The organism is Pseudomonas sp. FSL W7-0098 (genome assembly GCF_005930585.1).
GTDB lineage: Bacteria > Pseudomonadota > Gammaproteobacteria > Pseudomonadales > Pseudomonadaceae > Aquipseudomonas > Aquipseudomonas bubulae.
The window spans coordinates 113,254-343,939 of the sequence record NZ_RXHW01000001.1; the positions used below are offsets into that span (position 1 = coordinate 113,254).

General features: G+C 58.5%; 208 protein-coding genes, 3 pseudogenes and 1 riboswitch (2 of these 212 running past the window's edge). Of the genes and pseudogenes, 106 read left to right on the forward strand and 105 right to left on the reverse strand.

All coding sequences use genetic code 11. The annotated features are described in order from the left end of the window. Window positions 1-702: the 5' end (the start) of a nickel ABC transporter substrate-binding protein gene (nikA, locus tag FHL07_RS00550; RefSeq protein WP_138737935.1), read on the reverse strand. Its footprint begins 873 nt before the window's first position; the window shows 702 of its 1,575 coding nt (coding positions 1-702); the start codon lies at window positions 700-702; its stop codon lies off the left edge, out of view. 90 nt (window positions 703-792) lie between these two features. Between nikA and nikR the strand changes: the two genes are divergently transcribed. Then, window positions 793-1,200: a nickel-responsive transcriptional regulator NikR gene (gene nikR / locus FHL07_RS00555; protein WP_095000090.1), complete on the forward strand. Its 408-nt coding sequence runs from the start codon at window positions 793-795 to the stop codon at window positions 1,198-1,200. Between the two features lie 45 nt (window positions 1,201-1,245). On the opposite strand, the gene FHL07_RS00560 is transcribed toward nikR, so the two are convergent. From FHL07_RS00560 to FHL07_RS00580, 5 genes are all read right to left on the reverse strand, one after another. Continuing rightward, complete coding sequence (locus FHL07_RS00560) at window positions 1,246-3,657, reverse strand: TonB-dependent siderophore receptor (protein WP_138737936.1); 2,412 nt, start codon at window positions 3,655-3,657, stop codon at window positions 1,246-1,248. Window positions 3,658-3,768: 111 nt separating this feature from the next. Beyond that, window positions 3,769-4,740 carry a DUF4880 domain-containing protein gene (locus tag FHL07_RS00565; protein WP_138737937.1) on the reverse strand — a complete coding sequence of 324 codons (972 nt, stop codon included), beginning with the start codon at window positions 4,738-4,740 and terminating at the stop codon, window positions 3,769-3,771. Continuing rightward, a complete protein-coding gene (locus FHL07_RS00570; RefSeq protein WP_095000093.1) occupies window positions 4,737-5,249 on the reverse strand; it encodes a sigma-70 family RNA polymerase sigma factor in 513 nt (170 codons plus the stop codon). Before FHL07_RS00570 ends, FHL07_RS00565 begins: the two co-directional genes overlap by 4 nt. A 189-nt stretch (window positions 5,250-5,438) precedes the next feature. Next, window positions 5,439-6,668: an alanine racemase gene (gene alr, locus FHL07_RS00575; RefSeq protein ID WP_095019864.1), complete on the reverse strand. Its 1,230-nt coding sequence runs from the start codon at window positions 6,666-6,668 to the stop codon at window positions 5,439-5,441. 127 nt (window positions 6,669-6,795) lie between these two features. Next, entirely contained in the window at window positions 6,796-7,236 is a 441-nt protein-coding gene (locus FHL07_RS00580; protein WP_138738082.1) for an EamA family transporter, read from the reverse strand. A 226-nt stretch (window positions 7,237-7,462) separates the two neighbouring features. Here FHL07_RS00580 and FHL07_RS00585 point away from each other — a divergent pair, with 226 nt between their 5' ends. Next, window positions 7,463-7,993 (forward strand): glyoxalase superfamily protein, encoded by a 531-nt coding sequence (locus FHL07_RS00585; RefSeq protein ID WP_095000095.1) that lies wholly within the window; start codon window positions 7,463-7,465, stop codon window positions 7,991-7,993. Between the two features lie 7 nt (window positions 7,994-8,000). Here FHL07_RS00585 and FHL07_RS00590 read toward each other — a convergent pair whose 3' ends face one another. Beyond that, entirely contained in the window at window positions 8,001-8,807 is an 807-nt protein-coding gene (locus tag FHL07_RS00590; protein ID WP_232527577.1) for a helix-turn-helix domain-containing protein, read from the reverse strand. A gap of 114 nt (window positions 8,808-8,921) precedes the next feature. Here FHL07_RS00590 and FHL07_RS00595 point away from each other — a divergent pair, with 114 nt between their 5' ends. The 3 genes from FHL07_RS00595 to FHL07_RS00605 all read left to right on the forward strand — a co-directional run bounded on the left by FHL07_RS00595 (window position 8,922) and on the right by FHL07_RS00605 (window position 10,390). Beyond that, window positions 8,922-9,272, forward strand: coding sequence for a DUF2834 domain-containing protein (locus FHL07_RS00595; RefSeq protein ID WP_095018497.1), 351 nt, complete (start codon window positions 8,922-8,924; stop codon window positions 9,270-9,272). A gap of 102 nt (window positions 9,273-9,374) precedes the next feature. Next, window positions 9,375-10,085 (forward strand): AzlC family ABC transporter permease, encoded by a 711-nt coding sequence (locus tag FHL07_RS00600; protein WP_095000613.1) that lies wholly within the window; start codon window positions 9,375-9,377, stop codon window positions 10,083-10,085. Further along, window positions 10,082-10,390, forward strand: a complete 309-nt coding sequence (locus FHL07_RS00605) for an AzlD family protein (protein ID WP_138737938.1) — start codon at window positions 10,082-10,084, stop codon at window positions 10,388-10,390. Before FHL07_RS00600 ends, FHL07_RS00605 begins: the two co-directional genes overlap by 4 nt. A 56-nt stretch (window positions 10,391-10,446) precedes the next feature. On the opposite strand, the gene arsH is transcribed toward FHL07_RS00605, so the two are convergent. The 4 genes from arsH to FHL07_RS00625 are packed head-to-tail and all read right to left on the reverse strand — an operon-like array spanning window position 10,447 to window position 13,287. Next, window positions 10,447-11,142, reverse strand: coding sequence for an arsenical resistance protein ArsH (arsH, locus tag FHL07_RS00610; RefSeq protein ID WP_095000099.1), 696 nt, complete (start codon window positions 11,140-11,142; stop codon window positions 10,447-10,449). Window positions 11,143-11,153: 11 nt separating this feature from the next. Continuing rightward, window positions 11,154-11,624 (reverse strand): arsenate reductase ArsC, encoded by a 471-nt coding sequence (locus FHL07_RS00615; RefSeq protein ID WP_095024624.1) that lies wholly within the window; start codon window positions 11,622-11,624, stop codon window positions 11,154-11,156. Window positions 11,625-11,647: 23 nt separating this feature from the next. Next, on the reverse strand, window positions 11,648-12,931 hold the full coding sequence (locus FHL07_RS00620) for an arsenic transporter (RefSeq protein WP_095023340.1): 1,284 nt from the start codon (window positions 12,929-12,931) through the stop codon (window positions 11,648-11,650). Window positions 12,932-12,939: 8 nt separating this feature from the next. Next, window positions 12,940-13,287 carry a metalloregulator ArsR/SmtB family transcription factor gene (locus tag FHL07_RS00625; RefSeq protein ID WP_095018501.1) on the reverse strand — a complete coding sequence of 116 codons (348 nt, stop codon included), beginning with the start codon at window positions 13,285-13,287 and terminating at the stop codon, window positions 12,940-12,942. A 238-nt stretch (window positions 13,288-13,525) separates the two neighbouring features. Here FHL07_RS00625 and FHL07_RS00630 point away from each other — a divergent pair, with 238 nt between their 5' ends. Next, the gene (locus FHL07_RS00630) at window positions 13,526-14,221 is read left to right on the forward strand and encodes a tRNA (adenine(22)-N(1))-methyltransferase (protein ID WP_095000614.1); all 696 of its coding nucleotides are present in this window, start codon (window positions 13,526-13,528) and stop codon (window positions 14,219-14,221) included. A 62-nt stretch (window positions 14,222-14,283) separates the two neighbouring features. Here the strand turns inward: FHL07_RS00630 and FHL07_RS00635 are convergent, their stop codons facing one another. Then, window positions 14,284-15,189: a LysR family transcriptional regulator gene (locus FHL07_RS00635; protein ID WP_138737939.1), complete on the reverse strand. Its 906-nt coding sequence runs from the start codon at window positions 15,187-15,189 to the stop codon at window positions 14,284-14,286. Window positions 15,190-15,344: 155 nt separating this feature from the next. Here FHL07_RS00635 and FHL07_RS00640 point away from each other — a divergent pair, with 155 nt between their 5' ends. From FHL07_RS00640 to FHL07_RS00650, 3 genes are all read left to right on the forward strand, one after another. After that, window positions 15,345-16,190 carry an SDR family NAD(P)-dependent oxidoreductase gene (locus FHL07_RS00640; RefSeq protein WP_138737940.1) on the forward strand — a complete coding sequence of 282 codons (846 nt, stop codon included), beginning with the start codon at window positions 15,345-15,347 and terminating at the stop codon, window positions 16,188-16,190. A gap of 280 nt (window positions 16,191-16,470) precedes the next feature. Next, window positions 16,471-17,580 carry a collagen-like triple helix repeat-containing protein gene (locus FHL07_RS00645; RefSeq protein WP_138737941.1) on the forward strand — a complete coding sequence of 370 codons (1,110 nt, stop codon included), beginning with the start codon at window positions 16,471-16,473 and terminating at the stop codon, window positions 17,578-17,580. A 159-nt stretch (window positions 17,581-17,739) separates the two neighbouring features. After that, window positions 17,740-18,234, forward strand: coding sequence for an AAA family ATPase (locus FHL07_RS00650; RefSeq protein ID WP_095000106.1), 495 nt, complete (start codon window positions 17,740-17,742; stop codon window positions 18,232-18,234). Here the strand turns inward: FHL07_RS00650 and FHL07_RS00655 are convergent. After that, the gene (locus FHL07_RS00655; protein WP_095038894.1) at window positions 18,209-19,096 is read right to left on the reverse strand and encodes a LysR substrate-binding domain-containing protein; all 888 of its coding nucleotides are present in this window, start codon (window positions 19,094-19,096) and stop codon (window positions 18,209-18,211) included. The two genes, FHL07_RS00650 and FHL07_RS00655, sit on opposite strands and share 26 nt — an antisense overlap. A gap of 139 nt (window positions 19,097-19,235) precedes the next feature. Between FHL07_RS00655 and FHL07_RS00660 the strand changes: the two genes are divergently transcribed. After that, on the forward strand, window positions 19,236-19,859 hold the full coding sequence (locus FHL07_RS00660; RefSeq protein WP_138738083.1) for a glutathione S-transferase N-terminal domain-containing protein: 624 nt from the start codon (window positions 19,236-19,238) through the stop codon (window positions 19,857-19,859). Between the two features lie 14 nt (window positions 19,860-19,873). Continuing rightward, complete coding sequence (locus tag FHL07_RS00665; protein ID WP_138737942.1) at window positions 19,874-20,902, forward strand: LLM class oxidoreductase; 1,029 nt, start codon at window positions 19,874-19,876, stop codon at window positions 20,900-20,902. Window positions 20,903-20,911: 9 nt separating this feature from the next. Here FHL07_RS00665 and FHL07_RS00670 read toward each other — a convergent pair whose 3' ends face one another. From FHL07_RS00670 to FHL07_RS00680, 3 genes are read right to left on the reverse strand one after another with little or no spacing between them, the layout of a single operon-like run. Continuing rightward, entirely contained in the window at window positions 20,912-22,240 is a 1,329-nt protein-coding gene (locus FHL07_RS00670) for an MFS transporter (protein ID WP_138737943.1), read from the reverse strand. Between the two features lie 47 nt (window positions 22,241-22,287). Next, window positions 22,288-23,226 (reverse strand): LysR family transcriptional regulator, encoded by a 939-nt coding sequence (locus tag FHL07_RS00675; RefSeq protein WP_095023345.1) that lies wholly within the window; start codon window positions 23,224-23,226, stop codon window positions 22,288-22,290. 52 nt (window positions 23,227-23,278) lie between these two features. After that, window positions 23,279-24,697, reverse strand: a complete 1,419-nt coding sequence (locus FHL07_RS00680) for an FAD-binding oxidoreductase (RefSeq protein WP_095018507.1) — start codon at window positions 24,695-24,697, stop codon at window positions 23,279-23,281. Window positions 24,698-24,843: 146 nt separating this feature from the next. Between FHL07_RS00680 and FHL07_RS00685 the strand changes: the two genes are divergently transcribed. The 10 genes from FHL07_RS00685 (at window position 24,844) to FHL07_RS00730 (ending at window position 34,305) form a co-directional block, all read left to right on the forward strand. After that, window positions 24,844-25,491 (forward strand): class I SAM-dependent methyltransferase, encoded by a 648-nt coding sequence (locus tag FHL07_RS00685; protein ID WP_095023346.1) that lies wholly within the window; start codon window positions 24,844-24,846, stop codon window positions 25,489-25,491. Then, window positions 25,491-25,886, forward strand: coding sequence for a GFA family protein (locus FHL07_RS00690; RefSeq protein WP_095024628.1), 396 nt, complete (start codon window positions 25,491-25,493; stop codon window positions 25,884-25,886). Before FHL07_RS00685 ends, FHL07_RS00690 begins: the two co-directional genes overlap by 1 nt. A 45-nt stretch (window positions 25,887-25,931) precedes the next feature. Further along, window positions 25,932-26,417: a DUF2867 domain-containing protein gene (locus FHL07_RS00695; protein ID WP_095000115.1), complete on the forward strand. Its 486-nt coding sequence runs from the start codon at window positions 25,932-25,934 to the stop codon at window positions 26,415-26,417. A gap of 4 nt (window positions 26,418-26,421) precedes the next feature. Further along, window positions 26,422-26,859 (forward strand): GNAT family N-acetyltransferase, encoded by a 438-nt coding sequence (locus tag FHL07_RS00700; protein WP_095018509.1) that lies wholly within the window; start codon window positions 26,422-26,424, stop codon window positions 26,857-26,859. Between the two features lie 11 nt (window positions 26,860-26,870). After that, complete coding sequence (locus tag FHL07_RS00705) at window positions 26,871-27,365, forward strand: GNAT family N-acetyltransferase (RefSeq protein ID WP_169916349.1); 495 nt, start codon at window positions 26,871-26,873, stop codon at window positions 27,363-27,365. Between the two features lie 105 nt (window positions 27,366-27,470). Then, entirely contained in the window at window positions 27,471-27,899 is a 429-nt protein-coding gene (locus FHL07_RS00710) for a LexA family protein (RefSeq protein ID WP_095018510.1), read from the forward strand. Further along, window positions 27,889-29,169, forward strand: a complete 1,281-nt coding sequence (gene umuC, locus FHL07_RS00715; protein ID WP_095018511.1) for a translesion error-prone DNA polymerase V subunit UmuC — start codon at window positions 27,889-27,891, stop codon at window positions 29,167-29,169. Before FHL07_RS00710 ends, umuC begins: the two co-directional genes overlap by 11 nt. A gap of 406 nt (window positions 29,170-29,575) precedes the next feature. Continuing rightward, window positions 29,576-30,703 (forward strand): efflux RND transporter periplasmic adaptor subunit, encoded by a 1,128-nt coding sequence (locus FHL07_RS00720; protein WP_138737944.1) that lies wholly within the window; start codon window positions 29,576-29,578, stop codon window positions 30,701-30,703. 58 nt (window positions 30,704-30,761) lie between these two features. After that, window positions 30,762-32,804 carry a MacB family efflux pump subunit gene (locus tag FHL07_RS00725; RefSeq protein WP_274595685.1) on the forward strand — a complete coding sequence of 681 codons (2,043 nt, stop codon included), beginning with the start codon at window positions 30,762-30,764 and terminating at the stop codon, window positions 32,802-32,804. Window positions 32,805-32,835: 31 nt separating this feature from the next. Beyond that, window positions 32,836-34,305 (forward strand): efflux transporter outer membrane subunit, encoded by a 1,470-nt coding sequence (locus tag FHL07_RS00730; RefSeq protein WP_138737945.1) that lies wholly within the window; start codon window positions 32,836-32,838, stop codon window positions 34,303-34,305. Window positions 34,306-34,449: 144 nt separating this feature from the next. Here the strand turns inward: FHL07_RS00730 and FHL07_RS00735 are convergent, their stop codons facing one another. Genes FHL07_RS00735 through FHL07_RS00750 form a run of 4 tightly spaced genes read right to left on the reverse strand, consistent with a single transcriptional unit; the run spans window position 34,450 to window position 37,641 of the window. Then, window positions 34,450-35,664 (reverse strand): pyridoxal phosphate-dependent aminotransferase, encoded by a 1,215-nt coding sequence (locus FHL07_RS00735; protein WP_095018514.1) that lies wholly within the window; start codon window positions 35,662-35,664, stop codon window positions 34,450-34,452. Then, window positions 35,661-36,299, reverse strand: coding sequence for an RraA family protein (locus FHL07_RS00740; protein ID WP_095019876.1), 639 nt, complete (start codon window positions 36,297-36,299; stop codon window positions 35,661-35,663). Before FHL07_RS00740 ends, FHL07_RS00735 begins: the two co-directional genes overlap by 4 nt. After that, window positions 36,299-36,961, reverse strand: coding sequence for an RraA family protein (locus FHL07_RS00745; protein WP_095000123.1), 663 nt, complete (start codon window positions 36,959-36,961; stop codon window positions 36,299-36,301). Before FHL07_RS00745 ends, FHL07_RS00740 begins: the two co-directional genes overlap by 1 nt. Continuing rightward, window positions 36,961-37,641, reverse strand: a complete 681-nt coding sequence (locus FHL07_RS00750; protein WP_095018515.1) for an RraA family protein — start codon at window positions 37,639-37,641, stop codon at window positions 36,961-36,963. Before FHL07_RS00750 ends, FHL07_RS00745 begins: the two co-directional genes overlap by 1 nt. 105 nt (window positions 37,642-37,746) lie before the next feature. Here FHL07_RS00750 and FHL07_RS00755 point away from each other — a divergent pair. Beyond that, window positions 37,747-38,639 (forward strand): annotated as a pseudogene (locus FHL07_RS00755) (LysR family transcriptional regulator). A gap of 108 nt (window positions 38,640-38,747) precedes the next feature. Beyond that, on the forward strand, window positions 38,748-39,563 hold the full coding sequence (locus FHL07_RS00760; RefSeq protein ID WP_240055604.1) for an alpha/beta fold hydrolase: 816 nt from the start codon (window positions 38,748-38,750) through the stop codon (window positions 39,561-39,563). On the opposite strand, the gene glcF is transcribed toward FHL07_RS00760, so the two are convergent. From glcF to FHL07_RS00790, 7 genes are all read right to left on the reverse strand, one after another. Next, on the reverse strand, window positions 39,560-40,777 hold the full coding sequence (gene glcF, locus FHL07_RS00765) for a glycolate oxidase subunit GlcF (RefSeq protein WP_138737947.1): 1,218 nt from the start codon (window positions 40,775-40,777) through the stop codon (window positions 39,560-39,562). The two genes, FHL07_RS00760 and glcF, sit on opposite strands and share 4 nt — an antisense overlap. A 3-nt stretch (window positions 40,778-40,780) precedes the next feature. Continuing rightward, entirely contained in the window at window positions 40,781-41,842 is a 1,062-nt protein-coding gene (glcE, locus tag FHL07_RS00770; RefSeq protein WP_095023355.1) for a glycolate oxidase subunit GlcE, read from the reverse strand. After that, window positions 41,842-43,341 (reverse strand): glycolate oxidase subunit GlcD, encoded by a 1,500-nt coding sequence (glcD, locus tag FHL07_RS00775; protein WP_138737948.1) that lies wholly within the window; start codon window positions 43,339-43,341, stop codon window positions 41,842-41,844. Before glcD ends, glcE begins: the two co-directional genes overlap by 1 nt. Window positions 43,342-43,522: 181 nt before the next feature. Next, window positions 43,523-44,068, reverse strand: coding sequence for a DUF4410 domain-containing protein (locus FHL07_RS00780; RefSeq protein WP_095018520.1), 546 nt, complete (start codon window positions 44,066-44,068; stop codon window positions 43,523-43,525). Window positions 44,069-44,158: 90 nt separating this feature from the next. Beyond that, window positions 44,159-44,368 carry a hypothetical protein gene (locus FHL07_RS00785; protein WP_138737949.1) on the reverse strand — a complete coding sequence of 70 codons (210 nt, stop codon included), beginning with the start codon at window positions 44,366-44,368 and terminating at the stop codon, window positions 44,159-44,161. A 33-nt stretch (window positions 44,369-44,401) separates the two neighbouring features. After that, entirely contained in the window at window positions 44,402-44,569 is a 168-nt protein-coding gene (locus FHL07_RS23575; RefSeq protein ID WP_165446467.1) for a hypothetical protein, read from the reverse strand. A 151-nt stretch (window positions 44,570-44,720) separates the two neighbouring features. After that, window positions 44,721-45,344, reverse strand: a complete 624-nt coding sequence (locus FHL07_RS00790; RefSeq protein WP_138737950.1) for a TetR/AcrR family transcriptional regulator — start codon at window positions 45,342-45,344, stop codon at window positions 44,721-44,723. Window positions 45,345-45,537: 193 nt separating this feature from the next. Here FHL07_RS00790 and FHL07_RS00795 point away from each other — a divergent pair, with 193 nt between their 5' ends. The 7 genes from FHL07_RS00795 to FHL07_RS00825 all read left to right on the forward strand — a co-directional run bounded on the left by FHL07_RS00795 (window position 45,538) and on the right by FHL07_RS00825 (window position 55,063). After that, window positions 45,538-47,325: an ABC transporter ATP-binding protein gene (locus FHL07_RS00795; RefSeq protein WP_138737951.1), complete on the forward strand. Its 1,788-nt coding sequence runs from the start codon at window positions 45,538-45,540 to the stop codon at window positions 47,323-47,325. Further along, a complete protein-coding gene (locus tag FHL07_RS00800; RefSeq protein WP_138737952.1) occupies window positions 47,319-49,079 on the forward strand; it encodes an ABC transporter ATP-binding protein in 1,761 nt (586 codons plus the stop codon). The genes FHL07_RS00795 and FHL07_RS00800 overlap by 7 nt, the downstream gene beginning before the upstream one ends. Further along, window positions 49,079-50,020: an ABC transporter permease gene (locus tag FHL07_RS00805; RefSeq protein WP_138738086.1), complete on the forward strand. Its 942-nt coding sequence runs from the start codon at window positions 49,079-49,081 to the stop codon at window positions 50,018-50,020. Before FHL07_RS00800 ends, FHL07_RS00805 begins: the two co-directional genes overlap by 1 nt. After that, window positions 50,017-50,967, forward strand: a complete 951-nt coding sequence (locus FHL07_RS00810) for an iron chelate uptake ABC transporter family permease subunit (protein ID WP_095024638.1) — start codon at window positions 50,017-50,019, stop codon at window positions 50,965-50,967. The genes FHL07_RS00805 and FHL07_RS00810 overlap by 4 nt, the downstream gene beginning before the upstream one ends. Further along, window positions 50,964-51,743, forward strand: coding sequence for an iron ABC transporter ATP-binding protein (locus tag FHL07_RS00815; RefSeq protein ID WP_138737953.1), 780 nt, complete (start codon window positions 50,964-50,966; stop codon window positions 51,741-51,743). Before FHL07_RS00810 ends, FHL07_RS00815 begins: the two co-directional genes overlap by 4 nt. Next, complete coding sequence (locus tag FHL07_RS00820; RefSeq protein WP_138737954.1) at window positions 51,740-52,735, forward strand: siderophore ABC transporter substrate-binding protein; 996 nt, start codon at window positions 51,740-51,742, stop codon at window positions 52,733-52,735. Before FHL07_RS00815 ends, FHL07_RS00820 begins: the two co-directional genes overlap by 4 nt. Before the next feature lie 114 nt (window positions 52,736-52,849). Further along, entirely contained in the window at window positions 52,850-55,063 is a 2,214-nt protein-coding gene (locus tag FHL07_RS00825; protein ID WP_138737955.1) for a TonB-dependent receptor, read from the forward strand. Between the two features lie 72 nt (window positions 55,064-55,135). Here FHL07_RS00825 and FHL07_RS00830 read toward each other — a convergent pair whose 3' ends face one another. The 4 genes from FHL07_RS00830 to FHL07_RS00845 form a co-directional block, all read right to left on the reverse strand. After that, window positions 55,136-55,552 carry a hypothetical protein gene (locus FHL07_RS00830; RefSeq protein ID WP_095000139.1) on the reverse strand — a complete coding sequence of 139 codons (417 nt, stop codon included), beginning with the start codon at window positions 55,550-55,552 and terminating at the stop codon, window positions 55,136-55,138. 242 nt (window positions 55,553-55,794) lie between these two features. Beyond that, a complete protein-coding gene (locus FHL07_RS00835) occupies window positions 55,795-56,541 on the reverse strand; it encodes an outer membrane beta-barrel protein (RefSeq protein WP_095000140.1) in 747 nt (248 codons plus the stop codon). Window positions 56,542-56,814: 273 nt separating this feature from the next. Next, window positions 56,815-56,982 carry a hypothetical protein gene (locus tag FHL07_RS00840; protein ID WP_238705488.1) on the reverse strand — a complete coding sequence of 56 codons (168 nt, stop codon included), beginning with the start codon at window positions 56,980-56,982 and terminating at the stop codon, window positions 56,815-56,817. A 173-nt stretch (window positions 56,983-57,155) separates the two neighbouring features. Next, window positions 57,156-57,851, reverse strand: a complete 696-nt coding sequence (locus FHL07_RS00845; RefSeq protein WP_095018528.1) for a pirin family protein — start codon at window positions 57,849-57,851, stop codon at window positions 57,156-57,158. Between the two features lie 257 nt (window positions 57,852-58,108). Between FHL07_RS00845 and FHL07_RS00850 the strand changes: the two genes are divergently transcribed. Continuing rightward, complete coding sequence (locus FHL07_RS00850) at window positions 58,109-60,580, forward strand: UvrD-helicase domain-containing protein (RefSeq protein WP_138737956.1); 2,472 nt, start codon at window positions 58,109-58,111, stop codon at window positions 60,578-60,580. A 68-nt stretch (window positions 60,581-60,648) separates the two neighbouring features. After that, a complete protein-coding gene (gene ggt / locus FHL07_RS00855) occupies window positions 60,649-62,424 on the forward strand; it encodes a gamma-glutamyltransferase (RefSeq protein ID WP_238705495.1) in 1,776 nt (591 codons plus the stop codon). Window positions 62,425-62,510: 86 nt separating this feature from the next. On the opposite strand, the gene FHL07_RS00860 is transcribed toward ggt, so the two are convergent. Next, window positions 62,511-62,789 (reverse strand): DUF1652 domain-containing protein, encoded by a 279-nt coding sequence (locus FHL07_RS00860; protein WP_176464278.1) that lies wholly within the window; start codon window positions 62,787-62,789, stop codon window positions 62,511-62,513. A 241-nt stretch (window positions 62,790-63,030) separates the two neighbouring features. Here FHL07_RS00860 and FHL07_RS00865 point away from each other — a divergent pair, with 241 nt between their 5' ends. From FHL07_RS00865 to FHL07_RS00880, 4 genes are read left to right on the forward strand one after another with little or no spacing between them, the layout of a single operon-like run. Further along, window positions 63,031-63,849 carry a helix-turn-helix domain-containing protein gene (locus FHL07_RS00865; RefSeq protein ID WP_095000619.1) on the forward strand — a complete coding sequence of 273 codons (819 nt, stop codon included), beginning with the start codon at window positions 63,031-63,033 and terminating at the stop codon, window positions 63,847-63,849. 48 nt (window positions 63,850-63,897) lie between these two features. Further along, window positions 63,898-65,304: an NAD(P)/FAD-dependent oxidoreductase gene (locus FHL07_RS00870; RefSeq protein WP_138737958.1), complete on the forward strand. Its 1,407-nt coding sequence runs from the start codon at window positions 63,898-63,900 to the stop codon at window positions 65,302-65,304. A gap of 31 nt (window positions 65,305-65,335) precedes the next feature. Continuing rightward, window positions 65,336-65,677 carry a cupin domain-containing protein gene (locus FHL07_RS00875; RefSeq protein WP_095000145.1) on the forward strand — a complete coding sequence of 114 codons (342 nt, stop codon included), beginning with the start codon at window positions 65,336-65,338 and terminating at the stop codon, window positions 65,675-65,677. Between the two features lie 54 nt (window positions 65,678-65,731). After that, window positions 65,732-66,811, forward strand: a complete 1,080-nt coding sequence (locus FHL07_RS00880) for a polyamine ABC transporter substrate-binding protein (RefSeq protein ID WP_095026223.1) — start codon at window positions 65,732-65,734, stop codon at window positions 66,809-66,811. Here FHL07_RS00880 and FHL07_RS00885 read toward each other — a convergent pair whose 3' ends face one another. The 5 genes from FHL07_RS00885 to FHL07_RS00905 form a co-directional block, all read right to left on the reverse strand. After that, window positions 66,812-67,786 (reverse strand): 2-hydroxyacid dehydrogenase, encoded by a 975-nt coding sequence (locus tag FHL07_RS00885; RefSeq protein ID WP_095038919.1) that lies wholly within the window; start codon window positions 67,784-67,786, stop codon window positions 66,812-66,814. A gap of 20 nt (window positions 67,787-67,806) precedes the next feature. Continuing rightward, on the reverse strand, window positions 67,807-69,102 hold the full coding sequence (locus tag FHL07_RS00890) for an MFS transporter (protein ID WP_095018532.1): 1,296 nt from the start codon (window positions 69,100-69,102) through the stop codon (window positions 67,807-67,809). A gap of 48 nt (window positions 69,103-69,150) precedes the next feature. Next, the gene (locus tag FHL07_RS00895; protein WP_138737959.1) at window positions 69,151-70,122 is read right to left on the reverse strand and encodes a sugar kinase; all 972 of its coding nucleotides are present in this window, start codon (window positions 70,120-70,122) and stop codon (window positions 69,151-69,153) included. Beyond that, window positions 70,115-70,897, reverse strand: a complete 783-nt coding sequence (locus FHL07_RS00900; protein ID WP_095000149.1) for a sugar phosphate isomerase/epimerase family protein — start codon at window positions 70,895-70,897, stop codon at window positions 70,115-70,117. The genes FHL07_RS00895 and FHL07_RS00900 overlap by 8 nt, the downstream gene beginning before the upstream one ends. An 83-nt stretch (window positions 70,898-70,980) precedes the next feature. After that, window positions 70,981-72,009, reverse strand: coding sequence for a LacI family DNA-binding transcriptional regulator (locus tag FHL07_RS00905; protein ID WP_138737960.1), 1,029 nt, complete (start codon window positions 72,007-72,009; stop codon window positions 70,981-70,983). A 659-nt stretch (window positions 72,010-72,668) separates the two neighbouring features. Here FHL07_RS00905 and FHL07_RS00910 point away from each other — a divergent pair. The 6 genes from FHL07_RS00910 (at window position 72,669) to FHL07_RS00935 (ending at window position 80,995) form a co-directional block, all read left to right on the forward strand. Then, window positions 72,669-74,111 (forward strand): serralysin family metalloprotease, encoded by a 1,443-nt coding sequence (locus FHL07_RS00910; RefSeq protein ID WP_095038912.1) that lies wholly within the window; start codon window positions 72,669-72,671, stop codon window positions 74,109-74,111. Window positions 74,112-74,246: 135 nt separating this feature from the next. Further along, window positions 74,247-74,558, forward strand: a complete 312-nt coding sequence (locus FHL07_RS00915) for an AprI/Inh family metalloprotease inhibitor (protein WP_176464969.1) — start codon at window positions 74,247-74,249, stop codon at window positions 74,556-74,558. A 121-nt stretch (window positions 74,559-74,679) separates the two neighbouring features. After that, a complete protein-coding gene (locus FHL07_RS00920) occupies window positions 74,680-76,422 on the forward strand; it encodes a type I secretion system permease/ATPase (RefSeq protein WP_138737961.1) in 1,743 nt (580 codons plus the stop codon). A gap of 17 nt (window positions 76,423-76,439) precedes the next feature. Next, complete coding sequence (locus FHL07_RS00925; protein ID WP_238705489.1) at window positions 76,440-77,750, forward strand: HlyD family type I secretion periplasmic adaptor subunit; 1,311 nt, start codon at window positions 76,440-76,442, stop codon at window positions 77,748-77,750. Between the two features lie 13 nt (window positions 77,751-77,763). Then, window positions 77,764-79,119: a TolC family outer membrane protein gene (locus FHL07_RS00930; protein WP_178084358.1), complete on the forward strand. Its 1,356-nt coding sequence runs from the start codon at window positions 77,764-77,766 to the stop codon at window positions 79,117-79,119. Window positions 79,120-79,144: 25 nt separating this feature from the next. Next, a complete protein-coding gene (locus FHL07_RS00935; RefSeq protein ID WP_138738087.1) occupies window positions 79,145-80,995 on the forward strand; it encodes a polyurethane esterase in 1,851 nt (616 codons plus the stop codon). Window positions 80,996-81,057: 62 nt separating this feature from the next. On the opposite strand, the gene FHL07_RS00940 is transcribed toward FHL07_RS00935, so the two are convergent. Further along, the gene (locus FHL07_RS00940) at window positions 81,058-82,692 is read right to left on the reverse strand and encodes a methyl-accepting chemotaxis protein (protein ID WP_138737963.1); all 1,635 of its coding nucleotides are present in this window, start codon (window positions 82,690-82,692) and stop codon (window positions 81,058-81,060) included. A 283-nt stretch (window positions 82,693-82,975) separates the two neighbouring features. Here FHL07_RS00940 and FHL07_RS00945 point away from each other — a divergent pair, with 283 nt between their 5' ends. Together FHL07_RS00945 and FHL07_RS00950 are read left to right on the forward strand one after the other, a co-directional pair. Further along, window positions 82,976-83,806: an undecaprenyl-diphosphate phosphatase gene (locus FHL07_RS00945; RefSeq protein WP_095000155.1), complete on the forward strand. Its 831-nt coding sequence runs from the start codon at window positions 82,976-82,978 to the stop codon at window positions 83,804-83,806. After that, window positions 83,803-84,219, forward strand: a complete 417-nt coding sequence (locus FHL07_RS00950; protein WP_095000156.1) for a DUF1294 domain-containing protein — start codon at window positions 83,803-83,805, stop codon at window positions 84,217-84,219. Before FHL07_RS00945 ends, FHL07_RS00950 begins: the two co-directional genes overlap by 4 nt. Here FHL07_RS00950 and FHL07_RS00955 read toward each other — a convergent pair. Beyond that, entirely contained in the window at window positions 84,208-84,552 is a 345-nt protein-coding gene (locus FHL07_RS00955; RefSeq protein ID WP_095018561.1) for an MmcQ/YjbR family DNA-binding protein, read from the reverse strand. The two genes, FHL07_RS00950 and FHL07_RS00955, sit on opposite strands and share 12 nt — an antisense overlap. 5 nt (window positions 84,553-84,557) lie before the next feature. Next, window positions 84,558-85,466: a LysR substrate-binding domain-containing protein gene (locus FHL07_RS00960; RefSeq protein ID WP_095000157.1), complete on the reverse strand. Its 909-nt coding sequence runs from the start codon at window positions 85,464-85,466 to the stop codon at window positions 84,558-84,560. Window positions 85,467-85,592: 126 nt separating this feature from the next. Between FHL07_RS00960 and FHL07_RS00965 the strand changes: the two genes are divergently transcribed. Together FHL07_RS00965 and FHL07_RS00970 are read left to right on the forward strand one after the other, a co-directional pair. Then, window positions 85,593-86,204: an FMN-dependent NADH-azoreductase gene (locus FHL07_RS00965; RefSeq protein ID WP_095000158.1), complete on the forward strand. Its 612-nt coding sequence runs from the start codon at window positions 85,593-85,595 to the stop codon at window positions 86,202-86,204. Between the two features lie 138 nt (window positions 86,205-86,342). Continuing rightward, window positions 86,343-87,413 carry an alpha/beta hydrolase family protein gene (locus FHL07_RS00970; protein ID WP_138737964.1) on the forward strand — a complete coding sequence of 357 codons (1,071 nt, stop codon included), beginning with the start codon at window positions 86,343-86,345 and terminating at the stop codon, window positions 87,411-87,413. A 2-nt stretch (window positions 87,414-87,415) separates the two neighbouring features. On the opposite strand, the gene FHL07_RS00975 is transcribed toward FHL07_RS00970, so the two are convergent. The 6 genes and pseudogenes from FHL07_RS00975 to FHL07_RS00995 form a co-directional block, all read right to left on the reverse strand. Further along, entirely contained in the window at window positions 87,416-87,805 is a 390-nt protein-coding gene (locus tag FHL07_RS00975; protein ID WP_095000160.1) for a tail fiber domain-containing protein, read from the reverse strand. A 147-nt stretch (window positions 87,806-87,952) separates the two neighbouring features. Then, complete coding sequence (locus tag FHL07_RS00980; RefSeq protein WP_138738088.1) at window positions 87,953-89,140, reverse strand: MFS transporter; 1,188 nt, start codon at window positions 89,138-89,140, stop codon at window positions 87,953-87,955. Between the two features lie 231 nt (window positions 89,141-89,371). After that, window positions 89,372-90,958 carry an ABC-F family ATPase gene (locus tag FHL07_RS00985; protein ID WP_029611422.1) on the reverse strand — a complete coding sequence of 529 codons (1,587 nt, stop codon included), beginning with the start codon at window positions 90,956-90,958 and terminating at the stop codon, window positions 89,372-89,374. A gap of 20 nt (window positions 90,959-90,978) precedes the next feature. Further along, window positions 90,979-91,197: pseudogene (locus FHL07_RS23755) on the reverse strand (hypothetical protein); the annotation flags it as partial. A gap of 469 nt (window positions 91,198-91,666) precedes the next feature. After that, window positions 91,667-91,834 carry a hypothetical protein gene (locus FHL07_RS23580; protein ID WP_169916325.1) on the reverse strand — a complete coding sequence of 56 codons (168 nt, stop codon included), beginning with the start codon at window positions 91,832-91,834 and terminating at the stop codon, window positions 91,667-91,669. Between the two features lie 178 nt (window positions 91,835-92,012). Continuing rightward, complete coding sequence (locus FHL07_RS00995; protein WP_095000162.1) at window positions 92,013-92,984, reverse strand: LysR family transcriptional regulator; 972 nt, start codon at window positions 92,982-92,984, stop codon at window positions 92,013-92,015. 126 nt (window positions 92,985-93,110) lie between these two features. Between FHL07_RS00995 and FHL07_RS01000 the strand changes: the two genes are divergently transcribed. From FHL07_RS01000 to FHL07_RS01025, 6 genes are all read left to right on the forward strand, one after another. Further along, on the forward strand, window positions 93,111-93,386 hold the full coding sequence (locus FHL07_RS01000) for a DUF2798 domain-containing protein (RefSeq protein ID WP_095000163.1): 276 nt from the start codon (window positions 93,111-93,113) through the stop codon (window positions 93,384-93,386). 142 nt (window positions 93,387-93,528) lie between these two features. After that, on the forward strand, window positions 93,529-94,569 hold the full coding sequence (locus FHL07_RS01005; RefSeq protein WP_095000164.1) for a zinc-dependent alcohol dehydrogenase family protein: 1,041 nt from the start codon (window positions 93,529-93,531) through the stop codon (window positions 94,567-94,569). A 78-nt stretch (window positions 94,570-94,647) separates the two neighbouring features. Then, window positions 94,648-94,962, forward strand: a complete 315-nt coding sequence (gene hdeA, locus FHL07_RS01010) for an acid-activated periplasmic chaperone HdeA (RefSeq protein WP_095000165.1) — start codon at window positions 94,648-94,650, stop codon at window positions 94,960-94,962. A 246-nt stretch (window positions 94,963-95,208) separates the two neighbouring features. Next, a complete protein-coding gene (locus FHL07_RS01015) occupies window positions 95,209-95,667 on the forward strand; it encodes a hypothetical protein (protein ID WP_232527584.1) in 459 nt (152 codons plus the stop codon). Between the two features lie 81 nt (window positions 95,668-95,748). Then, window positions 95,749-96,102 carry a hypothetical protein gene (locus tag FHL07_RS01020; protein ID WP_138737965.1) on the forward strand — a complete coding sequence of 118 codons (354 nt, stop codon included), beginning with the start codon at window positions 95,749-95,751 and terminating at the stop codon, window positions 96,100-96,102. Window positions 96,103-96,171: 69 nt separating this feature from the next. Continuing rightward, the gene (locus tag FHL07_RS01025; protein ID WP_440974982.1) at window positions 96,172-97,269 is read left to right on the forward strand and encodes a PQQ-dependent sugar dehydrogenase; all 1,098 of its coding nucleotides are present in this window, start codon (window positions 96,172-96,174) and stop codon (window positions 97,267-97,269) included. A gap of 114 nt (window positions 97,270-97,383) precedes the next feature. Here FHL07_RS01025 and eco read toward each other — a convergent pair whose 3' ends face one another. Further along, window positions 97,384-97,866 (reverse strand): serine protease inhibitor ecotin, encoded by a 483-nt coding sequence (gene eco / locus FHL07_RS01030; protein ID WP_095000169.1) that lies wholly within the window; start codon window positions 97,864-97,866, stop codon window positions 97,384-97,386. Between the two features lie 197 nt (window positions 97,867-98,063). Here eco and pgm point away from each other — a divergent pair, with 197 nt between their 5' ends. Continuing rightward, window positions 98,064-99,704 carry a phosphoglucomutase (alpha-D-glucose-1,6-bisphosphate-dependent) gene (pgm, locus tag FHL07_RS01035; RefSeq protein WP_138737966.1) on the forward strand — a complete coding sequence of 547 codons (1,641 nt, stop codon included), beginning with the start codon at window positions 98,064-98,066 and terminating at the stop codon, window positions 99,702-99,704. Between the two features lie 61 nt (window positions 99,705-99,765). Here the strand turns inward: pgm and FHL07_RS01040 are convergent, their stop codons facing one another. From FHL07_RS01040 to FHL07_RS01055, 4 genes are all read right to left on the reverse strand, one after another. Next, entirely contained in the window at window positions 99,766-101,637 is a 1,872-nt protein-coding gene (locus tag FHL07_RS01040) for a DUF3857 domain-containing transglutaminase family protein (RefSeq protein ID WP_138737967.1), read from the reverse strand. A 173-nt stretch (window positions 101,638-101,810) separates the two neighbouring features. Beyond that, window positions 101,811-102,284 carry a YbaK/EbsC family protein gene (locus tag FHL07_RS01045; protein ID WP_095000172.1) on the reverse strand — a complete coding sequence of 158 codons (474 nt, stop codon included), beginning with the start codon at window positions 102,282-102,284 and terminating at the stop codon, window positions 101,811-101,813. Between the two features lie 80 nt (window positions 102,285-102,364). Continuing rightward, complete coding sequence (locus tag FHL07_RS01050; protein WP_095024649.1) at window positions 102,365-103,375, reverse strand: zinc-dependent alcohol dehydrogenase family protein; 1,011 nt, start codon at window positions 103,373-103,375, stop codon at window positions 102,365-102,367. Between the two features lie 54 nt (window positions 103,376-103,429). Then, window positions 103,430-103,726 carry an ArsR/SmtB family transcription factor gene (locus FHL07_RS01055; protein WP_019822791.1) on the reverse strand — a complete coding sequence of 99 codons (297 nt, stop codon included), beginning with the start codon at window positions 103,724-103,726 and terminating at the stop codon, window positions 103,430-103,432. Between the two features lie 250 nt (window positions 103,727-103,976). Here FHL07_RS01055 and hemB point away from each other — a divergent pair, with 250 nt between their 5' ends. Both hemB and surE read left to right on the forward strand, forming a co-directional pair. Further along, window positions 103,977-104,951 carry a porphobilinogen synthase gene (hemB, locus tag FHL07_RS01060; protein WP_095000174.1) on the forward strand — a complete coding sequence of 325 codons (975 nt, stop codon included), beginning with the start codon at window positions 103,977-103,979 and terminating at the stop codon, window positions 104,949-104,951. Between the two features lie 81 nt (window positions 104,952-105,032). Further along, window positions 105,033-105,809 carry a 5'/3'-nucleotidase SurE gene (surE, locus tag FHL07_RS01065; RefSeq protein WP_095000175.1) on the forward strand — a complete coding sequence of 259 codons (777 nt, stop codon included), beginning with the start codon at window positions 105,033-105,035 and terminating at the stop codon, window positions 105,807-105,809. Here surE and FHL07_RS01070 read toward each other — a convergent pair. Beyond that, window positions 105,806-106,741, reverse strand: coding sequence for a LysR family transcriptional regulator (locus tag FHL07_RS01070; RefSeq protein ID WP_095024650.1), 936 nt, complete (start codon window positions 106,739-106,741; stop codon window positions 105,806-105,808). The two genes, surE and FHL07_RS01070, sit on opposite strands and share 4 nt — an antisense overlap. Before the next feature lie 349 nt (window positions 106,742-107,090). Here FHL07_RS01070 and FHL07_RS01075 point away from each other — a divergent pair, with 349 nt between their 5' ends. Beyond that, window positions 107,091-108,389 (forward strand): Wzz/FepE/Etk N-terminal domain-containing protein, encoded by a 1,299-nt coding sequence (locus FHL07_RS01075; RefSeq protein ID WP_095000177.1) that lies wholly within the window; start codon window positions 107,091-107,093, stop codon window positions 108,387-108,389. Here the strand turns inward: FHL07_RS01075 and modC are convergent. From modC to FHL07_RS01100, 6 genes are all read right to left on the reverse strand, one after another. After that, window positions 108,364-109,452, reverse strand: a complete 1,089-nt coding sequence (modC, locus tag FHL07_RS01080) for a molybdenum ABC transporter ATP-binding protein (protein ID WP_095000178.1) — start codon at window positions 109,450-109,452, stop codon at window positions 108,364-108,366. The two genes, FHL07_RS01075 and modC, sit on opposite strands and share 26 nt — an antisense overlap. A 2-nt stretch (window positions 109,453-109,454) precedes the next feature. Continuing rightward, window positions 109,455-110,135 (reverse strand): molybdate ABC transporter permease subunit, encoded by a 681-nt coding sequence (gene modB / locus FHL07_RS01085; RefSeq protein WP_095000179.1) that lies wholly within the window; start codon window positions 110,133-110,135, stop codon window positions 109,455-109,457. Next, window positions 110,136-110,903: a molybdate ABC transporter substrate-binding protein gene (gene modA / locus FHL07_RS01090; protein ID WP_095019906.1), complete on the reverse strand. Its 768-nt coding sequence runs from the start codon at window positions 110,901-110,903 to the stop codon at window positions 110,136-110,138. 124 nt (window positions 110,904-111,027) lie between these two features. Then, window positions 111,028-111,678 carry a DNA oxidative demethylase AlkB gene (gene alkB, locus FHL07_RS01095; RefSeq protein WP_095018547.1) on the reverse strand — a complete coding sequence of 217 codons (651 nt, stop codon included), beginning with the start codon at window positions 111,676-111,678 and terminating at the stop codon, window positions 111,028-111,030. 3 nt (window positions 111,679-111,681) lie between these two features. Then, a complete protein-coding gene (locus FHL07_RS23585; protein WP_095000182.1) occupies window positions 111,682-111,849 on the reverse strand; it encodes a hypothetical protein in 168 nt (55 codons plus the stop codon). Window positions 111,850-111,868: 19 nt separating this feature from the next. Continuing rightward, window positions 111,869-112,171, reverse strand: a complete 303-nt coding sequence (locus FHL07_RS01100) for a DUF1883 domain-containing protein (protein WP_048379727.1) — start codon at window positions 112,169-112,171, stop codon at window positions 111,869-111,871. Between the two features lie 209 nt (window positions 112,172-112,380). On the opposite strand from FHL07_RS01100, the gene FHL07_RS01105 reads away from it, so the two are divergent. The 3 genes from FHL07_RS01105 (at window position 112,381) to FHL07_RS01115 (ending at window position 114,490) form a co-directional block, all read left to right on the forward strand. Further along, entirely contained in the window at window positions 112,381-112,734 is a 354-nt protein-coding gene (locus FHL07_RS01105) for a hypothetical protein (RefSeq protein ID WP_095000183.1), read from the forward strand. Between the two features lie 185 nt (window positions 112,735-112,919). Continuing rightward, the gene (locus FHL07_RS01110) at window positions 112,920-113,570 is read left to right on the forward strand and encodes a c-type cytochrome (protein WP_138737968.1); all 651 of its coding nucleotides are present in this window, start codon (window positions 112,920-112,922) and stop codon (window positions 113,568-113,570) included. Then, window positions 113,567-114,490, forward strand: coding sequence for a c-type cytochrome (locus tag FHL07_RS01115; protein WP_138737969.1), 924 nt, complete (start codon window positions 113,567-113,569; stop codon window positions 114,488-114,490). The genes FHL07_RS01110 and FHL07_RS01115 overlap by 4 nt, the downstream gene beginning before the upstream one ends. A gap of 40 nt (window positions 114,491-114,530) precedes the next feature. On the opposite strand, the gene FHL07_RS01120 is transcribed toward FHL07_RS01115, so the two are convergent. Beyond that, window positions 114,531-114,812 (reverse strand): hypothetical protein, encoded by a 282-nt coding sequence (locus tag FHL07_RS01120; RefSeq protein ID WP_095000186.1) that lies wholly within the window; start codon window positions 114,810-114,812, stop codon window positions 114,531-114,533. 31 nt (window positions 114,813-114,843) lie between these two features. Continuing rightward, window positions 114,844-115,026, reverse strand: a complete 183-nt coding sequence (locus FHL07_RS01125; RefSeq protein ID WP_095000187.1) for a hypothetical protein — start codon at window positions 115,024-115,026, stop codon at window positions 114,844-114,846. A gap of 225 nt (window positions 115,027-115,251) precedes the next feature. Here FHL07_RS01125 and galU point away from each other — a divergent pair, with 225 nt between their 5' ends. Further along, window positions 115,252-116,091 carry a UTP--glucose-1-phosphate uridylyltransferase GalU gene (gene galU / locus FHL07_RS01130; protein ID WP_016780941.1) on the forward strand — a complete coding sequence of 280 codons (840 nt, stop codon included), beginning with the start codon at window positions 115,252-115,254 and terminating at the stop codon, window positions 116,089-116,091. Window positions 116,092-116,225: 134 nt separating this feature from the next. After that, a complete protein-coding gene (gene gorA / locus FHL07_RS01135; protein ID WP_095000188.1) occupies window positions 116,226-117,584 on the forward strand; it encodes a glutathione-disulfide reductase in 1,359 nt (452 codons plus the stop codon). A gap of 106 nt (window positions 117,585-117,690) precedes the next feature. On the opposite strand, the gene bcsC is transcribed toward gorA, so the two are convergent. The 9 genes from bcsC to bcsE are packed head-to-tail and all read right to left on the reverse strand — an operon-like array spanning window position 117,691 to window position 131,549. Further along, window positions 117,691-121,221 (reverse strand): cellulose synthase complex outer membrane protein BcsC, encoded by a 3,531-nt coding sequence (gene bcsC / locus FHL07_RS01145; RefSeq protein WP_138737970.1) that lies wholly within the window; start codon window positions 121,219-121,221, stop codon window positions 117,691-117,693. After that, window positions 121,209-122,321: a cellulose synthase complex periplasmic endoglucanase BcsZ gene (bcsZ, locus tag FHL07_RS01150; RefSeq protein ID WP_138738089.1), complete on the reverse strand. Its 1,113-nt coding sequence runs from the start codon at window positions 122,319-122,321 to the stop codon at window positions 121,209-121,211. Before bcsZ ends, bcsC begins: the two co-directional genes overlap by 13 nt. Window positions 122,322-122,325: 4 nt before the next feature. Next, window positions 122,326-124,653, reverse strand: a complete 2,328-nt coding sequence (gene bcsB / locus FHL07_RS01155; RefSeq protein WP_095000191.1) for a cellulose biosynthesis cyclic di-GMP-binding regulatory protein BcsB — start codon at window positions 124,651-124,653, stop codon at window positions 122,326-122,328. After that, window positions 124,650-127,250 carry a UDP-forming cellulose synthase catalytic subunit gene (gene bcsA / locus FHL07_RS01160; protein ID WP_095000192.1) on the reverse strand — a complete coding sequence of 867 codons (2,601 nt, stop codon included), beginning with the start codon at window positions 127,248-127,250 and terminating at the stop codon, window positions 124,650-124,652. The genes bcsB and bcsA overlap by 4 nt, the downstream gene beginning before the upstream one ends. Then, window positions 127,247-127,969, reverse strand: coding sequence for a cellulose biosynthesis protein BcsQ (gene bcsQ, locus FHL07_RS01165; RefSeq protein WP_138737971.1), 723 nt, complete (start codon window positions 127,967-127,969; stop codon window positions 127,247-127,249). Before bcsQ ends, bcsA begins: the two co-directional genes overlap by 4 nt. Further along, window positions 127,966-128,202 (reverse strand): cellulose biosynthesis protein BcsR, encoded by a 237-nt coding sequence (gene bcsR, locus FHL07_RS01170; RefSeq protein WP_095000194.1) that lies wholly within the window; start codon window positions 128,200-128,202, stop codon window positions 127,966-127,968. The genes bcsQ and bcsR overlap by 4 nt, the downstream gene beginning before the upstream one ends. Continuing rightward, window positions 128,172-129,818: a cellulose biosynthesis protein BcsG gene (bcsG, locus tag FHL07_RS01175; RefSeq protein WP_130871424.1), complete on the reverse strand. Its 1,647-nt coding sequence runs from the start codon at window positions 129,816-129,818 to the stop codon at window positions 128,172-128,174. Before bcsG ends, bcsR begins: the two co-directional genes overlap by 31 nt. Beyond that, a complete protein-coding gene (gene bcsF / locus FHL07_RS01180) occupies window positions 129,805-130,005 on the reverse strand; it encodes a cellulose biosynthesis protein BcsF (protein ID WP_095000196.1) in 201 nt (66 codons plus the stop codon). Before bcsF ends, bcsG begins: the two co-directional genes overlap by 14 nt. Then, window positions 130,002-131,549 (reverse strand): cellulose biosynthesis protein BcsE, encoded by a 1,548-nt coding sequence (gene bcsE, locus FHL07_RS01185; protein ID WP_138737972.1) that lies wholly within the window; start codon window positions 131,547-131,549, stop codon window positions 130,002-130,004. Before bcsE ends, bcsF begins: the two co-directional genes overlap by 4 nt. A 517-nt stretch (window positions 131,550-132,066) precedes the next feature. Here bcsE and FHL07_RS01190 point away from each other — a divergent pair. Further along, complete coding sequence (locus FHL07_RS01190; RefSeq protein WP_095000197.1) at window positions 132,067-132,303, forward strand: YdcH family protein; 237 nt, start codon at window positions 132,067-132,069, stop codon at window positions 132,301-132,303. A gap of 26 nt (window positions 132,304-132,329) precedes the next feature. Continuing rightward, a complete protein-coding gene (locus FHL07_RS01195; RefSeq protein ID WP_095000198.1) occupies window positions 132,330-132,626 on the forward strand; it encodes a putative quinol monooxygenase in 297 nt (98 codons plus the stop codon). Between the two features lie 64 nt (window positions 132,627-132,690). Here the strand turns inward: FHL07_RS01195 and FHL07_RS01200 are convergent, their stop codons facing one another. Together FHL07_RS01200 and FHL07_RS01205 are read right to left on the reverse strand one after the other, a co-directional pair. Beyond that, window positions 132,691-134,463, reverse strand: coding sequence for an acyl-CoA dehydrogenase C-terminal domain-containing protein (locus FHL07_RS01200; protein ID WP_095024656.1), 1,773 nt, complete (start codon window positions 134,461-134,463; stop codon window positions 132,691-132,693). 139 nt (window positions 134,464-134,602) lie between these two features. Beyond that, window positions 134,603-136,225 carry an acyl-CoA synthetase gene (locus tag FHL07_RS01205; RefSeq protein WP_138737973.1) on the reverse strand — a complete coding sequence of 541 codons (1,623 nt, stop codon included), beginning with the start codon at window positions 136,223-136,225 and terminating at the stop codon, window positions 134,603-134,605. 180 nt (window positions 136,226-136,405) lie between these two features. Between FHL07_RS01205 and FHL07_RS01210 the strand changes: the two genes are divergently transcribed. Both FHL07_RS01210 and FHL07_RS01215 read left to right on the forward strand, forming a co-directional pair. Continuing rightward, the gene (locus FHL07_RS01210; RefSeq protein WP_138737974.1) at window positions 136,406-138,211 is read left to right on the forward strand and encodes a PAS domain-containing sensor histidine kinase; all 1,806 of its coding nucleotides are present in this window, start codon (window positions 136,406-136,408) and stop codon (window positions 138,209-138,211) included. Between the two features lie 2 nt (window positions 138,212-138,213). Next, window positions 138,214-138,849, forward strand: a complete 636-nt coding sequence (locus FHL07_RS01215; RefSeq protein ID WP_095000202.1) for a response regulator transcription factor — start codon at window positions 138,214-138,216, stop codon at window positions 138,847-138,849. On the opposite strand, the gene FHL07_RS01220 is transcribed toward FHL07_RS01215, so the two are convergent. Continuing rightward, on the reverse strand, window positions 138,836-140,239 hold the full coding sequence (locus FHL07_RS01220) for an aminotransferase-like domain-containing protein (RefSeq protein ID WP_095019911.1): 1,404 nt from the start codon (window positions 140,237-140,239) through the stop codon (window positions 138,836-138,838). The genes FHL07_RS01215 and FHL07_RS01220 overlap by 14 nt on opposite strands. 129 nt (window positions 140,240-140,368) lie before the next feature. Here FHL07_RS01220 and FHL07_RS01225 point away from each other — a divergent pair, with 129 nt between their 5' ends. Beyond that, window positions 140,369-141,007: a LysE family translocator gene (locus FHL07_RS01225; RefSeq protein WP_095000204.1), complete on the forward strand. Its 639-nt coding sequence runs from the start codon at window positions 140,369-140,371 to the stop codon at window positions 141,005-141,007. A gap of 21 nt (window positions 141,008-141,028) precedes the next feature. Here the strand turns inward: FHL07_RS01225 and FHL07_RS01230 are convergent, their stop codons facing one another. Then, the gene (locus FHL07_RS01230) at window positions 141,029-141,505 is read right to left on the reverse strand and encodes a hemerythrin domain-containing protein (RefSeq protein ID WP_095019143.1); all 477 of its coding nucleotides are present in this window, start codon (window positions 141,503-141,505) and stop codon (window positions 141,029-141,031) included. Window positions 141,506-141,774: 269 nt separating this feature from the next. Here FHL07_RS01230 and FHL07_RS01235 point away from each other — a divergent pair, with 269 nt between their 5' ends. Next, window positions 141,775-142,743, forward strand: a complete 969-nt coding sequence (locus FHL07_RS01235; RefSeq protein ID WP_178110299.1) for a site-specific integrase — start codon at window positions 141,775-141,777, stop codon at window positions 142,741-142,743. 83 nt (window positions 142,744-142,826) lie between these two features. Beyond that, entirely contained in the window at window positions 142,827-143,024 is a 198-nt protein-coding gene (locus FHL07_RS01240) for a PLDc N-terminal domain-containing protein (RefSeq protein ID WP_095000205.1), read from the forward strand. A gap of 3 nt (window positions 143,025-143,027) precedes the next feature. On the opposite strand, the gene FHL07_RS01245 is transcribed toward FHL07_RS01240, so the two are convergent. Continuing rightward, window positions 143,028-144,116: a polyamine ABC transporter substrate-binding protein gene (locus FHL07_RS01245; RefSeq protein ID WP_095019144.1), complete on the reverse strand. Its 1,089-nt coding sequence runs from the start codon at window positions 144,114-144,116 to the stop codon at window positions 143,028-143,030. 50 nt (window positions 144,117-144,166) lie between these two features. Then, the gene (locus FHL07_RS01250; RefSeq protein ID WP_138737975.1) at window positions 144,167-145,468 is read right to left on the reverse strand and encodes an NAD(P)/FAD-dependent oxidoreductase; all 1,302 of its coding nucleotides are present in this window, start codon (window positions 145,466-145,468) and stop codon (window positions 144,167-144,169) included. A gap of 156 nt (window positions 145,469-145,624) precedes the next feature. On the opposite strand from FHL07_RS01250, the gene FHL07_RS01255 reads away from it, so the two are divergent. Both FHL07_RS01255 and FHL07_RS01260 read left to right on the forward strand, forming a co-directional pair. Next, a complete protein-coding gene (locus tag FHL07_RS01255) occupies window positions 145,625-146,521 on the forward strand; it encodes a LysR substrate-binding domain-containing protein (protein ID WP_095019146.1) in 897 nt (298 codons plus the stop codon). A gap of 261 nt (window positions 146,522-146,782) precedes the next feature. After that, complete coding sequence (locus FHL07_RS01260; protein WP_138737976.1) at window positions 146,783-148,348, forward strand: TerC family protein; 1,566 nt, start codon at window positions 146,783-146,785, stop codon at window positions 148,346-148,348. Window positions 148,349-148,568: 220 nt separating this feature from the next. On the opposite strand, the gene FHL07_RS01265 is transcribed toward FHL07_RS01260, so the two are convergent. Further along, complete coding sequence (locus tag FHL07_RS01265) at window positions 148,569-150,989, reverse strand: glucose/quinate/shikimate family membrane-bound PQQ-dependent dehydrogenase (protein ID WP_138737977.1); 2,421 nt, start codon at window positions 150,987-150,989, stop codon at window positions 148,569-148,571. A gap of 276 nt (window positions 150,990-151,265) precedes the next feature. Beyond that, complete coding sequence (locus FHL07_RS01270) at window positions 151,266-151,748, reverse strand: cupin domain-containing protein (RefSeq protein WP_095019149.1); 483 nt, start codon at window positions 151,746-151,748, stop codon at window positions 151,266-151,268. A gap of 182 nt (window positions 151,749-151,930) precedes the next feature. Here FHL07_RS01270 and FHL07_RS01275 point away from each other — a divergent pair, with 182 nt between their 5' ends. The 3 genes from FHL07_RS01275 (at window position 151,931) to yidD (ending at window position 154,357) form a co-directional block, all read left to right on the forward strand. Then, a complete protein-coding gene (locus FHL07_RS01275; RefSeq protein ID WP_138737978.1) occupies window positions 151,931-153,496 on the forward strand; it encodes an alkaline phosphatase D family protein in 1,566 nt (521 codons plus the stop codon). 415 nt (window positions 153,497-153,911) lie between these two features. Then, complete coding sequence (locus FHL07_RS01280) at window positions 153,912-154,154, forward strand: DUF4177 domain-containing protein (protein WP_095023389.1); 243 nt, start codon at window positions 153,912-153,914, stop codon at window positions 154,152-154,154. Continuing rightward, window positions 154,151-154,357 carry a membrane protein insertion efficiency factor YidD gene (yidD, locus tag FHL07_RS01285; protein ID WP_198417386.1) on the forward strand — a complete coding sequence of 69 codons (207 nt, stop codon included), beginning with the start codon at window positions 154,151-154,153 and terminating at the stop codon, window positions 154,355-154,357. The genes FHL07_RS01280 and yidD overlap by 4 nt, the downstream gene beginning before the upstream one ends. 833 nt (window positions 154,358-155,190) lie before the next feature. Here the strand turns inward: yidD and FHL07_RS01300 are convergent. After that, on the reverse strand, window positions 155,191-155,679 hold the full coding sequence (locus FHL07_RS01300; RefSeq protein ID WP_095019153.1) for a GNAT family N-acetyltransferase: 489 nt from the start codon (window positions 155,677-155,679) through the stop codon (window positions 155,191-155,193). Window positions 155,680-155,950: 271 nt separating this feature from the next. Here FHL07_RS01300 and FHL07_RS01305 point away from each other — a divergent pair, with 271 nt between their 5' ends. After that, on the forward strand, window positions 155,951-156,958 hold the full coding sequence (locus FHL07_RS01305) for a hypothetical protein (protein ID WP_138737979.1): 1,008 nt from the start codon (window positions 155,951-155,953) through the stop codon (window positions 156,956-156,958). Between the two features lie 197 nt (window positions 156,959-157,155). Here FHL07_RS01305 and FHL07_RS01315 read toward each other — a convergent pair whose 3' ends face one another. The 4 genes from FHL07_RS01315 to FHL07_RS01330 form a co-directional block, all read right to left on the reverse strand. After that, window positions 157,156-158,655 carry an MFS transporter gene (locus FHL07_RS01315; RefSeq protein WP_306452945.1) on the reverse strand — a complete coding sequence of 500 codons (1,500 nt, stop codon included), beginning with the start codon at window positions 158,653-158,655 and terminating at the stop codon, window positions 157,156-157,158. A gap of 448 nt (window positions 158,656-159,103) precedes the next feature. Next, the gene (locus tag FHL07_RS01320; RefSeq protein ID WP_138737980.1) at window positions 159,104-159,733 is read right to left on the reverse strand and encodes a glutathione S-transferase family protein; all 630 of its coding nucleotides are present in this window, start codon (window positions 159,731-159,733) and stop codon (window positions 159,104-159,106) included. Between the two features lie 28 nt (window positions 159,734-159,761). Beyond that, window positions 159,762-161,132 carry a metal-dependent hydrolase family protein gene (locus tag FHL07_RS01325; RefSeq protein ID WP_138737981.1) on the reverse strand — a complete coding sequence of 457 codons (1,371 nt, stop codon included), beginning with the start codon at window positions 161,130-161,132 and terminating at the stop codon, window positions 159,762-159,764. A 263-nt stretch (window positions 161,133-161,395) separates the two neighbouring features. Then, entirely contained in the window at window positions 161,396-163,291 is a 1,896-nt protein-coding gene (locus tag FHL07_RS01330) for a sigma-54-dependent Fis family transcriptional regulator (protein WP_138737982.1), read from the reverse strand. 244 nt (window positions 163,292-163,535) lie between these two features. On the opposite strand from FHL07_RS01330, the gene FHL07_RS01335 reads away from it, so the two are divergent. Both FHL07_RS01335 and FHL07_RS01340 read left to right on the forward strand, forming a co-directional pair. Beyond that, a complete protein-coding gene (locus FHL07_RS01335) occupies window positions 163,536-165,359 on the forward strand; it encodes an NAD(P)/FAD-dependent oxidoreductase (protein WP_095023915.1) in 1,824 nt (607 codons plus the stop codon). Window positions 165,360-165,632: 273 nt separating this feature from the next. Then, on the forward strand, window positions 165,633-167,804 hold the full coding sequence (locus FHL07_RS01340) for an Hsp70 family protein (protein ID WP_095019159.1): 2,172 nt from the start codon (window positions 165,633-165,635) through the stop codon (window positions 167,802-167,804). A 180-nt stretch (window positions 167,805-167,984) separates the two neighbouring features. Here FHL07_RS01340 and FHL07_RS01345 read toward each other — a convergent pair whose 3' ends face one another. The 10 genes from FHL07_RS01345 to FHL07_RS01390 form a co-directional block, all read right to left on the reverse strand. Then, window positions 167,985-168,350, reverse strand: a complete 366-nt coding sequence (locus tag FHL07_RS01345) for a type II toxin-antitoxin system RelE/ParE family toxin (protein WP_095019160.1) — start codon at window positions 168,348-168,350, stop codon at window positions 167,985-167,987. Between the two features lie 17 nt (window positions 168,351-168,367). Beyond that, window positions 168,368-168,616: a prevent-host-death protein gene (locus tag FHL07_RS01350; protein ID WP_095019161.1), complete on the reverse strand. Its 249-nt coding sequence runs from the start codon at window positions 168,614-168,616 to the stop codon at window positions 168,368-168,370. Between the two features lie 281 nt (window positions 168,617-168,897). Beyond that, entirely contained in the window at window positions 168,898-169,263 is a 366-nt protein-coding gene (locus FHL07_RS01355) for a hypothetical protein (RefSeq protein WP_095019162.1), read from the reverse strand. 121 nt (window positions 169,264-169,384) lie between these two features. Continuing rightward, a complete protein-coding gene (locus FHL07_RS01360) occupies window positions 169,385-169,996 on the reverse strand; it encodes a dTMP kinase (RefSeq protein WP_095019163.1) in 612 nt (203 codons plus the stop codon). Between the two features lie 119 nt (window positions 169,997-170,115). Then, entirely contained in the window at window positions 170,116-171,306 is a 1,191-nt protein-coding gene (locus FHL07_RS01365; protein WP_095000228.1) for an MFS transporter, read from the reverse strand. A 23-nt stretch (window positions 171,307-171,329) separates the two neighbouring features. Beyond that, window positions 171,330-172,367, reverse strand: coding sequence for a Rieske 2Fe-2S domain-containing protein (locus FHL07_RS01370; RefSeq protein ID WP_138737983.1), 1,038 nt, complete (start codon window positions 172,365-172,367; stop codon window positions 171,330-171,332). Between the two features lie 101 nt (window positions 172,368-172,468). Beyond that, entirely contained in the window at window positions 172,469-173,710 is a 1,242-nt protein-coding gene (locus FHL07_RS01375; RefSeq protein ID WP_095023913.1) for a helix-turn-helix transcriptional regulator, read from the reverse strand. Between the two features lie 136 nt (window positions 173,711-173,846). Then, window positions 173,847-175,709 carry a long-chain-acyl-CoA synthetase gene (locus FHL07_RS01380; RefSeq protein WP_138737984.1) on the reverse strand — a complete coding sequence of 621 codons (1,863 nt, stop codon included), beginning with the start codon at window positions 175,707-175,709 and terminating at the stop codon, window positions 173,847-173,849. 32 nt (window positions 175,710-175,741) lie between these two features. Beyond that, on the reverse strand, window positions 175,742-176,911 hold the full coding sequence (locus FHL07_RS01385) for an acyl-CoA dehydrogenase family protein (protein ID WP_138737985.1): 1,170 nt from the start codon (window positions 176,909-176,911) through the stop codon (window positions 175,742-175,744). 112 nt (window positions 176,912-177,023) lie between these two features. Further along, window positions 177,024-178,460 (reverse strand): coniferyl aldehyde dehydrogenase, encoded by a 1,437-nt coding sequence (locus FHL07_RS01390; protein ID WP_095019932.1) that lies wholly within the window; start codon window positions 178,458-178,460, stop codon window positions 177,024-177,026. A gap of 241 nt (window positions 178,461-178,701) precedes the next feature. Here FHL07_RS01390 and FHL07_RS01395 point away from each other — a divergent pair, with 241 nt between their 5' ends. From FHL07_RS01395 to FHL07_RS01425, 7 genes and pseudogenes are all read left to right on the forward strand, one after another. Next, complete coding sequence (locus tag FHL07_RS01395; protein WP_138737986.1) at window positions 178,702-180,249, forward strand: efflux transporter outer membrane subunit; 1,548 nt, start codon at window positions 178,702-178,704, stop codon at window positions 180,247-180,249. Window positions 180,250-180,338: 89 nt separating this feature from the next. Further along, window positions 180,339-181,450, forward strand: a pseudogene (locus FHL07_RS01400) (efflux RND transporter periplasmic adaptor subunit). Window positions 181,451-181,459: 9 nt separating this feature from the next. Then, on the forward strand, window positions 181,460-184,519 hold the full coding sequence (locus tag FHL07_RS01405) for an efflux RND transporter permease subunit (protein WP_138737987.1): 3,060 nt from the start codon (window positions 181,460-181,462) through the stop codon (window positions 184,517-184,519). A 105-nt stretch (window positions 184,520-184,624) separates the two neighbouring features. Further along, window positions 184,625-186,010 (forward strand): GntP family permease, encoded by a 1,386-nt coding sequence (locus FHL07_RS01410; protein WP_095000237.1) that lies wholly within the window; start codon window positions 184,625-184,627, stop codon window positions 186,008-186,010. Between the two features lie 29 nt (window positions 186,011-186,039). Next, window positions 186,040-187,677: an AMP-binding protein gene (locus tag FHL07_RS01415; protein ID WP_138737988.1), complete on the forward strand. Its 1,638-nt coding sequence runs from the start codon at window positions 186,040-186,042 to the stop codon at window positions 187,675-187,677. Further along, the gene (locus FHL07_RS01420; protein ID WP_095023906.1) at window positions 187,674-188,120 is read left to right on the forward strand and encodes a MaoC family dehydratase; all 447 of its coding nucleotides are present in this window, start codon (window positions 187,674-187,676) and stop codon (window positions 188,118-188,120) included. The genes FHL07_RS01415 and FHL07_RS01420 overlap by 4 nt, the downstream gene beginning before the upstream one ends. A 77-nt stretch (window positions 188,121-188,197) precedes the next feature. Then, on the forward strand, window positions 188,198-188,701 hold the full coding sequence (locus FHL07_RS01425; RefSeq protein ID WP_138737989.1) for a PaaI family thioesterase: 504 nt from the start codon (window positions 188,198-188,200) through the stop codon (window positions 188,699-188,701). 95 nt (window positions 188,702-188,796) lie between these two features. Here the strand turns inward: FHL07_RS01425 and FHL07_RS01430 are convergent, their stop codons facing one another. After that, window positions 188,797-189,132, reverse strand: a complete 336-nt coding sequence (locus tag FHL07_RS01430; protein WP_095000240.1) for an RcnB family protein — start codon at window positions 189,130-189,132, stop codon at window positions 188,797-188,799. Between the two features lie 182 nt (window positions 189,133-189,314). Here FHL07_RS01430 and FHL07_RS01435 point away from each other — a divergent pair, with 182 nt between their 5' ends. The 8 genes from FHL07_RS01435 (at window position 189,315) to FHL07_RS01470 (ending at window position 197,616) form a co-directional block, all read left to right on the forward strand. After that, entirely contained in the window at window positions 189,315-190,088 is a 774-nt protein-coding gene (locus tag FHL07_RS01435; RefSeq protein ID WP_138737990.1) for an SDR family NAD(P)-dependent oxidoreductase, read from the forward strand. Between the two features lie 34 nt (window positions 190,089-190,122). Next, window positions 190,123-191,421 carry an MFS transporter gene (locus tag FHL07_RS01440; RefSeq protein ID WP_095019175.1) on the forward strand — a complete coding sequence of 433 codons (1,299 nt, stop codon included), beginning with the start codon at window positions 190,123-190,125 and terminating at the stop codon, window positions 191,419-191,421. A gap of 102 nt (window positions 191,422-191,523) precedes the next feature. Beyond that, window positions 191,524-192,681, forward strand: a complete 1,158-nt coding sequence (locus FHL07_RS01445) for a DUF1624 domain-containing protein (RefSeq protein ID WP_138737991.1) — start codon at window positions 191,524-191,526, stop codon at window positions 192,679-192,681. 33 nt (window positions 192,682-192,714) lie between these two features. Beyond that, a riboswitch (cobalamin riboswitch) is annotated at window positions 192,715-192,912 on the forward strand. 116 nt (window positions 192,913-193,028) lie between these two features. Continuing rightward, entirely contained in the window at window positions 193,029-194,042 is a 1,014-nt protein-coding gene (locus FHL07_RS01450; protein WP_095024681.1) for an ABC transporter substrate-binding protein, read from the forward strand. Continuing rightward, a complete protein-coding gene (locus FHL07_RS01455; RefSeq protein WP_095019937.1) occupies window positions 194,039-195,055 on the forward strand; it encodes a FecCD family ABC transporter permease in 1,017 nt (338 codons plus the stop codon). Before FHL07_RS01450 ends, FHL07_RS01455 begins: the two co-directional genes overlap by 4 nt. Further along, complete coding sequence (locus tag FHL07_RS01460) at window positions 195,052-195,813, forward strand: ABC transporter ATP-binding protein (RefSeq protein ID WP_095019938.1); 762 nt, start codon at window positions 195,052-195,054, stop codon at window positions 195,811-195,813. The genes FHL07_RS01455 and FHL07_RS01460 overlap by 4 nt, the downstream gene beginning before the upstream one ends. 22 nt (window positions 195,814-195,835) lie before the next feature. Then, entirely contained in the window at window positions 195,836-196,276 is a 441-nt protein-coding gene (locus FHL07_RS01465) for a pseudoazurin (RefSeq protein WP_095038811.1), read from the forward strand. Beyond that, on the forward strand, window positions 196,273-197,616 hold the full coding sequence (locus FHL07_RS01470) for an OprD family porin (protein WP_138737992.1): 1,344 nt from the start codon (window positions 196,273-196,275) through the stop codon (window positions 197,614-197,616). The genes FHL07_RS01465 and FHL07_RS01470 overlap by 4 nt, the downstream gene beginning before the upstream one ends. A 61-nt stretch (window positions 197,617-197,677) precedes the next feature. On the opposite strand, the gene FHL07_RS01475 is transcribed toward FHL07_RS01470, so the two are convergent. The 3 genes from FHL07_RS01475 to FHL07_RS01485 form a co-directional block, all read right to left on the reverse strand. After that, window positions 197,678-198,142 (reverse strand): copper chaperone PCu(A)C, encoded by a 465-nt coding sequence (locus FHL07_RS01475; RefSeq protein WP_095026266.1) that lies wholly within the window; start codon window positions 198,140-198,142, stop codon window positions 197,678-197,680. A gap of 29 nt (window positions 198,143-198,171) precedes the next feature. Further along, window positions 198,172-198,777 (reverse strand): SCO family protein, encoded by a 606-nt coding sequence (locus tag FHL07_RS01480; protein ID WP_016780913.1) that lies wholly within the window; start codon window positions 198,775-198,777, stop codon window positions 198,172-198,174. A gap of 278 nt (window positions 198,778-199,055) precedes the next feature. Beyond that, complete coding sequence (locus FHL07_RS01485) at window positions 199,056-200,471, reverse strand: MFS transporter (protein ID WP_138737993.1); 1,416 nt, start codon at window positions 200,469-200,471, stop codon at window positions 199,056-199,058. A 124-nt stretch (window positions 200,472-200,595) separates the two neighbouring features. Between FHL07_RS01485 and FHL07_RS01490 the strand changes: the two genes are divergently transcribed. From FHL07_RS01490 to FHL07_RS01500, 3 genes are all read left to right on the forward strand, one after another. Continuing rightward, window positions 200,596-201,255, forward strand: a complete 660-nt coding sequence (locus tag FHL07_RS01490; protein WP_095000252.1) for a helix-turn-helix transcriptional regulator — start codon at window positions 200,596-200,598, stop codon at window positions 201,253-201,255. A 90-nt stretch (window positions 201,256-201,345) separates the two neighbouring features. Further along, entirely contained in the window at window positions 201,346-203,046 is a 1,701-nt protein-coding gene (arnT, locus tag FHL07_RS01495) for a lipid IV(A) 4-amino-4-deoxy-L-arabinosyltransferase (protein ID WP_095019940.1), read from the forward strand. Next, a complete protein-coding gene (locus FHL07_RS01500; protein WP_446730755.1) occupies window positions 203,043-204,569 on the forward strand; it encodes an ArnT family glycosyltransferase in 1,527 nt (508 codons plus the stop codon). The genes arnT and FHL07_RS01500 overlap by 4 nt, the downstream gene beginning before the upstream one ends. 100 nt (window positions 204,570-204,669) lie before the next feature. Here the strand turns inward: FHL07_RS01500 and pssA are convergent, their stop codons facing one another. From pssA to FHL07_RS01515, 3 genes are all read right to left on the reverse strand, one after another. Further along, window positions 204,670-206,013, reverse strand: coding sequence for a CDP-diacylglycerol--serine O-phosphatidyltransferase (pssA, locus tag FHL07_RS01505; RefSeq protein ID WP_138737994.1), 1,344 nt, complete (start codon window positions 206,011-206,013; stop codon window positions 204,670-204,672). Window positions 206,014-206,177: 164 nt separating this feature from the next. Then, window positions 206,178-207,314, reverse strand: a complete 1,137-nt coding sequence (locus FHL07_RS01510; RefSeq protein WP_138737995.1) for a glycerate kinase — start codon at window positions 207,312-207,314, stop codon at window positions 206,178-206,180. A gap of 108 nt (window positions 207,315-207,422) precedes the next feature. Beyond that, window positions 207,423-208,520 carry a sugar diacid recognition domain-containing protein gene (locus FHL07_RS01515; protein ID WP_095000255.1) on the reverse strand — a complete coding sequence of 366 codons (1,098 nt, stop codon included), beginning with the start codon at window positions 208,518-208,520 and terminating at the stop codon, window positions 207,423-207,425. A gap of 158 nt (window positions 208,521-208,678) precedes the next feature. Between FHL07_RS01515 and FHL07_RS01520 the strand changes: the two genes are divergently transcribed. The 3 genes from FHL07_RS01520 to rarD (FHL07_RS01530) all read left to right on the forward strand — a co-directional run bounded on the left by FHL07_RS01520 (window position 208,679) and on the right by rarD (FHL07_RS01530) (window position 212,282). After that, a complete protein-coding gene (locus FHL07_RS01520; protein ID WP_095000256.1) occupies window positions 208,679-209,992 on the forward strand; it encodes an MFS transporter in 1,314 nt (437 codons plus the stop codon). A gap of 203 nt (window positions 209,993-210,195) precedes the next feature. Then, on the forward strand, window positions 210,196-211,080 hold the full coding sequence (gene rarD / locus FHL07_RS01525) for an EamA family transporter RarD (RefSeq protein WP_095000257.1): 885 nt from the start codon (window positions 210,196-210,198) through the stop codon (window positions 211,078-211,080). A gap of 320 nt (window positions 211,081-211,400) precedes the next feature. After that, window positions 211,401-212,282 carry an EamA family transporter RarD gene (gene rarD / locus FHL07_RS01530; RefSeq protein WP_095019186.1) on the forward strand — a complete coding sequence of 294 codons (882 nt, stop codon included), beginning with the start codon at window positions 211,401-211,403 and terminating at the stop codon, window positions 212,280-212,282. Window positions 212,283-212,298: 16 nt separating this feature from the next. Here the strand turns inward: rarD (FHL07_RS01530) and FHL07_RS01535 are convergent, their stop codons facing one another. Beyond that, complete coding sequence (locus tag FHL07_RS01535) at window positions 212,299-213,594, reverse strand: ATP-binding protein (protein ID WP_095019187.1); 1,296 nt, start codon at window positions 213,592-213,594, stop codon at window positions 212,299-212,301. A gap of 4 nt (window positions 213,595-213,598) precedes the next feature. After that, window positions 213,599-214,300 carry a response regulator transcription factor gene (locus tag FHL07_RS01540; RefSeq protein WP_095000260.1) on the reverse strand — a complete coding sequence of 234 codons (702 nt, stop codon included), beginning with the start codon at window positions 214,298-214,300 and terminating at the stop codon, window positions 213,599-213,601. A gap of 170 nt (window positions 214,301-214,470) precedes the next feature. On the opposite strand from FHL07_RS01540, the gene FHL07_RS01545 reads away from it, so the two are divergent. From FHL07_RS01545 to FHL07_RS01555, 3 genes are read left to right on the forward strand one after another with little or no spacing between them, the layout of a single operon-like run. After that, window positions 214,471-215,625 carry an efflux RND transporter periplasmic adaptor subunit gene (locus FHL07_RS01545; protein WP_095000261.1) on the forward strand — a complete coding sequence of 385 codons (1,155 nt, stop codon included), beginning with the start codon at window positions 214,471-214,473 and terminating at the stop codon, window positions 215,623-215,625. A gap of 2 nt (window positions 215,626-215,627) precedes the next feature. Next, window positions 215,628-218,729, forward strand: a complete 3,102-nt coding sequence (locus FHL07_RS01550) for an efflux RND transporter permease subunit (RefSeq protein WP_138737996.1) — start codon at window positions 215,628-215,630, stop codon at window positions 218,727-218,729. Between the two features lie 52 nt (window positions 218,730-218,781). After that, entirely contained in the window at window positions 218,782-219,417 is a 636-nt protein-coding gene (locus FHL07_RS01555) for a DUF1345 domain-containing protein (protein WP_095000263.1), read from the forward strand. A 57-nt stretch (window positions 219,418-219,474) separates the two neighbouring features. Here FHL07_RS01555 and hppD read toward each other — a convergent pair whose 3' ends face one another. Beyond that, the gene (gene hppD, locus FHL07_RS01560; RefSeq protein WP_095000264.1) at window positions 219,475-220,551 is read right to left on the reverse strand and encodes a 4-hydroxyphenylpyruvate dioxygenase; all 1,077 of its coding nucleotides are present in this window, start codon (window positions 220,549-220,551) and stop codon (window positions 219,475-219,477) included. A 337-nt stretch (window positions 220,552-220,888) separates the two neighbouring features. On the opposite strand from hppD, the gene FHL07_RS01565 reads away from it, so the two are divergent. From FHL07_RS01565 to gloA, 3 genes are all read left to right on the forward strand, one after another. Further along, a complete protein-coding gene (locus FHL07_RS01565) occupies window positions 220,889-222,436 on the forward strand; it encodes an EAL domain-containing protein (RefSeq protein ID WP_138737997.1) in 1,548 nt (515 codons plus the stop codon). A gap of 243 nt (window positions 222,437-222,679) precedes the next feature. Then, entirely contained in the window at window positions 222,680-223,039 is a 360-nt protein-coding gene (locus FHL07_RS01570; RefSeq protein WP_095019215.1) for a histone-like nucleoid-structuring protein, MvaT/MvaU family, read from the forward strand. 541 nt (window positions 223,040-223,580) lie between these two features. Then, the gene (gene gloA, locus FHL07_RS01575) at window positions 223,581-224,102 is read left to right on the forward strand and encodes a lactoylglutathione lyase (protein WP_095019190.1); all 522 of its coding nucleotides are present in this window, start codon (window positions 223,581-223,583) and stop codon (window positions 224,100-224,102) included. 56 nt (window positions 224,103-224,158) lie between these two features. Here the strand turns inward: gloA and ahpF are convergent, their stop codons facing one another. The 3 genes from ahpF to FHL07_RS01590 all read right to left on the reverse strand — a co-directional run bounded on the left by ahpF (window position 224,159) and on the right by FHL07_RS01590 (window position 227,523). Next, window positions 224,159-225,721, reverse strand: a complete 1,563-nt coding sequence (ahpF, locus tag FHL07_RS01580; protein WP_095000267.1) for an alkyl hydroperoxide reductase subunit F — start codon at window positions 225,719-225,721, stop codon at window positions 224,159-224,161. A gap of 127 nt (window positions 225,722-225,848) precedes the next feature. Next, the gene (gene ahpC, locus FHL07_RS01585; RefSeq protein WP_016780891.1) at window positions 225,849-226,412 is read right to left on the reverse strand and encodes an alkyl hydroperoxide reductase subunit C; all 564 of its coding nucleotides are present in this window, start codon (window positions 226,410-226,412) and stop codon (window positions 225,849-225,851) included. Between the two features lie 172 nt (window positions 226,413-226,584). After that, window positions 226,585-227,523 (reverse strand): site-specific integrase, encoded by a 939-nt coding sequence (locus FHL07_RS01590; RefSeq protein WP_095000268.1) that lies wholly within the window; start codon window positions 227,521-227,523, stop codon window positions 226,585-226,587. Between the two features lie 178 nt (window positions 227,524-227,701). On the opposite strand from FHL07_RS01590, the gene FHL07_RS01595 reads away from it, so the two are divergent. From FHL07_RS01595 to efeO, 3 genes are all read left to right on the forward strand, one after another. Continuing rightward, entirely contained in the window at window positions 227,702-228,709 is a 1,008-nt protein-coding gene (locus FHL07_RS01595; protein ID WP_095023896.1) for a DNA-binding protein, read from the forward strand. Between the two features lie 161 nt (window positions 228,710-228,870). Beyond that, window positions 228,871-229,713 carry an iron uptake transporter permease EfeU gene (efeU, locus tag FHL07_RS01600; RefSeq protein ID WP_095019194.1) on the forward strand — a complete coding sequence of 281 codons (843 nt, stop codon included), beginning with the start codon at window positions 228,871-228,873 and terminating at the stop codon, window positions 229,711-229,713. A gap of 8 nt (window positions 229,714-229,721) precedes the next feature. Further along, window positions 229,722-230,686: the 5' portion of an iron uptake system protein EfeO gene (efeO, locus tag FHL07_RS01605; protein WP_095019948.1), read on the forward strand. The gene runs 229 nt beyond the window's last position; 965 of the gene's 1,194 nt are visible here — the first part of the coding sequence; it begins with the start codon at window positions 229,722-229,724; its stop codon lies beyond the right edge, outside the window.

Here is a 230,686-nt window from a genome sequence, read left to right on the forward strand (position 1 = left end):
TTCACCGGTTTGCAGGGCAATGGCGCGGCTGTCCGGGTCGGAGATGACTTTCACCAGTACCGAACCATAGCCCGGTTTGGGCCCCCAGTAGTGCGGGTTGCGCTCGAAGCGGTCGAACTCGCCACGGCGGGTTTGCGTCAGTACCCAGGGCCCGGTGCCCACCGGCACGCCGGGCTTTGCCTCGGGGGCGGCAAAGCGCAACGGGCGAACCTGCGCCAGTTCCATCAGGGTCGGGTAGTAGGGGTGTTTAAGCACCAGCACCAGGGTGTGCTCGTCCGGTGCTTCGACACGCTCCAGGGTGGAGACCAGCTCCATCCACTGATGACGCTTGCTGTTGGCGAGCACCGCGTCGAGGTTGGCCTTGGCTGCGGCTGCGTTGAACGAACTGCCGTCACTGAAGGTCACACCGTCGCGCAGGGTGAAGGTGTAGGTCTTGCCATCTGCTGACACTGTCCATGACGTGGCCAGCCAGGGTTCCAGAGTGCCTTGGGCGGTGTAGCGCACCAGCGGTTCATAGACCATGGCCTGGGCATACATCTGGTTCGGCGAATAGCCGCGAGGGTCCAGCGGCCCGGCATTGGTTGGCCACGAGTAGGTCAGTGTGGGGGCCGCATCGCCCGCCCATGCAGTCGGCAAGCCTGCGCTCAGGCAGGCTCCAATCATCCATAAGGTCAGCTGTTTTTTAGTCCATGACTGCTTCACACTGCGTCTCCCTCAGTTGATGGCCAGTGGCCTGATCAGATGCTGGGTATGAAGTCTATGTCAAAAGTTCATAACTGCGAGGCCGATTAGATGCAGAGGGTCACTATTTCGCTGGACGATGCTTTATTGGCCGAAATTGATGAGCGCGTTGGCACCCACGGCTACCAGGGGCGCTCCGAGGCCATCCGCGATCTGTTGCGCGCCGGCCTGCTGGAACCGGAGCAGGGCGACCCGCAAAGTGCCTGCGTGGCAACCTTGAGTTACGTCTATGACCACGCCACCCGGGAGCTGTCCAAGCGTCTGAACACGGCCTTTCACGAGCACCATGACCTGACCCTGTCGACGCTGCATGTGCATCTGGACCAGGGCAAGTGCATGGAAGTCTCGGTGCTCAAGGGCACGGTCGGCGAGGTGGCGCAACTGACGCGCCAGGTGATGGCCGAGCGCGGAGTGCGCCATGGCAGCGCGCAGATTATTCCATTGGGAGATCTCGAGTAGCGCTGGGTCAGTGCTTGAGTGTCCAGCGGGCGCAAAGAGTGCGCCTTAGAAATCCCAGCGGGTATTGACCATTACATTGCGCGGGTCACCGTAATACGCCGTGTTGTAGAAGCCGATATTGGTGTAGTACTGCTTGTCGAACAGGTTGTTGACGTTGAGTGTGGTGGACAGGTGCTCGCTGACCTGGTACTTGGCCATTGCATCGACCAGCCAGTAAGCGTCCTGGCTGAAGTCCTGGTACTGGTCCTTGGCGCGGTTGTAGATGTTCTGCCAGCTGCGGTTCTGCCAGCGCGCGCCGCCACCGATGGTCAAGCGGTCCAGCGGCCCCTTGAATTTATAGGTGGTGTAGAGGCTCAACTGGTCCTCGGGCTCCCAGGTCGAGATTTTTTCGTCGTCGCTGCCGCGAATGACCTTGTGAGTAAAACCGGCCTGGGCCTGCCAGCCCGGTGCCAGTTCGCCGGACATCTCGGCTTCGAAGCCCTTGGCCTTGGCCTTGGTGCCGACTGATGCATAGAGGATCGACGGGTTGGTCGGATCGGCGTTGTACTCGGCGTCCGGTTCGGCGCGGTTGCTTTCATGTACCTCGAAATAGGCCAGGCTGGTGTTCAACCTGCCGCCATAAAACTCGCCCTTGATTCCCACTTCGTAGTTTTTGCCTTCATCGGGCTCAAGCACTTTGTTGTTGCGATCGCGGTTGTAGGTTTGCGGCATGAAAATGTCGGTATAGCTGGCATACGCGGTGAAGTTGTCGTTCAGGTCGTAGGTAACACCCACGTAAGGCACGAGGCGGCCGGTCTCGGTGGTGTGGTAATCCCCGGTCAGCCAGTAGTTGGCCAGCCGTGTGCCCAACAGCAGGTTAAGGTCGTCGGTCAGGTTGAAGCGTGCGCTGATGTAGCCTGCGGTCTGGCGTGTGGTGGTGTCGTTGTATTGGGTCGGTGCGCCCCAGTCCGGCTCGGTGGTCTTGCCGTCGAAGTTCCAGAAATCAATGACGTTGGCGCTGAGGAAGGTCGGGTTGCCGTAGTCCTTGCCTTGCCAGTGGGCGCTGGAGGCCGATGCGCCGATCACCAGTTCATGCTCGCGGCCAGCCAGGCTGAAGGGGCCGCTGAAGTAGGCATCGGCGGCGTCGGTGCGGGTGTTCCCGGTGAATTTGTTGGCATAGATCGACGACAGGCCGGTGGCCGGGAAGGGGCCGCTCATGACCGAACCCAGCGGCGCATCGTAGCTGTTGACCTGATGGGTCAACTGGCCCTTGCCGACCCAGCCGTTGGCGAAGCTGTGCTCCAGGGTCGCGAACACGCTCTGGGTGGTCTGCTCCCAACGGCTCCAGTTGGCGCCGTTGTTGTACGAGCGCTTGACGTCGATACGCTCGCCGTTGCGGTCGAACAGCGGGCGGCTGCCCGACCAGCCCGAGGCGTGGGGGTCGTTGTTCTGGTAATCAAAGCCCAGGGTCAGGAGGGTGTCATCGCTGAGGTCGGCTTCGAGGGTGCCGAAATAGACCCCGGTCTTGCGCTCATAGCGGTCCATGAACGAGTGCTTGTCCTGGTAGGCCGCCACGGCACGGCCGCGAATGTTGCCGCTGTCGGTCAGCGGGCCGCTGACGTCAACCTGGGTGCGGTAGTTATCCCAACTGCCGGCACCGACATCGATGCTGGCCTTGAATTCGCGGGTCGGTTTTTTGCGGATCAGGTTGATCGTCGCCCCCGGGGCTCCGGCACCGGTCAAGAGGCCCGTGGCGCCCTTGAGGATTTCCACGCGGTCGTAGATGGCCATGTCACTCAGGGTCTGGCCCGAGGAGTACGCCGAGTTGCGCAGGGTGGGAATGCCGTCGTACTGGAAGTTCTCCACCGAGAAACCGCGGGCATAGTAGTTGGTGCGCTCGCTGTCGAAGGTCGAGACGGTGATGCCAGGGGTATGGCGCATCACCTCGTCGATGGAGTTGAGGCCGAAATCATCCATATGCTGGCGGGTAATCACGGTGATCGACTGCGGCGTTTGCCGTGGCGTCAGTACCATGCGTGTGGCCGTGGCGATGGTGCCGGGGGTATACGAGCCGCTGCCTTCGGTGATGGTCCCAAGCTGGTTGGAGGTGACCTGGGTGGCCTGCAATTGCAGTTCACCGTTGCCTTGCGCTGGTCTGGCAACAACCCGGTAACCGTCGCCGTCAGTGACCGCCTGCAGGCCCAGCGGGGCGAGCAGCCGTTGCAGGCCTTCGTCGACGGCAAAGTTGCCGCTCAAGCCACTGCTGCGCATACCGGTTGTCAGGCTCGAATCCACCGCGATCATCACCCCGGACTGTTGGCCAAAACTGCCCAGCACCGCGTCCAGGCTGCCCGGCGCAATGCTGTAGGCATGCTGGCTGCCTGAGGCTGCGAATGCGCCTTGGCTGGCCGTGGCAATGGATAAACCGAATACAAAGGTGCGCAAGGCACCGGCGAGGGGGGTAAGTCGGCTGTGCATAAAGACTGTCCATGTGTGAAAAGGGTCGGCGTTGCGCTGTTAATCAGCGTCTTCCCTGAACTTGATGCACCAGATAAGAAAAACTGCCGGCGGTATTGAAAATAATTATTTTCAGGCCGCGACCACGTTGGCCCAGTAGCCAAACACTCGCTGCACGCGGATTGGCAGCACCCGCGTGAGCAGGTCGAGGCTGGCATCGGGGCGGTCGATGGAGAACGATCCCGACACCCGCAATGCCGCGACTTGCGGGTCGCAGCGCACCACGCCACGGAGGTAGAGGTTGAGCTGGGCAATCACCTGGCCCAGTGGCATGCGTTCGGCGATCAGCAGGCCGTTGACCCAGGCATCGGCACCGACCGTGACCGGGCGCGGTGTGCTGTCTGTCTGGCTGTCGAACGTTACCTGCTGGCCGGCATCCAGACTCAAGCTGTCGCCCCGTGCCAGCTTGATCGATGCACTGCCGCTCAGCACCTGGACCTGGGTGCCTGCCTGCCACGGCAGGTTGTGGCTGATCACCAGGCGTGAGCGGGGCGCGGGCAGCACCTGGCCATTGGCGGTGCTGAGCCTGATATCGCCAGCGCTGACCAGCACGCGGCCCAGGCTCAGGAACAGTTCCGTGCCAGCGGCGGTGGTGCGGGTATCGAGGGCGGTGTGGGTGTCGAGGGTCAGGTCGACACCCTCTGCCAGAGTTAACTGGCGCCGCTCGCCGGTGGCGGTGCGATAGTCACTGAACAGCTCTGGCAGCAGCACCCGTTCCCGCACCCCATAGCCGGTGGCCAGCATCACGCCCAGGCCGGCAAAGCCCTTGAGCAGCGTGCGTCTGCCCGGGGCATTGCGCGAGCGCAGCAACGTCCGGGCACCGGCGGCAGGCAGCATGCGGGTGCTGTCGCGAATGTCGGTATTAAGCCCGGTGAGGCGCTGCCAGGCCAGTTCATGTTGCGCGGATTGCGCGCGCCAATGCTGGCAGGCCAGAAGCTCGGCCTCGGTGCTGACGCCCGATTGCACGGTGACCATCCACTGCAAGGCTTGCTCGACCACATCCTGGTCGAGGCGCTGGGTGTTGGTGGGCTCGAACAGACTCACCCGGTGTAGACCGCGCTGTAGCAGTGTCGGTAAGCCTTGAGCATGGCTTTTTGCACCACGTTGACGGTCAGGCCCATGCGTTCGGCGATCTGCGGGTAGGTCAGGCCGTCCAGTTGCGACAGTAAAAAAATCTCCCGCACTTTTGCGCCCAGGCCATCGAGCACCTGGCCGACGGCGTCCAGTGCCTCCAACACCAGCAGGCGAGATTCCGGGGAGGGCACAAGCTGCGGCTCCAGGAGCGCCAGGGACTCCATATAGGCCCGCTCCAGCGCCTGACGACGGAAGTATTGGCCGCACAGGCGGCTGGCAATGGTGGTGAGATAGGCCCGGGGTTCGCGCAGCGGCGCGGGTGTGTCGGTACGCAGCATGCGCACAAACGTGTCCTGGGCCAGATCCAGAGCCTGCTCCTGATTGCCCAGCTTGCGGCGCAGCAACTGCACCACCCAGCCGTGATGCTGAACATAGAGTTCACCCACGGCACGGCGTGAGGAAGGGGAGGACGTGAGCATCGATTGCAATCCCGGAGCAGACACTGACAAGGATCGCAATGATAGCGCTTCTCATTAACGTATGCTCGGGAATGTTTCGCGCTGTGTCAGATGTGGGAGCGAGCCTGCTCGCGAAGTCGTTCGCGAGCAGGCTCGCTCCCACACTAGGGCTTGACCTGCAACAGAGTCTCTACAAGCTCTATGCAGGCCCTACTTCTCGACCAGGATCTTCGGGTTGGAGTTGCCCCACACCGTATACAGGTCGGCCAGCAATGCACCGTTGATGTCTTCAACTTCCGCCTGGCTGATTTCGGCCTTGCCCTGTTGCCCGAACAACACCACTTCGTCGCCGCTTTTGACATCCGGCGCGTCTGTAACGTCGACCATGAGGGTATTCATCGAGACCTTGCCCACCACCGGCACGCGATGGCCGTTGATCAGCACGATACCCTTGTTGGTAAAGGCACGGCGGTAACCGTCGGAGTAACCCACGGTGACATTGGCCAGTTTCGAGTCGCGCCCCAGCGTCCAGGTGCGGTCATAGCCCACGGTGTTGCCCTTGGGGTAGCTGTTGACCGAAGCGACATGGGACTTGAATTGCATCACGCGCTTGTAGTCGGTGTGCGACGGCACCGTGTCGCCGAACAACGCACCGCCCGGGCGAACCATGTCCAGATGCGATTCCGGCACTTCCAGGGTGGCGAACGAGTTGGCCGCATGCAGGGTGATTTTGCTGCGATCGAGTTCTGCAACATTGATCAGCCATTGTGCCTGCTCGTTGAACGCCTTGAGCCCTGCACGCACGTCGTCGGCGTCTTCTACCGCGAAGTGGGTCATGATCGCGCGCACTTCCAGGTTCGGCACCTTGGTGATGGCGACCGCGTCGCGGCGGCCCTCGGCGGTGGTCATTTCCACGCCGTTGCGGCTCATGCCGCTGGAGTTCAGGCCCAGGTGCACCACCAGCGGACGGCCGTGTTTTTCGGCAATCAGGCTGGCCTTGACGGCGAAATCAAGGTTGCCCACCAACTCTTCCATATTGTACGGCAGCGCCGCTTCCAGCTCGCTGAGGGCTGCCGTACGCACACGGATCAGTTGGCCCTTGAAGCCGCTTTCACGTACCACGCGAGCCTCTTCATTGCTCGCCACGCCAACGCAAGGCACACCGGTAGCGATGATTGAAGGCATCAGCAGGCCGATGCCGTGACCGTAGGCATCGGCCTTGAGCACGGCGCAGATTTTCGATTTGTCGCCCACAGTCGCTTGCAACACGCCAATGTTGTGGACGAACGCGGCTCTGTTGATCTCGACCCAGGCATTGCTGTCCTGTGTATTGACCTGGGCAACGCCATCGACCATCGACAGCGGCGGGGCGGCGAAGGCCGGGTTGTGCATTAAAGCCATGCCCAAAGACAGGGCAAGAAGGGTACGGGTGAAGGGCATTTGCTGAGTTTCCATACGTTATTTTTTTGCGGCAGGGTGACGCGCGGCAATACTAGGATTGGCTTGCAGGAAAAGTCACTCCCCGGGCCGCGTATCTGTCTGAAAGTGTCGTGGTGCCAAAGGGCACCTATCGCCGCCACGCCAGCAACACCACACCCACGGTAATCAGGCTGATCCCCGCCCATTGGCGAATATCGAGCTTTTCACCCAGCAGCGTCACGCCCAGCACGGCCACGATCACCACGCTGAGTTTGTCCACCGGCGCCACCAGTGACGCCTGGCCCAGTTGCAGGGCTCGGTAATAGCAGATCCACGAGGCCCCGGTGGCCAGCCCCGAGAGCACCAGAAACACATAGCTGCGCGCCGAAATCGAGCCCAGCGACTGATACTGGCCGGTTGCGTAGAGGATCAGTGCCAGGCTCACCAGCACGACGACGGTACGCAGTAAGGTGGCGAAATCGGAGTTGATGCCGGTAATGCCAATTTTGCCGAAAATCGCCGTAATGGCAGCGAACACCGCCGAAAGTAATGCCCAGAATGTCCAGCTTGAATAGAAAGTCGAGCCCATGGGTTTGCCTGAGTGATCGCTGAAGGTGCTTTCAAGCATATGTCATGCAGGGGCGTTGAGGCTGTAACCCGGTGCAGGGCTTGTGTACTATCGGCACTGGCCGATGCTGCCCGCCGCTCGCTCCCCATGGGAAGGTGAAAGCATGATTATCTGCCTTTTCCCCTCTCTCTTGACGGTCGAGGTTTGGCAACGCGAGCACCAAAAGCCTTCGCCCCCGGGAGCACTGATGCTGTCAATCGAGCAAGCCAAACAGATGGCCAAGAGCCTGCGAACCTCGCTGCAGGCGCGCAATCTGGAAGTCACCCATGCCATCGCCCTTGAACTGGTTGCCAGGCAACTGGGTTACAAGGACTGGAATACGGCCAGTGCACGGCTGCCTGTGCAGAGTGCTGCGCCGGCAATTAGCTTCGACAGGCCGATTCCGATATTGCGGATGTTTGATGAGGCCAAGGCCCGAGAGTTCTATCTGGATTTCCTGGGTTTCAGCGTTGAGTTCGAGCACCGCTTCGAAGCAGGTTTGCCGCTCTATCTGGGCATCAGCCGCAGCGGCTTGCAACTGCATCTTTCCGAGCATCATGGCGATGCCAGCCCCGGCTCCACGGTATTCGTACCCATGGACAATATCGAGTTGCTGCACGACGAGCTAATGGCCAAGCGCTACGGTTATGGCCGCCCGCAGATTGTCCAGCAGGGCTGGGGACGGGTGCTGGAGGTTCATGACCCGTTTGGCAACCGCATCCGTTTTTGCCAGGACTGACGGATCTTCAGCCCCGTGAGCGCTCATAAGCCGCTGTCATGATCTGCCAGGTTTGTGCATCCGCCGGGATCAGATGCTCGATACGCATTGAGGTTACGGTGATATCGAGCGGCATGCCGAATGTGGTGAAGGTGGACATGAAGTTCAGCTCGCCATGGACGCAGGCAATGCGGGTCAAGACCAGTGGCGGCAGTTCCCGGGGCAGGGCCGCGAGGGTGTCCGGGGCGCTGAGGGTTTGCATAAGACTGGCCAGTACGGGGTTGGACAGGGCCTCGCGTGTCGCCCGTTGCCAGGCCAGGGTTCTTATTTCTTCGGGGTTGATCAGGTAATCACCCAGGCCGCCGGGTTGCAGCAGTGTGGTCAGCAGGTTCAAGTCCCGGGCCGCGTCTGCGGGTAGCCCGACCAGGCTGAACAGGGCTGCGGTGCTGGCGTTGGCATCCAGCACCTGCCAGTGGCTGCCCAACACAATCGCCGGGGCGGGGTTGTTGGCGTGCAACACATGGCTGATGGCCTCACGTACGGCCTCCATGGCCGGCGAAGAGAGCGGCGTTGTCTCGTAGCGCGGCGCATAACCCGAGGCCAGAAACAGGCTGTTGCACTGCTCCAGCGGTACCTCGAGGGCCATCAGCAGGTTATGCAAGGTGCCGGGGCCGGGTTTGGCGCGCCCGGTTTCGATGCAGCTCAAATGGCGTTGGGAAATACCCGTGATCAAGGCCAGCTCCAGCTGGCTCATACCGGCCTGACGGCGCAGCAGACGCAGCTGCGGGCCAGCGGTTGTCGGGGTGTTGATGCGGGGAAAGGTCAGGTTGTTCATCCATAAACTCTGGCAGGGGCAAAAGGCTGAGTCCATGACCTGTGAGGTCATTGCCGGTGGGGGAAAAGTATCACTAACTGGAGCCTTGTCCACTTCGTCGATTAGGTAACGCTAATGAAAAAATCCTGTCTCGCCCTTGCCGCGTTGCTCGGGTTCTCTGCTTACACAATCTTCACGATGTTGACCGCCCACCAGTCCCTTGCAGCTTTCGGACTGGAACTGATGGCCAGCCCGGACACGGCTCAAGTGGTGATCGACCTGTACCTGATGGCGGCGCTGGCTTGCGTGTGGATGTACCGCGATGCACGCGGTAAAGGCCGCTCGCTGGCCAGTGTGCTGCCGTACCTGCTGCTGACCGCGGTTTTCGTCGCCATCGGCCCGCTGCTGTATATCGTGGTCGAGGGGTTCGTACGCAACCCGGGCACAAACAGCCGGGCCTGTCTGAAAACGCCGCGCCAACCCTGACATTGCGACACCTTTCACACCTGCGCACTGTTGTGCATTAGATTCAGCCCCGCATAATGCGGGCATAAAAACAGTGTGGCGTAGCGCAGAAGGGGTGGTGTGTTGTCGAGCAGTGATAAAAGCGTGGTCGAGCTGAACTGGGCCGAGGTAGGGGATGGTTTCAAGCAGCTGTTGCCCATTTCCATGTTTGTGGTGGTGTTCGGTGTGGCCTTCGGTCTGGCTGCCGCGCAGACCGGTCTGGACAACAGCGCCAGTTTGTTGATGAGCGCTTTGGTATTTGCCGGGGCCTCGCAGTTTGGTGCCCTTGATCTCTGGGGGGCGCAGGTCCCGGTAGTGCCCCTGATCGTCACGGTGTTTGCCATCAATGCCCGCCATCTGCTGATGGGTGCGACCTTGTATCCCTGGCTGCGCGAGCTGCCTGCGGCCAAGCGCTACGGGGTGATGATGGTGATCTCGGATGCCAACTGGGCAATGTCGATGCAGGCATTCAACAGCGGCAAATCGGGCATCGGCCTGATCCTGGGCGGTGGCATAGCCCTGTGGGCGGCCTGGGTGCTGGGCAGTTGGCTGGGCGTGTACTTCGGCAGCGCAATTGAGGACCCGGTCAGCCTGGGCCTGGACATGGTGATGGGCTGTTTTCTGCTGGCGATGGTAATCGGCGGGCAAAAAAACCTGCGCATGCTGATTATCTGGTGCGTGGCGGGCGCCTCGTCGCTGTTGGCGTACCGCTATTTGCCTGAAAACAGCCATGTGGTGGTCGGCGCATTGGCGGGCGGGGTGTTGGGTGCGGTGTGGATGGAGAAGAAAAAATGAGCATCGATATCGCCGGTTACGGCACCTTCATCATTGTTCTGATTATGGCTGTGGTCACGTTGATTACGCGTTTGGGGGGCGTTTTCGTGATGTCCTTCGTGCCCATCAACTACCGGGTGCAGCAATTTATCAGCGCCATGTCGGGCTCGGTGCTGGTCGCCTTGCTCGCGCCCCTGGCCCTCAACGGCGATAACGGCGCACGGCTGGCCTTGCTGACCACCGCAGCAGTGATGCTGCTGCTCAAGAAGCCGCTGCCGGCAATTGCCGCAGGGGTGATCGCGGCTGCGGTGTTCAGGCATCTGTAAATGACCAGGTTGAAGAAGTCGAGGCGCGCGTCGACTTCTTCAACAACAGCCACTGTTCAAATTGAGCGCTGATTGACCCGCTGGCTCAGTTCTTGCGCCGACTCCTTGCGTTCGGAATACCGGTCAACCAGGTCCGGGCGATCGCGCAGCAATACGGTGAACTTCACCAGTTCCTCCATGACATCGACCACGCGGTCATACAGCGCAGACGGTTTCATGCGGTTGTGCTGGTCAAACTCCAGATAGGCCTTGGGCACCGAAGATTGGTTGGGGATGGTGAACATGCGCATCCAGCGACCCAGCACGCGTAACTGGTTGACCACATTGAATGACTGGGAGCCGCCGCACACCTGCATCACCGCGAGGGTTTTGCCCTGAGTCGGGCGTACCGCGCCCAATGCCAGAGGCACCCAGTCGATTTGCGCCTTGAACACAGCTGACATCGCGCCATGCCGTTCCGGCGAGCACCACACTTGCCCTTCAGACCACTGCATCAGTTCCAGCAGTTCCTGGACTTTGGGGTGATCATTCGGGGCGTCATCGGGCAGCGGCAGGCCCGAGGGGTTGAAGATCCGAGTCTGGGCGCCAAAGTGTTCGAGCAATCTGGCCGCTTCCTCTACCAGCAGGCGGCTGAACGAGCGTTCCCGCGTCGAACCGTATAACAACAGGATGCGTGGTTTGTGCGGGCTAGCGGGTTGCACGGTTTTGGCAGAAATCAATGTGGTGTCGAGATTGGGCAGTGTGTCGCTCATGGTGGCTCCGGTTACAGGGTGCTGATACGGTCGAGTTCGCGTTTAAGTGCCGCGGGCTCAAGCCGGGTAAAGGGCAGGGCGAAAAAGGCCCGGCAGCGCGTTTCGATATGCGCCAGGGTGGCGTGGAACGCGGCGGTTACGGTCGCCTCGTCACCCTTGACCTCTGAAGGGTCTGCCAACCCCCAGTGGGCTTTGATGGCCGGGCCGAAATACACCGGGCACGCCTCAGCGGCGGCCTTGTCGCAGACGGTGATGACAATATCCGGCGGGTTGTCTTCGTAGGCGTCATTGCCCTTGCTGCTCAGGCCGTCTATGCCGATACCGGCTTCTTGCAGGGTGAGCAGGCTGCGGGGCAACACCTGCCCCCGGGGAAAACTGCCCGCACTGATGGCCTGGAACCCTGGCGGCGCCAGATGGTTGAACATGGCTTCGGACAGAATGCTGCGACAGCTATTGGCGGTACACATAAACAGAACACGCATGGTAGTTGCTCTTTGCGGTGGTATTAAAGGCTCAGGCGCAAAGCCAGGGCAGACAGGGTGACAAGCAGAATCGGCAGGGTCAGGATCAGCCCCACCTTGAAGTAGTAACCCCAGGTGATGCGAATGCCCTTGCGTGCCAGCACATGCAACCACAGAAGGGTGGCCAGACTGCCGATGGGGGTGATTTTCGGGCCCAGGTCGGAGCCGATGACATTGGCGTAGATCATCGCTTCGCGGATCACCCCGCTGGCATCACTGGCCTGGATTGACAGCGCGCCGAGCAAGACCCCGGGCATATTGTTCATCACCGAAGACAGCAGTGCGGCGAGCACGCCGGTGCCCAGGGTGGCGGCCCAAAGGCCGGACTCGGCCAACTGATTGAGAACCAGCGTCAGGTGGTGGGTCAGCCCGGCATTTTTCAGCCCGTACACCACCAGGTACATGCCCAGTGAGAACGTCACCACCTGCCAGGGAGCTTCGCGCAACACCCGTCGCGTTGAAATGACGTGGCTGCGCGCAGCCACAGCGAATAGCAGGGCGGCGCACACTGCAGCAATCGCGCTGACTGGAATGCCCAGTGGTTCCAGTGCAAACAGGCCTGTGAGCAGCAAGACCAGAACCCCCCAGCCGACAGCAAACGTCAACGGGTCGCGTATGGCCTTTCGTGGTTCGGGCAGCTCATCAAGACAATAGTGGCGTGGAATATCGCGGCGGAAAAACCCGTACAACACCAGCAGCGTGGCGGCGACTGCAACGCAGTTGACCGGTACCATGACCGCGGCATAGGCGCTGAAACCCAGGCCGAAGTAGTCGGCCGAGACAATATTGACCAGGTTCGACACCACCAGCGGCAGGCTGGCAGTATCGGCAATAAAGCCTGCGGCCATGACAAACGCCAGGGTTGAGGCGGCAGAAAAGCGCAAGGCGAGCAGTATCGAGATCACGATGGGGGTCAGGATCAGTGCCGCGCCGTCATTGGCAAACAGTGCCGATACACCGGCCCCCAGCAGCACGGTAAACACAAACAGGCGGCGGCCATCACCCTTGGCCCAGCGGGCCACATGCAGGGCTGCCCACTGAAAGAAACCTGCTTCGTCGAGCAACAGGCTGATGATGATCACGGCGATAAAAGTGGCCGTGGCATTCCATACAATGGCCCACACTTGGGCAATATCGTGCAGTGACACCGCCCCCGCAAGCAGTGCCACAACCGCACCCAGTGAGGCACTCCAGCCCACCCCCAGGCCCTTGGGCTGCCAGATGACCAGAACCAGAGTGACCAAAAAAATTGCGAAGGCGATAAGCATCGGACGTCTCAGCAGCAGGCAATGGTGTTGAGCGGGCGCTCGCCCATGGCAGAGAGCCGGGCACTGTCGTGCGCAAGCCACTCGGTGTTGGCCAGCAGGGTGGTTTCAAGAACGCTGCGCACCCAGTCCGGCAGTTGCGGGTTGAGACGGTAATACACCCACTGCCCCTGGCGGCGGTCGAGCAGCAACCCGCAGCCTCGAAGCTGGGCCAGATGGCGGGAAACTTTCGGTTGGCTTTCATCCAGGGCACAGACCAGTTCGCATACACAGAGCTCGCCCTCACGGGCGATCAGCAAGGTGGCCCTGGCGCGGGTTTCATCGGACAGGCATTTGAACAGTGCGGCGGGACTGAGCATGGTGACTCTCTGTCTATACATATGGAAATTCGAATATACGGATATCCATATGTAATATCAACCTTGATCCCCCGCAAGACGTGCTCGGTAAAGGTGGGAGCCGGGCTTGCCGGCGGTATCGCGAGCAAGCCCGCTCCCTCAGGGGCGGCGTGTGCCGGTGCTTTACCCGGGCCTGCTCACCGCGCATCATGTGCCGCCCCCCACACTGGCGGGCATCCGTGGTGAAAAGGAACAGCAGTTGAACGAACACACATTGTCCATGCGTCTGGAGCGCGTGGCAGCCCATATGCCGGCCGGTGCGCGGCTGGCCGATATCGGCTCGGACCACGGCTACCTGCCGGTGGCGTTGCTGCGTCGGGGGGCCATTGCCGCCGCCGTGGCGGGCGAGGTGGCCCTGACGCCCTTTCAGGCGGCCCGGCGTACCGTGCGCGAAAACGGCTTCGAGCAACGCATTAGCGTGCGCCATGCCAGTGGCCTGGCAGCGATCAGGCCGCAGGACGAGATTACGGCGATCAGCATCTGCGGCATGGGCGGCGAGACCATCCGCGATATTCTTGCAAGTGGCAAGGCACACCTGAGCGGACGGGAGCGCCTGATCCTGCAACCCAACGGCGGCGAGCAGCCTTTACGGCAATGGCTGATGGAAAACCACTACCACATCCTTTGCGAAGAACTGCTGCGGGAAAACCGTTTCTACTACGAAATCATCGTCGCCGAACGCATCGGGCCGGTGAGCTATACCGCCGAGCAATTGTACTTTGGCCCCTTCCAGATGCAGGCGCGCAGCCCGCTGTTTCTGGGTAAATGGCAACGTATGCTGGGTGAAAAACGCAAGGTTCTGAGCAATCTTGCCCTGGCGCGCCAGGCCGTGCCCGAAGCCCGGGTGGAGGAAATTGCCCGACAGGTCAGATGGATCAGCGAACTGCTGGCTTGAGTCTCGACTCATGCGGCGCAGCCATGCCAGCAAGTGTACTTGAAGGGGTTCGCTGAGCCTGTTCAGGGTTGAGTGTTGCCATCGAGCATGGCAATAAAGTGCTGTATCAGCGGTGACGGGTTATGGGCATGCCAGTTCATGTACAGGCCGATGGTCGGGTTGGCAGCGCCTGTCAGCGGCCGGATCGGACGGAACGCTACCTTGTCGCGCAGCGTCGAGCCGGCGAGGGATTGCGGCACCAGGGCCACGCCAAAACCGCAACTTACCAGGCCGATCAGGGTATGCAGCTGTGCGGCCTCCTGTACCACCCTGGGGTAGAACCCGGCGTTTTCGCACAGGCCGATCAACTGGCCGTGATAGCCGCTGCCCAGGGCTTGTGGAGTAAAGACAAAGTCTTCGTAAGCAAAATCGCGCAGCTCGATGGGCCCTGACTGCGCCTTGGGATGATCCAGGGGCAGGGCCATGACTATGGCCTCGTCGAGCAACAGGCGCGATTCGATGTCGGCTGCGATGAAGGGCAGTTTGCGCATAAAGGCGATATCGGTCTCGGCAGCCAGCAGCGCCTCGGCCTGGCTGGAGGAAGGCATTTCCTTGATCACCAGCTGGACCTGGGGAAAGGTTTGGCGAAACTGCCTGAGGCTGTTGAGCAACGGCTCGTAGTACGCGATAGATACCGCGCTGACAGTGAGCACACCGGCTACCCCTTGCGCCACCTGGCGGGCGTACTCCACCCCCTGTTCCAGTTCCTTGAGTGTGCGACAGGCCGCCTGCAAAAAGGCCTGGCCTGCGGGCGTCAGCTTGACCTCGCGCCTGCTGCGGGTGAACAGGGCTAACCCCAGCTTGTCTTCCAGTCGGCTGATCGCCTGGCTCAGGGGTGGCTGGGCCATGTGCAGGCGCACGGCGGCCTTGTGGAAATGCAGTTCCTCAGCCACCGCGATGAACTGACGGAGCAGTCGGGTTTCGATCATGTGCAGTGTTCCTTCCTTTGAACGGGGTTATCTGCGAACACCGCCGCTCTCACAGAGGGGCTGATAGGCAGCGGGTATCAACGGGCCTGTTGAACGGTATTAAACAACGCGCCTTTTGATTGTTACGGTGAAGTATCAATCAAGAGGGCATCCTTATGGACTTTAACGGCAAAACCGCAATTGTAACGGGTGCTGGCCGGGGCCTGGGCTTGAGTTATGCCAGGGAGCTGGCACGGCTGGGCGCCCATGTGCTGATCAGTGATATTGGCGCAGACAGGCAAGGCGCAGCAGCAGATGCATCCGTTGCCCATGACGCCGCGCAAGCGCTGGCAGCCCAGGGCTACAGCGTGATCGGTCATCACGGTGATTTGGTCAGCGAGACGGGTTGCCGGCAGTTGGTCGAAACGGCCGTCGAAGCGTTCGGGCGGCTGGATATTGTGATCCACAACGCGGGCTGGGTCGGTTACCAGGCTATTGAAGAAGCGCAGCCTGAGTTTGTCGAGCGCGCGCTGGGGATCAATGTGTATAGCCCGATCTGGCTGTGCAAACATGCCTGGCCGTACCTGCGCCAATCATCGGCGGCGCGGGTGGTGCTGACCTCTTCGGACCGGGCCATGTACCAGCCCTATGCCCAGCCGGGCCTGACCGCCTACGCCGCCGGCAAGATGGCACAATTGGGCATCATGAATGCCCTGAGCAGGGAGGGTGCCGCCGATGGCATCCTGGTAAACGCAGTAGCGCCGGTGGCCAAGACCCGGATGTGGGGCGTTAACGGCGAACCGGACAACCTCAAGCCCCAGTGGGTGACCCCCGGTGTGATCTTTCTGGCCTCGGCTCAGTGCCAGGACAGCGGCTATATTCTGCGGGCCAGCAATGGTCAGTTCACGGCAACGCGGTTTGTCGAGAATCCCGGGGTGGACTACCCCCTGGATCTGGCCCGAATCAGGGCCGACAGCGCCGAGCAGGTCGCCCGCTTGTGGGAGCAGATCAAGGAATGCTGATGCTGGGGTCGGTCTTGTTAATTGTGCTTACCACTTAAGTAGGGGGCGCTGCGGCCATTGCGTGAAAAAGCCCTGTGCAAGTTGATATGCAGCGCTTTTTATAACCTGAGCATTAGTCCTTAAGTCGAGTCGCGGCAGCCTTATAGAGAGTATTAATACCAAGGAGTGAGTTGTGGGTTCGAGCCCGTGGCGTTGTCATGTTCCCCAGGATGGAAACTCCCTCTGATGCGAGTGCTGGGAGCTTTCGAACTCAGGCATGACAGATTCAAGGGAGCTGATTATGAACACCCAACTCTGGTTGAAAACAAGCACGGCCCTGTTGTTGGTCATGAGCGCCAGCCTGGCGGGCTGCCACAGTGGTGGTGGCGGGCATCACAGCAGTGACAGCGCAAGCACGCCGACGCCGCCGACCAATCCGACCACGCCAACTGATCCCACTACACCGACAGATCCAACTGATCCGACTGATCCAACCAATCCAACCAATCCGCCTAACCCGGCAGTTACCCCGCCTCTGGTCACGGGGCAGGTCGCCGGTGAAGTCGGCACCGGACTGGGCGGTGTCGGCACCCTGGTCAGCGGCGTGGGCACTACCCTGACCACCGTTCCTGTGGTCGGCGCAGCAGGCGGGTTGGTGGTCAATACCGGTAATGCCGTGACTTCCATTACCGATGGCGTGACCAATGGCCTGGGCTCGCTGGGCACTGACAAAAACTCGCTGGGCATTACCGTGGCAGGTGTTACCAATGGCGTCAGCGATGTGGGTAAAGGCGTTTCGTCTCTCGGCACAGGTGTCAGCGCTCTGGTCGACAACACACCGATCAGTCAGGTCCCGCTGGTAGGCGGCGTAGTGGGCAAGGTCACCGGCACCGCGGGCGGGCTGGTGGACAAGGTCGGCACCACCGTCACCATGCTTGGCAACACACTGACCACCAATGTGACCAGCGGCCAATTGGGCAAGGCTACCGGTGGTTTGAATGACAAGGTCGTGGTCCCCGTGATCTCAATGGTGGAAAACGTCACAGGCAAGGTAGGCACCACCACCGGGTTGGGGCAGCCGGTGGACGGGTTGTTGACGAAGGTTGGCGGCGTGGTCGGCGGGCTGGGTGACAAGGTAGTCGATACCGGCAAGAACCCGCTCACCAATGTGGTGGGCGGTGTGCTAGGCGGTGTGGGTGGGGCACTGGATAAATCCGGCGGTTACCTGAACCCGACGACAACCACCGGCACCGGCACAAGCACAACTACCGGCGGGCTGGGCGGTTTGCTGGGCGGGCTGGGCACGGCCACAGGTTCAACCGGTACTCAGACAAACACCGGCACCTCGGGTGGCGCAAGTGCTTCCGGCGGGCTGGGTGGTCTGCTTGGCGGCCTGCTAAACAAAAACTGACTGGCCGCGCGCGGACGCTGTTGTACGGTTCGGTCTGTACCCCTGAAGTTCAGGTGCAGACCGGGCTGTTTTTCGTTCACCCTTGGCTGGTTTTATTGGCAATTGCGTTCTCTGCCAGCGCTGGGCATCATCCAATGTCCGCACTCAAGGAAGCGTCCCATGGTCACTGCGACACTGCATCTGATGTGCGGCAAGATCGCATCAGGCAAATCAACCCTGGCCAGAACGCTTGCGGTGGAGCACAGCGCGATATTGCTGAGCGAAGATAAATGGCTCTCATCGCTTTATCCCGGTGCGATCAATTCGGTAACCGATTACGCAGCCTACAGCCTGAGGATTCGCGGTGTGCTGGGGCCTCTGGTGATCGACCTGCTGGAGTCCGGTGTGGATGTGGTGCTGGATTTTCCTGCCAATACCATTGCCGGCCGTGAATGGTTGCTCGGCCTGGCAGAGACCGCGCGTGTGCCGCACTGCCTGCATTATCTCGCTGTGGACGACGACACCTGCCGTGCGCGCCTGCATGTACGCAACCAGCTTGCCGAGCATGACTTTGCCGCATCGGATGCCGAGTTTGATCTGATCACCACCTACTTTCGTTCCCCGGATGCAGACGAGGGGCTGGTGATTGTTACTTACCCCCGGCCTCTTGCATGATCCAGTGCATAAATGCCCTGACCTCATCCCGTTGCATTGCCTCCACCCGCGTTACGGCGTAGTAGGCAAAGCGCGCCGGCCAGGGCTTGTCCATGACTTGTACCAGGCGGCCTGCAGCGATTTCTTCGGTTGCGTACTCCTGGGGCACCAAGGCCAGCCCCTGGCCTGCTTCGGCTGCGCGGATCAATAAAAAATCGTCCTCAAAAGCAGTCCCGCGTTCGGCGCGCGGGTCTTTGCCCACGCCATGGGCGCTGAGCCACAACAGCCAGTCGGCACGGTCAGCGTCATGCAGCAGGGGGAAGTCGAGGCAGTCCTGCGGCTGTGCCGGCCCCGGGTTGCCAGCCAGCAGGGCGGGGCTGGCGACGGGGATCAGCACAGGCGCCATCAAACGGGTCACGTGCAGGCCGGGATAGACCCCAAGCCCATGGCGCAAGGCAATATCGACACGCCCACGGTGCATGTCCACCAGCGCGGAAGTGGCCTCGACACGCACCTCGATATCCGGATGCAGGCGGTTGAATCGTCCCAGGCGCGGCACCAGCCATGAGGCGGCAAAGGTTGCCACCGTACTGATCGTCAGGGTCTGGCGAGTCGTACTTTCGTGCAGTGACTGCATGGCTTTTTCGATTGCCCCGAAGGCTTGCTGCAGGGTGGGGTGCACAGCTGCGCCAGCCTCTGTAAGCCGCAAGCCGCTGCGTTCGCGGGTAAACAGCGGCATGCCGACCCGGTCTTCCAGCAGACGGATCTGCTGGCTGACGGCACCTGAGGTGACATTCAGCGTTTGCGCGGCCGCCTTGATGCTGCCTTGCTGGCCAACTTCGACGAAAGCACGCAAGGCGAGAAGGGGCAGTGAAGCTGCCATAGGCTTTAGTTTTCCTGAATCTGGTGTGCAGAAATGATCGTTTCCGCTGACACACAGCGAAAGCGATGATGTTCCGAGTTTAGAGATGCTGTGCAAGTTTAGTAAAACTATATCTAACCGGACGCCCTGCATGAACCCCATGATCACGTTGTATACCGACAGCTCGCCCAATGGTTTCAAGATCACCATTGCCCTGGAGGAACTCGGTTTAACCTACCACCTGCGGCACGTAAACATTGACCAGGGCGAGAACCGCAGCCCGGCGTTTTTGCGCCTCAACCCGCACGGGCGTATCCCGGTGCTGGTCGACGAAAGCAGTGGCATCACATTGTTTGAATCGGCAGCCATCCTCCTGTATCTGGCTGATATCAGTGGTCAGCTCTTGCCCGTCGAACCCGCCAAACGCTGGGAAGCCATCCAGTGGCTGATGTTTCATGCTGCCAGCGTGGGGCCTGTGATGGGCCAGCGCGTTCACTTCGAGCTGTTTGCCGCAGACAAAATTCCCCAGGCCATTTCGCGCTATCGGCGCTTGATGGATGAAGCCTTTACCACCCTGGACAGTCGTCTTAGTGAGTTTCCCTATCTGGCCGGTGACGAGTACTCGATTGCCGATATTGCCCAGTTTGGCTGGACCCATATCGCGCAGGTCATCGACTTCGATTTCAGCGCCTATAAGCACCTGAGCGCCTGGTACCAGCGCATTGGCACCAGACCCGCCGTGCAGCGCGGTATCGCTCTGCCTACTCGCGCCACCGGCGCTTGAACCAGGGGATCAATATGAACACTACAGATCAGGTCACAGGCCAGTCGTCGCCCGCATTTGCCAGCCACCGCGGTTATCGGCGCATGTTCGCGGCCAATCAGCTGACCCTCGGGATTTTTCTGCCATTGCGCTTTTACAAGGGCGACATGGCGGTACTGGCCGGGCAGGCCGAGCGGGTTCGCGACATCGACCGATATGGTTTTGCCGCAGTCTGGGTGCGCGACGTACCGCTGTTCGATCCTGCCTTCGGTGATGCGGGGCAAGTATTCGATCCCTTTACCTACCTGGCGTTTCTGGCGGCTCACACCCGCTCAATTGCGCTGGCAACCGGCAGTGCAATCTTTTCGTTGCGCCATCCCATTGATCTGGCCAAGGCCAGCGCCACCATCGATCAGTTGTCGAACGGGCGCCTGGTCATGGGGATCGCCTCGGGAGACCGGGCCATTGAGTTTCCCGCCTATGGTCTGGAGCACGCCCGGCGGGGTGAGCGGTTTGCCCAGAGCGTGACGTATTTCCGCCAACTGATGCAGGCGCGTGCGCCGGTTATTGATTCGGCACTGGGGCACATGGCCGGAGCCGAATTTCTGCCCCGGCCCGTGGCGGGAGCCATCCCCCTGATGGTCACCGGTTCATCCCGTCAGTCATTGGCCTGGATTGGCGAGCATGCCGATGGCTGGCTGACCTTTCCCGAATCGACCCACGACCGCGCAGGGCCGCAACGCCTGGGCGAAAAGATCCGGGCCTGGCGCCAGTTGATCCCGGACGGCGGGTTCAGGCCGCACATGACCAATGAATGGCTCGACCTGGTTGATGACCCCGATTATCCCCGCACCTCTTTACAGGGCGGTTATGTGTTGCGCACCGGGCGCAATGGCCTGATTGACCTGCTGGGTGAATGGCAAGCAGCAGGGGTCAACCATGCGGCCCTGGGTATCCAGTTTTCGGCGCGGCCTGCGGCAGAGGTCATACAGGAGCTGGCAGAGGACGTGTTGCCGCATTTTCCTTCCCATCAGGGGCCGGGGCGTGTCGGGCCAGCATGGTGAAGGCACCTGTCAGGCCACTGCCTTGATCTCAATAATCGGGTCACTGCGCGTGCGTGACACACTCAGGCCCAGCAGCCCGCCGAGCACCAGCGCGCCGGCCATAAAGTACATTGCCGCCTGGGTGTTGCCGGTCAACTGCGTCAACCAGCCGACCACAATGGTGCTGAAAAATCCGGCGACATTGCCCAGGGAGTTGATCAGCGCGATCCCCGCAGCGGCGGCTGCACCGCCCACCACCGCGGTAGGCATGCCCCAGAACACCGGCAAGCTGCTGATCATAGCTGCTGTGCCGACGGTCAGGCCGATCATTGACAGCCACAGGCTGGCGCCGAACAGGGTGCCAAATACCACCCCGCCAGCGCCGATAAAGGCGCAGATTGCCAGGTGCCAGCGATACTCGCGAACACGGTCGCTGCTGCGTCCCACCAGCACCATGCTCACCGCGGCCACGGAATAGGGAATAGCACTCAACACGCCAATGGCCCAGGGTTCGGCGACACCGCTGTTGCGGATAATGGTCGGCATCCAGAAACTGATCACGTACTGGCCCAGCACCAGGCAAAAGTACACCGCCCCCAGCAGCCAGATTTTCGGGTTGAGCAGACCATCGCGTACGGAGTGGTGGGATTTGGCACGGGTTTCGCGATCCAGCGCCGCCTGCATGCCGCGTTTTTCTTCGGCGCTGAGCCAGCGGGCGTCGGCAATCCGGTCGCGCAGCAGAAAGAACACGGCGGCGCCCAGGGCCACCGCCGGCAAGCCTTCGATCACGAACAGCCATTGCCAGCCGGCGTACCCTGCCACGCCATCGAGGGTTTGCATGATCAAGCCGGAAATCAGCGAGCCCAGCATGCTGGAGATCGGCAGGGCGGCGATAAACAGTGAAATCATCACGCCCCGGCGATGGCTCGGAAACCAGGTGGTGAGATAGAAAATAATCCCCGGGAAAAAGCCTGCTTCGGCAATGCCGATCAAAAAGCGCAGCAGGTAGAAGCTCATGGGGGTTTCGACAAACATCATGGCCGCTGACAACAGGCCCCAGGTCATCATGATCCGCGCGATCCAGCGCCGGGCGCCAAACCTGTGCAGGGCGATATTGCTGGGGATTTCGAACATCAGGTAGCCGACAAAAAACACCCCGGCACCGAGCCCGTACACCGCCTCGCTGAACTTGAGGTCATCAAGCATCTGCAGTTTGGCAAAGCCCACATTGACCCGGTCCAGGTAGGCGACCAGATAACAGACCATCAGCAACGGAATGACTCGCCAGGCGGTTTTGCGGTAGGCCGAATGCAGTGCATGGTCCGGCATGTCAGCAGGGGGTGGCGGTAGGGTGTTCATCTGGAGCCTCTTTTTTGTTGTTGTAGGGGCAGGTATGCAATCACCGATCAGCGCGCACGGCCTCCCGGCCATTCGCCGCACGCGCACATGGCGTGCACGACTTCGCGGATCAACTCACTGATCAGGGTTTTAAGATGGCTGGCGGGCATCGAAGCGCAACTGCAGATACCCAGGGTTCGGGTCAAGCCGTCAGCGGCAATGCGGTGGGCCACCAGCCGACCGTCATCGATTTCACGCACGGCCAGGTTCAACGGCATGATGGTGTGACCGATACCGGCCTCGACCGCGCTTTTGAGGATATGCACGGAGTTGACCTCCATGACGATTTCGCCCACGGCCAGCCCGTGCTGTTTTACCGCGTGCTCGACCAGCGTGCGGGTGCAGTGACCGTGGGCCTGACTGGGAAATACCAGCGGCCGGGCCAGCGCCTGCGCCAGGCAAACTTCACCGGCAGCGGGGGCGTCGGCGGCATCGGCACGGTGTATCAGGTAAAAATCTTCTTCGATCAATGCGCTGAACAACACTTGCGGGGGCAGGTCGATGGCGCTGAACAGGGCCAGGTCAATGCGCCCGTGCAGCAACTGGTCCATGACGTTGCCGGTCAGCTCTTCGTTGAGATGGAATGCCACCTGCGGGTAACGGGCGGCCACGGCGCGCATCAGCGGCATGGCAAGGAGGGTGGCGACGCTTTGCGGCAGCGCCACGATAATCGAGCCACTGACCGAGTCGGGGCTGCTGCTGACGGCAGCCCGGGCATCGCTCAGATGCTTGAGCATGCCCTGGGCGTATTCGTAGAAGACCTTGCCGGCCTCGCTGGCGACTACGCCGTTGTGGCTGCGATGGAACAGCTGAACCCCCAGATCCTCCTCCAGCGCCGACATTTGCTTGCTCAAGGCCGATTGCGCCACATGCACCTGGCGGGCGGCTTTGGACAGGCTGCCGCAATCGATCACGGCGACAAAGTATTTGATCTGGCGGATTTCCATTGCGGTGCTTCCTGCAGGACTCGGATATGCGGGCCGGTGATGGTACCGCGGGTCAGCCTGCAGAGCGCCCTCGAGGGAATATCTTGCCGGGGTTCATCAGCTGTTTCGGGTCGAGCGCCGCCTTGATCGACTGCATGACGTCCACGGCGTTTTGCCCGTGTTCAACGGCCATGAAGTGCTGTTTGGTCAAGCCGATGCCGTGCTCGCCGGTGCAACTGCCCTGCAGGGCAATGGCCCGCTCGGCCAGGCGATGGGCCACGCCTTCGGCGCGTTCGATTTCGTCGGGGTTGTGCGGGTCGACCAGGATCACGGCATGGAAGTTACCATCGCCCACATGACCGAAAATCGGTGCGAGAAAGCCGTTTTGCGCAAGGTCCGCTGCCGTCGCTTCAATGCACTCGGCCAGTCGTGAAATCGGTACCACGGCATCGGTGGTCAGGGCGCGGCAACCGGGGCGCAGGGCGAGGGCGGCGAAGTAGCCGTCATGCCGGGCCTGCCACAGACGGCTGCGATCCTCCGGATGCACGGCCCACTCGAAGTCCATGCCCTGATGTTCATCGGCAACCATGCGCACGGTCTCGATCTGTTCTTTCACGCCGGCTTCAGAGCCATGCAGTTCAAAGAGCAGCGACGGCGCCTCGCGCAACTGCGTGCTGCTGTAGGCGTTGAGGGCGCGCATGGTCAAGGCATCGAGCAGTTCAATGCGGGCGACCGGCACACCGAGCTGGATGATCTGGATCACGGCGCGTACGGCCAGATCCACGCTGGGAAAGCGGCACACGGCAGCTGAAATGGCTTCAGGAATCGGGTGCAACTTGACGGTCAGTTCGGCGATGGTCGCCAGCGTCCCGCCCGAGCCGACCAGTAAATGGGTCAAGTCATAGCCGGCGGAAGACTTGCGCGCCCGCCCGCCGGTGTTGATCACCCGGCCGTCGGCCAACACTGCCGTCATGGCCAGCACGTTTTCGCGCATGGTGCCGTAGCGCACGGCGTTGGTCCCGGAAGCACGGGTCGCCGCCATGCCGCCCAGTGACGCATCGGCCCCGGGGTCGATAGGGAAAAACAGCCCGGTGCCGTGCAACGCTGCATTCAACTGTTTGCGGGTCACCCCCGGTTGTACAGTGGCGTCCATATCGTCAACGCGAATGGCAAGCACCTGGTTCATGCCCGAGACATCAATGCTGACGCCACCGTGGGAGGCTTGCAGCCAGCCTTCCAGCGAGGTGCCGCTGCCATAGGCGATCATCGGCGTATCGTGGCGATAACAGGCGCTGCTGATACTGACGATATCCTCAAGGCTGTTGGCATAGGCCACGGCATCCGGCGGCATGGGGTCTAGTGCGGAAATATCGCTGCCGTGGTGCTCGCGCACGCTGGCCGAGGTGGAGAAGCGGGTGCCGAGCAATTGGCCCAGCTCCTCGCGCAAGGATTCGGCCAGGGGCGGGTGTTCGCAGGCAGCAGGATGGGTCATCAGACAATCTCCGGTTGTTGTGCACCGCGTAAAACGGGCGGCATTATCAGGGAGTTATGACTTATCTTAGGCAGCCTTGGGTACACACTCGTAGTGCTGAATTTAGATGGATCCATCTGTTTTTGAGATGGCCTGTGACAGACGTAATGATCAAGAAGGAACTTGAGTTGAGTGACTGGGAAGCCTATTACCAGGCAAGTGAACAGCGCGGGCAATCGCCCTTGCTGAGTAGGGCCTTGAACCTGATCAGCGCGAATGAGGGTTCACGTCAGGCCGTGGACCTGGGTTGTGGGGCCGGAATGGAAACCCGGCAATTGCTGGCCGCAGGCTGGGACGTACTGGCCATTGACCGCGAAGCCGGCGCCATTGCGCGAACATCTGCATTGTCACAAGGTGTCAGCGGTGGGCGGCTGGCGACCCTGGCCTGCGATTTTGAACAGCTGACGCAGTTACCTGCATCCAGATTGATCCATGCCGGTCTCGCCTTGCCGTTCTGTCGGCCAGAATATTTTGAGACCCTTTGGCGGCTTGTTACTGCGGCGCTTGAACCGGGTGGTGTATTTGTCGGCCATCTGTTTGGCGAACGGCACGGCTGGGCGGCACTTGCCCATATGACCTTTCAGACCGAAGCGCAGGCGCGCTTGCTGTGCGGTAATCTTGAGCTGCATCTGTTGCGCGAATTCGAGCAACCGGGTGCCAGTTTGCAGGGGGACATCGCCTGGCACCGCTTCGATATCATTGCCAGCAAGCCGCAAGGCGACGATAAATACCGTACTGAACAAAGGAGCCTGTGATGAAGGGAAGTTGCGCCTGCGGTGCCGTTGGCTATGAAATTGATCGTATCGACCTGCCTGTAAGCCATTGTCATTGCCAGTCGTGCCGCAAAACCCATGCTGCTGCGTTTGTCACCACGGCCGGTGTTTTGCGTGAGCACTTCCATTGGACGAGGGGGCAGGAAAAGCTCAGCAACTACGAGTCTTCCCCCGGCAAGCTGCGGCGCTTTTGCTCGCTGTGCGGTTGTCACCTTGTGGCTGAACGTGACACAGCCGCGGCTGTGATTGTTCGTGTTGCGACCCTGGAAGAGGACCCGGGCGATCGCCCGCAATACCATATCTGGGCTGAGCATGATGTCCCATGGCTTGAACATGAAGACCTTGCGGTCTACCCGCAATGGCAGCCGGGGCGCTAGGGCTTCAGTGGCATTATTTAACTTTTATCAGGGAGATAACCGTTAGTGACCCGTGCATCTGTGCATACCCTGCGTCCGCTGCCCGAGCTTGATTACCATGACAGCAGATCGGTGCTGCTGCCTGTGCAGATCACGGCGCTGCAAGCCTGGAACCTGATGACAGCCGGGCAGGGGCCGCTGATGCGCCTGGCGTTTCGAACCCGAGACGGGATTTCTTCGTTATTTGGCGTAAAGCGCATTGGCGGTTTCTCCGGTACCCGGCGCGAGGCCGTGCAGGCAGGTGACTATCTGGATTTCTTTCTGGTAGAGCACAGCGCCCCCGAGGTATTGGTGCTGACCGAGCGTGACCGGCATCTGGATGTGATGACCTGTGTGTCGATGGCTGATCGGGTACTGACAATCACCTCCTCTGTGGTCACCCATAACACCTTTGGCCGTCTGTATATGCTGCCGGTGGGGCCGGCGCACAAACTTATTGTCAACAGCTACCTCAAGCGCCTGAAGCGCAAGCTGCAAGGGATGGAGCCCTGAATTTATGAACATAGCCATAAGACTTGCCAATCAGGCAGATATCCCGACAATTTTTGTCATCCGTACCCGCGTCAGGGAGAACCCTCTTTCTCACCAACAGTTAACTGAAATGGGCATTACCCCCGACGCCATAGGTCAGGCGATGGAAGCCGCTCCCTGTATCTGGGTGGCCGAGGTCGAGGGTGTTACGGTGGGGTTTGCCATGGCCGATGCCGAGGATGGCTGTGTCTTTGCCGCATTTGTCCTGGCCGAATTCGAGGGGCTCGGGCTGGGTCGCAGACTGATGGCGAAGGCCGAGGCGTTTCTGTTTCAGCATCACCCCACGATTTGGCTGGAGACCGCTGAAAACAGCCGTGCCAGCGGTTTTTATCGGCACCTTGGCTGGCAGGCGGTGGCGAATTTGCCTGAAGGTGATGTTCGTTTTGAAAAATCACGGACGTAGCAGGGAAGGGTATGCACATTCGATTGACGCAAGCCAGTGACTGGATGCTGTTGAAGCAGGTTCGCCTGGCAGCGCTTCTGGAGGCCCCGACGGCATTTGGCGTGAGCTATCAAACGGCGGCCAGTTACACCGACGAGCAGTGGCAAGAGCGCGCTGATTCAGGGGCGGGGACGCAATTCTGGCTGGCCATCGAGGACAGCAAGGCGGTGGGCATGATCGGTGCCGGGGTGAGCGAAAACCGGCGCTATAACTTGATCGGCATGTGGATCGAGCCCGGCGTGCGCGGCGCCGATGTGGCCGCCCGGCTGGTTGGCGCAGTCAAGGCCCGGGCGCTGCAGGGCGGGCATGAGTACGTTTATCTCGAGGTAGCCCCGGACAACGCAAGAGCTGCCAGCTTCTACCTGAAGCAAGGGTTCAGGTTCAGGGATGAATGGGAACCCTTGGCAAGTCATCCCTCTATCAGGTTGCAGACGATGTGCTGGGTTGTGACTCCAGACAGCCCCTGAAATCGGCTACACACTCCTCTCGTCGAAATATCTGTCAGAAAAATTGACCAGAATGATCCTACGCAGTTTACTGTATGTTCATACAGTTATCGTAAGGCGTGCGTCATGAGCTTCACTTCCCTGGGTCCCATTGCTGAAGATGGCGTTCGCCTGCCACTTTGCTCCTTCAAAGTCCCCGCCGGGTTTCCGTCACCGGCGGCGGATCATATCGAGAAGGAAATTTCCCTCGATGAACTGCTCGGTATCCGTGCGCCCCATGTGTATCTGGTGCGCATCGACGGCGACAGCATGCAGGGTGTGGGGATTTTTTCAGGGGATCTGGCGGTGGTGGACCGTGCTATCGAGCCCGGGCATGGCCATGTGGTGGTGGCGCTGCTCAATAACGAGCCGATATGCAAACGCCTGTGCCTGCGTGGCAAGAGCATTGTGCTGCAATCCGAAAACCCGAAGTATCCGGACCGGTATGTACTCGAAGGTGATGAACTGACAGTCTGGGGCGTGATTACCTATACCGTGCGCAGCCATGGCCACTAAGCCTGCGCCGGTTTTTGCCCTGATCGATTGCAACAGTTTTTACGCCAGCTGTGAGCGTGTGTTCAGGCCCGACCTGGCCAAGGTGCCCATTGTGGTGCTGAGCAACAACGACGGCTGCGTGATCGCCCGCAGTTATGACGCCAAGCCTCACGTGAAAATGGGCGAGCCGTATTTCCAGATCAAGGATCGGCTCGAGCAACTGGGGATTGTGGCGTTCTCGTCCAACTATGCGTTGTATGGCGACATGAGCGAGCGTGTCATGAGCCTGATCGAGGCGATGTTACCGGCTGTCGAGGTCTACAGCATCGACGAGTCCTTTGCCGACCTGAGCGGTATCGTTGACGCCACCGCCATGGGCCGTCAGTTGCGCAGTCGCATCCTGCAATGCACGGGCATTCCGGTGGGGGTCGGTATCGCGCATACCAAGACCCTGGCCAAGCTGGCGAATCACACCGCCAAGCGCTTGCAGGCCCACACGGGGGGCGTGGTGAACCTGTGTGGCGACCATGAACGTGACTGGGTACTGCGCAATACCGCGGTGTCGGAGGTCTGGGGCGTTGGCCGACGCATGACCGCGCATCTTGAAGGTATGGGGATTCGCACAGCGATGGACCTGGCCAAAGCGGACCCGTGGTCGCTGCGCAAAAAATTCAGCGTGGTGATCGAAAAAACGGCCCGTGAATTGAACGGTACATCCTGCCTGGCCCTGGACGAGCCCGATCCGCCCAAGCAGGAGATCTGCTGCAGCCGCATGTTTGGCAAGCGCCTGACCGAGCTAGCACCGATCAAGGAGGCCGTAGCCACCTATATGATGCGTGCCTCGGAAAAACTCAGGGCACAAAAGTCATACTGCCAAAAAGTCCGGGTCAGCATTCGTACCGGCATGTTCAACCCGGACGAGGCGAAGTACGCCAAGGGCGTGGTGGTGACCTTGCCCTATCCTACCGATGATGTGCGGTTACTCACCAGAGCAGCGGTGGATGCTCTGGAGCATGTGTTTCAGCCCGGCTTCAGATACAGCAAGGCCGAAGTGTTGTTGCTCGACCTGCGCCAGCCGGGGGAGTTTTCCGACGATCTGTTTGCCGTCAATCAACCGGCAGAAGCTTCACGGGTGATGGCGGTACTGGATGCCATCAATGGCCGCTGGGGCAGGGGCACGTTACGGGCCGCCAGCGTGCCGGGCAAACCCGACTGGGGGATGCGCCGGGAGATGATGAGCCAGAGTTATACGACGCGGGTGGATCAGCTTTGGCAGGTTTCGTGCCGATAAATACGGCCGTTGATTGTGCAGAACTGTGGGCAATGAACTGTACGCGCAAAGTGGAGATCCGGTGTGTGAAGTTCAAACATATGGCCTGCTCAGAACACTGGGCTGTCGTGTGCTGCTGGTTTGCTTGTTGAAGACTCAAGAAAAATCAAGGTAGGAAAACCCTGAATTAATAGTGGGGTTATTCTTGCGCTTGCTCCTGGCAGTTGAATGTTAGTACTGATGCTGTACTAATGGTGTTGCCCTGTTATATCAATTGCCGAACAGGCACTGGTTTTAATTGCAAGAGTGGCGGGCTATCAAGACTATCAAGAAAAGTCAAAAAAGCAGGTGCAGGTACGTGCCTGCTATCAGGCAAGGTCAGGATTAAAGATGATAAACACAGTTGCATTGTATTGGTTGCTCACTTATGCGATTTAAATGGATTGTTTTTGTTGTCGGGCTGGTCGCATTATCTTCTTTTGCATTTTATGGGTTGTTTGATCGGTCTGATGAAGTGAGCCATATCGTTGCGCCAGTAACGAAAGTCGACATGGAAAGTCTGGTTTTGGCAACAGGCCCGATAGTCGCAACGGGCTTGGTCGATGTCGGAGCACAGGTTAATGGTCAAGTTAAAACAATCCATGTGCGACTGGGTGACAAGGTCAAAAAAGGCCAGGTATTAGTGGAGATTGATCCGGAGCTTCAGGAAAATGCCTTGAGCAAGGCGAAAGCCAGCCGCGATCTTGTACTGGCACAGCAAAAGGCCAGGGAAAAAGCGCGCCAGCGCGCAGAGAGGGTATTTACCCGCCAGCAAGCGCTGTACCAGGCAGATGCCAGCGCAAAAAGAGACCTTGAGCAAGCCGAGGTGGAGCTGGAAAATGCCCGGGCTGAAGTCTTCGTTCTAAAAAGCCAGATTCATTTGGCTCAAATCGAGATGGATAGCGCAGTGGCTAATCTCGGGTATACGAAAATCAAGGCGCCTGCCGATGGCGAAATCATCGCTATTGTGACTAAGGAGGGCCAGACAATTGTGTCCGCCCAGACATCACCGACCATTCTGATTATGGGCAATATGGACAGGATGACAGTCAAGGCCAGAATATCCGAGTCGGATATTGTACGAGTGCAGGAGGGGCAAAAGGTTGTTTTTACCGTGACCGGTGCACCGGAGCTGTCTTTCGAATCGAACATTCTTGCCGTTGAACTTCTGCCGGAGTCCGTCGTTACTGACAGCAAAGAACTCTCAAAGCCCAATGCAACGTCCAATGTTCCTGTTTACTACAATGCTACGTTTGAAGTTGATAACCCTGATCGTCTGCTCAAGCCTTTGATGACAGCCAACGTTAAAATCACTCAGGAAAGCGTTGGCCAGGTGATGGCAATTCCTTTAGCCGCTCTCGGAAAAAAGCAGTCTGCGGGCAATCTTTATGAAGTGCGTATATTGACGGAGCAGAAAGAAGTGGTTGCAAGATCCATTGCGATCGGTCTGCGAAACAATACGCATGTGCAGGTTAAGTCGGGGCTTGAGCTAGGCGACAATGTCATTATCGAATAGGCGTTGATTGATGTTGTGCTGTGGGAGTCATTGTTAATATTTATTTGTCGGGTAGTGTATGGAATGTCTCAGGAAAATAAAGTTTCGAACTCGGCCCACGAAGGATGCCGTAAAGCCTGGCAACCTGCCAGAGGAAAACCTGTGCTTATCCGCGCCATTAATCCAATTGATAAATGTCAGCAGGAGCTATTTCAATGGTCATTCATCTACAGAGGCTTTACGAGACGTCAACCTGAATATCCGTGCAGGTGAGATGGTTGCAATTGTCGGGACATCGGGCTCGGGAAAGTCGACCCTTCTCAATATTCTGGGGTGCCTTGTCCCGCCTTCGCAAGGGCAATACATCCTGCACGGGCGGAGTGTGACCCGTCTGACGAATAATGAGTTGGCAGATTTGCGCAGAGGCACTTTCGGATTCGTATTCCAGCGCTACCATTTGCTGGGCCACCTGAATGCTGAAGAAAACGTTTTGTCTCCAGGCCTTTATGTCGAAGGGGAGAAGAAAACACTGCGTGCACGCGCGCAAATGCTGTTGAGCAGTCTTGGGTTGAGTGACCGCTTGCACTTCTTTCCGGGACAGTTGTCAGGTGGGCAGCAACAGCGTGTCAGCATTGCGCGTGCACTGATGAATGGCGGCGACATCATATTGGCCGATGAGCCGACCGGTGCGCTGGATACCAAGAGCGGTGAGGAGGTGATGGCCGCCTTATGTGAACTGAATGCAAAAGGGCATACCGTCATTATTGTTACGCACAATAATGACATCGCTTCATATGCGCAGCGGCTGATTCATATTCAGGATGGATGCATCTCTTCGGATACAGGCAATCACCCTGCCTCGTCAACGGCAGGGCCGCGAGGGGGGGCCGGGTTGAAACCTGCACAGGGCTCCTCGATAAACATGCTGTCAGGCTGGGTGGAGGCAATTAAAATTGCTTTTTCGTGGCTGGTCAGAAAGCCCTTGCATGCGGGATTGACGGTACTGGGAATCGTCATCGGCATTGCTGCGGTTTCATCGGTTATTGCCCTGGGTGAGGGGGCGCGCGACCGTATAGTTCAAGAGATCAGCGCCCTGGGTGCTGACACCATCGATATTTACTCCGGAAAGGACTGGGGTGATATCTACAAGGGTTCAAACAAAGCGCTGAGTGAATCTGATGTGGACTATCTGCGATCACTTCCCTACGTTGACAGCATCTCCCCGGTCACCTCTGCGACAGCCACCATTACATCAAAAAACGCCAACCTTTCAGCTCAGGTATTGGGTGTCGGTGAAGCGTTTGCCAGGGTGAGAGGCGAGGTATTTGCGCAAGGTACTTTTTTTTCCAGTGATGATGTTAAACGGCAGGCGCAAGTTGCAGTCATTGATGAAAATATGCGCAAAAGACTTTTCCCGAGCTGGGAGGACCCGATTGGAAAAGTCATATTGGTAGGCCCGATGCCGGCAATCGTCATAGCGGTTATCAAGAATACACCGTCTTCATTTGGTGAGGCGCCTGTTCTGCAGATGTATATGCCTTATACCACGTTGATGTCACGTATTTCGGGCCAGTCATTTCTTGAGAGCATTGTAGTGCGCGTGGCTGACGGGATTTCAAACGAACTGGCCGAAAGTAATATCAATCGTCTTTTGGAACTCAAACGCGGCAGCAAAGACTTTTTCACAAGTTCTGCAGACTCAATACTCCGGTCGGTGACCAGTGCTACCAGAGTCTTGAACGTGCTGAGCATATCGGTCGCATCGATTTCTCTCCTGGTTGGAGGAATTGGCTTGATGAATATGATGCTTTACTCAGTAGCAGAGCGAACCTATGAAGTAGGCGTTCGTATGGCGTTCGGTGCCCGTCGACGAGATATCATGCAGCAGTTTCTCAGCGAATCCTGTTTGCTGTGCATATTTGGCGGTGGTTTTGGGTTTTTGCTGGCCCTGCTTGCCGGGGAAATTTTAGGCGGATTACAAACTGATTTTCCGCTTAAATTTTCTTATTGGTCGTTCATGGTAGCGTTTGCAAGTTCTACCGTTATTGGTCTTGTATTTGGTTATATACCTGCTCGAAATGCCGCCAGGCTGGATCCTGTCGAGGCTTTGTCCCGGGCGTAAGTCAATGGGTTTGCCATCGTAATCATTCAACATGAAGTCGATGCCTTGCTGGACGCAGTCAACACTGCGCTCCAATGTTCTTGAGAATATCATTGTGATTACTAGATATTACCCTGCTCTGTTTTGTAGCGTGATGCTGTTGGCAGGTTGTAGCACTCATCTGCCCGATGTGAACGCTGTCAAATCACAACTGGCGCTGCCTGCAAAATGGCGTAATGCATTACCTGAGGGTAAAGATATAAAGCAGACACAGCATTGGTGGCGCTCATTTCAGGACCCTGACCTGGACGCTCTGGTGGAACGTGTACTGCGCAATAATAATAACCTGGCAGCGGCTGCATACAGGGTCAAAAAGGCAGAGGCACAAGCGGGTATTGTCAGGACGAATTTAACACCAGGTGTATCAAGTGGATTCAAACTGAGCAGTAGCAAGGAACTGAACAGAGGAAGTTCGGAACAAAAGGCTTTTACCAGCACATTCTCCTTGAGCTACGAGCTGGATTTATGGGGGCGTCTTGCAAAGGCTCGCGATATCTCGGCCTGGGAAGCCATGGCGACCCGGGAGGATCGTGAGCACATCGCGATGCAACTGATCGGTACAACAATGGAGCTGTACTGGCGATTAGCGTTTTTGAATGAAAGCATTGAAATTAACGACACCAGCATTGCCAGCGCCCGTTCAATCCTTGAGCTGGCACGCCTGGGTGAAGCCGTTGGGCAGGAGGGGCGTCTTCAGTCGATTCAGGCAGAGCAACAGTTAAGTGTACTGCTGGCCGATAAAACAGGGCGGCTTCAACAGCGTGAAGAAAGCCGCAATGCCTTGTTGGTTTTATTGGCGTCGCCTATGGGATGGGATGACACGATCAAGATTCGTCCAGTTCCGACTCAACCGTCTACAGCGCTACGGTCGGAGATACCTGCCCACATTCTGAGCCAGCGACCCGACATGAGGGCTGCTGAACTCAGGTTGCGCGCTCATTTCAGCAATATTGAGATCCAGCAAAGAAACCTCTATCCGGCAGTGAATCTTACGGCAGGTATCACTGGAGGAGGGACACGCGAACTGTCAAATATTCTGCGAAATCCGGTGGGTTTTTTTACGGCAGATTTACTGCTTCCGTTTTTTGAGTTCAATAAAGGCAAGTTGCAAGTTGAAATCGCCGAAGCAACGTACCAGGAGAGTATCGAGTTATACAAAAAGCAGTTGCTTGATGCACTGCAGGATGTTGAGAACGCACTGTCGGCCTATAAACAGCTCACCGATGAGGGGCTCTACCTGGCCCGTGCCCATGAATCTTCATCCCGGGCAGAGCGCATTGCTGAAATACGCTATCGCCTTGGGCAGTCGAATATAAAAGAATGGCTGGATCAACAGGATGCGAAGCGCAGTATCGAACTGCGACTGGGTAAGAGTCGCACTGATCGGTTGATTGCCATGGTCAAGTTTCATCAGTCTATCGGTGGCGGCTGCGGTGATGGATGCGCTGATGCCTTGCGATGAAAGGTACCTGGTCAGGTGCTTCAGGTTTATTTGCCGGCTGTGTGCGTTAAGTGCTCGCAGGCCTGGTTGATGTGTGAGTTTCAACTCAAGCCATGCGTTTAATTGAATTTAATGTTTTCCGGGGCCGGCCAATCCTGCTGCACGTCAACGCACAGCCATGCAAAACCTCCTGATCGCCTCGCAGGCCCGACGCAACACGGCGTCATCCAGGGCATAGGCAATTCGGATATAGGGCCCCAGGCCAAAGGCGCTGCCATGCACCACGGCTACACCGGCTTCGTCGAGCAGGGCCAGGGCCACGTCTTCATCGGTGGACAGCACCCTGCCTGCGGGCGAGGTGCGGCCGATCAGTCCGGCGCAGCAGGCGAACGCGTAGAAGGCGCCTGCCGGGCTGGTGCATTCAAGGCCCGGTATGCTGTTGAGCTGGTCGACCATCAGATCGCGGCGCTTCTGGAACGCGGTACGGCTGCTGTGGATAAAGTCCTTGGGGCCTTCCAGAGCGGCGAGAGCGGCCTGCTGCGAGATTGAGCCGGCTCCCGAAGTCTGCTGGCCTTGCAATGTTTCCATGGCTTGCAACAGCCAGCGCGGGCCTGTGGCAAAACCGATACGCCAGCCGGTCATGGCGTAGGCCTTGGACACGCCGTTCATGGTCAGGGTGCGCGCTGCCAGGCGTGGTTCAACCTGGGCCAGGGTATGGAACAGCTGATCATCGAAGATCAGGTGTTCGTAGATATCATCCGCCAGGATCAATACATGAGGATGGGCCAGCAGCACATCGGCCAGTGCCGCCAGCTCGTCGCGGCTGTACACCGCCCCCGTCGGGTTGGAGGGCGAGTTGAGGATCAGCCAGCGCGTTTGCGGGGTGATTGCCGCTGCCAGTGCCGCTGCGGTCAGCTTGAAACCGGACGCTGCGTGGCAGGTCACGAAGCAGCTTTGTGCGCCGCATAACTGAACCATCTCGGGATAACTGACCCAGTAAGGCGCCGGGATGATGACCTGATCTCCCTCATTGAGGGTCGCGGCCAGGGCATTGTAGATCACCTGTTTGCCACCGTTGCAGACCAGGGTGTCCTGCCAGCCGACATCCAGGCCGTTTTCACCACGGAATTTGGCCGCTACCGCTTCTCGCAGTGAACGTGCGCCAGCGACCTGGGTGTAGCGGGTGTGGCCCTGGCCTATGGCGCGGATTGCAGCGTCGCGCACAGGCTCGGGCGTATCGAAGTCCGGTTCGCCAGCGCACAGTGAAATGATCGTGGCGCCTTGGGCGCGGCGCTCTGCAACACGGTCGATGATCCGATAGGTGGCCGAGGGCAGGGCGCTTGCCAGGTGCCGGTTGAGCCGCTGGATATCGCTGCTCATGGGCGGTGTCTCCAGTGAGTCAGGTTCATCAGTTCGAGCGTGGAGCGGCCTTCAGTCAGTGCCTGCATCATATGGGCTTCCTTGTCGGCACGGGATTCGCCTTCGGCGAAGGTACGTGCGGCGTGTGCCTTGGGAATGATGATCACACCATCGTCGTCAGCCACCAGCAGATCCCCCGGCGCCACCTCTGCGCCGTTGAAATTGAAAGCCTGGCCTACCGAGGTGGCGCTTGCCTTGACGGTGCCTCTGACCGAGATGCCGCGGGCAAATACCGGAAACCGGCGCGCCTTCAAGGCCGCGATATCACGTACCCCGCCGTCGATGACCAGGCCGGCCACACCGGCTGCCTGTGCCGCTACGGTAAGGACTTCGCCCCAGTAACCGGCAATAAAATTACCGGTACCCACTACCAGCACACTGCCGCGGGGCACTTGTTCCAGTGCCAGGTGCAGGGCCAGGTTATCGCCAGGAGCGCATTGCAGCGGGTACGCCGGCGCGGCGATAAAGGCGCCATCCCAGATCGGGCGGATGCCGCTGTCCACGGCACAGGCCAGGTGTGATGCCTCATACAGGGTCGAACTGCCGAGGATTCTGGCCCGTTCGTGGTAGTTCAGGGGCAGGGCGAGTGTGCTCATCAGGCTTTCCTCTGCAGGCTGTGGTAGCCCAGTGCAGCGCGGGCGCTTGCAAGGGTCTGGCCTTGACTGATCAAGGTACGGATTTGCGCTTCGACGGTTTCAATCTGCCGCGCACAGGCGGCCACTTGTGCGGCATGGGCGCGGGGTACGATCACTACGCCATTGGCGTCGGCCACCACGATGTCACGGGCACAGACGCGGGCGGTGCCAATGGAAACGGGCTGGTTGATCGACTGCACCTGGACACGGTCCTTGCCGGTGCGCATAAAGCGGCCCTTGCTGAAGATCGGATAACCGTCTCCCAGCGCCTTGTTCACGTCACGGCAAACACCGTCGATAACCGTGGCAGCGATGTTTCGGCTGCCGGCGTACTGGGTCATGATGTCGCCCCATACGGTGCAGTCGGTGCGCCCGGCATTGTCGATCACCACTACGTCACCGGGCAGAACTTGCTCGATAAAGTCGCCCACGGTCCCGGCAGGCACGCTGGCCGGGACGTACTGCACCGTGAATGCCGGCCCGACAATAACCGTGCTGTAGTTGCCCAGCGGCATCACGCCCAGGCATTGACCGGGCAGGCCGAGCTTGTCCAGGGCATCGGAAACCCCCGGGGTGTCCAGGCCCTCAAACAGGGCGACCAGTGCTTGATCTTCAGGGTTCATCAGGCGTGCTCCGTGCGGATGGCTTCAAACTGGCTGTCATGCATGACTTCGGCTACGGAGCGACCGCTACGCACTGCGTCGAGCATGACTTGCTGACGCCGGGCGATGCGTTCGCCAAGATCGACGACCTGAGCGATATGGGCCTGGGGCACAAACACCGTGCCGCAGTTGTCGGCGATCACATAGTCGTCTTCGCTGACATTGACCCCGGCGACTTCGATGGTCACGGCGGCCGCTATCTGCATCACGCGATTGCGCGCACTGATCATGGTGACGCCACGGCCGTAAACCGGATAACCGATTGCCGCACTGCCATCAATATCGCGGCTGCAACCGTCAATGATGGTGCCTCGCACCTGTTTGGCGAGCGCCGCATTGGCAAGGATATCGCCCCAGCAAGAGATGCCCTCGATACCGCCGGCGATCACCAGCACCCGATCATCCGTGTTGATGTGTTCGACCACCGGGGTGATCAGGTGGGCGCTGGGCACCGTGTCGGTCTTTGCGGCCAACAGTACGGTACTGGCACGGCCAACGATCGGCGGGCAGTTCCACAGCGGCCGCAGCCCCACAGTGGCCCCTGCCAGACCAAGAAAATCCAGCGCATCGGACACGGTATTACTGTCCAGTGCCGCCAGACGCTGGAGTACAGTCCTGTCGGTCGTGCTTTTGAGCGTCATCGCGCAGCCTCAGTGGTGGTGTAGGTGCTCAGTGTCGGCGAGGCTGTTTGATAGGTATATTCCTGTTCACGTAAGCTTTGGATACGTTAAACCTATGGAAAAACCATGATCAATTTCCGTCTGATCCGTCACCTCTGGCTCTTTCTGGCCGTCGCCGAAGAGCAGAACTTCGGCCGCGCCGCCAAGCGCCTAGGCATGTCCCAGCCGCCGCTGAGCGAGCAGATCCAGGTGCTGGAGCAAGCGCTCAAGGTCAAACTGTTCGAGCGCTCGCGGCGCGGTGCCAAGCTGACGCCGGTGGGGGCGGCAATTCTGCCGGCCGTACGCAAGTTCGCCGAGCAGTTGGAGCGTCTGGAGCTGGCTGTGGATGAAGCGCTGGCGGGGCAGTCGGGGATGCTGACCATTGGCGCAATTTCCACGGCCATGTTTGATGTACTGCCGGGCCTGATCGAGCGGTTGAAGGAGGATTACCCGCACTTGACCGTCTCGGTGCGGGAAATTGACAGCGTCGAAGCGGTGCCGGCGCTGGAGGCGGGGGATATTGATCTGGCGTTTGCCCGTCTGGACGGTGATCTGGGGGACTCAATCCAGTCACTGCCGCTGCTGGAGGACCGCCTGATGCTGGCCCTGCCCAGTGATCACCCGCTGGCAGCGCGCACGCGCATCAGCCTGGCCAGCCTGTCCAATGAGCCTCTGGTGATGTTTTCGCGCAAGGTCAGCCCGGTGTATTTCGACAATCTGATTGCCACCTGCCGGGCAAGCGGTTTTTCCCCGCGGGTGTTGCACGAAGTGCGTTCCGTGGCCTCACAAATCGCCTTTGTCAGCTATGGCCAGGGCATTGCGCTGGTGCCTGCGTCCTTGAAAAAGCTGGCTCCCGCCAATGTGGTATTCCGTGCACTGAGCGAAAAGCTCAACGTGGTGACCACTGCCGTGGCATGGAATGCCAATCGGTCGAACCCGCTGATAGGGCGATCATTGCTCGTTTAAGCGCCAAGGCATGATGTTTTTGATAGGTTTGGCCTATGTAAACCTTCTGGTCTTAGGCATTTACACCAGGGCCGATGTGCCTGACATTGGTCCGCCGCCTTAACGCTTCAGGAGTCATGCCCGTGCCCGTACCCGCAACCTTTGCCCATACCCAAGTGCCGCTGGAGGTAGAGGGTGTGCACTTGACTATTGCCGCTCTTCACCGAGAAGGGGAACTGGCACCGATTGTCTTTCTGCATGGCTTCGGTTCGAGCAAGGAAGACTATGCCGATATCGCGCTGCGTGCGGAGTTCGCCGGGCATGCCTTTCTGGCCTACGATGCGCCGGGGTGTGGTGACAGCGGGTGCAGTGATCTTGCCCGGGTTTCCATCCCTTTTTTGCAGCAAACGGCGCTGCAAGTGCTCGAGCATTTCGGCATCGAACGCTTCCATCTGGTGGGCCATTCCATGGGCGGGTTGACCGCCCTGATGCTGGCCCATCAGTTCCCGCAGCGGGTACTCAGTTTTGTCGATATCGAAGGCAATATTGCCCCCGAGGACTGCTTTCTCAGCCGTCAGATCATCGACTGCCCGAGTGATGATCCTGAGCTGTTTTTTACGGCCTTTATCGAGCGTGCCCGCCATGCCCCGGCCTATGCCAGTGCCCTGTATGCCGCGAACCTGAGGCACAAGGTGCGTGTGCAAGCGGTGCGGGGGATTTTCGAATCGATGGTCGAGCTGTCCGATAACGCCAACCTGATGGGCAAGTTTCTCGGCTTGCCGTGCCCGAAGATGTTTATGTTTGGCGACCAGAACGCGTCACTGTCCTACCTGCCGCATATCGCGGCTCACGGCGTACGCCTGGGGCAGATCCCGGCTTGCGGCCACTTCCCGATGTATTCCAACCCGATTGCGATGTGGCAGCACATGGCGGATTTTTATGGGGCAATTTCAGGCTAGGGCAACGCCGCCTCCACCAGCTCGATCCAGTGCCGCACCGGGGTTCTGCCTGCACTGTCGAGGTGTGCCTGGCAGCCGATATTGGCCGTGACAATAACCTCGGGGTGCGCGCTTTCCAGTGCGTTGAGTTTGTTGTCGCGCAGTTGCCGGGACAGTTCGGGCTGGGTCAGCGAATAAGTGCCTGCCGAGCCGCAGCACAAGTGGCTGTCGGGCACCGCGGTCAGGTTGAACCCCAACCGGGTGAGAATGCCTTCAACCGCGCCGCCGAGTTTTTGCCCGTGCTGCAAGGTGCAGGGGCAGTGGAACGCCAGCCGTTGATTGCTGTGCACACCGAGGGTGTGCAGTGGCTCGTCGCGCAGCACTTCAACCAGATCCCTGGCCAGCGCACTGACCTTGGCAGCTTTTTCGGCATAGGCCGGGTCGTTGCCGAGCAGGTGGCCGTACTCCTTGATAAAGGCACCGCAGCCGCTGGCGGTTTGCACGATTGCTTCGGCCCCTCGTTCAATCCCCGGCCACCAGGCATCGATATTGCGCCGGGCGCGATCAAGTCCTGCGGCCTGGGCGTCCAGGTGGTAGTCCACTGCACCGCAGCAAGCGGCTTCTCGGGCAGGAATCACGCTGATGCCCAATCGGTCCAGCACTCGGGTCGCTGCTGCGTTGGTGTTGGGTGACAAGCTCGGTTGCACGCAGCCTTCGAGCAGCAGGACTTGCCGGACATGGCGGGTGGTAGGTCGCAGCCCGGGCGCAGGGACTTGGCCTGGCAGTTTGTCTTGCAGGCGTGCGGGCAGCCAGGGGCGCAAGATCTGACCACTGCGCAGTAGCCACCTGAACCGGCCCGCATTGGGTATGACGCTGCGCAGCCCTTGACGCAGCAAGCGTTGCCCGAGCGATCTGGGTACCTGGGCCTCAACCATTGCCCGGCCAATGTCCAGCAGGTTGTGGTAGTCGACGCCCGAGGGGCAGGTGGTTTCGCAATTGCGGCAAGACAGGCAACGGTCCAGATGCTGTCGGGTTTTCTGCGTCACCTGATTGCCTTCCAGTACCTGTTTGATCAGGTAAATACGCCCCCTCGGGCCGTCCAGTTCATCTCCGAGCAACTGATAGGTCGGACAGGTGGCGTTACAGAAACCACAGTGCACGCAACTGCGCAGGATGCGTTCAGCTTCCCCGGCGCGGGACAATTGGCGGGCCTGTTCGCTCAACGTGGTCTGCATGGTTCAAAGCTCCGCGTACAGGCGCCCGGGGTTGAAAATACCCCGCGGGTCGAGTTGTTGTTTGAGGCTACGCTGGTAGCGCATCAGAGCCTCCGGTAACGGCTGGAACGGGCTGTCGACAAGACCGTGGCTGTAGCAGGTGGCATGGCCGCCGACCTCGGTTACAACCGTGCGGATAAAGCTCGCCTCAGCATCCGACTTGAGCCAGCGCTGGGCACCGCCCCAATCGATCAACTGCTCACCGGGCAGCTCAAGTTCCGGGGTGTTGTTGGGCAAGGACAGGCGCCAGAGGGGCTGGCCCTCATCGAAGAAGCTCAATTGGTGTTCGTTGAGCCGTGTCCAGAACGAAGCGTCCAGGCGCTCGCCGCCCAGGCGTTCGTGAGCCGCCATCACCGAGCCTTCGCCACCCTCCAGGCGCAGGTGCAGGCGCTGGCCATCGTGGCAGGCAGCGCTGATCGGCAGCGGTTGCCGGCCCCATTCGGCGAGGCGCAGCAGGGCTCGCGCCGTGTCCAGTTCCAGGCTGATACTCAGGGATTGCCGCGGCTTGGGCAGCACCTTGAGTGACACTTCGGTGATGACTCCCAGTGCGCCGTAGCTGCCGGCCATCAATCGGGACAGGTCATAGCCAGCGACGTTTTTCATGACTTCGCCGCCAAAACGCAAATGCTTGCCGTGCCCGGTGATCACCCGGGTGCCGAGGACAAAGTCCCTGAGCGAACCTGACCAGGGCCGGCGCGGCCCCGACAGGCCGCTGGCAACCATGCCACCGACCGTGGCGGCACCGAAAGAGGGCGGTTCGCAGGCCAGCATTTGCCCGGCTTTATCCAGCACCTGCGCCAGCTCCATCAGAGGCGTACCGCAGCGTGCGGTGATCACCAGCTCGGTGGGGTCATAGCTGACAATGCCCCGATGGCCGCGGGTGTCGAGCACTTCACCGGGCACACTGCGGCCAAGGAAGGCTTTGCTGTTGGCGCCCTGGATACGTAGCGGGGTGGCGTATTGCAGCGCCTGATTGACCTGCTCCAGCAACAGGGCGCTGGTATCGACATTGTCTGCACTGCGCATCAGAACCGCTCCAGTTCGGGGAAGGGCAGTTGCCCCATATGCACGTGCATGGCGCCCAACTCGGCGCAGCGATGCAGGGTGGGGATGTTCTTGCCGGGGTTGAGCAAGCCGCCGGGGTCGAAGGCGGCCTTGACGGCATGAAACAGGGTCAGTTCATCGCTGTTGAACTGCGCGCACATCTGATTGATCTTCTCGCGGCCTACGCCGTGTTCGCCGGTAATGCTGCCACCGACCTTGACGCAGAGCTCAAGGATCTGGCCGCCCAGGGCTTTGGCGCGCTCGAGTTCCCCGGGCTGGTTGGCATCGAACAGAATAAGCGGGTGCATATTGCCGTCACCGGCATGAAACACATTGGCCACTCTCAGGTTGTAGTGGGTCGATAATCCGGCAATGGCCTGCAGTACACCGGGCAACTCACGGCGCGGAATGGTGCCGTCCATGCAGTAGTAATCCGGCGCAAGGCGACCTACAGCGGGAAAGGCGTTCTTGCGCCCGGCCCAGAAGCGCACCCGCTCAGCTTCGTCCCTGGCCTGGCGCACGGAGCTGGCGCCAGCCCGTTCAAGCACCTGGCGCACGCGCGCGCAATCGTCATGTACATCGGCTTCGACGCCGTCGAGTTCGCACAACAAGATGGCGTGGGCCTCGACCGGGTAACCGGCATGAATAAAATCTTCGGCGGCGCGGATGGCCAGATTGTCCATCATCTCCAGCCCTGCGGGTATGATGCCGGCGGCGATGATGTTAGCCACGGCGCGACCGGCTTTTTCAACCGAGTCGAAGGCTGCCAGCAACACTTTGGCGGTTTGCGGTTTGGGCAACAGTTTGACCGTGACCTCGGTAATGACCCCGAGCATGCCTTCGGAACCGGTAAACAGTGCCAACAGATCGAAACCGGGTGAGTCGAGGGCATCCGCCCCCAGGGTCAGGTGCTCGCCGTCAACGGTCAGTATTTCGATCTTTAGCAGGTTGTGCACGGTCAAACCGTACTTGAGGCAATGCACGCCACCGGCGTTTTCAGCGACGTTGCCACCGATCGAGCAGGCAATCTGCGAGGACGGATCCGGCGCGTAGTACAGGTCATACGGCGCCGCTGCCTGGGAAATGGCCAGGTTGCGCACACCGGGCTGAACCCGTGCAGTGCGGGCGTTGGGGTCGATATGAAGGATAGCGTTGAAGCGCGCCATTACCAGCAGCACGCCTTTTTCCAGGGGCAATGCCCCTGCGGACAAGCCGGTACCGGCCCCGCGTGCGACCACCGGCACGCGCAACTCATGGCAGATGCGCAACACGCCCTGTACCTCGTCCAGTTGGCGTGGCAGCACTACCAGCAGGGGCGTGGTGCGATAGGCGCTAAGCCCGTCGCATTCGTAGGGCTTGAGTTCTTCACGCTGATGCAGGACTTCAAGGTTTGGCAAGCGTGTGCGCAGGGTGCGCAGTAATACGGCTTTATCGACGTCCGGCAGGACGCCGTCGACGCGTTCATCGTAGAGAATGTTCATGGCGGCTCACGACACTCGATTGTTCTTATTGGAGGTCTGTTCCGTATGCAGCCTAGTCGCAAAGTGCGCCCTGTATCACTTGCAGGGTGATATCGGTGGCGCCGGTGTTGAAACCGGGGGTGATAAAAAGCGCTGTGCTACTGGCCCTTGAGGTACAAGGGCCCGCTTGCGGGGCAAAAGGTCAATAGGCCTTGGCGCTTTTGATATCGGCAATGATTTGCCGGGCGATGGCTTCGACCTGCTCCTGGGTCATGGCCGACATGACGCCTTCCCAGGCCGATGATGACGTATCGTAGGTCCGGGTCCCCAGCAACTGGCCGGTCTTCAGGTCGGTGAAGTCTGCACTTGAGTTGACCCAGGCATTCCCCACCATGATGCCTGCGCCATACCGTGCACCCGGCGTGATGTAGCGGAAGTTGCTTACTTTGATCTTGATGCCCACACCGTCTTTTCCATCAAGGCTGAGCAGTTGGGACTCAGCAAGGCGGTAGCCCTCTGCAGAGGCTTCGGCATGCAAGGCCTCCTTCCATTCTTGCTTCAGCAGGGGCCAGTCCTCGTTCTGTTGAACCTTGCTGTTGCCTTCAAAGTTGACGCGCAGGTTTTGCTTGGCCGTTGCCTGGATCGGCAGCATGGGGCTGCCACCGCTTTTAACCGAGGCCGCGCAGCCGCTCAACAGTGAAATGGCCACGGCACAGTACAGCGCAGACGAGAGTTTGGAAGCGTTCATTGAATGTCCATATTCTGGGGATGAACGCTATCTATACCGCAACGCCTCAGATTTTTCACCGGCTTTAATGGCTCTTAGCCAGTATCGGCATCAGTGAAGCGTCGCCGCCCGGCCGATTTCGCCAATCCGGATCCGGTCCAGCGCCCGATTTAGAGCATCAAGCGCGTCGATCAGGGCCTTGGCCTCGGCTTCGCGGCCATCACCCCACAGGCGTTCGGCCATTTTGTTGAGGGCCTGGATCGATTGTTCTATGCCAGCTGCCGTAACTGCCGGGTTTTCTGCGGTTTGCTTCTTGGACATGTCAAAAATTGCGCCATAAGTAATGGCTGCATACTAGCGCCGGATGCGGTTTTTTTGCCAACTGGCATCGCTGTGGAAGGTGCCTGTATCGCCACGCAGCACATAAAGGGTGGCCCTGTAGGCCGATGTCACCCGTGTGCATTGCAGGCCGCGAATCTTGTGGTACGCCCAGGCCCAGCCGTGGTTGGTTTTACTGCTCATCGGTGTGCCTGCGTTTTCATCATCTAGATCCTGAACGACATGAACCTGATTGGACTCGATTTCGCTCAGTAGTTCCCTGGCAATGACGGCGCAAACAAAATGATTTACATGAACAGTCATATGCAAGTTATTGATTTACATGATGTCAAACCTATGGCTTTGCCTGGAATTCCTCTTCATCCATGAGCACCAGTGCGCCAACGATCAGTGCACGCATGCCGCGGTCCAGCTCGGCCTCCATCTCGATTTCTTCGGCCAGGCGCTGGGCTTCTTCAACGGGCTGGCCGGTGACTGAATACACCGTGTCGGCTACGGCAATTCCGTGGAAGGCCACGGTTGCCAGCAGCCAGCGGGCCTGCGCCTTTGTAATGCCGTAGACCTGGGCGATATGGCTCTGATGCTCGTCGATCTTGGCGAGCATCGGTTGGGTCGCCGCCAACCGGCGAATCACGTAGGGCGTCAGGCCGGGGTGGGCCTTTACAAACAGGCGCACCGAGGTGGCAAACACCGTCAGGTAGTCCTTGAGTTCACCACGCTGATCGGTGTCGACCCGCGGTATCTGCCAGCGGGTGAAGATCTCTTCGGCGATCAGATTCTTCAGCGCCTCCAGATTGGCAACATGCTTGTACAGCGCCATATGACTGACCCCCAAAGCGGCAGCAACGCCGACAAAAGTGATACCCGGCAGGCCGATCTCGATGCCTGCTTCGACGATGCGCTCGCGGGTGATGGTGCGAGGACGCCCGCGGGTCGCGGGTGGTTGTGAGGCGTTCATGGCCGTTCCTTGATCGGTGAGGAGTGTCTTGTAGCTGTCTTGTCAGCATTTCGCAAATTAGTTTATAGTCATGCAACTAATTAAGGTTCTCATTTGCGAGCCACTATCAGTTGCGCACACACCCCCCTTGTTTGCGCTTAACCGGAATGCCAGTGGCCTTCCATTCTTATGACATTGCGGATGTTTGACTGGCATGGAAACTCCTCACACGGCTGCGGCCACACCCAAGATGCGTGGCCCTGTCAGCCAGGTGCTTCACCCGATTCGTGGGCGGCTGCTGATTGCCGCCCTGCTTGCGGGCGTTGGCGCCATGCTGACGCTGGTACCGCTGGCAGGTATTGCGCATGTCGCCGGGCTGGTTCTGGGTGACAACGCAATCACTGCTCATGAGGTGTGGCGGGCAGTAGGTATCGGCGTGGCGAGTCTGTGCGCGGGCATGTTGTTGATATCCACCGGGGAGCTGCTGGCCCATCTGGCGGATAACCGTATTACCCACCACCTGCGCCTGGCCATTGTGCAGCGCCTGAGCCGCGTGCCCTTGGGCTGGTTCACCAGCCGGGGCTCGGGTGAGGTCAAGCAGGCGATGCAGGATGACATCAATACCCTGCACAGCCTGACGGCGCATTTCTACACCACCGTGGGGCGAGCGGTCGGCGCCATTGTGTTCTCGCTGGTCTACCTGTTTGTAATGGACTGGCGCATGGCAATTGTCTCGATCCTGCCGTTCCCGGGGTTCTTCCTGTTTTTTACCCGCGCCATGAAAGCCAGCGAGAGCAACATGCAGGCGTTTGTCGAGGGCATGGGGCGTATCGACAATGCCGTGGTCGAGTTCGTCAATGGCATCCCGGTAGTGAAGTCGTTCGGGGCTGTCGGCAAGGCACACGGCAGTTACCGTGAGGCCGTCGATGCCTTCGCCCGGGCTTTTGTCGGTTTCACTCGCCCGCTGGTGGGTTCGATGGCCAATGCCAACGCAATGATCGCGCCGGTCGCGGTGCTGGGCGGCGTGCTGGCGTTCGGCACCCTGTTCGTGGCACTGGGCTGGATCGCTGCGCTGGATGTGCTGCCGTTCGCCCTGGTGACTCCGGGCCTGTGTGGCCCCTTGCTGTTGCTGCACTACATCACCCATGACCTCAACAATGCAGTGGGTGCGGCCCGGCGTGTGCAGGCCCTGCTCGATACACCGGTGCTGGAGCAACCGGCACCGGGCATGCAGCAGATGCCCCGGGGCAGCGAAATTGGTTTTGAGCACGTTGGCTACTGCTATGAAAGCGCGGGCCGGGGGCTGGCGGACATCAACCTGGTTCTCAAACCCGGCACGACCACCGCTGTGGTGGGGTGCTCCGGCGCCGGCAAGTCAACCCTGGCGCGCCTGCTGCTGCGTTTTTTTGACCCGACGCAAGGGCGTATCACCCTGGGGGGTGTGGATCTGCGTCAGATTGAGACGGCAACCCTGTACCGGCATATCGGTTTTGTATTGCAGGAGGTACGGCTGATCCACGCCAGTGTGCACGACAACATTGCCCTGGGCAGACCAACGGCCACCCGCCAGCAGATTGAGGATGCTGCGCGCACGGCCAATATCCATGCGCGCATTGTTGCCCTGCCGCGTGGCTATGACTCGGTGGTGGGTGAGGATGCGCAGTTTTCCGGCGGTGAGTTGCAGCGGGTGAGCATCGCCCGTGCCGTGTTGCTCGATCCGCCCGTGCTGGTGCTCGACGAGGCCACGGCGGCGGCGGATGCCGAAAGTGAAGTGGCCATCCAGGATGCACTCTCGCGTTTTGCCGGCGGCCGCACCTTGCTGGTCATCGCGCACCGGCTCGACACCGTGATGCACGCAGACCAGATCATCGTGCTCGACAACGGCACGATTCACGAGCAGGGCACCCACGGCGAACTGCTTGCCCGCAAGGGCCTTTATGCCCGCCTGTGGGCGCAGGGCGACTACTCATTCTCTGCAGAACTGGCGGTGCCGTCATGCTGAAACCCTTGTTAGAACTGTTGGGCGACGACGCGCCCGTGCTGCATCGTTATGTCTGGATGGCAGTGTTTTATGGTTTGCTCAGCGGGCTGACACTCACCACCCTGGTACCGGTGCTGGGGCATTTGCTCGCTAACGATCTACGAGGTGCAGCATTGTGGCTGCTGTTGACGCTTGCCGGCATGGCTGTGTGCTGGGCCTGCCGGCGCCGGGTGGAGCGCGCCGGTGTCGCGGTGGGCGTGGCCCTTTTGCAGGGGGCGCGCCAGCGCATCGGCGACCATGTGGCGCGATTGCCCCTGGGCTGGTTTACGACGCAGAACACCGGCCATCTGGGGCATGTAATTACCCAGGGCATGATGGCGGTGGCGCAGTTGCCGGCGCACGTTTTCACCCCTGTGATCAGTGGCGCGGTGACGCCTTTGGTGATCGTCGCCGCACTGTTTGCCGTGCATTGGCCACTGGGGCTGATTGCGCTGCTGGGGCTTGCGGTACTGGCAGGGGCGCTGCTGTTGAGCGCGCGCCTGGGGCAGCGTACTGACCGGGCTTTCCAGCGGCACTTCGCGGATGCCAGCCAGCGCATGGTCGAGTTTGCCCAGGCGCAATCGGTACTGCGCGCGTTCAATGGCGAAGGGGGCGGGACGCAGTTGCTGGAACAGGCGCTCGAGCGCCAGCGCCAGTCCGGGCTGCGCCTGATCTATCAGTCATCGCTTTCGGTGGTACTCAATACCTGGGTCGTGCAGGTGATCTTTGCGGCCCTGTTGATCGCAGCCGCCTTGTGGCTTAACGGGCTGATGGGCGACACGCGGGATAACGCTTCGGTGATTGCGGTAGTCGTTGCGCTGTTGTTGAGCAGCCGCTATATCGAGCCGTTGCTGGACGTGGCCGGTTATGCCGAGATCCTGCGCAGTGCCAGCGGTCAACTTGACGCGGTGCAGGCCATCTTTGCCGCCCGGCCCTTGCCGGAGCCGGATCAGCCACAACCGCCACGGGATGGCTCTATAGAGTTGCGCGCAGTGAGCATGGCTTACGCGCCCGATCAACCCGATGTGCTGCATGATGTCAGCCTGCGTATTGAGCCGGGCAGCATGACAGCGTTGATCGGTGCTTCGGGCTCGGGCAAGACCACGCTGGTACGGCTGATCGCACGGTTTTTCGATGCGCGCGAAGGGTGCGTGCTCGTGGGTGGTGTGGATGTGCGGCACATGTCCGACAGCCAGTTGGCGGGTCAGATCAGTCAGATATTCCAGGACTGTTACCTGTTTCAGGGCAGCATTGCCGACAACATCCGCATCGGCAAACCCACCGCCAATGCTGACGAAATCCTCGAGGCGGCGCAGCAGGCCGGGCTTGGCGAACTTGTCGGGCGCTTGCCGCAAGGCCTCGACACACCGGTGGGCGAGGGTGGTGCACGGCTGTCGGGCGGTGAGCGCCAGCGTATTGCAATTGCACGCGCACTGATCAAGGAGGCGGCCATCTTGCTGGTGGATGAAGCCACTGCGGCGCTGGATGCCGAGAATCAGCACGTGATCGCCCGGACACTGGCCAGGTTGCGCGGGCAGCGCACGCTGGTGGTCATTGCGCATCAACTGGCTACGGTGTCGATGGCCGACCGGATCGTGGTACTGGATCACGGCCGGGTGGCCGAGCAGGGCACGCCCGCGGCATTGCTTGCCGCCAAGGGGCGTTACGCGAAGTTTCTTGAACAGCGTCGGGCTGCCAAGGGTTGGCGGGTGGCAAGCGGCAGTGAGCTGCAATGATGCGGGCACGATGGCTAGGGGTATTTGCCATGCTCTGCGTCACATCACTGCTGGTGGGGGCCCGGCAACTGGAGTGGTCGCAGCTGTGGTCCTTGTCGGGCGATGCCTGGCTGACGCTCACGGCCAGCCGCTTGCCGCGCCTGGCGGCGCTGGTGCTGACCGGGGCTGGCCTGGCAGTGTGCGGGGTGATCCTGCAACACATCGTGCACAACAAGTTCGTCGAGCCAGGCACTTCGGGCGGGCTGGATGCGGCCAGGCTCGGCATCCTGGTATCGCTGGCTGCGGTGCCCGGCGCCGGCATGACAGGGCGCATGCTGTTTGCGCTGGTGTTTTGTTTCGCCTCGGGGCTGATATTTGTCGTGATCATCCGCCGGATCCGATTCAAAAACACGGTGCTGGTGCCGGTCATCGGCCTGATGTATGGCGGCGTGCTGAGCGCCATTGCCGAGTTCTACGCCTACCACCACAACATCATGCAAAGCATGCAGGGCTGGCTGCTGGGCGACTTTTCCAGGGTGGTGCAGGGCAGCTACGAGATCATCTACCTGATCTTGCCGATTGTTGCCCTGGCCTATCTGTATGCCCACCGTTTCACCGTGCTGGGCATGGGTGAGGGCATGGCTACAAGCCTGGGCCTGAACTACTCGGCAAACGTTGCCCTGGGCTTGCTGCTGGTGGCGGTCACAGTATCAGCCACGGTCATCACGGTAGGGGCGATTCCTTTTGTCGGACTGGTCATTCCCAACCTGGTGGCGCTGCGTTATGGCGACCACCTGGGCCGTACGCTGCCCATCGTTGCCCTGGGCGGCGCGTCAATGCTGCTGGTGTGCGACATCCTCGGACGGCTGCTGATTTACCCGTTTGAAGTGCCCATCGGCTTGATGGCAGGCAGCGTGGGCGGTGTGCTGTTCCTGGCACTGATCATCTGGAGGCACCGATGAGGCGTCTGCAACCCCGGCATGGGGTATGGGTTCTGGTGGCGGCCCTGGCGCTGACCTTCGTGTTGTTGGGGTCGGGCATGGATTTTGATTATGTAATCCCCAAGCGGATCGCCCGGCTTATGGCCATGGTGATTGGCGGTGTGTGCATCGCCTGGTCGTCGATCACGTTCCAGACCCTCACCGGCAACCGGATACTGACCCCGGCAATCATGGGCTACGAGGCCATTTACCTGCTGTTGCAAGCCTTGCTGGTGTTGTTGCTGGGCACCGGCAGTGCGGTGTTACTGGGCAGTAACGGCAACTTTCTGGTGTCTGTGCTGCTGTTGCTTGGCTACTCGTGGCTTATCCATCGTTACCTGCTGCGCAACGGCAAGAGCAACGTGTATTTCCTGCTGTTGGTCGGGCTGGTGCTGACGATGGTGATAGGCACGTTCACCCAGTTTGTCCAGCTCAAGGTCAGCCCCGGCGAGTTTTCGGTTTTGCAGGGTTTCAGCCTGGCTTCGTTCAACCGCGTCCAGCCGCAGCAGTTGCTGATTGCGGGGCTGCTGGTGGGCGCCGTGTGCCTGGTGGGCAGCAGAACCTTGGCAACCCTCGATGTGCTGGCGCTGGGGCGCGACCAGGCCATGTCCCTGGGGGTCGATTACCGGCGCAGCGTGCGCCTGCACCTGGCGCTGATTGCGGCACTGGTGGCGGTCTCAACCAGCCTGCTGGGGCCCACGGCATTTATGGGCATCTTCGTGGCGAACATCACCTATGCGCTGGCCCGCACCTTCAGGCACCGGGTCACGCTGGCGCTGGGCAGCGTGATTGCCATCGGCATTTTCATCGTTGCGCAACTGCTGGTCGAGCATGTCTTCAACTACAAAACCACCGTCGGCATTCTCGTCAACCTGGTCTGCGGCGGGTATTTCCTGGTGTTGATGGTGCGTACCCGAGGAGCTCCATGATCACTGTTCACGGCATCCATAAAACCTATGGCAGCAAGACCGTACTACGCGGTGTCGACGCGAGTTTCCCGCCCCGGCAACTGACGGCGCTGATCGGCCCCAACGGCGCGGGCAAAACCACGCTGTTGATGATGATAGCGCGGCTGATGGAGCCCACGGCCGGTGAAGTACGCATCGAGGGGCGTGGGGTCGCGGGTATCGCGATTGGCGATTACGCCAGGCGCGTGGCCACTTTGCGCCAGTCACCGGACTTCAACCTGCGCCTTCGGGTGGAGGAACTGGTTGCCTTCGGGCGCTTCCCATACAGCCGCGGTGTGTTGACCGGCGAAGATCAACGGATCATCGACGAGGCCATCGCCTTTCTGTCGCTGCAAGCGCTGCGCCATGCCTACCTCGACGAACTCAGCGGCGGGCAGCGGCAGATGGCCTTTCTGGCCATGACCATCGCCCAGCAAACCGATTGCCTGCTGCTCGATGAGCCGCTGAACAACCTCGATATCAAGCACGCCGTACAGATTATGCGGGCGCTGCGCCGCTTGTGCGACGAACAGGGGCGCACGGTGATTCTGGTGGTGCATGACATCAACTTTGCCGCCAGCTACTGCGATCACTTCGTTGCGATGAAGGCGGGCGCGGTGCATTGCGCCGGCAGCGTTGACGAGGTGATCACTGAAGCGCGGCTGGGCGAACTCTACGGGCTGGACTTCGAGATCACCCACAGCCCGCGCGGTCGCCTGTGCAACTACTTCAACCCCCTGGAAAGAGACGCGAAATGATGATCCACAACAAAGATCGGTTATGGCCGTTGGCCCTGCTGCTCGGCGCGGCCGTGGCAGTGCAGGGCTGCAATGACAAACCGGCAGAGCCCCCACGGGCCGCCACCGCTGTGCAAGCCGTGCAGACGCCTTTTGCGCCGCTTACGGTGCAACACCAGTTGGGCACCACGGTCATTGAACGTGTACCGCAGCGGGTGGTTGCACTGGACATGAATGAAGTCGACTTCCTCGATCAACTGGGTGTCCCCGTGGCGGGCATGCCCAAGGATTTCATCCCGCACTTTCTCGCCCGCTATCGGGATGCACCGGGTGTCGAGGATCTGGGGTCGATTGTGCAGCCCAACCTGGAACGGGTACATGCCGCCAGGCCGGACCTGATCCTGATCACCTCACTGCAGGCCAACCACTATCAAGCCTTGAGCGAGATGGCCGCGACCGTTCATTTCGATGTCGATTATCGTGACAGCGAGACCCGCCATATCGAGGTTATCAGGCAGCACCTGCTGACCCTGGGGCAGATGTTCGCCAAACAGGGGCTCGCGCAGGAAAAAGCCCGGGCACTGGACGCGAAAGTCGAGGAGGCGAGAGGCATCACCCGCGGGCGCCCTGAAAAAGCGCTGGTGGTGCTGCATAACAACGGCGCGTTCAGCTCCTTCGGCGTGCAGTCGCGCTACGGCTTTATTTTCACCGGCCTGGGCGTCAAACCCGCCAGCCCTACGGCAGAGGCGGGGCTGCATGGGCAACCGGTATCCAGCGAATTTATCCAGCAGGCCAACCCCGACATCATCTACATCGTGGACCGTACGGCGGTAATGGAACACCGCCCGGCAATGGCTATCGAGAGCCTGGGCAACCCGTTGCTGCGCCAGACCAACGCCTGGAAAAACGGCCGGGTGATCGTTGTCGATCCCCAGGCCTGGTACGTCACAGGTGCCAGTCCGACCGCCCTGAAACTGGTAATCGACGATGTCATCAAGGGCTATCAGGGCTAACGCCTGAAGGCGGCTGCCAGGCATTTTTCTGGCCATATAACGATTCTCATTAGAACCATTCCTTAGATTCAGATTAACAAAAACCATTCCCTGCCAGTCCAACGGAGTCTTCACGTGAGTCACTGTCATTTTCCTACCCGCATTGCGCCCCCGCGCGCAGTTTTTGCCCTGAACCGTACCGCCACGGCGGTACATGCCATGTTGCTGACGCTGGCCATGACAAGCCTGGCAGCCGATGCCGAGACCATCCCCGACGAGAAAGAACCCGGCGCATCAACGCTGCCTGCCACGATGGTTGAGGGCCATATGGCCACCCCGGCCGACTTGCCGCCCGGTTACGCAGGCGGGCAGGTGGCCTATGGCAGCCGGGTTGGGCTGCTGGGCAACAAGGACTTTATGGAAACCCCGTTCAGTACCATCAGCTATACGGAGCAGTACATTGCCGACCGTCAGGCGCAGAACATCACCCAGGTGATTGCCGCGACCGATCCCTCGGTGTTCAGCAACGGCCTGACCGGGACCTTCAGTGAGAACTACTCTATCCGTGGCTTCGCCAGCAATATCAGCGACGTGATGATGGGCGGGCTGTTTGGGGTGGCCCCGTATTACCGGATTTCACCGGAAATGTATGAGCGTATCGAAGTGCTCAAGGGCCCGTCGGCCTTGCTCAATGGCATGCCGCCGGGAGGCTCGGTCGGAGGGGCGGTCAACCTGGTACCCAAACGGGCCGGCGACGAACCGCTGACACGGCTGACGGGCACCTATATGTCCGATGCGCAGTTCGGTGGCCATCTCGATGTGGGCCGGCGCTTCGGTGAAGACCAGCAATTCGGCGTACGCTTCAACGGTGTGTACCGTGACGGTGACGGCGCAATCAACCACCAGCGGCAGAAAGCCGAGCTCACGTCCCTGGGCCTGGACTGGCGCGGTGAACGCGTGCGGCTGTCTGCCGACCTGTATCAAAGTGAAGACCGTGTGCGCGGGCAGAACCGCGGTATCAACCTGGCTTCCGGCGTGGCCGTGCCCAAACCGCCCAAGGCCGACACCCTGCTCAACCCTGACTGGGCCTATGTGCAAACCACGGACCGGGGGGCCATCGTGCGCGGTGAGTTCGACCTGAGCGACAACCTGATGGCTTATGCGGCGTATGGCATGAGCACAACCCATTACGAGTACAGCGGCACCATGATGGCGACGGTGTTCAACGACGCGGGTGACTTCAAGACCTCCATGGGCCAGCTGAAAATGGACCTGGAGAAAACCTCCGGCGAGGTCGGCCTCAAGGGCAACCTGCAGACTGGCGCGATCAAGCATCAATGGACCCTCAATGCCACACACTACGGCGACACTCAAAAGGACTACGGGCGCCGCTCGGTGCCGGGCGCGGACTGGGTCACCAACATCTACCACCCACAGTGGGGGCCAGCTGCGGCCAAGAGCTTCCCGTACATTGCCCATACCAAGAGCCGCCTGACCAGCTATGGCCTGGCCGATACACTGTCGGTTCTCGAAGACCGGGTGCAACTGACCCTGGGTGTACGTCGCCAGCAAGTGCTGACCGACAGCTTCAGCACATCCACCGGCGCACGCACCAACCGCTATGACGAAGGCGCCACCACCCCGGCAGCGGCACTGCTGGTCAAGATCACCGACCAGGTGTCGGTGTATGCCAACTACATCGAAGGCCTGAGCGAGGGCGCGGCGGCACCGATGACGGCGAAAAACTTCGGTGACGTGTTCGCCCCCTACAAGTCCAAGCAGAAGGAAGTAGGCCTCAAGGTAGACCTCGGTGACTTCACCCACACTCTGAGCCTGTATGAAATTACCCGCCCCAGCAGCTACCTGGACCCGGATACCAATATCTTTTCCTTTGGTGGCGAGCAGCGTAACCGAGGGGTCGAGTGGGGCTTTTTCGGCTCGCCGCTGCACGACGTACGCCTGATGGGCGGTGTGGCCCATGTCGACCCGAAAATCACCAAGGCCCAGGGCGGCACCAACGAGGGCAAGACCGCCATTGGCCAGCCCCGGCTGCAGGGCAAGCTGGGTGTGGAATGGGACACCCCGGTCATCGAAGGCCTGACACTGACGGCCAACGCCACCTCGGTGTCCAAGCAATACATCAGCGCCGATAATACCCAGTCGATACCGGGCTACACGGTCTACGACCTGGGCACACGCTACAGCACCCGGGTGGCCAGCCAACCGGTGACGTTGCGTGGGAGTGTGAACAACGTGACCAACAAGGCCTATTGGGGGACGCCGCTGTTGTCCAGCCTGGGCCTGGGTGCGCCGCGTACCTTTGAGTTGTCCGCGACCATTGACTTCTAAAGGCGGGCCGCCAGATATCGAATAAAAAAGCCCGACACGAAGTCGGGCTCTTGGCCATTGGACACTGGAAAGTCAACGGTGCTTATGTTTGTGCTTGTGCTTACCCTTGCCGCCGGAGCTGTGTCTGTCGCCGTCGTCGCCAAGGTTATTGCCCACTGCACCACCTACTGCGCCACCCAGCCCGGCACCAATGGTAGAGCCGGTGGAACCGCCCAGTTGACCGCCGATAAGCGAGCCGCCAGCGCCACCGACGCCGCCACCGATGGCGGCTTCGGTTTTACTGCCTCTGGGTGCACCCACTGCACTACCGGCAGCGGCGCCCACACCTGCACCGATCGCCGCTCCTGAAGAGCCGCCCAGCTGTTGACCGACAATATTGCCCAGTGCGCCGCCAACACCGCCTCCGACCGCGGCAGATCCATCCCCGGCAGCCATTGCTCCCTGCGAAATCACGATGCCCAGCACCAGGGCGGGTAATGTAATACGCATGTCATTCACCTGAATCGAAAGTGATCAAGAGATGTATGCAGGAGAGTAAGAATCCTGCCTGTACAGAATTTGACGGCTTACCTGGCATAAAGTTCGATAACGGCATAGCGTCCCCTATTTGCAGGAAGCAAATAGATTTTCCGCAGCAAAAGGCTCATTGAGTGATGCCTGAATCAGGCAGGGGCAGCCGCGGCGATGCGGCCGATGCAGGCCCCGACAGCTGAAGGGGCCTGCCAGAAGCGTTAGAATGCCAGGCCGACCTTCACGCCGAACTCGTCACGCTTGAGTTTGGTGTTGTCGGCAATCGGCGAATCTTCGTCGATTTTGTACTCCGTACGGGTGTAGTACACGCCTGCATTGATCGGCATATCACCGTTCTGGTTCATCAGCAGCGAAACTTCAGCGTAGGGGTTGGTGCGGTCTTTCATGTCGACGTTGCCGCTGCCGAAGCCGTCGACTTTCAGCCGTGCGCGACCATCCATAGCGTGACGGGCGCCTACTTCTACACGCAGGGTCGAGGTGTCGAACTGGTGGTTGTAACCCAGTGCGGCCTTGGCAAACGGCGATTTGAAGGTCAACGTTGTGTCCAGGTCGTTGATTTCAGGTTCGAAACGGGTCCAGCTGTAACCGCCACCGACGATAACGTCGACGAAGTTGCGGGCATCCAGCGCTGCGCGCCAGCCAAGGTCGAGGTCGGCCTGGGCTTCCTTGAGCTTGTTGTCGTTTTTCTTGCTGTATTTGGCTTCACCACCGATCTGGTAGATGAAACCGGATTCGGCGGTCATCTTGTTGCCAAAGTTGGCGAACACACCGGCCTGGCCCATATCCTCCTTGTCGGATTTGCTACCACCTTCGAATTTGAACTTGGTGTAGGAGCCCAGTAAACCGACGGTGAAGAGCGGGTCAGTACTTGGGGCTGCCATCACTGCCAATGGTGCGCCGAACAGCGCCAGGGCACAGGTGTGACGCAGCAGTTTTGCGGTAAGCATTCGTGAATGTCTCCATGACGTAGATAAAAATGTTTACGGCTATTTAGATATAACGACTCTGATAAGTTCAGAGCGAATCGATAAGAAGCTAAAACCCGCTCCCAATCAAGTTTTGCTGCCCCATACCCACCGGGGTCTTTTTTGACCTTGAGCCGTTGTGGCTGCTCACCGCTATTGCAGGTTTGAGGGCTGCAAACCCGTGGCCATAGATCCCGGAGGAGCAAACACACTGAAAGAAATAACGCGCCTGTCGCCAATCAGGCGCGTGCTGCTTTAGTGCGTTACCAGCGTGTCCAGCGACTTGTCGACATACCCCTTGGCCAGCTCCACCAGGTGCAGGGTCGACAACACCAGGTCGCGCGCAGGGCCGCTCAGACCATTCCCCGCCTCAAGGGAGCTGCCACTTTTCGCGACTAAACGAATGTGGTGGCAGCCGTGCACAGGTTAGTAGACCGGCGTGTTTGGGAACCGGTGTGCCCGAGGGCACCCTGCGCACGGCCACCATAAAACGCAGGCCGTAAAAAAGCGCCTCACGGAGGTGGCGCCTTGCGCCAAACACAAAGACCGGGCGACAGGAGATTACACAGCGTACGTCGACCGCCGCAACAGGCGAATCAGGCCACATCCACCAGCACAATCTCGCTGTCTTCAATCGCGGTGACCCGTAGCACGGTCTCATCGACAATGGCCACACCGTCCCGTGCGCTGGCCTGCAGGCCATTGACTTCAATCACCCCGGTGGCAGGCACCAGGTAGGCTCGCCGGCCGCTGTCCAGACGGTACTCGGCGGTTTCCCCGGCCTTCAGGTTCGCCGCTACCAGTCGCGCATCGGCACGAATGCGCAGGCTTTCAGGGTCACCCTCCTTGCCGCTGGCCAGGGTCACAAAACCCTCACGGCCGCCCTTGGGAAAAGGCTTGGCGCCCCACGCCGGAGCATCACCCTGCTGGTTGGGTACGATCCAGATCTGGAAGATCCGGGTCGGTGTGGACTCCAGGTTGTATTCGCTATGCGCAATCCCGGTACCGGCGCTCATCACCTGTACATCACCGGCTTCGGTACGACCCTTGTTGCCCAGATTGTCTTCGTGGCTGATAGCACCTTCGCGGACATAAGTGATGATTTCCATGTCGCGGTGCGGGTGTTTCGGGAAGCCGGTGCCGGGGGCGATCACGTCGTCATTCCAGACCCGCAGGTTGCCCCAGTTCATCCGCTGCGGGTCGTAGTATTCGGCAAACGAAAAGTGATGATGGGCGTCCAGCCAGCCGTGGTTTGCTCCGCCCAGCGTATTGAAAGGTCTGAGTTCAAGCATGATGCTTCTCCTGAGAAGGGTGCCAAGGGTTGACCGGTTGGCGATGAGGTGATTCTCCATCAGCAACATATCGATAAAAAGCTGAAAAAATGCGTTAAACCAATCGGTTTAATAGATGCATTAGCAAGCCAGTCAATCGCTATTTACCTTTAATACAGGCTCTAAACGGCTGATGCCCAAGCAATTAGCTAGAAATCGGCGCGCAATGGGGTGACCATAGCCCCTCCACCCGGACAGCCTCACACCCTGGAGTCAGCGTGCCGCAACACAATCCCGAACTGCCTGAAGACCTTGCCCCCATTACCCAATTGCCCTTGCTCAAGCGCCTTGCCGCGCGTGTGTTTGGCAGTGGCTTGAGCCGTTTGCGCGCGCAACATGCGCCGTCCTGGCTGCAGGGCCAGGCAGACGGGTTCCGCAGCGGGCACAGTGCCGGGGTGGATTACGGTTTCAAGGAGGGGCATGCGGAAGGGCTCGAAGAGGGTCGCCAGGTGCTGTTTATCAGCGATATGCGCCCGCAGGAGCTGCGTGCTCCCGGGATCGACGAGAACCTGTTCGATGACTGGCGCCTGCCGCTGGGCCCGGAACTGAAAAAGCTGATCAAGGCCGACGTGGCTGCCAACCTGCCCGAGCATGCCCAGCCCAGTGCCGCACAGTGGAAGATGATTTTCAGTGATACCCCGTCGACCTCGGTGGTTGCAGGCGCCGGAGCCGGCAAGTCGACCTCGCTGGTGTTGCGCATTCTGCTACTGACCCATTACCTGGGCTTTGAACTCGATTCGATGACCGTGGTGACCTTTACCCGGGAGTCGCGCAAGGACTTTATCAAGAAGCTGCAGGAAATCTTCGCCTTGTGGGGGCGCAATCTGTCGCTCAAGGAAGCCCGGGATGTGGTGCGTACCTTTCACTCGCGGATTTTGCCCATGGTGCGCAGCTTGCCCGGCTATAGCCAGTTACAGGCCTTCGAGACCCTGAATAGCCGCAGCCTGCTCAACGACGACGAGACCGACAGCAACCCGTTTGACCTGCGGATCAACGATGCCCAGCGTCAGCAACTGAATGCCTGTTATCACGGGCTATATAACCGCGATGAGCGCTTCCGTCAGACCCTGGCACCACTGCGACTGCATGCCTTGCAGCTCAAGGAGCTGGAGCGCGACCATCCTGATGTGCAAAAACGCATGGCGGTGACCGAACTGGCCGCCAGGCGCGACGAAGAACTCTGCGACACCCTGGAAGACCTCTGGTTTGCCGCCGGCGCCTGGCCGATCAAAGGCATTGAGCCCAACCGCGAAACCATCGAGATCAATGGCGCGCAGTTCCATTGCCACGGCTATATTGCCGAGCTGGATGCCTGGGTGGTACTGGGCTTCGATCCCCGTGAAAACCCGCAGATCTGCCGCCCCGGGGCCAAGCTCAGCGTGCGCGCCGAGTGGGCAGTCAAGCGCACCCTGTTTCAAGCTTTTTGCAGCAAGCCATTGATATGGCTGGAAAACTACGAATCTGCGAAGCGTGTAGTCAGTGCCCTCGCTGGGGATGCCAGCGCAGGCCCCGGCTTTGATTACAAGCTCAAAGGTGAGTTGGGCTCGGCGCCTTTGCTCGACAGTTTTGTCGCCGCCGCCAGTTTTATTGAAAACCTGGGGCTGGACGTGTCCGCCGCAGTGGGCGATATGCGCTTTGCCAAGGATGATCCGGACCGTTTCTTTTTTGAGGCCTTGAGCCTGTTCTGGCGGGCGCTGGAAGACCACCTGCTGGCACAGACCCCGCCGGTGATGACCTATAACCGCATGTTCTCCCTGTTTGGCGAGAACACCCCGCAGAACTTCAAGCTGCTCAGCCATGAGCAACTGCGGCCGTTGTCGCACTTGATGATTGATGAGTTTCAGGATGTCTCACCACAGATCGTGTCCTGGCTACGCGCCAGCTTGCGCGAGATCCGCAGCCGTGGCCCGGCCATGCATGTAGGCCGTGGAGCCCAGCGTTCATCGTTGTTGTGTGTGGGCGATGACTGGCAATCGATCTACGGCTGGCGGGGCAGTTCGCCCAAATACTTCATGGAGTTCAACAAGGAATTTCCGTCACCTGCCACCACCCGGGTGATGCTCAGTGACAACTTTCGCAGCCATCAACACATCATCGATGCCGCCGAACATATCGTGCGTGCCGCGCCGTCCATTGCCGGCAAGCGGGCCAAGGCCAGCGGTGAGCCCAAGGTGGCAGTCCCGGTCAATGTGCTGCATCGCGATGACCAGGGGTTGGCCGCGCAGTTGATCGAGCATTACAACGCCGGGGACAGTATCTTGATGTTGTTTCGAAAAAGCAGCGATAAGTTACTGATAGAAAAGGATATTCAATCAGTAGTTAATGTTGATTCGAGGTTGGCGCCGGAAGATCGCAGGCTCAAGCAGCTGACCTATCACAGCTCCAAGGGCTTGCAGGCGGATGCTGTTTTCCTGCTGGGGGATTGTCAGCATCTGACAACCTCACCTTATAAGAACCAGGTTTACCGCATGGCCGGTCTGGGTAAGGAGGGTGACCCCGAGCCGTATGACAATGCCCAGAAAGATGAAATCCTGCGTCTGGCCTACGTCGGTATTACCCGGGCAGTGAAGCATTGTTACTGGTATGTGGAAAACCAGGATGCCCAGGGTCCGAATATCCCCAGGGCCTCGGACCGTGTGCCCCAGGGCAAGGCGTTCTTTCAGGACTTGCGACTCACTGACAATAATTGAAGGAATACCTTTTGATTGATCTTCTGCTTGCCAAAAACAACAGTCTGCGCGTATTCGCCTTGTCAGCCCTGGCCCTGTGGACGGCCGGATGCAGTACCGGGGAGCCCGAGCTGCACAAGCCCTCCGAGTTGCCGCCTGCGCCCGAAATAGCCTCGGGTTTGCGTACCGATATGGCCCCGGTACACGCCACCCGGCATATGGCTGCTGCAGCCAACCCGCTGGCCACTGAGGCGGGGCAGCAAATACTGCGCAAGGGCGGCTCGGCAATCGATGCAGCAATCGCCATGCAAGCCGTACTTGCACTGGTTGAACCCCAGTCCAGTGGCCTCGGCGGCGGTGCGTTTATTCTGTACTGGGACGGCAAGCGGGTGCAGGCCTATGATGGCCGCGAAACTGCTCCGGCAGGTGCCACCCCGGGGATGTTCATGGGGGCAGAAGGTCAACCGATGCCTTTCTCCGAGGCCCAGATAGGCGGACGTTCAGTCGGCGTGCCCGGGGTGCTCAGGGCGCTGGAAATGGCCCATCAGCAGCATGGCAAACTGCCCTGGAGTGATCTGTTCCTACCGGCAATCAAACTGGCCAGCGAAGGTTTTCCTGTTTCCCAGCGCTTGCATACGCAAATCGCCGCCGACAGGTTTATCGCCGGCTCGGCGGAAATGGCCCGGTATTTCCTTACACCTCAAGGGCAAGCGTTGCCGGTTGGCACCTTGCTGAAAAACCCGGAACTTGCACGCACCTTGCAAACAATTGCCAGCCGTGGCGCCGATGGGTTTTACCAGGGGGCCGTCGCGCAGGCGATGGTCGACAACGTTCGATCCCACCCTCGTGCCGGGACCCTGTCCCTGGCGGATATCAGTGGTTACCAGGCCAGGGAGCGCACACCGGTGTGTGCGGATTACAAGCAGTGGCAAGTCTGCGGTATGCCACCACCGTCTTCGGGCGGTGTCGCCGTGTTGCAGACCCTGGGGATTCTTGAGGCCCTGCAAGATAAATCCCCGGCCCTCGATCTCGCCAGCATGCCCCCCGTACCGAGCAGCTCCGGTGCAGGTCTTGAGCCTTCGCCTTCAGCGGTACACCTGATCGCAGAAGCCGAGCGCCTGGCTTACGCTGACAGGGCACAGTACCTGGCGGACAGCGACTTCGTACCAGTCAATGTGAAAGGGCTGACGGATAAAGCCTATTTCAGGACGCGGGCCGCTCTGATCGGTGACAAGAGCATGGGCCGTGCCGAGGCCGGTGTTCCGGCAGGCATTAACCTTGCCCTGGCCCCTGATCGCTCGCCACTGCGTATTTCGACCTCCCACATATCCGCTGTCGATGACCAGGGCGGGGCGATCGCCATGACCACTTCGGTTGAGGCTGCGTTTGGTTCGCACGTAATGACCCAGGGTTTTATCCTGAACAATCAGCTCACCGACTTCTCGTTTATTCCCGAAGAAAACGGCAAGCCGGTGGCCAACCGCATCGAGCCGGGCAAGCGCCCGCGCTCTTCAATGGCCCCGACCCTGGTGTTCGAACGCAAAAGTGGCGAATTGGTCGCAACTATTGGTTCACCGGGTGGCTCGCAAATCATCGAGTACGTCAACAAGTCGGTAGTTGGCCTGCTGGACTGGAAGCTGAACCCCCAGGACGCAATCAGCCTGCCCAACTTTGGCAGCCGCAATGTGGACACTGAGCTTGAGGCTGGCCGGTTCAGCCCGGCGCTGGTGCAACAGTTGCAAGACCGCGGGCACAAGGTGGCGCTGATCGAAATGACCAGTGGCACGCAGATTATTGTGCGTGACAACAACGGCTGGGTGGGTGGTGCCGATCCGCGACGTGAAGGTACAGCTTCAGGGGATTGATACGCAGTCAAAAGCCCCTTAGCCCAACCCTCTCCCGCACGGAGAGGGTACTGATCTGCCACAGAGCATCTACAGGCGCTGCAAAATCAGGCCTGTGCCTGCCATGCCAGCGGCGGCACAAAACTCTCGAGTTCGTCTTCTACGCATTGAATGAGGCGCCCCACTTGACCGGGGGTCATCACCGCCGAGCAGGGGATACCGGCGACGGTAATCACGGTTTCACCACTGGCACGGTCAAACAAACGGGCGACCATGCTGCCTGGTGCGTCCATGGTTGCCTCGAAGCCCATCGGGTGGAAGTGCCAGCGCATCAGTTGGCAGGCATTGGGGAAGGTGACTTTGTTGATGTTGTCCATGGGGTACATAGAGCAATTCCTTTAGCTCAAGATAAGGGGCGGTTGTTTCTGACCGCATAGGTTTTCAAGTATTTCGTGATCAAACCTAACACTCGGGAGAGTTGCTGCTAAGCCTTATTTTTCCCGCAACCCGGTTGTTTGCCCGTACTTTGATGTGAATCATGCACTTAGGTTATTTATCCGCAGCCAGTACCCATTGAAGCCCATGGGCAAACTCGGCACTCTGTGTTTTTTTACCTTCGAGCCCCCCATGCCAGCTCCAGACGACGGTCCCGAAAATACCCGCGCCACCGGCGAAACCGTGCTGCGTTACCACCTGTGCTGGAAGCATCGGGATCTGGACGGGGTAATGGCGTTGTATCACCCCGATGTGACCTACAACGACTTCTTCCAGAATCGGGTCATGGTGTTCAATGAACTGCGCGAGTATGTGCAGTCGTCCATGCCCAGAGAACCGGATGAAGCCCTTGAGCACAGTGATCGCATCCGTCTGGATGGCAATACCGCCTTTATTCAATACCGCATGACCTTGCGCGGCAGCCAGGGGTTGGTGTCATTTCGTGCCAGTGAAGCCATTACCGTGCGCGATGGTTTGATCTGGCGCGTCAACGAGTACGCCTCGCTGGTTCATGAGTCAGCCGTCAATCCGGCACGGCAGGGCTCAACACGCCCCGCGGTCAGCCGCCTGGGGCTTTCGGCGCGGCAGCTGGGCTTTATGGCCCGTGACCTGCAAACCTACTTCGAACGACAGCAACCCTGGCTCGACCCCGAGCTGGACTTGCAACAAGTGGCCAAAGCCTGTGGCTATACACGCAATCAGCTGTCGTATCTGTTCAATCAGGTGCTGGGGCAAAGCTTTTACCGCTATCTCAATCACGCACGATTACGCCATGTACTGGCTGCGATGGATGCCGCCGAGACGTCGGTCAAGGTTGATGAGTTGGCCTTTTCGGCAGGCTTCAACTCGATTTCGGCGTTTTACAGCTGTTTTCGCCAGCACACCGGGCAATCGCCCAAGGCTTATGCCAAACAAATTTCTTTGCGGGCACGCACGCAAGACGCGCCCTGATGCCTGCGACTAGGATCGAGCCATTCCTGGATCGGTGTGGAGTCGGTAATGCCAGCATGGTGCTCAATCAGTTTATGGATGGACCAGCTTGGGGAGGAACTCGCACCCCGACCGTCCCTTGAGCACGATCTGGATGTCGATGTGGCTATCATCGGCGCCGGATATACCGGGCTGTGGACCGCGTACTACCTCAAGCGCCATGCGCCTGAACTGAGCATTGCCATCGTCGAGGCACAAACAGCGGGCTTTGGTGCCTCCGGACGCAACGGCGGCTGGCTGATGGGCAACTTGCTGGGCGAAGACCGCTTGCTCGCAGGGTTGCCTGGGGAGCAGCGCCGGGAATCCTTCGACTTGTTGCACGGTATTCCTGATGAAGTGAAGAATGTTATCGATCGTGAGGGTATCGATTGCGATTACCGTAAAGGGGGCGCCTTGTATTGCGCGGCGCGCTACCCGGAGCAGGAGGCCAGCTTGCGCAGTTATCTGGCCAGCCTGTATGCCGAAGGCCTGAACGAAGCCGACTACCGCTGGCTCACCCCGGCCGAACTGGCGCAACAGATCCGTATCAACCGGCCATATGGCGGGATTTTCACACCGCACATCGCCACCCTTCACCCGGCCAAACTGGTGCGTGGTTTGGCCCGCGCCGTTGAGCGCATGGGTGTACAGATCTACGAACAAAGCCCGGTATCCGAGTGGCAGGCAGGGTTCCTGCGCACGGCCAGGGCGCAGGTGCGCAGCCGCTGGGTGGTGCCTGCCGTGGAAGGTTATGCCAACACCCTGGCGCCTTTGGGCCGCTATCAACTGCCGGTACAGAGTCTGATCGTGGCAACAGAGCCATTGCCTCAAGCCACGTGGGACGAGATTGGCCTGTGCAAGGGCCAGGCCTTCAGTGAGAGCAGCCGTCAGGTCACTTACGGCCAGCGCACGGCCGACAACCGCCTGGTATTTGGTGCCCGGGGCGGATATCAGTTTGGCGGGCGCCTGCGTGAGAACTTTGACCTCAGCAGCGATGAAATCGAACTGCGTCGCTATTTGTTCAGCGAACTGTTCCCGCAACTGAAAAACGTCGAAATCAGCCATGCATGGGGTGGCAACCTGGGGATGTCGCGACGTTTTCAGCCGCACATGCTGTGTGATCGACAGCAGGGCATTGCCCTGGCCGGCGGCTACGGTGGCGAGGGCGTGGGGGCCAGCCATCTGGGCGGGCGCACCCTGGCCGACCTGATCCTGCAGCGCGACACCCTCGAAGTCCGCCAGCCCTGGGTCTTGACCGAAGGCGGGTTGGGTGCGCTGAAGAGCTGGGAGCCAGAGCCGTGCCGCTGGCTGGGCTACAACGCAATCATTCGCAGCTTTGTGTACGAAGACAAAACCCTGGCCAACCCCAACAGCCCGCCTTGGCGTCGGCAATTTGCCCGCCGCCTGGCCGGGGTGATGGAAGGCTTTATGAAGTAATCCGACATTTGCGTTCAACAGGAAGCACGCCATGAGCATTACCCAGTTCAAAAACACCGCCCAGGTGACGTTGCAGGAGTCTTTCCCCGTGGCCGCGCCCCTCGGTACACCGGTGGCGGTGACCTCGGTGACCTGCGTGGAGCGTAACGACGGCGTCGAAACCGGTATCTGGGAATGCACCCCGGGCCGATGGCGCCGGCAGATCATGGAGCAGGAGTTCTGCCACTTCATTCAAGGCCGCTGCACCTTTACTCCGGACAACGGTGAAACCCTGACCATAGAAGCGGGCGATGCACTGATGTTGCCTGCCAACAGCACCGGTATCTGGGATATCCAGGAAACCGTGCGCAAGACCTATGTATTGATCCTTTGATCGCCGAAACCTGCCTATAAAAACAGCTGCCTAAAACATGCAAGGAATCGAATCATGATCCGTATAAGCCTGTTGCCCCTGATGCTGGCCACTACCTTGTGTCAGGCCGGTGAAACCGTAAAAGTCTATAACTGGTCGGATTACATTGCCCCCGACACGATGAAGAACTTTCAGCGCGATACCGGCATTGCTTTCAGCTATGACCTGTTTGACAGCAACGAAACGCTGGACGGCAAGTTGATGACGGGCTCATCCGGTTATGACGTGGTGTTTCCGTCCAACCACTTTATGGCGCGGCAGATCCAGGGCAAGGCGCTGAAGAAGCTCGACAAGAGCCAGTTGCCAAACTGGAAGAATCTCAACCCGGTGCTGCTCAAGGCACTGCAGGTCAATGATCCGGGCAACGAACATGGTTTTCCTTACCTGTGGGGCAGCACCGGCATTGGCTATAACATCGCCAAAGTAAAAGCCGTGCTGGGGGATGACGCGCCGGTGGATTCCTGGGATCTGATCTTCAAGCCCGAGAATATGGAGAAACTCAAATCCTGCGGCGTGGCGATTCTGGATAATGGCCCGGAGATCTTGCCAGCGGCACTCAACTACCTGGGGTTGCCTCATCACAGCAAAAACCCGGCTGACTACAAGAAAGCTGAAGAGATGCTGCTCAAGGTCCGACCTTATATCAGCTACTTTCACTCATCGAAGTACACCAGCGACCTGGCCAACGGCAATATTTGCGTGGCCGTAGGCTTCTCTGGCGATATCTTGCAGGCCGAAACCCGCGCTAAAGAGGCCGGAAATGGCGTCGAAATCGGTTATTCGATTCCCAGGGAAGGTGCCGCCATCTGGTTTGACATGGTTGCCATGCCCGCCGATGCACCTGACGAAAAAGCTGCTTACAGCTTTATGAACTACCTGCTGCGCCCGGATGTAATGGCCGGGATCACCAACTACGTGCACTACGCCAATGGCAACGAGCAGGCCGATGCCTTGGTCAGCCCTGAAATCAAGGCTGACACCAAGGTCTATCCAACCCCCGTCATGATGGACAAGCTGTTTGCCCTGGAGGCCATGCCGCTGAATATTGACCGGGTACGCACGCGTGTCTGGACCAATATCAAAAGCGGCAAGTAACTAGCGCAATGCTTGCGGGTTGACCAGATTGGCCGGGCGTTCACCGGCCAATGCCGCCAGCAGGTTTTCGACCGCGCAACGGGCCATGGCCTCGCGGGTTTCGAAGGTGGCCGAACCGATATGTGGCGTGGCCACCACGTTATCCAGCTTCAGCAAGGGCGAGGTCAGTTCCAGCGGTTCGCGCTCGAACACATCCAGCCCGGCAGCGCGGATCTGACCTTGTTGCAGGGCGTTGATCAGCGCCGCTTCGTCCACCACTTTGCCTCGGGAGATATTGATAAAAATGCTCTCGCGGCGCATCAGGGCAAATTGCTCGGCGCCGATCAAACCCTCGGTTTGTGCGGTCAGGGGCAAGGTCAGGCAGATAAAGTCGGCTTCTTGCAGCAGCTCGTCGAGGCTGCGGTACTGCGCATTGAAACGCGCCTCTACTGCGGGTTTGGGCGAGTTGCTGTGGTAAATCACCGGCATGCCGAAACCAAAATGGCCGCGCTGGGCCAGGGCTTCGCCGATACGGCCCATGCCGATAATACCCAGGGTCTTGCCGTGAACGTCGGTGCCGAAATGCTCGGGGCCGACGTTTTTCTGCCATTCGCCGTTGCGCACCATGTTGGCCAGTTCAACCACCCGCCGGGCGCTGGCCAGGACCAGGGCAAAGCCGGTGTCTGCAGTGGTTTCGGTGAGCACGTCAGGGGTGTTGGTGAGCTGGATCTTGCGCTCGGTCATGTAGTCGATGTCGTAGTTGTCGACACCCACCGACACACTGGCGACTGCTTCAAGGTTCGGTGCCAGGTCCAGCAGTTGCGCATCCAGCTTCAGGCTTGCGCCCAGAATGCCTTGCGCCCGGGGCAGGGCGGCACGCAGTTGGTCCATGCCTGCGGCGTCAAGCTTCTTGATCAGCGTGACATCGGCCTGGGCTTGCAGGCGCTGCATCAGTTCCGGGGACAGTTCTTTGTAGAGCACTACATTCTTTTTCAAGGGATTCACCGACATTGAATTCAAGAGTGGGCCAGACGTTGCGAGGTGCTGTGTTGCGGCGCAGCAGGGTCTTTGGCAGCGGGTTTGAGCATGAGGGTCAGCAGTACCGAAATCATCAGCGCGCCACTCATCAACAGAAACGATGCGCCCGTCGAGCCGGTGGAGCTGTTCAGGTAACCCACCAGGTACGAACCGGCAAACGAACCCAGTGCGCCCATGCTGTTGATCAGCGCCATGGCACCACCGGCCACGTTGGAGGGCAGGATTTCCGGAATGATGGCGAAAAACGGACCATAAGGGGCGTACATGCAGCCCCCGGCAATGACCAGGAGCGCGTAGGACCACCAAAAGTGTTCAGCGCCCAGCATGTAGGAAGCGTAGAACGCCACAGACGCGATCAGCAGCGGTGGCCAGACGAAGCGTTTGCGCTTTTGCATTTTGTCCGAGCCCCAGGACACCACCAGCATCGCAATCACGGCTGCCAAATAGGGCAGGGCCGAGAGCCAGCCGGCTTCGATCATGTCCATCTGCGCGCCTTGCTTGAGAATCGACGGCAGCCACAGGACAAAGCCGTACACGCCGATGCTCCAGCAGAAAAACTGCAAGGCCAGCAGGATAACGGCGGGCGTACGGAACGCTGCAGCGTAGTTTTTCACCGGCTTGAGGCCCACTTGCTCGGCATCCAGTGCGCTTTGCAGGTCTTGTTTCTCCTGATTGCTCAGCCATTTGGCTTCGCTTGGACGGTCATCGGCCAGGCGCCACCAGATAAAGGCCCAAAGCACTGCAGGCAGACCTTCGACGATAAACATCCAGCGCCAGCTGTAATGCTGCACCAGATAACCCGATACCACTGACATCCACAACATGGTCACCGGGTTGCCCAGGATCAGGAAGGTGTTGGCCCGCGAGCGTTCGGCACGGGTGAACCAGTGGCACAGGTACACCAGCATGGCCGGCATTACGGCGGCTTCAACCACTCCGAGGGTAAAACGGATAACAATCAGCCAGTAGGCGTTGGACACCACGCCGGTCAATGTGGCCAGGCTGCCCCAGAGGATCAGGCTGACAAAAATCAGCTTTTTCACACTGTTTCTCTGGGCGTAGATCGCCCCGGGTACCTGGAAGAAGAAATAGCCAAGAAAGAACAGCGCGCCCAGCAACGACGACAGCCCGGGAGTGATGTTCAGGTCTTCGGCCATTCCTGAGGCAGCTGCGAAACCGTAGTTGGCACGGTCAAGGTACGCCAGGCTGTAGGTGATAAACACGATCGGCATGATGTACCACCAACGACGGGCGGCGAGTTTTAGGGATTGCATAGAGGGTGCTCCTGAGCTTGTTTTTGTTTTTTCGCAGCAGGTGACAGGTCAAGCAGATAGCGGTGTTTCAAGAGGCGCGTGCAGCGCGTTGTAGTGGTTCAATTCGTCGCGGGTGGGCAGGCCTTCCATATCGCCGCGGCTCTGTACGGCGCGACTGCCAATCCAGTTGCCGCGCTGTACGGCCTCGGCAAAACCGAGATTTTCCAGCAAGGCACTGACTACCCCGACGGCAAAGCCATCACCGGCACCCACGGTGTCGATAACGTTGGCCACCGGCACAGCCGGGACAAACTGCTCAACCTGGGCGGTGCGATAAAACGCGCCTTTGGCCCCCAGTTTGATAATCACGGCTTCAGCACCCTGATCGAGATAGAAGGCGGCGATATCGGACGGGTCTTCAAAACCTGTCAGTAGCCGGCCCTCACTCAAGCCCGGCAGTACCCAGTCGGCGTGGGCAGCAAGCGCATTGATGTCGCGAATCATCTGTTGTTCGCTGGCCCACAACGATGGGCGCAGATTCGGATCGAACGACACGCTGTTACCTGCTGCGCGCATCGACTGCATCAGCTCAAAGGACAGTTCATTGCAGCTGGCCGACAGCGCAGGCGGTATGCCGGTGGCGTGCAGGTGGCGGGCGCCGAGCAACTGCGGGTTGAGCACGGAGCGGTCCATATGGCTGGCGGCCGAGCCCCGGCGGAAGTACTCCACCTGTGGGTCGCTGCCGTCGTCAACGCGGGATTTGAACTGAAAGCCCGTGGGATGTTGCGTATCAGTGGTCACGTACTGGCAGTTCAGCCCTTCGGCTTGCAGTGCATGGCGTACAAAGCGCCCTAGGGAGTCCGCGCCCACTCGGCTCAACCAGGCGACATTGAAGCCCAGTCGCGCAAGGCCAATGGCCACGTTGCTGTCCGCCCCGGCGATGCGTTTGTGGAACCGTTCGACCAGGGCCAGATCGCCAGTTTCTTCAGCCACCAGCATGGCCATGGTTTCGCCAAACGACAGCACATCGACCTTAGACATGGCTCAACTCCTGTTGTTTTTGGCTCAAGCGCGCCAGTACGGCGACGTGTTCCTGGGTCAAGCCGTCCAGATCCGAGCCCTGCAGCGGATATTCGATGGCCCGGGTCAGACCGTGGGGCATATGGGTCATCAGGTGCTGCCAGTGCTGCAGGTCGGTGTCGGTTGGCGGTGTGGCGACCAGTTTGCCGTCCGGGCGACGGCTCACGCCTTTGCAGTGCAGATAGGTGACGTAGCGGCCCAGCAGGCGGGCTGCGGTACTGGCTGACTGATCCTGCCAGTGCCAGTTGCCGATATCGAAGGTCATGCTGATTGGCGCTTGCTGTTGTTCAACCTGATCGAAAAAACGCTGCATGGGCTCAATGCGCCCACCGTAGGAGGTCTGGTCGTTTTCTACCAGCAGGCGTACAGGTTGCTGGTTGAGCAGGGCAGCGAGGTTTTGCAGGTCACAGTGTTCGGTGAAATAGCCCAGTGACACTTTCAGCCATTGGGCGCCGAAAGCGTGGGCGCGCTGCAAGGTGGCCAGCAGTTGGGTATTGGGCCGCGATTGCCCGGCTTCCCACAGTTCCAGTGGCGATGAGAACACGCATTCAAGCCCGTTATCCTGCACGGCCTGGCTGAATGTGGTCGGATCTTCTGTGGTCAGCAGTTCTTCGCGCAGTTCGATGCGTGACACACCGGCGTTGGCCAACACTTCAATAAAGCTGGCCTGGCCGCGCTGGCGAACCAGATCGGCACCGTAGCTCGACAAACTGATGGAAACGGGAAATGTAGTCATTGTCATTATTCTCTGAAACCGGTTTCATTTTGTTGTGCATCAAACGGCCGGTAACCGGGTCAAGGTTGTCAGCCGGTAAAGTGTCAGGCAGTCATGGCTGATCGGGTTGAGCCGCGAACAATCAATTGAGGGGCAAAATCCAGTGCCAGGGGTGCAGATTTGTCACCGCCCAGGCGTTTAAGCAGGCAGTCAAAAGCGCTGGCACCGATCTGTTGCGTAGGCTGGGCCAGGGCAGTGATGCCGTTACCCACCAGCGGGAACCATTCCAGGTCATCCAGGGCAATCAGGCCCACGTCTTCAAACAAGCGGCAATTCAAGTCGCGCAGCACCTGGGTACAAGCCAGCGCAGCCAGGCCGTTGGCACAAAATATGGCCTTGGGGCCGTGGCCGGGTGCTTGCATGAAGGACTGGATGGCAGCGCGAAGGCCTGTACCGGTTTTTACTACGGCGCCGTGCAGGGCAGGGCGCGCGGCCAACTGGCGGGTAAAACTGTCGATGCGCTCGATTCGCGAACTGGTGCCATCGACCGGCTCACTGACCATCAGCACATCGCGATAGCCCTGCTGCTCAAGATGCTCCACAGCCATGCGCACCGCGTCAGCGTTATCGAGGCCGACCAGATCGGTATGCAGTTGCTCGACTTTGCGGTCGATCAGCACGATGGGCATTTCCTGATGCAGTTCTTGCAGTGCGTCAGGGTCATGGCCAAGGGTGTTAAGGATCAATCCTTCGATATTGTAGGAGCGTAGCGCTGCCAGATGCTGACGCTCTTGCTCGTCATTACGGTCGGTATTGCACACCACCAGGTTGTAGCCGTGCAGGCGGCAGGCGGTTTCGACGCCGTGCATGACGGCAATGGAGTAGGGGTTGCGGATATCGGCCACCAGCATGCCGATCAGCCGTGTGCGTCCGCGTTTCAGGCCACGGGCCATTTGATTTGGGCGATAGCCCAGGTCATTGATGGCGCGCTCGATCCGTTCGGCGATGGCTACGGAGAGCAAGGCGCGGTCTTCGCCGATAAAGCGTGACACGCTGGCCTTGGAGACGCCGGCGCGCTGGGCAACATCGAGCATGGTTACGCGGGAGCGTTGAGCTGCGGAAAAACTGTTCACGGCCTGAAACCTTTTATTGGTGTTATCGCAGGCGATTTCGCGGGTGGGCGCTGAAACCGGTTTCATGGAAACCCAAATACCCTGATGACGTCAAGTGACAATGGTTTTAAGGGATACCCGGACCTGTAGCCGCTGAGGAGCGAAGCGAGGCTGCGATCGGCTGCGCAGCAGTCGTAGAACCAGGCCGCTCGACCTCTCAGACATACCGAAATTGCCGGTTTTACGAGCGCTTCGCGCCTCAGCGGCTACAACGATCAGGCAACTTGCTAGTTGCGACGCAAACTTGTCAGTTAGCGACGTTGCACATATAAAAATCGAGAAGTTGCCGTGGTGAGAAAGTTATATGACGAGTGTTATATCAATCTGCTTTCGGCCCAGGTTAGAGACGAACGGGAAGCCGTTTAATTTAACTTTTTATAATTAGACCATGCAGTCAGTTAGTGGCCGATAACGGATAAAAAAATACTGCCGGTCAAGTATTCAATGTTTCCGGGAACTTGCGCCGTTTGCGCAAATAAGCCGTAAAAAAGTACTGGACTAAATATTTCAGGTTGTGTCAGTTTTGCTCCGCCATAAACGGCGAGTGATAGGACGATCTCGCCAAGGGGTCGTCGTGGTCTGTCAATAAACTTTCTACTGCTAAACAAGGAAATGTTTACATGTCGAAACTTAAAGAGAAAGCGGCACTGTCCGTTGGCCAGGTACAAGCGGCAAGCGCCAGCAGTTCTGCCTTCACTCAGATTGATAACTTTAGCCATTTCTATGATCGTGGTGATCATCTGGTCAATGGCAAACCTTCGCTCACTACCGACCAGGCCGCCGATCAGCTCACGCGCTCCGGCGCCAGTTGGCACGACCTCAACGGCGACGGTGTGATCAACCTTACCTACACGTTCCTCACGGCACCGCCGGTGGGTTACGCGACCCGTGGCCTGGGCACTTTCAGCCAGTTCTCCTCGCTGCAGAAAGAGCAGGCCAAGCTGTCGCTGGAATCCTGGGCCGATGTGGCCAAGGTGACCTTCACTGAAGGCGCTGCAGTCCGTGGCGGTGATGGCCACATGACCTTTGCCAATTTCAGTGCAAGTAACGGCGGTGCGGCGTTTGCCTATCTACCCAGCAGTTCGCGCAAGGGTGAGTCGTGGTACTTGATCAACAAGGATTATGAGGTCAACAAGACCCCGGGTGAAGGCAATTATGGTCGCCAGACCCTGACCCATGAAATCGGCCATACACTGGGCCTGTCGCACCCGGGTGACTATAACGCCGGCAATGGCAACCCGACCTACCGGGATGCGGTGTATGGCGAAGACACCCGTGCCTACAGTGTTATGAGCTACTGGAGTGAAAGCAACACCGGCCAGCATTTCACCAATAGTGGCGAAGGTGCTTACGCCTCTGCGCCATTGCTGGATGATATTGCGGCGGTGCAGAAACTCTATGGCGCCAACCTCGAAACCCGCGCTGGCGATACGGTCTATGGCTTCAACTCCACCGCCGATCGCGATTTCTACAGCGCGACGTCTGCCAGTTCCAAGCTGATTTTCTCGGTGTGGGACGGTGGCGGCAACGACACCCTGGACTTCTCCGGCTTTAGCCAGAACCAGAAGATCAACCTCACCGCCGGTTCGTTCTCCGATGTTGGCGGCATGACCGGCAACGTGTCGATTGCCCAGGGCGTCACCGTGGAAAACGCCATTGGCGGTTCGGGCAACGATCTGCTGATCGGCAACAGCGCTGACAATGTGCTCAAGGGCGGCGCCGGCAACGACATTATCTATGGCGGCGGCGGTGCTGATACCTTGTGGGGCGGTACGGGTTCAGATGTGTTTGTGTTTGGCGCGGTGTCTGACTCTGCGCCGGGTGCAGCCGATATCATCATGGACTTCCAGTCCGGTATCGACAAAATTGATGTGTCGGCCATCACCAAGCTGGCCGGGCTTAACTTTGTCGAGGCCTTTACCGGCCGTGCCGGTGAAGCGATTGTCAGCTATGACACGGCCAGCAACCTGGGCCACTTTGCGGTCGATTTCAGCGGTCATGCCGTTGCCGACTTCCTGGTGAACACTGTTGGCCAAGTGGCAACTTACGACATCGTTGTCTAAGCCTGCCGGTACACGGGCAGCGCGCAAGCGCTGCCCTCTGCCAGGAAGCCTGAAATCATGAGTCATTTGGCATACCGTTTATTCAGGGCAGTGGGGTGTATCGCCGCACTGCTGACTTTTACCACAGAGAGCGCCATGGCCAATTCCTTGCTGTTGATGAGCCCCGCACAACTGGCGGGCAGTTGGACGTTTTACCTGCAGGGCGATGCAAAAGAGGCCTGCAAGGTGCAGTTGATTGCCGAACATAAAACCTTCAGTGCGCAAGTGAAGTGTTTGAAAACATGGTTGGGCGAAGTGCCAAAAAGTTGGTCGCCAACACCGGACGGTCTGTTTCTGATGGGCGAGGATGGAACAGCTCTGGTGCATATGAACCGGATTGAGCCCGGTCACTATGAAGCGAAGATCAAACCCGAAACAGTGTTGGTGATGGTGCGTGGCAATCATTAAGTTGTACTGAAATTGTAACTTCAATCGCGCGAGGCTGGGCGCCCCCTGTTAGGAGCGGCGCAAGTGCGCCTGTCAGTTTTATTTATGTGCGAAAGCCGTACTTATCGATCAAGGACGATTCATGAGGCGATTGAAAAACAGCACCGTTGCGCCGTTGATACATGCACTGGCTGACTATAAGAGCATTCTGGTCAGCGTGGGCTGCTTTACTGCCCTGATCAATATATTGATGCTGGTGCCATCGATTTATATGCTCCAGGTGTATGACCGGGTACTGTCGTCACAGAACACAACAACGCTGGCCATGCTGTCATTCATGGTGGTGGGTTTTTTCATCTTTATCGGGATGCTTGAAACGGTCCGCAGTTTTATTGTGATCCGCATCGGCAGCCAGCTGGAGCGCAGGTTCAACCAACAGGTATACCGCGCCGCGTTCGAGCGCAACCTGTTCAGCGGCCAGGCCCACGCCGGGCAGGCATTGGGGGATTTGACCCTGATCCGCCAGTTTGTCACCGGTCCGGCGCTGTTCGCCTTCTTTGATGCTCCGTGGTTTCCCGTCTATTTGTGCGTGATCTTTCTGTTCAGTCCCTGGCTCGGTCTTATGGCGACGGCTGGGGCACTGCTGCTCATAGCCCTGGCGTGCATCAATGAGGTGATGACGCGCAAGCCCCTGAGCCAGGCCAGCCTGTACTCCCAACAATCCAGCCAATTGGCTACCAGCCACCTGCACAATGCCGAGACCATTCAGGCCATGGGCATGCTGGGTGTGTTGCGCCAACGCTGGTTTAACCTGCATTCGCGATTTTTGGCCGAGCAAAACAAGGCCAGTGACACCGGCGCAGTGATTGGTTCGGTGAGCAAAACCTTGCGCTTGTGCCTGCAGTCACTGGTGCTCGGCCTGGGTGCCTTGCTGGTGATCAACGGTGATATGAGCGCGGGCATGATGATTGCCGGTTCGATTTTGATGGGCCGTGTGCTGAGCCCCATCGATCAGTTGATCGCTGTCTGGAAGCAATGGAGCTCGGCAAAGTTGGCCTATCAACGCCTGGACAGTCTGTTGCGCGAGCATCCGCCCAGTGAAGACAACATGCAGCTGCCAGCCCCCATGGGTCAGGTGAGCTTTGAACAGGTCAGTGCGGCACCGCCGGGACAGCGCCTGCCCACCTTGCATCAGGTCAGCTTTAGCCTCAATGCAGGCGAGGTGCTCGGTGTGCTGGGTGCGTCGGGTTCGGGCAAGTCGACCCTGGCGCGGGTACTGGTAGGCGTCTGGCCGACGCTGGCGGGCACGGTGCGCTTGGATGGCGCGGACATTCACCAGTGGAACCGCGATCAATTGGGCCCACATATCGGCTACCTGCCCCAGGACATCGAGCTGTTCAGCGGCAGCATTGCCGAGAATATCGCCCGCTTTCGTGAGGCAGATCCCCGGCAGGTGGTCGCTGCGGCGCAGCAGGCCGGGGTTCACGAGATGATTTTGCGTTTGGCGCAAGGTTACGACACGGTTCTGGGTGACGAGGGCAGCGGCCTGTCGGGCGGGCAAAAGCAGCGGGTCGCTCTGGCGCGTGCCTTGTATGGCAATCCGCGGCTGGTGGTGCTGGATGAACCCAACTCCAACCTCGATGCCGTCGGTGACGCAGCCCTGACCCGGGCCATTGCTCACCTCAAGGCGCAGGGCTGCACCGTGGTGCTGGTGACGCACCGTTCGGCGTCGCTGGCCCAGGCCGACAAACTGCTGGTACTCAATGAAGGTCGTTGCCAGGTGTTCGGGCCAAGTGCCGAGGTGCTCAAAGCCTTGTCCGGGGCCCAGCAGCAACACGCCGCGCCGCAGGCGGCCAGTATCAACCGTCAGAGTGCTGAAGCATGAGCAAGGACGCTGGATTGATGAATGACCACAATCAACCACCCGTGCGCGAGCGCGGGGCGGGATTTTACGTGCGGGCAGGCTGGGTGCTGACCCTGGTCGGGGCGGGCAGCTTTTTTCTCTGGGCCAGCCTTGCACCGCTGGACGAAGGCATACCGGTACAGGGTACGGTGGTGGTCTCGGGCAAGCGCAAGGCAGTGCAGTCGTTGGGGGCCGGGGTGATGAGCCAGATTCTGGTGCGCGAGGGCCAGACAGTACTTCAGGGCGAGGTATTGTTTCGGCTGGACCAGACCCAGGTTGAAGCTGACGTGCAATCCTTGCGCGCGCAGTACCGCATGGCCTGGGCCAGCCAGGCGCGCTGGCAAAGCGAGCGTGACAACCTGGCACGGGTGAGTTTTCCGCCGGAATTGAGTCTGGACCCTGACCCTCGGCTGGCCCTGGTACTGGAGGGGCAGCAGCAGTTGTTCAGTAGCCGGCGCGAAGCCTTTGCCCGTGAACAGGCCGGGCTCAAGGCCAGTGTCGAAGGCGCAACCCGGCAACTGGACGGTATGCGTCGTGCGCGCAGCGATCAAATAGCGCAGGCCGACTCCCTGCGCCAGCAGTTGAGCAACCTGCGCCCCCTGGCTGAAAAAGGTTATATCCCGCGCAATCGCCTGATGGAATACGAGCGGCAGCTGTCACAGGTGCAGCAGGATCTGGCGCAGAACGCCGGTGAAAGCGGGCGTATCGAGCAGGGTATTGTGGAATCGCGGCTCAAACTGGCGCAGCACATCGATGAATATCAGAAGGAAGTGCGTAGCCAACTGGCCGATGCCCAGCTCAAAACCCTGACCCTGGAGCAGCAACTGACTTCGGCCGGGTTTGACCTGCAGCACAGTGAAATCTCTGCGCCAGCTGATGGCATCGCAGTCAACCTCAGCGTGCATACCGAAGGCGCGGTGGTGCGGGCGGGCGAAACCCTGCTGGAGATCGTGCCGCAGGGCACCCGCCTTGAGGTCGAGGGACGCCTGCCGGTGCATCTGGTGGACAGGGTGGGCAGCCAGTTGCCAGTGGATATTCTGTTTACGGCATTCAATCAAAGCAGCACACCGCGTGTGTCGGGGCAGGTCAACCTGGTTTCCGCCGACCAGTTGCTCGATGAAAAAACCGGCATGCCGTACTACGTGCTGCGCAGTTCGGTGAGTGATCAGGCGCTGGAGAAACTCAACGGGTTGGTGATTAAACCTGGCATGCCGGCCGAGATGTTTGTACGCACGGGCGAGCGCTCACTGCTCAATTACCTGTTTAAACCGCTGCTGGATCGCGCAGGGTCTGCGTTGACTGAGCGCTAGGATGCTGCAATTTATGAAAACAGCTTCGATGTTGGGCCTGGGCCTCGCGCTGTGGGCGGGCCTCGCAGCCAGCGCACAGGCACTGGGGCCGTTTCAGGTATATGAACAGGCCTTGCGCAATGATCCCGAGTTCCTCGCCGCCATCAAGGCGCGGGACGCGGGCCTGGAGAGTCGTAATATTGGTCGTGCCGGGCTGCTGCCCAAACTCTCGTACAACTACAACAAAGGCCGCAATAACTCCCAGGCCACCTATTTGAATGAGCGTGGCAATACCCACGACGACCGTAACTACAACAGTTATGGCTCGACCTTGACCTTGCAGCAGCCATTGATCGATTACGAGGCGTACGCCAATTACCGTAAAGGCGTGGCCCAGTCGCTGTTTGCCGATGAGACATTTCGCAGCAAAAGTCAGGAACTGCTGGTGCGGGTGCTGACCCATTACACCCAGGCGTTGTTTGCGCAAGACCAGATCGACAATGCCCGGGCCAAGAAAAAAGCCTATGAGCAGCAGTTTCGGCAAAACGAGCACATGTTTCGCCAGGGCGAGGGCACCCGCACCGACATTCTGGAGGCCGAGTCGCGTTACGAGCTGGCCACTGCCGAGGAAATCCAGGCCCATGACGAACAGGATGCGGCCTTGCGCGAGCTGGGCGCGTTGATTGGCGTGGCCACCCTGGATATCGATGAGCTGACGCCATTGACCCGCAGTTTCAGCTCATTGCCGCTGGAACCGGGGAGTTTCTCGAGCTGGCATGAAATGGCACTGGAGAGTAATCCGTTACTGGCGTCGCAGCGTGAGGCGCTGGAAGTGGCAAGGTACGAAGTTGAACGCAACCGGGCAGGGCATCTGCCCAAACTCAATGCCTATGCCAGCGTGCGAAAGATGGAATCCGACAGTGGCAACACCTACAACCAGCGCTACGACACCAACACCATCGGCATTGAAATCAGTGTGCCGCTGTATGCAGGGGGCGGGGTGTCGGCCTCGGTGCGTCAAGCCAGCAGCAATCTGGCCCAAGTGGAGTACGAGCTGGAAGGCAAAACCCGTGAAACCCTTATCGAACTGCGACGCCAGTTCAATGCCTGCCAGTCGGGCGTGAGCAAACTACGGGCTTATCAAAAAGCGCTGATTTCAGCCGAGGCGCTGGTCGTATCGACCCGTCAGAGCATTCTGGGCGGGGAGCGGGTCAATCTCGATGCGCTAAACGCCGAGCAGCAGCTGTACAGCACGCGGCGTGACCTTGCGCAAACCCGTTACGACTATCTGCTGGCCTGGACCAAGCTGCATTTTTACGCAGGCACCCTGGGCGCGCAGGACCTGGCACGGGTCGATGAAGCGTTTATCGCGCCGGGGCAAGCACATTGATTTGATCAACGAAGAGAGAAAAACCATGGCAGTGTTTGACTACAAGGATGTGGGTTCCAGCGTATCGGCAACACAGTTCAAGGATGCGATGGCAATCATGCTGTACAGCTATCACAACCTGGACAACGGCTTTGCCGTGGGTTACCAGCAACATGGCCTTGGCACCGGGCTGCCTGCCACACTGGTCAAGGCCTTGCTCGGCGGTACCGATGCCCAAGGGGTAGTGCCGGGGATTCCCTGGAACCCCGATTCGGAAAAGCTTGCCCGCGAGGCGGTCGAAAAAGCCGGGTGGACCCCTATCAGTGCAGAACAGTTGGGCTACACAGGCAAAGTCGATCAGCGCGGGACTTTTTTTGGTGAAAAAGCCGGCTACGGCACTGCCCAGGTGGAGATCCTCGGCAAGTACGCAGCCGATGGCCAACTGACTTCCATCGGTATCGGTTTTCGCGGCACCAGCGGACCGCGTGAGTCGCTGATTAGCGATTCCATCGGCGATGCCATCAGCGATTTGCTGGCAGCGATCGGGCCTGCCGATTACGCTAAAAACTACAGCGCCAACGCGTTTGACATGCTCCTGGGCAAAGTGGCGACCTTTGCCAGCGCGCAAGGGTTGAGCGGCAGCGACATACTGGTCAGTGGCCACAGCCTTGGCGGCCTGGCCGTCAACAGCCTGGCGGACCTGAGTGGCGATCATTGGGCGGGGTTTTATCGCGACTCAAAGTACATAGCCTTTGCTTCACCCACCCAGAGCGAAAGCACCGACAACGTGCTCAATATCGGCTACGAGAACGACCCAGTGTTCCGTGCCCTCAATGGTTCGGATTTCAATCTGTCGTCGCTGGGCGTGCATGACGCGCATCAGCCATCCGCCACCAACAATATTGTCAGTTTCAATGATCACTACGCTTCCACCGCGTGGAATCTGATGCCCTTTTCGATTGCCAATATTTCGACCTGGATCACCCACTTGCCCAGTGGCTATGAAAGCGGCATGACGCGGATTTTCGACTCGGCGTTTTATGACCTGACCGAAAAGGACTCGACCATTGTGGTCGCCAACTTGTCCAGTCCGGCACGGGAAAACACCTGGGTCCAGGACCTCAATCGCAACGCCGAACCGCACAAGGGCAGCACCTTTATCATAGGCAGCGACGGTAATGACTTGATTCAAGGGGGGCGCGGCAATGACTTCCTGGAAGGTCGCGACGGCAATGACACCTTCCGTGACAGTGGCGGCTACAACATCATTCTGGGTGGCAAAGGCGTCAATACGCTGGACTTGCAACAATCGTTGAGCCGCGTGGATGTGGTCAATGACGGGCAGGGCGCCTTGTATGTGCGCGATAGCCACGGCGGGATCACTATTGCCCGTGATATCAGTTTCCTGATAACCGAAGAGCCCGCCTGGCTGGGCCTGACCCACCGCGAAGTCAGCCATCGAGTTGATGATCAGGGGCTGTGGGCCGGCAAAGACCGCAGTGATTACACTCACTCGGTCAAGGCAGGGGCTGCGGACAGTACCCTCACGGCCGTTGAGCAGGGTGACTGGCTGCTGGGGCAGGGCGGCAACGATCACTTGATCGGTTTGCACGGCAATACGGTGTTTGTTGGCGGCGCAGGCAATGACCTGCTGGAGTCGGCAGGCGGTAATAACACCTTTGTGTTCAGCGGCCATTTTGGCAACGACACACTGCTGGGCTACCAGCCCAGTGACAAGTTGGTATTCCTGGGGGTGGATGGTGGCTACAACGCGGACTACCGGGCCCATGCCAGCGCGACGGGGCATGACACCGTGCTCAGCTTTGGCAGCGACTCGGTGACCCTGGTGGGTGTAGGGCTGGCCTCCCTGGCGAGCACGGACATTGTCATCGCCTGACCGCGAGTTGCAAGGGGCAAGCTTCAAGCGTGCTGCTTGTCACTTGCCGCTTGCAGTTGCCTCTAAACCTTAAACTGACGTAACAGCCCATTGAGCTGCACGCTGAGCTCCTTGAGGTGGGCACTGGCAGCGCTTGATTGCTCTGCCGCCAGGGCGGTGCCTTGGGACAGTTCGGCGGCCTGGGTCACATTCAGGTTGATGTCTTCCACGACATGGGCCTGTTGCAGGGTGGCGCTGGCTATCGAGGCATTGAGGTCGTTGAGGTTGCTCAGGGCCTGGCCGATGCTGGTCAGGCTCTGCCCGGCCTGGGTGGCCTGTTCGATGGTCAGCTGGGAGGCGCGACTGCTGCTGCCGATCACGTTGACGGCGGCTTCCGAGTGCTTTTGCAGGCCTTCGATCATGGTCTGGATTTCGGCCGTGGATTTTTGCGTGCGCTGGGCCAGTAGTCGAACCTCGTCCGCCACCACCGCAAAACCCCGACCCTGCTCACCGGCGCGGGCTGCTTCGATCGCAGCGTTGAGGGCCAGCAGGTTGGTTTGCTCGGCAATCGAGCGGATCACTTCAAGCACGCTGCCAATTTCGCTGCTTTGCGTGGCCAGGGTGCGGATCACCTCGACGGCCTGATGGATGGTGGCAGACAGCTGGCCGATCTGTTCCAGGCTGGTATCGATATTCTGCTGTCCAAGCTCGGCTTGTGACTGCGCACCGCGCATTTCGCTGGCCGCGTGCTCGGCGTTTTTCGCCACATCTTGCACGGCGCAGGTGACTTCGTTGATCGCCGTGGCCACCTGATCCATTTGCATGGCTTGCTGCTGGCTGCGCTGTTGCGCGGCGCTGGCGTCACTGCCCAGTTCCGTGGAGGACTGGTCGAGTGCCGTGGCAGTGGCCTGTAAATGGCTGATCACATTGCGCAGCTTGGCGGTAAAGGCATTGAAATGATGGGCCAGTAAAGTGACCTCATCACGGCCGTGGGTATCCAGGCTTCGGGTCAGGTCGCTTTCACCACTGGCGATATTGGCCATGGCCTGCACGGCCTCTTGCAGCGGTCGCACGATGCTGCGAGCAATCAGGGTCACCAGCAGCGCCATGATCAACGCGATGCCAAGGCCAGCCCAACTGGCTTTCCAGGCTTGAGCGCGGAACTCGGCCTGCATGTCGTCGATATACACGCCCGAGCCTATTACCCAGCCCCACGGCTCGAACAGTTGTACATAAGAGGTTTTTTGCACAGGCGCTTCGGCGCCCGGTTTTGGCCAGCGGTAGTCCACCATGCCCGAACCTTTGCTTTTGGCCAGGCTGGCCATCTCGTTGAAAATCGCAAAGCCGTCCGGGTCCTTGATGGCCGACAGGTCTTTGCCATCGAGTTTGGGGTTGGTGGGGTGCATGACCATATAAGGGCGCAGGTCATTGATCCAGAAATAGTCATCGTGGTCATAGCGCAGCTGGCTGATCACGGTCAGCGCCTGCTGTTGCGCGGCTTTACGGCTCAAGCTGCCGGCAGCTTCCAGGCCCTGGTAATAGTTGAGTACCCCGCTGGCCGCTTGTACCACGTGCCGGGTTTTCTGGGCTTTACCTTCATACAAATCGTCATGTATCTGTTTTAGCATCAGCAATCCCAACGCCAGCAGCATGGCCATGGCCACAATCAAGATCAGCCATAAACGTCGGCTGATGGATAACCCGCGCAGGGTATTCATAAAGGCTCACTCCTGGTTTTTCTTCTTGTGGTGATTCACAGAACAACTTTTTTCAGACTTGCCTGTCAGACGAGACCGAGCTCATGTCATAGCAGCGAAAGTGGAACGTGTCTGATAGGATCTCGGCCGAAATTGGCAAAGCTTCATCTTTATTGATTTCTGACAGTTTTTTCACAGCGCGTCGGGGCGCATGTCGCACTTTTATCCTGCTCCGGGGCCGTGGCTGCAACACCTTAATCAAGACTAATCAGCTCTGCATGAGGCAGGGCTTTATGGGGGAATAATGGATCTTTGGACTGCCGCTCAGGCGTTGATTTTGGGCGTCGTTGAAGGCTTGACGGAGTTTTTGCCGATCTCGAGTACGGGCCACCAGATTATTGTGGCCGACTTGCTCAACTTTGGCGGCGAGCGGGCGATGGCATTCAACATCATCATCCAGCTGGGTGCGATTTTGGCTGTGGTCTGGGAGTTTCGCCGCAAGATCATCGATGTTGTCGTTGGTTTGCCCACCAAGCCCGAGGCACGTCGTTTCACCACCAACCTGATTATCGCGGTGATGCCGGCGGTGGTGCTGGGGGTGATTTTTGCCGATGTGATCCACGAGTACCTGTTCAACCCGATTACCGTGGCCACGGCCCTGGTGATTGGCGGTGTGATCATGCTGTGGGCCGAGCGCCGCCAGCATGTGATTCGCGCTGAAACCGTGGACGACATGACCTGGAAAGACGCAGTTAAAATCGGCTTTGCCCAGTGTCTGGCGATGATTCCCGGCACTTCGCGCTCGGGTTCGACCATTATCGGCGGCCTGCTGTTTGGTCTGTCGCGCAAGGCGGCCACCGAGTTCTCATTCTTCCTGGCCATGCCGACCATGGTCGGTGCTGCGGTTTACTCCGGCTACAAGTACCGTCATCTGTTCCAGCCTGACGACCTGCCGGTCTTCGCGATCGGTTTTGTCACCTCGTTTATCTTCGCCATGATCGCAGTACGCGCCTTGCTGAAGTTTATTTCCAATCACAGCTATGCCGCTTTTGCCTGGTATCGTATTGGTTTTGGCCTGTTGATCCTGGCCACCTGGCAGTTCGGCTGGATTGACTGGACGGCAGCTGCAGCGTGAGGAATGGGCATAACGGCGCACCGGTGCGTGGCTTGAAGCTCAAGTTGCTGGTATTGCTAGTGCTGTGCGCCTTGCCGATGGGTGGCTCGGTGAGCGTGTTGCTCACCGGGGGCAGCCCGCTGCCGTTGCTGGCCTATGCAGTGGCCAGCCTGCTGGCGTTCGGCCTGTACCGCTACGACAAGCAACAGGCCGCGGCTGGTCAGTGGCGCACGCCGGAGAAAGTCTTGCACGGGGTTGAGCTGCTGGGCGGTTGGCCAGGGGCACTGGTGGCGCAACAAATGTTTCGCCACAAAACCCGCAAATTGTCTTATCAGCTGTTGTTCTGGTTGATTGTGGCTGTGCATCAGGTGGTATGGATCGACGTCCTGTTCCTGAACAGGTCGTTTCTCCAGCTGTTGCGGTTACAGCAGTAAACCGATCTGACGTTTTTTCGCCAGTTTTCCCACCACCAGTTGGTGGGAACGGCGCAACAGGTCCTGCAGCTCTTCAGCGCCCATCGGATAAGGTGCTTGCATATTGATCCAGTACGCTCGCGCCAGATAAGGCGACGGGCGTATACCCGGCCGATCGATGTAGCCCAGAAACAGTTCTTTCTCGACCTTGAACGAAAGCCCGTTGCTGTTGAGGTTGAACAGGGCAAACATCTTGCTGTCGTCGATAAAAAAAACCTCGACCCCACCCCATTTCACTGCTTCCTGAGCGCCCGGCAGGTTTCGGCAGAATTCGGCTACATCCTGTTTGGTCATTGCGGTCATAGCAGTTTGTCTCCACAGCTTTCGAATGACTCAACCAGGTGGTCGATCCAGGCCCGCACGGCCGGTATCACCCCGCGTCTGTGGGGATACACTGCGTGCAGCCAGCCACCCGGCAGGGTCCATTTGGGCAATAGTTGAACAAGCTGGCCGTCTTGCAGCTCCTGCTCGCAATACATCATGGGTAACACGGTGAAACCCAGGCCGGCCAAGGTGCAAGCTTTGCGCACGATAAAATCGTCAACCCCCAGGCGTGCTTCAAGCACCAGGTTGCAGCCCTTGCCGTGCTCGTCGAGCATGCGCAAGTGAACCATGCGATCGGCCTCGAGCGCTCCCAGCAGCGGGATTTTTTTCAGGTCTTCAGGGCTATCAACCGGCCAATTACGGGCAAACTCGGGGGTGGCTACCATCACGGTGCGGGCCTGACGCAGGCGCCGCGTGACCAGCGACGGGTCTTCATCGCCTTCTTCGCGCACCCGTAAGGCCACATCGATGCCGTCGGTGACCAGATCGACGCGACGGTTGAGCAGGTTGACCTCCAGCTGCACCAGGGGATAGGCCTGCAGAAAGGAACTGATCACCCCGGGCATAAATTCATGGGCCAGCCCCACGGGGCACGACACACGCAAGGGGCCGCGTGGCTCGCTGGACATGCTGGCAACGGCTTCGTCGGCCATTTCGGCTTCCAGCAACATGGCCTGGCAATGACGCAGATAACGCTCGCCCACAGCGGTCAGCTTGAGCTGACGCGTGGTGCGCTGCAGCAAGCGGGCGCCCAGACGCTCTTCAAGTTCCGCCACGCGCCGCGACAGACGTGACTTGGGGATGCCCAGCAATCGTCCGGCAGCAGCGAAGCCACCGGATTCGACCACCTTGGCGAAATAGTAAAGGTCGTTAAGGTCTTGCATGGCGTGCTCACTGTCCTGCAGGTGGGACGAACTATCGCATAATGGCCAACTTATCGTCGATTGCTTTCATTGGTAGTATCCCCTCCATCGAGATCGCCCAGAGGCGGTCATCATCTGGAGATCACCATGAAACTGTTGCATATCGATTCGAGCATTCTGGGCGACAACTCGGCATCCCGTCAGTTGAGCAGCGAAGTGGTCAAGGCATGGCAGGCTGCTGATCCACAAGTAGAGGTCAGCTACCGCGACCTGGCCGCTGAAGCCATTGAACATTTCTCGGCCGCCACCTTGGTGGCTGCCGGTACTCCGGCCGAGCTGCGTGATGCGGCACAAAAACACGAAGCCCAGTTGAGTGCTGACACCCTGGCCCAGTTTCTCGCGGCTGACGCGGTGGTGATTGCAGCGCCGATGTACAATTTCACCATTCCAACCCAGCTCAAGGCCTGGATTGACCGCATCGCAGTTGCTGGCCAGACCTTTCGTTATACCGAAGCCGGCCCTGTAGGGCTGTGCGGCAACAAGAAAGTAGTAGTGGTATCGACCTCCGGTGGCCTGCATGCGGGTCAGGAAACCGGCGTAGCTCACGAAGATTACTTGAAAGTGATGCTGGGCTTCATGGGCATTACCGACGTCGAATTTGTCCGCGCCCACGGCCTGGCCTATGGCGACGAGGTACGCAGCAAAGCCATGAGCGATGCACATGCGCATATCAAGCAGGATCTGTTCAGCGCAGCGTAAGCAATCTCAGGCGCAGCACTGTCTAAACTCTGTATTCTGGTCTTTGTAAAAGGATCGGGGTACGGAGTTTTTTGCGTCTGGCCCGGGTTGTGCAGAGTGTGATGCTGTCGAGCAATGCACCGTTGAAGGTGAGCCTCCATGATGCGTCTGTGTGCGGTACTGGTGTTGTTGATCGCAGGTTGCCCTGTCATGGTGCAAGCTGAGCCCGTATACCCCTGGAGCGTGGGTTTTCATCGCCTGAGCTTTCTCGATCCGCTGGACGATCAGCCCATGCGCGCCATTGCCTTTTATCCTTCCACGGATCCCGAAGGCGTCAGCAAGATGGGCAGCTACGAAGTGCAAGCCACCGAAGGCGCGAAAATCGCCATGGGCCGTTATCCGCTGCTGATGCTATCCCATGGAAACACCGGCACGCCACTGGCGTTGCATGACCTGGCCACCTCATTGGCGCGCAAGGGGTTTGTAGTAGTAGCCGTGCTGCACCCTGGCGACAATTACAAGGATCACAGCCGTCTGGGCACACTGAGTAACCTTTATGGGCGGCCGATGCAAATATCTGCTGCACTCAGCGCGACTCTGGCCGATCACGATTTGTCACCCTATGTGCAAGACGATCAAGCAGGGGTCATCGGTTACTCGGCAGGGGGCGAAACGGCGTTGATCCTGGCCGGCGCCCAGCCTGACCTGGATCGACTGCGCCGCTATTGCCAGGAACGCCCTGAAGACCGTGATGCCTGTACTACCAAGGGCGAGTTGATCGCCGATCGTGATGACTTGGTAGCTGTCTCGGACCCTCGCGTAAAAGCCCTGTTGCTGATGGCGCCTTTGAGCCTGATGTTCGGCCGGCAAACCCTGGCTGATGTGAATGTGCCTGTGCTGCTGTACAGCGGTGACAACGATCAGTTGGTATTTCCCGATAAGAATGCCGATGCCCTGGCGCGCAAGCTGCCCGTGGAACCTGAGTTCAAGATGATCCCCGGTGCCGGGCACTTCGTCTTCATGGCGCCCTGCAGCGACGAGCAAATGGCGGTTATGCCCGGTTTATGCACGGATGCTCAAGGGGTTGATCGAGAAGACATCCATCGTGACCTGATTTATGAGGCGGGGAGGTTTTTCAGCAAGGTCCTGGAACCTGCAGCACAGGGCAGAACCGCTTCAACCGACCACCAGACTTGCCCTGTTGGCCGGTTGGGCGCACGCCACTGTTAGTTCTATTTTTGCGCGGCTTCAAGTTGTTTGATACGCGCATCCATTTCGCGCACTGATTCGATCAGGGGGGCGACAAGTTTCTCGTAGTCGACGCGTAACTGATTGTTATCCTCGCGCACCAACTGCGGATAAACTTTTTGTACGTTTTGGGCAAGAACGCCGATATCTTTACGGCCACCGTCCTTCCAGTCGAAAGTTACGCCCTGAATTTGCAGTAACGTGTCAGTGGCATTTTTCATTGGCTGAATATTGGTTTTAAGGTTCGCATCACTGAACGGGCAGCACGGCCATCCCGGCGGGAAGTCATAAAAATCTTTGGACTCCGCGTGGGCTGTTGCTTGCAGGCCCATGAACAAAAAAGGTACTGCCATTATCGTTAGATACTTTTTCATATGATACTCTGCAGTGTTATCCAAAATAATTGGTATTACAGCGCAGAAAATAATATCCCTAAGTGCTCTTCGCACAATGATGGCTAAACGATTTAACTTTTTCCGATTATTACTGAGCGTAATCAGTTCGCCATGTCAGAAGAAGTTTTAACGCGTTTTTCGGTTTGACAACCAAACGCTCAACAGTAATCCCAGAATGCACATCACCGCTGCACTGAAGAATATCCACGGGTACCCCATGTTCAGCGCAATAACCCCCATGATCGGCCCCGCGATGGCCAGAGCCAGGTCAAAAAACACGGCATAGGCACTTAGCCCGGCGCCGCGGCTGGAAACAGGCACTTGCTTGACCGCTTCGACACCCAGGGCCGGGTACACCAGGGACAAGCCAAAGCCGGTCAACCCTGCCCCTGCCAGGGCAAATGCGGTGCTGGGTGCCAGCCACAGCATGACCAGCCCCAGCGTTTCGATGCTCATGCAGGCAATCGCCACGTTGTAGCCACCAAAGCGGCTGATGCTGTTGGTAAAGATCAGGCGGCCCAGGATAAAACACACACCAAATACTGACAGGCAATACGCAGCCCCGTCCCAGCCCTGGTCAATATAAAACAGGGTGATAAAGGTGGTCAGCGTGCCATAGCCAATAGAGGCCAGGGTCAGGCTGATGCCATAGGGAGCAATCAGACCAAACACTGACCAAAAGGGCAGGCGCACGCCAGCGACCGCCGGGATTGCCGGTTTTTTGCGAATCAGCCCCAAGGCTGCCAGCGCCAGCAGCAACAGGGTTACACCCAGCATGGCAAAGCCCAGCCGGTCGACCATCACCACGCCCAGAGGCGCGCCAATGGCGATCGCGCCATAGGACGCAATGCCATTCCAGCCGATAGCCCTGGCGGTATGTTGAGATCCCACCTGGGCAATGCCCCAGGTGATGGTGCCGACACCGATCAGGCCCTGGGCAATGCCGAGAAATACCCGGCCGACAATCAAAACGCCCAGGCTCAGCAGTTGCCAGTCTTGCAGCGCTACGGCCAGGGACGTGAGCACGCCGCTGATGGCGATGCCGGTCAAGCCATACACGATGGCGGGCTTGGTGCCGATGCTGTCGACCAGTCGCCCGGCTGAGGGGCGGCTCAGCAGGGTGGCCAGATACTGCGACGCAATGGCCAGCCCTGCGACGATCGCACTGAAGCCCAGTTGGTCATGCACATAGCTCGGCAAAACGGCTATCGGCAAGCCAATACAGATAAAGGCAATAAAGGTGTAGAACACGATCGACAGGATCTGCAGGGTGATCGACAGGGAGCTTGCAGGGGAAGGGTGTTGCGCGGGCATTAGCGGGGAGTCCGGCTGGCGATCGGTAACCGACATGATGGCGCGGCCCCGGGATAAAAGAAAGCAGGCTAACGGTAATATTGGCCCACGCACACAGCCTGTGGGAGCGGGCTTGCTCGCGATAAAGGCGCTGCGCTGTATCAGGCCTCACGCGAGTGGCTAAAGGCCAGAAACGAAAAACCCCATCACCAGGACGGGGTTTTCGTTATAGCTGATCAGGCTGTGCCTGAATCAGAACGTAACGCCCTGGCTGCGCAGGTAGTCATCGTAGGTGCCGCTGAAGTCGATCACGCCGCTTGGGCTCAGCTCGATAATACGAGTGGCCAGGGAGGATACGAACTCACGGTCATGGCTGACGAATACCAGGGTGCCCGGGTAGTTCTCGAGTGCCAGGTTCAGCGCCTCGATGGATTCCATGTCCAAGTGGTTGGTCGGTTCGTCCATGACCAGCACGTTGGCCTTTTGCAGGATCAACTTGCCGAACAGCATGCGACCTTGCTCACCACCGGAAATAACCTTGACCGACTTGAGGATGTCATCGTTGGAAAACAGCATGCGGCCCAACGTACCGCGCACCATTTGTTCGCCCTGGGTCCATTGGCCCATCCAGTCGAACAGGGTCATGTCGTCTTCGAAATCGTGAGCGTGATCCTGGGCGTAGTAGCCCAGTTCGGCGGCTTCAGTCCACTTCACCGTACCGGCATCCGGGGTCAGTTCGTTGACCAGGGTGCGCAGCAGGGTGGTTTTGCCAATACCGTTCGGGCCAATGATCGCAACGCGCTCGCCGGCTTCAACGGTGAAGCTGAAGTCCTTGAACAGAGTCTTGCCATCAAAGCCTTTGGCCATTTGCTCGACAATCACAGCCTGACGGTGCAGCTTCTTGTTCTGCTCGAAGCGAATGAACGGGCTGACACGGCTCGAAGGCTTGACCTCGGCCAGGGTGATCTTGTCGATTGCCTTGGCGCGGGAGCTGGCCTGCTTGGATTTCGAGGCGTTGGCCGAGAAGCGGCTGACGAACGCTTGCAGTTCGTTGATCTGCGCTTTCTTCTTGGCGTTTTCCGACAGCAGTTGCTCGCGCGACTGGGTCGCGACGGTCATGTACTCGTCATAGTTGCCCGGGAACAGACGCAACTCGCCGTAGTCCAGGTCAGCCATGTGGGTGCACACGCTGTTCAGGAAGTGACGGTCGTGGGAGATGATGATCATCAGGCTGTTGCGCTGGGTCAGAATGTTTTCCAGCCAGCGGATGGTGTTGATATCCAGGTGGTTGGTGGGTTCGTCGAGCAGCAGTACTTCAGGATCGGAGAACAGCGCCTGAGCCAGCAATACGCGCAGTTTCCAGCCTGGCGACACTTCGCTCATCGGGCCGAAATGCTGCTCGATACCGATACCCAGGCCCAGCAACAGCTCGCCGGCACGGGATTCGGCGGTGTAACCGTCCATTTCAGCGAACTCGGTTTCGAGTTCGGCTACGGCCATGCCGTCTTCTTCAGTCATTTCCGGCAGCGAATAAATGCGATCGCGCTCGGCCTTGACCTTCCACAGCTCTTCGTGACCCATGATCACGGTATCGATCACGGTGAATTCTTCGTAGGCGAACTGGTCCTGGCGCAATTTACCCAGACGCACGTTCGGCTCCAGCATGACCTGGCCGCCGGACGGCTCAAGGTCATCACCGAGGATCTTCATGAAGGTGGACTTGCCGCAACCGTTGGCACCGATCAGGCCGTAGCGGTTACCGGCGCCAAATTTTACTGAAACGTTCTCGAATAGCGGCTTTGCGCCGAACTGCATCGTGATATTTGCTGTGGAGATCAATTACTTTACCTATCAATAGCTTAGAGTTCGCTGGTTTCAGCCGGTACCCATATGGGACCAATTTGGAGCTTTTCCAGCTCGCTCCAATCTGAGCTTGAGTCGAACCAATGCGCATACGTTGACAGCAACATTTGGACGCTATGGCCAAGCTGCTGGGAAATGAAGGCGGGATTCAAACCGGACATTGAGCGTATTGTCTCATAGGTATGGCTACAGTTGTATGGCACCGGGCATCTGATTCAGTGTGTTTGCTGGCTGACTGCACAAAACCCTGGTTTGGTATGACAGGTACCTCTCTTTGAAGCGCAAGCGGCCCAAGGATTTCGCCGTGCCCGTGAGAAGCCTGCTTTTAATGGAGGCTATGAGAAGCCGTCAGCGGCAAATACGATTTTGCATAGGGTTTTTTTGCAGGCCAATCTGCCGGTATTTCCGCGTATGGCCTACAGGGTTGCCCTGTAGAAAGCCGATGTGAATGAGCGGCGCATCTTGCGAAAGGCCCATTTCAATCATGGTGGGCAGCGTCACTCATAGGGTGCTTTATGCACACCTTGGAACTGCAAGCCCCGGTAGTCGGGCGAAGTTCGTGCAGAGGTCAATCATTCAAAGAGACAATCAATGCCTTTGATTTGTAGGGATGAACAATTTAAAAGCCACGCCCTGAATTGCAGTGTTAGTAAGCAATGCTGCAAGTTTACAAAGTGGGCAGCATCAGCGGCTGATGCGGATTTTTTTACGGGTGAGTTCACACATAAAGGTCCCCGTATCGCCGCGCAGTACGTACAAGGTCGCTCGGTAGAAGGCCGAAGGCCGCGTGCAGTGCAGGTCGCGCATCTTGCGATAAGCCCATTTCCAGCCGCGCTTAGTTACAGTACTCATCTTATTCATCCTTGAAAGATTTTATATTTTGAGTGTATCAGCACTTTTGGATAAATGGACTACTCCGTATGAGGGTGTTTTTCTGGCAAGGAATGTCGCCATGCTCAAGTTTTAGCTGCACTAAATTGTTTCGAATGTATTAAATTTAGATGGTCATCTATACGAGTTTTGCACTTTTTTAGTGCGCAGCTGAAAGTGAGTGCAAGTTGGCGGTTGTTATTGGGGTAGTAGCACTAAGCCATCTCTTGTCCAGGTTCTCCGTCAAATAATCCATGAACGCTTTGACCTTGGCCGTCAGGGCAGAGCGATCCTGTACGCAGGCATAAATATCCAGTGGCTCGACGCAGGACTGGCTCGAGTCGTGACTGTGTTTGAGCAGTGCAATCAGCCGGCCTGAATCGACATGGGGGGCAGCCACGAACTCTGCCAGGCGGGCAATCCCGGCACCGTAAATGGCCATTTGGGTCAGTGCGTCGATATCGTCACTGATAGCCGTGAAGTTCAGCGCTACATAGTAATGCTCCCCCTCGCGGAAAAACCCCCAGCGCAACAAGCGCCCGTCAAGCGGATAGCGAAAGGCCAGGCAGGCATGCCTCTGAAGATCTTCAGGGCTGCGTGGGATACCGGCCCGCTCCAGATAGGCAGGGGAGGCGCACACCACAAAAGGTACTGAAGCGATCTTTCGCGCAACAATGCCTTCTTCCAGCTGCGGCTTGATCCGCAGGCTCAGGTCAATACCGTCCTGGATATGGTTTATTTTGCCGTCAGTGGTGCACAGTTCAAGGCGCAGGCGCGGGTGGCGTGCCGCAAAACCGGCAATCAAGGGAGCCAGTACATGGCGGCCGAACGCGGAGGTCGATGCAATGCACAAACGCCCTTGCAGTTCTGTCTCGCCAGCGCTGATGGCCATTTGTGCAGACTCAAGGTCTGCAGCGACGCGTCTGACTCTTGCGTAGTACAACGCACCGCTTTCTGTCAGCGCCATACTGCGCGTGGTGCGGTGCAGCAACCGAGCGCCAAGGTGCTCCTCCAGACGGTTGATGGTCTGGCTGACGGCGGCGGCACTGAGCCCCAGATTTTTTGCCGCGCCCACGATGGACCCCGTTTCGACCACTTTAATAAAGCTGGCAATCGCCGCGAGCAGATTCATGAGGGGCTCTACAGGTTATTCGTAAGATTTTCTTTATAAAGTAAGTGTCCTAGAACGTCTAGTTGACCGTTTTTGATCTTGCTAAGGTGCGTCATCTCTTTATTACATGCTCAAAAAAGGCCTTTTATGACCTCCAAAACATCCAGCGCCGTACTTTCGTCGAAGCGCATGAAGCTCTCCGCGCGGGCTACGCCTTATGTCTTTGCTTTCTACATGTCGACGATCATGGCCTTTCTGATGTCGTTGGTAATCACCGCAGCTAACTCCGGCATTGAGGAAGATTACCTGAGCAATGCGCTGCATGCTTATCAGCTGGCAATGCCGGTTGCGTTCCTGTGCATCCTGGTGGTGCGGCCCATTGTAGTGAAACTGGTGTCATTTACCGTGCACCCGCACCGTTAGTCCGAAAACCCTTTTTGTGACCTGTGGCAAGGGCACAGCAGAAAAAGGCTGCTTAACTGCATCAGTGATTTTGGCGGCTGCCAGACAAGGGGACCTGAGTGGCAGCCACGGATGATTTTTGATCAGGTAAAGGAAGGCCATCATGAAAGCGCTCACCTACCAGGGGCCCGGCGAAAAAGCTTGGGCCGAGATCCCCGATCCGGTCATCGACAAGCCGACCGATGCCATTGTGCGCATCCTGCACACCACTATTTGTGGCACCGATCTGCACATTCTCAAAGGCGATGTTCCCGAAGTGACCCGCGGCACGGTTTTGGGGCATGAAGGTGTGGGGGTGGTTGAAGCGGTCGGCTCGGCCGTGCGCAATTTCAAGCCCGGCGATCATGTATTGATATCCTGCATCACCTCGTGTGGCAGCTGCGCCAATTGTCGACGTCAGATGTATTCCCACTGTGCGGATGGAGGCTGGATTCTGGGGCACTTGATTAACGGAACCCAGGCCGAAAAAGTACGCATTCCCCACGCAGATAACAGTCTGTACCCAGTTCCCGCCGGGGCTGATGAAGAAGCTCTGGTGATGCTCAGTGACATCTTGCCCACCGGTTTTGAAATTGGCGTGCTCGCGGGCAAGGTCAAGCCCGGCGACAGTGTAGTGATCGTGGGGGCAGGGCCGGTTGGTATGGCAGCGCTGTTGACCGCGCAATTTTACTCGCCGGCCCAATTGATCATGGTGGATGGTGATACAAACCGGCTTGAGGTCGCCAAGCGTTTTGGGGCCACGGATATCATCGATATCAATACGCAAAACGCGGTTGAACGTATTTTTGAGCTGACCCATGGCGTCGGGGTGGATGTTGCGATTGAAGCGGTGGGTATTCCTGCCTCGTTTGACACCTGCCAATCAGTGATAGCCCCGGGCGGCAGCATCGCCAACGTGGGCGTACATGGCAAAAGTGTCGAGTTGCACCTTGAAAAATTGTGGATCCAGAACGTCACCATTTCAACCGGGCTGGTCAATACCAATACCACCCCTCTGCTCCTGAAAACCGTGCAGTCCGGAAAAATCGATGCGGGCAAGCTGATTACGCACCGCTTTGCGCTCACAGACATCCTCCAGGCTTACGAGGTGTTCGGGAACGCAGCCAAGGAGAAGGCAATGAAGGTGATTCTGTCGCAACAATAGACAGATACACCATCCACTACTATGTTGTTTGCGGCAGAACTAATGTTACTTAATCGTTGATAATAGGGATATTGGCATATGAAAAAGCACATTTTGTTAGTTGGCGTTGTGGGTTTGGCGGCACTTTCCACACTTGCACAAGCTGAAACCAAACAACCCGTCGCAAAATGGACGTGCGCGGATTTCCTGGCCGTGGATGAGAGCTTCCAGCCGACCGCCGTTGGCCTGGGCGAAGCCATCAACAAACAGGGCAAAGTTGAAGATGCGGTGCTGGATGTAGACGGTATCGCCAAAATCACTCCTTTGGTGGTGACGGCCTGCAAGGAAACCCCTAAAGAATCCTTCGTCTCCAAGCTCAAGGCTGAGTGGGCAAAAGTCAAAAAAGACGTTTAACCCAAACCCGGCCTGTACTTCACGCGAGTACAGGCCTCTGCGGTGCAATCCTGGCCCGTATGCGGCCAATAACCTCCTCGCCGTTGTGAATTTCCTGCGCTGTAACCCCTCTACATAAAGACAGGCCTGCCTTACTGGTCAAAAGGGCGTAGTAGACTAGGCTTTTTTTATCTCTATCTGTCGGGGAACCCTATGTTAATCAAGTCATTAGCTGAGCTTGACCGTATTCGTGACGAGTGCCGTTCCATGGTCACCAAGCGCTCGGCCGTCTCGGCAGGTGCGGCTGCGATCCCCATCCCGGGGCTTGATATCGGTACGGATGTCGCGTTGCTGGTTGAAATGCTGCCGGCCATCAACAGCAAGTTCGGCCTTACCCCACATCAGATCGAACAGATGGACTCACGTTCCAAGCGTCTGATCGTGGTGGCTGTCAGTGGTATTGGCAGTGAAGTGATCGGCAAATTCATCAGCCGTACGCTGGTCATGTCCCTGGTCCGCAAGATGGGCACCAAAGTGGCGACCAAATCCGTGGTTCGCTTTGTCCCTTTTGTGGGGCAGGCCGTGGCGGCAACCATCAGTTTTGGTGTGATGAAACTGGTGGGCAATGGCCATATCGAAGATTGTTATCAGGTTTGCCGCGAGGCATTGCTGGCGCAAGCCAGAGACTCGACGGTGATTGTGATCGGCCCTGAAACCGATAGCTGACACGTTTTGTACACCTTGCAATCGAACCTGTTACGCGCAGGGCCCTCAAAGGTTCAAGGTCGATCAAAAACGGAGGGCGTGATGAACACGTTCAGAACCAGTTTTGCATTCCTGCTGCTGGGGGGTTTACTCGCCACCCAGCTACAGGCGCAACCCCTTTCAGAACCTTTGCCGGCTCAGTTTCAGCAGCTGGCGCAAAACACCCCGATCACCAACACCCCGCCCGTTAACAATCCCATCCGCCGTATCAACCCCAACAGCCGTCAGGGCACCGGTGCTTCCGTGCCGGGGGCAAGTGGCCCGGGTATTGCGCCTGCGGTGCAGCCCCCGGGCATTGATAGCGGCAAAATAGGCAATGGTTACCCGCGCAACCCGCCAGTGCCACCGACAATCAAGCCGACCGCACCCTCGTTGCAGCCGCGGGACAAACCTTAAACGAACAAGGAATAGTTGATGTTGAGAAAAACCCTGCTGGCCACAATGTGTGCCACTTCGTTGCTCGGTATGGCGTTCACGGCCCATGCCGATGGGCAAAAAACCTTTGTTTCCGAGTCTGGGACCGTAACGGCCACAGCCGTGGTTGAAGGGCTCAACCATCCTTGGGCGCTGGCCTTTTTGCCTGACAGGCAAGGCATGCTGATCACTGAGCGCCCCGGTAATCTAAGGGTCGTAAGTCCTGACGGTAAATTATCGGCCCCCCTTTCCGGTGTGCCGCAAGTGTGGGCCAAGGGGCAGGGTGGCCTGCTCGATGTGGTGTTGTCGCCCAGCTTCGGTGAAGACCGGTTGGTGTATCTGTCGTACGCCGAAGGTGGTGCAGACGGCAAGGCCGGTACCACGGTGGGCCGTGGGCGCTTGTCGGATGATTTGACCCGATTGAGCAACTTTGAAGTGATCTTTCGCCAGCAGCCGAAGCTCTCTACCGGTAACCACTTCGGCTCACGGCTGGTGTTCGATCGCGATGGCTACTTGTTTATCGCCCTTGGGGAAAACAACCAGCGTCCGACCTCACAGGATCTGGACAAGCTGCAAGGCAAGATTGCGCGCATTTACCCTGATGGGCGTGTGCCCAAGGACAACCCTTTCACAGGGCAGCAGGGGGTAAGGCCGGAAATCTGGTCATACGGCCATCGCAATCAGCAAGGTGCGGCGCTGAATCCCTGGACCGGGACCCTGTGGACCCACGAACACGGGCCAAAGGGGGGCGACGAAATCAACCTGATCGAGCGCGGTAAAAACTACGGTTGGCCGCTGGCAACCCACGGGATTGACTACTCTTCCAAGCCGATTCCAGAAGCTCAGGGCAAAATCGTCGAAGGCACTGTGGTTCCGCACCACATATGGGAAAAATCCCCGGGTATCAGCGGCATGGCTTTTTATGATTCAGATCGCTTCAAACCCTGGCAGCACAGTCTGTTTATTGGCGCCCTGGCAGACAAGGACCTGATACGCCTGCAACTGAGCGGTGACAAGGTGGTGCATGAAGAGCGCATGCTCGGCGATCTCAATGTCCGTATCCGCGATGTGCGCCAAGGCCCTGATGGCTATTTATATGTATTGACCGATGAGGATGACGGCGTGCTGTATCGCGTGGGGTTGCAATAACACTCATCAATGTGGGAACGGGCTTGCCCGCGATGGCATCAACGCGGTCTGACCGTTCAGCCGCGTCGTCTGCATCGCAGGCAAGCCCGCTCTCACAATGAAAAATAAAAGCGCTTACTCGCTCACAGCCTGCTTGATCTGCTTGGAGGCCGACCAGATACGGTAGCGCACTTCAATATCCTTCGGCACATACACCACGATCGGCAGTTTGCTGTTGTAACGCAGCATAAAGCCTTCACCGACCACCGGCACAAACTCGGGATGCGCCTTGCCTTCAGGGCAAGCCATCATTGTGCTCATGGGCCCGCTGACCTTGTTCAGGCGATACATCGGGTAGCCCCAACCCTTGAGGGTTTTTTCTTCCAGCTTACCGCCAAGACGCTGCTGGTTGCAGTCAACCTGCAGGGTCTTGCCCGCGATGATCTGTACCTTGTAGTCGTCTTCATTCTTTTGCTTGGGCAAATGAATGACCTGACGGCTAAAACCTGCTTCGGCTTTTGGATAGGGAGCGACATCTTCCAGTTTGGCGGCGTTGGCCACGCTGCACAGCGTACTCAAAGACAGTAATACGGCTGCGCTGATCACCAGTGATTTCATGGTGCTTTCCTTATTTCAGAGCTAAAAATATACCTACAGTTGAATTAAACAACCTGCCCGGGATCAACTTCAGACAACTAACAGTCGATTAAAGTGCCCGTTCGGCCACCGGGTACGGATAGATTACTTCGCACCAGGGTCGAACAGCCAGTAAACTGCTTTTTTTCCTGCGAATCATTAATTTACCGAGGTTTTGCATGACACTCAGTCCTCTTGCGGGCAAGCCGGCCCCGGCTCAGTTGCTGGTCGATATTCCGCGACTGGTGACCGCTTATTACACCGGTCAACCCGATGCAGCCATTACGACCCAGCGTGTCGCCTTTGGTACTTCAGGGCACCGCGGCAGTTCATTTGAACTGAGCTTCAATGAGTGGCATGTACTTGCTATCAGCCAGGCCATTTGCCTGTATCGTCAAATGAAGGGAATCAACGGGCCGCTGTTTGTCGGTATCGACACCCATGCGCTGTCTACCCCTGCCGGCGCCAGTGCTCTGGAAGTATTTGCCGCCAATGGCGTCGAAACCATGATAGCCGCTGACGACGAATACACCCCGACGCCAGCGATTTCCCACGCAATCATTTGCTACAACCGTGGCCGCACCAGCGGGCTGGCTGATGGCGTGGTGATTACGCCTTCACACAACCCGCCAGAAAGCGGCGGTTTCAAGTACAACCCGCCCAATGGCGGCCCGGCTGATACCGATGTCACCAAGTGGATTGAAGCCAAGGCCAATGAACTGCTCGCGGCCCGGCTGGCCGGGGTCAAGCGCATCAGCTACAAGCAGGCCCTTAAAGCCAGCACTACCCATCGTCATGATTACTTGAATACCTATGTTGCCGATCTGAAAAACGTGATCGACATGGACACCCTGCGCGGCGCCAATCTGCGCCTGGGCGTAGATCCGCTGGGTGGCGCAGGTGTGCGCTACTGGTCGGCGATCGGCGAACACTACGGCCTTGATCTGGACGTGGTGAACACCTCGGTCGACCCGACGTTCCGCTTTATGTGCGTGGACTGGGATGGCCGGATCCGCATGGACCCGTCTTCCAGCTACGCCATGCAGGGCCTGATCGGCCTGAAAGAACGCTTTGACGTGGCGTTTGCCTGTGACCCGGATCACGACCGTCACGGCATTGTTACGCCATCGGGTGGTCTTTTGGCCCCGAACAACTACCTGGCTGTGTCCATCGACTACCTGTTCCGCAACCGGCCGCAATGGCGCGCCGATGCCGCCGTGGGCAAAACCGTGGTTAGCAGCGGCCTGATTGACCGGGTAGCCGCGCGTCTGGATCGTCGCCTGTATGAAGTGCCGGTAGGCTTCAAGTGGTTTGCCGATGGTCTGTTTGAAGGCTCGCTGGGGTTTGGCGGCGAAGAAAGTGCCGGCGCCTCGTTCCTGCGTCTGGACGGCAGCGTTTGGTCGACCGACAAGGACGGCCTGATTCCGTCGTTGCTGGCTGCTGAAATGACGGCGCGTACCGGTCGCGACCCTTCTCAGCTGTACCAGAAAATGACCGAAGAGCTGGGTCAGCCGTTCTCCACCCGTGTCGATGCCAAGGCCACCCCGCAGCAAAAAGCGCTGTTGGGCAAGCTGTCGCCCGGGCAGGTCAAGTCGACCACGCTGGCAGGTGAGCCGATCACTCAAATCCTCAGCCATGCACCGGGCAACAATCAGGCCATCGGCGGGCTCAAGGTCATGACTGAAAACGGCTGGTTTGCTGCACGCCCTTCGGGCACTGAAGATATCTACAAGATCTACGCCGAGAGCTTTATCGGCGACGAGCACCTCAGCCGTCTGGTTGAGGAAGCGCAGGTACTGGTCGATACCGCCATCGCCTAAGCCAATAAAAAGCCCGACCCCGCAATGGGGTCGGGCTTTTTTATGGCTCAGCGCAAAGCACTCAGCTGCGGGTGACCAGTTGCACCACTTGCTGCATGTTTTCGTTGCAGGCACGGGCTTGCTGGAGCATCGCTTCGAATGGCGCGCTCATGATTTCGTCATGGCTCAACCAGCTGTGCTTTTGCGTCATGGAGTACAGGTAACGGTACTCCTCTTTGCTGCGCTTGCTGCTCAGCTCCATATCAAACCACGGCGAGTTCACCTTGCAGGTCTTGATCTCCTTGCCAACGTCGGCCCCTGACAGGGTGATGTCGTAGGTGACTGTCTCCGGATCGGCCATGTACAAATCCGCCAGCTGACCGGTGCGGCGATAGTTCATCAGGCTGTCCCAGCGCTCGCTCGCAAAGGCGGGTTTGTATACCTGCTGCCCGGAGAGGTTTTCCAGTGGCCGAAGGTTGGTCAGCGTGGCCTGCACCTTGTATCGCTCGGGTACGACAAAGCCGGTTTTCTCGCGACTGATCTTGCAGTCGCCGATTTCCTTGCCGAAATGGTTGCACAGGTTCAGGTCGGTGGCACTGACCCCGGAGTCTGTGTCGGCGTAGCTGAGCTGCATCAGCGTCATTTGCCCCATCTGTACTTCAGCCGTGGTGCGGGCCTGGCCATCACGATTGAAGTGTTCGAACTTCTTCACGCCCATGCTCAGGCTCGGCTGTTCTTCCGGAATATGGTCCTGGTACACCTTGCCTTCGGCATCGATGACCAGTGCCCAGCGATTCTGGATATCGGGCATGCTGCGCCCCGGCATAAACACCGGGTTGGTAGGGTCCAGCCACCAGACCTGACCGTTGACTTGAGCCTTGACGATGGCGTGATTGGCTGCGCCTGTGCCAGGCAGCAACAGACCAAGCGGGTTGCTGCCACGGCTGACCCAGGCGGTTTGCGCGTTTATGTCGCTGGCCTTCAACATCGCAGTCAGCAATACGGACAGGTCTTTGCAATCGCCGTAACCGCGCTCTTCGATCTCGCTCAAGGTAAAGGGTACATAGCCACGATCTGTGGCGCGCCAGTCACCCATATAACGGTATTGCTCGTGGATGTACTGCATCACGCCTGACACTCGCCCGGCGGCAGGCAAACCCTTGAGGCCCGAAACAACCTTGGCGGCGCCCGCAGGCAGGCTGGCGCCGAGGATTTGCTGATACCGCGCGGCGAGGTTGCCGAAGTGATCCTGCACCTGGCTGGAACTGGCGATTTCAACCCGTGGCATCTGGCGGATATAGGCGTTGCCGGCTTCGTTGATGTAGTTCACGAAGCGCGGTTTTTGCTGCTCGATCACCAGGGTCTTGTTGTCGGAAGAGGGGTTGAAGGTAAAGTCCTCCATCAACTCACTGCGCCAGACCATCGGCTGCTCAGCGGTGAACGTGCTTTTGAAGGCATCCGAGCGCACGGGGGCAGGGCCGAACATCATCGGGTAGTGGAAGTGCTCCATCAGCGGTTTCGCCACCGTATGCTCACGCACGGTGTACATGATACGGGTGCCGATGCGCAGGTTGGGGAAAGCGATCGATGTTTGCCGCGCTCGCTGAAAACCCTGGTCGGGGTTGGGGGCCATGCGCGTATCGATTTGCGAGGGGGCCAGCGCGACCGGTTTGCCACCGGGTTGTGTCGACTGGGCGTCAATGATCTCCAGCCGATCCGTTTCGGGGAAGCTGAAGTCGATGCGCGACAGCATCTCGCGGCCATTGTTGGTCAGGATGGTATAGCGGTACGTGGTAGTGCAGTCGGTGCTGGTGTCTTTGTTGAAATGGCAGTTTTTTGCTGTTTCGCCAGCCAGAGCAGCCTCTGACGCCGGTTGCAATGCCGCGTAAGACGGCAGGCTGACGATCCCCAGTGTTGCGCAAATCAATGATTTGCTGAAAGTAAAGCGGTGCATGAGCGCCTCAGGTCGTTCCCTTGAAACAGCACCCTGCGACGTTTTAGTTATGTTGATAGACGGTTGCAGGATGCTGCGCGAACAGCGGATGATAATCGATCGCAACTGTATTTTCTACATTGTCAGACAATCAACCTCGCGCAGATGCCCGTTCCAGAGCCTTTTCCTGGAATTCAGGCGGCAGGTAGGGGCTGACACACATCGACCCATTGCGCGTTAACCAGATCCGCCATGCGTGTCGGGCAAATTTTCACAGCCGTATGCGTGGCCCCGGCTGCAGGCATGACTTCGCTAAAGCTTTGCAGGGAAATATCGCAGTACACGGCAAGATCGGTGGCCAAGCCGAATGGGCAAACACCCCCCACCGGATGGCTGGTCAAGGCAACGACGGTTTCGGCATCGAGCATTTTGGCTTTGCTGCCCAGGGCATCCTTGATTTTTTTGTTATCGATACGTGCATCGCCGCGGGCCACCAGCAGAACGTTGCGTTCGCCGACGCGAAAGGCCAGGGTTTTGGCGATTTGACCAGGTTCCACCCCATGGGCCTCGGCCGCCAGAGCGACCGTCGCGGTGCTGGTGGCCAATTCGATAATGTGCAGGTCAGGGGCGTTGGCGTGAAAAAATGCGCGTACGGATTCAAGGCTCATCAGACTCGGCTCTCTGGGCAAAAGCCTGAATCTAGAGAAGCCGATGACGCACTGTCAATGCGCCATCGGCGATGTCGCGGTTAGATGTCCAGAATGATCTTGCCGAAATGCTGGTTGGTTTCCTGGTACTTGAAAGCCTCGACAATGTCCGTCAGGGGGAAGTGGCGATCTATTACAGGGCGCATGCCGTTGGCATTGATGGCGCGAATCATGTCTTGCTGCTGGCTGCGGCTACCGACCAGCACGCCTTGCAGGCGGGCTTGCTTGACCAGCATCGGGACAAAGTTCATTGCGCCGCTAACGCCGCTGAGGATGCCGATGATCGAGATATGCCCGCCCACACGGATGGCAATCATCGACTGTTCAAGTGTCGCAGGGCCGCCGACTTCAATAATGTGGTCAACACCGCGCCCGCCGGTGAGGGCCAGGGCGGTTTCCCCCCAGTGGGTGTCCTTGCGGTAGTTGATCACGTGGTCTGCGCCCAGCGCTTTGAGGCGCTCCAGTTTTTCATCGCTGGAGGAGGTGGCAATGACCGTTGCACCGGCCATCTTGGCGAACTGCAGGGCGAAAATCGAAACACCGCCGGTGCCTTGCACCAATACCGTGTCGCCCGGCTTGAGCGAATCGTCGGCCATCAATGCGCGCCATGCGGTCAGGCCGGCTGTAGTCAGGGTTGACGCTTCGGCATGGCTCCAGCGGGTGGGTGCCAGGGTGAAGGACGTGGCTTTGGCGGTTACCTGCTCGCGGGCATAACCGTCGATGCCATCACCGGGTACGGTAACAAAACCTTCAACCAGAGGGGTGCCGTCGATCCAGTCCGGGAAGAAGGTGCTGACCACCGAATCTCCCACCTTGAATTCGCTGACATCGGCGCCAACGGCAATTACTTCGCCAGCGCCATCGGCCATGGGGATGCGATTTTCGCTCGGACCCCACATGCCGCTTACGACAGCAAAATCATGGTAGTTCAGTGAGTTGGCGTGCAAACGTACAGTGATTTCGCCGTTCCCGGGGGCGCGCGCTTCACTGCTGCCAACCACTACATTGTCATAACCGCCGCCAGGTTGGACGAAAATTGCTTTGGTGCTCATGGGGCTTCCTCATATTTTTACATTGCGCGAAATAACGAAATGTATAATTAAAAATTACAACTCGATTTTCAGCCTAGCCGCAAAGTCATCGATCGCCTGTTCATTGCGTCGGTAGTAGGTCCACTTGCCGATGCGGGTGGTCAGGACGAAGCCGGCGCGCTGCAAGATAGCCAAATGCGCCGAAGCAGTAGAAGGCGACAACCCGGCCTTGTGCTGCAGATGGGTCACGCACACGCCGATGGCAGGATCACCGTGATCCTGAGGCGGGAAATTGCTGAGCGGGTCTTTGAGCCACTCCATCATTTGCATGCGAGTGTCATTGCCCAGGGCTTTGAGCTGTTCGAGTATCATGGTCGGCAATGTTACGCTTTTTAACGAAATGTTCAAGCATATGACCGATTGCCCTGGCCTGTGCGCGGGCTTGCTCGCGATACAGGCTATGAGGTGTAGCTGTCAGCCCCGGCATTTCCCTCAAGAAACACCCCGCGACCACCGGCCGCAGGCCGGGCGGATGTTTTGCAATTGCAGGATCAATCCTGTATTTGTTGCGCCATTGAGCCAAGGCTCGTCTGTTTTTTGAATCTGCCCATCAGGAACCATGATGCCTAACCAGTTCCCCGCTGTACGTCCGCGCCGCCTGCGCCGCTCCCAGACCCTTCGCGACATGTTTCAGGAAACCGAATTCAGCCTGAATGATCTGGTGCTGCCGATTTTTGTCGAAGAAGAAATCGACGATTTTGTGCCGATCACTAGCATGCCCGGTGTGATGCGTATTCCCGAGTCAAAACTGGCCGGTGAAATCGAGCGTTACGCCCGTGCGGGTATCAAGTCGGTGATGCTGTTCGGTGTTTCCCATCATCTGGACGCAACCGGCAGCGATGCCATGCGTGAAGATGGCCTGGTGTCGCGCATGGTGCGTATCAGCAAGGATGCCGCGCCGGACATGGTGGTGATGAGCGACACCTGCTTTTGTGAATACACCTCCCACGGCCATTGCGGCGTGATGCATGACCACGGCGTCGACAACGACGCGACCCTGATCAACCTGGGCAAGCAGGCAGTTGCCGCTGCAGCGGCCGGTGCCGACTTTATCTCGCCATCAGCGGCCATGGACGGCCAGGTGCAGGCCATCCGCAGCGCCCTGGACGGTGCAGGGTTTACCGACACCTCGATCATGGCGTACTCCACCAAGTTTGCCTCGGCCCTCTATGGCCCGTTCCGTGAAGCTGGGGGCAGCGCGCTCAAGGGCGACCGCAAGTCTTATCAGATGAACCCGATGAACCGCCGTGAAGCAATCCGTGAGTCATTGCTGGACGAGCAGGAAGGCGCAGATGTGCTGATGGTCAAGCCTGCCGGTGCCTATCTGGACATTATTCGCGATATCCGCCAGGCCTCGCATCTGCCATTGGCGGCTTACCAGGTGAGCGGCGAATACGCGATGATCAAGTTTGGCGCCCAGGCCGGGGCCATCGACGAGGCCCGCGTCGTTCGCGAGAGCCTTGGGTCGATCAAGCGTGCCGGTGCCGACATGATCCTGACTTATTTCGCGATGGATCTGGCCCTGCAGGGAATTTAAGGGATAGTTGCAAGCTGCAAGCATCAAGCTAGTTTTATCTGATAGCTTGCAGCTGCTTCATCCCACTCAAGGAGCCCCCTCATGCCAGACGCTCGACTCGAACGAATCTTGATCACCAACGACGACGGGATCGACGCTCCAGGCCTTGCAGTGCTGGAAGCGGTGGCCCGTGAGTTGGCGGACGAAGTGTGGGTCGTGGCGCCTGACCATGACCAGAGCGGTATATCCACGGCAATCAGTATTCACCACCCCTTGCGCGTCACAAAACGTGGCGAGCGGCGTTTTTCGGTTTCAGGAACACCGGCAGACTGTGTCGCGATGGCCTTGCAGCAGTTGTTGGATAAACCCCCGCAGCTGTTGCTCTCCGGCATCAACAAAGGTGCCAACCTTGGGGTTGAAACCCTGTTTTCAGGAACCGTGGGTGCTGCCATGACGGGCTTGTTGATGGGCGTTCCATCCATCGCCTTGAGCCAGTACTTTACCCGCCGCAGCTCGGTACGCTGGGAAACGGCCCGTGCACTGGCTCCTGGTGTTATCCGGCAACTATTGGGCAAGGGCTGGGAGCAGTCGGCGTGCCTGAACATCAACTTCCCTGACGTGCCTGCCGATGAGGCCGGCCCGATCCAGATCACCCGCCAGGGCGCCGGTCGCATGGACGGGGTGGAAGCCATCGAGCGTACCGACTTTCGCGAAGCCAAGTATTACTGGCTCAGCATCACTCGCCACCAGCACCCGGAAGCGCTGGATACCGAAACCCGCGTGGTCACCCAGGGTGGTATTTCAGTGACACCACTGGAGTTTGATCGCACCGCCATCGCCTTGCGCGAGCATCTGCGTACGGCGGTTCAAGTCGTCTAAGCCCAGTGCGCCGGGTCATCGACGATGGCCTGGTGTCTTTCAAGCACTTTGGGTATCTCCTCTTTCAAAAACTCGACCCAAGTCTTGACCTTGGCATCCAGAAATCGCCGGGAAGGGTAGAGTGCATAGATGTTTTTTTCATGCAGCCGATAATGCGGCAGCAGGCGCACCAGTGAGCCGCGCTGGTAAGAACCCACCGCCACATAATCAGGCAGCAGGCAGATTCCAAGCCCGGCCTCGGCGGCCTTCGCCATGGCCTCGGCCACGTTGACCTGAAATACGTTACCGGGGCGGATGACTTGCTCGCCCTCATCATCACGAAAGGTCCAGCTGTCGGTAAACAATGGGTCAACCAGATGCAGGCAGCGGTGTTGGTGCAGATCCTCAGGAACCTTCGGGATGTTCCGACCCTCGAGGTAGGAAGGCGCAGCACTGATGACACTGAAAATGCTGCCCAGCGGTTGGCCGATCAATTCCGAGTCCGGCAGGTGGGCCGACAGGGTAATCACCAGATCATGGCCCTCCTCAAGCAGATCGGGCTGGCGTTGTGACAGTGTGAGATCGACATGGACTTGCGGATACAGCTCCGTGTAACGGGCTACCAGCGGTGCCAGTAGCTGGATCCCCAGGCCTGTAGTTGATTGCACACGCAAATGGCCACGGGGGATCAAGTGCGCCCCCGCTGCTTCAGCATTTGCATCTTCAATCTCGCTCAGTATCAACCGGCAGCGTTCCAGGTAACGCGCACCCACCTCGGTCAAGGCCAGGCGCCGTGTGCTGCGCTGCAGCAACCGTGCTTGCAGCGAGGACTCAAGCTCTGACAGCAACCGTGAGGTTTGCGCCGTTGAATAACCCAGAGCCTGCGCCGCAGCGGTAAAGCTGCCGGTTTCGACTACGCGGACAAACACCCGCATCGCCTGAAAAATATCCATTCTGATTATTACCCCACACGTAAGCGTGCTTTCTTGTGGCGGCAATAATTACACAGTCCAGGAAGCTGTGCCGTCCTGGCGTGGAGATTCGATGAAAACGGCACAGACACATTGTTATTTTGCCTTTATTTTTTGTGAGGCAATTCTCATTAGAAACTAGGGTGCATCCTATTTTTAATAAAGATGTTGGATATCATTTTCTAATTACTTGCTTTTGTTGTTCTATGTGCTTGATTTATAAAGATGCGAATTTTTCTAGGAATTGCCTGTCAAACACATTGCGTCATCATGTGATCGATACGCCCTCAGTAGCCAGCTTGACTAAGCTTTATTTACAAGGTGCATTCATTTGACTATTCATCAGTACCCACAAGGACGTAAAGTCGACGCTGAGATCGATTTTTTTGACTTGATCCATTCTTTTTGGCGACAAAAAAAACTGATTGGCGGCACCGTAGTCATTGCCGGATTGATGGCACTTGGCTATGTGTCGTTTGCGCAACAGGTCTATCAAACCAGCAGCCTGCTGCGCCCTGCAGCTATCAATGAGCTTGATGCCCTTAACCGCTCCCAGGTTTATACCCTGCCTGCTGCTGATGCCTTGCTTAAAGTTGGCCTGGCACTTGAGTCTTATGAAAACCGGTTGAGTTTTTTTCGCGACCACCAGGACTTGTTCAAACCTTTGGTACAACCTGGCAGAAGTCTGGAGCAAAGCTTCGAAGTGTTTAACCGGGATGCATTCAATCTGGTTCAGCCTGCGCCCAATAAGGCCAGTTCAGATAATCCTTATCTCAAGCTGGAGCTAACATACCCGGCCTCCCTTGATGGGGTTGCGATTCTCAATGGTTTTGTTGACTACGCGATCACCAAGCAGCGCGAGCAAATCAGTGCCGACCTCAAGGTTATTATTGGTAACCGTCTCAGAGAGCTGGACGCCCAGATAAATGCCGCACGCTCAAGCTATACATCTGATAAAGAAGAAAAAATTGCCACATTCCTTGAAACTGACAGCCTCCAAAAGGCGCAGTTGGAGGATGAGCTGAAGGCCTTGCGCCTGCAGCTGAAAATCGAGCGGGAAGCGCGCATACAGCAGCTTGACGAAGCTATCGCCATTGCCAAATCCCTGGGTATTACCCGTCCGACCACACCGTCGGCGATGGCTGATGCGGCGCAGGGCTCATCGGCCAGGCTGGTGCGCACCGAAATCACTTCGCAAAGTATCCCCTTGTACTTTATGGGGTCCCAGGCCTTGGAGGCCGAGCGTGCAGCCTTGCTCAAGCGAACCACGGACGATTTTACCGATAACCGTATCTCGCAGATCCGCAAAAAGATCCAATTGCTTGAGGTCAATCGCCAGGTCGAAATGCTTGGTAAACGCTCAAATGAGGATGTATTCCTCAATGACATCGAGCCCTTGCGTGCCGAAGCCGTGCGCCTTGGCCGCCTGAATACGGATATGAGCCAGCTTGGGTTGGTCAGTATTGATCGCAAGGCACAGATGCCGACTGATCCGATCAAGCCGAAAAAGGCCCTGATAGTCGCTCTGGCACTGGTTCTGGGCCTGTTGGCGGGGCTGACGATTGCGACCGTGCGCTTCCTGCTCCAGCGGCGCAAGCAAGGCATCAGGCCAGAACAGCCACCGATTTGATCTGCGCCCATAGTAATTGCCCGGGGTGCAGGCCCAATTGGTCCCGGGAGTAACGGGTTATCCGGGCGAGCAGGGGAGTGCCGTCGGCATCCAGGCGTATCAGCACATGAGCCTGGTTGTCGGCGGCCGTTTCGCTGACCACCCTTGCATGCAAGCTATTAAGGATGCTGCTGTGCTCCGACGGGGCCAGGGTCAGGCTGATATCCCGGGCTTGCACTTTGACGCGCAACGGCTGGCCGATGGCCATTGAGGCATGGGCAACCCTCAGCTGCTGGGCGCTGCCGGGCAGGTGCAGAGTCAACAGCTGGTAGTTTAGGTTGTAATCGCTGACCCGGCCCTCAATCACCACTGCGGCATCATTCCCGCGCGCCAGTGGCAGGTCGAGCCTGGCAAGGGTTTCACTGACAGGGCCGCTGGCCAGTACCTTGCCCTCGCTGAGCAACACAATATGATCGGCCAAGCGCGCAACTTCGTCCAGAGAATGACTGACGTAGAGCACGGGGATATCCAGTTCGGCGTGCAGGCGCTCAAGGTAGGGCAGTATTTCGCCTTTGCGCTGGTTGTCCAGTGCGGCCAGGGGCTCGTCCATCAACAGGAGTTGCGGGCTGGTGAGCAAGGCCCGGGCGATACCGACCCGCTGGCGTTCGCCGCCGGACAGGTTGTGCGGTGCACGCGTCAACAGGTGGGTGATGCCCAGTAGTTCGGTGGCATGGGCAAGATCCACTCGACGTTCCTGATGGGCAATGCGCTTGAGGCCGAATTCAAGATTGGCCCGCACCGACAGGTGGGGGAACAGGCTCGCTTCTTGAAAGATATAGCCCAGCGCCCGCTGGTGCACCGGTACGAAGTGATTGCGCTGGCTGTCTTGCCAGATGTGATCATTGACCTGTACATAGGCCTGGCTGGCGCGTTCGAGACCGGCGATACAACGCAGACAGGTGGTCTTGCCCGAGCCGGAGTGACCGTAGAGGGCGGTGACCCCCTTGCCCGGCAGTTGCAGGTCCAGGTCGAGAGCAAAACCGGGGTAGCGGTGCTGCAACCGAAGGTTGATCTGCGACGTCATCTTCAGCTCCAGCCGGTTTGCGATTTGCGGCTTGAATACAACGCCAGCAGCACCAGAAAGGAAAACACCACCATCGCCCCTGCCAGCCAGTGTGCCTGAGCATACTCCAGTGCCTCGACATGGTCGTAGATCTGCACCGAGACCACACGGGTTTTTTCCGGGATATTGCCGCCGATCATCAGTACCACGCCAAACTCACCGACCGTATGGGCAAACCCTAAAATAGAGGCCGTTATAAAGCCGGGTCGGGCCAGAGGTACAATGACGCTGAAGAAGGTATCCCACGGGTTGGCCCGCAGAGTCGCGGCGACTTCAAGCGGTCTGGGGCCAATGGCCGTAAATGCATTCTGCAAAGGCTGCACGACAAAGGGCATGGAGTAGATCACCGAACCGATCACCAGCCCGGCGAAACTGAAAGTCAGTGTGCCCAGACCCAGGTACTGGGTGAGCTGGCCAACATAACCATTGGGCCCCATCGCCAGCAGCAGATAGAAACCTATGACAGTGGGCGGTAAAACCAGTGGCAGGGCCACAATCGCCCCGATGGGGCCGCGCAACCGCGAGCGGGTGTGCGCTAACCACAGGGCGATGGGAGTGCCGACCAGCAACAAAATGAGGGTGGTCAGCGACGCCAGTTGCAGAGTCAGCCAGATGGCTGCGAAGTCAGCACTCGTGAGCGGCATTTACAGGTGGTAACCATAGGATTTGATAATGGCGGTGGCCTTAGGACCTTTAAGGTAGTCGGCAAGGGCCTTGGCAGCAGGGTTGTTTTCGCCTTTTTTGAGGATAACGGCATCTTGCCGGATCGGGTCGTGCATCGCCTCGGGCACAATCCAGGCCGAACCGTCGCTGACTTTGCCGTTTTTGTAGATCTGCGACAGGGCGACAAAGCCCAGCTCGGCATTGCCCGTGGAAACGAACTGGTAGGCCTGGGTAATGTTCTGGCCTTCAACGATCTTGTTCTTGACCTTGTCAGTCAGGTCCAGTTTGGCCAGCACTTGCGTTGCTGCCAGGCCGTAGGGCGCGGCTTTGGGGTTGGCGATCGACAGATGCGTGTACTGATTGGCCAGCAGCGCTTTGTCGGTGCCATCGATATAACCCTCTTTGGCTGACCACAGCGCCAGGGTGCCAATGGCGTAGGTGAAGCGTGAACCGGGAACGGTATCGCCTTCTTTTTCAAGTCTCTCGGGGGTGGTGTCATCTGCGGCCAGAAACACTTCGAATGGTGCACCGTTCTTGATCTGGGTATAGAACTGGCCTGTTGCGCCATAGGCCGCTATCAACTTGTGCCCGGTGTCTTTTTCAAAGTCGCTGGCAATGGCCTGGATTGGCGCCGTGAAGTTGGCTGCCACGGCAACCTGCACTTCATCGGCCTGGACCGAAGTGAATGCGGTACATCCGATCAGAACAGCCAGCGCGGCAGGGATAAAGGGGCGGGCACGAACATTCATGGCAAAACTCCGTTTTTATTAGGCCGTGTCAGGCGTTGGCAAGATATCCGCTATATAGAAATATTTACAGCGCTTTGTCAGCGTGCGTGCGAGGAAAGGGGGAAGTGAAGCAGGTAACTGCGGTTCAGCCTGCCTGACGCAGGGTGATATTGATCCGCTGTTCGCCCAACAGTGAGTGATGCCCGGGCTTGATGGGCATTACTCCGTGATACCGCAGGCGGTCAACGCCGCCCCAGACCATGATGTCGCCGTGAAACAATGCTATTCGTTGAGTCGGGTCACTTCGTTCGAAACCGCCAAACTGAAAAATCGCCGGCAGCCCCAGAGAAATGGAAACAATCGGTGCGGTATGGCAGCGCTCGTTTTTATCCTGATGCAGCGACATTTTTGCGCCTGGCGCATAGGCATTGATCAAGCAGGAATCAGGGACAAAACCGCTAAAGCCTGCGCTGCTGGCCGCCGCTGCAGCCAGCGCCAGGAAGACGCCGGGCATGGCTGGCCAGGGTCGGGCACTTAGCGGATCGAGCGGACTGTAATGGTAACCATCGCGGTCAGTGGTCCAGCCCAGAGCACCGCAACTGCTCAGTCGGGCGGACATGGTGTAGCCACCGGGCGTCTGCATCTGGCGCAAGGGTGCCTGCAGCAGAACGCTATCAAGGGCTGCCAGCAGCTCCTTGGCCTTGGGCAAGGCAAACCCGCGAAGCGCAAACGCCTGGTCGCTGATACGCTCGACACGGGCGGGCTGCTGCAGGTCCTGCTCGGCAAACAAGTCCACGGCTTAAAGTGCCTTGCTTGCCTTGATGTCGGTAATTACTTCGTCAGCATCGCCATGGATCTTTTCAAGTGCTGCGCGAGCTTCTTGTTCCGATCCCGACTGGAGCTGGGCAAACTCGAAACGACGCTCGCCGTTGAGCTTGTACTTGATCACGTACTTGGTGGTTTGCACGGTAATTCCTGCTTTGGGTTTAGCGAAGTTTGGAGCTTGAGCGACGCACGATTTTAATGGTCGGCTTGAAGCTTGGCTTGCGGGTTACGCTGATGGCACGGCTGGTCACGGTATCGATGGTGATGTTCCAGAAACCGGTGCTCGGCGCGGTGATGCGGGCCGGGAAGTCCTTGAAGGCGCCGCCATGGTAGGAGTGGCGGCCACCATTTTTAAAACTGCGGAAGTGCGCATCGCTCATCAGGCGGATGTTGCAAGGCTGGGAGCACTCGATGACGACGATGTCGTCTTCGTTGAGGTGCTCGCGCTGGTGAATAAATTTCATGGTGTCTCCAAAAACGTGAATCTGCTGAATAATCAGCACGATAGCATGTGCTTCAGCCCTATCAGGGGGCTAAAGCCGAGTATTATGCCGTGATGCGGGTGAGTTTGACGTAAAACGTGGATAATCCGCCACTATTGAGTATTTATTCACTATGGCCCGGGAGAAATTCCGCATATCCATTGTCGTAGTGTCTTTAACGGAGAATGTCTATGAAGTGGGGCGTATTAGCGGCGTTGCTGGCCTTGGGTGGCTGTGCATCCGTTACCGATATTGAGCAGACGCTGCCCACCATGAGTGTGATTTCGGGCAAGAAGCCCGACGCCTATGCTCAATGTGTGGTGCAACAACTGTCCAGCACACGCAGGGCACCTCAGATTGAACCGCATAAAGACGGTTTCCGGATCATCGTCCCGCAAAAGCTGACCTCCAATCCAACGGCGGTCATTGATATTGAAGAGCGCTCCGGCGGCAGCAGCATCAAGGTGTACGAAAGCATGTCCAATGTGCCGGTGCGCCCGGGCGATATTCGCAAAGCCGCCACACATTGCATTTCCGGTGACTGACGCCTCAGCTCAGTCAAATGGCTGCAACACTCCTACCTGACGTTTGCTTGCGCGACGTCAGGTTTTTTTTCGCCCTCGATTTGGCGATCGGATCCAAAGCTATGTTGTGACCGTGTAGGAATTCTCCTAGGATCTGCAGGCTTATATTTTATAGGCCTAAGCATATAACAATAATGGAGCTGGTCATGATTCCACTCAAGCGAACGCTATTGAGCAGCCTCATGCTGCTCGCCGTGAGCAATACCCAGGCACAACCGACCCCCAACATCTACCTGCAGGGCGGTGCCCAACCGGGTGCCACGGCCTGCGTGGCGTGCCACGGTGCGGATGGCATGGGGCTGGCACCTGCCGGGTTTCCGCAATTAGCCGGTCTTTCTGCCGATTACCTGAGCAAGCAACTGCACGACTTTCAAAGTGGCAAACGGGTCAGCCCGGTGATGCAACCCCTGGCCAAGGCCCTGAGCGACCAGGAAATTGCCGCGGTCACCGCCAGCATTGCCGCCATGCCGGCCCCTGCGGTGCCTGCCATCAACCGCAGCACCATGCCTTCAGGCCCTGGAGAAAAGTTGGCCTTGCGCGGCGCCTGGGAGCGTCAGATACCCGAGTGCGTCAGCTGTCATGGTCCGGGTGGGGTGGGGGTGGGAAGTGCCTTCCCGCCCCTGGCCAATCAACCGGCGCTGTACCTGACGGCGCAGCTCAATGCCTGGCGCGATGGCACCCGGCGCAACGATCCCAATGACCTGATGGGTCATATCGCCAAGGCCATGAGCGAAGACGAAATCAAGGCGGTTGCCGACTATTTCAGCACTGTAGGGCACAAGGAGGTCAAACCATGAAACGTCTGATATCAACCTGTGCGGCATCCTTCCTCTTTGGCAGCGCGGTCCATGCAGCGCCCATTGCGATGGAAGACCAGTCGCAGATCAAGGTGCCTGCACCTGCCGATAACATCACCTACTTTCAGCCGCCGCAACAAAGCGATTTGCCCGACAACGTCTACGGCAAAATGGTGATGGACGGCTATGCCCTGTTTGTTGACACCAAACGCCAGGCCCCGAAGTTTGTCGGCAATGGCCTTAACTGTACGAACTGCCATCTTGATCAGGGTCGTCTGGCCAACTCAGCCCCGCTGTGGGGGGCGTATCCCATGTACCCGGCGTACCGCAAGAAAAACGACAAGGTCAATACCTTTGCCGAACGCCTGCAGGGCTGCTTTCAGTTCAGCATGAATGGCGGTACGCCACCGGCTGCCGATAGCCGCGAGATCACGGCGCTCTCAACCTATGCCTATTGGTTGTCGACCAAGGCTCCTACGGGGGTTGAGTTGCCGGGACGAGGGTATCCCGATGTGCCCGAGCCCAAGGCTGGGTACAACCTGAGCCGTGGTGCTGCGCTGTACAAGGACCAATGTGCCGTCTGTCATGGTGACAACGGGCAGGGGCAAAAGGTGGGGGAGGACTATGTGATGCCGCCATTGTGGGGCAAGGATTCCTACAACTGGGGAGCCGGCATGCACCGGATCAATACCGCGGCATCGTTTATCAAGCACAACATGCCACTGGGCAAGGCCAACAGCTTGAGTGACGAGCAGGCCTGGGATGTGGCGGCGTACATCAACACCCACGAACGGCCACAGGACCCTCGACTGGTCGAAGGTTCAGTGGAAAAAACCCGGTTGAAGTTCCATGCCAATGACGGCGTCAACGTTTATGGGCAAACCGTGAATGGCGTTTTGGTCGGCCAGGGCACCCGGTAATTGCAGTTACCGCTAAAGTCATGCGCTTTAGCGGTATCCCTTACTTGCAGGCCACTACGACAGTGCGACTTTTAAAATTACCTACATCTGCGCCCAGGGTTTTCTCGCTTTGCGCAAGCGCAGGCGAACCATCCGTGGCAATGATGGTATAGCCAGTACCGGCACATGAGGCCTCGGCTTTCTCATAGCACTTGGCCCAGGACATGGCCTCGCCAGAACAGTCTATGCTCAACCCTTGTTTGCCATCGGCCAGGTAAGTGCTGGATGCCGTCGCGCACCCACCCAGAGTCACCAATGCGAGCAGTGTCAGAACTTTCTTCATCCGGGTAACCATCACATAAGTGGAGTTGCTGTTATTTTTTGCTGCGGCGGGCTGCTGGCTCAGGTTGGTCCTGAAATACCGAGGCGACTTCTGCTGCGGCCTGTTGCGAGCTGAATGGTCCGGCAACGTTTTCACCCGAGGCAGCAAACACGCACCATTGGCCCGATTCATCGGGTTTGATCTCATAACCGTTAACGCTGATTGTTGCTGACATCGAAAAGCTGCCTGATTGGCTGGATTAATGGCGTGATAATAGCGCAAGGGCATCACGGGTAGTGGTAAACACGATGGGTGCCAATCAAATTCAATCGCAAAGGAACTAACGGGCTAAATATTTATCTAGGTTGGCATCAGTTTGCTATCGAGAAGCATTGTAACGTCGATGCTGCCTGATTAGACTGCGCCAAATTTGGAACGTACAGCCCTTTAAAGGACTCATATGATCAAGAAATGCTTGTTCCCAGCAGCCGGTTACGGCACTCGCTTTTTGCCAGCGACCAAGGCCATGCCAAAAGAAATGCTGCCGGTGGTGAACAAGCCACTGATCCAGTACGGGGTTGAAGAAGCACTGGACGCTGGCTTGACTGAAATTTCCATCGTGACGGGCCGCGGCAAGCGCGCCCTGGAAGACCACTTTGACATCAGCTACGAGCTGGAAAACCAGATCAAGGGTACTGATAAAGAGAAGTACCTGGTCGGTATCCGCCGCCTGCTGAGCGAATGCTCGTTCTCGTACACCCGTCAAACCGAAATGAAGGGCCTGGGCCACGCAATTCTGACTGGCCGCCCGCTGATCGGCGACGAACCCTTTGCCGTGGTTCTGGCAGACGACCTGTGCGTCAACCTGGAAGGCGACGGCGTCCTGACACAAATGGTCAAGCTGTACAATCAGTACCGCTGCACCATCATCGCGATCCAGGAAGTTGATCCGGCAGAAACCAACAAGTACGGCGTGATCGCTGGCGACCTGATTGGTGACGACCTCTACCGCGTGCGCAACATGGTTGAAAAACCTGCTCCGGAAGATGCACCTTCCAACCTGGCCATCATCGGCCGTTACATCCTGACTCCGGATATCTTCGATCTGATCAAACAGACCGAACCGGGCAAAGGCGGTGAAATCCAGATCACCGACGCGCTGATGAAGCAGGCGCAAAACGGTTGCGTGATTGCTTACAAGTTCAAGGGCAAGCGCTTTGACTGCGGTGGCGCCGAAGGCTACATCGAAGCAACCAACTTCTGCTTTGAAAACTTCTACAAAACCGGCAAAGCTTACTGATAGCGGCCCGTTGTAGATCGCTTCAAGAGAAAGCCACCCTCGGGTGGCTTTTTCGTTTTTTTGCTGTCGGCAACTTCCAGCGCTGGTCAATCGCGCAGGAGCGATTATGCTGATGGCCTGCCTAGGAGAGAGAAATGGCCTACGAATTTGATCTATTTGTCATTGGTGCGGGTTCTGGTGGCGTGCGTGCTGCACGTTTTGCCGCAGGTTTTGGCGCAAAAGTGGCTGTAGCAGAAAGCCGCTATCTGGGCGGTACCTGCGTGAACGTTGGCTGCGTGCCGAAAAAGCTGCTGGTGTACGGCGCGCACTTTGCTGAAGATTTCGAGCAAGCCTCGGGGTTTGGCTGGAGCCTGGGTGAGGCCGACTTTGACTGGGCGACCCTGATCGCCAACAAAGACCGCGAGATCAATCGTCTCAACGGTATTTATCGCAACTTGCTGGTCAACAGCGGTGTGACCCTGATCGAAGGTCACGCGAAAATAACCGGCCCCAATGAAGTTGAAATCAACGGTCAGCGTCATACCGCCAAACATATCCTGATCGCCACCGGCGGCTGGCCGCAGATTCCCGACATCCCGGGCCATGAACATGCAATCAGTTCCAACGAGGCATTCTTCCTCAAAGAGCTTCCCAAGCGTGTGCTGGTGGTGGGCGGTGGCTATATCGCCGTCGAGTTTGCTGGGATTTTCCACGGTTTGGGTGCGAAAACGTCCTTACTCTATCGTGGCGAGATGTTCCTGCGCGGTTTTGATGGTGCAGTGCGCAAGCACTTGCACGAAGAACTGATCAAGCGCGGCATGGACGTACAGTTCAATGCCGATATCGAGCGGATCGACAAGCAGGCCGATGGCAGCCTCAAAGCCACACTCAAGGACGGTCGCGAGCTGATCGCCGATTGTGTGTTCTACGCCACGGGCCGTCGGCCGATGCTCGATAACCTGGGCCTGGAGAACACCGGGGTCAAACTCGACAAGCGCGGTTTTGTCGAAGTGGATGATCTGTACCAGAGTGCCGAGCCATCGATCCTGGCCATTGGCGATGTGATCGGTCGCGTGCAGTTGACGCCCGTGGCGCTGGCCGAAGGCATGGCCGTGGCGCGCCGCCTGTTCAAGCCCGAGCAATATCGGCCGGTGGATTACCAAATGATCCCGACGGCTGTGTTCAGCCTGCCTAACATCGGCACGGTGGGTTTGAGCGAAGAACAGGCCATTGAGGCGGGACACAAGGTGCAGATTTTCGAAAGCAGCTTTCGCCCGATGAAACTGACACTCACCGAGTGCCAGGAGCGTACGTTGATGAAGCTGGTGGTGGATGCCGACACCGACAAGGTGCTCGGTTGCCATATGGTCGGGCCGGAGGCGGGGGAGATCGTGCAGGGACTGGCGATTGCCTTGAAGGCCGGGGCGACCAAACAGCACTTTGACGAAACCATCGGCGTACACCCGACGGCTGCTGAAGAGTTTGTGACCATGCGCACGCCGGTAAAACGCTGATTTTCACTGTGGGAGCGGTCTTGCTCGCGATGCAGGCGGCGCGGTCTATCTGTTAAACCGCGTCGCTCCGATCGCGAGCAAGCCCGCTCCCACACTGATTTGCCAATTACCTGAAATCGGCATACGGAATCAACGGTTGCACCGGCATCGGCAAGTTGCCCTGCCACACGTCGAAGGTATAACGCAGGTAGAGCATCGCCCGGCTCGGGGCATAGTCATCGCTGTGTTGATAGAGCACTCCGCCGCCCAGTACCAGATGATCCGACAGCCTGCGCTCTACCAGCCCCTGTACGCGGTAACCGATGCCAGTGCTGCTGCCGCCCGAGGTCTGCCCCAGACCGTCGGCAAGCTGGTAGCCAGCATCATCGAGCCGCTGCAGCAGTTTGCTGTTCAGTCCGTCCAGCGGGTAAAGGTCATTGGCATCGGTTTTCGCATACGACCAGCTCACCGAGCTTTCCAATGCCACCGACCAGTTGGCGGTACGGAAGGCGTAGTTCAGCGGCACACCAATCGAATAGTACTTCTGCGGGCTGTAGTAACCGCCCTGGCCGAGAGTGTATTCACTCGAGTCCTTGTCATACCCCCAATACATCAGTGTCAGACCGGTGCGTAAACGTTCGTCGGCGCGCTCCACCAGACGGTAGTAATAACCGGCCATGGCCGTGCTCTTGTGGTTGTCTTCGACGTTTTTGCCGCGCAACCAGTGCTGGCCGAAACTGGCCCATACACCGTCTACGCCCCCTTCGTCGTGGCTCAGGCTCAAGGTCACACCGTTGGACGTGACGCCGCCCCAGGTGACACCGGTGTTGGGATCGGTAGCCCCGGCATAGGACAGGATCGAGTTGCTCAGGGGGCGACGTGAACCGGTCAGGGTCCAGCCCAGTGAGCCGATCTTGCTGCTGTAGGCCACGCCGCCCAGCCAGTTGGGTACCTTGAAGTTATCCGGTGTACGACCGATATCGATGTTCCACACCTCGTTTTTCCAGCCCGCCGCCATCATCGTGCCGTTGACCGATTGCGAGCGGTCATCGCAGCCAGAGAAGTCAGGGCCATTGGTACCCTTGCGATTGACCTCCACAGCACAGGTGCCGTAGTTCTCGCGCACGAGTCCGTCCGGGTCGGCATCGAATTTTCCTGCATCCATATTCAACTGTTCTGCGCGCAGAAAACCGCTGCCATCGGCCACCGGCAGGTCCAGTTGCAGGATGGTGGTTCGGGTGTCGGTGTCCGAAGTGCCGGCGGAAGCATCGTCCGAACGCCAGCCATAGTCGGTATACAGATGAACTGTCGGATTTTGCCGCTGGTAGAGTTCGTCCACATCACTGCGCAAGCTACGGGCCAGCCACTCGTCATCGTCCTTTTCACGACTGGCCATGGTCATGGCGCGATTGTCCCGGGGGTTGCCTTGCTCAGGGGTAATCAGCCCTGCGGCGGCCATGCTTTTGGCATAGTAGTCCAGTGCCTTTTGCGGCTCCCTGGCCGACATCAGCCGCGCCGCGTCGCGATACATCAGCGGGTCAGCCTGCGGTGATTGCAACAATTGGGCATAGATGGCCTGGGCCTTTTCAGGCTCACCCACGGCGGCCCAGGCATTGGCTACCCGACGTTGCTGTGAAGGGGTTAATGGCGTGCCGGGGGCAGGGGTAAGCTGTGTCAGTTGCTGACGAGCCGAAGGCAGCTGTTTGCTGGCAATCAGGGTTTCGATCTGGCCCAGGCGCGCATCAATGTTGCCCGGTTCTTTTTTCAGCACCTGGCTGTAGAGGTTTTGCGCCTGTTCATAGTCACCACGCTCCTGGGCCCAGCCAGCGATGGTCATCAGATCGTCGTTGTCCGAGTTCTGCATCAACAGGGCAATCGCTTGCGGCTCTTGCCCGGCGGCGCGCAGACTTTCAGCCCGGGCCACCAGTACATTGCGTTGCAGCCGCGTATCCAGCTCACGCATGGAGTCGCTCCATTGCGTCTTGGGCAGTTGTTCCAGAACGCTCAAGGCACTGGCATCGCGCTCGGTACTTGATAGGTACAACGCGTAGGCATAAAGCGCTTCAGGGTTGCGACCCTGACGAGTCATCAGCTGTTTGAAGCTGTCATCAGCGGCGCCCGGCTGGTTGATTTCGCGCTGGGCGTTGGCCAGACGATAAGTGACCCAAGGCTCATCGGGGCTGAGGTTACGGATTTTGCTGAGCAAGGCGACCACTTGCGGCCAGTCCTTGCGCTCGGTAGCGGCATCGGCCTGACGGTTCAGTTCGTCAAGTTCGATGCTCTGGCGCAGGCTGGCAAATTCCTTCTGGCTGGCAGGCGGCAGGCGATCAAGGAAAGCCTTGGCCTTTTGCGGGTCTTGCGCGCTGTACAGACGCATCAGCCCACGCACCGCACTGCCATTGCCGGGCTCAAGACGACGGGCCTGCAACAGCAAGGCTTCGGCCTGGATATCGTCGTGCTCGGCCTGGGCCACGCTGGCCAGGCCTATGAGTGGGTCGGCATCGCCGGGCTTGGCCTTGCGTGCCTGGGTAAAGGCCGTGCGCGCCGCTGCCGGGTTATTTTGTTCAAGGGCCTTGTCGCCCTGACTGAGAAGCATGCGGTAGCGGCTGGCGTCCATCAGGTCTTGCCACTTGCTGATATTGGATGTGTCCTGTTCTTTGCTGCGAGCGGTGGCAAAGTTGCTGTTGGCTTCGGCATAGCGGCCCTGGCGAAACTGCGCCATGCCCAGGGCACCGTAAAGGGTCGGGTCGTCGGGGTATTGTTTGAGAGCGCGGCGCAGCAGGCCTTCGGCGGCTGCCGGGCTGCGCGACTGGTCGATCATTTGCTTGCCCTGGGCGCCGGCGGTCCATGCCGGGTCATTCAGCAGGCTTTGCTGCTTTTGCAGGTTTTTATTGGCCTCGCCAATCAGCGGCGAATTTGGATAGCGCGCAATAAAGCCCTGCCAGGCCTGTGCCGATGTGCGATCCACCGGCAATGTGCTGAGGTAGGTGTATTCACGCTCAGCCGCAGCATTACTGGCGACCGGGTCTTTGGCCAGTTGCTGCAGGACGATCAGGGCTTCTGGCGCACGGTCTTCGCGGAACAACAGGTCGGCCAGGGTCTGACGCAGGCCGGGGTTGCCCGGGTACTGTTTGTCCAGGCTGCGCAGTTGCTCGATGACCTGTGCACGCTGGCCCTGGATATTGCTGCGGATGCGCAGGTATTCCAGTGCCGTGGCAAAATCCGGCGGGGCATTGCCAAACAGTCGCTCGAAAATCGCCACGGCTTCTTCAGGACGACCGGCCGCAGCAAACAGGCGCGCCTGTTGCAGGTCTTTCTGGCTTTGTGGGTCTTGCAGCTTCATCAGGCTCTGGGCCTGACGCAGGGCCGCTGAATCAGGGGCAACATTTTGCAACTGGGCCAGACGCTGCCTGGCCAGCTCCGGGTTTTTCTCCAGCAATGCCTGGCGTATCGACGCCACCAACGCTTGCGGGTTGTTGGGTGAGATCAATTGCAGCCGTGCCAGAGAGTCACGCACCAGGTCTTCGCGGTACATGGCTTCGCCGATCCGAACCTGCTCCAGCAGCCATTGTTGCTGCTCCTGCACCGTGCTCGGCTGTGCAATGGCTGCAGTGGACAACCCACCGAGCAGGAACGCCCACGTTGTTATTTTTGGCATGTTTTGATCCACGAAGGTAAAAGCTGCCCATCCTTGTCAAAGCGATAGCGTTGTTCATCCCAGCCCTGGCCGAACAGCAGCAGTGACTGGTTGTAATAGGCATCGGCCGCAGGCGGCTGTTGCTTGATCCGTTCCTGTTGAACCGCCAGCGCGGGGGAGTCCAGGCTGGACAGTAACGGCAGCATGGCGGCGGAAAACCCTACCGGCCCCGTGCCGGTGTATTTGCCGGTAACGGCATTGACGCTTTCTGGCACATAGCTCAGGGTTTGGGTGAGGTTGGCCATGGGCGCAAAATGTTCTTGCAGTGGCTGGCGACCGGCCGCGTCCTGGGCCAGCATGCCAACCCACAGGTAGACGCGAATGGCATCGTAATCCCCCAGCGAACCCTCCTTGCTGTCCGGTGCCCAACCGCCACCGGCTTTCCACTGCAGCCAGTCCGGGGCAAAGCCTTTGGGCGAAGTCTCTATCAGCATGCGTTGCTGGTTGCTCGCCAGTTCGGCCCAGATCGGTGATATACGCGCAAAACGGGCCAACAGTTGCGGTGGCAAATAGCTGGGGTTCAGGCGCCAACCCTTGGGGCTGTCAAAACCCACATCCCCGGGCAACAGCATCAGGCCCAGCCCGGGCAGCTTGCGCAGGCTTTGCGCAGCGCTGCGCCAGAGCATGTTCTGCCCAAGCGCGACATACTCGGGCCACTGCCACAGCCGGCCGGCTTCGAGCAGGCTGTAGGCGATCCACAGGTCGGCATCGCTGGCATTGTTGCTGTCCAGGATCTGCCACTTGCCGTTTTTTGCCAGACCCCATTGCCAGGCTGGCAGATGAGCCTCAAGGCTGCCACCGGCGAGGTTATTGCGGGTCCACTCGAGAATGCTCGCAAAACTCTTTTTGTCGTTGCCCAGCAAGGCAAAAAACAACCCGTAGCTTTGACCTTCCGAGGTGGTGATCATTTGCGCCGACGAGCCATCGATAATCCGCCCGTCGCTGCTCATCATGGCCTTCTTGTAACTGTCCCAGGCGGGCCAGTCACAGGATTGCGCACTCGCCACCTGAGGCAATAGCCCCAGGGTCGAGCTCAGGGTAAGTGCCGCCAGTCGCTTCATGGCGTTAGTCATGCTTGTTCAGGCGACGGTTGGCCGCCCAGCTCAAGGCACGCCACAGCAGGAAGGCGCTGAGCAGAACGCTGATCACGGCCAGCACGGTCAGTAGCACCGGGTGCTCGGAGAGCTGGTACCACAGCAACAGGTACCATGGCAGGTTGCCAACAAAGTACTGGTCACCCACCAGTTGGCTGTAAACACCGCTGCTGCGGATCAGTGCCGCGGAGCCCGCTACTGCGTCCAGCTTGCCGCTGTCACCGAGGACTTCGCGCAACAAGTTGTAGTCTGCATCGTCATTGGCCAACATTGCCACGACACTGCGCTGGTTATGGGTCGGGGACTGCATGCCCAGGATAGCTGCAATCGGGGCCTGCGCTGTGACTTCCACCTTGTTGGCTGGCACGTTGCGTGCGTCGGTCGACGGCGTGCGACGAATGTTGGCATCAATACCGGTGGTGCCATGTGGCTGTACCAGCATGTCACGCTGGCGTTGCAGCAATACGCTCAAGTCCGGGTTATCGCGCAGGTCTGGTGCCATTTGTCCCAGTACCAGCAGGTCGGCATCTTCCTTGGAGGCGGATTGCCAGTCATCGGTCAGGCGCAAGCCGAACGCCGGGTAGCCGGAACGCGCAGAAATGCTGGCCACGGTTTCAAGCAGGGTGCTGATTTGTGTCGGTGTGGTGTCTTTGGGTACGACAACGATGGATTCGGACATGTCGGCCATGCGGCTGAACGGGAAACCACTGCGGGCAAAGGCCTTGAGGTCCGGCATGCTGATGTAGTGGTAGTAGCCGGACATATCGATGGTGGAGTCCTCATCGATAATTGCCTGGGTGTTGGCCGGCAGGATGGTCTGGCAGCGATCTTTCTGTGAACTGCCCATGGTGCTGGCAAAGTTGAAGTCGAAACGCAGACGGTTACGGTCGCCAATTTTCAGCGAAGGCACGATCAGTTTGTCATTGACGTTGGCTGAGTCGTTGGACAGCACCGACAGGCGCAGTTCTTCGAGGTTGCTGGTGTCTTTGCGCAGCAATGGCAGGCTGGTGAGGAACTGGTCATTGAGGCTGATATTCAAGCGCGAATCATCATTGGCCGACGGCGCGGTGTAGCGGTACTGGGTGCGCAGCGGGATACCCTGGTTGCGCCAGACAAACAGGTCAGGCGGCAGGTTGACGTCCAGGGTGATGGCGCGTGGCACCAGCCCGCTGACTTGCAGTTGTTGCGGGTAACTGACCAGTTCGGCAAAACGCACAGGGCGGTCGGTACGCATCCACGCCGGAGCATCGTAGGGTTTGCGCGGTTGCAGTTCCTGGACCTTGTCGATGGTCACGCGCGAACCGCGCATCAGGTTGCCGCCCAGGGCCAGGGCCTTGGCGGCTGTAGCCAGGTCTTCTTCGTTGCGACCCATGACCAGCAGGATTTTGCTGTAGGGCGCATCCGGGTGATTGATCATTTCGACCACAGGCGCGGTCACGGCCGGGAATTTCTCCAGATCGCTCATAAATGCAGGGCGGTGATCGTTGGTGGCAAACACCACGGTGGGCTGGACGGCATCCTTGTCTTGCACGCCTGGCAGGGTATCGAACACGACCGGGAAATTGGCCCCGCGCCAGTTGGACTGGCTACCGAAGTAGGAGGCCAGGATCGCGGCGGCTTTCTGCTCGCCCAGGGTCGGGTTGGCCGCGAAGACAAACGGCAGTTCGAGTTTGCCGCTGTTGCGCGGGTCGAAAAACGGTAGCGGGAAAAACGCCAGATCGTTTTGCAGGCTCAGCGCCTGTTCCTGCAGGGTAATGCTGCTGCCACGGCTGATATTGACCCACAGGGTGCTGTTGGCCGGGTCTTCGCAGAATTCGGTGTAATGGCCGACAAACTCCAGGCGTACGCGGTTGAAGTCCGAAATCAGTCGCGGATCAAGGGCCATCTTTTGCGTGGTTTTACGCCCCAACTGGTCCTTCTCGATCGGCAGCACGCCCATCAGCACATCGTTGAGGTAAACCCGGATATGGGAAACCGTCGGGATCAGCGAAGGCGAGGGCGTGTATTCCAGCTGCAGGCTGGCGTCGCTGGCAATGCGGTCCCGGCGCATGCCGAATTCCACCTGGTCGGCGCTGTTGATACCCAGCAGCAGGGAGTCACCGGGGCGCCCCAGTTGCTCAAAGGTATAGGTCACCGGCCAGCTTGGCAGTACCTGATCGGTTTGTGCAAATGCAGGTTTTGGCAGCGTTTCGGCCACTGGTGAGCTCCCCGGCAAAGGCAGGGGGGCCGACATCAGCTGTGAGGCGAAGGTCATCAGCGCTAGGCTGGCGAAAATGGTTTTTTTGGTTATACGACTCATGATCTGCTCACTGGCCGGGAAATAAGAGGGGTGGAGGTGGGCATGCGCGGCAAAAAGCTGCCCAGCCACTGAAAGATGTGCAGGAAAGGTTTTGCCAACACGCGGACCCACGCCGGCAGGTATTCATACAGGCGGTAATAACCCTTGATGCCCAGGGCCAGGATCTCCTTGAGACTCTGGATCGGCTTGTCGGCTTCAAAACCGCTGTTGTGATCAAGCCAGGCATCGGCGCGGCCAAAGGTGCATTGCACGAAGGCAATTTTTTCTTCGGCCGGTAACCGGGCAAAGCTGAGACCAATAAAACGTTCGCTGGAACGGGTCAGGGTGCCGGTGAATACAAACTCGCGGTTGCCGCGTTGCAGAATCAGTGAAACCGGCGTGCCGACGGGCAATTGCAGAGCCTGGCTCAGTTGCAGGCCGACGCCACCGTCGGAGTAGTCCACCAGCTCACAAGGGTAGCTGTGCCCGTCAGCCAGTTTCACCGCCCCCGGCAAGCGCGCGAGTACCCGGTGGGTGTTGCGCACCTGGCGTACTTCCGCGGCAACTGCAACCGCAGCCCCGATGATCAGCAGGTTGTAGATCACCCACAGGACGCTGACGATCACGGTGAAGATTTCATCCCTGGGGCCATAGAACAGGCGCCAGACGGCAAAGCCCAGGCCGAGGATGTTCAACACCGACAAAATCAGATAGGGCTTGGCGGTCTGCCAGTCGAACTGGTTTTCCTCCATCATGCCGCCCTTGGCCGTGACGTTGAATTTGCCCCGTGACGGGCTGAACAAGGCCACCGTGGTGGGCCGTGCGATGTACCAGGCCAGCACGGTTTCATACACCTCGCCCCAGAATGTCTGGCGGTAGGCGCCTTGCATCCGCGAGTTGGTCAGGCTGGCGTGGATCATGTGCGGCAGCACGTACAACAGGATCATCGCCGCCGGGGCGTAGATGATGTAAGCGTGGAAGAACAGGAATGCCAGGGGCGCAGTGAGGAACACCAGCCGCGGCAGCCCCACCAGAAAGTGCATCATGGCGTTGGTGTAGCAGATGCGCTGGAAGATCGTCAGGCCCTTGCCCAACAGCGGGTTGTCAGTGCGGAAAATCTGCACCATGCCCCGCGCCCAACGGATGCGCTGGCCGATATGCGCCGACAGGCTTTCGGTCGCCAGCCCCGCCGCCTGCGGAATACGCAGATAGGCCGAGGTCCAGCCATTGCGGTGCAGACGCAAGGCGGTATGGGCATCTTCGGTCACGGTTTCGACAGCAAAACCGCCGATGGAGTCAATTGCGGTACGCCGCAGTATGGCGCAGGAGCCGCAGAAGAACGCGGCGTTCCACATGTCGTTGCCGTCCTGGATCAGTCCGTAGAACAGCTCGCCTTCGTTGGGGCGGTTACGGAAAGTACCCAGGTTGCGCTCGAACGGATCCGGCGAGAGGAAGTGGTGCGGGGTTTGCACCAGCGCCAGTTTCGGATCGCGCAGAAACCAGCCAACCGTCAATTGCAGGAAGGAGCGGGCAGGCATGTGGTCGCAGTCGAAAATCGCCACCAGATCGCCGTCGAGCAATTTCAGGGCATGGTTGAGGTTACCCGCCTTGGCGTGACGGTTGTCGGTGCGGGCGATGTAGTTGATACCCACTTCCTCGGCGAAGGTCTTGAAACTTGGGCGGTTACCGTCATCGAGCAAATGGATGCGCAGCTTGTCTTTCGGCCAGTCGATACCCAGCGCCGCATACACCGTGCCACGGGTAACCGACAATTCTTCGTTGTAGGTGGGAATCAGCAGATCCACTACCGGCCACTGATCGGTGTCTGCCGGCAGCTGTGCCGGTTTGCGATTGAGCGGCCATGAGGTTTGCACATAACCCAGCAACAGGATCAGCCAGGTATAGGTTTCGGCCACCAGCAAGGTCAGGCCGCAGACCAGATCGAAGGTGTCGTTCCAGTTCAGGGTCGAGGTATAGCGCCACCACAGATAACGGCACGACACGATGACCGAGAGCACGATCAGCAATAATGTAGGGAAGCGCCCCGGCATGCGCCGGACCAGCATGGCCAGCATCCACAGCAAGACGACAAACACCAGTTGCGCAAGGAAACCGAACGGTTCGGTAATGCACAGCACAATCAACGCCAGGGCCAGTACGCCCATGGCGATATACAGGCCCTTGCGCAGCGGCCATTGAATGTTGTCCCACCAGTGCGAGCCTTTGGTGACTTGCGGGCTGAGGGTGGTGGGCAAGCGGGCAAAGGCATTGGACAGCAGGTTCCATGGCCGTTGCACGATCATCAGCAAGGCCGAGAAAAAGCTGGCCGTGCGCTGGCGGAAGCGTTGCCGGCCGATCTGGTCCTGGTTGGGCGTTCGCACCAGCAGTAGCCACAGGGTTTGCACCGTGTAGCGCAGCGGGTCACCGATGGTCGAGGGCTTGTCCGCCAGGTGCGGATACAGGCGCCGGTGCTGTTCGCGCAAGGCTTGCCAGCGGGGTGATTCAAGGCGCAGGAAGATCCAGCCCAGCGCTTGAATCAGCGCCAGGGTGAAGGCGGTAAAACGGGTGCAGTTCTGCTCCCGCCGCAATCGTGTATAGGGGAACCAACGCCTGATCATTCAAGCCTCCTGCCACGCAGCAGGCACCAACTGGCCAGGCTGATAATGTCCAGGGCAATCAGGCTGGAGGGCGCATAGCGCCCGGCAGGCTCGCTTCTGGCCAGGGCCTCGGCCATGGCTTCATCTGCATGCAGGTTGACTGGCACCAGTGCATGGGCATAACGCTGTTGCCAGATCAGCAGCAGATCGCGCTGCAACTGGCTGGCGGCATCGAAGCGATTGACCAGAAACAGCGGGGTCTGCGTCAGCTGCGGTTGCAACAGCACATGGCAGGCAGCATCGGCGTTGGTAACCATCATCGAGAGTGCGCAGTGCGGGTTGGTCATATGCCCAGGCAAGCGTTGCGGCAGGTCGAAGAGTATCCAGTCAAACGCGTTCTCCAGCGCAGCCTGGCGCTGGCTCCAGAGCTTTGGCTGTTCAATCAGCAGGGCATCGAGGGCAAAAAGCTCGCTCGGCTTCAATTGGCCATAGGGCAGCACGCACAGGCCTGGCTCTACCACCCAGGCGTGTTCGTGCCAGGGTTGCCGGTCAAGGGTCGCCCGCGCCCAGCCTTCACGTGGGGCAAGGTCCATATTGAAGTGCAGGCCCAGGGAGTTCTCCGGGCACATGTCCACCAGCAGCACTTTCTGCCCCAGCTCATGCAGCGCATGGCCCAGGGCCGCCAGGGTTGAGCTGGTGCCCACGCCACCCCGCACGCCACGCAAACTCATGCTGATCATGGGGTTTGCTCCGTGTCCTTGGCCAGCAACGGGGGCTGCTTGTACTGCGCCTCTAGATAGGCCAGCAACGGCCAGCGCTCAAAGGCCTGCAACAGCTCCATATGTGCCGACACATCGACATATTCCAGGGCATGCAGCTCCATCATGGATTTAAGCCGGGCAATATCATCGGCCCGTTCTTTGCGCGAAAGGATATCGGCGCTTATTTGAACCGCTGTGGGTAAGGCAGCCATCCGCCGTTCTCCTTGATTCGCACATAAGGTTTGCCGTTGTAGTCGAGTACTACGGTCCCTGAGTTTTCCGATACTTTCGCGGTTTTCGGCAGATCGGTGAGCAGCCTGGACCAGTCCACGGTCTGGCCATTGCTCAGCGCCGGATCGGCGTACAGGCGAGCTATGATTTCTGCCACGGCCAGGTAGCTGCTGGGTTCACTGACGTGGATAGGCTGGGTTTGCGCGTTGTCGCCCATATTGATCAGCTTGATACCCACCGGTACATGGGTGATGGAGTCACTGGGGATTTCGCGCATGCCGGCTATCTGCATGCGGTCACCGTGCAGCGCTGCGCCATGCTCAGGGACGATGGCTACCACGACGCGACGGCCACTTTTTTCCAGCTCTTTAAGGAAGGCATTAAGATCGTCGAGAAGGATCTGCGCCCGGCTGCGGTAGTCAGCGGCCTGGGTGCCGCCATCGGACTGCACCTGGCGGTTACCGTCGTGCAGGCTGGTGGTGTTGTAGAACAGCGCCATATTGGGTGAGTCTTCAGTCATGCGGTGCTGCCACCACTTGCTCAGCACATCACGGTCGCGCCAGATCGGCGAGCCATCAAAACCGACATAGGTACGCGGCAGGCCTGCGGGTACAACACCCAGAGCCGGAGGAGGCAACTGGCCCTGTTCACGCACTTCCTGCAGGAAACCGTCGAATTCACCGGTGTGGTTAAGCATCAGCTCATTGGAAAAGCCCAGCTTGCGCAAGTCATCGAACAACAGGCACTGATCCGCCGGTTGTTTGTACAGCTGCGCATGGGAGGTCTGACCGCAACTGGCGCGCAGCAAGCGAATGGCTGCGGGGCCGCTGTAGGCGGTGGCCGAGTTGAAGTTGTCGAATATCACGTCCATCTGGCTGAACAACGGGTTGTCACGCAAGCCCACGGCATCCAAGTCGTCCCAGGCCATGGAACAAATATTGATCACCAGCAGATCGAACGGGGGCGGCTTGACTGCCGGTTCCTTGAACTCGACCTTGCGCGTGGATTCGTTGAGATAGAACTTCTCCAGGTAGCCATTGAGCGTCGCGTCGTCGGGCTCGCCTGCGCTGACGGTCGGCGCGCCCGTGGCAGTCTGTGCGCCGGCCATTTGCGGTTGCACGGAAGGTGGCAACAGCCATTGCAGATTGCCCATGCCCAACCAGGCAAAGCCCAGCAGGGTGAGGGTGGTCAGGCGCAGCCACTGGTTCAGGAACAGGTAGCCGACAAACAGCAACAGCAACAGGGCGCACACTTGCCAGTCGATAAAGCGCCCCAGCAGCTCGACGATATAGTCGAACGAAAAGTTCAACACCCCGGGTTGTGCCAGCAGGCGGCTGAAGGGCGGGAACCAGGTGTCCTGGTACAGAAGGGCCACGGCCACCGGAATGGCAATCAGGGTGCGCAAACGGCGTAGCACCGGGTTGGCGATCGGAATCAGCAAAACGGCAGCAAAGATCAGGTTGGGCAAAATCTGGATGTTCAGATGCCCCGTCCAGGCCAGCAGGAACTTGGCCAGGAAATACAGGTTCCAGGCGCCCAGGCCGCTCCAGGATCCGGCAATTTTGTGCGCCGGTGCGTCAGACTTAAACAGACTCATCAGGCGTTCTCTGAGCAGGGCTGGCTGGCATGCGACGGCGAACGCCGCACGATTTCAAATAGCGGGGAGAGAGGTACTGCTCGAAATGACTTTTCAAGTACATCCGCATGCGCTGCCAGAACAGCGTCAGCAGTACGGTCACCACACAGGTCAATGCAATGACATCGATTAGCTCAAGGAACGTCATGACTGTGGCTCACTGATAGGCAGGGTGAATCTTTGCGGATTTAACGGCGCACGTTCACCCGTAGCAGATACCGCTTGCGTCGCATGGGTCTCGACGGGGATATGCAAGTGTGCAGGCACGGCGCCAGCTTTCATAAAGGCGTCAGCCGGCAGATCGGACAACCCGCTGAGCATGCGGCGCTGGCTGAACATGTCGCGCCAGGGCAGGCGGCAAACATTGCCCAGTGCCGGTTCCAGTCCGTCAGCGCGGCAGGCAAACAGAAAGAGGTAAAGCTCGTCATCCAGCAGGCAGGCAAAGTCGCCGAATCGACGCAGGCACATCTGATTGAGGAACAGTTCCTCACCAATGCCGGGCACCGGTTCGAACTTCATCAACTGGTGGGTTACCTCACCCGAACTGTCCTGGTAGATCTGCGCAACGGTTTCGAAAAAATCACGGGGGCTCACCAGCCCGCGAATTTGCGGCGGGCGCTGACGTTCCAGAAGGGTCTTGAAATCAATGTTCTGCGTGTACTGCCAGCGCTGCCCCTGAATGCTCTCAATCATGCTCAGAAAACGTGAGAGCAGGGTGCCGTCGGGAACGATCAGGTTGGCCCCGCAGGCCAGCAACAGACGTTCATCGCGGTAGCGCACCGACGGTTCCATTTCGCGCACAACGATCTTCAACTGCGGCCCGCAATGTTCGCGCAAGTCGTGCAACTGCTGTGCAAGCTCAAGTAACTGGTAGCTGTTGTCGATGCCGACAATTACGGTCGCGGCGCTGGCTGACTGGGCTGCTTCGAGCAATGCATCACGGTTTTCGAACAGGTACCAGTGCTTGGACATTGACGGCGCACCCTCCAGCACGGAGCGCTCGGCAAGATAAACGTGCTGATCGTCCGCTACCCGGGGCTGGGTATCGACCTCGGTTTGCGGGATCAGGCGCAAGGTCGCGTGCTGGTCCGACAACTTGAACTCCTGCCCGGCGCTAACGCCCAGATCGCTGTGCCAAAAGTGCAACTGATAGCGCAGGTCGCCGTTGTAGCGGTACAAGCGACTTAAACCGGAGAGGGTTTGATTGAGTTGCAGCAACTGCGCATGCAGCAGCGCTGCCTCGCCATGGGTAATCACCAGCAATGTGGCGTTGCGCTCCAGCAACCAGGAACGCATGCGCTCGAACCAACGTTGCAATTGGACCGCTGTGGTGGTCTCAGCCCAACTGTTGGCAGGCAGCACCAGCAGGATCTGGCTTGAAGGGGCGGTACCGGCGCGCGCAAGGTCGCGGTTCAACGTGGCCAGCCCAGGCACGATGACTCTTGGTGCGATCTCGAACAGCTTGAGTTTTTCCGGCCCGCGATCGGGCGCCATGTCGTTGACCAGGCCTTGTGCGTAGCCGGTGCTGGCAATCAAGGTTGCCGGCACGCTTTCGGGTATGTTTTCAAGAAATTGCCGAGCAAGCAGTTTTGCGTCAGCGGAGTGATCGACCGTGACCCAATACAAGCCGCCTGCGCGCAACACAATGTGTTGATCCGGCAATCCGCCTATGGCCAAACTGATATGAACCAAGCGTAACGTCCCCCAAGGATGAACAGGTGTTAAGGCGTTCGGGTACTGCCAGCCATCACCTGTCTATTTCTTTAGGTGTCAATAGAATGACTGTCAACATTTAACCCGTTACGTCTCAGTTGTTTCTTCTTGTACTGTGTGCTGTGCATCATTTATGACAAGCGTAGTACTACACTCGAATGAGTGTAAGAAAGCGCGTACTTTATCATCTGAAACATCTGGTTGAGTGGCTTGAGACTGAGGATCGTCAAAAAAATAACGGCAATATGATTGTAGTCATTAAATTGGCTACTCGCCTGGAAAGGCTGATATTCGAGGGCTCCGCACCTCAGGCCAAGGTATTTGGAGGTAACGCTCGCGAGAAAACCGGCTAAAGGGAGAGGAAAGTACGCGCCCGGCTTTCTGAGAGTCCCATTGCGTGCTATTGCTTACGCGGGTTCATTGTGAACAGAGCCATTGTGATCAGGTTCGCCCTCAGAACCTGAACCTGCCACTGAAATAGCCATGAGGTGCAGATATGCCAGTCAAGCACGACTTGTTACAGGACTTGGGGCTCACTAAAGAGGCCGTCAGCAAGTTTCGCAGCGAAAACCCGCATCTGAATCAGCTGTTTGTACAGTACGGCGAAAAAGATGCCGAGGTCGTTGAAGCTGAAGCCAACGACGCCATAGGCGTCCCTGATGATGTACTGCGCACGCTCAAGGAGCAGCGCTTGCAGATCAAGGATAAAATCGCGCAGATCCTCAGCGCTTAAGTCACCGCAAGCTGCAGGAAGTAGATATGTCCCGAATCATCAAAATTGTTGCCACATTGCGTGCCAAACCTGGTCATGGCAAAACTGTCGAGCAGGCACTGCGCGCCTGTGTCGAAGGCTCACGGGCCGAACCGGGCTGCCGTTTCTATGACTTGCACGTGGATCGTACCGACCCCGAGCGTTTTGTCTTTATTGAAGGTTGGGCGGACATGGAGGCGATCGAGCATCATAAAACCACCCCGCACTACCAGGCGATGGCCCAGGCCGTGGGCGATCTATTGGCGCATCGCGAAGTGTTGTTGCTGGACGAACTGAGCGTTTAGGCCCGGTTCAAGTGCAACAGCCTGCGGCGGCCCTGAACAGGCCGCCGTTTTTATTGGCGGGCGTTTAAAAATGTGCGGCATCGATCTCGAACAGTGATTCGCTGCCAGCCCGTATTCCGTGCTCCAGGCTCAGTGTGCGAGGCAACAAGCGGGAGAAATAGAACTGTGCGGTCGCCAGCTTGGTGTCATAAAACCCGGGGTCGGTACTGCGCGAGCGCTGCGCCACATCGGCCATGCGTGCCCATAGCCAGGCATACGCCACATAACCGAACAGGTGCAGATATTCGACACAGGCGGCGCCTGTTTCATTGGGGTTGGCCCTGGCCCGTGCCTGCAGCCAGTCACTGACGTCCTCAAGACGCTGCACTGCGTCCAGCAGTTCGCTGGCATAAGGCTTGCCGGGCCGGGTCGCGAAGTCACGGATGTGTGCGGTAAACAGGCGCAGGCTTGCACCGCCATTGGCGATCACTTTTCGGCCCAGCAAATCCAGCGCCTGGATGCCGTTGGTGCCTTCATAAATCTGCGCAATGCGCACATCGCGAACCAGCTGTTCCTGGCCCCATTCGCGGATATAGCCATGACCACCAAAGACTTGCTGGCCCAGCACGCAACTGTCGAAACCGGTATCGGTAAAGAAGGCCTTGGCCACTGGGGTCAGCAAGGCTACCAGCGCAGTGGCTTGCTGCTGCTCCTGCGGCTCGGTAGAGAACTTGGCCAGATCCAGTTGTTGGCCCACATAGCTGGCAAATGCCCGTCCACCTTCGGTCATGGCCTTCATGCTCAGCAACATGCGTCGCACATCGGGGTGGACGATAATCGGGTCGGCAATCTTCTCCGGTGCCACGGCTCCGGTCGGGGCACGACTTTGCAGGCGCTCGCGGGCATAGGTGCGGGCATTCTGGTAGGAGGCCTCGGCGCAGCCAATGCCCTGGATGCCGATCGACAGACGCTCGTAGTTCATCATGGTAAACATCGCGGCCAGGCCCTTGTTGGCTTCACCGATCAACCATCCCTGTGCGCCGTCAAAGTTGATCACGCAGGTTGCCGAAGCCTTGATCCCCATCTTGTGCTCGATGGAGCCGCAGCTCACCGCATTGCCTTGTCCGAGTGAACCATCGTCATTTACCAGCACCTTAGGAACCAGAAACAACGAAATGCCCCTGGGCCCTGCTGGCGCATCCGGCAGCTTGGCCAGCACCAGATGGATGATGTTTGCGGTCAGGTCCTGATCGCCGCCGGTGATGAATATCTTGCTGCCGCTGAGGCTGAAACTGCCGTCAGACTGCGGTTCGGCGCGGGTGCGGATAATCCCCAGATCGGTGCCGGAATGGGCCTCGGTCAGGCACATGGAACCGGCCCAGCGGCCTTCGTACATCGGTGGCAGGTAACGGCTTTTGAGGGGTTCGCTGGCGTGGGCATCGATGGCAAGGCAAGCACCGCTGGTGAGCGCCGAATAAAGGGCAAAACTGGAGTTTGCGCCGTAGAGCATTTCTTCAAATTGCACGGCGAGCATTTTCGGCATGCCCAGGCCGCCAAATTCAGGATTGCCCGACAGGCCTACCCAGCCGCCTTCGATGTAGGTGTTGTAGGCTGACTTGAAGCCTTCAGGTGTGGTGACCTGGCCCGCCAGCCAGTGTGCGCCTTCTTCGTCGCCACTGCGGTTGAGCGGGGCGATCAGTTGGCCGGTGACCTTGGCGGCTTCCTCAAGTATGGCGTCGGCGGTATCGGCGTCGACGTGGTCGGCCAGGGCTGGCAGCCTGGCCCAGAGTGCGGGGGCTTCGAAGACTTCGTGCAGGACAAAGCGCATATCGCGCAGGGGGGCGTTGAATTCAGGCATGAAAAACCTCGTTTTTTGCAGCTGAAGGCATTCTGTGGGAGCGGGCTTGCTCGCGATTTGGGCGCCGCGGCCTGTCTGGGTAACCGAGGCGACACCTTCGCGAGCAAGCTCGCTCCCACAGTGGGTCTATAGGGGGCAGTTACAGTGCTTTGGCCATATCACGCAGCACGAACTTCTGGATCTTGCCCGTGGAGGTCTTGGGCAGCAGGGTGAACACCACCGTACGGGGCACTTTGAACCCGGCCAGGTGATCGCGGCAAAAGGCAATGATCTCGGCCTCGCGCACCTGCTGATGATCGGCCTTGAGAGTGATAAAGGCGCAAGGCGTTTCACCCCACTTTTCACAGGGCCGCGCCACCACGGCCGCCTCCATGACGCCCGGGTGTCGGTAGAGCACACCCTCGACCTCGATGGTGGAAATGTTCTCGCCACCGGAAATGATAATGTCCTTGAGCCGGTCGCGAATTTCGACGTAGCCGTCCGGGTGGCACACGGCAAGGTCACCGGTGTGGAACCAGCCGCCTTCGAAGGCTTCGGCCGTGGCGCTGGGGTTCTTCAGATAGCCCTTCATTACCGTATTGCCGCGCATGAAAATCTCTCCCATGGTCTCGCCGTCACGGGGCGTCGGTACCAGGGTTTTCGGGTCGGCCACCATCACGCCTTCCAGCGTCGGGTAGCGCACGCCCTGGCGGGACTTGATCTGTGCGCGTTCGGCCAGAGGCTGCGCATCCCACTTTTCATGCCAGGCACAAATCGTCACCGGACCATACACCTCGGTCAGGCCATAGACGTGGGTGACCTTGATGCCCATTTCTTCCACGGCACCAATCACCTTGGCCGGTGGCGCAGCGCCTGCGACCATCGCATGCACCGGGTGGTCGATGGCAGCCTTGGCGGACTCGGGCATATTGACCAGGGCGTTGAGCACAATCGGTGCACCACACAGATGGGTGACCTGATGCTCGCGAATCAACGTGAGGATCTTTTGCGGGTCAACCCGGCGCAGGAACACATGCACGCCAGCCAGCGCGGTGATGATCCATGGGTAGCACCAGCCGTTACAGTGGAACATCGGCAAGGTCCACAAATACACCGGGTGATTGCCGATGGCCCAGACCATCTGGTTGCCCAGGGAATTGAGGTAAGCACCGCGATGGTGATACACCACGCCCTTGGGGTTGTCGGTGGTGCCGGAGGTGTAATTGAGGGCAATGGCCTGCCATTCATCTGCGGGCCATTGCCAATCAAACTCGGGATCGCCTTCGGCCAGCAGCGCTTCATAGTCCAACTGGCTGACCGGCTGGCCTTCACCGTATTCGGGGTCATCCACATCAATGATCAGCGGGGGGTGATCGAGCATGGCCACGGCCGCATGCACTACGTCATGGAACTCGCGATCGGCAATCAGTACCTTGGCTTCGCCGTGGGCGAGCATAAAGGCGATGGCTTCAGCATCGAGGCGAACATTGAGGGCATTGAGCACCGCGCCGATCATGGGCACGGCAAAGTGCGCTTCAAGCATCGCCGGGATATTGGGCAGCATCACCGCTACCGTATCGCCCTGGCCAATCCCGCGCCCGGCCAGGGCACAAGCCAGGCGGCGGCAACGACTGTAGGTCTGCGCCCAGGTGCGGCGGATGGCGCCGTGAATCACGGCAGGGTAATCGGGGTAGACGCTGGCTGTACGTTCGATAAAACTCAGCGGAGACAGGGCAATATGGTTTACGGCAGTCGGCTCAAGGCCGTGCTCAAAAATCGACATGAAGGTCATTCCGGTGGCTGATTGTTAGCTCTATGGCTGCCTGCTCTGCCGATGGCGAGCGGGTCAGTTTTATGTCCGGTCTGACTTATAGCTCACTCCGGGTTTGATATGGAAGTAATACCTAAGCAATATAGTAGTTGTACTATATAAAGAAAAATTCGCTCAAGTCCTGGATGCCCAATGCCGATCGCGCTGCTTCCCCATGACCCTCAACCCTCTGTAGTGCTTGATAGAGACGGCTTGGCGCTGGCAGCCAACGACGCACTGATCCGCCTGCTGGCGGGCAAGGCGTTGAGCCAGGCGCGCGCGCTGTTGCCGGGCAATCTGCCGGAGCTGGTCCGCGCCTGCCTCAAGCAGGGCAGAGCCATCGAGCAGGTAGAGGCGCAAAGTGCTCAGCAGGTCTGGCTCTGGACGCTTATTCCCGACCCCGACAGCCAGTGTGTGCTGGCCCGCGGGCGTGAAGCGAGTACAGAACTGCTGGCCGGGCGAGAGGCGGCCAAAGCCCGACGCCTGTACCGGCTGATTACCGAAAACACCACGGACCTTATCTCGCGCCATACGCCTGATGGGCGTTTTCTGGATGCCTCGCCGGCGTCCTGGACCCTGCTTGGCTACTGGCCCGAAACGCTGCGCGGGACCCTGGCCCAGCGTCTGTTTCATGCTCACGACCTGAAGCTGGCGCTGCGTCAGGCCCGTGATGCCCTGCAACTCGACGGCTATCACACCATGACCTACCGCATTCGCCATCAGGCAGGGCATTACCTTTGGTTTGAAACAGCCAGCCGGGCAATTCGTGAAACCTACACCGGGGCGGTCGTCGAAGTGGTCAGTGTGTCGCGGGATATCACGGCCCGCGTCCAGGCTGAAGAGAACAAGCGGCGTCTGGCTGAAGTGGTGGAAGCCAACCCTGATCCGGTGCTGTTTATCGACCCGGCTGGCGGGGTGTCGTATCTCAACCCGGCAGCACGGCGTCTGCTGGGTCTGCTGCCCGCAGAAGGCATGCCCGCATTGGCTGATTTTTTGACCGCGCAAGTCTTGGCTACCCTGGAGAGCAACGGCTGGCACAGTGCAGAGGCGCAGGGTTTGTGGAGTCACGAGACCCGTTTGTTGCCCTTGAATGGCGAGCCTTCGGTGCCGGTGTCGTTACTGCTGCTGGCTCATCGCTCGACTGCCGGAGAGCGGTTTTTCTCGCTGGTGGCACGGGATATGCGCGAGCGTGAACTGCGCGAAGCCCAGCAGCGCCATCATCAGGATGAAATGGCCCATACCGCGCGCCTGGTCACACTGGGCGAACTGGCATCGGGGATTGCCCACGAAATCAATCAACCGCTGGCGGCAGTGGTCAATTACGCCAATGCCAGCCAACGTTACCTGCAAAGCCTGGACAGTAATCCTGCCGCAGTCGAGCGTGTGGCCCAGGGACTGGAGCGGATCAACCTGCATGCCAATCACGCCGCGCAAGTGATCAAGCGCCTGCGCGGTTTTTTGCGCAAGGGCCGGCGTAACCTGCAAGCGCTGGATATCAGTGAGGTGGCGCGCCAGGCCGTCAGCCTGTGTGCCTGGGAGGCCGGGGAACGAAATGTCACTATCGAGCTGCAGTTGCCGGAGTCCCTGCCATGGGTATACGCCGACCGGGTGTTGCTGGAGCAGGTGCTGCTCAACCTGTTGCGCAATGCCATAGATGCCAACAACGAGCAATTACCGGGTCAGCTTTCGCGGATCATCCTGCAGGCTCAAACCCTTGATGGCGCCACCCTGCAAATCAGCGTGCAGGATCAGGGGCCGGGGTTAAGCGCCGGGGAGCTTGAGCAGTTGTTCACACCGTTTTACACCAGCAAGGCAGAAGGTCTCGGGCTGGGTTTGTCGATGAGCCGCAGCATCGTCGAAGGCTTTGGCGGTGAACTCAATGCCCGACCACAAACCAGCGGCTTGCTGATGTGCTGCTGCCTGCCATTGATGGCTTCACTCAACACGACAAGAGAGTAACGATGACAACCCAAACCCGGCCTGTGGTGTATGTGGTGGATGACGATCAGGGCATGCTCGACTCGACGGTCTGGTTGCTCGAGTCCGTGGGCCTCAATGCGCTGGCGTTTACAAGCGGGCAGGCCTTTCTTGACGCTTGCGACCCGACCCTGTGTGCCTGTGTGGTACTGGATATCCGCATGCCGGCCATGGGCGGCCTGAATGTTCAGCAGGCATTGCGTGAACGAGGGATCAGGATGCCGGTGATCTTTGTCAGCGGGCATGCCGATGTGCCCATTGTGGTACGGGCTTTCAAGGCCGGTGCCCATGATTTTATCGAGAAGCCCTATAACCAGCAGTTGTTGCTCGACAGCGTACAGCAGGCCCTGAGTGGCGATACCGCGCAGCAAAGCGCCAGCCAGGAACAGACCGAACTTGAGGCCCGTCTGCAAAGCCTGACACCGCGTGAGCAAGATGTATTCATGCCTTTGGTCAAGGGCTGCACCACCCGTGAAATTGCCGCGCTGCTGGGGGTGAGTGCCAAGACTATCGACCTGTATCGCTCCCGGGTGATGAAGCGCATGCAGGCCCGGCATTTACCCGATCTGGTGGGCATGGCCATTGCTGCCGGGCTGGTTGATCCGCTCAGGTTGGGTTAGCCAGTAATGCCTCGACGCCAGCCATGACGGCAGGCGTGTCGGTGTGGGCGACGTTGAAGCGCATGCAGCGGCGCAGTTGCGGATCAAAACCGAACAGGATCCCGGGCGCGAGCACCAGGCCACGGGCAAGCGCTTGCTGGGCGAGGGTTTCGCCATCCAGCCCGGCAGGCAATGTGGCCCAGATAAACATGCCGCCGGCGTAGGGCGCGCTCAACCTGAAGCCCAGGCCCTGCAACCAGCCCGAAACCCGTGCACCACTGGCCTGCAGGCCTTGCACCACGCGCTTGCGGTGTTTGTGATAAGTGCCGTCATTGAGCATCGAGCACACCAGTTGCTCAAGCATTTCCGAAGTAATCCCGCCGCACATCAGTTTCATCTGGGTCAGCTCGGCGGCCATCTGCGCAGAGGCCACGACAAAGCTCACCCGCAGGTTGGCACTGAGGGTTTTCGAAAAACCGCTCAGGTAGGTCACTTGCTCCACGCCTGCCAGCGCCACCAGTCGGGGGGGCGGTTCTGGGTGCAGGTCGCCATAAAGATCATCTTCGATAATGGCGCACTCATAACGCTTGGCCAGCTCGAGCAGTCCGTAGGCCTGCCCGGGTGTGAAGGAGTGCCCGGTGGGGTTATGCAGCAGCCCGGTGGTGAGGTAAAGCGTTGGCCGGTGCTGGCTGAACAGGGTTTGCAGCGCTTGCAGGTCCAGCCCTTGGGCAGTGCGCTCCACAGTGATCACGCGCACGCCATGCAAGGCCAGGTTGGCGTGAAAATTGAAATAACAAGGCATGTCCAACAGCACGGTATCGCCGGGGCGCACGCGCAAGCGCAGCAGCATGTCGAGCCCCAGCACGGTATTGGCCGTGGTGATGATCTGCTCGACCCCCACATTCAGGCCCTGGCTCAACAGTTTCTGCTGCAAGGCCTGACGCAGCGGCAAATAGCCCGCCGGGTCACCATAACCGGTCAGTCGGAGGGCTGGCGAGCGACTGAGCTGGCGCATGTTGCCACGCAGGGCGCTGGCTTCCAGCCAGCTTTCCGGTAAATGCCCGCTGCCGGGGCGCAGGGCACCGCTGGCACCGGTCAGGGAGCGGCGCAAGACGCTGTGCAAGTCTTGCGGCAGCAGGTCAAGGGCAGTGGCGCGTCCGCTTTGCAGCGTTTTCGTCGCAACAAAGTAGCCCAGGCCCTGACTGGATGTGATTCTGTCCTGCCCGCGCAAGCGATCCAGGGCTTCGATCAGGGTGAATTTGCTGACGCCCCAGTGAGCAGTCATCTCGCGCGCCGAAGGCAGTTTGCTGCCGGGGTTGAGCAGACCCTGATCAATGGCCTGGCTCAAGGCATCAACAATCTGCTGGACCTTGGACAGGCCGGGTTGAAACGCAACGGTAGGTAAGTGCATGCAGGGCCTCGTACTTTACCGGTCATGCTACCAGTAAAGGTCGGTAAAGTTTGTCAGTGCTTGCTCTGCCAATAGCCAGCAGGGCCTGCCTAGACTGCGCGACCGTAATTTCTGGATTCAACCACCGTCATGGCCACGCAACTGACACTCGCTTCATTTCTGTATTTTCTGATGTTTTGCGCCACCATGACCTTCAGCCCCGGGCCCATGACCCTGCTCTTGATGGGGTTCGGCATGCAGCAGGGGCTCAAGCGTTCCATGCCGGTACAACTGGGAGCCAGCGCAGCGTATCTGGTGTCGATTCTTGTATTTGCCGTAGGCTTCGCCGAACTGATCAAGGGCAACCCGTTAATCAGTCGCGGGATCCAGTATGTGGGGGTTACGTACTTGCTGTACCTGGCGTACCGGCAGTGGACCAGCACCGGGTTGAAACTGGACAGTCCCGACACACTGCACAACGATTTTACAGGGCGCTTTGGCAAGGGCCTGCTCACCGGTTTCTCCAACCCGAAAACCATCGTCATGTTCAGCGCCGTATTCCCGCAGTTCGCCGGGCAGGGCAGTGATTCCCGAATGCTGGATCTGGCGGTACTGGGGCTGGCTTTTTTGCTGCTGCAGTTTGCCAGTGGTTGCCTGTATTGTTACTTCGGTCAACGTATTCGCCGGGTGCTGCAAAGCCCGTCGCGACAAGTGTTGTTGCAACGGGCTACAGCCTGCATGTTGCTAGGGGTTGCAGTGATGCTGGCGCGAGGTTTTACCCAGGGCTGAACCTGCCGGGCGCTGGTGTCATCACGCCGCCAGGGGCTTGCTGTTCAGGGACTTTTTGTATTCGGCTTTCATCGCTTCCATCTGTTTTCCCAGCTCATCGAGCACCGCTTTACCGAGCAACTTGCGGGCCTGGGGAAACATCTCGGTTTCTTCCTCTTCGATATGGTGCTCGAGGAGTTCCTTGACCACCTTTGCACGACCGGAGAATTCCAGAGAATCGGGGGCAGTTTTCTTAAGGTCAGGCAATACCAGGGAGTCCACAGTACGGTGTTCTTCCTTCGCTTCGTGGTACATGACGGCTTGCTCTTTACCACCGGCTTTCTTGAAGACCGGGTAGAGGATTTCCTCTTCAAGGCGGGTGTGGATAGTAATTTCCATTTCCAGTTTGTTGAGCAGTTCAGTGCGTTTTTTCACGGCGCGCTCGGTGGAGTCGCTGAGCTGGCTCAAGATGGCCTTGACTCGTTTGTGGTCTTCCAACAGCAAATCGATGGCATTCATATTCACTCACCTGTCTCTTTCACGGATAGGGATGGGCCTTTATGCATGCGACCCTCAGGGGTGAATATTGCATTAGCTGTACCAACTTGAACGGACGATATAAAATTAATAAAAATCAATTAGTTAAGTTTCAAAGCTGACGTTTCTATTCGTGCAGAATGCATGTATGCCGCGCCCAGGTCATGCAATTCGCGAGTAGGTTGGCGTTAATGCGCTAAACGCGGAAATCCCCGCCGCATGGGGTATATTGCGAACTGTTTCTGCCTGTAATGAGATTGGTTTTGTCTACGATTGACTCCCCGCTACCGCCGCTTTCTTCCTTGGTGTTAAACCCGGTGCAAACGCCTGTGGCGCTTTATCTTCAGCGGCTGGCGCCGTCCAGCCGCCAGACCATGCGTTATGTCTTGCAGGAAGCGGCAGACCGCCTGGGCGCTGAAGACGTGGCGATTGATGAATTCCCCTGGCATCAACTGCAACCGGGGCATATCACCGCACTGGTGGCGGCGTTACGTGAAGACGGTTACGCGCCAAATACCTCATCGCTCTATGTCAACGCCATTCGCGGCGTGATGAATCAGGCCTGGCAACAAAACCTGATTACTCAGGATCATTTGCTCAAGATACGCGCAGTCAAGGCGGGAGGCGGTTCGCGGCTGGTCAAGGGGCGTAACCTGCGGCGCAATCTGATTCGCGAGCTGATGGACGTCTGTGCCGCAGACCCCCGTCCGCAAGGGCTCAGGGACGCGGCGATCATCGCAATTCTGTATGGCTCGGGGATGCGCAAGTCCGAGTCGGTGAATATGGACCTGTGGCAGGTCGATGTAGAACAGCGCAGCTTGCAGGTGCTGGGCAAGGGCAACAAGGAACTGATCAAGTTTGCACCGGCCTGGGCTTTCGAAAAACTGGAAGAGTGGCTGGCATTCCGCCGGGCGAACCTGCCGGACGGGGTCAGTGATGACACCTTTTTGTTCAATCGCATCCGCCGCGGCAACCACATCACTCGTGATCGCCTGACCAAACATGCGATCTATTACATCGCCAAGCAGCGGGGCAGGCAGGTAGGGGTCGACATCATGCCCCATGATTTTCGTCGCTCGTTCATTACCCGGGTGATTGAAGAGTACGACGTGTCGATCGCACAGAAGCTGGCGCACCACGCCAACATTGCCACCACCGTCAGCTATGACGTGCGCGATGACAACGAGCGGCGCAATGTGACCGACCGCTTCCTGTTGTAAGCGCAAGGGTTGGCGGTTTTAAGAATTAATGAACCCTCGCGCCATCTCCCCGCCTAACGTTTAACAACCACAGGAGGTCGCGCATGCAAATCGAAACCATATGGGTGGTACTGGCAATTATTCTGGTGCTGCTGGAGCTCTGGGCAATCCGCGGGGTGATGAAAAGCGGGGCACGGTCAAGCAGCCGGCTGATGTGGATTGCCATTATCATCTTCGCGCCGTTGCTGGGCATGCTGGCGTGGCTGGTTGCCGGGCCAAGGCAGCCGAGCACACACCATTGAATATCACGTATTGGTCTTGAGCTTGGTCCACAAACGGGTGCTCAGACGGGCGATTTTGGCCGGCAGGTCTTCCACGGTGAACAGGGTGTCGATCACTTCACTGGACGGGTAGATCGCCGGGTCCTGTTTCACGTCCGGCGCCAGGTACGGGTCTGCCGCCTGGTTGGGGTTGGCGTAGTGGATATGGTTGCTGATAGTGGCAATCACTTGCGGGGTCAGCAGGTAGTTCATGTAGGTGTAGGCATTTTTTTCATGGGGCGCGCTCTTGGGTATGACCACCATGTCCAGCCATAACGTCGAACCTTCCTTTGGGATCGAATACGCAATGTCGATCCCGTTCCCGGCTTCCCGCGCACTTGCCGCAGCCTGTACCACATCACCGTTGAAGCCGATCACCGCACAGATATTGCCGTTGGCCAGATCACTGATGTATTTGGATGCATGAAAATACTGAACATAAGGTCGTATTTTCAGCAGCGCCGCTTCGGCTTTCTTGTAGTCCTCAGGCTCATGACTATGGTGCGGCAAGCCCAGGTAGTTGAGAGTGATCGGCAACACTTGCGTCGGATTGTCGATAATCGCCACACCGCACTGGCTCAGTTTTTTGATGTTGTTTTCATCGAAAAACAGGCTCCAGGAGCGGGTGACATCCGTGGTACCAAAAATCGCCTTGATCTTCTCGACGTTGTAGCCGATCCCAGCCGTGCCCCACATGTAGGGGTAGCCGTACTGATTGCCGGGATCGTTGGCTTCCAGTTTGCTCATTAACACCGGATCCAGGTTCTTCCAGTTTGGCAACTGGCTCCTGTCCAGTTTCTGGATGGCACCGGCCTTGATCAGGCGGGACATAAAGTGGTTCGAAGGGCTGACCACGTCATAGCCGGTATTACCGGTCATCAACTTGGATTCCAGCACTTCGTTGCTGTCGTGAATATCGTAGGTCGCCTTGATCCCTGTTTCCTTGGTGAAGGTGGTCAGGGTGTCGTCGGCAATATAGCCGTTCCAGTTGGAAATATTCACGCTCTCGTCGGCGTGGCTGACGGCCGAAAACGCGGCGAGCATGACCGCAAGGGAGACCGGGCTGATGTTCATGTTCAATCACCTTTTCAAGGAGCTTTTATTCTTTTGTGGTGTGAGAGTGTTCAGATTTCTGTTTTGGCTCTGAGGGCTTCCATGCGCATGCGCAGCGCTGCACCGACGTCAAAAAATGGCCGTGGCGGCAACCAGCCCGGCTGCGCTCTGTCCATGACCGACTGCAGCAGGGGCGAGCTGGCGCCACAGGCCAGCTCTGCGAGCAGACGGCCCCACAGCGTGCCGCGGGCAACCCCGGAGCCATTGCAGCCCGCCACGGCATAGATGCCTTCCTCGACCTTGGCAAAGTACGGCTGGCCACTGCGGGTAGCGCTCAGATGGCCGGTCCAGGTGTAGCGGATGTCTTGCTCACCGAGCCCGGGGAAGCGACGTTGCAGGCCCAGTGCATGGTGTTTTCGACGCAGTGACAAGTCACTGCCGGACAAATCGCGCGTACGGTATTCCGCGGTATTGCGGATCATTACCCGCCGATCCGGAGTCAGTCGCACCGTGGCGCCCAGCGGCCTCGTCGACAGCACGCCCCAGGGCTCGACACTGCCGATGGCCTGATACTCCTTGTCGCTCAGGGGGCGGGTGAGGCTGGCGCTGAGCTCCATCGGGAAGGTTGCGCTGTTGTCGATCCCGGCGCGGGGGATAAAGGCATTCAGGCATACCAGTACCTGTGCGGCTTCAATGCTGCCCTGGATACCCTTGGCCCGAATGCGTCCGCCACTCAGGCGTTCAAGCCCGATGATGTCGGTGTTTTCAAAAAGGCTGACATTGGCCGGCAAGGCATCCAGCAGACCCTTGACGTATTTCGCCGGCTGCAACAACGCATTGCCATTGCCGCACCAGATGGCCGCCTGGTAATGGCGGGTGCCGAGTGTCTGCGCCAGTTGCGCGCCTTCCAGAAAGTGTGCAGATGCGCCGACTGCATGCAGGGTCTTGAGCTTGGCCTCAACCTGGGTCAATTTGCCCGGGTCGTTGACGGCGAAGTAGTAACCCGAATCCCGGTACTCGCAGTCGATGCCGTGGCGCGCAATGCGCATGCGCACTTCATCACCGGCCGCCTGGCCGATTGTCGAGTCCACGGCATAGCCGGCAAATCCACCCTTGCCGATCAGCTCGTCATCCGCCGGGTTTTCATGGGCCACCGCGTAACCGGAGTTGCGTGCTGATGCCCCTTGGGCTGCACGTTGCCTGTCGACAATCAGAATGCGAGCTTGCGGGTGCAATTGCGCCAGGGAATGGGCCGTACTGAGGCCGGTAATGCCCGCACCGATAATCAACCAGTCGGCTTTCTCGACGCCTTTGAGGTGATCACGGAGGGGGGAGCTTCCTGCCAGGGCAATCCAGCCACATTCATTCTTCACGTTTCACCTCATTTGCCGGTCAGGGGGCTGCCCGGCCTTTGAATACATGCGCTAATTGCATGGCTGGCCGTTGCTGGCGCTGGTTATGGATGGAATTTAGGCGGTACCAAGTGATATAACCAACGCTATTAATTCATTGATTGATGCAAAAAACACATGGATAAGGTTCGTCACGTACCCTCGTTGCAGGGTTTGCAGGCACTGGTGGAGGTGGCTGAATCGGGCAGCTTCACCCAGGCGGCGCAGACGCTGTGCCTGACCCAAAGCGCTATCAGCCGGAAAATCCAGCAACTGGAAGCTCACTTTGGTGTGACGTTGTTTGTCAGAACCAGTCGCAGCGTGCGCATGACCGTCGAAGGCGAACAGGTGCTGGCCAGTGCCCGCGGCATTCTTGAACAGTTAAAGCTGCTGGAAGATCGTTTGTCGCCGCAAAAGCGACCGTTCCGTATCCGCATGCATGTATCGCTGGCCGTGCGCTGGTTACTGCCCAAACTCAGTGACTTTTACTTGCAGCACCCGGACATAGCCTTGTCGATTGAAACGGTCGCCACCGAGGTTGTCGAACCGGCCAGCGACAGCGATGCCTACATCCTGTACTTGCCCCGACCCTCCACTGACCCGGCCTGCATGGCTTTATTCGATGAGGCTCTGGTGCCAGTGTGTGCACCCAGCCTGGGGCCGCTGGCGTCGATGGAAGATCTGCTGCGCTTTGCGCTGTTGCATCGCTCGGCCGACCAGCAAGCCTGGCACGACTGGCTAGCCGCCAATGACGGCAAGCCGCTGCACAGCTATCGGCATATCCCGTTCAATCTCGATGAGCTGGCCCTCGATGCTGCCGCGCGTGGCTTGGGGGTGGCGGTCACGGACATGACCCTGGCGGCGGAGTCCATTCAACGCGGGGCACTGGTGATTCCGTTTGGTGAGCCGTTGAAAACCGGTGGTAACTATTCGTTGTGCCTGCAACCTGCTGCAGACTTGCATCCGGCGTGTCCGGCGGTGCTGCAATGGTTCGCCAGTCAGGTCGAGCAAGGCGGAGGAGGGAGAACTTGTTAAATTTTGTAATAAGTCCGCTAGCAGGAAATGAGTTTAATCGCTGTAGGATTGCATCCCCAATTCACTAAAGGCTTGTATGAACACCCTTCAGGAACCACCCAGTCGCAGTTTTGAATCTGCGCTTGCCCCAGGCTTGATCCTCGCAATCGAGCACGCGTTACCCATTCCCCGCCCTCTGTTTAGCGCCAGCACCTCTGCTGCTGCGCTTGTCTGTGCGCGCTCGCCGTTAACCCAGCACCTTCGTGAGATTGACTGATACCTATGGAATGGATTGCAGATCCCACGGCCTGGCTCGGCCTGTTGACCCTGATTGTGCTGGAACTGGTACTGGGTATTGATAACCTGGTGTTTATCGCCATCCTCGCCGACAAACTGCCGCCGGAGCAGCGCGACCGTGCCCGGGTCATCGGCCTGACGCTGGCCCTGGTCATGCGCCTGGGCCTGCTGGCCAGCATCTCGTGGATGGTCACGCTGACGCAGCCTTTGTTCGAAGTCTTCGACAAAGCGTTCTCGGGGCGCGACCTGATCATGCTGTTCGGCGGCTTGTTCCTGTTGTTCAAGGCCACGATGGAGTTGCATGAGCGCCTGGAAGGGCATGTGGCCGAGCGCTCATCGGCGCTGGGCTATGCCATGTTCTGGCCGATTGTGGCGCAGATTGTCGTGCTCGACGCGGTGTTTTCCCTGGACGCAGTGATTACCGCGGTAGGCATGGTTGAACATCTGTCGGTGATGATGATCGCCGTGGTGTTCTCGATCGGCCTGATGATCATCGCCAGCAAACCGTTGACCCACTTCGTCAACAGTCACCCTACGGTGATCATGCTGTGCCTGGGCTTCTTGATGATGATCGGCTTCAGCCTGACTGCCGAGGGCCTGGGCTTTCATATCCCGAAAGGTTATCTGTACGCCGCCATCGGCTTCTCGATCCTGATCGAAGTACTCAACCAGATTGCCCGTGCGCGCCGCAAGAAAAGCGTGCAGGGCCTGCGGCCCATGCGCGAGCGCACCGCCCATGCGGTGATGCGCTTGCTTGGCGGACGCACCCTGAGTGCTGATGAAGTGGGCGAAGAGATTGCCGACATGCTTGACGGTGGCAGTCAGCAGAACGTCTTCCATCGACGCGAGCGCGTGATGATCAGTGGCGTATTGCAACTGGCGGAACGGTCGATTCGCTCGGTGATGACGCCCCGTGCCGAGATCGATCATATCGATCTGGCTGATTCGGCAGAGATCATTCGTACAAAGCTGATGCATTCATCGTATTCCCGACTGCCCCTGATCCGGGATGGCCGGGTAGATGAACCCTTGGGCTTTGTGCATAAAAAGGAGCTGCTCAAGGAGCTTCTGGCGGGGCATGAACCGGATCTGGAGGCGATGGCGCGCAAGGCTATCAATCTGCTGGACAGCTTCACGATTCTCAACGCTCTGGAACAGATGCGTAAAGAGTCGACGCACATTGCGTTTGTCATCAACGAGTTCGGTGACTTCATCGGCCTGCTGACCATGACTGACATTCTCGAGTCGATCGCTGGTGAACTGCCGGATGCCAGTGAGATAGAGGGGCCCAATATCGTTGCCCAGGAGGAGGGTTATCTGGTCAGCGGCGCCTTGAACCTGAGCCAGATTCGCCAGCACATCGGTTTTGCAGCCAAGGCCACGGATGACTATCAGACACTTGCAGGTATGGTCATGAGTTTACTGGATCGTCTGCCGATGATTGGCGACAAGCTGACGTGGGAAGGCTGGACCTTGACCGTAGTCGAGGTAGAAGAGCGGAGGGTGACGCGGGTGTTGCTGAGCAAATCCGCTCCCACAGTAAAAAGTTAGCGCGGTCATTGTGGGAACCGGGCTTGCCCGCGATGCAGGCAACCCGGTCTGTCTGAAGGATCGAGGCGCTGCTATCGCGAGCAAGCCCGCTCCCATAGTAAAAGGTTAGCGCGGTCAGTGTGGGAGCCGGGCTTGCCCGCGATGCAGGTAAACCGGTCTGTCTGAAGGATCGAGGCGCTGCCATCGCGAGCAAGCCCGATCCCACAGGGGAGGGCAGTGCTTAGTTGCTGTCAGGCAGTGCGTAAGCGATCACGTAGTCACCGCGATCCGGCGACTGACGGGCACCACCAGCGGTGATCACGATGTATTGCTTGCCGGTTTTAGGCGAAACAAAGGTCATCGGACCGCCCTGGCTGCCAACAGGCAAACGGGCTTTCCAGGCTTCTTCACCGTTGGCCGAGTTAAAAGCGCGCAGGTAGAAGTCTTGAGTGCCAGCGATGAACACCAGGCCACCTTGTGTCGACAGGGTACCGCCCAATGTCGGCATGCCGATCGGCAGTTGCAGACCCATCTTGATCCCCATCGGGCCGGTGTCCTGCACGGTACCGACCGGTACTTGCCAGGCGACCTTCTGAGTCTTCATGTCAATGGCGGTCAGCGTACCGAAAGGCGGGGCCTGGCACGGAATACCGGCTACCGACAGGAAGCGGTTTTTGTTCACCGCATAAGGCGTGCCCTTGAGCGGTACGGCACCCATGCCGGTGTTCAGCGCTTCACCGCCAGAAGAGGCCTTGGCGTCTTTTTGCTGCGGAACCATCTGCACCCACAAGCCCAGGCGCATGTCGTTGACGAAAATAAAGCCGTGTACAGGGTCAGTCGACAGGCTGCCCCAGTTCATGCCACCCAGCGAACCCGGGAAGCTCAACGACACATCAGTGCCCGGCGCGGTGTACAGACCTTCGTAACGCATCTTCTTGAAGGAAATACGGCACAGCATCTGATCAAACGGGGTTGCACCCCACATGTCCGATTCAGTCAGGGTCTGCGCACCAATCTGTGGCATGCCCACGGATTTTGGCTGGGTCAGCGAGTAGGGCTCGTCCGGAATGTTCGAGGCCTTGACCGGTACTTCTTCAACCTTGGTCAGCGGCTGGCCGGTGTGGCGATCGAGGACAAAAATCTGCCCGGCCTTGGTGCCGATCACTACCGCTGGGACCTTGCTGCCGTCCGCTTTGGCGAAGTCGATCAGGCTTGGCTGCATCGGCAGATCGAAGTCCCACAAGTCATTGTGGACGGTCTGATACACCCATTTTTCTTCACCAGTGGTGGCGTTCAGTGCCAGTACCGATGCACCGTACTTGTGGTTCAGCTCGGTACGTTCGACACCATAGATGTCGGTGGACGAGCTGCCCATCGGCAAGAATACGGTGTTCATCAGCGGGTCATAGGACATCGGTGCCCAGCTGTTCGGCGTGCTGCGAACGTAGGTCTTGCCTTCTGCCGGTGCTTGCTTGTCCTGCGGGTTGCCCGGGTCGAAGGCCCAGCGCATGGCGCCGGTCACTACGTCGAAACCACGGATCACGCCACCTGGCATATCGGTCTGGACGTTGTCAGCCACGCGACCGCCAACCACCACCGTGGTACCTGCCATCAACGGTGCCGACGACAACTGGTAGTAGGAGTCGGGCACATTGCCCAGGCCGGCCTTGAGATCAACCTGGCCATTGCTGCCGAAATCCGGGCAGAACTGGCCGGTGTCGGCATCTACCGCGATCAGGCGTGCATCGATGGTATTGGTCAGCAGGCGACGCTGGCACGCCGCGCCCGGGGCAACGGTGACGGCTGCGGCCGGGGTGCTGCCATCGGTGGGTGCTGCGACTGGGGCGCTGGCATCAAAGTACGCCAGGCCACGGCAACGCTGCCAGACGGCGGCCTTGGCATTGATGTTGTTCTTCCACAACTCTTTACCGGTATCGGCGTCCAGCGCGATCAGGTTGTTGTGTGGCGTACAGATAAACACTTTGTCGCCCACTTGCAGCGGGGTCATCTGGTCTTCTGCGCCATTGCCATCACTGATGGCCACATCGCCGGTCTGGTAGGTCCAGGCCGGTACCAGCTTGGACACGTTGCTACGGTTGATCTGATCCAGAGCAGCAAAGCGGCTGCCACCTTCGTCATTGCCGTAGTGTGCCCAGTCTTTCTGGGCTTTGGCCGGGTCAACCTTGGTCAGGCCCGGGCCGTCACCGGTCGGTGCGATCGAGGCGTGAGGCTGGAACATCCCCCAGAAGCCGGCGGCGATGGCCACGGCCAGCACTGCACCCAGCGCATAACCGGCGTTGCCGCTCAGGCCATTGGCCTTGCGCAGCGAAGGGTAAGCCAGCGCCACGACCAGGCTGAGCACAGCCAGGGCAAACAGACGTGAAACCAGCGGCCAGAACACCAGCCCGGCATCCGCCAGGGCCCAGATAACACTGGCGAGCATGATGGCAGCAAACAGCCAGGCACCAGCCAGGCGTCGCTTGAACAGCAACACGGACGAAGCGACCATGCCCAGGCCTGCAAGCAGGAAGTACAGGCTACCACCGAGCGTGGCCAGGTAGCCGCCACCGGCGACATAGAGCAAACCGAAAACCAGCACGCCTAAAGCGGCGACCCAGATGGGCCAACGGCTTGCGGCTGCCGAAGGTTGAGCGTTATTCATTGTGCATGACCCTATTGATGCATGAACGGTTGGGAGGAGGGCATAGCGTTTAACTGTAGCGGCTTGCAAGGCAGGCGCAGACGTGTCGGCGTTTCTGCACGTCGTCGAGGCCTTGAACAGGCCAGGTCGACAGACCGGGAAACGTCCGAAACAGTTATGTACTAAACGGTTAGTTTTATAACTTTAACAAAAACCCGGGCCTGCGACAAATTGTCAGTGTCGAGAGTCCGATAAGAGGGGATGTCAGGGGGAGGGCAAAGGGCGCGCAGATGCCCTTCAGCCATAGGGGCTGCCATCTTTATGGACGAAGTGCCATGTGCCGTCGACTGCCGTCACCGCCTGTATATCGTCTGACGGGTAAGTCACGCTATCTCCGACACTACGGTCGCCTACTTCAAGAACCACGCAGAGGGTGTCAGTTTTATTCTCCAGATGGTGGGCAAGCCCTTTGGCGGGGAAGCCCGCAATCATCCCCGGAGCCAGTTGCACGCTTTCATCACCTCTGAACAAGGTCGGATGACCCTCCAGGACATAGATAAATTCGTCCTGTAATGAGTGCGAGTGATGAAGGGCGGAGAGACTGCCTGGCGGCAGGTGTACAAGGTTGACGCCAAAATTCTTCAAGTTGAACAGATCACCCAGAGGCCGTTTGGTGCGGCCCTGCATCAGGGACGCGAAGGGCTCGGGGTAGTTGCTGGGGCGGGTTCTCTGCGCTGCATCGCAAGCATTGATCGGGCCTTGCTCAGTGGGGCGGATCATGGTGCGTCCCTCAAGATCAACAGCCAAACACAGAGGGGCAGTGCAACCGCCTTGGCAATCTGCACTGCCTGAAAGTGCCATCAGACATCCAGCATAGCCGGCACGTGGCTGTGCTGCTCTGAAACATGGCTGTCATTGGCAGGGGCTTAAATAGTGACTCCTTCCACTCGAGAAGATCATCCATGTCACAGTTTCCAGTCCGCCGTCGCAGCCTGATCCAAACGCTTTCTGCGGGACTTGTGTTGCCCAGCCTCGCGCCGGCTATTCTGGCGAATGTCCAGGACAGGCCCCAGATGACAGATGGCGTGCAATCCGGGGATCTACTGGGTGACCGCGCGATGGTCTGGAGCCGTAGTGACCGGCCAGCCAAACTGGTGGTTGAGTGGGACACCACCAGTACTTTTGCTCAGCCCCGGCGCGCCGCTTCGGCGCAGGCACATGCAGGCACTGACTACACCGCCCGGGTGGAACTCAGAGGGCTGCCCGCCGATCAATCCATCTTTTATCGCGCCTGGTTCGAGGACGCCCGCACCGGAACAGCGGGCGAACCGTGGTTCGGGCACCTGCGCAGTGTGCCAGGGCAGCCGCGGGACATTCGTTTTGTATGGAGTGGTGATACGGTCGGTCAAGGGTTCGGCATCAACCCTGACATAGGCGGCATGCGCATCTACGACGCCATGCGTCGACGCTTGCCGGATTTTTTCTTGCACAGTGGCGACACTATCTACGCAGACGGCCCGGTTCCGGCCCAACAGGTCGTGGAAAATGGTCGCGTCTGGCGCAACCTGACCACTGAAGCCAAAAGCCATGTCGCGGTGACTGTCGACGACTTCCGGGGTAACTACCGATACAACCTGATGGACGAGAACGTGCGGCGGTTTAATGCCGAGGTGCCGCAGATATGGCAGTGGGACGACCATGAAACGACCAACAACTGGTCGTCAGGCAAACAGCTTGACTCACGCTATGGCAGTGCCGCCATCAGGGATCTGCTCGGTCCGGCACGGCAAGCCTGGCTCGAGTACTCCCCGATGCGTCCTCAGCCTGGCGATAAGGGCGGTCGCATCTACCGGAGCCTCCCTTATGGACCTTTACTGGAGCTCTTTGTGCTGGACATGCGCAGTTACCGAGGGAGCAATGACGCCAACTTGTCCGCTGTCCCGGGCCCACAGACGGCGTTTCTCGGGCGTACGCAACTCGACTGGCTCAAGCAGGCGCTGGCACATTCAACGGCCCAGTGGAAAGTGATCGCTGCCGATATGCCGCTTAGCCTGGCCGTGGCGGATGGCGAAATGTCGCCCGGAGTACCGCGCTGGGAGGCAATAGCCAACGGCGACAATGGCAAACCGTTGGGACGAGAAATGGAGATTGGCGAGTTACTGGATTTCCTGCGCCAACGACAGGTCCGTGATGTTGTGTGGCTAACTGCCGATGTGCACTACTGTGCAGCTCACCACTATCATCCTGATCGAGCAGCGTTCCAGCAATTTGAGCCGTTCTGGGAATTTGTTGCCGGACCTTTAAATGCGGGCAGTTTTCCGTCTTGTGCTCTGGACATGACCTTTGGCCCCCAGGTGGTCTTCGAGAAGGCACCGACTGAACCGAACATCTCGCCCCTGGCAGGGCTGCAGTTCTTCGGCGAGGTCAACATTGATGCTCGTGACAAGAGTCTCACGGTAACCCTTCGCGACCTGGACGGTGTAGCGGTGTTTGAGCAGCAGTTGAAGCCTTTCGGGCATGAGGTCTAGGCAGGCTTAAGAGTGGAGCCAGTCGTAAATCCGGGCGAGTGGAGGGTAGTCCTGATCCCCGGAGGGGTAAGCAGGGGGAGGATAAATGCTTGAACCGGCTTGATTCGCCGTTGTTCGGTCTGGGCATCAGGTCGATTTGCCAGCCAGGTTTCAGAGGGATACTTACCGGGCGGGACGGGCGTTTTGTTCGGATATTCAAAAACTCCTATTATAACTAAACTAAACAACCATTTAGTATAGTTATAATTATTGGGTATATATGAGCACCCAGAGAGTCAACGCTGTACAAGTCTATGCCTATTCAGTAGAAATTATGAGCTAGATTCCTGCTGTCAAATCGCTACTATTGAGTTCATTTTGCCGGATCTGTATGGCCAGCAAGGTGCAAATCAAGCCCTGACGCAAGGATAGTGCGATGTACGTGTATAAAATGGTCCAAGTTCCGCCGAACATTGAGGTTCAGGCGAACAAACACCGTGGTAATGAGGCCGCTGTCTACTTAGAAACGGTCGTCAATGAGTACGCTTCCGAGGGTTGGGAATTTTACCGAATTGACTCGATTGGTGTGTCAGTTAAGGCCGGTTGCTTTGATGCACTTAAAGGCAAAAAAGATTCTATGGCCAGCTATTACGTCATTTCTTTCCGAAAACCACGGTGATTTCCTGGCTTTCCGTTCGCTCCATTAAGCTCTATCAGCATATCGGGCCTAGCCGACTTAGAGACGCCTGCAGGTTTGAGCCAAGCTGTTCAAATTACGCATTGTTAGCAATCGAAAAGCACGGTGCATTGCGCGGATGGAAGATGGCACTGAACCGTATTCACCGATGCCGTTTCCCAAACGGTGGCAATGATTATCCTTGATGATTGTCTAGTATTCGCTGAGTGCTGGCTTTCCAGGTCATAGCAATAGCTTTGACCTGGTTCAAATTGGCGTTAGCGTTATTGTTCCGTCAGGCTGTTTTTTAACGGTCAGCGTGTCACCCATAACAATGTCGAGTTCGCTGAGCAAACCATCGGGCAACGGCACGATCTTGTCGCCAGTGCCAGTGCCAGTGCCATCGGCAGCGTCTTGGCAGATCACAGTTCAGCGTTGGTTTTCAGTACCTGGTACACGGTTCATGGTTTTGATCCCAAGATGGTCAGAGGTCGATAATGCCAGTCTGCCTGTTGAAAAGCAGCCTCCACTGGCCCTGACATTCCAATACGCTGTTTCGCATAATGTATATTATGTTAAATCAGGTGCCATGGTAGAAATGTTCATGAAGTTCATAAGGCACTGAATCGACGAATCCGCTTTTGACGTCCACTCTCCCAACGGACCATAGACTTCGATGAGGTGGCTGCCGATGAAGCTGATTCAGTGCCGCTTTTCTTCAGGTCAGCGTGTTCCGCTGCTCGTGCACGCTGCTAACCCGGAGCCGTTGCCCATACGCGTTCTGTTCATCTACATCCAACTCAAACTCAGGCACCGCGCTTAACATCGGCGGCGGCACATCTGCCTGCGATCCAGGCTTTCTATACCTATGCCCAAAGTCGAGACTCTCATTTGGATGGCGTCATCTTGGTCTGCCACTTCGAGTCGATTCTGGCGTTGAATAGCCGCGGATTCTCTAGAGCCCCCCGAGCCTCACAATTGAGACTGTTGGGAGCTGAATACCTAAAGCAGCCGCATTAACCGGGCTTTCAAGGTGAGGCTATGGTCGGGCCGCTCTGCTGCGGGTCATATGGATGAGTGCTGATCTACGACTATCCAGAGAACTTCTCTCTTCGACAGCAAAGGGCAAGAAGCCTAGTTTTGGATATAGCAGCAAGCCTGCTGTATTTTCATTGAAGCACGAGATCTGCACCTCTGTGGCGTCATAGCGGTCGAACGCCAGAGCAGTCATCGTCTCCACGATGAAGGTCGCCACACCTTTACCTCGTGCCTCTTGGGCAACGATGACATTGCCGATACAGCAAACTCCACCCGTTTCAGCCCGATAAAAGTTAGCAAAACCGACGACGCTATTCCCCGCTTCGACAACCGTCGAGTCGAATCGTTGAGTAATAGCGTTAGACAGCTGAGCTTCAGTCAGGGGGTATTGAGCTTTCGGGAACATATAAAACAGTTCCTGAGCGTTAAGGGGAAAGCTACAGATAGTTTTGATGTCATCTGCCTTCACTGGCCTGTGTTGCAATATCATCGCGCGTCCTTGAGGTCTATGCATTCGGCATTCTAGCTCACTACTATTTGCTCAAACACCTTGCCTGGTTATCGGGGCACCCTTTGATGCGGCAGCAGCTCCGCAATCTCACTTGCCCGCTGAGTCGACAGGCGCATGAGGACGTCCTTCAAAATGGGTACGCCGCCGTCATCGAGATAGCGCGACAGCGCCATTAAACCTGCCAATTCTTGCTAGAATCACTAAGCCCATAAGCACGCTAGTCAAGTCGATCACTAAGGATTGAGATTGCATGATCAAAACCCTGCCTAAAATTATAATTTCAGTTGCTGCACTTTTCGGTATGCTTATTAATTTGCACTTGATCCACACACTTAGCGATCACTCTGCTGTCTCTGGCGTCGAGGAGTTGCTCAGTCTAAGGATGTATGACTGGAGCCAGTCAGTGTCCAAGAAATCAGACTTGGGTGGCTTTGTTACGTTTTCGATTCTTGGCGCTGTGATTGCCGCATATGTAACGTCTAAATTAGAGTTTAATTTGGAAAAGGCCCTGTATTCAATCATCGCTACCGCCATAATATCTGGATTTGTTTTGGGGAACGTCCAGAATGCTGTGGTATCTCATATTGGCACTTCTTTGGTTGAGAAGTACCCCGCCGCCACCAAGCGCGCTATTTCCACCTATTATGTGCAGCGTCTTGCGTGGCGCGATAACGGCTATAAAAACGTACTCATCCCTGAATATTCCGGCGATAACATTCGAACAATTGAGTCGAAGCTATTCAGTGTCAATATGTTTTATTTGGTTGAGGATCCCCTTTTCGTGACAGGGGACAAGACCAGAGGCAAAGACCTTATGGCACTGTACTTCAATGATGCTGTTGACGCGCAAGTCAAGCAGCAACCATGGGGACTGCCCAAAGATAACTGGATATATGAAGGCTTTGAAAGGAAATTTGATACTGCCCACTACGATTTGCGAAGAGTAAATAATACTGTCGTTGTACCTGTTGTGTTGGCCACGACCATTTTCAGTCTGATCTTAAGCATCTTGGTTTTCATAGGTGAAGTATTCGGATTGGCTGGTGGTAGCTGGCTAAAGATAAGGGTTTATGCAGTGGCGGGTGTTGCTATTGCTTTGCTGGTCACTCCCTTATTCGTGCAAACTCACTATCACTTGACGCCAGCAATACAGCAATTTAACTGCAGCTACAGCTATTGTAATTTGGCACAACCCGTTATTGATTGGCTTTTCAGATTCGAACTGGGAGTCGTCAAATTAATCTCATTCGTCACCTGAGAATCTAGAGAAGGTCTCATCAGCTGTCTGCTGGCAGGAGACGTTGACCGTCACCTGAGTGCCCTCCTCACCTGCCCGCTGCCAATCGGCGATTTGCTTGCACACTCGGGAGATCACCCAATTGCCGACCTGGGTAAACAGAAGAGCTTTTGTTCCCGTGCAGGCAAGTTTTTTCAACTGCCTGCACGGGCATGACCCTATTTGCTTTTGTGGTGCTTCAACACAAACCAGACCAACAGACTCAATGCGCCGACCAGTGCAGCCGCCGTCAGTAAAACCATGCTGTGGGAGGCACTAAAAGCTTTTTGCCCGGCTGCAGCAAGCTGCTGGCCTTGAATGCCTCCAAGTGTTTTGGCCGCAATCATCGTTTCACCAATAGACCGGACGGCTGTCTCGGCCATGGCAGATGGAATGCCGTCAGGCAGCTGTATGGATTTTTCATAGGTGGATACGAGAAGAATACCGAAAACGGTTATGCCCAATCCGGTGCCAAGGTCGTAACTCGTGGCCTCAAGGGCTCCGGCAGAGCCCGCTTTCTCCATTGGAATACTGTTCATGATCGCCACTGACGAGGCGGTCAAACCAATGCTCAGGGAAAGCCCCAGTGCCACCAGCATCACAATAACGGCTACCCCGCCGCTGCCCAGGTGTATCTGGGCCAACCCGACCAGACTTGCCGCTGACACCAGCAACGAGCAACTCGCAACCCACCGCAGGCCAATCGCCTTCAGGATGACCCCGGCAAGAGGCCCACCGATTGCAGCCGCAATCATCAGCGGCATCATGAAAATACCGGCCTCCAGGGGGGTACGCCCCATGACGAACTGCAGTTCTTGAGCCAGCAGCAATTCGAACCCGGCAAGCGCACCCATGGTTACCAGGGCCATGACGATACCGGTGCTGACCGCCGGAATGGAAAAAAGGCTCAGATCCAGCATCGGGGTCGTGGTGTGAAGCTGCTTGCGTACAAACCAGACAAGCATCAGTGCTCCGAAGACAAAACAGGCACCGGTTACGAAAACAGAGTTGTTGGTTTTGAAGCCCGATTTGAGGGCGTAAACACTTGCCATGACACCCAGGATCAGAATCAAGGACTGTCCGATGGTCCAGTTTCCATCGCCGACCACACTTCGTCGCGGGATGTAGGCGATCACCAAGGGTATGACCAGCAGCATCACGGGCACATTGATCAGGAACACCGACCCCCACCAGAAATGCTCAAGCAATGCACCACCGACCAAGGGCCCGATGGCGGCTCCGGTGGAGGCAACAGCGCCCCAGATACCCAGCGCTACTGCTTGATCGCTCTGATCTTCAAAGGTTTGTCGAATAATCGCGAGGACGCTGGGCATGACCATGGCGCCGCCGAAGGCCATGAACGCCCGTGCCCCGATCAACGATCCGACATTGGGAGAAAAGGCGGCCAATACCGAACCTGCGCAGAAGATACCCAGCCCGGCCAGCAGCATTCGGCGATGGCCGACCCTGTCCGCAAGCGTGCCCATGGGAATCAGCAGGCTGGCCATCAACAACGGGTAGATGTCGATGATCCACAGAATCTCGGTGCCCGTTGCTTGCAACGCAAGGGTCAGTGACGGAACCGCGACATGAAGAATGGTGTAATCCAGGACAATCGGCATAAAAGCCAGAATGACCGACATGAGGACTAACCAACGGTTTGAGTTGCCATTAGACACAATAAAGAGACCTTTTTACCGGGATCCCGGTCTTCAAACGGTTGTGAGCCGTTTTAAGCCGTTGTTGTTACCACGCTTGCGCCCCAAGGCTGCGCCGCGATGCTAACCCATATCCCCCGGCTTTCCCGCCGTGCAAATGTGAAGCTTTGTGAAGTCCAGGGTTTGAACCAGGACGATCCAGCCCTGCCCTGGAAACTGTAATCTGGTCTGATGAAAAGACACTATCGGCGCCCAGGCAGCGCCCTGCTCGACCTCTATCGACTCGGTCCCCCTCAGCAGCGTCTGCCGTTCGGATACTTCCAGTGGGGCCCGGATACAATCTGCTCCAGCCTCTGTGGGAGCGGGCTTGCTCGCGATGGTCGTTAACGATGATGCGTAGTTACTGGGTAAATGCGCGGCCCTGAAGATCATCACGAGCAAGGCCCCCCTATGACCAGCCGCCTCTCAACTATTCGTCGAGTTCATGCTCAAGCTTCAATGCTCGCTTCCAGCTGTCCAGTGCTGCCAGACGTTGCAGGTAAGCCTGCAGATGTGGGTACTGCGCCCCGCACTTCATCTGCTCGACCACCGTGATGGCAACAAAAGCCAGCATGAAGTCAGCCCCTGACAATGTGCCCCCCACAATGAAGGTTCTGTTCGCAAGCGTACTGTCCAGAAACCCCAGTACTTTATCGAACTCAGTCCGGGTATAGCCGTCCAGGAACTTGAGCTGAGTCCCTGCATTGATTTCAAACTGGGTGAACAGCTTGAGTAGCACCGGCACCATCGCCGAGCTTTCTGCAAAATGAATCCATTGCAGGTACTGAAGATAATCCGGTGAGCTGAACGCGGGCTCCAGCCGGGGCGCAAAGCGGCGAATCAAGTATTCGACGATGGCGCCGGATTCAACCAGCACTTGTCCGTCGAGCTCAATCACCGGTGACTTGCCCAGCGGGTGAATGTCTTTCAGTGAGGCAGGGGCGAGATGAGTGGCAGGATCACGCTGATAGCGAATCAGGGTGTAAGGCTCTCCCATTTCTTCAAGCAGCCAAAGAATACGCAGTGATCGGGACGCGTTGAGGTGGTGAAGTGTGATCATGAAGACTCTCTCTGTTTATGATGGATGATTAGAAGTTCTTCTTATATATTTTCCCGCCTTTCATAATCATGCTGAGAGTTGCATCCGGGGCCTCCAGAAACCCCAGGCTCACCGTGGGATCTCCCTCGACAACCAACAGATCAGCCAATGCACCTGCTTCTATCCGGCCAATTTTACCGGGATATGGATTGCGGGCTCCCGACAGCCCCAACAGTTCCCCATTCATCTTTGTCGCCATGTTCACGACGTCGTGTGCAGCGTAAAACCGGGTCAACTTTGCAAGCTGTCTTCCCTGAGTGGATGTCTTTTGCGGATTAAATAAAACATCAGTCCCCCAGGCCGTTTTTATATTGAAGCGCTGAGCAAACTCATAGGCTCTCGCGGTGCCCTCAGCCACCACGCGCTGGCGCTCACGCCGTACAGGATCAGGATAAACATTGGCATCTTCATCTTGCAGAAAAGGCTGAAGACTCCACCAGATATCGTTGTCTGCCATCATGCGCGCGGTTTCTTCATCCGCCAGTTGGCCATGCTCGATCGATTTCACACCGGCGCGAATGGCACGCTGGATACTTCTGGGCGTGTACGCATGCACCATCACATAGGTGCCCCAATCGGCAGCGGCATCCACCGCCATTCTTAATTCTGACTCCATAAACTGGGTGCTATCGAGATGGTCATACGTAGACGCAACGCCGCCACCGGCCATCAATTTTAGCTGTGATGCCCCAAGCATAAGCTGTTCTCTGGCCCGTCGGAGCACTTCGGCATCGCCATCAGCTATGGCTGCAGCACCCAGTTGCTCAGTCACGCTCAGTGGTCTGAGTGAGCTGCGGGGAATCTCTGATCGCATCCTGAAATCACCGTGGCCAGAGGTCTGTGAAATCATTGCGCCGGAAGGATAAATACGAGGCCCTGCAATAACACCCTCATCAATGGCACGCTTCAATGCGAACGAAGGTCCTCCAGGATCGCGAACCGTCGTAAAGCCGCGCATCAAGGTGCTTTCTGCTTCGCGGGCGGCGACTAAATGGATATAGCCCGGGTCTGCGCTCATCGCGTCAAGTTGCGTGATGCCCGCTAACGTAGTGTGCCAATGGGCATCAATCAATCCCGGCATCACCACTCTTCGCCCGCAATCGATAACCACGGCGCCTTCAACCTCTGTATTGGCGGGTAGCAGTGAGTCGATCACGCCATCCTTGATCAGGATGCAGACGTTATCGTCAAGCACAGCGCTACCGTTGAATAAGCGAAGATTCTTGAGCAACAGCGTGCTCGCGCTGGATTCAGCGTTTGTACCTTGTCCTGAGGCACTCGATGCGCGCACTGCAGAAAGTTGTGCACCTTTGGGTTTGATACCGCTATAGACGTCACGTCGAGACAGATCAAGCATCATTCTCGCGTGAAAGTCCTGTATATCCGGCGAGCTACAGGTGCACAGGTCATGTACTTCACGTTCAACATGATGACTGGGTGTAAAACGCGTATTGGACCTGGCAGATTTAAGCCTCATATCGAACGTTCCGTAAGCATTTTCAGGAACAGAGACTATAGATCGAATTAAAAACGCTGATCGAGGGGAAAGCTCGAGAACATTTATCGTTTCTATCCCCGGTGCAGGTACACAGAGACAGGAAGCGCGGCACTGTCGCTTTCCTTTCAACCAGGCCGTGCAATACCGTGGTGTCGCAATTTGCGATAGAGCGTATTTCGGCTAATCCCCAGGCGGGCTGCAACATGGGCGATATGCCAATGTTCTGCCTCGATCAATGCCAGTAGCGTCTGCCGTTCGGATACGCCAAGCGGATCTTCGGCCAACGCGACTGGCACTGCTACTGCCGGCAGCAACTCCGCCAAATCGTCCAGAGTGACACGCCCCTCCAATGACAACGCTACCAGCGTGCGCAGGCACGTACGCAGCTGCCGGACATTGCCCGGCCAGGGTTGCCTCAGCAAGCGCTCTCTGACGCCGGCCTCCAGCCGGATTCTTGTACCTTTTGTCTCTTCGAGCAGCAGAAGGTCGAGCACACTGCCCTTGTCTGATCGTTCACGCAACGGTGGAAGCTGCACGGTGAACCCAGCAATGCGATAAAACAGATCTTCGCGAAAGCGCCCCCCGACCACACCGGCATTCAGATCCTGGTGACTGGCACTGATAAGGCGTACGTCGAGGGGACGTGCTGTCGCGCCACCTAGCGGCATCACCTGACGCTCCTCCAGCACTCGCAGCAGTCGGGTCTGAAGCGCCAGGGGCATATCGGCGATTTCATCGAGAAATAGAATGCCGCCATGGGCCTGCTCAAGTTTACCGATCATCCCGTCCTTGCGTGCGCCGGTGAAGCTGCCACCACGATAGCCGAACAGCTCGCTTTCGATCAGCGTTTCCGGAATGGCCGCGCAATTGATCGCCACAAACGGCTGGCCCGCTCTGGAGCTGGCACGATGCAGCGCTGCCGCAAAAGCTTCTTTGCCGGTACCGGTTTCGCCCTGTAAAAATACGGGAACGTCTCGCTCCAAAACCCGTAATGCGCGGGCAAAGCCGCGTTGCAGACGCGGGTCTTCCAGGCATACATGCACGTCGTTGATGATGGGCGCTGGCGGCGTTAGCAAAGGCGATCGGTGCACGGGTTCACGCAACTGTCCGTAGATCAGGCGCCCGTCCACCAGCCGCATTGGCCAACAGACACTCGTCTGAGCGCTGGTCTGACTCATTATCTGATCCACAGGTGTTTCCAGCAGCATTGTCAGAGGCTGCCCAACCACCTGGTCACGGCTGAGGCCCAGCAGATCCAGCGCAGCATGATTGATTGAACAGATACGGGCACTCTCGTCGAAACTGAGCAGACCTTCACCCAGCAGCCCGACGAAACCAGCCTCAGGATGCAAGCGCAGCAAGTAGCGATGCGGGTCATGCCCCAGGAAAAACGAGCTCTCGATCAGCCTGGCTGACAAGCTGGTCAATGCCATGGCCTGGAAGTGTTGCTGAAGGCTGTGATCATCCCTCACGGATGAAAGGTTGAGCACGGCTAGCAGCTCTCCACTCGCATCGAATATCGGGCTCGCCGAACAGGTAAGTCCGACGTGCTTGCCACGGAAATGCTCATCACGGCGGATGGTGACGTGCTGTCGCTCGACCAGGCAGGTACCGACACCGTTGGTGCCCTCACAATCTTCACTCCATACCGAGCCGAGCCACAACCCGGAACGCTGAACCTCTGCTCGCTCGGATTCGTTGAACACGCTGTCGATGGCCACCCCCCGTGCATCGGTGAGTAGTACCACATGGCCGTCACGCCCGAGTTGTTGGTGCAAGTTGCTCATCTGCCAATGCGCCACGGCGATGATGTGCTCCAGTGGCGCGCGGTGATCCTGCAAGCGTGGATGCTCAACCACGTTAGGTGCGCGGCGACTGGCAGGGTCGAGCTGATACTGGTCCAGGCAGCGGCGCCAGGAGCGTGTAATGGCCAGGTCAGCACCAGGGCTGTGGCTGGCGACAGTGCCCTGCACGGCTTGTAGCACTTGTTGTGCATGGGCGTTGATCAAGGCCGGCTTCATTATTCTTGTTCTCCGTTACGGTCAGGACACGGGTCTGTTGGCAGCTTATATGAAAAGATTGCAACGAGCGCTTTTTGCACCGGGTGACACTCTGTCATCAGCATTTCCAGAAACGTGACAGAGATCCGGATCAAGATCTGAGCCGTATTGCCGCAACGGCTCTGCAACGGGGTTTTGATAGAGATGGCCCGGGCCTTGCTCTGGGTAAGTTGTTACTAAAACAACAAGATCGGGAGAAGCCCCCATGAACATCGCTGTCGAAACCCCCCTGCACACGCCTACGGCTCAGCTTGCCGCTTGGATCGAGAGCCTCAACGAACGTCTCGCCCAGCGTGATCTGGACGGCACGCTGGCATTGTTTGCCAGCGAGTGTCACTGGCGCGACCTGCTGCTTTTCAGTTGGAACCTGGTGACCCTGGAAGGCAAACCTGCCATTCGCGACCTGCTTGAAACACGCCTCGACCAGACTCGCCCCGAGCGGTGGAAAGTGGAAGGTGAAGCGGCGCTGAATAACGGTGTGCTCGAAGGCTGGATCAGCCTGGAAACACAAGCGGCGCGAGGTAAAGGCTATGTGCGGCTGAAGGATGGTTTGTGCTGGACGCTGCTGACGGCCATGCGCGAGCTCAAAGGTTTTGAAGAACCCAGTGGTCGCCGTCGTCCGATGGGTGCCAGTCATGGTCACGCCCACGCTGACAAGCGTAACTGGCTGGAGCGCCGCCGCGATGAAGAAGCATCGCTGGGGATCACCACTCAACCCTATTGCCTGATCGTTGGCGGCGGTCAGGGGGGGTTGGGGCTCGCTGCGCGGCTCAAGCGAATGGGCGTGCCTACCCTGATCATCGACAAGGCTGACCGACCCGGCGATCAGTGGCGTGGTCGCTACAAGTCGCTGTGTCTGCACGACCCTGTCTGGTACGACCATATGCCTTACCTGCCCTTCCCCGATCATTGGCCGGTTTTCACCCCAAAAGACCAGATTGGCGACTGGCTGGAAATGTACAGCAAAGTCATGGAGCTCAATTACTGGCCGCGTACGGAATGCGTGAGCGCCAGCTTTGACGAGCAAAGTGGCACCTGGAAGGTTGAAGTACAGCGTGATGGCGAACCTGTGACGCTACTACCGACCCAGTTGATTCTCGCCACCGGCATGTCTGGCGTACCCAATGTGCCACGTTATCCGGGTGCCGAGGTTTTCAATGGCCAGCAGTATCATTCCAGCCGCCATCTCGGTGGCGACGCCTGGAGCGGCAAGCGCGCGGTGGTCATCGGTGCGAACAATTCGGCTCACGACATCTGCGCCGACCTGGTGGAGAACGGCGCCGAGGTGACTATGGTGCAGCGCTCCAGCACCCACATCGTGCGTTCCGACAGTCTGATGGAGCTGGTCTTCGGCGGGCTCTACTCGGAAGACGCCCTGGAGACGGGTTTGACCACGGACAAGGCCGACATGCTGTTCGCCTCGATCCCGTACAAGGTGATGCCAGGCTTTCATCAACCCATCTTTGCGGCGATCAAGGAGCGTGACAAGGACTTCTACGAGCGCCTGGCCAAGGCTGGTTTCATGCTCGATTTCGGTGACGATGAGTCTGGCCTTTTCATGAAGTATGTACGCCGTGGTTCGGGTTACTACATCGATGTCGGCGCCAGCGAACTGATCGCTAACGGCACGATCAAGCTCAAGAGCGCACCTGGCCTTGGTGTCGAATGTATCGAAGCCGATGCCGTCGTACTCAACGATGGCAGCCGCCTACCGGCAGATCTGATCGTCTACGCCACAGGCTATGGCTCAATGAATGGTTGGGCGGCAAAGCTGATTTCCCAGGAAGTAGCTGACAAAGTCGGGCGCTGCTGGGGCCTGGGTTCTGGCACCACGAATGATCCTGGCCCCTACGAGGGTGAGCTGCGCAACATGTGGAAGCCGACACAGCAGGAAAACCTCTGGTTCCACGGTGGCAACCTGCATCAGTCGCGGCATTATTCGCTGTATCTGGCGCTGCAGCTAAAAGCGCGCTTCGAAGGGATCAACACCTCCGTCTACGGCCTTGCAAAGAGTCACCACACTGGCTGATTCAAATGGCGCCCAGCCGTGGTTGGGCGCCTTTGCACAATTCCTAAGATAGATTTCGGACTAAGGGCCGCAGGTGTGTTCGCACGAAAGCGTTGTGTGCAGTCTCTGGTCATGATGACTATCCCCATGGCCTTGGCCCATATTCATACCGAAGCCTAAACGCTGCAAAAGCTTTGTCCTCGCTTCCTATGTTCAAGAAATCCGTCGTGCCGCCGACAACCTTTACCAACGCTGCATGGAGGCCATGCTGTGTCATACAAGGAGCATTACCCCATGCGACTCGGCGTCGATTTTGGTACCAGTTTTTGCAGCGCAGCGGTTTCCATCAACGGCACTATCGAGCACATCCGGTTTGGGCAGAGCTTGCAGTTTCGCACAGCAGTGTTCTTCCCGGACCGCCACGTGCCGGATTCGGACTTCGTCCTTACCGCAGAACACATTCGCAAAATCGACAACTCCGTAGCATTGGCGCGCAGCCTTTACAGCGAAGAATACGCGTTATATAGAGCCCGACTTTCAGAGATCGAAAGATCCCGAAAAGGACTCTTCAGTCAAACTGCCGAACAACTGGCGCAACGCCGGAAGTTGCTGACAAAGCCCAAGCAACACACAGACGATGAAGTCCGTCAGCGCACCTATGTCAATATCAAACGTGACTGGCGCGCCCAGCAAGACATCGCCACTTCGCAAGAACGCTTAAGCCTGCGCAAAGCCAACGGTCTATTCGGCGAGGAAGCGATCGACGCACTTTACAGTCAGGAACCAGGCAGAGTTGTTCAATCGCCAAAGTCGATGCTCGGGTTCAAGCTCGATCCTGAATCGGAAGATGTGGTCATTGGGTCGGTTACTGGAATCCTCAAGCATATTCGTTCGACTGCTAGCCGCCAGTTGGGACTTGAGATTACCGATGTGACCCTGGGACATCCTGTCCAGTTTCGTGGTGGGGCCGAGCAAAGTTCGGAGTACGCGCGGCAGGCTTTGAAGACCGCCGCGTTGAATGCGGGATTCACTGACATTCAATTCCTGGATGAGCCTTGCGCGGTTGCATATGGATACCGCTCTACAGAACCAGCACACGATGTGCTGATCATCGACATCGGGGGGGGTACCACTGATTTGGCCTATGCCAGAGTCGGTAGCGGGGTTCACGCACCAGTTATCCATCAGGCATGGGGTTGGGGTAAAGGCGGAACAGATATCGACCGAGCCTTGTCGATGTACGCGGCCATGCCCTTATTTGGCTGGCTGGATAATCCGGTCTTGCCTAAGCATGTGTATCGCAACGCTGCCAATGTCAGCGACTTGGGTGAACAAAGGAAGTTCATCAGGCACCCGTTGACCACGGTGGGGACGCCATTTCTTTCGCGGTTGAAAACACTGCAACAACCCGGCGTGACCGTAAAGGTCAATCATGATGTAGAGCAATTGAAAATTGCCCTTAGCGAAGTTGCCTTAACCGCGCAACCCCTGAGTTACATCGAATCTGGCTTGTTGATGGAGGCCTCACGTGAAGGCCTTGTAGTATGCACGGAACGCATGACGGATAGCTTGCGCGACTTCCTGGTGGAGGTCCGCAAACAACTTCCTGAGCAGTCACCTCGTATCTTGATGGCTGGTGGCACTTCGCGCGCACCGTATATCGTGCAGTGCGTGCGCGATGTATTCCCTGACTCTCAGATCACTCCTGGTGATGCCTCGTACGAGGTTGTAATCGGCTTGGCGCGGGCCGCTGAAGCCAGCCAGCCTTCTTGCCCAAAACCTAAGCCCAAAAACGAAGCAGCCATCGCAGCCGAGCGTAAGCACTTCATGGCCGGCATGGTCATTGCCGATCGAGTTGCGAAAACGTATGAGGCATCAGTAACTGCCTTTGAAGCGATGTACGCCGTTCAAAGACTACTGCTAAAAGGGACTACACCTGGACAATACCTGAAAGTGCTTAGTGCGCAGGTTTCTGAGGCAAAGTGGTTGAATGTGCAAGCAGGATGGCTGTGTCAGCATGCACAGTTCAGCGAGGAAGACTTTCTCAATGCGCTCATTCGCCGCGATCAAGGAGGTAAGCGGTTCAAGAACTATGCCCAGATCCCGTTTTTTCTACAAGAAGATGGCGATAATGATGAAGTCGATGAGGATTCGGACGAAGGCTTTCATATCTTCTGTGAGTTGCTTCGTGCAGAGTGCCGAGAGGCCTATGAGCAGATTAGGGAGCTTAGGGAAATCATGGATGATGAGCCAACTGGAGATGACATTTTCGACGCCATCGACTCATGGGCTGAAATGTCTGATGAAGACATCCAGTTGCGCAAAGAAGGGCAGGCACTGGCTAATAATCTCCGTGGAGGCTGGGAGGCGTGTCGTAAAAAAGGGTTGGCATTACTCTGCATGGCGAACCAATGGGGAGACAACGACCCTGATTGGGATCTGGCGATGCACATAATGGAGAGCTAGTGAATACTTCCCCTGCTCATCTGGTTGCTTCACCAGGATTTCTCAACGTGATCCCGTTTCACATGAGTTCGGTTTTACATTCATTTCTGGACGGTGTTTAAACTTTGGGTAGGAGTACGGATTATGTCGATAGATTTGTGCTGCGACCTGCAGTGATCATCATCTTTTTATATGGGTTGGTTACTCGGTGCGCAGTGGTAGCAGCAGACAGTTACGGATGAGCGCATCTTCGACACTCTGTTTCTCACCCAGTACCAAGTGAACGACAACAAGAAGTTCGCCTTCTATGATTTCGTAGAAAACCCGCAATCTATCGGTGTTAAGTTCATGGTAATGGAGAACGCCTAACTCGCTGGCTTGCGGACTGACTTTATAACCCTTCGGATTGCTTGCAAGCTTTTGCTCTACCCCGTCAAGCGAACAAATCATGCGTTTAAAAGCAGACTCTACCCCTTGATGGATAGCCAGATGTTCTATCTGGTCTTCAACACTTAGTTCAGCTGTGTGAGTGTAGATCACAGAGTAGCGGTCTGATAGCAGCGTCATGTACGGTTCTCATATTGTTATGTGTCAGCAAACCTCCTGCTCAAGCGTGCTTTTAGTTCATCAGTAGAACAGTGCTTGCCTTGGGCATGATCGCGGGAACTGATGGCGAGTAGTTTCACCAGCGCAATTGCTTCATCGCGGCGTTTACGCTCAGCGTAAGACTCCACTACGTAGGCTGGAATACCGTTTTGAGTGACAACCATTGGCTCATCAAGAGGCAGATCAGATGCGTATTTTTTTAAAAAACTGACTGTTTCGACTCGCATTTGCGAAATCTCCTTGCGCGTCCCATTTTTGGGGCAGCAAAAGCTCTGTTTCCGGGCCAGACCCCCTCCCGCGGCTGAAAATTGCCTTACCGTACGCTCATTCTATCTTGGGGGTGGTCTATAGCAAGTCTTTTTGTGGGCCTGTTGTCGAGATATAGTCCCATTTACGGCTGGCTAGAACACCAAAAACAGCCGATCCGTCATCCAGGGGACTGGATTATGAAGCTGCCCAGGCCCACAGTAGAGCTGCAGGAGTTGGGCTGCTCAAAGATTTAGATGGGTTACAACCCTAGGTCTTCGGTGAACAACTCGCCACGAAGTTGTAAGTCCAGATTACAGCCCGGGATAGACTTAGCTGCCCTGTAGACATCCTGATTATCGCTTCCCGACAGGTACATGTTTGCCAGCGTAAAGGTAGCATCTGCCTTCAGAAGCTTAGCCAGCCTTCTCAGTTCGTAATCGTGGGCAGATTCAATACCGTACCGCAGTGGAATCAATTTCTCGCGAATGGCTTTCCCGTTCAACGCGCTGCCCAGGCAGGCTTGCTCGAATTCATCGCCGAACTGGAGCGTTGCGTGGAGCGAACAGCGTTCTATCTCAGGCGAATCCAGCCAGCTTTCGATGAGGTTGGCAATCGTACTGTTCATGGCGCAGTTCATCTTTCAAATGTGCGGCCCGTAATTCTACCGTACAAAAGGAGCCAGTCCATCTGCACGCAACGGCTATCTAAACCCTGTCTACACCGGTGCCGAAAACTTCCTCTAAGGGCTATCGAAGCACTCTATGGATCTGCGAAATCACCTGCATCGTTGCGTCTTCGATGGTTCCTTCATTACGGCATAAAACCCAGCCGTGATCTGCAATCGCCCGCTCGAACGCCTGGGTACAGGCAACATGTTCTTCCAGCTTATGGATCACCGTACTGTTCAGCCCTCGCGAGCGGGCCGCTGCCCTCGCCCATGAAATATCAGGGTCGGTGACAACCCCGACATGCAGGTCCGGGACTTGCACGTTTCGATCAATGTTCAACTGCAGAATCTCTGCAAACGGGATTATCCGGCGAAATGCGGCATCAGAGGGGTACCAGCGATCAATCAGGATGATGCTGTCGGGTGGCTGCTTAGCCAATACGTGCCGGGATATCCAGGTACGGCTGTCAGCAAGGCGTTCACAAACCCGCAACTCTAATTCCCGGCCGGGATTTCTGACGAGTTTGTTGACGAGGGCCATTGTTTCACCTCGATAGGGATCGCTTTTTTTCTCGCAAAGCCGGATCACCTTTTTGTTGTCTGCCCTCAGAGCTTTGGTGACGGCCTCCAGCAGTGTGGTTTTTCCAGCGCCCTTGGGCCCATCCAGAGAAACAAACAGCGCACGGTTCATTCTTCACTTAACAATTGATTCATTGATGAGCACTCTAACCTGAATAGGTACCAACGGGCCTGAAAATTACAGGCTTACAGCCGCTGCAGCCAAAGCCGCCAACCAGCAATCATCGCGTTTCACACCGCCACCACCACCCGCTCGACCGCAACACCCTCCCCATCCAAGCGTCGGGCCAGCAAACAGGTGAACGCCAGTACCGGAATCACGGCACAGGCAGCGGCGATCCACAACAGCATCGTGTAACCCTGACCCACCAGTTGCCCGGCCAGTGCCGGCCCGGCCATGGAGCTCAAGGCAAACGCGCCGGGGATCAGCATGATCGAGCGGCCACTGCGGTCCAGCCGTGCAATTGCTGCTGTCTGATAAACGCAGCCCCAGGTGAAACCTACTTCCCAGATCCATGCGCCCGCGGCATACATCACAAAGCCTTCGGCATTGCCCAGCAACAACAGCCCGGTGCCCAGCACCAGCATGACGATGAGATGCGGCACGCGTACGCCCAGGCGGTCACCGACCGCGGCCAGAGTTAGTGCGGCGGCCCCCCCCAGCAGTTTCAATACGGCAAAAACGATACCCAGTTCGCCCGGTTGCAGTGCCAGGCCATGGCCCAGTCGCTCCAGGAAAGCCCACAGGCCGATTTGCCCGGCGCCGAACAGGAAGAAAAACCCCAGCGCGGCATAAGCCGCTGGCGGTAATTGAAAACGTGACAACACCGAACCATCCCGCGGTGGTGTGTCTCTTCCGATAAAGTCCTCGCGCCTGGGCAATGCCAGGGCACTGAGGCTCAGCAGCAGGATGATCGCTGCGAGCATTACTACGGCACCGGTGTAGTGGAAATACGCGATGACCAGCGAAGGCAGCGCGAATAACACGGCTGCCACCAACCCCAATTCAATGCCCAGGCGCAAGCCCAGGGCGCGCTCTTTGTTGGCCATTTCGCCCATGATACGCATGCCCAGGCAGGTCATGAGTGCGGCAAAAAAGCCAATCAGCGCCCACAACGGCAACTGCGCCGTGGCGGGCAGCCATGACGTCATCCAGTACGCTGCAGCCGCGCCAGTGGCGCAGCCCAGCGTCAGCCAGCGCCAGTTCAAACGGTCGATCAGCACGACGGCCATCAGGGTGCCCAGCAGGTAGCCGGCAAAACAAACAGCACCCAGCAGGCCGACCCGTTCGACACTGAAGCCCAGGCTGTCAACCATCGAGCCAAGCAGGATCGGCAAGGTATTGAACGGCAAGCCGCCAATGGTCGAGGCGAAGCTGGCGGCCAGCATGATCGCCATTGTCTTGCGGCCACTCATGTTCATTGCGCGTTCCTGCCCGGAGTTGATCAGCGATGGTCGACGGTGATGATTTCACTGCGCCCGGCAGTCGATGCCGGCACGCTGTCTTCGTCCATAAAGAACTGGGCGTACCAGTCGCGCAGTTGATAGACCGGACCATCACCTTCAGCCAGCACCGGTTTGTCGACCCGGATCTTGTGTTGCCAGATCACCACGTCCTGATAGAAAGCATCGCGATTACGCAGCACATAATCCTGGGCCAGCGCCCTGCTCTGCTCTTCGCTCCAGCCCGGGATCTTTTTCACCATGCAACCAAAACGCAGCTCGAAACTGTTGGCGTCGATCGGGACGTGGCAGTTGAGCAGGATCGAGTGAATTTCCATGCCCTCGAACACTGCGCGCATGCGGGTAAAATGCGTCGCCGGGCCGTGATAGGCAGACTCGGCAACCAGGTCCCCGCCCAGCCGGTCCGAGTCGCCGTGGAAAATCTGCTGGGCAATATGGCCTTCGAAAATATTCGCGAAGTACTTGGTCGGCGTGCCATGCACCGGGCCGAAGTGCTGGGCGTCCGCGAGGTTGTCGACCAGTTCCCGGGGGTTGGTCTCAATGACCAGTTTGTCCATGTGCCAGTCATGCAGCCATTCATCGCTGTCCTGCTCCGGCAAATGCGGGATCACCACATTGTCTGCCGGGGCCTTGCCCTCAGGGTTGTTCCACACGAACAGCAGGTTGTTTTCTTCACAGGTCAACCAGCGGCGGGTTTTGGCCTTGGGCGGGATGCGCTTGCAATATGGAATCTCGACGCACTTGCCACTGGCGTCGTATTGCCAATGGTGAAAGGGGCACACAACCCGGTCGTTTTCCAGGGTGCCTTGTGACAGGTCGGCGCCCATGTGCGGGCAATGGGCATCGATCACGCTGATCTCGCCACTGGCCGTGGCAAACGCCAGCAAGCGTGTGCCGAAAATATTCAGTGTATGGAGCTGGCCATCACGGTAGTCGGCCGCATCACCCAGGCAATGCCAGCCCCGGCCAAAGCGAGGTGCCAGAATACTGTCAACGTTGATTGCTGCGAGTTTGGTCATTGTTATTGTCCTCGTGTGAAAATCCCCGGTCCTATGCCCGCTGGATTTTCACCGAACCCGCTGCCGTCCTCATCCTCCGCATGGACTAACAATGCCTGCTTTCAGGCACTGTTTTGCGTCAATCCGGTTTTTTTTCTGCTGGCCTTGGCGCCGGGCAATAACGCCAGCCCTGGCTTACCCAGGGCAACCACACTGTTGAGGATGATGCGCACCAGTTCAGTCTGGCGGCGCACACCGGTCTTCGAGAAAATCGAGCGCAGGTGTGCCCTTGCAGTATTACGACGCACATTCAACGCCTCGGCAGCTTCTTCCAGGGACAGGCCATTGGCCAGTTCCATCGCCAGGGCGGTTTCAGCCCGGGTCAGGTTGAACAGCTGCTTGGTCAGGGTTTCGCTGGCCATGGACCGTCCTGCAGCGTCGCGGATGTATACCACCACCCCTGGGGTGCCTTTGCCCTCGGCCCAGTCCTGAGTCGCAATGGCCTCGACCACCACCCCCAGGTTGATCTGCCCCGAGGGCCTGGAGACTGACATGGCTTCAGCCTGCGTGCCTTCCTGCACATTGCCGGTGTCACGGGTAAAGGCGTTGCGGACCAGGCGCTGCAGTTCGCGATTGTCGCTGGGGTAAGTCGCCTCAAGGTGTCCGCCAACCAGTTTGAGGCCGTCTGCCTGCTCCAGCAGTTCGCTGGCCATCGGGTTCAGGCTCAGGACCTTGCCCTGTTGATCCAGCACAATGGTGGCCACCGACAGGCGACTGATCGCCTGCGAGTACAGCTCGGTCATCGACTCGCTGCGGTCGATCAGGTTGTGCACATGCATGGCACGGCGCAAATGCGGTATGAACATGCCACACAGGCTGCGTTCACTGGCACTGAAGTTGGGCGCGGACTTTGGCCGGGTAATGCGAAAGCGCAGCTTGCCGCCATCAGGCGTGGAAATATCGGCAGCCATGATGTGGTAGGTGTCGTGCACGGTGCCATAGGTCTTGAAGTAAGCCGAGCGTGTCCACTGCTCCTCACTCATCAGGTCGTCGACAGTGAATACCCGGTCCATTGGCGGGTTGTTGAATGGCGTGAGCGCTTGTGGGTATGCCCAGTAACTCACCTCGCCTTCGCGCTCAATGTCACCCACTACGATCATCAGGCCCAGGTCAGGCTGCTCGGGGACGCGCAAGATCAGGATGACATAGTTGGCCTGGTACAGATTGCGCACATGGCGCAGCGTCTTGGCCATCAGCCTGGGCTCCAGCGAGCCGTCGTAAAACTCGCCGATAAGGCTGTCATACTCGGTCAGGTTCAAGCCCATGTCTGCCAGGGTCTGAACACTCAAGCCGCTATTATCCATCGCCCTCTCCTCACGGGACACCGCCTGGGCCCTGCCCGTTGTTATTGTTATGTCGTGCCTGACTGAGGTTTACCGACAGTCGCTGTAAACGGTACGCGGGGCATCGTGCAGAAGACCTGCCCCGCAGGCCGACCGGTCACTGGCTGGTGTCCCCGACAAAGGCTGCCAGGCCAATGCGCTCCAGCACCTGTGCGCTGTACGGCACATAGCTGCGGCTGCTGTCATCACGGATAAACAGCGGATCGCTGAATGCTGCAGGGGCATAGCCCTGACGTTGCAGGTCGACCTTGCGCAACTTGAAGGTACTGGTCAGGTCAGCCGCTGCCGATACCCGTACGAATACCGGGGCGGCGTAACGCGGCAAGCGCGTTTCGGTCAATGCATAGAACGCCTGTGGGTCGAAGCTGCGGCCCGGCTGCATCAACACCGCCGCCATCCCGGCGCGGCCCTCCTGCCCGGGGACTTGCACGCCATAAATGTTGATCAGCTCAAGGCCTTCGAAGTCGCCCAGCGCAGCCGCCACCTCAAGGGTGGAAACGTTTTCACTTTTCCAGCGGAAAGTGTCGCCAATGCGGTCGATAAAATACAGGTAGCCGTCCTTGTCAAAACGCAGCAGGTCACCTGAACTCCAGTAGGCATCGCCCTGGCTGAACACATTGCGACGAATCTTGCTGGCAGTCGCCTCGGCTGAGGTATAACCCTCGAAACGCCCGCCGCCGATGTCGGGATGGTTGATGATAAAACCCAGGGCCTCTCCCACCTCGCCCGCCTCGCACAGCTGGTAGAAGCCATTTTCGTCCCGTGGGTGGCTGTCGGTTTCAACGTCATAGCGCACCAGGCGCAAGTTGCTCTTTTCCCAGTACGGCACACGGCCGCAAGCCCCCAGATAATTGTCGACATTGACCACATTGGTGTTGGACTCGGTGGAGCCCCAGCCTTCAAACACGTGGATCGGCCCGAAACGGCGCAGCCAGTTCTGCCAGCTTTCGCGGGTCAACCCGGCGCCGAGCATGCAGCGCAGACCGTGGTCACGTTCACCGGCCACCTCGGGCTGGTTGAGCAGATAGCGGCAGATTTCACCGATGTACTGGAACACGCTCACATGATGCTTGCGCACATCATTCCAGAACTCACGGACACTGAATTTGCGCCGTACCACAATGGCTGCACCGGTTTTCAGCGCGGTGGACGTCACTGACGTGGCGGCTGCACCGTGATACAGCGGCAAGCAGCAGTAAAACACGTCATGGGCAGTGGTTTGCAGGGTGATTTCCATGATGTCACCGGTCGACATCCAGCGCATATGGCTATAACGCGCCGCTTTCGGCAGGCCGGTGGTGCCCGAGGTAAAGATCAGCAGGCACGGGCTCTCGGCTCTCAGGTCGGCGCGCACATCACGAGGGAATGGCATGGCGGGGGCTGCGGCCAGTGCTTGAGCCAGTCCGGTATCGACCTGTGACGGCATGGCCCCGGTCCATGGCTGCTCGGTATCCGCTACCAGCCATAAGGGCAGCGGTGGCAAGCCTTGAGTGGCAAGCACATTGCCCAGCACCTCTTCGCCGACCAGCATGGCCTTGGCATCGATCGCCTGCAGCGCGTGCACCAGTGGCCGGCCGCTGACCTGGGTATTGACGAAACCCGCCACCACGCCGAGCTTGGCCAGGGCGAACCAGCAACAGAAAAACTCCGGGCGGTTCTCCATCGCCAGGGCGCAGACATCACCCGGACGCAGGCCGCGGGCATACAGGACATGGGCCAAACGGTCGGCGCGGGCATTGATCAGGGCGAAACTGAGACGCTGTTCGCCATAAATGATAAAGGGCCGTTCGCCGTGACGCTGCGCCTGCTCTTCGAGGCGATCGGCAAGGGTGTAGCGATCGGCCGGTTTGATCCGGGCACTGGCGGCGGCCCGCAAATCGAGAATTGCCTGCGTCTGCTCCCGTGGCACAACTGCCCGTTCGGCACTGGACAGCAGGGTTGCGTTGTTGAAATCGTTCATCCTTATCTCCGATATTGGGGCCACTGCGTAACTCAGCGTTGTGTGCGCGGCATGCCCAGGCCGAACTGGGCAATCAGCTCGCGCTGGATCTCATTGGTGCCACCGCCAAAGGTCAGGTTGACCGATGCCCGCACCTCATATTCCAGCTCGCCAAGCAGATAAGCCGCTGCCGAACCGGCCCGGGTCAGGCCACTGGCACCCAGGATGGCTGACAGCTTGCGCAGGATCTCGATCGCCGACTCCGAGCCGTAGACCTTGGTGGTCGAGGCCAGTGCGACGTCCACACGGTCGCGTTCAAGGTCGGCGGCAATCCGGAAATTGATCAGGCGCATGGCTTCAAGCCGGGCATAACACTCGGCCAGATCGCGCTTGACCCAGGCCACATCAGTGGCGCGGTGGCCCTGCTCATCGGCGCAACGTGCCCACAGATAGACGCGGTTGAACAGGCTGACCACTTTGTCGGACCAGGCCCCCAGGCCCAGGCGTTCGTGGTTGAGCTGAGCCGTGATCAGTTTCCAGCCGCCATGCAGCTCACCCACCAGCATGTTGCGTGGCACCCGCACATTGTCGTAATAGGTGGCCGCCGTAGGGTTGCCGGAGGTCGGGATCAGGGTGCTGGAAAACCCCTGGGCACGGGTGTCGAGAATCAGGATCGAAATGCCCTTGTGACGCGCCTGCTCGGGGTCGGTACGGGCCGCCAGCCAGATGAAGTCGGCCGCATCGGCGCCCGAGGTCCAGAGCTTGCTGCCATTGACCACAAAACCGTTGGCATCTTCACGGGCGGTGGTTTTCAATACCGCCAGATCGCTGCCAGCACTGGCTTCGGAGTAACCGATGGCGAAGTTGATGTCCCCGGCGGCGATCCCTGGCAGGAATTTATCCTTTTGCAACGCCGAGCCGTGGGCCATCAGCGCCGGGCCAACGGTACTGATGGTCACGAATGGCAGTGGCGCGCCGGCGATATTGGCTTCTTCAAAGAAAATCAATTGCTCGGTCGGGCCATAACCCTGCCCGCCATAGGCCTTGGGCCAGCCTACCGCCAGCCAGCCATCGCGACCGATTTGCGCGATGGTGCGGCGAAACAGCTCGCCACCTTCGGTACCGCGCATCTGCTGGCGCAGCTCGGGGGTCATCAGGTTCTGGAAATAGTCCCGGACCTTGAGTCGCAATGCATGCTGTTCAGGGGTGAGATCGACAAACATGGGGACGCGCCTCCAGACTGTTAGAAAACGTGCTTGTGTGCGGCTCACTCTAAGGCTGTCTGCGCCCCGCCGCTTCGTCTGTATGGACGAACAAAACAACCGTCTGCCAGGATCAATCCCGAGTGATCTGCGCCAGCATTGCCGCCTCGAAATGCTCGCTATAAGGCGGCAGCAAGCCCCATTCGCCGCGCGGGTCGTGGTCGGGAGCCTTGAGTACGGTGCGCAGGTGGCTGAACTCAAGGAACCCTTCACGGCCGTGGTAATGGCCCATGCCCGAGCCGCCGATACCGCCGAACGGAGCATCATGCAGGGCGGCATGCATCATCACGTCATTGAGGGTGACGCCACCGGACAAGGTGTGCTCCAGCACATGACGCTGTTCAAGGGCATCGTTGCCAAAGTAGTAGAGGGCCAGTGGCCGTGGTCGGTCATTGATATGCGCAATCACCTGGTCGACCTCGTCGTAGGGCAGCACGACCATGGCCGGGCCGAAGATCTCTTCGTGCATGATCAGGCTGTCTTGAGGCGGGTCGATAACCAGTTGCAACGGACGCCGACGGTTTTGCATATCGACCGCTTGCGCATAGGGCAGGCTTATCACCCGGGCACCGGCTTGACGGGCCTGGTCAACCAGATTTTCCACCCGGGCCAGATGTTGTGGGTTGACCACGGCAACTACATCCGGGTTGTCGCTTACCTCGGGGATGAACCCGCGGTAAGCGCCAGCAAAGGCATTGATAAACGCCTCAAGCTGCTCACGGGCAACGTAGACCAGGTCCGGGTTGATGCAGACCTGACCGCTGTTGGTGGTCTTGGACAGAGCAATGCGAAAGGCCGCCGTGGCCAGATCCGCGCTGCGGGCAACGATCACTGGCGATTTACCGCCCAGTTCCAGTGTCACCGGCACCAGATTTTGCGCTGCATTACCCATCACCGAGCGGGCCACGGCGGTACTGCCGGTAAACACCAGGTGATCAAAGGGTTGCGCAGTAAAAGCCTGGGCCAGGTCGGCGCCGCCGGTGACCACCCCCACTTCCAGCGGGTCGAACAGTTCGGCAAACAGCCTGGCAACCAGCGCGGCAGTGCGCGGTACCACCTCCGAGGGCTTGAGGATCGCCCGGTTACCTGCCGCCAGCGCCGAAGCCAGCGGGCTGAGCAGTGTGTACAGCGGCGCGTTCCAGGTCCCCAGAATGCCCACGGTGCCCTTGGGCTGGTACATCACCCATGCCTGGGCACCGAGCTGATCATAGGGGCTGAAGACCTGTCGCGGTTCATCCTGCATCCAGCTTTCGAGGTGGTCCCGGGCGTGCTTGAGCGAGCCCAGTGCCCCCAGCACATCGTTCATCAATGAGAACCCCCGGGGGCGACCGCCAAAGTCGGCATCCATCGCCTCGGCCAGCGCCAGGTGGTGGTCCACCAGTATGTCGATTACCCGCTGGATTCGCGCCCGGCGCTGCGCAGCGCTGACTGCGCCCTGAGCGTTGAACGCGGCTTTCTGCTCAAGCAACAGGGCTGCCAGACCATCAGCGCAAGAAATTGCACAACTCATTGATGCCTCCTCAACTGAACAAGGGCCCGCACAACACCCTGAGCGAAAGCTAGCCCGATCCTGCGTGCAAGCGCCTCGTCCAAGTGGACGAGTAAGTCAGAGTGGCCCCGTAACCTGTACACCCCGCCAAGGGCGAAGGTTTCCTCTGGTTGCGGTTGTCCCGCGCTTGGATTAACGTTCAGTCCAACTGCCAACGTGACTTGAATCCCGTCACTACCTGCCCTTTCAGGAGGGCTGTCGGATGCAACGGTGCTTGCCGCTGAGTCTGCTGTTCATTGCCCTCGCAGGTTGTACCCTGGGGCCTGACTTTGTTCGTCCCGAAGTCGCTGCGGATGCCGGTTACTCCACGCACAACCTTACGACCACCGCCCGGTCCGATATCGACGCTGGCGGCGCTGCGCAACGCCTGATTGCCGGCATGGATATACCCGGGCAATGGTGGACATTGTTCCGCTCGCCGGAATTGAACGCTCTGGTGGAAGAGGCCTTGCGCGCCAACCCGGATATCAGCGCCGCGCAAGCAGCATTGCGCCAGGCCAATGAGCAGGTGTATGTCGATCAGGCTTCCTTGTTTCCCGCCCTGAGCGGCAATTTGTCGAAAACCCGCCAGAAAGTCTCCGGGACCACAGCCGGTACGGCGTCGTCGCCGATTCTCACACTCAGCTCCGCGTCACTGAGCGTGTCCTATGCGCCGGATGTCTTCGGCGGTACGCGCCGGCAGATCGAGTCGTCCACGGCGCAAGCCGAGTACCAGCGTTTTCAGCTTGAGGCCACCTACCTCACGCTATCCACCAATGTGGTCAATACCGCCGTCAGCTTGGCGTCCCTGCGCGATCAGATTGCGGCGACCGGGCAAATCATCCAGCTACAGAGCGAGCAGCTCGACCTGCTGCAGGCGCAGCGGCGCCTCGGTGCCATTGCCGATACCGATGTATTGACCCAGCAAACTGCCCTGGCGCAAACCCGCGCTACTCTGGCGCCCTTGCAAAAGCAGTTGGCGCAAACCCGGAACCAGTTGATGGCCTACCTGGGCAGGCTCCCCAATCAGGACAAGGGCGAGCGTTTCAACCTGGCGTCCCTGCATCTGCCGCAAGAATTGCCAGTGAGTCTGCCCTCGGCAATCGTCGAACAGCGTCCGGATGTGCGCTCCGCTCAGGCGCAACTGCATGAGGCCAGTGCCAATATTGGCGTGGCGGTGGCCAATCAGTTGCCACAGTTCAGCATTACCGGTTCATTGGGTTCCACGGTAGCCAGCGGCAGCACGCTGTTTTCCGCAGGCTCGGGTGTATGGAGCCTGGCCGGGGCAATTGCCCAACCGCTGTTCGATGCTGGTGCGCTTGAACACCGAAAACGGGCGGCGGTTGCGGCATATGACCAGTCGGCGGCGCAGTACCGCGGTACGGTGCTTGCCGCATTCCAGGATGTGGCCAACGTGCTCAGGGCGCTGGAGGCCGATGCCGAGGCGCTCAAGCAGCAAGTGGCTGCGGAGCAGTCCGCCCAGGCCAGCCTTGCCCTGGTGCAGGCGCAGTACCGCCTGGGAGCGGTGGCTTATATCAACCTGCTCACGGCGCAGCAAACCTACCAGAACACCGTGCTCAGCCGGGTCCAGGCCCAGGCCGTGCGCTACAGCGATACCGCAGCGCTGTTCCAGGCTCTGGGCGGCGGCTGGTGGAACCGCAGCGACCCTGACCCCCAGGGCCGCCCTGACCGATTCGGCTTGCCGACCTGGCAAGAACTCATGCCGAGTCACAACAAGACCGCGCCCGCCAAACCCACGCGGCTCGACTGAATACCATTGAAACAGCGAGAACAACCATGGCTGACGTCAACAACGACTCACTCGCGCAACCCACTGCAAGGCGCAGGCTGTGGCGGCCGATGCTTATCATGATCGGGGTGGTGCTGGTGATTGTCGCGATCATCGCCGGGGTCAAGTTCGCGCAGATCTCAGCCATGATTGCCCAGGCAAAGCAGCCCTTGCCCGCCGCCGTCGTCACCGCCATGCAAGTACCGTTCGACGACTGGCAGCCGACGGTGACCGCCGTGGGCTCGATAAAAGCCGTGCGCGGGGTCGATGTGACCACCGAAGCGGGCGGCATTGTGCGCAGCATCGGTTTTACACCGGGCCAGGAAGTGGCAGCACAGGCGCTGCTGGTTCAATTGAATGCTGATTCGGACATCGCCCTGCTCCATTCGCTGGAAGCCACGGCGGACCTGGCTGCCATCGTCCTCAAGCGTGACCGCGCACAACTGGCGGTCAACGCCGTGTCCCAGGCGCAAGTGGACACCGACAACGCAGACCTCAAAGCCAAACTGGCCGCCGCAGAACAGCAGCGGGCGCTGGTGGCGCAAAAAACCATTCGTGCGCCCTTTGCCGGGCGTATAGGCATTACCGCTGTCAACCCCGGGCAATACCTCAACCCCGGTGACAAAATCGCCACGTTGCAAACCTTCGACCCCATCTATATCGACTTCAACGTGCCCCAGACCCAACTGGAAGCCATTGCCGTCGGCCAAAAAGTATCGGTGACCGCCGACGGCCTCTCCAACCAGACATTCACGGGGCGCGTCAGCACCATAGACACCCGCTTCGACCCGACCACGCGTAACGTCACGGTCGAAGCCAGCGTTGCCAACCCCGGGAAGAACCTGGTGCCCGGCATGTTTGCCCGCGCAGTTGTCGACTCGGGGGCGGTGCTGCGCTACCTGACCGTGCCACAGACAGCCGTCACCTATAACCCCTACGGCACCACCGTTTTTATCGCGCTGTCGAGCAAGAACGACAAGGGTGAAGACGTTCTCACGGCACAACAGACCTTTATCAAGACCGGACCGACCCGTGGCGATCAGGTCGCCATCCTGTCGGTGTGAAGGAAGGCGACCTGTTGATCACCAGTGGTCAGATGAAACTCAAAAATGGCTCGCCGGTGCAGATCGACAACAGTGCTGCGCCGCTCAACGATGCGGCGCCAACGCCTCAAGAACATTAAAGGTGACCCATGAAGCTCACCGATACCTTTATCCAGCGCCCGGTCTGGGCCGTAGTGGTTTCGCTGTTTATCCTGATCCTGGGGCTACGTTCGATCTTCGAATTGCCGGTCAACCAATGGCCGCGAACCGAAAATGCGGTGGTCACTATTACCACCGCCTACTACGGCGCCGATGCAGCCACAGTTGCCGGGTTTATCACCCAGCCACTGGAGTCGGCAATCGCCCAGGCCCAGGGCATCGATTATCTGTCTTCGTCGAGTATTACCGGGGTCTCGACCATTACCGCCACGCTGCGGCTGAACTTCGACGCCAGCAAGGCCCTGACCGAGATCAACACCCAGGTCAACTCGGTCAAGAACCAGCTACCGGCCCAGGCCCAGGAACCGGTGCTGTCGGTTGCGGTGGGGCAAACCACGGATGCCATGTACCTGGGGTTCTACAGCGACACCCTGCCCACCAATAACATCACCGATTATCTGGTGCGGGTGGTCAAACCCAAGCTCGACTCGATCCAGGGCGTGCAAACCGCAGAAATCCTCGGTGGGCGCCAGTTCGCCCTGCGTGCCTGGCTGGACCCGGACAAACTGGCGGCCCATAACGTCACCGCCCAGGACGTAGTCGCGGCGCTGGCCAACAACAACTACCTGTCTGCCGTGGGTTCAACCCGCGGGCAAATGGTCACGGTAGACCTGACGGCCGGAACCGACTTGCACACGGTGGATGAATTCAAGCGGCTGGTGATCAAGAACAACGACGATGCCCTGGTGTACCTGGAAGATGTCGCCACTGTGACCCTGGGTGCAGAAAGCTACGACAGCAGCGTGGCGTTTTCCGGCAAACGTTCGGTGTTTGTCGGTATCAAAGCCGCGCCCAATGCCAATATCCTCAGCGTTGCCAGCAGCGTGCGCGACGCCTTCCCCGAACTGCAAGCGCAATTGCCTGCAGGCGTGCGCGGCGAAATCGTTTATGACTCCACAGCGTTCATCAATACTTCGATTGTCGAGGTGGTCAAGACCCTGGTGGAAGCAATGGTCATAGTGTCGGTGGTCATCTACCTGTTCCTCGGCTCATTCCGCGCGGTGATAGTGCCACTGGTGGCGATACCGCTGTCGCTGGTCGGCACCTTCTTTGTCATGTATCTGCTGGGTTACTCGATCAACCTGCTGACCTTGCTTGCATTGGTTCTGGCCATTGGTCTGGTGGTGGACGACGCGATTATCGTGGTGGAAAACGTCGACCGGCATATCAAGGAACAAGGCAAAAGTGTATTTGAAGCCGCGTTGATGGCGGCGCGTGAACTGGGCGGCCCGATCATCGCGATGACGGTGGTGCTGATTGCCGCCTATGTGCCGATCGGGCTGCGCAGCGGCTTGACGGGGGCACTGTTCAAGGAGTTCTGTTTTTCCCTGGCCGGTGCGGTAACCGTATCGGCAGTGGTGGCCTTGACGCTGTCACCGATGATGACCTCCCGGCTATTGCAACCCGGGCAGGATGAAGGTCGCTTCGCGCGCCGGCTCGATCAGTGTTTTGACTGGCTGCGCGGGCGTTACCATCGCGTTTTGTCAGCCGGTCTGGATATCTGGCCGGTGCTGGTGACCTTTGGCTTTGTCCTGTTTGTACTGGTCGCCGCCAGTGGCATGACCGCCAAAAGCGAACTGTCACCGACCGAAGACCAAGGGCTGGTGTTCATGATGATCAAAGGCCCGCCCACAGCTGCACCGCAACAGATGGAGCGCATTGCCGACCAGGCGTTTCAGATCGCCAGCAAGGAGCCTGAATACGCGCAGATGTTCCAGCTGACCGGGCTGCCCGCCCTCAATCAGGGCCTGGGCGGGGTCTTGCTCAAGCCCTGGAGCGAGCGCACACGCTCCCAGGCCGAGCTGATCTTCGATCTTCAGCAAAAATGGAACCAGGTGCCGGGGGCCACCGTCGCTGCCTTCCCATTGCCTTCGTTACCGGGCGCCCAGGGATTGCCGGTGCAGTTTGTGATCACCACCACCGACTCGGTAGAAAACCTCAATGAAGTGGCTCAGGCCGTGATGGCCGAAGCCCAGAAGCAACAGCTGTTCTGGTTTGCCGACATGGACCTGAAACTGGACAAACCGCAGGCCAGACTGGTGGTCGACCGGGAAAAAATTGCCGCACTGGGCATGACCCAGGCAGATGTCGGCGCAGCCCTGTCAGCTGCATTGGGTGGCAACTACGTCAATTACTTCTCGACCGCCGGGCGCTCATACAAAGTCATCCCGCAAGTACTGCAGGTTGACCGGCTCAACCCCGAGCAGATTCTCGATTACTACATCCGTACGCCCGCCGGTGTGATGATCCCGGCGCGCACGGTGGCGCATATCGAGACCTCGACACAACCCGAGTCGATCAATCACTTCCAGCAGTTGAACTCGGCGACCCTCTCGGGCGTCAGCGGTGTGGCCCAGGGCGAGTTGCTGGCCAGGCTCAACACTATCCTGAGCGACATTGCGCCCTCGGGTTACACCTCGGACTTTTCCGGCGAGTCGCGTCAGTTCATGCAAGAGTCCGGCGGCTTTGTCGGCTTGCTGCTGTTCTCGATATTAATCGTCTACCTGGCCCTGGCCTTCCAGTTCGAAAGCTTCCGCGATCCGGTGGTCATTCTGTTCTCGGTGCCGCCGGCACTGTTTGGTGCGCTGGCCTTTATTACCATGGGCTTTGCTTCGATCAATGTGTACACCCAGGTGGGCCTGGTGACGCTGCTGGGGCTGATCACCAAGCACGGGATCCTGATCGTGCAATTTGCCAATGAACTGCAACGCGCAGGCCGCAGCAAGCGTGAGGCCATTGAGGAAGCCGCCGGCGTGCGTCTGCGGCCGATCCTGATGACCACGGCCGCGATGGTACTGGGCGTGGTGCCGCTGGTCTGGGCTTCCGGTGCCGGGGCTGCAGGGCGCCATGACATGGGGCTGGTGATCTTCGCCGGGCTGTCTATCGGCACCCTGCTGACGCTGTTCATGGTGCCGGCGATGTATATGTTTATCGGTTCCAGCCATCACCTCCAGGCTGCACGACCCTCGACAGATCCGCGCGGCGGATGAATACAGGGGGCAAGGTTGACAGGGTCGCATACGTGCTCTAGGTTGACGCAAACGTAAACGTAAGCACAAAAACAAGCCAAAACAATAATTATAAGAGAGCCACCCATGAGCACGATGGCGATACTGATATCCCTTCTGTTGTTGATGTTTTTCGCCTACCGGGGCGTGACGGTTTTGATCCTGGCGCCGTTGATGGCCGCGCTGGCCGTTCTTCTCAGCGGGGCAGCCGCAGATATCATGCCCACCTTTACCCAGCTGTTCATGAAGGAGCTGGGGCTCTATGTGATCAAGTTTTTCCCCCTGTTCATACTCGGTGCCCTGTTCGGCAAGCTGGTCGCCGACTCCGGAGCAGCGCATACCATCGCTGACTGGTTTATGCGCAAACTCGGCCATCGCCATGCAATTCTCACCGTAGTGCTGGCCTGTGCGCTGTTGACCTACGGTGGCGTATCGCTGTTTGTGGTGGCCTTTGCCGTATACCCGATCGGGGCGGCAATTTTTCGTGAGTCCGGCACGCCAAAACGCTATATGCCAGCGGCCATCGCGCTGGGGGCCTTTACCTTCACCATGACCGCGCTGCCTGGCGCACCGTCGATACAGAACTCGATTCCCACGGCTTATCTGGGCACCACCACCTTCGCCGCCCCGGGCCTGGGCATCATCGCGTCGATCGTCATGCTGTGGATGGGCAGCTGGATGCTGCAATCGCGAGCCCGCAAGGCCATGGCCAAGGGTGAAGGCTACGGCCCCCATGACGACGAAATAGCGTCGAATGCCAGCATAAAAAAACCCGGACTACTCGTAGCCCTGCTGCCGATAATCGTGGTGATCGGCCTGAACGCGGCATTCAGCTACTGGATCCTGCCTGCCCTGGACCTCAGCGTTTTGCGTGAAGAGCGCTTTGGCAATATCGACCCGGTGAGCGTCATAGGGCTGTGGTCCGTGCTGTTGGCCCTGATGTGCGCAATCGTATTTGTGATCCTGCTCAACTGGCGCCGCTGGGACAACCTGACGGTCACCCTCAACAAGGGCACCATCGGCGCCCTGCTGCCGATCTTCAACACAGCTTCGGAAGTGGCCTATGGCGCGGTGATCGCCGGTATGGCCGGATTTGCGCTGATCAAGGACACCATCCTCAATGTCTCGCCGGAGCATCCGCTGATTTCGGCCGTGCTCAGCATGAACGTGCTGGCAGGCATTACCGGCTCCTCGTCCGGAGGCCTGAGCATCGCCTTCCGCACCCTGGGCGCGGACTATCTGCGCATGATCGAAGCCGCGGGCATCAGCCCCGACCTGTTTCACCGGGTCGCTACCATTGCTGCCGGCGGCCTGGACACCCTGCCCCACTCGGGCGCGGTGATCACCTTACTGGCAATTTGTAACCTTACGCACCGCCAGTCCTACCCGCAAATTTTCATGATGACGACCGTTGTGCCCATGACCGCCTTGCTGGTGGTCATGGTGCTGGGTTCAACGTTCGGCAGCTTCTGACCATGGCGCATAACAACAAGGACTCGACCATGAACACGGCACCTCTCTCTCCCAGCGACCCGCAACGGGATGCTTCGCAGCGTTTCAATATTGCCCGGGCTTGCTGTGACCGCTGGGCTGACGACCCCGAACGCATTGCGATCATCCAGAAAAATGCCGATGGCACGGTTCAATACCACAGCTTTTTGACCTTGCAACAACAGGCCAACCGCCTGGCCAACAGTTTGCGCACACAAGGTATCAACGCAGGTGACAGGGTCGGGATCATGCTCCCTCAAGGCCTGGAGGCCGGCACCGCTCATATCGCGCTGTACAAGCTGGGCGCCATTGCGGTTCCGCTGTTCAAGCTGTTCGGTGCGGACGCCATCGAACATCGCGCTTCGAACTGTTCAATGCGTGCGCTGATCACCGACGCCAGCGGCCTGCAGAAGATCGACGGAATTCGTGCCGGCCTTGCCCACTTACAGCTGTGCTACGTTATCGATGCACCCGCGCATCGTAATGACGTGCTTGATTACCATGAGCAACTGCAGTGCCACAGTGACCAGTTCGAGACCCTCGATACGGCGGCCGAGGATCCGGCACTGATCATCTACACCTCCGGCACCACCGGCCATCCTAAAGGCGCTTTGCATGCCCATCGCGTGTTGCTCGGGCATTTGCCCGGCGTGCGCAGTTCACACGACGACTTCCCCCAGCCCGGTGACCGGATGTGGACCCCGGCAGACTGGGCATGGATTGGCGGGTTGCTCGATGTGCTGCTACCTGCCTGGTATCACGGCGTGCCGGTGGTGGCCCACCGCGCTGACAAGTTTGTGCCTGAAGACGTATTTGCCCTGATTGAAGCATTGCAGATTAAAAATGTCTTCTTCCCGCCCACCGCCCTCAAGCTGTTACGCCCTGTCGAAAACCCGCAACAGCGCTGGCATCTCGCGCTGCGGTCGGTTGCCAGTGGTGGCGAGTCACTGGGTGATGAACTGTTGGCCTGGGGCGACCAGGCGCTGGGTGTGCGCATCAATGAATTTTATGGCCAGACCGAATGCAATCTGGTGGTGTCCTCCTGCGCCAGCCAGGGGATCTACCGCCCCCATGCCATTGGCCGCGCGGTCGAGGGGTTTGACGTGGCCATCGTCGACGACTATGGCGTGCCCGTGCCCACAGGTGGTTCAGGGCATATTGCCGTGGCCACGCCCAACGGCAGCCAGATGCTGCGCTATTGGGAAAACAGCCAGGCCACTGCCGAGAAATACCTCAACGGCTGGCTGGTGACGGGCGACAAGGGCTCGATGGATGAGGATGGCTATATCTTCTTCCTTGGACGCAACGATGACGTCATCACCAGCGCAGGCTATCGCATCGGACCGACCCCCATCGAAGACTGCCTGATCAAGCATCCGGCGGTGAAAATGGCGGCGGCTATCGGCAAGAAAGATCCGATTCGTACCGAGGTGGTCAAGGCGTTTGTCGTCCTCAACCACGGCTACGCCGCCAGCGACAACACCATACGCGAGCTGCAGGCGCATGTTCGCGCACAACTGGCGGCCCATGAGTACCCCCGTGAAATTGAATTCCTCGACGAGCTGCCTATGACCACGACGGGCAAAATCATTCGCAAGGCCCTGCGCGAACTGGAAGAACAACGTACTGCGATGGAGCTGCAAGCATGAATTTTCTAGGAAAGGCTTTCGACGAAATTACCCGGGGCGAAACGTTTGGCCAGTCGCTGACCATCGATGCGTCACACATCAGCCGTGCCTGCGGCATGTTTGGTGACTTCAACCCGTTGCACAGCGATGCCCAATTTTGTGCCAGCAGCCGTTTCGGTCGACCGATCCTGCATGGGCCAATGACCAGCGCCTTCATGTCTGCTTCCATCGGCATGTACTTCTACGGCACCGCCGTGGCCTACCTTGAGCATAACTGCCGGTTTATCGCTCCGGTGTTTGCAGGCGACACCCTGAGTGTCGAATGGACCATTACCGAAACCCTCGACAAACCCCGCAGCAATGGCGGTATTGCGGTACTCAGCGGCTATTGCAGCAACCAGCGCGGCGAGCAGATTGCCGAGGCCAGCGGCAAGATTTTGCTCAGCAATCGGACGCCGGTTTAGACCTTTTCCAACAGCCCGGCTGGCTGTGAACATTGCCCGCCACGACAAGTCGGCGGGTCCTTGAGGATGAATATGATATGTCCCGGCTAACGACCTCTCTGCAAGACACCGCCGTCCCCGATGGAGTCTGTTATGGCTGCGGCAGCCACAACCCTCACGGCTTGCATATCAAGAGTTACTGGCACGAAGACGGTGTGCATGTGATTGCCGAACACCTGCCGGACCCCAAATATTGCGGTTGGCCCGAACTGGTATACGGCGGCATGATCGCCATGCTGGTGGACTGCCATTCGAACTGGACGGCCATGGCTTATCACTACCGCATGGAGCAGCGCGATGCGGTCAGCCTGCCGCGGATCAATTGCGTCACGGGCAACCTGGGAATCAAATTTATCAAACCGACGCCCATGGGCGTGCCGCTGACCTTGCGGGCCCGGGTGGAAGGCGACGTGGGGCGTAAAACGCGGATTTTATGCGAGGTCTATGCCGGGGATGTGCTGACGGCGGTGGGCGATTCGATTTTCGTACGGGTCGACACCGGGCAACTGGCCACGGCAGCCCATGGCCGCGCTGCGGGTTAAAGCTGATCGGCGTGACATCATCGCGAGCAAGCTCGCTCCCACCCTGATTGCCAGCAGCGCAATCGGTGGGAGCTGACTGGTCCGGGATCCAGCCGTTATTTACTCAGGACTCTGGCGTCTTTGGTGCGGATCTCCTTGATTACCGCATTGACGCGATTGACCAGCACATAGTGGCCGCTGATTTGCACCCACTGTTCATGTTCATCAGGTTTTGGCAGGCCCCGGGCGTGCCAGTCCTTGATCGCCTCCGCGTCCCGGATGAATTGATCAGGCGCCTTGTCGCCGTTGCCATAGCAACTGCTCAGGTCCATGGACTCAGCCAGTATCTGCCCCGGCTTGCAGTCCCCGGGTTTGTCGTCATCAGCCTGTGCTGCGTAAGGCATGGCGCACAAAAGACCGGCCATTATTGATGCAGAAATCAAGCTGCGCATGTTCACCTCAACGTATGGGAGTACAGGCTTTATGGACAAGCCCTCACTGCAGTACGTTCCAATATCTTAATCAAGAATATTGATCACGAGATCAGCAATGACGATTGGACTGCACTTATAGCTTGAGGTGAAGTAACCACAAGGCCGCTGAAAATAATAAACGGCCATTTGTGGAGAACAGCATGTCATTCAATATCAACAGCTTCAAGCTTGAGGGGCGTCGGGCCCTGATCACCGGATCAGGCCAGGGTATCGGGCTTGAACTGGCCCGCGGCCTGGGCGCAGCTGGCGCAACGGTGGTGATCAACACTCGCAATATCGATAAATCTCGTGCCGTGGCCGCTCAACTGCGCGACGAAGGGCTGAAGGCTGAATCCGTGGCCTTCGATGTGACCGACCGCGAGCAATTGCTAGCCGCGATCAACACCTTTGAGAGCGATGTCGGGGCCATCGATATTCTGGTCAACAACGCCGGCATCCAGCGTCGTGCGCCACTGGAGGACTTCAGCGCCAGCGACTGGCACGACGTGATGCGCACCAACCTGGACGGTGTGTTCCATGTTTCCCAAGCTGTTGCGCGGCACATGATCGCCCGCGGTCGCGGCAAGATCATCAATATCTGCTCGGTGCAAAGCCAGCTGGCACGCCCGACCATCGCCCCTTATGCCGCCTCCAAAGGCGCAGTGAAGATGCTCACCAAAGGCATGTGCGCCGAGTGGGCACGGCATGGCATCCAGGCCAATGGCCTGGCCCCGGGCTATTTTGCCACCGAAATGAATCGCGCCCTGGTCGATAACCAGGAGTTTTCCGAGTGGCTGTGCAAGCGCACCCCGGCTGGCCGCTGGGGCCGGGTTGATGAGCTGTGCGGAGCCGCGGTGTTCCTGGCTTCGCCGGCTTCGGACTTTATCAACGGGCAAACCCTGTTTGTGGACGGGGGCCTGACCTGCGTTGTTTGACCCGCACCTGAAAAACAATAACAAGGAACACCCCATGAGCACGCTTAAAGAACCAGCACTGCCCTTGAGCGAGATCGGCAGTGCGCAGGTCAAGACCCAGGGCTTCGCGACCAAACGCTGGCTGTATCTGATCCCGCTGATATTCATTACTTACAGCCTGGCCTACCTGGACCGGGCCAACTACGGCTTTGCCAGTGCGGCGGGCATCGAGCAGGACCTGGGCATCACCAAGGGCATGTCCTCGCTGATCGGTGCGCTGTTTTTTCTCGGTTACTTTTTCTTCCAGGTACCGGGGGCGATCTACGCGCAGAAGTACAGCGTGCGCAAACTGGTGTTCTGGAGCCTGATCCTGTGGGGCTTTTGCGCCATGGCCACGGGGTTGGTGACCAATATCCCGATGCTGATGTTTATTCGGGTTTCCCTGGGCATTGTCGAAGCGGCCGTGATGCCGGCCATGCTGATTTTCATCAGCAACTGGTTCACCCGCAAAGAGCGCTCGCGGGCCAATACCTTCCTGGTGCTGGGCAACCCGGTGACCGTATTGTGGATGTCGGTACTGTCCGGCTACCTGATCCAGGCCTGGGGCTGGCGCGAAATGTTCATCATTGAAGGCGCGCCAGCGGTGCTCTGGGCCTTCGTCTGGTGGCGCATGGCGCGAGACAGGCCTGAACAGGTGAACTGGTTGACGCCACAGGAAAAAGCCCGACTGGCGGCGACCCTGGCTGATGAACAGAAAGGCATGCAACAAGTGCGCAATTACCGTCAGGCGTTTACCAGCCCTGTGGTGATCCAGTTGTGCTGTGTGCATGCGCTGTGGAGCATTGGCGTGTACGGTTTTATCATGTGGCTGCCGAGCATTATCAAACAGGCAGCGGCGGCGGACATCGTGACAGTTGGCTGGCTAAGCGCAGTTCCTTATGTCGCAGCGGTAGCGACGATGCTGGCTGTGTCCTGGGCTTCGGACAAAACCCAGCAGCGCAAACCCTTCATCTGGCCGCTGCTGGCCTTGGGGGCGCTGGCCTTCTTCTGCTCGTTCCTGCTCGGGTCTTCACATTTCTGGTTGTCGTTTGCTTTGCTGACTATTGCCGGTGCTGCACTTTACGCACCTTATGGGCCTTTTTTCGCACTGATACCGGAGATTATTCCTTCGAACGTGTTCGGCGGAGCCATTGGCCTGATCAATGCCTGTGGCGCCCTGGGGGCCTTTGTCGGCTCCTGGATCGTGGGCTACCTGATCGGCCTTACCGGCAATCCGGGGGCGGCGTATATCTTTATGACGGCCGGGGTGCTGTCTTCGGCATTGCTGATGGCCTGGGTGAAAGTGCTGCGCTAGACATATCCAGCTTTGAGAGTATTTCTCAAAGGGGTGACAGCGAAACAGGGAATGTTATACAGTATCAGTACTTTATAACATTCCCTTGCCAGCGACCCTTCAATGACCCTCCCTACTCCCCCCTTGAATCAGCGCCTGCTGTCCATCGATGCCCTGCGGGGCCTGGTTATCCTCTTTATGCTGCTGGACCACGTGCGCGAGACGTTCTTCCTGCACCGGCAAGTAGCCGACCCGATGAATATCGAGATCACCGACCCTGCACTGTTCTTCAGCCGTACCCTGGCCCATCTGTGTGCGCCGGTGTTTGTCTTGCTGACCGGTCTGTCGGCGTATCTGTATGGCGAAAAGTATCAGGGCAAAGGCGATGTTTCGGCGTTCCTGTTCAAGCGCGGGCTGTTTCTGGTGCTGCTGGAGTTCACTCTGGTCAACTTCGCCTGGACTTTCCAGTTGCCGCCGTCGGTGATCTACATGCAGGTCATCTGGGCCATTGGCGTCAGCATGATCGCCCTTGCCGCCCTGGTGTGGCTGCCACGCCCGGTCTTGCTGATACTTGGCCTGGGAATCATCGCCGGGCACAATCTGCTGGATAACCTGCATTTTGCGGCGGGGTCGATGATGCATGTGCCCTGGGCGATTTTGCATGATCGCGGCTGGATTGAAGTGGGCGACAGCTTGCGCATGCGCACGTCCTATCCGGTGTTGCCGTCGATCGGCGTGATTGCTCTGGGTTATTGCCTGGGCCCCTGGTTCACCCGCTCCACCCCGCCAGCCCTGCGCCAGCGCTATCTGTTGCTGGCGGGCAGTGGCGCCCTGCTCGGCTTTATGCTGCTGCGTTTGTTCAATGGCTATGGCGAGGCCCCCTGGGCAAGCCATGACTCCGCCATGCACAGCGTGATGAGTTTTTTCAATATCACTAAATACCCGCCTTCGCTGTTGTTTCTCGCCTTGACCCTGGGTGTGGGCCTGTTGCTGTTGCTGACGTTTGAGCGGGCGCAACAGCGCAAGTGGATCAGCACCCTGGCCGTGTTTGGCGCAGCCCCGATGTTTTTCTATCTGTTGCATCTGTATGCACTCAAAGTGCTGTACCTGGCCAGTGTTGCCCTGTTTGGCTTGAATCAGGGCAACTATTTCGGTTTCGACAGTATCGGGGCGGTGTGGTTAACGGCCGTGCTGCTGGCCATTTCGTTGTATTTGCCGGTGCGCTGGTTCGCCAACTTGAAAGCCCGCCGGCGGGATATCACCTGGCTCAAGTATTTCTGATTCTGACGGCGCCCCCCTTTGCCCAACAGGATCGATTATCATCTCGCCGCCGGTCCCCCCTAGCGGGGGGTTAAAAGGGAATCCGCAGTGCTTTTTCAGCACCCAACGGAACTGCCCCCGCAACTGTAGATGACGAGCCTGCTCCAAGATTGCCACTGGGATACCCCCCGGGAAGGCTGGAGCAAGCGATGACCCATCAGTCAGGAGACCTGCCGGCAAAGTCCACACACTAACCGGCGGGGTGTCCGGGGAGGCATCCTGCTTTGTACTGTTGCTGCAGCAGTACCCGATGATGCATTCCCGTCCGTGCACCTATGCCCCGTGTACGATCAAATGGAGATTGCATCATGCTGTTGCACCGCGTTGTTACGCTCATGGTCACGCTGGCCTTGCCGGCCCTGGCTCATGCGACCCCCACGCAATACCCCCTGACCCTGCAGAACTGCGCCACCCCGCTGACGTTTGAGCATGCCCCCAAAAGCGCGGTAACCATTGGCCAGGCCGGCACCGAAATGCTCTATGCCCTGGGCCTTGGTGACAGGCTGGTGGGTACTTCTTTGTGGTTCAACGATGTCCCCGTGCAATACCAGGCACAGAACGACAAGGTTGAGCGCCTGGCCGACAATGACCCGAGCTTTGAAGCCGTCATTGGGAAACGCCCGGAGCTGGTGGTCGTGCAGCTGGAGTGGATGGTGGGGCCGCAGGGTGTGGTGGGCACCCGCGAGCAGTTTCACGAACTGAAGATACCGACTTACCTGATGCCTTCTGACTGCGAGGGCAAAGACAACCTGGTTGGCGCCGACGGCACGCGCATGCAGCCATTCAGTATCGACACTGTCTACAAGAGCATCAGCCAGCTGGCAGAGATCTTCGATGTGCAGGCGCGCGGTGAACAACTGAACAACCAGCTCAAGGCGAGCCTGGAAAAATCCATTGCCTCGCTCAAGGGCAAGGACCTGAGCGCCACCAGTGCGCTGTTCTGGTTCTCCAGTGCGGACATGGATATCGACCCATATGTTGCCGGGCGCAAGGGTATCCCCGACTTTATGCTCAACACCCTGGGCGTGCGCAATGTGGTGGAGTCCGATGAAGAATGGCCAACTGTCGGCTGGGAAACCCTGGCCAAGGCCAACCCGACATTTTTGGTCATCGCGCGCATGGATCGCCGACGCTTCCCGGCGGATGACGTCGAGAAAAAACTTGAATTCCTGCGTACCGACCCGGTAACCCGCAATATGGATGCCGTGAAAAACAACCGCATCATTGTCCTCGATGCCCACGGGATGCAGGCCAGCCTGCGCCTGTTCGACGGCATCGAAACACTCGCAACTGCGATCAGCCGCCACGACCTGCCTAAATGACTGCACGGTTGATCACTGCCTTCGCCGCCTGTACAGCACTGCTGCTGGCTGTACTCGCCGGGGTCGCTATCGGTGAAACTCCGATCGCACCCGATGTGGTGCTGCAGGTACTGGCCAACAAACTGTGGGGCGCCGGGCATGCACTGGACCCGATCGACGAAGGCATTGTCTGGAACTATCGCCTGACCCGAGCCCTGGTGGCCGCAGCCTGCGGTGCGGGGCTGGCCATCTGCGGCGTGGTATTGCAGTCCTTGCTGCGCAACCCGCTGGCCGACCCCTACCTGCTGGGCATTTCTGCCGGAGCGTCCACAGGTGCCGTTGTGGTCGCGGTGCTTGGTCTGGGCGCCGGGGCCATTTCACTGTCGGCCGGGGCCTTTGCCGGGGCGATTTGCGCCTTTGCCCTGGTTATTCTGCTGGCACGGGCCAGCGGGCCCTCCGGTGTAAGTGCCCAGATCATCCTGGCAGGCATTGCCGGTTCTCAGTTGTTCAACGCAATCACTGCCTTCCTGATCACCAAATCGGCCAGTTCCGAGCAGGCTCGCGGGATCATGTTCTGGTTGCTGGGCAATCTCAGTGGCGTGCGCTGGCCTTCGGTATGGCTGGCAGTGCCTGTTGCGGTGCTGGGGCTGGCGGTGTGCCTGTGGCATCGACGGGCGCTGGATGCGTTCACCTTTGGTGCGGACTCAGCGGCCTCATTGGGTATCCCGGTGCGCCGGGTGCAGCTATTGCTGATCAGTTGTGCGGCGCTGGTGACGGCGGTGATGGTGTCGATTGTAGGCTCCATCGGTTTTGTCGGGCTGGTCATTCCCCACGCCGTGCGCTTGCTGGCCGGTACCGGGCATGGCCGCCTGCTGCCCGTCAGCGCCCTGGGCGGGGCCTTGTTCCTGATTGCCGCCGATGTGCTGTCACGCACCTTGATAAAAGGCCAGGTGATTCCCGTCGGCGTGGTCACTGCCCTGGTGGGCGCGCCCGTATTTGCGCTGATCCTGATCGGCCGGAGACATGCACGATGACGGTACTGAGTTGTAGCAACCTGAGTTACCGCGTGGGTGATGCCCAGCTGTTGCAGGGCATCACCCTCAGTGTGCAGCGCGGCGAAACCCTGGGGATAGTCGGGCCCAACGGCTCCGGCAAGTCCACATTGCTCAAGCTGCTGGCCAACCTGCGGGTGCCCGGCCAGGGCCAGGTTTTACTGCACGGGCAAGCGCTGCGCAAAATGAGCCAGCGCAACATTGCGCAAACCCTGGCGGTGGTCGAGCAGCATGCCGACACCCACGACAGCATTGGCGTTTTTGATGCCGTCGCGCTGGGCCGTACACCCTGGCTGTCGGCGCTAAGCCCGTGGTCAGCCAGGGACACGGCCATTGTCGAGCAGGCACTGGCCGATGTGGATGCTACGCATCTGCGCAACCGTACCTGGCGCGGGCTCTCGGGTGGTGAGCGACAACGCGTGCATATCGCCCGGGCCCTGGCCCAGCGCCCGCAAATCCTGTTGCTGGATGAGCCCGCCAATCATCTGGATATCCAGCATCAGCTGGCCATATTAAAAACCATACATGCCCTGCCCGTGACCACCCTGATCGCCATGCACGACCTCAATCAGGCCCTGAGCTGTGATCGCCTGGCGATTCTTGAACGTGGCCGCTTGATGGCGCTTGGTAAACCCCTTGAAGTCCTGACCCCGCAACGGCTGCAGAGCACATTCGGGGTACAGGCGCATTACCTGACTGACCCTTTTGACGGCGCGCAGATCCTGCGTATGTGCGTTTGAATACTATTTAAGAGAGCCACCCATGCGTATTTCATCCCTGACCCTGCTGCTGACCACTGCCCTGCTCTGTACTTCGGCACTGGCACAAACCCACGAAGTGAAAATGCTCACCCGCAGTGCCACGGCCGGTATGGTCTATGAACCGGATTACCTGCAGATCGCCCCCGGCGACACGGTCAGGTTCATCCCCACACAAAGCGGCCACAATGCGGCCACACTGCCCGGACTGCTGCCTGAAGGTGCGCAACCGTTCAAGGGCAAGATCAACCAGGAGGTAGAGCAAACCTTCAGCGTGCCCGGCCTCTACGGCATTCAATGCACCCCGCACCTGGCCATGGGCATGGTCATGCTGATTCAGGTGGGCGAACCTTCTACCGAGCCCCCGGTGCTGCCCGCCACGTTACCCAAACGCGCACTGGACCGTTTGACTGCTGCACTGCAACAGCAGCAGGTGGCGAAATGAGTGCCGTGGGTACACGCTCCGCGATCCTGATCGCCCTCGCCAGCCCCCTGGCCGTGGCGGAGTCGGCCCAGGAGCAAGCCAAGGGCTTTATTGAAGACAGCACCTGGAGTGTGGTCAACCGTACGGTCTACGACAGCCGTGAGTATCGCCACGGAGCCAGCAACAGCGGCGCACGCAATGCCTATAAATCGCGCTCCGATCGCAATGGCTATGGCGAAGAGTGGGCCTACGGCTTGATGGGCACCCTGCAATCAGGCTTTACCCAGGGCCTGATCGGTGTCGGGGTGGATGCCCACGCCTATATGGGCCTCAAGCTGGACAGTGGCGGCGGTCGCGCCGGCAAGGCCCGCCTGCTTGGGCTGGACAACGACGGCTACCCCAAGGACAACTACGGCCGAGGTGGCGCGGCGCTCAAGCTGCGTATGTCCAACACGGTGCTGTCCTGGGGTGAGCAGCGGGTCAAGACCCCGGTGTTCAGCTCATCCGACAGCCGCTTGCTGCCGGAAACGGCCACGGGGGTGTTCCTCACCAGCAACGAGTTCAATGCCCTTAAAATGGTCGGTGGGCATTTCACCGAAAGCACCGACCGCAATGCCAGCAGCCACAATCAGGGCTTTGTGGTCAATTATTCCAATGGCCCCAAAGGCAATGCATTCGACCTGGCCGGGCTGGTGTATACCCCGAGCAAAAACCTCAGCGCCAGCCTTTACACCTCGCGCTACGAAGACACCTGGAACCAGCATTACCTGGGCGCCGTCTTCAGCCACGCGCTGGATGAAAACCGCTCGCTGTCGCTGAACCTCAACCTGTACCGCACAACCGATGAAGGCAAGGCGCTGTCGGGCAATATCGATAACACCACCTGGAGTTTGCTGAGCACCTATGCCCAGGGCCCGCACAGTTTCAGCGTGGGCTATCAGAAAGTGCATGGCAACACGCCATTTGATTATGTGACACGGGGCGCGATTTTCCTGACCAATGCGGTCCAGCTATCTGACTTCAACGCACCTAACGAACAATCATGGCAAGCGCGTTACGACCTGGCGATGACACCCTGGGGTATGCCGGGGCTGGTGTTCAGCGCAGCGTATGTGCGAGGTAGCCAGATTGACGGCAGCCATGTGGATCCGCGGGGCGGCTATGCGTACCTGGGCTATGGCAAAGGCGGGAAGCACTGGGAACGGGATCTCGAAGCGCGCTATGTGGTGCAGAGCGGTGCAGCCAAGGGCACCATCATGTCATTGCGACATAATGTCCATCGCGGCAATACCGCACAGGCCGAACTGGATGCGGACCAGATACGCCTGGCGGTCGAATACCCGCTGACGGGCCGGTTTTAGGTAAACCAACCGTAGCAGCTGCCGAAGGAACGAGGCTGCTGCTACGGCGTTTAACTGCGAATCAGTGCATCGAACCATGATCGTGGTGCATCGGCATGCTATTGAGTGCACGCGCCTCGGCCTTCACCTCAATCTGTTCCTTGACCCCTTTGCTGTCTTCAACAATAAGGGTCAAAGGTACCTGGTCACCGGCTTTGACCTGATTGACCAGGTCAATCAGCATCACATGGTAGCCCTCAGGTTCGATGGCCACGCCCTTGCCCGCCGGTAGCGCTACCGATGTCACTGGCTGCATGCTCATCACGTCGTTTTGCATCTTCGATTCGTGGATCTGTACGGTCTTGGCTACCGGAGAACGGACTTCAACCAGCTTGCTGTCGGTGCTCGAAGTAATGTGCATAAAGGCACCGGTCGAAGGCTGACCGGCCACGGTGGCGCGCACCCAGGCATCATCAACAACGGTTTGCGCAGAAACGTGCAGGCTCATGCCCAGCAGTGACAACAGTAGATACTTAACAGGCTTCATAGGGTTGGCTCATTCCAAAGTGCACAGGATTAGCAGACTGACATCACGGTGAGCAGGTCTTCGGCACACTGCTTGGCTGACAGTGAAGGCGACAGGCCAAGACGCAACACACCACGGGAATCGAAAACGAAACTGGTTGCGGTGTGAGACAGGGTGTAAGAGTCACCGGTAGGGATCTTCTCGTAAAACACCTTGAATTCCTTGGCCGTAGCCGCGGTTTCTTCCAGTGTGCCGGACAAGGCAATAAAGCTCGGGTCAAAGGCTTTTACATAGGCATCAAGCATCGCCGGCTTGTCGCGCTCCGGGTCCAGGGTGATAAACACCACCTGCAAGCGGTCGCCGTCGGGGCCCATCATTTTCTTCGCCTGGGCGGCACGGGCCAGCGCGGTCGGGCACACGGCCGGGCACTGGGTAAAGCCGAAGAAAATCATCGGCATCATCCCGCGAAAACTGCCCAGCATCATCTCGTTGCCTTGAGCATCCCTGAGCTTGAACTTGCGCCCGAGGATTTCATTGCTGAGGTCTTTGCCGTACTTGTATGACAAACCGCTGCCAGGGTCGCAACCTGCGATCAAGCCCAGGCTGAGCAAGCCAAGACCGGTGACTACGCGGCGGCGAGTCAGTAAATCATTCATGTCAGGTTCCTTTAAGCGGCCTTTTCCAACGGAAAAGGCCTTTAACCTGCGTATTATCAGGCAGGTGTGTACGCTGCCCGATGCCAGGAGTGACCGGCTTGGCGCGCACGATTGCTGTGGGGTAGACGTGTTGCATGGGCGCAGAATTTACCACTGTCGCTAGGCTGTCGCACGGCAGTCACGCCCCTCAATGGTGCACTACAGCGCCAGCAGCCTGTAAAACCGGGGGATGCAGCAACGCCTGCGACAAATCGACACAGGCATGATTTCTGGCGGATTCAGCGCTTTGCACTATGGGCAATCACCTGTCGCACCGTTATAAACAGCAACGCAGACAACACGGCATACAGGCCAAAGAGCCAGGCGGCAGCATTGGCGGCAGCATTGGCGGCACCCTCCACGCCACCCGTAGCGGATAAACCGGCCATATTCGCAATCATCCCCGCCAGTGCCGCGCCAATCGCCGTGGCAATCAGTTGCACGGTGGTAATGGACGCACCGGCAATGTCCTTTTCGCTGTCAGGCACATTGGCCAGTACTCGGGTAAGCAGATGCGGCCACGCCAGCCCGATCCCTGTACCGACGCCGATCATTGCCAGGGAAACGCCGGTCAGGCTGATCAATGAACTGCCGCTTTGCGGCACACAGACAGCCGCCAGTGCCAGCCCCGACACCACAAATACGGGGCCGCAGCAGATTGCCCGGTTGGCAGATGCCAGCGCCAGGCCGCTGCTGTAAAGCGCACCAAGGGTCCAGCCGGCCGCCATCAGTGCTGCAATATAGCCCGCCACCAGCGGGGTTTGCAGATGCAAAACCTGCAAGAAGTACGGTACAAACACTTCGCTGGTCATGCCAATGACCATCAGGCTCATCGACAGATAGATCGGCAACAGCGCACTGCCAGGGCTCAGGCTGTGCTTGGGCAACATGCGGTGCCTGTCGCTGCTTTCAACACGGTACACGGCATACAGCAGTACCAGCCCGATCACCAGCCCAAGCGCGTTATACAGCGGCGATGGCTTGATGCTGCCCAGGGCAATCGCCATCACCACGCCAGTCAACAGCAACAGTTGCAGCCAGGGCAAGACCAGACGAGGTGATGCCTCGACTCTTTTCCCGGGCAGCATGGCCCAGGCCAGCAGCATAAACAGCAGGGTTACCGGGATCAGTGCCCAGAATGCTGCACGCCAGGCATCGTACTGCGCAAACACCCCGCCAACGGCTGGGCCAATCAAGGTCGCGGCGCCCCACATTCCTGAAATCAGGGCCATTGCCCTTGGCCACAGGGTTTGGTTGAACACCAGTCGGATCATTGAATACGGCAGGGCAAACAACAGTCCGCCGCCAAGGCCTTGAATGGTGCGCCCCAACACCAGCACGGCCATGTCAGGGGCGCTGCTGCACACCCCGCAACCCAGCGCAAAGACCAGCCCGGCGAGGCTATACGCGAGCCTGGGGCCAAGGGCCGACAGGCATTTGGCCGACACTACCGAGCCAATGATCGAGGCCACCACAAACAGTGTGGTGTTCCAGGCGTAGTAATCCAGCCCGCCGATATCCTTGACCACCGAGGGCAAAATGGTTGTCACCAGATACACGTTGATGGCATGCAACGCCACTCCGCCTGCCAGTGCCACCGATCGCAGCCCGTTGCGGCCCCATAGCAATGCCGACCATCCCGATGCCGTTGTCATTTCCCTTCCTTGAGTTCCATTTCGATGCAATCAGCCTATTATAAAAGCAAATACTTTGGTAATTATTTATCCTCCAGGCGGTATGATCCCCCGATAAACCTCATTACCCTGATGGCTTTGTTCTATGCTCGCGACTGACTCCCCTGATGCTGCACGCAACAACGGCGCCACTGCCGAGCGGATCCTGTTTCTGCTGAAAACCCGCGGGCCGCTGAAAACCGCGGATCTTGGGGCAATGCTCGATATCACCCCGGAAGCTGCGCGCCAGCAGGTCCAGAAGCTGGTAGACGGCGCCATGATCGTTGGCTGCCTGATGCCGCCGGTTGGGGCCGGGCGCCCTTCGCAAAAATGGGTGTTGACCGATGCCGCTCAAGCCAGATTCCCCAATACCCATGCGCAGCTCACGGCGCAGTTGATTGATTCAATCAAGCTGATCTACGGCAATGAAGGGATCGACAAAGTGGTCGAGAGCATGGAACTGGCCAATACCCGCGAATACGTTGCAGCCTGTGAGCAAGGGCGAAACCTGCAAGAGAAAGTTCAGGTGCTGGTGGCCATACGCGACAGCGCCGGGTATATGGCGAGCATGGAAGCTGAAGGCGAGAACTGGTTGATCATCGAAAATCACTGCCCGATCTGTGTTGCAGCGCAGCAATGCCAGGGCTTTTGCCGGGCAGAGTTGCAAGTGTTCCAGGCGGCCATCGGGGACTCGGGGCAGGTTGAGCGAACAGAACACATGATCACAGGCAGTCGCCGTTGCGTGTATCGGGTAACCCCTGCTTGACGCGCATTTTTTTCACATAGGCTTCACCTCTCCGCCACTTCCTCCCGATTAACGTGCTGGCCATAACTTACGTCGATAACAGGCGCGCAGATGGAAAGCATGGCTGGCGTTGTACCTTGCAATACCCGCACTCGAGGTGTTGAGCGCTGGGCAATACCCGGTTTGATCCTGGCTTTTGTCGTATTTTATCTTTTGCCGCTGATGAGCCACGGCTTATGGATACCTGACGAAACCCGCTATGCCCAGATCAGCCAGGAAATGCTCCATAGCGGCAACTGGGTAGCCCCACACTTTATGGGCTTGCGCTATTTCGAGAAGCCGGTTGCCGGTTACTGGATGATCGCCATCGGGCAAGCTGTATTCGGTGACAACCTGTTTGGTGTGCGGATCGCCTCGGCACTGAGTACCGGGCTGAGTGTCTGGCTGGCATGGCTGATTGCCGGGCGCCTGTGGCATGACCCGCGCAAGCGTTTTGCCAGCGCACTGCTGTATATGAGTTTTGGACTGGTGGCCGGGCAAGCCGGCTATGCCAACCTCGACCCGCAGTTCACCTTCTGGGTCAACCTCAGTCTGGTAGCACTCTGGTATGCCTTTGACAGCACCACTCGCCGCGCGCGCATCGGTGCCTGGGCCGTGCTGGGCGTGGCCTGCGGCATGGGCTTTATGACCAAGGGGTTTCTGGCCTGGTTACTGCCCGTGTTGATCGCCGCTCCCTATGCCTTGTGGCAGCGGCGCGTCAAGGAAGTGCTGAGCCATGGCCCGTTGGCGATCCTTGTCGCAGTGGCTGTCTGCCTGCCGTGGGCGCTGGCGATCCACCATCAGGAACCGGACTTCTGGCAGTTTTTTTTCTGGAACGAACACGTACGCCGTTTCAGCGCGGCCGATGCACAACATACCCAACCCTGGTGGTTCTACCTGCCGATCCTGTTGGCCGCCAGCCTGCCCTGGGCGGCCTTGCTGCCGAAAACCCTGATGGATGCCTGGAAACACAAGCGCCAACCTGCGATCGGCTTTCTGCTGTTGTGGATGCTGCTGCCACTGGCCATCTTCAGCATGAGCAAGGGCAAGCTGCCCACCTACATCATGCCGTGCCTGCTGCCTTTGGCGCTGCTGATGGGCCGAGCCGTGGTTTCATGGATTGAACAGGCAAAGGGCCGCACCCTGCGTATCAACGGCCTGTTGAATGTGCTATTGGCGGTTGCCGGCCTGGTTGGACTGGCTTACCTGCAATTCAGTCGCCCGGTGTATGAGAACACCGAGGTGTTCAGCCTGTCTCTGGCCTATATCGTGTTGCTGGGCTGGCTGCTTAGCAACGCCCTGCAAGCCCTACGCCCGCTGCTGCTGTGGGCAGCACCTGCGATGGGCATGGGTGTGCTGGTGGCGCTGTTGCCCGCTGCGATGCCGGGAGTGATCATCAACAGCAAAATGCCCGATCAGTTTATTGCCGAGCATGTACAGGAACTGAGTCAGGCCCGCACGCTGCTCAGCAATGACCTGGGCGCGGCATCGGCCCTGTCCTGGCGCCTGGGTCGGCCTGATATCACGCTCTATAACAGCACCGGAGAGCTTAAATATGGTTTGGGTTATGCCGATTCAGCCGGGCGTCAGGTTGATATGGATAGCATCGATCGCTGGATGAAGGAGGCACGTTTACGCGGCTCGGTCGGCGTGGTCATGCGCGCTCATTCGGCACTGGAAACCCACGAAGTCGAGCTGCTGCCGCTGGGTGGCAAGCGCTACGAACGCGGTGATCTCGCGATTTTCATCTTTCCCAAGGTTCAGCCTGAATGACTCTGATCAAATGCTGGAACAGCGAGCAAAAAGGCTTGCTGGTGTTGTTGGCCGTATCTGCCCTGCTCTTGTTGCTGGGCCTGGGTTCACGGGAGCTCTGGGGCCCGGAAACCCGCTGGGCCAATATCGCCCTGCAGATGCTGCAGAGCGGTGATTACCTGGATCCTTATCTGAAAGGCTCGCCCTACTACGACAAGCCCCTGCCCTCGTACTGGCTGATCACGGCAACCGCAAGCTTGATGGGTGGCCTGGGCCACTGGTCCTTGCGCCTGTCATCCGTTATTGCCGCCTGGCTAAGCGTGTGGCTGGTGTACCTGCTCGGCGAGCAGTTGTTTCGCAAGGGCACCGGGCTGATCGCTGGCTGGATGCTGGCCACGACCTTCTACTTTGTATTCTGGGCGCGGGTGGCCACGGCGGACATCCTTACGGTGTTCGGCTTGCTGGCGGCAGTCTGGTGGTACTGGCGCGGCCCCGATGACACCCGTCTGAGCCGGTACTGTGTGTTTTTCCTGTTGCTGTCCCTGACCTCGCTGCTCAAGGGGCTGATCGGTTTTATCCTGCCAGGGCTGGTGCTGTTGCCTCATCTGCTAAGTGAACAACGCTGGAAGCGTCATCTGAACCTGCGTTTGCTCCTCGCCCTGGTGGTTGCCGGGGCCGTATATATGCTGCCCTTCGTGCTGTCCCACCTGTATGGCGCGCCCACCTATGGCGAAAGCGGGTTGGAACTGGTGCTACGTGAAAACGTGGTGCGGTTCTTCAACCCCTTTGACCATATGGGGCCGATCTACACCTACCTGATCTACTTGCCGGCCTACACCCTGCCCTGGGCACCGTTCTGGATGATCGGGCTGTGGATGGCCGTACGTCAATGGCGGCATATCGAGCCCAATACGCGGTGGCTGGTGTGGGGGCTGGGTTTGCTGTTTGTATTTTTCACCGCCAGCGGCAGCCGGCGCAGTTATTACGTGTTGCCGCTGGTGCCGTTGGCCCAACTGCTGGCGGCCTGGTGGGTGACCCGGCGCATGGCGCAAGGCAAAACCAACCCGCGCCGCTGGAACATCGGTTTCGGCATGAGTACGACGTTACTGCTGTTGGTGCTGGGGGTGTTCTATCCGTGGTCCAACGGCGGCGGCGGGGTTATCCAGTTTGGCCAGGATGTGAAAGCGCGGGCCAGCCAGCAGGCGCCCTGGGATCAGTGGCGCATGGTGATGATTGATGTCGACAACAAACTGCCCATGTATGTGCAGAATGAAGGCGAGCCGTTCTTCTATATCGACCAGAGCCAGGATTACCCTCGCGATGGCGACAGTGCCGGGTTAATGGCCTGGCTGGACAAAACCAGCGGCCAGCATTTCAACCCGCAACGTACGCTGATTTTTGCCCAGTACCGCAGTGGCGATCCCCTGCCCCTTGGCTACTTGAGCATGGATCACCAGACCCTCACCAGCCAGCCGGACAATGGCGACCGGTTGTTGCACAAACGCGAAGGTGGCAGCGTGGTGTATATCCCGCAATTACCCTGACCATACCCTGTGGGAGCGGGCTTGCTCGCGATTGCATCGACGCGCCGTGACAGGTACACCGCGCCGCTTCTATCGCGAGCAAGCCCGCTCCCACAGGTATTCAGAGAATTCGGTAGAGCAGGCGTTCGATCCGTACCCGGCTTACGCGACGCAGGAACTTGGCCACCGCTGGCGGATAATCAGCCAGGGTTTCCAGGTCCTTGAAGTTGTCGATACGTTGCGTATGGGCAAAGATAGCCTCCAGCTCCTTGCTGCGCGGCTCCAGCAACTCACGGCGCGGATCGTCGATCAACAGGCCGTTTTCCAGATCCAGGCGGAATGCCCGAGGATTGAGGTTATTGCCGGTCAGCAAGGTGTAGCGGTCATCCACCCACATGCCTTTAAGGTGGTAGGTGTTGTCACCTTCGCGCCACAGATGCAGGTTCAACAGACCGTTGTCGATCATGCGCTGATGGCTCTTGGCGAAGCGGCGCAGGCTCAGCTCATACAGATACGGCAGCGCTGCGATAACCCGAAACGGTTCGCTCGGCGGGATATAGAAGTCGTTGGCGGTCTTGTCGCCCACCACGATATCAATCCGCACTCCACGTTCCAGAGCCCGGTTGATTTCACGAGTCACCGGCAATGGCAGGTTGAAGTACGGGGTGCAGATGGTCAGCTGTTGCTGGCTGCTGGCGATCAGTTCACAAATAACCCGGCTCAGCTGATTGTTTTTACCCACCCCCAGTAGCGGGCTGACCGACAGGCCAAAGTGGCCGACAGTCCCGGCGCTGGTATCGTAGCTGGCTTTTTTCAGGTGGCTGCGAAAGTCCCCGATAGCGCTACGCAGGCTGCGAGTGGTAGGCAACGTGGGCAGATCGAGGCGATGCACGGCCTTGCTCTCGATCAGATCATGCTGGACAAAGTGCTGCATGCTGTCAGCCAGCGGTTTGTTGTGCAGCAGGTGGTAACGGTCGAAGCGATACTTTTCGAGCTTGTGCAGGTACACGTTGTTCAGGCTTGCACCGCTGTAGATCACGCAGTCATCCACGATAAAGCCCTTGAGATGCAGCACCCCGAACAGTTCGCGGGTCTGCACCGGCACGCCATAAATCGGCACTTGGGTGTCGTGGGCTGCGGTTTGTGCCTGATACCAGGCCGCGTTGCCGGGCTGTTTGCCTGCACCGATCAACCCGCGCTGGGCGCGCAGCCAGTCAACCACCACGGCAATTTCCAGCTCGGGGCGCGCGGCCTTGGCGGCGTGCAGGGCATCGAGGATCTCCTGCCCGGCTTCGTCCTGTTGCAGGTACAAGGCCACTAGCGTGATGCGATGGCGTGCACCTGCAATCTGCTCCAGCAGGCAGCGGCGAAAATCCGCAGGGCTGGGCAAGATGCTCAGCGCATCGGCGGACAACGGAAAGCTGCGCAGTTTAGGCAGCAAGGAGCGTTTGAAGAGCGACGGCATAGGGCTCGCTAAGGGTCGAATGCGAAGAGCCGCAAAGCTTACACGATTCTGTGATGTGTAGCCTCAATGCGGGAGCTGGCTTGCCTGCGATGCAAACGACGCGGTCGGTCTGGCAAACCACAGCGATGCTTTCGCGAGCAAGCCTGCTCCCACAGGGGGGGTATTTAACCCCGGGCCAGGATCAGCAACCGCGCAATATCCCGCGCCCGGTCGGTGAGCAATGGCGCTGCCCGGGCGCAGGCGTCCTGCAGAGTCATCGGGCCGCTGGCAATTGCAAATGCCGCGTTAATGCCGTGCTCATACAGCGCCTGATACCCCTCGCCCAACGTGCCGGCCAATATCACCACCGGGACCCCTTCAGCGCGGGCGATGCTCGCCACGCCAAAGGGGGTTTTGCCGCGCAGGGTCTGGGCATCGAAACGGCCTTCACCGGTGATTACCAGGTCTGCGCCCTTCACCGCTTCTGCCAACCCTACAAGCTCGGCCACTACTTCAACCCCGGCGCGAAACTGCGCGCCGAAGAACGCCTTGGCAGCAAACCCCAGCCCGCCGGCAGCGCCCGAGCCCGGCTCGTGGCGCACATCCTTGGGCAGCACGTTTGCACAGTGATCGGCAAAGTGCCCCAGCGCCTGATCCAGCAAGCGCACCTGTTCGGCGGATGCGCCTTTTTGCGGGCCGAAGATTGCCGAAGCACCGTGCTCGCCACACAGCGGGTTGTTGACGTCGGCGGCAATTTCAAAGCGTACTTCGGCCAGGCGCGGGTCCAGGCCTGACAGTTCGATACGCGCCACATGGGCCAGCGCCAGGCCGCCACGCGGCAGGTGGTTGCCCTGGGCATCGAACAAGCCCAGACCCAGGGCCTGCAACGCGCCGGCCCCGGCGTCGTTGGTTGCACTGCCGCCGATAGCCAGGATCACCCTGCGGGCACCGGCGTCCAGGGCAGCCTTGATCAGTTCGCCAGTACCGAAGGTGCTGGTGATGCAGGCATTGCGCTGCTCCGGCTTGAGCAGTTGCAGGCCGCTGGCTTCGGCCATTTCGATGATGGCTGTGTGGCTGTCCGGCAGCCAGCCCCAATGGGCCTCGATCGGCGCGCCCAGAGGGCCTTGCACATGATTGCGGCGCAACTGGCCATTACCGGCGGCGACGATCGCCTCGACTGTGCCTTCACCACCATCGGCCATCGGGCATTTGATCAACTGCGCGTGGGGCATGACATCAGCCAGACCGGCAGCGATCGCATCGGCGACTTTTTCGGCACTCAGACTGTCTTTGAACGAGTCGGGGGCAATCACGATTTTCATGGGGCGCATCTCCAGTTCTTATGCCTTCCATGCTGCCAGCAACGGGGCGAAAACACGCCAGTCGGGCGCACAAGCAATCACGGGCTTTGTTGTTCATTTGGACAATGCTCAGCTCTGGGGCAGTAACTGCACCCCCAGATAAAGGGCCAGCATGCCATTGAGGCTCAAGGGGTCGACGCCGCTCAATTCCGCGATGCGCTCCATCCGATAACGCAGGCTGTTGCGATGAATCCCCAGCGCATCGGCGCAGGCCTGGCTCTGGCCGTCGTGCTCGCACCAACTGCGCAGTGTGGTAATCAATTGGCCATTGGCGTCCTTGGCCACTACTTTGTGCAGCGGGCCGAGCAGTTCTTCCAATGCATCATCATTGCGATGGCGCCACAGCATTACCGGCAAGCGATAGCGATCAAGGGTTAACAACCGGGTGTGCGGCAGCACATCACGGCCATAGGCCAGCAAGTCCCCCACCCGGCGGTAACAGCGGCGCAACCCCTTGAGCGCATCGGCCTGCCCGCCCGCAGCAATGCGCAATACCTGCCAGCCCTGGCCGTCGAGCCTCTCCAGCAAACGCAGATCATCCAGTGCAGCGGTTGCAGGGCGGCACCACAGCAGGGACCCGGTTGCCGGGCACACACACCAGCTGTCCGGGTAGCGTGATTGCAACCAGGCACTCAAAGCCTCGGCACTTTGTCCCTTACCCAGCTCGAACAGATAGGGGATGCGAGACAGCTGCGGCTTGAGCCCCAGCTGCTGGGCCTCATCAATCAGGCGCGGGGAGTCACCGCCCTCGCTGAGCAGCAAAGCCACCAAGTCATCACAACGCTGGCGTCGCCATTGTTGCTCGGCCTGCTGAAAGCGCTGGCCCACCAGCATTTCAGCGGTCATGCGCACCAGTTCGGCATAGGTACGCAGCAGTTCGGGCTCGCCAGTCAGGCCCAGCACCCCGATCAGTCGCTGGTCGAGCAGCAGTGGCAAGTTGATACCCGGCTGCACGCCCTTAAGGCATTTGGCCGTTTGTGCGTCGATTTCCACCACCCGTCCATTGGCCAGCACCAATTGCGCCCCTTCGTGCCGGGTATTGATACGCTCGGGCTCGCCACTGCCCAGGATCAGGCCCTGGCTGTCCATAACGTTTACGTTGTAAGGCAAAATGGCCATCGCACGGTCAACGATGTCCTGCGCCAAATCGTGGTCCAGTTCAAACATGGGGTGACTATCCTTGGGTACATTTGTTCACGGGCACAGAGCGCTTGGCGAAATGCTGTGCGACAGCACAAAGACAGCAGCGTTGTGGTGACCGAGACTCAAGCTGCGGTCAACGTTACCCCTGGATCGTGAAAAAACATAATAAAGAGAGACATAAGATGTCACAGAGCGCCACCGCATCGCTGATCAGCGATGACGATAAAAACGCCATCTACAAACGCATCACCCTGCGCTTGATTCCGTTTATTTTTATCTGCTATCTGTTCAATTACCTCGACCGGGTAAACGTTGGCTTTGCCAAATTACAGATGCTTGACGCCCTCAAGTTCAGCGAAACGGTCTACGGCCTGGGTGCCGGGATCTTCTTTATCGGCTACGTCTTGTGTGGCGTACCGAGCAATCTGGCCCTGACCCGATTCGGCCCCAGGCGCTGGATTGCAGTGATGATGATCAGTTGGGGCACACTGTCGACCTGCCTGATGTTTGTCACCACGCCTACTGGCTTCTATACCCTGCGCCTGCTGACCGGCGCGGCTGAAGCGGGCTTTTTCCCGGGCGTGGTGCTGTATCTGTCGCAGTGGTTCCCGACGTTTCGTCGTGGCCGGATCATGGCGCTGTTCATGTGTGCCATTCCTGTTTCGGGCTTGATCGGTGGGCCGTTCTCCGGCTGGATCCTCAGCCACTTCGCTGCAGGCCAGGGCGGCCTTGCCGGCTGGCAGTGGATGTTCCTGCTGCAAGGCGTGCCTACAGTGTTGCTGGGCGGCCTGGCGATCTACCTGCTCAGTGACAGTTTTGCCAACGCCAAATGGCTGGGTGCCCACGAGCGGGCGGTACTGGAAGCCGACCATCGCCTGGACGCGGACAGCAAGCCGGCTTCTTCCACCGATTCGCTGCTGGCAGTGTTCAAAAACCCGGCCATCTGGGCCTTTGGCCTGATTTACTTCTGCATCCAGAGTGGCGTGTACGCGATCAACTTCTGGTTGCCGTCGATCATCAAGAACCTGGGTTTCAGCGACACCCTGGTGATTGGCTGGATCAGCGCCATTCCCTACCTGCTGGCAGCGGTATTTATGTTGCTGGTCGGGCGTTCTGCCGACTTGCACAAGGAACGCCGCTGGCACCTGGTGGTGCCGATGCTGATGGGTGCGCTGGGGCTGGTGATTGCGGTGAATTTCGCCACCCAGCCGGCCATAGCGATTCTGGGCCTGACCATTGCCACCATGGGCGCACTGACCGGTTTGCCGATGTTCTGGCCGGTACCGACGGCGATGCTCAGTGCAGGGGCGGCCGCAGGCGGCCTGGCACTGATCAACTCAATGGGACAAATGGCCGGTTTCCTCAGCCCGTACCTGGTGGGTTTTGTCAAAGACGCCACCGGTTCCACTGACGTGGCGCTGTACTTGCTGGCAGCGGTGATCGTGGGCGGCAGCCTGCTGGCCCTGCGCATGACCCGCGGAATCAAAAACGCATAATCAAGCACAACCTTTGGGAGCCGGGCTTGCCCGCGATGGCAGCACCGCGGTCTGACAGACAGACCGCGGCGTCTGCATCGCAGGCAAACCAGCTCCCACTGATTATCTGGCGCCCACAATCAATCAAGCATTTGCCCTGCAGCTCGCAGAGCCTCAAGCTACGCACTTCTAATAATCAAAATGCGTGTTTCAACGAGGCTGTTGTGTCCAAAGGTATTGTTCTGTCTGTTCTGGCATCGAGCCTGTTCGGTGTCATGTATTACTTCACATCCCTGCTCTGGCCCTTGAGCGGCGCCGAGATCTTCGGCTGGCGGATGCTCCTGACCCTGCCCTGCATGACCCTGTTCATGTGTTTTTCCGGCGATTGGCGGTTAGTGCCGGTGATTTTCTCGCGGCTGCGCCAACAACCGAAATTCCTTGCCGTGCTGTTGGCGTCCAGTGCCCTGGTGGGCGTGCAACTCTGGCTGTTTCTGTGGGCACCGCTCAACGGCCACAGCCTGGACGTTTCGCTGGGTTACTTCCTGTTGCCGCTGACCATGCTGCTCACCGGGCGCCTGGTGTATGGCGAGCAGTTGTCCCATCTGCAAAAAATCGCGGCTGCGCTGGCAACTCTGGGGGTTGCCAACGAGGTGTATCGAGTGGGTGGGTTCTCCTGGACCACATTGGTGGTGGCCATCGGGTACCCCTTGTACTTCGTGCTGCGCAAGCGCTCAGGCACCGACAACCTCGGCGGCCTGTGGGTCGACATGTTGCTGTTGATGCCGGTGGCCTGGTGGTTTGTGCAAAGCGGCGAACAAGGCTTTGATGTGGCCAGCCATCGCCCGGCACTGTACGCGCTGATTCCGGTTCTGGGAGGCATCAGTGCCCTGGCCCTGATCAGCTATATCCTCGCCAGCCGCATGCTCGCATTCAGCCTGTTTGGCCTGCTCAGTTATGTCGAACCGGTATTGCTGGTGCTGGTGGCGTTACTGCTGGGTGAAAGCATCAGCGCCGGGCAATGGCTGACCTACCTGCCGATCTGGCTGGCCGTGCTGGTGTTGATTTTTGAAGGCTTCAAGCATCTGGTACGCCAGCGCCGTTCTGTGTAAACAGTGGGAGCGAGCCTGCTCGCGAAGGCATCACTGCGATTTCCTGCAATGCTCGCGTTGCCTGCTTCGCGAGCAGGCTCGCTCCCACAATCTGCCCTTTTGCACCGTAACAGCCCACCGTTAGTCAGTTTTTTTCAAAACACGAACGCACGTTTTAAACGACTTTGGCCCAGTAATTGCTTGCGATTTTCAAAGTTAAACATCACCAACAAGAATTACTCCCAAGTAACTGGTTTAAAAGGCGTTTGCCAATGACCGCCAACAGCCTCAAGCTATGCGCCCACTCACACGAGTAACGTTGTAGATCCATTGAGGTTGTTGTGTCTAAAGGCATTGTTCTATCGATTTTGGCTTCCTGTCTGTTTGGCGTTCTGTACTGGTTCACTTCCCTTCTCTGGCCCCTCGATGGCCAGGAAATCTTCGGCTGGCGAATACTGATCTCGCTGCCCTTCATGACCCTGTTTATCTGCCTCTCTGGCGACTGGAAATGGGTTCCTATAATTTTCAAACGCTTACGCGATAAACCTCTACTGATTCCTTGCGTGCTGCTTACCAGTTTCCTGGTCGGTCTACAGCTGTGGATGTTTATGTGGGGGCCGCTCAATGGACACGGTCTGGATGTGTCGCTGGGTTACTTCCTGTTGCCCCTGACAATGATCCTCACCGGCCGCATTGTGTACGGCGAGCACCTGTCGCACCTGCAGAAAATCGCCACGGCCCTGGCCGTGGTCGGTGTGGCCAATGAGCTGTATCGCACCGGCGGCTTCTCCTGGACGACCCTGGTGGTGGCCATCGGCTACCCGATGTACTTCGTGCTGCGCAAGAAGATCGGCATCGACAACCTGGGTGGCCTCTGGCTGGACATGTTGCTGATGGTTCCGGCGTCCCTGTGGTTTGTGCTGGCAGGGCCGCATATCGACCTTGGCGAGCAACGCCAGGCACTGTATGCGCTGGTGCCGCTGATGGGCATTATCAGTGCTGCGGCAGGCTTCTCGTACATCCTGGCCAGCCGACTGCTGCCCTTCAGCTTGTTTGGCTTGCTCAGCTATGTCGAGCCGGTGCTGCTGGTCGCTGTCGCCCTGTTGCTGGGCGACAGCCTGGAAGAGGGCCAATGGCTGACCTATGGCCCTATCTGGCTCGCGGTGGTCGTGCTGATTATTGAAGGCTTGAAGCATGTGAGTCGCCAGCGACGTTCCATCTAGGTCGCAGTCTCCTTCTTCAGGCCGGCAACCAGAGCTTGAAGCGGGCGCCGCCCAGAGGCGATTGTTCGACATTCAGCGTCCCGCCCTGCGCTTGCAGGGCGCGACGACTGATCGCCAGGCCCAGGCCGAAGCCCCCGGTTGCCCGGTCGCGACTGCGATCCAGGCGGTAGAACGGCTCAAAAATTCGCTCGCGTTCCTGTTCGGGAATGCCGATGCCATCGTCATCTACCCACATCTCACAGCCTTGCGCAGTGACGCTTACACCCACCTGAATTCGTCGGTCGCAATAACGCATGGCATTGCGCAACAGGTTTTGCAGCGCCCGGGCAGTCAGGTGCGGATCAAGGGCAAAACGCTCTTGAGCACCGTGTAACAACACATCCAGCACGATTTCGGGCGCTTCGAGCTCCTCATCGAAACTGCCGAGGATGCTGTCGATAAACTCGTCCAGCGAGACCTCTACCCTTTCCGGCATCAAAGCCGGGTTTTGCAGGCGGCTGAATGACAGCAGCTCAAGCACCAGCCCATCCAGTTCGCGAATATGCCCCACCAGCACTTGCAGGCGCTCACGGCTAGCCCGGGGCAAGTCGTCGCACAAAACCAGGGCCAGGCCGAAGTCCAGGCGCGTCAATGGCGTACGCAACTCGTGGGATACCGCATTGAGCAGGTCCCGCTGCTGGTTGAGCAGGTGCTCGACATCCTGCGCCATGGCGTCGAACACCGTGGCCAGGCCGTGAATATTGGAACGTTGGGAGATCTGCGTACGCTCGCTGAGTTGCCCCTGACCGATACGTGCCGCGGTCAGTTTGAGTCGCTCCAGGTCGCGCCAGTGCGGTCGCAGCCAAAGCAGCAAGCCACCGAGCATGGCGGCACCGATCAGTACGTTGATGCTCCAATACAGCACATTCATGTCAAAGGGGTCTGGCGGCATGACCCATTCGATTGCAACCTGATCGTCCAGCGGTGAAACCACCAGCGTACGCCAGCCCCACTCGCCAATGCGCAAGACGCCCTGCCCCTGCTTCAACTGCTGTTGCTCGTCGGCAGTGAACTTGGCATCGCTAATGGGCAGCAGATTGACCCGTATCGGCTGGAACTGCGTGTCGATTTCTCGGGCGAGTTCAGGCCATTGCTCAGGGGGCAGATGATGGAACTGTTTGACCAGCAAGGCCTGCATGCCCCGCGACATGTCGATGTTGTAGTTCATGAAGCGCTCATGAAACAGCGACACGATCACCCCGGGGATCAGGTAACTGGCCGTGGCAAACGTCACGATGGTCACCAGATACAGGCGTATCAGAATCTTGAGCATGGATTCAGCATTCCCATTCCGAGCGACTGAACAGGTAGCCCTTGCCCCATACGGTCTTGATCTTGCGCGCTTCGCCGGCGCAGTCATCGAACTTGCGCCGCAGCTTGGAAATGGCCACATCGACCGAGCGATCAGTACCGTTGAACTCAATGCCACGCAGACGCTGCAGAATCTGGTCACGGCTCAGCACTTCGCCGGCATGCCGGGCCAGCACCACCAGCAGGTTGTACTCGCCGCTGGACAACTCGATCATCTGCCCGCGCCAACTGACGGTGCGTTCCGACAGGTCGATGCACAGGTTGCCGATAACGATACGGTCACTGGCTACTTGCGGCTCGGCCAGGCTGCTGCGACGCAAAAGAGTGCGTACCCGGGCCAACAACACCCGTGGCTCGCAAGGTTTTGTCACATAATCGTCGGCCCCCATCTCTAGCCCCAGCACCTGATCATGGCTATCGTCGCGGGCTGTCAACATCAGGATCGGCAGGCTTGCTGACTCGGTACGGAGCAAACGGCAGACTTGCAGGCCATCAAGGCCTGGCAACATCAGGTCAAGAATGACCAGGTCAGGCGGGTTGCTTCTCGCCCTGTCACAGACTTGATCACCTCGGGCAATCACGCTGACTTGATAGCCATTGCGCTCCAGATAGCTGGCAATCAGCTCCGAAAGTGCGGCATCGTCTTCGACCAGCAAAATAGTGGGCATAATAACTGCTTACAACCGGGGGAAACCCGAAGGATATACAACCTGGCAGGGATAGCCGCATAACCTTCACACTTTTTCACACTCCCTCTACATAGCTTCACAACGCCCCTTGCGTGCTGCGCTTAGCATGCCAAACAGAAACATCCCGCATATTTCAGAAGGCACGATCGTTGAAAAAGCTCTTCGCCCCTCTATTTCTCACGGCCCTGGCCCTGGCCATCAGTGCCTGTGACAAAAGTCCGGTCGCTGAAACCCGACCTCCTTTGGCCAAAGTGCGCAGCGAAGTCATCGCTACGGCGCCGCTGTCGGTCAATAACGAATTGAGCGGGCGCGTGGTCGCCCCGCGCGTGGCGCAAGTCAGTGCCCGTGTTGCAGGCGTGGTGCTCAAGCGCGTGTACATCGAAGGCAGTGAAGTCAAACAGGGCGACGTGCTGTTTTTGATCGACCCTGCACCGTTTCAGGCCGATCTGGACAGCGCTCAGGCAGCATTGCGCAAATCCGAGGCAGTGGCCCTGCAGGCAAAACTGCAGGACCAGCGTTATGCCGAGCTGATCGGCATCAATGCCATCAGCCGCCAGGATCATGACAACGCACGGGCAGCGGCCCAGCAGGCCAACGCCGATGTGGCTGCCAACAAGGCCGCCGTCCAGCGGGCAAAACTGAACCTGGGCTATGCCACCGTGACCGCGCCGATTTCCGGGCGCATTGGCCGGGCGCTGGTTACGGAAGGTGCACTGGTTGGCCAGGGCGAGGTCACGCCAATGGCGCGCATCCAGCAACTGAACCCGATCCATGTCGACCTCACCCAGTCCACCCGCGACCTGGACAACCTGCGTGAAGCTTTCCGCGCTGGCGAATTGCAACAAGTTGGCAAGCAACAGGCCAGGGCCACCCTGATTCGTGACAATGGCAGTCTCTACCCGTTGCCGGGCAAGCTGCTGTTCACCGACGTCACCGTGGACCCGAGCACCGGGCAGATCATTCTGCGCAGCGAGTTCCCCAACCCGGACTACGACCTGTTGCCCGGCAGCTTTGTGCGGGTACGCCTGGAACAGGCCGTCAACAAGGAAGGCATCAGCGTGCCGCAACGGGCAATCCTGCGCGACAGCGCCGGCATCGCCCAGGTGCTGCTGATCGATGCCGACAACCGCGTGCAGCTGCAACCGGTACAACTGGGCGGCGCGCAGAATGATCGCTGGGCGGTCACGTCCGGGCTTAAGGCCGGTGACCGGATTGTCACTGAAGGCCTGCAACACGCCCGCCCGGGCGAACAAGTACAAATAGATGACCCGACACTTCCTCTCGCACACTCCACGGATCGGTGAGCATGCCGCAGTTCTTTATCGACCGCCCGGTCTTTGCCTGGGTCGTTGCGTTGTTCATTATGCTGGCGGGGGCTTTGGCCATCCCGCAGCTGCCCGTCGCCAAATACCCCGATGTGGCACCGCCGCAGGTCGAGGTGTACGCGATTTACCCCGGCGCCTCGGCACAAACCCTGGACGAAAGCGTAGTCAGTCTGATCGAGCAGGAGCTCAACGGTACCGACGGCCTGCTCTATTTCGAATCCCAAAGCAGCCTGGGCAGTGCCAGCATTACCGCGACGTTCAAACCCGGCACTGACCCGGAAATGGCCCAGGTGGATGTCCAGAACCGCCTTAAAGCGGTGGAATCACGCCTGCCCCAGGCGGTTATCCAGCAAGGCTTGCAGGTGGAGAAGATCTCCTCGGGCTTTCTGATGCTGGTGACCCTGACCGCCGACAGCACCAGCACGCTGGACGAGGTCGCGCTAAGCGACTACCTGGCGCGCAACGTGATGAACGAGGTCAAGCGTATCGACGGCGTCGGCAAGGCCCAGCTGTATGGTGCCGAGCGGGCCATGCGCATCTGGATCGACCCGCAGAAGCTGATCGGTTTCAACCTGACCCCAGCGGATGTCAACCAGGCCATTGCCAGCCAGAACGCCCAGGTATCGGCAGGCAGCATCGGCGACTTGCCGGGTCGTTCTACCCAGGAAATAACCGCCACGGTACTGGTCAAGGGTCAGCTCTCAACCCCGCAAGAGTTTGCCGATATTGTCCTGCGCGCCAACCCGGACGGTTCAACCGTGCGCGTCAGCGATGTGGCCCGGGTTGAGATCGGTAGCCAGGAATACCAGTACGGCACCCGCTTGAACGGCAAGTCGGCCAGCGCCTTCAGCGTCAAGCTGGCCCCGGAAGCCAACGCGCTGAATACCGGCAACCTGATTCGCGCCAAGATGGACGAGCTCAGCCGCTACTTCCCGGCCGGTGTCGAGTACACCATCCCCTATGACACCACGCCCTTTGTCAAAGTCTCGATTACCAAGGTCATCTACACCCTGGTCGAAGCCATGGTGCTGGTGTTTCTGGTGATGTACCTGTTCTTGCAGAACATTCGCTACACCCTGATCCCGACCCTGGTGGTGCCGGTGGCGCTGATGGGCACGTTCGCCACGATGCTGGTACTGGGATTCTCGATCAACGTCCTGACCATGTTCGGCATGGTGCTGGCCATCGGCATTCTGGTGGACGATGCCATTGTGGTGGTGGAGAACGTCGAGCGGATCATGGTCAGCGAGGGGTTGTCGCCCCGCGAGGCCACACGCAAGGCGATGACCCAGATCAGCGGCGCGATTGTCGGCATCACCCTGGTGCTGGTGGCCGTGTTTATTCCGATGGCATTCATGCCGGGCTCGGTGGGGGTTATTTACCAGCAGTTCTCGCTGTCGATGGCGACCTCGATTCTGTTCTCGGCATTTCTGGCCCTGTCATTGACCCCGGCGCTGTGCGCAACCCTGCTCAAGCCGATCGCCAAGGGCGAGCATCACGCCAAGGGCGGGTTTTTTGGCTGGTTCAACCGCAAGTTCGAGCACCTGAGCGCAGGTTATGAAAACTGGGTGGTGCATCTGATCAAGCGCAGCGGCCGCTATCTGCTGCTATATGGTGCTTTGCTGGTGGTTCTGGTGTTGTGCTTTGCGCGCCTGCCCTCGTCTTTTTTACCGGTCGAGGATCAGGGTTACATCATCACCGATATCCAGTTGCCACCCGGTGCCAGCCAGAACCGCACAATCAACGTGGTCGAGCAGATCGAGGCCCACAACGCCAGCGAGACCGGCGTGGGCAACACCACGATGATTCTGGGTTTCAGCTTCTCGGGCAGCGGGCAAAACGCGGCACTGGCCTTCACCACCCTGAAGGACTGGTCGCAACGCGGCGCCAAAGACTCGGCGTCTGCCATCGCCGATCGGGCCAACGCTGCCTTCAGTGAAATCAAGGACGCGATTGCCTTTGCCATCTTGCCACCCCCGGTCAGCGGCCTGGGTACGTCCAGTGGTTTTGAGTTCCGCCTGCAAGACCGCGGCGGGGTCGGTTATGACGCCTTGATGCAAGCCCGCAGCGAACTGCTGGCACTGGCGGAAAAAAGCCCGGTGCTGGCCAATGTCCGCGAAGAAGCACTGGCAGAGAGCCCGCAAGTGCAGCTGGAGGTCGATCGCAAGCGCGCCAATGCGCTGGGCATCTCCTTTGCAGACATCGGCGCAGTGCTGTCTACCGCCGTAGGGTCGGCCTATATCAACGACTTTCCGAACCAGGGGCGCATGCAGCGGGTCGTGGTGCAGGCTGAAGGCGACCAGCGCAGCCAGGTCGAAGACTTGCTGAAAATCAATGTGCGCAACGACCAGGTCAAGATGGTACCGCTCTCGGCCTTTGTCGAGGCCCGCTGGATCCAGGGGCCATCGCAGTTGACCCGCTACAACGGTTACCCGGCGATTAGCATCTCCGGCGAGTCGGCTGCCGGCCACAGCACCGGCGAGGCGATGGTAGAAGTGCAGCGTCTGGTCGACCAGTTGCCTGCAGGTCTGGGGCTGGAATGGACCGGCCTGTCCTTGCAGGAGCAGGTTTCCGGGGCGCAGGCACCGGTTCTGCTGGCCTTGTCGCTGCTGATCGTGTTCCTGTGCCTGGCAGCGTTGTACGAGAGCTGGTCGATACCGACTGCGGTGTTGCTCGTAGTGCCATTGGGCGTCCTGGGCGCCGTGCTGGCAGTCACGCTGCGCGGGATGCCCAATGACGTATTCTTCAAAGTAGGCCTGATTACGATTATTGGTTTGTCCGCGAAGAACGCCATCTTGATCATCGAGTTTGCCAAGACGCTGTACGACGAAGGCCATGATCTGGTGGACGCTACCGTGCAAGCCGCCCGCCTTCGTCTACGGCCGATTGTCATGACATCGCTGGCGTTTATCCTCGGTGTAGTGCCACTGGCCATTGCCACGGGGGCCAGCTCGGCCAGCCAGCAGGCCATCGGTACGGGGGTGATTGGCGGCATGATCGTCGCCACCCTGGCAGTGGTATTTGTGCCAGTGTTCTTCGTTGTTGTAATGAAACTGACAAGAAGTAAACCTCGTCAGCGTTAAGCCAGCGCGCTGCGTGCTAAGGTGCTGTATTAACTGGTAACAGGGATTGTTTATGCCGCACCTTGCCCGCACCCATCCTCGCCTTACTGTCGCCACCCTGATCGGGGTGGCAGTAGGCATCTTTGCTCCAGCCTCCACTCTGACCAGCAAATTCCTGCTGGGCTGGAATGCCGGTGTCTGGCTGTATCTGGCAATGACGCTCTGGCTGGTGATCCGTTCCAAAGCCAGTGACGTGAAAAGTACAGCCGAAGTGGAAGATGAAAACGCCAGTATGGTGTTGATCACCGTATGCATTGCTTCGATTGCCAGTCTGGCTGCCGTTACCCTTGAACTGTCAGGCAGCAAGCTCAGCGATGACGATCGCCTGATGCATTACGGTTTTACCGGGCTGACGGTGGTGGGTTCGTGGTTGATGATCGGGGTGATTTTCAGCCTGCATTACGCAAGACTGTTCTATAACAACGAAGGGACTGAGCCGGCGTTGCGCTTCCCTGAAGGGGAACTGAACCCGGACTACTGGGACTTTATGTACTTCTCTTTCACCCTCAGTGTTGCGGTACAAACAGCTGATGTGAGTATCGCTACCCGAGAAATGCGCAAGGCGGTGCTGGGGCATTCACTGCTGGGGTTTTTGTTCAACACGGCCGTGCTGGGGTTTTCGATCAATATTGCGGCGGGATTGTTTTAACCGGGCAGTTCAAAGCCCCTCTCCCTTTGGGAGAGGGGCTTTTAGTCAGCAGCTCTGTTAGTCAGCGCTCAATACGCCACGACGTACCTGGTCGCGCTCGATGGATTCGAACAACGCTTTAAAGTTGCCCTCACCAAAACCGTCATCACCCTTACGCTGAATAAACTCAAAGAACACCGGCCCCATCAGGGTTTCCGAGAAGATCTGCAGCAGCAGACGCTTGTCATCCGAGTCAGAGGAACCGTCCAGCAATATGCCACGCGATTGCAGGGCTTCAACCGGCTCGCCGTGATTCGGCAGACGCCCTTCCAGCATTTCGTAGTAGGTCTCAGGCGGTGCCGTCATAAAGCGCATGCCGATTTTTTTCAGGGCGTCCCAGGTCTTGATCAAGTCATCGCTGAGGAAAGCCACGTGCTGAATGCCTTCGCCATTGAACTGCATCAGGAATTCTTCGATCTGGCCTGCGCCCTTGGACGACTCTTCGTTCAAGGGAATGCGGATCATGCCGTCCGGAGCGGTCATGGCCTTGGAGGTCAGGCCGGTGTATTCGCCCTTGATGTCGAAATAACGAATTTCACGGAAGTTGAACAGCTTCTCGTAGAAGTTGGCCCAGTAAGCCATACGCCCGCGATACACGTTATGGGTCAGGTGATCGATGATCTTGAGCCCGGCACCTACCGGGTGGCGGTCTACACCTTCGATAAAGACAAAGTCGATATCGTAAATCGAGCTGCCTTCACCGTAACGATCAATCAGATACAGCGGCGCGCCGCCAATGCCTTTAATGGCTGGCAGGTTCAGCTCCATTGGCCCTGTAGGGATATGCACTGGTTGTGCGCCAAGTTCCAGCGCGCGGTTGTAGGCTTGTTGCGCATTGCGCACGCGAAAAGCCATGCCACAAACCGAAGGGCCGTGTTCCGCCGCGAAGTAGGACGCAACACTGTGGGGCTCATTGTTGAGGATCAGATTGATATCGCCCTGGCGATACAAGTGCACGTCCTTGGAGCGATGGGTTGCTACCTTGGTGAAGCCCATGATTTCAAATACAGGCTCAAGGGTATTGGGTACAGGGGACGCGAATTCGATGAATTCAAAGCCCATCAGGCCCATCGGGTTTTCGTATAGATCAGCCATTTTTGGCGCCTCATCATGGTCATTTTTAGAATTAACAGAGGTTATTTGCTAAGAATGCGGATGCTGGCAGGAGGCGCACAGGAGATCCCGCGTACACTGCGCGCGAGAAAATCACCGTAGATCAATTGCAACCCGAATCGCTTCATTTCGATCCATCTCTTACGCGGTAGGGCTTCTGCTCGCAGAAGTCGTTATTCTTGTATGCGTAAGCCGATTCTACATGGCGTAATCATATTTGTCCTACGCCATATGAAATTGCCCTGTGTGCGGCGCATGCCTTTACTATTGTTCTGTCAGTTTGCACCCAAGCCATCTCCACGCGTTACCAGGATCCTGCATGCCACTCACTCTGAAGCTGAGCCGAAAATGGACTGATCGCTACGCCCTGATTGTACTTAGCGGCTTGTTGCCAGTAGTACTGGGGGTTCTGATCATTGTCTGGCAGGCCAACCGGTCACTCAAACAGGAGACCACACAAACCGCCCAAGAGGCAGTGCGTCAGTTTGACTTGATGCTGGACAATGCAAAGCTTGCTGCCGATGTCGTCTTGCCGCTGGCAGGCCAGGACTGCGAGCACGTTGAACTGGCCTTGCGCGATCAGGTCACGCGCCGACCCTTCGTGCGTTCGGTTAACCTGGTGTGGGACAACCAGATTTACTGCACTTCTTTATTTGGCAATTTCAAAGAAGCCGTAACCCCCGAAAACTATGCGGGTGGTGTGTTGTGGCTGATGCCAGGCACGCTGGTGACACCCAATGACCCCGTCCTGGTTTATCGGCAAAACCAGGAAAAGCGCGGCGTGCTGATCAGCCTGTACGGTTTTCATCTGGTTAACGTTTTAGGGCTGATCAATCAGAAAACCCAATTACTGATAGAAGTTGGCAATGTATGGATTGATCGCTATGGCCTGGTGCGCAACACACCGTCACCTCATCTGCCCGTAGCTCAAGCAACAGTACCTTCAACTGATTACCCCTACCGCGTAGTCGCCGGGTTTAATGAGGGTGAAATCTGGCGCTATGTCGCCTCGCAATACCCGGGCTTGATGGCTTTATTTATGTTCCTCGGGGTTATTTCTGCGGCGACAGTTCATCAACTCAAAAAACGCGCCACCTCCCCCACCCATGAACTGCAGCGAGCCCTGGACGCTGCCGAATTTATTCCTTACTTGCAGCCGGTTGTAAGGGGCGACACCAAACAATGGGCCGGCGCCGAAGTATTGATGCGCTGGCAACACCCTAAAGAAGGGCTGGTTCGTCCCGATCTGTTTATCCCGTTCGCAGAACATTCGGGATTGATTGTGCCGATGACGCGCTCGCTGATGGAACAAACCGCACTCTTGCTGGCCCCTCATGCCAATAGCATGGAGCGCGGGTTTCACCTGGCATTCAATATTACCGCTCATCATTGCCAGAATCTGGAGTTGGTAGAGGACTGCCGGCGCTTTCTCGAAGCGTTCCCGCCAGGGCATATCAATCTTGTACTGGAACTTACCGAGCGCGAGTTGATCGTACCGAGCACCACAACCCATCAATTGTTTAGCCAGTTGCACGCACTGGGGGTCATGATTGCCATTGATGATTTTGGCACCGGCCATTCCAGCTTGAGTTACTTGCGCGAGTTCAACGTTGATTACTTGAAAATCGATCAGAGCTTTGTCGCCATGATCGGCGCCGATGCATTGTCCGGGCATATTCTGGAGAGCATTATTGAACTAAGCGCCAAGCTGGACCTGGGCATTGTCGCCGAAGGCGTAGAAACACAAGAGCAAAGCCAGTACCTGGCCGACCATGGGGTTGATTTTTTGCAGGGCTATTTATTTGCCCGGCCAATGCAACCGGTCGACTTTATCCGGGCTTTGCAGGCGCAGTTAACGACCACTTAATAATAAACAGCCGTGCAGTTTAAAAACTTTTTTCAAACTGCCCCGCGCGGGACTTGGCAGCACAAGAATTAACAACTACAATTTTTTTGTCGCGACACGAACTTTAAATGATTGCATCAACAGGCGTGCCGACCAGGAGCAACCCCCTTGGACGCACGCACTGTAAATCTTGTGCATTCCAAACCAAACATCATTAATTCGCCTCGGTCACGTACCACCGAAGCTGTGAATGGAGTAATGACTTTGTCTAGACTTGCTGAGTTTCGCGCTGCTGAAAAAGCGCTACAAGAACAGCTGGCTCAATTGGAAGCCTTGAAAAATGATGCCGGACTTAAAAAAGAAATCGAGTTCGAAGAAAAACTTCAAGCCTTGATGAAAACCTACGGTAAAAATCTTCGGGACATCATCGCCATCCTTGACCCCAACCCTGCGGCGTCAAAAGGGGCATCTGCGCCCAAGCAGCGCAAGGCGCGGGTGCTTAAGGTCTATCAGAATCCGCACACCGGCGAGCTGATAGAAACCAAAGGCGGCAACCACCGCGGTTTGAAAGCCTGGAAAGAAGAATACGGCGCAGCCACCGTGGATACCTGGCTTCGTGCATAAAGCCCGTGCACACTCTAAGCCCTGCCTGTGCAGGGCTTTTTTATCCGCACAACTTTTAAAGCTGTTTAACTAAAAGGTTCAACTTGATTCAACTTTGCTTAATCTTGGGCGGATGTTTAATGCACCACATGAAGGTGCCAGCCAGAAAAGGCACTGCCCGCTTCCGTCGTTGAATATGCCTGCATCAATAACTGCCCCGCCCGTGCGCCAACACTCAACTGACTACGGCTAAAACAGTAATACCGAGTAGGAATTATCCTGTTGTGACATCCATGCGTCCAAAAGACCGTGAACACGCCGGCGCTTCACAATTTTTTCACATCGCGGGTCACAGGATAGAGGCTGCTAAAGGACTAGCGCCCCATGCCCGCTTCGGCGGGCTTCTTTTTGCCCGTGATTTGCCCCGCAACCCAACTGCCTCCCTGCCGCAGACCGCTTGCGCCCTGAAAACGGGTTTGGCGCCAGACGTCACATTCCGTATCATTCGCCCATCACGCTCACCGTAGCGACCGATCACCTATGCCTTATTTTCGGAGGGTTCATGAGCCTGCAAGACCTGAACAACATTCCCGGCGTCACTGCTTCCCCGGATAGCGCTACGCACAACTTCGTTTTCAACCACACCATGCTGCGCGTCAAGAACATCGAGAAATCCCTGGATTTCTATACCCGCGTCCTGGGTTTCTCGCTGGTTGAGAAGCGCGACTTCCCTGAAGCCGAGTTCAGCCTGTACTTTCTGGCCCTGGTGGACAAGGCGCAGATCCCGGCAGACGACGCAGCCCGTACACTGTGGATGAAGTCCATCCCCGGCATCCTGGAGCTGACCCATAACCACGGTTCAGAAACCGATGACAGCGTGGTCTACCACAACGGCAACACCGACCCGCGCGGCTTTGGCCATATCTGCATTTCGGTACCGGATATTCGTGCTGCCTGCGAGCGCTTTGAAGCTCTGAATGTGGACTTCCAGAAGCGCCTGAACGATGGGCGCATGAAATCCCTGGCATTCGTCAAGGACCCGGACGGTTACTGGGTCGAAATCATCCAGCCACAACCGATGTAAAAATCGAACGAAAAAAAACCCCATGACTGCTCATGGGGTTTTTTGTTTGCGCCCGGTTATTCCGGCGCTGAAGAACGGATCAAGTGATCAAAGGCACTCAGTGAGGCTTTGGCGCCCTCGCCCACTGCAATCACGATCTGCTTGTATGGCACGGTGGTCACGTCACCGGCGGCAAAAATGCCGGGGATCGAGGTTTCACCGCGGGCATCGACAACGATCTCGCCGCGGGGCGAAAGCTCGACAGTACCCTTGAGCCAGTCAGTGTTTGGCAACAGGCCGATCTGTACAAAGATCCCTTCCAGTTCGACCGTATGAACTTCACCGGACTGACGATCCTTGTAGCGCAGGCCGTTCACTTTCTGGCCGTCACCGGTGACCTCGGTGGTCTGTGCATTGGTGATGACCTTCACGTTAGGCAAACTGTGCAGCTTGCGTTGCAACACGGCATCGGCACGCAGCTTGGTATCGAACTCCAGCAGGGTGACATGCGCCACAATACCCGCCAGGTCAATGGCTGCTTCGACACCAGAGTTGCCGCCGCCGATTACCGCGACGCGCTTGCCCTTGAACAGCGGACCGTCGCAGTGCGGGCAGTAAGCCACGCCACGGCTACGGTATTCCTGCTCGCCGGGCACGTTCATTTCACGCCAGCGCGCACCGGTGGCCAGAATTACGGTCTTGGCCTTGAGCGAAGCGCCGCTGGCAAACTTCACCTCGTGCAACTCACCTGCCTTGCCGGCAATCAGCTTGTCGGCACGCTGCAGGTTCATGATATCGACGTCGTATTGCTTGACGTGCTCCTCAAGTGCAGTGGCGAGCTTGGGCCCTTCAGTTTCCTGAACCGAGATAAAGTTCTCGATGGCCATGGTGTCCAGCACCTGACCGCCGAAGCGCTCGGCAGCCACACCAGTACGGATGCCTTTGCGGGCAGCATAGATCGCCGCGGCAGCACCGGCCGGGCCGCCGCCGATCACCAGCACGTCAAAAGCTTCCTTGGCGCTGATTTTTTCGGCCTGACGCTCAATTGCACTGGTGTCCAGCTTGCCCAGAATCTCTTCCAGGCCCATGCGGCCCTGACCAAAGTTGACACCGTTAAGGTAAACGCTGGGTACCGCCATCACTTGACGCTCGGTCACTTCGTCCTGGAACAGGGCACCGTCAATCGCCACATGGTGAATATTCGGGTTAAGCACTGCCATCAGGTTCAGCGCCTGCACAACGTCAGGGCAGTTCTGGCAGGACAGCGAGAAATAGGTCTCGAAGTTGAACTCGCCTTTAAGGGAGCGAATCTGTTCAATTACTTCGGCACTGGCTTTCGATGGGTGGCCGCCTACTTGCAGCAAGGCCAACACCAGCGAAGTAAATTCGTGGCCCATCGGAATGCCTGCAAAACGCAGGCTGATATCGCCGCCCGGGCGGTTCAGCGAAAACGAAGGCTTGCGCACATCGTTACCGTTATCCAGCAGGGTGATCATGCTGGAAAGGCTGGCGATTTCTTTTAACAGGTCATGCATTTCACGGGATTTCGCACCGTCGTCGAGAGAGGCAACAATCTCGATCGGCTGCGTGACCCGCTCCAGGTATGACTTCAACTGAGCTTTTAGATTGGCGTCCAACATACGGGCGATCTCCTTTGAACATGAATTTTTTACAAAAAAACGCCCGAGCGAATCTCGCCCGGGCGTTTTGAGGGCGATGCGGCTTACAACTCAGGTGCGGATCACCGCCCTTGGCTGGTTCACGGCCTTAGATCTTGCCAACCAGGTCCAGCGATGGAGCCAAGGTGGACTCACCTTCTTTCCATTTGGCAGGGCACACTTCGCCCGGGTGAGCAGCAACGTACTGAGCGGCCTTGATTTTGCGCAGCAGCTCGGAAGCGTCACGGCCAACACCGCCATCGTTCAGCTCGACGATTTTGATCTGACCTTCAGGGTTGATCACGAAAGTGCCGCGATCAGCCAGGCCTGCTTCTTCGATCAGTACGTCGAAGTTGCGGGAGATGGTCAGCGTAGGGTCGCCGATCATGGTGTACTGGATTTTGCCGATGGCTGGCGAAGTGTTGTGCCAGGCAGCGTGGGCAAAGTGGGTGTCAGTCGACACGCTGTAGATTTCCACGCCGAGTTTTTTGAACTCTTCGTAGTTGTCAGCCAGGTCTTCCAGTTCGGTTGGGCAAACGAAGGTGAAGTCGGCCGGGTAGAAGAACACCACCGACCACTTGCCTTTCAGGTCAGCGTCCGACACTTCCACGAAGCTGCCGTTTTTGTAGGCAGTTGCTTTGAATGGTTTAACTTGGCTGTTGATGATAGGCATCGTTGACTCTCCGTCAGGGTTGAAAAGTTGATGGGGTGAATCCTAACAACACATTTCGTATCTGGCTCATTGGCAAAGCTGATGCTGACGATTGGTTTTAGCTATCAGGCGTACCTATAAATAGCCGAAAACTAAATATGATCCACCTGAACAGGTTTCAACTTGATGTCGATCAGTTGCCGATGTTTTTTTGCGCGGTGATGCTCATCCCGGTAAACGGGGTGGCTTCAACATAGCGCATGGCTGACTTTATGTCTTTCCAGCCGACGTAATTCATCAGTGACTTCAAATCCCAGCCACTTTGATGGGCCCATGTCGCAAAACCGCGACGCAGGGAGTGACTGGTGTATTGCTCGGCCGCAATGCCCGCACGCTCCAGCGCCTGGCGCAGCAACGGGATCACACTGTTGGCGTGCAAGCCCTCCTCCCCCAGGTTGCCCCAGCGATCGATTCCGCGGAACACCGGGCCGCGGACCAACGCCGCGGTATTGAGCCATTCGATGTAGGCGCGCACCGGGCACAGTCGCAGCAGGGCCGGGGTCTGAAAGGTTTTGCCGAGGTTGTCGCGGTCACTTTTGCTGCGTGGCAGATACAAGGTAATGCCTGCCCCTTCTACAGCCTGCACATGCTCGACTTGCAGGCGGCATAACTCATCACTGCGGAATCCGCGCCAGAAGCCGAGCAGGATCAGGGCGGCGTCACGCCTTGCGCGCAGCAGCCCCGGCTGATCACCACTGGCTTGCGCCGCCAGGGCCTCAGCCTCCAACCACTCGACCACCTGCTCAAGATGCTGCAATTGCAGCGGTGCTGCCTGCTTCTCCTGCACGGGATGCAGTGCCCGAATGCCCTTGAATACCTTGCGCACCATCGGCGCCTTGGTCGGGTCGGCAAACCCCTGACTGTTGTGCCACTGGGCAATCGCTGACAGGCGCAGCTTGAGGGTGTTGATCGACAATTGCCCGGCATGAGCCACCAGATAACGCGCCACGCTATCGCTGGTGGCCGGCAGAAACCCGCCCCAGGTCACTTCGAAGTGCTCAATGGCCGCCCGATAACTGCGGCGGGTGTTGTCGCGGGTCGCGGCGTTCAGGTAGCGATCCAGCTCGCTCATGGGCAGTTCTCTTGTGTGGCGTACCGAAAACAGGCCTTAAAAGCAGTTTCAAGGCTCTGGCACGGGATAATACCAGTATATCCCGTCTTATTTTTCATTAAATAACATCAATAAAATGTGCTAACCTAGTATGTAATTACTTGATACATACCACAGTACATAATCGTAGGAGATGGCCATGGCCCGTGGCGGCGTAAACAAGGCAGTGGTGCAAATTGCACGCACCGCGATCCTGGCTCGAGGCGAACACCCGAGCATTGATGCGGTACGTATCGAGATGGGCAATACCGGGTCGAAAACCACGATCCATCGCTATCTAAAGGAACTGGACGAAGTTGACTCGCGCCGTGGCGTGCCTCGTGAGCAAATCGATGATGAGCTGACTGAGCTGGTTGCCCGCCTCGCCCAGCGCCTGCAGGAGCAGGCACAAGAGCCTATTGACCGGGCTCAGGCGCATTACGAACAGCTCAAAGTGCAACTGCAGGCGCAGTTGAACGAAGCACAGGAGGCCCGGGCTCAGCTGGAACAGCAGCTGGAGATTCAGGGCACAGCACTGCAGCAGGAAAGCGCCAGTCTCGACGCCACCCGCTCCATGCTGCAAACCGAGCAGACCCGCAATGCCGCCCTGAACCAGGCGTGCAGCGACTTTGACCTGCGCCTCAAGGACCGTGACGAGCAGATCCGCTCGCTGGAAGAGAAGCACCTGCATGCCCGCGATGCGCTGGAGCACTATCGCAGCGCGACCAAGGAACAGCGCGAGCAGGATCAGCGCCGTCATGAAGGCCAGTTGCAGCAGGTGCAAATGGAACTGCGTCAGGCCCAGCAAAGTGCATTGGTACGCCAGGATGAAATCACCCAGCTGCATCGCGACAATGAGCGCGTACTGAGCGAGAGCCGCGCACTGGGCAAGGAACTGAACCAGGCCAATGACCTGCAGCACAAGCTGGGCAACCAGAATACGCAGCTCAACACCCAACTCAGTCAGCTGCAAAGTGAACGCACCCTGCTTCAAGAGCGCCTGCGCGTAGCCACGCAGGAAAGTGAAGGCTTGAAACAGGCCCACGCACAGATCCAGGAAAGCCACGCAGCCCTTTCCTTGCGCGCCATAAAGGCTGAAACCGCGCTGGAAAGCCTGCAGGAGCTAAAGAAGGATGCTGATCAAAGCGTGCTCACCAAAGACCAGTAGGACTACCTGACTCGATCCTGGCCCGCTCCCGCAAAAGCTGAATAGACACCCCCATCTTCGTTCAGCAACCGTTCAGCAAATGCAATCGATTCTTGTTTGGCAATACGTATCAGTATGTTACAAATTAGCACCCTAACTAATTTGTGACGCGGTAGCCCACCATGCTGGTTCCATTTCTGATCATGCTGCGCGAAGGGATTGAGGCCGCACTTATCGTCGGCATCATTGCCAGTTATCTCAAGCAAACAGGCCGCGGGCAGTGGATGCCCGCCGTATGGGTCGGGGTGTTTCTGGCCGCCGCCCTGTCTTTGCTGGTGGGCGGCGGGCTGGAGTTGATGAGCGCCGAGTTCCCGCAAAAACAGCAAGAACTGTTCGAAGGCATCGTCGGCCTCATTGCCGTGGGCATTCTCAGCTCAATGGTATTCTGGATGCGCAAGGTCGCGCGCTCGATCAAGCATTCGCTGCACACCTCCCTCGATCACGCCCTCGCCGGCTCCCGGCATCAAGTCACGGCACTGATTGCCATGGTCTTTTTTGCCGTCGCCCGGGAAGGGCTTGAAACCGTATTTTTCCTGTTAGCCGTCTTCCAGCAAAGCGAAGGCCCCGCCGCACCCCTGGGCGCCCTGCTCGGCCTGCTGCTGGCCATCGGCGTCGGCTTTGCCATTTACAGCGGCAGCATGCGCCTGAACCTGGGGCTGTTTTTCCGCTGGACCGGCCTGTTTATTCTGGTGGTCGCTGCGGGCATCCTGGCCAACTCGGTACAGGCCCTGCACGAGGCAGGCCTGTGGAACCACTGGCAAGACGTGGTCTTTGATATCAGCGCCCACTTGCCGATGGATGGCCCGCTAGGCTCCGTACTGGCTGGCATGTTCGGCTATCAGGACGCCCCCACCGTCAGCGTGCTCGGTGCGTATGTGATTTATCTGGTCGTCACGCTGGTGATGTTCTTTCGCCCGCCGGCGCCCGCCAAAACCGCACACCCTTCTTCAGTAACAAACCCATAAGGTCAAGCATGCCAACCCCTGCAAGCGGTACACCCCCACGCGCCCTGCGCTGGGCGGTGGCCGGCTCGGTGATCGTGATGATCGCAGCCGGCGGGTTGTTCTACTACGCCTCGCAACTGGCCGCGGCCAAGCGCAAGGCTCACGGCACTGAAATAACCGTGACCATCCACCCGCATAGCTGCGAACCCGACGCCCTGACTGTACCGGCCGGCTTCAACAGCTTTCGCATTATCAATGCCTCCGAGCGCGCGGTGGAGTGGGAAATTCTCGACGGCGTGCTGGTGGTCGAAGAGCGGGAAAACATTGCCCCGGGCCTGAGCCAGGTGATCAACGCGACACTCGCTCCCGGCGATTACGCCATCACCTGCGGTCTGCTCAGCAACCCCCGCGGCACCCTGCATGTGACGCCCACTGCAGCGTCCGAAGCCAGCGCCAATGCCAGGCCTACGATGGTGGCCTTTGTTGGGCCGTTGTCAGAGTTTCGGGTTTACCTGAGCCAACAGGGCAGCGCCCTGACCAGGGCTGTCGATGCCCTGTCGCAAGCCATTAGCGCCGGTGATCTGGAACAGGCGCAGGCTCTGTATACCCCCGCACGCGAGGCCTATCAACGCCTGGCGCCGGCAGCGCAACGCCTTGCCGAGCTGGACAACGCCATCAATGCTCGCGCCGACTATTTCGAAAAGCGCGAGCAGGATCCGGGGTTTACCGGTTTCCACCGCCTGGAATACGGCCTGTTTGACCAGCGCAGCACTCAAGGCCTGGCGCCGATTGTCCAGCAGCTGCAAGCCAATAGCCTGCTGCTCAAGCAACAGTTGCTTGCCCAATCGTTGCCCCCCGAACAACTGGTCAGCATCGTCGCCCGCACCCTGCACAACCTGGCGGATAACCGCGCCAACAGCGGCGAAGAGGAGCGCTACAGCCATATTGACCTCAATGGCTTTGCCGCCAACCTTGAGGCTGCGCACAAAGTGGT

Coding starts and splice junctions, on each gene's coding strand:
- nikR (WP_095000090.1), top strand. CDS start 793: ATGCAGAGGGTCACTATTTCGCTGGACGATGCTTTATTGGCCGAAATT.
- FHL07_RS00560 (WP_138737936.1), bottom strand. CDS start 3,657: ATGCACAGCCGACTTACCCCCCTCGCCGGTGCCTTGCGCACCTTTGTA.
- FHL07_RS00570 (WP_095000093.1), bottom strand. CDS start 5,249: ATGCTCACGTCCTCCCCTTCCTCACGCCGTGCCGTGGGTGAACTCTAT.
- alr (WP_095019864.1), bottom strand. CDS start 6,668: ATGCCCTTCACCCGTACCCTTCTTGCCCTGTCTTTGGGCATGGCTTTA.
- FHL07_RS00580 (WP_138738082.1), bottom strand. CDS start 7,236: ATGGGCTCGACTTTCTATTCAAGCTGGACATTCTGGGCATTACTTTCG.
- FHL07_RS00585 (WP_095000095.1), top strand. CDS start 7,463: ATGCTGTCAATCGAGCAAGCCAAACAGATGGCCAAGAGCCTGCGAACC.
- FHL07_RS00590 (WP_232527577.1), bottom strand. CDS start 8,807: ATGAACAACCTGACCTTTCCCCGCATCAACACCCCGACAACCGCTGGC.
- FHL07_RS00595 (WP_095018497.1), top strand. CDS start 8,922: ATGAAAAAATCCTGTCTCGCCCTTGCCGCGTTGCTCGGGTTCTCTGCT.
- FHL07_RS00605 (WP_138737938.1), top strand. CDS start 10,082: ATGAGCATCGATATCGCCGGTTACGGCACCTTCATCATTGTTCTGATT.
- arsH (WP_095000099.1), bottom strand. CDS start 11,142: ATGAGCGACACACTGCCCAATCTCGACACCACATTGATTTCTGCCAAA.
- FHL07_RS00615 (WP_095024624.1), bottom strand. CDS start 11,624: ATGCGTGTTCTGTTTATGTGTACCGCCAATAGCTGTCGCAGCATTCTG.
- FHL07_RS00620 (WP_095023340.1), bottom strand. CDS start 12,931: ATGCTTATCGCCTTCGCAATTTTTTTGGTCACTCTGGTTCTGGTCATC.
- FHL07_RS00625 (WP_095018501.1), bottom strand. CDS start 13,287: ATGCTCAGTCCCGCCGCACTGTTCAAATGCCTGTCCGATGAAACCCGC.
- FHL07_RS00635 (WP_138737939.1), bottom strand. CDS start 15,189: ATGATCGAAACCCGACTGCTCCGTCAGTTCATCGCGGTGGCTGAGGAA.
- FHL07_RS00640 (WP_138737940.1), top strand. CDS start 15,345: ATGGACTTTAACGGCAAAACCGCAATTGTAACGGGTGCTGGCCGGGGC.
- FHL07_RS00645 (WP_138737941.1), top strand. CDS start 16,471: ATGAACACCCAACTCTGGTTGAAAACAAGCACGGCCCTGTTGTTGGTC.
- FHL07_RS00650 (WP_095000106.1), top strand. CDS start 17,740: ATGGTCACTGCGACACTGCATCTGATGTGCGGCAAGATCGCATCAGGC.
- FHL07_RS00655 (WP_095038894.1), bottom strand. CDS start 19,096: ATGGCAGCTTCACTGCCCCTTCTCGCCTTGCGTGCTTTCGTCGAAGTT.
- FHL07_RS00660 (WP_138738083.1), top strand. CDS start 19,236: ATGATCACGTTGTATACCGACAGCTCGCCCAATGGTTTCAAGATCACC.
- FHL07_RS00665 (WP_138737942.1), top strand. CDS start 19,874: ATGAACACTACAGATCAGGTCACAGGCCAGTCGTCGCCCGCATTTGCC.
- FHL07_RS00670 (WP_138737943.1), bottom strand. CDS start 22,240: ATGAACACCCTACCGCCACCCCCTGCTGACATGCCGGACCATGCACTG.
- FHL07_RS00675 (WP_095023345.1), bottom strand. CDS start 23,226: ATGGAAATCCGCCAGATCAAATACTTTGTCGCCGTGATCGATTGCGGC.
- FHL07_RS00680 (WP_095018507.1), bottom strand. CDS start 24,697: ATGACCCATCCTGCTGCCTGCGAACACCCGCCCCTGGCCGAATCCTTG.
- FHL07_RS00685 (WP_095023346.1), top strand. CDS start 24,844: ATGATCAAGAAGGAACTTGAGTTGAGTGACTGGGAAGCCTATTACCAG.
- FHL07_RS00690 (WP_095024628.1), top strand. CDS start 25,491: ATGAAGGGAAGTTGCGCCTGCGGTGCCGTTGGCTATGAAATTGATCGT.
- FHL07_RS00700 (WP_095018509.1), top strand. CDS start 26,422: ATGAACATAGCCATAAGACTTGCCAATCAGGCAGATATCCCGACAATT.
- FHL07_RS00705 (WP_169916349.1), top strand. CDS start 26,871: ATGCACATTCGATTGACGCAAGCCAGTGACTGGATGCTGTTGAAGCAG.
- FHL07_RS00710 (WP_095018510.1), top strand. CDS start 27,471: ATGAGCTTCACTTCCCTGGGTCCCATTGCTGAAGATGGCGTTCGCCTG.
- umuC (WP_095018511.1), top strand. CDS start 27,889: ATGGCCACTAAGCCTGCGCCGGTTTTTGCCCTGATCGATTGCAACAGT.
- FHL07_RS00720 (WP_138737944.1), top strand. CDS start 29,576: ATGCGATTTAAATGGATTGTTTTTGTTGTCGGGCTGGTCGCATTATCT.
- FHL07_RS00725 (WP_274595685.1), top strand. CDS start 30,762: ATGGAATGTCTCAGGAAAATAAAGTTTCGAACTCGGCCCACGAAGGAT.
- FHL07_RS00730 (WP_138737945.1), top strand. CDS start 32,836: ATGAAGTCGATGCCTTGCTGGACGCAGTCAACACTGCGCTCCAATGTT.
- FHL07_RS00735 (WP_095018514.1), bottom strand. CDS start 35,664: ATGAGCAGCGATATCCAGCGGCTCAACCGGCACCTGGCAAGCGCCCTG.
- FHL07_RS00740 (WP_095019876.1), bottom strand. CDS start 36,299: ATGAGCACACTCGCCCTGCCCCTGAACTACCACGAACGGGCCAGAATC.
- FHL07_RS00745 (WP_095000123.1), bottom strand. CDS start 36,961: ATGAACCCTGAAGATCAAGCACTGGTCGCCCTGTTTGAGGGCCTGGAC.
- FHL07_RS00750 (WP_095018515.1), bottom strand. CDS start 37,641: ATGACGCTCAAAAGCACGACCGACAGGACTGTACTCCAGCGTCTGGCG.
- glcF (WP_138737947.1), bottom strand. CDS start 40,777: ATGCAGACCACGTTGAGCGAACAGGCCCGCCAATTGTCCCGCGCCGGG.
- glcE (WP_095023355.1), bottom strand. CDS start 41,842: ATGCGCAGTGCAGACAATGTCGATACCAGCGCCCTGTTGCTGGAGCAG.
- glcD (WP_138737948.1), bottom strand. CDS start 43,341: ATGAACATTCTCTACGATGAACGCGTCGACGGCGTCCTGCCGGACGTC.
- FHL07_RS00780 (WP_095018520.1), bottom strand. CDS start 44,068: ATGAACGCTTCCAAACTCTCGTCTGCGCTGTACTGTGCCGTGGCCATT.
- FHL07_RS00785 (WP_138737949.1), bottom strand. CDS start 44,368: ATGTCCAAGAAGCAAACCGCAGAAAACCCGGCAGTTACGGCAGCTGGC.
- FHL07_RS23575 (WP_165446467.1), bottom strand. CDS start 44,569: ATGAGCAGTAAAACCAACCACGGCTGGGCCTGGGCGTACCACAAGATT.
- FHL07_RS00790 (WP_138737950.1), bottom strand. CDS start 45,344: ATGAACGCCTCACAACCACCCGCGACCCGCGGGCGTCCTCGCACCATC.
- FHL07_RS00795 (WP_138737951.1), top strand. CDS start 45,538: ATGGAAACTCCTCACACGGCTGCGGCCACACCCAAGATGCGTGGCCCT.
- FHL07_RS00800 (WP_138737952.1), top strand. CDS start 47,319: ATGCTGAAACCCTTGTTAGAACTGTTGGGCGACGACGCGCCCGTGCTG.
- FHL07_RS00805 (WP_138738086.1), top strand. CDS start 49,079: ATGCGGGCACGATGGCTAGGGGTATTTGCCATGCTCTGCGTCACATCA.
- FHL07_RS00810 (WP_095024638.1), top strand. CDS start 50,017: ATGAGGCGTCTGCAACCCCGGCATGGGGTATGGGTTCTGGTGGCGGCC.
- FHL07_RS00815 (WP_138737953.1), top strand. CDS start 50,964: ATGATCACTGTTCACGGCATCCATAAAACCTATGGCAGCAAGACCGTA.
- FHL07_RS00820 (WP_138737954.1), top strand. CDS start 51,740: ATGATGATCCACAACAAAGATCGGTTATGGCCGTTGGCCCTGCTGCTC.
- FHL07_RS00830 (WP_095000139.1), bottom strand. CDS start 55,552: ATGCGTATTACATTACCCGCCCTGGTGCTGGGCATCGTGATTTCGCAG.
- FHL07_RS00835 (WP_095000140.1), bottom strand. CDS start 56,541: ATGCTTACCGCAAAACTGCTGCGTCACACCTGTGCCCTGGCGCTGTTC.
- FHL07_RS00845 (WP_095018528.1), bottom strand. CDS start 57,851: ATGCTTGAACTCAGACCTTTCAATACGCTGGGCGGAGCAAACCACGGC.
- FHL07_RS00860 (WP_176464278.1), bottom strand. CDS start 62,789: ATGTACCCCATGGACAACATCAACAAAGTCACCTTCCCCAATGCCTGC.
- FHL07_RS00865 (WP_095000619.1), top strand. CDS start 63,031: ATGCCAGCTCCAGACGACGGTCCCGAAAATACCCGCGCCACCGGCGAA.
- FHL07_RS00870 (WP_138737958.1), top strand. CDS start 63,898: ATGCCAGCATGGTGCTCAATCAGTTTATGGATGGACCAGCTTGGGGAG.
- FHL07_RS00875 (WP_095000145.1), top strand. CDS start 65,336: ATGAGCATTACCCAGTTCAAAAACACCGCCCAGGTGACGTTGCAGGAG.
- FHL07_RS00880 (WP_095026223.1), top strand. CDS start 65,732: ATGATCCGTATAAGCCTGTTGCCCCTGATGCTGGCCACTACCTTGTGT.
- FHL07_RS00890 (WP_095018532.1), bottom strand. CDS start 69,102: ATGCAATCCCTAAAACTCGCCGCCCGTCGTTGGTGGTACATCATGCCG.
- FHL07_RS00895 (WP_138737959.1), bottom strand. CDS start 70,122: ATGTCTAAGGTCGATGTGCTGTCGTTTGGCGAAACCATGGCCATGCTG.
- FHL07_RS00900 (WP_095000149.1), bottom strand. CDS start 70,897: ATGACTACATTTCCCGTTTCCATCAGTTTGTCGAGCTACGGTGCCGAT.
- FHL07_RS00910 (WP_095038912.1), top strand. CDS start 72,669: ATGTCGAAACTTAAAGAGAAAGCGGCACTGTCCGTTGGCCAGGTACAA.
- FHL07_RS00915 (WP_176464969.1), top strand. CDS start 74,247: ATGGCCAATTCCTTGCTGTTGATGAGCCCCGCACAACTGGCGGGCAGT.
- FHL07_RS00920 (WP_138737961.1), top strand. CDS start 74,680: ATGAGGCGATTGAAAAACAGCACCGTTGCGCCGTTGATACATGCACTG.
- FHL07_RS00925 (WP_238705489.1), top strand. CDS start 76,440: ATGAATGACCACAATCAACCACCCGTGCGCGAGCGCGGGGCGGGATTT.
- FHL07_RS00930 (WP_178084358.1), top strand. CDS start 77,764: ATGAAAACAGCTTCGATGTTGGGCCTGGGCCTCGCGCTGTGGGCGGGC.
- FHL07_RS00935 (WP_138738087.1), top strand. CDS start 79,145: ATGGCAGTGTTTGACTACAAGGATGTGGGTTCCAGCGTATCGGCAACA.
- FHL07_RS00940 (WP_138737963.1), bottom strand. CDS start 82,692: ATGAATACCCTGCGCGGGTTATCCATCAGCCGACGTTTATGGCTGATC.
- FHL07_RS00945 (WP_095000155.1), top strand. CDS start 82,976: ATGGATCTTTGGACTGCCGCTCAGGCGTTGATTTTGGGCGTCGTTGAA.
- FHL07_RS00955 (WP_095018561.1), bottom strand. CDS start 84,552: ATGACCAAACAGGATGTAGCCGAATTCTGCCGAAACCTGCCGGGCGCT.
- FHL07_RS00960 (WP_095000157.1), bottom strand. CDS start 85,466: ATGCAAGACCTTAACGACCTTTACTATTTCGCCAAGGTGGTCGAATCC.
- FHL07_RS00965 (WP_095000158.1), top strand. CDS start 85,593: ATGAAACTGTTGCATATCGATTCGAGCATTCTGGGCGACAACTCGGCA.
- FHL07_RS00970 (WP_138737964.1), top strand. CDS start 86,343: ATGATGCGTCTGTGTGCGGTACTGGTGTTGTTGATCGCAGGTTGCCCT.
- FHL07_RS00975 (WP_095000160.1), bottom strand. CDS start 87,805: ATGAAAAAGTATCTAACGATAATGGCAGTACCTTTTTTGTTCATGGGC.
- FHL07_RS00980 (WP_138738088.1), bottom strand. CDS start 89,140: ATGCCCGCGCAACACCCTTCCCCTGCAAGCTCCCTGTCGATCACCCTG.
- FHL07_RS23580 (WP_169916325.1), bottom strand. CDS start 91,834: ATGAGTACTGTAACTAAGCGCGGCTGGAAATGGGCTTATCGCAAGATG.
- FHL07_RS00995 (WP_095000162.1), bottom strand. CDS start 92,984: ATGAATCTGCTCGCGGCGATTGCCAGCTTTATTAAAGTGGTCGAAACG.
- FHL07_RS01000 (WP_095000163.1), top strand. CDS start 93,111: ATGACCTCCAAAACATCCAGCGCCGTACTTTCGTCGAAGCGCATGAAG.
- FHL07_RS01005 (WP_095000164.1), top strand. CDS start 93,529: ATGAAAGCGCTCACCTACCAGGGGCCCGGCGAAAAAGCTTGGGCCGAG.
- hdeA (WP_095000165.1), top strand. CDS start 94,648: ATGAAAAAGCACATTTTGTTAGTTGGCGTTGTGGGTTTGGCGGCACTT.
- FHL07_RS01015 (WP_232527584.1), top strand. CDS start 95,209: ATGGTCACCAAGCGCTCGGCCGTCTCGGCAGGTGCGGCTGCGATCCCC.
- FHL07_RS01020 (WP_138737965.1), top strand. CDS start 95,749: ATGAACACGTTCAGAACCAGTTTTGCATTCCTGCTGCTGGGGGGTTTA.
- FHL07_RS01025 (WP_440974982.1), top strand. CDS start 96,172: ATGGCGTTCACGGCCCATGCCGATGGGCAAAAAACCTTTGTTTCCGAG.
- eco (WP_095000169.1), bottom strand. CDS start 97,866: ATGAAATCACTGGTGATCAGCGCAGCCGTATTACTGTCTTTGAGTACG.
- pgm (WP_138737966.1), top strand. CDS start 98,064: ATGACACTCAGTCCTCTTGCGGGCAAGCCGGCCCCGGCTCAGTTGCTG.
- FHL07_RS01040 (WP_138737967.1), bottom strand. CDS start 101,637: ATGCACCGCTTTACTTTCAGCAAATCATTGATTTGCGCAACACTGGGG.
- FHL07_RS01045 (WP_095000172.1), bottom strand. CDS start 102,284: ATGAGCCTTGAATCCGTACGCGCATTTTTTCACGCCAACGCCCCTGAC.
- FHL07_RS01050 (WP_095024649.1), bottom strand. CDS start 103,375: ATGAGCACCAAAGCAATTTTCGTCCAACCTGGCGGCGGTTATGACAAT.
- FHL07_RS01055 (WP_019822791.1), bottom strand. CDS start 103,726: ATGATACTCGAACAGCTCAAAGCCCTGGGCAATGACACTCGCATGCAA.
- hemB (WP_095000174.1), top strand. CDS start 103,977: ATGCCTAACCAGTTCCCCGCTGTACGTCCGCGCCGCCTGCGCCGCTCC.
- surE (WP_095000175.1), top strand. CDS start 105,033: ATGCCAGACGCTCGACTCGAACGAATCTTGATCACCAACGACGACGGG.
- FHL07_RS01070 (WP_095024650.1), bottom strand. CDS start 106,741: ATGGATATTTTTCAGGCGATGCGGGTGTTTGTCCGCGTAGTCGAAACC.
- modC (WP_095000178.1), bottom strand. CDS start 109,452: ATGACGTCGCAGATCAACCTTCGGTTGCAGCACCGCTACCCCGGTTTT.
- modB (WP_095000179.1), bottom strand. CDS start 110,135: ATGCCGCTCACGAGTGCTGACTTCGCAGCCATCTGGCTGACTCTGCAA.
- modA (WP_095019906.1), bottom strand. CDS start 110,903: ATGAATGTTCGTGCCCGCCCCTTTATCCCTGCCGCGCTGGCTGTTCTG.
- FHL07_RS01100 (WP_048379727.1), bottom strand. CDS start 112,171: ATGAAATTTATTCACCAGCGCGAGCACCTCAACGAAGACGACATCGTC.
- FHL07_RS01105 (WP_095000183.1), top strand. CDS start 112,381: ATGAAGTGGGGCGTATTAGCGGCGTTGCTGGCCTTGGGTGGCTGTGCA.
- FHL07_RS01110 (WP_138737968.1), top strand. CDS start 112,920: ATGATTCCACTCAAGCGAACGCTATTGAGCAGCCTCATGCTGCTCGCC.
- FHL07_RS01115 (WP_138737969.1), top strand. CDS start 113,567: ATGAAACGTCTGATATCAACCTGTGCGGCATCCTTCCTCTTTGGCAGC.
- FHL07_RS01120 (WP_095000186.1), bottom strand. CDS start 114,812: ATGAAGAAAGTTCTGACACTGCTCGCATTGGTGACTCTGGGTGGGTGC.
- FHL07_RS01125 (WP_095000187.1), bottom strand. CDS start 115,026: ATGTCAGCAACAATCAGCGTTAACGGTTATGAGATCAAACCCGATGAA.
- galU (WP_016780941.1), top strand. CDS start 115,252: ATGATCAAGAAATGCTTGTTCCCAGCAGCCGGTTACGGCACTCGCTTT.
- gorA (WP_095000188.1), top strand. CDS start 116,226: ATGGCCTACGAATTTGATCTATTTGTCATTGGTGCGGGTTCTGGTGGC.
- bcsC (WP_138737970.1), bottom strand. CDS start 121,221: ATGCCAAAAATAACAACGTGGGCGTTCCTGCTCGGTGGGTTGTCCACT.
- bcsZ (WP_138738089.1), bottom strand. CDS start 122,321: ATGAAGCGACTGGCGGCACTTACCCTGAGCTCGACCCTGGGGCTATTG.
- bcsB (WP_095000191.1), bottom strand. CDS start 124,653: ATGAGTCGTATAACCAAAAAAACCATTTTCGCCAGCCTAGCGCTGATG.
- bcsA (WP_095000192.1), bottom strand. CDS start 127,250: ATGATCAGGCGTTGGTTCCCCTATACACGATTGCGGCGGGAGCAGAAC.
- bcsQ (WP_138737971.1), bottom strand. CDS start 127,969: ATGATCAGCATGAGTTTGCGTGGCGTGCGGGGTGGCGTGGGCACCAGC.
- bcsR (WP_095000194.1), bottom strand. CDS start 128,202: ATGGCTGCCTTACCCACAGCGGTTCAAATAAGCGCCGATATCCTTTCG.
- bcsG (WP_130871424.1), bottom strand. CDS start 129,818: ATGAGTCTGTTTAAGTCTGACGCACCGGCGCACAAAATTGCCGGATCC.
- bcsF (WP_095000196.1), bottom strand. CDS start 130,005: ATGACGTTCCTTGAGCTAATCGATGTCATTGCATTGACCTGTGTGGTG.
- FHL07_RS01190 (WP_095000197.1), top strand. CDS start 132,067: ATGCCAGTCAAGCACGACTTGTTACAGGACTTGGGGCTCACTAAAGAG.
- FHL07_RS01195 (WP_095000198.1), top strand. CDS start 132,330: ATGTCCCGAATCATCAAAATTGTTGCCACATTGCGTGCCAAACCTGGT.
- FHL07_RS01200 (WP_095024656.1), bottom strand. CDS start 134,463: ATGCCTGAATTCAACGCCCCCCTGCGCGATATGCGCTTTGTCCTGCAC.
- FHL07_RS01205 (WP_138737973.1), bottom strand. CDS start 136,225: ATGTCGATTTTTGAGCACGGCCTTGAGCCGACTGCCGTAAACCATATT.
- FHL07_RS01210 (WP_138737974.1), top strand. CDS start 136,406: ATGCCGATCGCGCTGCTTCCCCATGACCCTCAACCCTCTGTAGTGCTT.
- FHL07_RS01215 (WP_095000202.1), top strand. CDS start 138,214: ATGACAACCCAAACCCGGCCTGTGGTGTATGTGGTGGATGACGATCAG.
- FHL07_RS01220 (WP_095019911.1), bottom strand. CDS start 140,239: ATGCACTTACCTACCGTTGCGTTTCAACCCGGCCTGTCCAAGGTCCAG.
- FHL07_RS01225 (WP_095000204.1), top strand. CDS start 140,369: ATGGCCACGCAACTGACACTCGCTTCATTTCTGTATTTTCTGATGTTT.
- FHL07_RS01230 (WP_095019143.1), bottom strand. CDS start 141,505: ATGAATGCCATCGATTTGCTGTTGGAAGACCACAAACGAGTCAAGGCC.
- FHL07_RS01235 (WP_178110299.1), top strand. CDS start 141,775: ATGAGATTGGTTTTGTCTACGATTGACTCCCCGCTACCGCCGCTTTCT.
- FHL07_RS01240 (WP_095000205.1), top strand. CDS start 142,827: ATGCAAATCGAAACCATATGGGTGGTACTGGCAATTATTCTGGTGCTG.
- FHL07_RS01245 (WP_095019144.1), bottom strand. CDS start 144,116: ATGAACATCAGCCCGGTCTCCCTTGCGGTCATGCTCGCCGCGTTTTCG.
- FHL07_RS01255 (WP_095019146.1), top strand. CDS start 145,625: ATGGATAAGGTTCGTCACGTACCCTCGTTGCAGGGTTTGCAGGCACTG.
- FHL07_RS01260 (WP_138737976.1), top strand. CDS start 146,783: ATGGAATGGATTGCAGATCCCACGGCCTGGCTCGGCCTGTTGACCCTG.
- FHL07_RS01265 (WP_138737977.1), bottom strand. CDS start 150,989: ATGAATAACGCTCAACCTTCGGCAGCCGCAAGCCGTTGGCCCATCTGG.
- FHL07_RS01270 (WP_095019149.1), bottom strand. CDS start 151,748: ATGATCCGCCCCACTGAGCAAGGCCCGATCAATGCTTGCGATGCAGCG.
- FHL07_RS01275 (WP_138737978.1), top strand. CDS start 151,931: ATGTCACAGTTTCCAGTCCGCCGTCGCAGCCTGATCCAAACGCTTTCT.
- FHL07_RS01280 (WP_095023389.1), top strand. CDS start 153,912: ATGTACGTGTATAAAATGGTCCAAGTTCCGCCGAACATTGAGGTTCAG.
- FHL07_RS01300 (WP_095019153.1), bottom strand. CDS start 155,679: ATGATATTGCAACACAGGCCAGTGAAGGCAGATGACATCAAAACTATC.
- FHL07_RS01305 (WP_138737979.1), top strand. CDS start 155,951: ATGATCAAAACCCTGCCTAAAATTATAATTTCAGTTGCTGCACTTTTC.
- FHL07_RS01320 (WP_138737980.1), bottom strand. CDS start 159,733: ATGATCACACTTCACCACCTCAACGCGTCCCGATCACTGCGTATTCTT.
- FHL07_RS01325 (WP_138737981.1), bottom strand. CDS start 161,132: ATGATGCTTGATCTGTCTCGACGTGACGTCTATAGCGGTATCAAACCC.
- FHL07_RS01330 (WP_138737982.1), bottom strand. CDS start 163,291: ATGAAGCCGGCCTTGATCAACGCCCATGCACAACAAGTGCTACAAGCC.
- FHL07_RS01335 (WP_095023915.1), top strand. CDS start 163,536: ATGAACATCGCTGTCGAAACCCCCCTGCACACGCCTACGGCTCAGCTT.
- FHL07_RS01340 (WP_095019159.1), top strand. CDS start 165,633: ATGCGACTCGGCGTCGATTTTGGTACCAGTTTTTGCAGCGCAGCGGTT.
- FHL07_RS01345 (WP_095019160.1), bottom strand. CDS start 168,350: ATGACGCTGCTATCAGACCGCTACTCTGTGATCTACACTCACACAGCT.
- FHL07_RS01350 (WP_095019161.1), bottom strand. CDS start 168,616: ATGCGAGTCGAAACAGTCAGTTTTTTAAAAAAATACGCATCTGATCTG.
- FHL07_RS01355 (WP_095019162.1), bottom strand. CDS start 169,263: ATGAACAGTACGATTGCCAACCTCATCGAAAGCTGGCTGGATTCGCCT.
- FHL07_RS01360 (WP_095019163.1), bottom strand. CDS start 169,996: ATGAACCGTGCGCTGTTTGTTTCTCTGGATGGGCCCAAGGGCGCTGGA.
- FHL07_RS01365 (WP_095000228.1), bottom strand. CDS start 171,306: ATGAACATGAGTGGCCGCAAGACAATGGCGATCATGCTGGCCGCCAGC.
- FHL07_RS01370 (WP_138737983.1), bottom strand. CDS start 172,367: ATGACCAAACTCGCAGCAATCAACGTTGACAGTATTCTGGCACCTCGC.
- FHL07_RS01375 (WP_095023913.1), bottom strand. CDS start 173,710: ATGGATAATAGCGGCTTGAGTGTTCAGACCCTGGCAGACATGGGCTTG.
- FHL07_RS01380 (WP_138737984.1), bottom strand. CDS start 175,709: ATGAACGATTTCAACAACGCAACCCTGCTGTCCAGTGCCGAACGGGCA.
- FHL07_RS01385 (WP_138737985.1), bottom strand. CDS start 176,911: ATGTTTGTCGATCTCACCCCTGAACAGCATGCATTGCGACTCAAGGTC.
- FHL07_RS01390 (WP_095019932.1), bottom strand. CDS start 178,460: ATGAGTTGTGCAATTTCTTGCGCTGATGGTCTGGCAGCCCTGTTGCTT.
- FHL07_RS01395 (WP_138737986.1), top strand. CDS start 178,702: ATGCAACGGTGCTTGCCGCTGAGTCTGCTGTTCATTGCCCTCGCAGGT.
- FHL07_RS01405 (WP_138737987.1), top strand. CDS start 181,460: ATGAAGCTCACCGATACCTTTATCCAGCGCCCGGTCTGGGCCGTAGTG.
- FHL07_RS01410 (WP_095000237.1), top strand. CDS start 184,625: ATGAGCACGATGGCGATACTGATATCCCTTCTGTTGTTGATGTTTTTC.
- FHL07_RS01415 (WP_138737988.1), top strand. CDS start 186,040: ATGAACACGGCACCTCTCTCTCCCAGCGACCCGCAACGGGATGCTTCG.
- FHL07_RS01420 (WP_095023906.1), top strand. CDS start 187,674: ATGAATTTTCTAGGAAAGGCTTTCGACGAAATTACCCGGGGCGAAACG.
- FHL07_RS01425 (WP_138737989.1), top strand. CDS start 188,198: ATGTCCCGGCTAACGACCTCTCTGCAAGACACCGCCGTCCCCGATGGA.
- FHL07_RS01430 (WP_095000240.1), bottom strand. CDS start 189,132: ATGCGCAGCTTGATTTCTGCATCAATAATGGCCGGTCTTTTGTGCGCC.
- FHL07_RS01435 (WP_138737990.1), top strand. CDS start 189,315: ATGTCATTCAATATCAACAGCTTCAAGCTTGAGGGGCGTCGGGCCCTG.
- FHL07_RS01440 (WP_095019175.1), top strand. CDS start 190,123: ATGAGCACGCTTAAAGAACCAGCACTGCCCTTGAGCGAGATCGGCAGT.
- FHL07_RS01445 (WP_138737991.1), top strand. CDS start 191,524: ATGACCCTCCCTACTCCCCCCTTGAATCAGCGCCTGCTGTCCATCGAT.
- FHL07_RS01450 (WP_095024681.1), top strand. CDS start 193,029: ATGCTGTTGCACCGCGTTGTTACGCTCATGGTCACGCTGGCCTTGCCG.
- FHL07_RS01455 (WP_095019937.1), top strand. CDS start 194,039: ATGACTGCACGGTTGATCACTGCCTTCGCCGCCTGTACAGCACTGCTG.
- FHL07_RS01460 (WP_095019938.1), top strand. CDS start 195,052: ATGACGGTACTGAGTTGTAGCAACCTGAGTTACCGCGTGGGTGATGCC.
- FHL07_RS01465 (WP_095038811.1), top strand. CDS start 195,836: ATGCGTATTTCATCCCTGACCCTGCTGCTGACCACTGCCCTGCTCTGT.
- FHL07_RS01470 (WP_138737992.1), top strand. CDS start 196,273: ATGAGTGCCGTGGGTACACGCTCCGCGATCCTGATCGCCCTCGCCAGC.
- FHL07_RS01475 (WP_095026266.1), bottom strand. CDS start 198,142: ATGAAGCCTGTTAAGTATCTACTGTTGTCACTGCTGGGCATGAGCCTG.
- FHL07_RS01480 (WP_016780913.1), bottom strand. CDS start 198,777: ATGAATGATTTACTGACTCGCCGCCGCGTAGTCACCGGTCTTGGCTTG.
- FHL07_RS01485 (WP_138737993.1), bottom strand. CDS start 200,471: ATGACAACGGCATCGGGATGGTCGGCATTGCTATGGGGCCGCAACGGG.
- FHL07_RS01490 (WP_095000252.1), top strand. CDS start 200,596: ATGCTCGCGACTGACTCCCCTGATGCTGCACGCAACAACGGCGCCACT.
- arnT (WP_095019940.1), top strand. CDS start 201,346: ATGGAAAGCATGGCTGGCGTTGTACCTTGCAATACCCGCACTCGAGGT.
- FHL07_RS01500 (WP_446730755.1), top strand. CDS start 203,043: ATGACTCTGATCAAATGCTGGAACAGCGAGCAAAAAGGCTTGCTGGTG.
- pssA (WP_138737994.1), bottom strand. CDS start 206,013: ATGCCGTCGCTCTTCAAACGCTCCTTGCTGCCTAAACTGCGCAGCTTT.
- FHL07_RS01510 (WP_138737995.1), bottom strand. CDS start 207,314: ATGAAAATCGTGATTGCCCCCGACTCGTTCAAAGACAGTCTGAGTGCC.
- FHL07_RS01515 (WP_095000255.1), bottom strand. CDS start 208,520: ATGTTTGAACTGGACCACGATTTGGCGCAGGACATCGTTGACCGTGCG.
- FHL07_RS01520 (WP_095000256.1), top strand. CDS start 208,679: ATGTCACAGAGCGCCACCGCATCGCTGATCAGCGATGACGATAAAAAC.
- FHL07_RS01535 (WP_095019187.1), bottom strand. CDS start 213,594: ATGCTCAAGATTCTGATACGCCTGTATCTGGTGACCATCGTGACGTTT.
- FHL07_RS01540 (WP_095000260.1), bottom strand. CDS start 214,300: ATGCCCACTATTTTGCTGGTCGAAGACGATGCCGCACTTTCGGAGCTG.
- FHL07_RS01550 (WP_138737996.1), top strand. CDS start 215,628: ATGCCGCAGTTCTTTATCGACCGCCCGGTCTTTGCCTGGGTCGTTGCG.
- FHL07_RS01555 (WP_095000263.1), top strand. CDS start 218,782: ATGCCGCACCTTGCCCGCACCCATCCTCGCCTTACTGTCGCCACCCTG.
- hppD (WP_095000264.1), bottom strand. CDS start 220,551: ATGGCTGATCTATACGAAAACCCGATGGGCCTGATGGGCTTTGAATTC.
- FHL07_RS01565 (WP_138737997.1), top strand. CDS start 220,889: ATGCCACTCACTCTGAAGCTGAGCCGAAAATGGACTGATCGCTACGCC.
- gloA (WP_095019190.1), top strand. CDS start 223,581: ATGAGCCTGCAAGACCTGAACAACATTCCCGGCGTCACTGCTTCCCCG.
- ahpF (WP_095000267.1), bottom strand. CDS start 225,721: ATGTTGGACGCCAATCTAAAAGCTCAGTTGAAGTCATACCTGGAGCGG.
- ahpC (WP_016780891.1), bottom strand. CDS start 226,412: ATGCCTATCATCAACAGCCAAGTTAAACCATTCAAAGCAACTGCCTAC.
- FHL07_RS01590 (WP_095000268.1), bottom strand. CDS start 227,523: ATGAGCGAGCTGGATCGCTACCTGAACGCCGCGACCCGCGACAACACC.
- FHL07_RS01595 (WP_095023896.1), top strand. CDS start 227,702: ATGGCCCGTGGCGGCGTAAACAAGGCAGTGGTGCAAATTGCACGCACC.
- efeU (WP_095019194.1), top strand. CDS start 228,871: ATGCTGGTTCCATTTCTGATCATGCTGCGCGAAGGGATTGAGGCCGCA.